The organism is Streptomyces sp. NPDC002209, from assembly GCF_042890265.1.
Lineage (GTDB): Bacteria > Actinomycetota > Actinomycetes > Streptomycetales > Streptomycetaceae > Streptomyces.
In genome coordinates this window covers 111040-338436 of sequence record NZ_JBIARX010000001.1, presented here as the reverse complement: position 1 = coordinate 338436, position 227397 = coordinate 111040, and the positions used below count along the sequence as shown (strand labels likewise).

The 227397-nt window shown below is 72.2% G+C and carries 207 protein-coding genes, 2 tRNA genes, 2 pseudogenes and 1 riboswitch (2 of these 212 cut by a window edge); of the genes and pseudogenes, 126 read left to right on the top strand and 85 right to left on the bottom strand.

The annotated features are described in order from the left end of the window. On the bottom strand, positions 1 to 1405 hold the 5' portion of the coding sequence (locus tag ACFYXK_RS01590; RefSeq protein WP_389409322.1) for an anthranilate synthase family protein. It extends 491 nt beyond the left edge of the window; only the first 1405 of its 1896 coding nucleotides appear in the window; the start codon lies at positions 1403 to 1405; the stop codon falls past the left edge of the window. A gap of 255 nt (positions 1406 to 1660) precedes the next feature. Here ACFYXK_RS01590 and ACFYXK_RS01585 point away from each other — a divergent pair, with 255 nt between their 5' ends. Both ACFYXK_RS01585 and ACFYXK_RS01580 read left to right on the top strand, forming a co-directional pair. Beyond that, complete coding sequence (locus ACFYXK_RS01585; RefSeq protein ID WP_389409321.1) at positions 1661 to 3025, top strand: class II 3-deoxy-7-phosphoheptulonate synthase; 1365 nt, start codon at positions 1661 to 1663, stop codon at positions 3023 to 3025. 169 nt (positions 3026 to 3194) lie between these two features. Next, on the top strand, positions 3195 to 3434 hold the full coding sequence (locus ACFYXK_RS01580; protein WP_389409320.1) for a bacterioferritin-associated ferredoxin: 240 nt from the start codon (positions 3195 to 3197) through the stop codon (positions 3432 to 3434). Between the two features lie 29 nt (positions 3435 to 3463). Here the strand turns inward: ACFYXK_RS01580 and bfr are convergent, their stop codons facing one another. Continuing rightward, a complete protein-coding gene (bfr, locus tag ACFYXK_RS01575) occupies positions 3464 to 3943 on the bottom strand; it encodes a bacterioferritin (RefSeq protein ID WP_383508081.1) in 480 nt (159 codons plus the stop codon). A 200-nt stretch (positions 3944 to 4143) separates the two neighbouring features. Here bfr and ACFYXK_RS01570 point away from each other — a divergent pair, with 200 nt between their 5' ends. Beyond that, positions 4144 to 4776 (top strand): sulfite oxidase-like oxidoreductase, encoded by a 633-nt coding sequence (locus ACFYXK_RS01570; RefSeq protein WP_389409319.1) that lies wholly within the window; start codon positions 4144 to 4146, stop codon positions 4774 to 4776. 31 nt (positions 4777 to 4807) lie between these two features. Here ACFYXK_RS01570 and ACFYXK_RS01565 read toward each other — a convergent pair whose 3' ends face one another. From ACFYXK_RS01565 to pknB, 3 genes are all read right to left on the bottom strand, one after another. After that, on the bottom strand, positions 4808 to 5362 hold the full coding sequence (locus tag ACFYXK_RS01565; RefSeq protein WP_389409318.1) for a DUF4396 domain-containing protein: 555 nt from the start codon (positions 5360 to 5362) through the stop codon (positions 4808 to 4810). Positions 5363 to 5440: 78 nt separating this feature from the next. Further along, a complete protein-coding gene (locus ACFYXK_RS01560) occupies positions 5441 to 6310 on the bottom strand; it encodes a deoxyribonuclease IV (RefSeq protein ID WP_389409317.1) in 870 nt (289 codons plus the stop codon). A 20-nt stretch (positions 6311 to 6330) separates the two neighbouring features. Continuing rightward, positions 6331 to 8250: a Stk1 family PASTA domain-containing Ser/Thr kinase gene (gene pknB, locus ACFYXK_RS01555; RefSeq protein WP_389409316.1), complete on the bottom strand. Its 1920-nt coding sequence runs from the start codon at positions 8248 to 8250 to the stop codon at positions 6331 to 6333. Between the two features lie 850 nt (positions 8251 to 9100). On the opposite strand from pknB, the gene ACFYXK_RS01550 reads away from it, so the two are divergent. Then, complete coding sequence (locus tag ACFYXK_RS01550) at positions 9101 to 9631, top strand: GNAT family N-acetyltransferase (RefSeq protein ID WP_389409315.1); 531 nt, start codon at positions 9101 to 9103, stop codon at positions 9629 to 9631. A 642-nt stretch (positions 9632 to 10273) separates the two neighbouring features. On the opposite strand, the gene ACFYXK_RS01545 is transcribed toward ACFYXK_RS01550, so the two are convergent. The 3 genes from ACFYXK_RS01545 to thiO all read right to left on the bottom strand — a co-directional run bounded on the left by ACFYXK_RS01545 (position 10274) and on the right by thiO (position 12452). Next, complete coding sequence (locus ACFYXK_RS01545) at positions 10274 to 11068, bottom strand: thiazole synthase (RefSeq protein ID WP_389409314.1); 795 nt, start codon at positions 11066 to 11068, stop codon at positions 10274 to 10276. Between the two features lie 5 nt (positions 11069 to 11073). Beyond that, entirely contained in the window at positions 11074 to 11274 is a 201-nt protein-coding gene (gene thiS, locus ACFYXK_RS01540) for a sulfur carrier protein ThiS (protein WP_053785183.1), read from the bottom strand. After that, on the bottom strand, positions 11271 to 12452 hold the full coding sequence (gene thiO, locus ACFYXK_RS01535; RefSeq protein WP_389409313.1) for a glycine oxidase ThiO: 1182 nt from the start codon (positions 12450 to 12452) through the stop codon (positions 11271 to 11273). Before thiO ends, thiS begins: the two co-directional genes overlap by 4 nt. Then, positions 12450 to 12562, bottom strand: a riboswitch (TPP riboswitch). (Overlaps the previous gene by 3 nt.) Before the next feature lie 102 nt (positions 12563 to 12664). Here thiO and ACFYXK_RS01530 point away from each other — a divergent pair. The 5 genes from ACFYXK_RS01530 (at position 12665) to ACFYXK_RS01510 (ending at position 17201) form a co-directional block, all read left to right on the top strand. Further along, on the top strand, positions 12665 to 13885 hold the full coding sequence (locus tag ACFYXK_RS01530) for an NAD(P)/FAD-dependent oxidoreductase (protein WP_389409312.1): 1221 nt from the start codon (positions 12665 to 12667) through the stop codon (positions 13883 to 13885). Between the two features lie 80 nt (positions 13886 to 13965). Next, positions 13966 to 14331, top strand: a complete 366-nt coding sequence (locus ACFYXK_RS01525) for an Rv2175c family DNA-binding protein (RefSeq protein ID WP_030291860.1) — start codon at positions 13966 to 13968, stop codon at positions 14329 to 14331. 173 nt (positions 14332 to 14504) lie between these two features. Next, positions 14505 to 15155: a thiamine phosphate synthase gene (gene thiE, locus ACFYXK_RS01520; RefSeq protein ID WP_389409311.1), complete on the top strand. Its 651-nt coding sequence runs from the start codon at positions 14505 to 14507 to the stop codon at positions 15153 to 15155. Between the two features lie 120 nt (positions 15156 to 15275). Next, positions 15276 to 16193 carry a methylenetetrahydrofolate reductase [NAD(P)H] gene (metF, locus tag ACFYXK_RS01515; protein ID WP_383508110.1) on the top strand — a complete coding sequence of 306 codons (918 nt, stop codon included), beginning with the start codon at positions 15276 to 15278 and terminating at the stop codon, positions 16191 to 16193. Between the two features lie 51 nt (positions 16194 to 16244). Further along, positions 16245 to 17201 (top strand): hypothetical protein, encoded by a 957-nt coding sequence (locus tag ACFYXK_RS01510; RefSeq protein ID WP_389409310.1) that lies wholly within the window; start codon positions 16245 to 16247, stop codon positions 17199 to 17201. Positions 17202 to 17253: 52 nt separating this feature from the next. Here the strand turns inward: ACFYXK_RS01510 and ACFYXK_RS01505 are convergent, their stop codons facing one another. The 5 genes from ACFYXK_RS01505 to ACFYXK_RS01485 form a co-directional block, all read right to left on the bottom strand. Continuing rightward, positions 17254 to 18666: a phytoene desaturase family protein gene (locus ACFYXK_RS01505; protein WP_389409309.1), complete on the bottom strand. Its 1413-nt coding sequence runs from the start codon at positions 18664 to 18666 to the stop codon at positions 17254 to 17256. Between the two features lie 33 nt (positions 18667 to 18699). After that, positions 18700 to 19335: a DUF4126 domain-containing protein gene (locus ACFYXK_RS01500; protein ID WP_389409308.1), complete on the bottom strand. Its 636-nt coding sequence runs from the start codon at positions 19333 to 19335 to the stop codon at positions 18700 to 18702. A gap of 138 nt (positions 19336 to 19473) precedes the next feature. Beyond that, the gene (locus tag ACFYXK_RS01495) at positions 19474 to 19875 is read right to left on the bottom strand and encodes a DUF3040 domain-containing protein (protein ID WP_030156028.1); all 402 of its coding nucleotides are present in this window, start codon (positions 19873 to 19875) and stop codon (positions 19474 to 19476) included. A gap of 308 nt (positions 19876 to 20183) precedes the next feature. Continuing rightward, entirely contained in the window at positions 20184 to 20942 is a 759-nt protein-coding gene (locus ACFYXK_RS01490) for a class I SAM-dependent methyltransferase (protein WP_389409307.1), read from the bottom strand. Between the two features lie 88 nt (positions 20943 to 21030). Next, positions 21031 to 21522, bottom strand: coding sequence for an SAV_6107 family HEPN domain-containing protein (locus ACFYXK_RS01485; protein WP_389409306.1), 492 nt, complete (start codon positions 21520 to 21522; stop codon positions 21031 to 21033). Positions 21523 to 21717: 195 nt separating this feature from the next. Here ACFYXK_RS01485 and ACFYXK_RS01480 point away from each other — a divergent pair, with 195 nt between their 5' ends. Genes ACFYXK_RS01480 through ACFYXK_RS01470 form a run of 3 tightly spaced genes read left to right on the top strand, consistent with a single transcriptional unit; the run spans position 21718 to position 25272 of the window. Beyond that, the gene (locus ACFYXK_RS01480; protein WP_389409305.1) at positions 21718 to 22554 is read left to right on the top strand and encodes an ATP-binding cassette domain-containing protein; all 837 of its coding nucleotides are present in this window, start codon (positions 21718 to 21720) and stop codon (positions 22552 to 22554) included. Continuing rightward, a complete protein-coding gene (locus ACFYXK_RS01475; protein ID WP_389409304.1) occupies positions 22526 to 24613 on the top strand; it encodes a YhgE/Pip family protein in 2088 nt (695 codons plus the stop codon). The genes ACFYXK_RS01480 and ACFYXK_RS01475 overlap by 29 nt, the downstream gene beginning before the upstream one ends. 29 nt (positions 24614 to 24642) lie before the next feature. Next, the gene (locus ACFYXK_RS01470; protein WP_053785194.1) at positions 24643 to 25272 is read left to right on the top strand and encodes a TetR/AcrR family transcriptional regulator; all 630 of its coding nucleotides are present in this window, start codon (positions 24643 to 24645) and stop codon (positions 25270 to 25272) included. A 299-nt stretch (positions 25273 to 25571) separates the two neighbouring features. Here ACFYXK_RS01470 and ACFYXK_RS01465 read toward each other — a convergent pair whose 3' ends face one another. From ACFYXK_RS01465 to ACFYXK_RS01450, 4 genes are all read right to left on the bottom strand, one after another. After that, entirely contained in the window at positions 25572 to 28001 is a 2430-nt protein-coding gene (locus ACFYXK_RS01465; RefSeq protein WP_389409303.1) for a transglutaminaseTgpA domain-containing protein, read from the bottom strand. Beyond that, on the bottom strand, positions 27998 to 29368 hold the full coding sequence (locus tag ACFYXK_RS01460) for a DUF58 domain-containing protein (RefSeq protein ID WP_389409302.1): 1371 nt from the start codon (positions 29366 to 29368) through the stop codon (positions 27998 to 28000). Before ACFYXK_RS01460 ends, ACFYXK_RS01465 begins: the two co-directional genes overlap by 4 nt. Then, on the bottom strand, positions 29368 to 30378 hold the full coding sequence (locus ACFYXK_RS01455) for an AAA family ATPase (RefSeq protein WP_389409301.1): 1011 nt from the start codon (positions 30376 to 30378) through the stop codon (positions 29368 to 29370). Before ACFYXK_RS01455 ends, ACFYXK_RS01460 begins: the two co-directional genes overlap by 1 nt. Before the next feature lie 135 nt (positions 30379 to 30513). Then, the gene (locus ACFYXK_RS01450; RefSeq protein ID WP_030291882.1) at positions 30514 to 31065 is read right to left on the bottom strand and encodes a carbonic anhydrase; all 552 of its coding nucleotides are present in this window, start codon (positions 31063 to 31065) and stop codon (positions 30514 to 30516) included. Between the two features lie 341 nt (positions 31066 to 31406). Between ACFYXK_RS01450 and rsmH the strand changes: the two genes are divergently transcribed. The 17 genes from rsmH (at position 31407) to ACFYXK_RS01365 (ending at position 49799) form a co-directional block, all read left to right on the top strand. After that, positions 31407 to 32336 (top strand): 16S rRNA (cytosine(1402)-N(4))-methyltransferase RsmH, encoded by a 930-nt coding sequence (gene rsmH / locus ACFYXK_RS01445; RefSeq protein ID WP_389409827.1) that lies wholly within the window; start codon positions 31407 to 31409, stop codon positions 32334 to 32336. Further along, a complete protein-coding gene (locus ACFYXK_RS01440) occupies positions 32333 to 33028 on the top strand; it encodes a hypothetical protein (protein WP_389409300.1) in 696 nt (231 codons plus the stop codon). Before rsmH ends, ACFYXK_RS01440 begins: the two co-directional genes overlap by 4 nt. Before the next feature lie 4 nt (positions 33029 to 33032). Next, the gene (locus ACFYXK_RS01435; protein WP_389409299.1) at positions 33033 to 33293 is read left to right on the top strand and encodes a hypothetical protein; all 261 of its coding nucleotides are present in this window, start codon (positions 33033 to 33035) and stop codon (positions 33291 to 33293) included. Next, a complete protein-coding gene (locus ACFYXK_RS01430; RefSeq protein WP_389409298.1) occupies positions 33290 to 35287 on the top strand; it encodes a peptidoglycan D,D-transpeptidase FtsI family protein in 1998 nt (665 codons plus the stop codon). Before ACFYXK_RS01435 ends, ACFYXK_RS01430 begins: the two co-directional genes overlap by 4 nt. 46 nt (positions 35288 to 35333) lie before the next feature. Next, the gene (locus tag ACFYXK_RS01425; protein WP_389409297.1) at positions 35334 to 37052 is read left to right on the top strand and encodes a UDP-N-acetylmuramoyl-L-alanyl-D-glutamate--2,6-diaminopimelate ligase; all 1719 of its coding nucleotides are present in this window, start codon (positions 35334 to 35336) and stop codon (positions 37050 to 37052) included. Beyond that, positions 37049 to 38473, top strand: coding sequence for a UDP-N-acetylmuramoyl-tripeptide--D-alanyl-D-alanine ligase (gene murF, locus ACFYXK_RS01420; RefSeq protein ID WP_383508167.1), 1425 nt, complete (start codon positions 37049 to 37051; stop codon positions 38471 to 38473). Before ACFYXK_RS01425 ends, murF begins: the two co-directional genes overlap by 4 nt. Next, entirely contained in the window at positions 38470 to 39540 is a 1071-nt protein-coding gene (gene mraY / locus ACFYXK_RS01415; RefSeq protein ID WP_030291896.1) for a phospho-N-acetylmuramoyl-pentapeptide-transferase, read from the top strand. Before murF ends, mraY begins: the two co-directional genes overlap by 4 nt. Beyond that, positions 39522 to 40949 (top strand): UDP-N-acetylmuramoyl-L-alanine--D-glutamate ligase, encoded by a 1428-nt coding sequence (gene murD / locus ACFYXK_RS01410; protein ID WP_389409296.1) that lies wholly within the window; start codon positions 39522 to 39524, stop codon positions 40947 to 40949. The genes mraY and murD overlap by 19 nt, the downstream gene beginning before the upstream one ends. Positions 40950 to 41029: 80 nt before the next feature. Continuing rightward, positions 41030 to 42445, top strand: a complete 1416-nt coding sequence (gene ftsW, locus ACFYXK_RS01405; RefSeq protein ID WP_389409295.1) for a putative lipid II flippase FtsW — start codon at positions 41030 to 41032, stop codon at positions 42443 to 42445. Between the two features lie 6 nt (positions 42446 to 42451). Continuing rightward, a complete protein-coding gene (murG, locus tag ACFYXK_RS01400; protein ID WP_363175106.1) occupies positions 42452 to 43546 on the top strand; it encodes an undecaprenyldiphospho-muramoylpentapeptide beta-N-acetylglucosaminyltransferase in 1095 nt (364 codons plus the stop codon). Positions 43547 to 43562: 16 nt separating this feature from the next. Continuing rightward, positions 43563 to 44423 (top strand): cell division protein FtsQ/DivIB, encoded by an 861-nt coding sequence (locus tag ACFYXK_RS01395; RefSeq protein WP_389409294.1) that lies wholly within the window; start codon positions 43563 to 43565, stop codon positions 44421 to 44423. Positions 44424 to 44703: 280 nt separating this feature from the next. Further along, positions 44704 to 45906 carry a cell division protein FtsZ gene (ftsZ, locus tag ACFYXK_RS01390; RefSeq protein WP_389409293.1) on the top strand — a complete coding sequence of 401 codons (1203 nt, stop codon included), beginning with the start codon at positions 44704 to 44706 and terminating at the stop codon, positions 45904 to 45906. Beyond that, complete coding sequence (pgeF, locus tag ACFYXK_RS01385) at positions 45903 to 46691, top strand: peptidoglycan editing factor PgeF (protein WP_389409292.1); 789 nt, start codon at positions 45903 to 45905, stop codon at positions 46689 to 46691. The genes ftsZ and pgeF overlap by 4 nt, the downstream gene beginning before the upstream one ends. Continuing rightward, positions 46678 to 47397, top strand: coding sequence for a YggS family pyridoxal phosphate-dependent enzyme (locus ACFYXK_RS01380; protein WP_383508189.1), 720 nt, complete (start codon positions 46678 to 46680; stop codon positions 47395 to 47397). Before pgeF ends, ACFYXK_RS01380 begins: the two co-directional genes overlap by 14 nt. A 151-nt stretch (positions 47398 to 47548) precedes the next feature. Continuing rightward, positions 47549 to 48157: a cell division protein SepF gene (locus tag ACFYXK_RS01375; RefSeq protein ID WP_266630095.1), complete on the top strand. Its 609-nt coding sequence runs from the start codon at positions 47549 to 47551 to the stop codon at positions 48155 to 48157. A gap of 60 nt (positions 48158 to 48217) precedes the next feature. Next, positions 48218 to 48514 carry a YggT family protein gene (locus ACFYXK_RS01370; protein WP_030155988.1) on the top strand — a complete coding sequence of 99 codons (297 nt, stop codon included), beginning with the start codon at positions 48218 to 48220 and terminating at the stop codon, positions 48512 to 48514. A gap of 82 nt (positions 48515 to 48596) precedes the next feature. Next, positions 48597 to 49799 (top strand): DivIVA domain-containing protein, encoded by a 1203-nt coding sequence (locus ACFYXK_RS01365; protein ID WP_383508194.1) that lies wholly within the window; start codon positions 48597 to 48599, stop codon positions 49797 to 49799. Positions 49800 to 50059: 260 nt separating this feature from the next. Here the strand turns inward: ACFYXK_RS01365 and ileS are convergent, their stop codons facing one another. Further along, positions 50060 to 53218 (bottom strand): isoleucine--tRNA ligase, encoded by a 3159-nt coding sequence (ileS, locus tag ACFYXK_RS01360; RefSeq protein WP_389409291.1) that lies wholly within the window; start codon positions 53216 to 53218, stop codon positions 50060 to 50062. A 594-nt stretch (positions 53219 to 53812) separates the two neighbouring features. Here ileS and ACFYXK_RS01355 point away from each other — a divergent pair. The 5 genes from ACFYXK_RS01355 to ACFYXK_RS01335 all read left to right on the top strand — a co-directional run bounded on the left by ACFYXK_RS01355 (position 53813) and on the right by ACFYXK_RS01335 (position 58660). Next, positions 53813 to 54769: a TraR/DksA family transcriptional regulator gene (locus tag ACFYXK_RS01355; protein WP_389409290.1), complete on the top strand. Its 957-nt coding sequence runs from the start codon at positions 53813 to 53815 to the stop codon at positions 54767 to 54769. 142 nt (positions 54770 to 54911) lie between these two features. Continuing rightward, entirely contained in the window at positions 54912 to 55472 is a 561-nt protein-coding gene (gene lspA, locus ACFYXK_RS01350) for a signal peptidase II (RefSeq protein ID WP_389409289.1), read from the top strand. A 41-nt stretch (positions 55473 to 55513) separates the two neighbouring features. Further along, a complete protein-coding gene (locus ACFYXK_RS01345; RefSeq protein WP_389409288.1) occupies positions 55514 to 56455 on the top strand; it encodes an RluA family pseudouridine synthase in 942 nt (313 codons plus the stop codon). Then, positions 56452 to 56928, top strand: a complete 477-nt coding sequence (locus tag ACFYXK_RS01340) for a GNAT family N-acetyltransferase (RefSeq protein ID WP_389409287.1) — start codon at positions 56452 to 56454, stop codon at positions 56926 to 56928. The genes ACFYXK_RS01345 and ACFYXK_RS01340 overlap by 4 nt, the downstream gene beginning before the upstream one ends. A gap of 139 nt (positions 56929 to 57067) precedes the next feature. After that, positions 57068 to 58660 carry a Na+/H+ antiporter gene (locus ACFYXK_RS01335; RefSeq protein ID WP_389409286.1) on the top strand — a complete coding sequence of 531 codons (1593 nt, stop codon included), beginning with the start codon at positions 57068 to 57070 and terminating at the stop codon, positions 58658 to 58660. Positions 58661 to 58762: 102 nt separating this feature from the next. Here the strand turns inward: ACFYXK_RS01335 and ACFYXK_RS01330 are convergent, their stop codons facing one another. Both ACFYXK_RS01330 and ACFYXK_RS01325 read right to left on the bottom strand, forming a co-directional pair. Further along, positions 58763 to 59785 (bottom strand): SDR family NAD(P)-dependent oxidoreductase, encoded by a 1023-nt coding sequence (locus ACFYXK_RS01330; RefSeq protein ID WP_389409285.1) that lies wholly within the window; start codon positions 59783 to 59785, stop codon positions 58763 to 58765. Further along, on the bottom strand, positions 59782 to 60945 hold the full coding sequence (locus ACFYXK_RS01325) for a glycosyltransferase (RefSeq protein WP_389409284.1): 1164 nt from the start codon (positions 60943 to 60945) through the stop codon (positions 59782 to 59784). The genes ACFYXK_RS01330 and ACFYXK_RS01325 overlap by 4 nt, the downstream gene beginning before the upstream one ends. 114 nt (positions 60946 to 61059) lie before the next feature. Between ACFYXK_RS01325 and ACFYXK_RS01320 the strand changes: the two genes are divergently transcribed. Then, complete coding sequence (locus ACFYXK_RS01320; protein ID WP_389409283.1) at positions 61060 to 61767, top strand: response regulator transcription factor; 708 nt, start codon at positions 61060 to 61062, stop codon at positions 61765 to 61767. Next, entirely contained in the window at positions 61764 to 63176 is a 1413-nt protein-coding gene (locus ACFYXK_RS01315; RefSeq protein WP_389409282.1) for a sensor histidine kinase, read from the top strand. Before ACFYXK_RS01320 ends, ACFYXK_RS01315 begins: the two co-directional genes overlap by 4 nt. 53 nt (positions 63177 to 63229) lie before the next feature. Here the strand turns inward: ACFYXK_RS01315 and ACFYXK_RS01310 are convergent, their stop codons facing one another. Continuing rightward, entirely contained in the window at positions 63230 to 64282 is a 1053-nt protein-coding gene (locus ACFYXK_RS01310; RefSeq protein ID WP_389409281.1) for a mechanosensitive ion channel family protein, read from the bottom strand. A 57-nt stretch (positions 64283 to 64339) separates the two neighbouring features. Between ACFYXK_RS01310 and ACFYXK_RS01305 the strand changes: the two genes are divergently transcribed. Continuing rightward, positions 64340 to 64918 (top strand): dienelactone hydrolase family protein, encoded by a 579-nt coding sequence (locus ACFYXK_RS01305; protein WP_389409280.1) that lies wholly within the window; start codon positions 64340 to 64342, stop codon positions 64916 to 64918. A gap of 69 nt (positions 64919 to 64987) precedes the next feature. Here the strand turns inward: ACFYXK_RS01305 and ACFYXK_RS01300 are convergent, their stop codons facing one another. The 5 genes from ACFYXK_RS01300 to ACFYXK_RS01280 form a co-directional block, all read right to left on the bottom strand. After that, positions 64988 to 65929, bottom strand: coding sequence for a zinc metalloprotease (locus ACFYXK_RS01300; protein WP_389409279.1), 942 nt, complete (start codon positions 65927 to 65929; stop codon positions 64988 to 64990). Between the two features lie 234 nt (positions 65930 to 66163). After that, positions 66164 to 67828, bottom strand: a complete 1665-nt coding sequence (locus ACFYXK_RS01295) for an alkaline phosphatase D family protein (protein ID WP_389409278.1) — start codon at positions 67826 to 67828, stop codon at positions 66164 to 66166. Between the two features lie 105 nt (positions 67829 to 67933). Continuing rightward, positions 67934 to 68731 carry a thioredoxin domain-containing protein gene (locus tag ACFYXK_RS01290; protein WP_389409277.1) on the bottom strand — a complete coding sequence of 266 codons (798 nt, stop codon included), beginning with the start codon at positions 68729 to 68731 and terminating at the stop codon, positions 67934 to 67936. Positions 68732 to 68788: 57 nt separating this feature from the next. Further along, positions 68789 to 69478 carry a hypothetical protein gene (locus ACFYXK_RS01285; protein WP_389409276.1) on the bottom strand — a complete coding sequence of 230 codons (690 nt, stop codon included), beginning with the start codon at positions 69476 to 69478 and terminating at the stop codon, positions 68789 to 68791. 88 nt (positions 69479 to 69566) lie between these two features. Continuing rightward, positions 69567 to 70892: a DUF2252 domain-containing protein gene (locus tag ACFYXK_RS01280; protein WP_389409275.1), complete on the bottom strand. Its 1326-nt coding sequence runs from the start codon at positions 70890 to 70892 to the stop codon at positions 69567 to 69569. Between the two features lie 170 nt (positions 70893 to 71062). On the opposite strand from ACFYXK_RS01280, the gene dnaE reads away from it, so the two are divergent. Beyond that, positions 71063 to 74605: a DNA polymerase III subunit alpha gene (gene dnaE / locus ACFYXK_RS01275; RefSeq protein ID WP_389409274.1), complete on the top strand. Its 3543-nt coding sequence runs from the start codon at positions 71063 to 71065 to the stop codon at positions 74603 to 74605. Positions 74606 to 74700: 95 nt separating this feature from the next. On the opposite strand, the gene ACFYXK_RS01270 is transcribed toward dnaE, so the two are convergent. Next, entirely contained in the window at positions 74701 to 74865 is a 165-nt protein-coding gene (locus ACFYXK_RS01270; RefSeq protein WP_389409273.1) for a hypothetical protein, read from the bottom strand. Between the two features lie 232 nt (positions 74866 to 75097). On the opposite strand from ACFYXK_RS01270, the gene ACFYXK_RS01265 reads away from it, so the two are divergent. From ACFYXK_RS01265 to ACFYXK_RS01250, 4 genes are all read left to right on the top strand, one after another. Further along, positions 75098 to 76396: an NYN domain-containing protein gene (locus tag ACFYXK_RS01265; protein ID WP_389409272.1), complete on the top strand. Its 1299-nt coding sequence runs from the start codon at positions 75098 to 75100 to the stop codon at positions 76394 to 76396. 28 nt (positions 76397 to 76424) lie between these two features. Then, positions 76425 to 77465: an ABC transporter ATP-binding protein gene (locus ACFYXK_RS01260; protein ID WP_389409271.1), complete on the top strand. Its 1041-nt coding sequence runs from the start codon at positions 76425 to 76427 to the stop codon at positions 77463 to 77465. Beyond that, on the top strand, positions 77462 to 78244 hold the full coding sequence (locus ACFYXK_RS01255; RefSeq protein WP_389409270.1) for an ABC transporter permease: 783 nt from the start codon (positions 77462 to 77464) through the stop codon (positions 78242 to 78244). Before ACFYXK_RS01260 ends, ACFYXK_RS01255 begins: the two co-directional genes overlap by 4 nt. Before the next feature lie 73 nt (positions 78245 to 78317). After that, positions 78318 to 78986, top strand: coding sequence for a hypothetical protein (locus tag ACFYXK_RS01250; protein ID WP_389409269.1), 669 nt, complete (start codon positions 78318 to 78320; stop codon positions 78984 to 78986). 23 nt (positions 78987 to 79009) lie between these two features. Here ACFYXK_RS01250 and ybaK read toward each other — a convergent pair whose 3' ends face one another. The 3 genes from ybaK to ACFYXK_RS01235 form a co-directional block, all read right to left on the bottom strand. Beyond that, entirely contained in the window at positions 79010 to 79501 is a 492-nt protein-coding gene (gene ybaK, locus ACFYXK_RS01245) for a Cys-tRNA(Pro) deacylase (protein WP_389409268.1), read from the bottom strand. Positions 79502 to 79528: 27 nt separating this feature from the next. Then, a complete protein-coding gene (locus ACFYXK_RS01240) occupies positions 79529 to 80269 on the bottom strand; it encodes an LON peptidase substrate-binding domain-containing protein (protein WP_389409267.1) in 741 nt (246 codons plus the stop codon). A gap of 61 nt (positions 80270 to 80330) precedes the next feature. Beyond that, positions 80331 to 81929 carry an oxidoreductase gene (locus ACFYXK_RS01235; RefSeq protein ID WP_389409266.1) on the bottom strand — a complete coding sequence of 533 codons (1599 nt, stop codon included), beginning with the start codon at positions 81927 to 81929 and terminating at the stop codon, positions 80331 to 80333. A gap of 125 nt (positions 81930 to 82054) precedes the next feature. Between ACFYXK_RS01235 and hisD the strand changes: the two genes are divergently transcribed. The 8 genes from hisD to hisF are packed head-to-tail and all read left to right on the top strand — an operon-like array spanning position 82055 to position 87774. Then, a complete protein-coding gene (gene hisD, locus ACFYXK_RS01230; protein WP_389409265.1) occupies positions 82055 to 83377 on the top strand; it encodes a histidinol dehydrogenase in 1323 nt (440 codons plus the stop codon). After that, the gene (locus ACFYXK_RS01225) at positions 83374 to 84480 is read left to right on the top strand and encodes a histidinol-phosphate transaminase (protein ID WP_389409264.1); all 1107 of its coding nucleotides are present in this window, start codon (positions 83374 to 83376) and stop codon (positions 84478 to 84480) included. Before hisD ends, ACFYXK_RS01225 begins: the two co-directional genes overlap by 4 nt. Next, on the top strand, positions 84477 to 85070 hold the full coding sequence (gene hisB, locus ACFYXK_RS01220; RefSeq protein ID WP_030155936.1) for an imidazoleglycerol-phosphate dehydratase HisB: 594 nt from the start codon (positions 84477 to 84479) through the stop codon (positions 85068 to 85070). Before ACFYXK_RS01225 ends, hisB begins: the two co-directional genes overlap by 4 nt. Positions 85071 to 85072: 2 nt before the next feature. Further along, positions 85073 to 85240, top strand: a complete 168-nt coding sequence (locus ACFYXK_RS01215; RefSeq protein WP_030871528.1) for a hypothetical protein — start codon at positions 85073 to 85075, stop codon at positions 85238 to 85240. Continuing rightward, positions 85237 to 85887, top strand: coding sequence for an imidazole glycerol phosphate synthase subunit HisH (hisH, locus tag ACFYXK_RS01210; RefSeq protein ID WP_030871530.1), 651 nt, complete (start codon positions 85237 to 85239; stop codon positions 85885 to 85887). Before ACFYXK_RS01215 ends, hisH begins: the two co-directional genes overlap by 4 nt. Next, positions 85887 to 86621: a bifunctional 1-(5-phosphoribosyl)-5-((5-phosphoribosylamino)methylideneamino)imidazole-4-carboxamide isomerase/phosphoribosylanthranilate isomerase PriA gene (gene priA / locus ACFYXK_RS01205; RefSeq protein WP_389409263.1), complete on the top strand. Its 735-nt coding sequence runs from the start codon at positions 85887 to 85889 to the stop codon at positions 86619 to 86621. The genes hisH and priA overlap by 1 nt, the downstream gene beginning before the upstream one ends. After that, positions 86618 to 87019 (top strand): RidA family protein, encoded by a 402-nt coding sequence (locus ACFYXK_RS01200; RefSeq protein WP_383508276.1) that lies wholly within the window; start codon positions 86618 to 86620, stop codon positions 87017 to 87019. The genes priA and ACFYXK_RS01200 overlap by 4 nt, the downstream gene beginning before the upstream one ends. Then, positions 87019 to 87774, top strand: a complete 756-nt coding sequence (gene hisF, locus ACFYXK_RS01195) for an imidazole glycerol phosphate synthase subunit HisF (RefSeq protein ID WP_389409262.1) — start codon at positions 87019 to 87021, stop codon at positions 87772 to 87774. The genes ACFYXK_RS01200 and hisF overlap by 1 nt, the downstream gene beginning before the upstream one ends. A gap of 131 nt (positions 87775 to 87905) precedes the next feature. Here the strand turns inward: hisF and ACFYXK_RS01190 are convergent, their stop codons facing one another. Together ACFYXK_RS01190 and ACFYXK_RS01185 are read right to left on the bottom strand one after the other, a co-directional pair. After that, positions 87906 to 88352: a hypothetical protein gene (locus ACFYXK_RS01190; protein WP_389409261.1), complete on the bottom strand. Its 447-nt coding sequence runs from the start codon at positions 88350 to 88352 to the stop codon at positions 87906 to 87908. Between the two features lie 170 nt (positions 88353 to 88522). After that, on the bottom strand, positions 88523 to 89155 hold the full coding sequence (locus ACFYXK_RS01185; protein ID WP_389409260.1) for a TIGR03085 family metal-binding protein: 633 nt from the start codon (positions 89153 to 89155) through the stop codon (positions 88523 to 88525). Between the two features lie 84 nt (positions 89156 to 89239). Here ACFYXK_RS01185 and hisI point away from each other — a divergent pair, with 84 nt between their 5' ends. The 11 genes and pseudogenes from hisI to lgt all read left to right on the top strand — a co-directional run bounded on the left by hisI (position 89240) and on the right by lgt (position 98440). Continuing rightward, complete coding sequence (hisI, locus tag ACFYXK_RS01180; protein WP_053786912.1) at positions 89240 to 89602, top strand: phosphoribosyl-AMP cyclohydrolase; 363 nt, start codon at positions 89240 to 89242, stop codon at positions 89600 to 89602. A gap of 19 nt (positions 89603 to 89621) precedes the next feature. Next, positions 89622 to 91112, top strand: coding sequence for an anthranilate synthase component I (locus ACFYXK_RS01175; RefSeq protein ID WP_389409259.1), 1491 nt, complete (start codon positions 89622 to 89624; stop codon positions 91110 to 91112). A 14-nt stretch (positions 91113 to 91126) separates the two neighbouring features. Then, entirely contained in the window at positions 91127 to 91786 is a 660-nt protein-coding gene (locus ACFYXK_RS01170; protein ID WP_389409258.1) for a TIGR02234 family membrane protein, read from the top strand. A 96-nt stretch (positions 91787 to 91882) separates the two neighbouring features. Beyond that, a complete protein-coding gene (locus ACFYXK_RS01165) occupies positions 91883 to 92134 on the top strand; it encodes an HGxxPAAW family protein (RefSeq protein WP_383508294.1) in 252 nt (83 codons plus the stop codon). Between the two features lie 69 nt (positions 92135 to 92203). Next, the gene (locus ACFYXK_RS01160) at positions 92204 to 92698 is read left to right on the top strand and encodes a DUF2752 domain-containing protein (protein ID WP_389409257.1); all 495 of its coding nucleotides are present in this window, start codon (positions 92204 to 92206) and stop codon (positions 92696 to 92698) included. 183 nt (positions 92699 to 92881) lie between these two features. Beyond that, on the top strand, positions 92882 to 93691 hold the full coding sequence (trpC, locus tag ACFYXK_RS01155) for an indole-3-glycerol phosphate synthase TrpC (RefSeq protein ID WP_383508299.1): 810 nt from the start codon (positions 92882 to 92884) through the stop codon (positions 93689 to 93691). 8 nt (positions 93692 to 93699) lie between these two features. Beyond that, positions 93700 to 93909 carry a tryptophan biosynthesis modulator TrpM gene (trpM, locus tag ACFYXK_RS01150; RefSeq protein WP_389409256.1) on the top strand — a complete coding sequence of 70 codons (210 nt, stop codon included), beginning with the start codon at positions 93700 to 93702 and terminating at the stop codon, positions 93907 to 93909. A gap of 222 nt (positions 93910 to 94131) precedes the next feature. Then, positions 94132 to 95397 (top strand): tryptophan synthase subunit beta, encoded by a 1266-nt coding sequence (trpB, locus tag ACFYXK_RS01145; RefSeq protein WP_389409255.1) that lies wholly within the window; start codon positions 94132 to 94134, stop codon positions 95395 to 95397. Next, entirely contained in the window at positions 95394 to 96224 is an 831-nt protein-coding gene (gene trpA, locus ACFYXK_RS01140) for a tryptophan synthase subunit alpha (RefSeq protein WP_389409254.1), read from the top strand. Before trpB ends, trpA begins: the two co-directional genes overlap by 4 nt. Before the next feature lie 141 nt (positions 96225 to 96365). After that, positions 96366 to 97154: pseudogene (locus tag ACFYXK_RS01135) on the top strand (DsbA family protein); the annotation flags it as partial. A gap of 293 nt (positions 97155 to 97447) precedes the next feature. Continuing rightward, positions 97448 to 98440 (top strand): prolipoprotein diacylglyceryl transferase, encoded by a 993-nt coding sequence (gene lgt, locus ACFYXK_RS01130; RefSeq protein WP_389409253.1) that lies wholly within the window; start codon positions 97448 to 97450, stop codon positions 98438 to 98440. Positions 98441 to 98550: 110 nt separating this feature from the next. Here lgt and ACFYXK_RS01125 read toward each other — a convergent pair whose 3' ends face one another. From ACFYXK_RS01125 to ACFYXK_RS01095, 7 genes are read right to left on the bottom strand one after another with little or no spacing between them, the layout of a single operon-like run. Beyond that, positions 98551 to 99357 carry an HpcH/HpaI aldolase/citrate lyase family protein gene (locus tag ACFYXK_RS01125; protein WP_389409252.1) on the bottom strand — a complete coding sequence of 269 codons (807 nt, stop codon included), beginning with the start codon at positions 99355 to 99357 and terminating at the stop codon, positions 98551 to 98553. Next, positions 99354 to 100580, bottom strand: coding sequence for a CaiB/BaiF CoA transferase family protein (locus ACFYXK_RS01120; RefSeq protein ID WP_389409251.1), 1227 nt, complete (start codon positions 100578 to 100580; stop codon positions 99354 to 99356). Before ACFYXK_RS01120 ends, ACFYXK_RS01125 begins: the two co-directional genes overlap by 4 nt. Further along, positions 100577 to 101518: a ribokinase gene (rbsK, locus tag ACFYXK_RS01115; RefSeq protein WP_389409250.1), complete on the bottom strand. Its 942-nt coding sequence runs from the start codon at positions 101516 to 101518 to the stop codon at positions 100577 to 100579. The genes ACFYXK_RS01120 and rbsK overlap by 4 nt, the downstream gene beginning before the upstream one ends. Next, positions 101515 to 102924 (bottom strand): ADP-ribosylglycohydrolase family protein, encoded by a 1410-nt coding sequence (locus ACFYXK_RS01110; RefSeq protein WP_389409249.1) that lies wholly within the window; start codon positions 102922 to 102924, stop codon positions 101515 to 101517. The genes rbsK and ACFYXK_RS01110 overlap by 4 nt, the downstream gene beginning before the upstream one ends. Continuing rightward, the gene (locus tag ACFYXK_RS01105; RefSeq protein WP_389409248.1) at positions 102921 to 104066 is read right to left on the bottom strand and encodes an ADP-ribosylglycohydrolase family protein; all 1146 of its coding nucleotides are present in this window, start codon (positions 104064 to 104066) and stop codon (positions 102921 to 102923) included. The genes ACFYXK_RS01110 and ACFYXK_RS01105 overlap by 4 nt, the downstream gene beginning before the upstream one ends. Positions 104067 to 104073: 7 nt before the next feature. Next, positions 104074 to 105210 (bottom strand): ADP-ribosylglycohydrolase family protein, encoded by a 1137-nt coding sequence (locus tag ACFYXK_RS01100; RefSeq protein WP_389409247.1) that lies wholly within the window; start codon positions 105208 to 105210, stop codon positions 104074 to 104076. Beyond that, positions 105207 to 106202, bottom strand: a complete 996-nt coding sequence (locus ACFYXK_RS01095) for an ADP-ribosylglycohydrolase family protein (RefSeq protein ID WP_389409246.1) — start codon at positions 106200 to 106202, stop codon at positions 105207 to 105209. Before ACFYXK_RS01095 ends, ACFYXK_RS01100 begins: the two co-directional genes overlap by 4 nt. Positions 106203 to 106473: 271 nt before the next feature. Between ACFYXK_RS01095 and ACFYXK_RS01090 the strand changes: the two genes are divergently transcribed. The 5 genes from ACFYXK_RS01090 (at position 106474) to ACFYXK_RS01070 (ending at position 114783) form a co-directional block, all read left to right on the top strand. Beyond that, entirely contained in the window at positions 106474 to 107205 is a 732-nt protein-coding gene (locus ACFYXK_RS01090) for a VIT1/CCC1 transporter family protein (RefSeq protein WP_389409245.1), read from the top strand. Positions 107206 to 107554: 349 nt separating this feature from the next. Next, entirely contained in the window at positions 107555 to 112096 is a 4542-nt protein-coding gene (gene gltB, locus ACFYXK_RS01085) for a glutamate synthase large subunit (RefSeq protein ID WP_389409826.1), read from the top strand. Beyond that, positions 112089 to 113549 carry a glutamate synthase subunit beta gene (locus ACFYXK_RS01080; RefSeq protein ID WP_389409244.1) on the top strand — a complete coding sequence of 487 codons (1461 nt, stop codon included), beginning with the start codon at positions 112089 to 112091 and terminating at the stop codon, positions 113547 to 113549. The genes gltB and ACFYXK_RS01080 overlap by 8 nt, the downstream gene beginning before the upstream one ends. A gap of 209 nt (positions 113550 to 113758) precedes the next feature. Then, on the top strand, positions 113759 to 114598 hold the full coding sequence (locus ACFYXK_RS01075; protein WP_389409243.1) for a helix-turn-helix domain-containing protein: 840 nt from the start codon (positions 113759 to 113761) through the stop codon (positions 114596 to 114598). After that, positions 114580 to 114783 (top strand): DUF397 domain-containing protein, encoded by a 204-nt coding sequence (locus ACFYXK_RS01070; RefSeq protein WP_389409242.1) that lies wholly within the window; start codon positions 114580 to 114582, stop codon positions 114781 to 114783. Before ACFYXK_RS01075 ends, ACFYXK_RS01070 begins: the two co-directional genes overlap by 19 nt. On the opposite strand, the gene ACFYXK_RS01065 is transcribed toward ACFYXK_RS01070, so the two are convergent. Then, a complete protein-coding gene (locus ACFYXK_RS01065; protein ID WP_389409241.1) occupies positions 114755 to 115312 on the bottom strand; it encodes a GntR family transcriptional regulator in 558 nt (185 codons plus the stop codon). The two genes, ACFYXK_RS01070 and ACFYXK_RS01065, sit on opposite strands and share 29 nt — an antisense overlap. Before the next feature lie 262 nt (positions 115313 to 115574). Here ACFYXK_RS01065 and ACFYXK_RS01060 point away from each other — a divergent pair, with 262 nt between their 5' ends. Further along, on the top strand, positions 115575 to 116858 hold the full coding sequence (locus ACFYXK_RS01060) for a glycoside hydrolase domain-containing protein (protein ID WP_389409240.1): 1284 nt from the start codon (positions 115575 to 115577) through the stop codon (positions 116856 to 116858). Here ACFYXK_RS01060 and ACFYXK_RS01055 read toward each other — a convergent pair. The 3 genes from ACFYXK_RS01055 to ACFYXK_RS01045 all read right to left on the bottom strand — a co-directional run bounded on the left by ACFYXK_RS01055 (position 116851) and on the right by ACFYXK_RS01045 (position 118802). Continuing rightward, a complete protein-coding gene (locus tag ACFYXK_RS01055) occupies positions 116851 to 117363 on the bottom strand; it encodes a pyridoxamine 5'-phosphate oxidase family protein (protein WP_389409239.1) in 513 nt (170 codons plus the stop codon). The two genes, ACFYXK_RS01060 and ACFYXK_RS01055, sit on opposite strands and share 8 nt — an antisense overlap. Positions 117364 to 117399: 36 nt before the next feature. Further along, complete coding sequence (locus ACFYXK_RS01050; protein WP_389409238.1) at positions 117400 to 118128, bottom strand: VWA domain-containing protein; 729 nt, start codon at positions 118126 to 118128, stop codon at positions 117400 to 117402. A 71-nt stretch (positions 118129 to 118199) separates the two neighbouring features. Further along, entirely contained in the window at positions 118200 to 118802 is a 603-nt protein-coding gene (locus ACFYXK_RS01045; protein WP_389409237.1) for a PadR family transcriptional regulator, read from the bottom strand. A 79-nt stretch (positions 118803 to 118881) separates the two neighbouring features. Here ACFYXK_RS01045 and ACFYXK_RS01040 point away from each other — a divergent pair, with 79 nt between their 5' ends. Further along, the gene (locus ACFYXK_RS01040; RefSeq protein WP_389409236.1) at positions 118882 to 119625 is read left to right on the top strand and encodes a glucose 1-dehydrogenase; all 744 of its coding nucleotides are present in this window, start codon (positions 118882 to 118884) and stop codon (positions 119623 to 119625) included. Then, positions 119622 to 120500, top strand: coding sequence for an alpha/beta hydrolase (locus ACFYXK_RS01035; RefSeq protein ID WP_389409235.1), 879 nt, complete (start codon positions 119622 to 119624; stop codon positions 120498 to 120500). The genes ACFYXK_RS01040 and ACFYXK_RS01035 overlap by 4 nt, the downstream gene beginning before the upstream one ends. A 16-nt stretch (positions 120501 to 120516) precedes the next feature. Here the strand turns inward: ACFYXK_RS01035 and ACFYXK_RS01030 are convergent. After that, positions 120517 to 120591: transfer RNA gene (locus ACFYXK_RS01030), tRNA-Ala, on the bottom strand. A 66-nt stretch (positions 120592 to 120657) separates the two neighbouring features. Here ACFYXK_RS01030 and ACFYXK_RS01025 point away from each other — a divergent pair. Both ACFYXK_RS01025 and ACFYXK_RS01020 read left to right on the top strand, forming a co-directional pair. Then, entirely contained in the window at positions 120658 to 120975 is a 318-nt protein-coding gene (locus ACFYXK_RS01025) for a hypothetical protein (RefSeq protein ID WP_389409234.1), read from the top strand. 99 nt (positions 120976 to 121074) lie between these two features. Then, positions 121075 to 121812 carry a class I SAM-dependent methyltransferase gene (locus tag ACFYXK_RS01020; RefSeq protein WP_389409233.1) on the top strand — a complete coding sequence of 246 codons (738 nt, stop codon included), beginning with the start codon at positions 121075 to 121077 and terminating at the stop codon, positions 121810 to 121812. A gap of 50 nt (positions 121813 to 121862) precedes the next feature. On the opposite strand, the gene ACFYXK_RS01015 is transcribed toward ACFYXK_RS01020, so the two are convergent. Both ACFYXK_RS01015 and ACFYXK_RS01010 read right to left on the bottom strand, forming a co-directional pair. Further along, positions 121863 to 122864: an acyl-CoA dehydrogenase family protein gene (locus ACFYXK_RS01015; RefSeq protein ID WP_389409232.1), complete on the bottom strand. Its 1002-nt coding sequence runs from the start codon at positions 122862 to 122864 to the stop codon at positions 121863 to 121865. Next, positions 122864 to 124009, bottom strand: a complete 1146-nt coding sequence (locus ACFYXK_RS01010; RefSeq protein ID WP_389409231.1) for an acyl-CoA dehydrogenase family protein — start codon at positions 124007 to 124009, stop codon at positions 122864 to 122866. The genes ACFYXK_RS01015 and ACFYXK_RS01010 overlap by 1 nt, the downstream gene beginning before the upstream one ends. Positions 124010 to 124096: 87 nt before the next feature. Between ACFYXK_RS01010 and ACFYXK_RS01005 the strand changes: the two genes are divergently transcribed. The 5 genes from ACFYXK_RS01005 to ACFYXK_RS00985 all read left to right on the top strand — a co-directional run bounded on the left by ACFYXK_RS01005 (position 124097) and on the right by ACFYXK_RS00985 (position 128906). Further along, positions 124097 to 124894 (top strand): SDR family oxidoreductase, encoded by a 798-nt coding sequence (locus ACFYXK_RS01005; protein WP_389409230.1) that lies wholly within the window; start codon positions 124097 to 124099, stop codon positions 124892 to 124894. 15 nt (positions 124895 to 124909) lie between these two features. Continuing rightward, positions 124910 to 125545 carry a TetR/AcrR family transcriptional regulator gene (locus ACFYXK_RS01000; RefSeq protein WP_389409229.1) on the top strand — a complete coding sequence of 212 codons (636 nt, stop codon included), beginning with the start codon at positions 124910 to 124912 and terminating at the stop codon, positions 125543 to 125545. A gap of 19 nt (positions 125546 to 125564) precedes the next feature. Next, the gene (locus ACFYXK_RS00995) at positions 125565 to 126722 is read left to right on the top strand and encodes an acetyl-CoA C-acetyltransferase (RefSeq protein WP_389409228.1); all 1158 of its coding nucleotides are present in this window, start codon (positions 125565 to 125567) and stop codon (positions 126720 to 126722) included. A gap of 226 nt (positions 126723 to 126948) precedes the next feature. After that, a complete protein-coding gene (locus ACFYXK_RS00990; protein ID WP_030292052.1) occupies positions 126949 to 127155 on the top strand; it encodes a cold-shock protein in 207 nt (68 codons plus the stop codon). A 101-nt stretch (positions 127156 to 127256) separates the two neighbouring features. Next, positions 127257 to 128906, top strand: coding sequence for a DEAD/DEAH box helicase (locus tag ACFYXK_RS00985; RefSeq protein WP_389409227.1), 1650 nt, complete (start codon positions 127257 to 127259; stop codon positions 128904 to 128906). Between the two features lie 99 nt (positions 128907 to 129005). On the opposite strand, the gene ACFYXK_RS00980 is transcribed toward ACFYXK_RS00985, so the two are convergent. From ACFYXK_RS00980 to ACFYXK_RS00960, 5 genes are read right to left on the bottom strand one after another with little or no spacing between them, the layout of a single operon-like run. After that, positions 129006 to 129938: a tyrosine-protein phosphatase gene (locus ACFYXK_RS00980; RefSeq protein ID WP_389409226.1), complete on the bottom strand. Its 933-nt coding sequence runs from the start codon at positions 129936 to 129938 to the stop codon at positions 129006 to 129008. Between the two features lie 31 nt (positions 129939 to 129969). After that, on the bottom strand, positions 129970 to 131079 hold the full coding sequence (locus ACFYXK_RS00975; RefSeq protein ID WP_389409825.1) for an NAD(P)H-dependent flavin oxidoreductase: 1110 nt from the start codon (positions 131077 to 131079) through the stop codon (positions 129970 to 129972). Between the two features lie 22 nt (positions 131080 to 131101). Then, entirely contained in the window at positions 131102 to 131851 is a 750-nt protein-coding gene (locus ACFYXK_RS00970; protein WP_389409225.1) for a CoA-transferase subunit beta, read from the bottom strand. Next, positions 131848 to 132699 (bottom strand): CoA transferase subunit A, encoded by an 852-nt coding sequence (locus ACFYXK_RS00965; RefSeq protein WP_389409224.1) that lies wholly within the window; start codon positions 132697 to 132699, stop codon positions 131848 to 131850. The genes ACFYXK_RS00970 and ACFYXK_RS00965 overlap by 4 nt, the downstream gene beginning before the upstream one ends. Continuing rightward, positions 132696 to 133469 (bottom strand): enoyl-CoA hydratase family protein, encoded by a 774-nt coding sequence (locus tag ACFYXK_RS00960; protein WP_389409223.1) that lies wholly within the window; start codon positions 133467 to 133469, stop codon positions 132696 to 132698. Before ACFYXK_RS00960 ends, ACFYXK_RS00965 begins: the two co-directional genes overlap by 4 nt. A 56-nt stretch (positions 133470 to 133525) precedes the next feature. Here ACFYXK_RS00960 and ACFYXK_RS00955 point away from each other — a divergent pair, with 56 nt between their 5' ends. Together ACFYXK_RS00955 and ACFYXK_RS00950 are read left to right on the top strand one after the other, a co-directional pair. Continuing rightward, complete coding sequence (locus ACFYXK_RS00955) at positions 133526 to 134290, top strand: SDR family oxidoreductase (RefSeq protein ID WP_389409222.1); 765 nt, start codon at positions 133526 to 133528, stop codon at positions 134288 to 134290. Position 134291: 1 nt separating this feature from the next. After that, complete coding sequence (locus tag ACFYXK_RS00950) at positions 134292 to 135200, top strand: SDR family oxidoreductase (RefSeq protein ID WP_389409221.1); 909 nt, start codon at positions 134292 to 134294, stop codon at positions 135198 to 135200. Between the two features lie 16 nt (positions 135201 to 135216). Here ACFYXK_RS00950 and ACFYXK_RS00945 read toward each other — a convergent pair whose 3' ends face one another. Further along, positions 135217 to 135699, bottom strand: coding sequence for a MarR family winged helix-turn-helix transcriptional regulator (locus ACFYXK_RS00945; protein WP_389409220.1), 483 nt, complete (start codon positions 135697 to 135699; stop codon positions 135217 to 135219). A gap of 108 nt (positions 135700 to 135807) precedes the next feature. Here ACFYXK_RS00945 and ACFYXK_RS00940 point away from each other — a divergent pair, with 108 nt between their 5' ends. Further along, entirely contained in the window at positions 135808 to 137283 is a 1476-nt protein-coding gene (locus ACFYXK_RS00940; RefSeq protein ID WP_389409219.1) for an MFS transporter, read from the top strand. 226 nt (positions 137284 to 137509) lie between these two features. On the opposite strand, the gene ACFYXK_RS00935 is transcribed toward ACFYXK_RS00940, so the two are convergent. Next, positions 137510 to 138403 carry a hypothetical protein gene (locus ACFYXK_RS00935; protein ID WP_389409218.1) on the bottom strand — a complete coding sequence of 298 codons (894 nt, stop codon included), beginning with the start codon at positions 138401 to 138403 and terminating at the stop codon, positions 137510 to 137512. A 134-nt stretch (positions 138404 to 138537) separates the two neighbouring features. Between ACFYXK_RS00935 and ACFYXK_RS00930 the strand changes: the two genes are divergently transcribed. The 6 genes and pseudogenes from ACFYXK_RS00930 to ACFYXK_RS00905 all read left to right on the top strand — a co-directional run bounded on the left by ACFYXK_RS00930 (position 138538) and on the right by ACFYXK_RS00905 (position 146140). Then, positions 138538 to 139320: a S1 family peptidase gene (locus ACFYXK_RS00930; protein WP_389409217.1), complete on the top strand. Its 783-nt coding sequence runs from the start codon at positions 138538 to 138540 to the stop codon at positions 139318 to 139320. 145 nt (positions 139321 to 139465) lie between these two features. Continuing rightward, a pseudogene (locus ACFYXK_RS00925) lies at positions 139466 to 139783 on the top strand (response regulator transcription factor); the annotation flags it as partial. Between the two features lie 363 nt (positions 139784 to 140146). Further along, positions 140147 to 140485, top strand: coding sequence for a chorismate mutase (locus tag ACFYXK_RS00920; protein WP_389409216.1), 339 nt, complete (start codon positions 140147 to 140149; stop codon positions 140483 to 140485). Between the two features lie 46 nt (positions 140486 to 140531). Continuing rightward, the gene (gene pepN / locus ACFYXK_RS00915) at positions 140532 to 143042 is read left to right on the top strand and encodes an aminopeptidase N (RefSeq protein WP_389409215.1); all 2511 of its coding nucleotides are present in this window, start codon (positions 140532 to 140534) and stop codon (positions 143040 to 143042) included. Positions 143043 to 143333: 291 nt separating this feature from the next. Continuing rightward, the gene (locus tag ACFYXK_RS00910) at positions 143334 to 144734 is read left to right on the top strand and encodes a pyridoxal phosphate-dependent decarboxylase family protein (RefSeq protein ID WP_389409214.1); all 1401 of its coding nucleotides are present in this window, start codon (positions 143334 to 143336) and stop codon (positions 144732 to 144734) included. After that, entirely contained in the window at positions 144731 to 146140 is a 1410-nt protein-coding gene (locus ACFYXK_RS00905; RefSeq protein WP_389409213.1) for a lysine N(6)-hydroxylase/L-ornithine N(5)-oxygenase family protein, read from the top strand. Before ACFYXK_RS00910 ends, ACFYXK_RS00905 begins: the two co-directional genes overlap by 4 nt. Positions 146141 to 146168: 28 nt before the next feature. Here ACFYXK_RS00905 and ACFYXK_RS00900 read toward each other — a convergent pair whose 3' ends face one another. After that, positions 146169 to 147992 (bottom strand): bifunctional metallophosphatase/5'-nucleotidase, encoded by a 1824-nt coding sequence (locus ACFYXK_RS00900; RefSeq protein WP_389409824.1) that lies wholly within the window; start codon positions 147990 to 147992, stop codon positions 146169 to 146171. A gap of 146 nt (positions 147993 to 148138) precedes the next feature. Between ACFYXK_RS00900 and ACFYXK_RS00895 the strand changes: the two genes are divergently transcribed. From ACFYXK_RS00895 to ACFYXK_RS00880, 4 genes are all read left to right on the top strand, one after another. Beyond that, entirely contained in the window at positions 148139 to 148840 is a 702-nt protein-coding gene (locus ACFYXK_RS00895) for an SIMPL domain-containing protein (protein ID WP_389409823.1), read from the top strand. Then, the gene (locus ACFYXK_RS00890) at positions 148837 to 149352 is read left to right on the top strand and encodes a GNAT family N-acetyltransferase (protein ID WP_389409212.1); all 516 of its coding nucleotides are present in this window, start codon (positions 148837 to 148839) and stop codon (positions 149350 to 149352) included. Before ACFYXK_RS00895 ends, ACFYXK_RS00890 begins: the two co-directional genes overlap by 4 nt. Before the next feature lie 150 nt (positions 149353 to 149502). Beyond that, entirely contained in the window at positions 149503 to 150930 is a 1428-nt protein-coding gene (gene pyk, locus ACFYXK_RS00885; protein WP_389409211.1) for a pyruvate kinase, read from the top strand. 103 nt (positions 150931 to 151033) lie between these two features. Next, positions 151034 to 151492: a MarR family winged helix-turn-helix transcriptional regulator gene (locus ACFYXK_RS00880; protein ID WP_389409210.1), complete on the top strand. Its 459-nt coding sequence runs from the start codon at positions 151034 to 151036 to the stop codon at positions 151490 to 151492. On the opposite strand, the gene ACFYXK_RS00875 is transcribed toward ACFYXK_RS00880, so the two are convergent. Further along, entirely contained in the window at positions 151493 to 152236 is a 744-nt protein-coding gene (locus tag ACFYXK_RS00875) for a transcriptional regulator (RefSeq protein ID WP_389409822.1), read from the bottom strand. Positions 152237 to 152345: 109 nt separating this feature from the next. Next, a tRNA-Leu gene (locus ACFYXK_RS00870) sits at positions 152346 to 152420 on the bottom strand. Between the two features lie 75 nt (positions 152421 to 152495). Here ACFYXK_RS00870 and ACFYXK_RS00865 point away from each other — a divergent pair. Further along, entirely contained in the window at positions 152496 to 153170 is a 675-nt protein-coding gene (locus ACFYXK_RS00865; RefSeq protein ID WP_051832085.1) for an ANTAR domain-containing response regulator, read from the top strand. 66 nt (positions 153171 to 153236) lie between these two features. On the opposite strand, the gene ACFYXK_RS00860 is transcribed toward ACFYXK_RS00865, so the two are convergent. The 8 genes from ACFYXK_RS00860 to ACFYXK_RS00825 all read right to left on the bottom strand — a co-directional run bounded on the left by ACFYXK_RS00860 (position 153237) and on the right by ACFYXK_RS00825 (position 163036). Continuing rightward, positions 153237 to 153953 carry an ABC transporter ATP-binding protein gene (locus tag ACFYXK_RS00860; RefSeq protein ID WP_389409209.1) on the bottom strand — a complete coding sequence of 239 codons (717 nt, stop codon included), beginning with the start codon at positions 153951 to 153953 and terminating at the stop codon, positions 153237 to 153239. Next, positions 153950 to 154993, bottom strand: a complete 1044-nt coding sequence (locus ACFYXK_RS00855; RefSeq protein WP_389409208.1) for an ABC transporter ATP-binding protein — start codon at positions 154991 to 154993, stop codon at positions 153950 to 153952. Before ACFYXK_RS00855 ends, ACFYXK_RS00860 begins: the two co-directional genes overlap by 4 nt. A 5-nt stretch (positions 154994 to 154998) precedes the next feature. Next, positions 154999 to 156738: a branched-chain amino acid ABC transporter permease gene (locus tag ACFYXK_RS00850; protein WP_389409207.1), complete on the bottom strand. Its 1740-nt coding sequence runs from the start codon at positions 156736 to 156738 to the stop codon at positions 154999 to 155001. Between the two features lie 5 nt (positions 156739 to 156743). After that, positions 156744 to 157676, bottom strand: a complete 933-nt coding sequence (locus tag ACFYXK_RS00845; protein WP_030155821.1) for a branched-chain amino acid ABC transporter permease — start codon at positions 157674 to 157676, stop codon at positions 156744 to 156746. Between the two features lie 110 nt (positions 157677 to 157786). Further along, positions 157787 to 159025, bottom strand: coding sequence for a branched-chain amino acid ABC transporter substrate-binding protein (locus ACFYXK_RS00840; protein WP_389409206.1), 1239 nt, complete (start codon positions 159023 to 159025; stop codon positions 157787 to 157789). Positions 159026 to 159557: 532 nt separating this feature from the next. Continuing rightward, a complete protein-coding gene (locus ACFYXK_RS00835; RefSeq protein WP_389409205.1) occupies positions 159558 to 159968 on the bottom strand; it encodes a hypothetical protein in 411 nt (136 codons plus the stop codon). A gap of 269 nt (positions 159969 to 160237) precedes the next feature. Next, positions 160238 to 160711, bottom strand: coding sequence for a PaaI family thioesterase (locus ACFYXK_RS00830; protein ID WP_383508455.1), 474 nt, complete (start codon positions 160709 to 160711; stop codon positions 160238 to 160240). A gap of 54 nt (positions 160712 to 160765) precedes the next feature. After that, complete coding sequence (locus ACFYXK_RS00825) at positions 160766 to 163036, bottom strand: FdhF/YdeP family oxidoreductase (RefSeq protein WP_389409204.1); 2271 nt, start codon at positions 163034 to 163036, stop codon at positions 160766 to 160768. A gap of 135 nt (positions 163037 to 163171) precedes the next feature. Between ACFYXK_RS00825 and polA the strand changes: the two genes are divergently transcribed. Then, positions 163172 to 165892 carry a DNA polymerase I gene (gene polA / locus ACFYXK_RS00820; RefSeq protein WP_389409203.1) on the top strand — a complete coding sequence of 907 codons (2721 nt, stop codon included), beginning with the start codon at positions 163172 to 163174 and terminating at the stop codon, positions 165890 to 165892. A 26-nt stretch (positions 165893 to 165918) separates the two neighbouring features. Here the strand turns inward: polA and ACFYXK_RS00815 are convergent, their stop codons facing one another. Next, entirely contained in the window at positions 165919 to 166770 is an 852-nt protein-coding gene (locus ACFYXK_RS00815; protein WP_389409202.1) for a DUF4184 family protein, read from the bottom strand. Positions 166771 to 166934: 164 nt separating this feature from the next. Here ACFYXK_RS00815 and ACFYXK_RS00810 point away from each other — a divergent pair, with 164 nt between their 5' ends. The 3 genes from ACFYXK_RS00810 to ACFYXK_RS00800 all read left to right on the top strand — a co-directional run bounded on the left by ACFYXK_RS00810 (position 166935) and on the right by ACFYXK_RS00800 (position 169384). Next, positions 166935 to 168134 (top strand): lytic transglycosylase domain-containing protein, encoded by a 1200-nt coding sequence (locus tag ACFYXK_RS00810; protein WP_389409201.1) that lies wholly within the window; start codon positions 166935 to 166937, stop codon positions 168132 to 168134. 117 nt (positions 168135 to 168251) lie between these two features. Then, positions 168252 to 168392, top strand: coding sequence for an SPW_0924 family protein (locus ACFYXK_RS00805; RefSeq protein ID WP_107093454.1), 141 nt, complete (start codon positions 168252 to 168254; stop codon positions 168390 to 168392). A gap of 14 nt (positions 168393 to 168406) precedes the next feature. Then, the gene (locus tag ACFYXK_RS00800; RefSeq protein ID WP_389409200.1) at positions 168407 to 169384 is read left to right on the top strand and encodes a DUF3068 domain-containing protein; all 978 of its coding nucleotides are present in this window, start codon (positions 168407 to 168409) and stop codon (positions 169382 to 169384) included. On the opposite strand, the gene hrpB is transcribed toward ACFYXK_RS00800, so the two are convergent. Continuing rightward, positions 169374 to 171953 (bottom strand): ATP-dependent helicase HrpB, encoded by a 2580-nt coding sequence (gene hrpB / locus ACFYXK_RS00795; RefSeq protein WP_389409199.1) that lies wholly within the window; start codon positions 171951 to 171953, stop codon positions 169374 to 169376. The two genes, ACFYXK_RS00800 and hrpB, sit on opposite strands and share 11 nt — an antisense overlap. A 1-nt stretch (position 171954) precedes the next feature. Beyond that, positions 171955 to 172803, bottom strand: coding sequence for a class I SAM-dependent methyltransferase (locus ACFYXK_RS00790; RefSeq protein WP_389409198.1), 849 nt, complete (start codon positions 172801 to 172803; stop codon positions 171955 to 171957). 358 nt (positions 172804 to 173161) lie between these two features. Here ACFYXK_RS00790 and rpsA point away from each other — a divergent pair, with 358 nt between their 5' ends. From rpsA to ACFYXK_RS00770, 4 genes are all read left to right on the top strand, one after another. After that, positions 173162 to 174670 (top strand): 30S ribosomal protein S1, encoded by a 1509-nt coding sequence (gene rpsA, locus ACFYXK_RS00785; protein WP_030292147.1) that lies wholly within the window; start codon positions 173162 to 173164, stop codon positions 174668 to 174670. Between the two features lie 167 nt (positions 174671 to 174837). Next, complete coding sequence (locus ACFYXK_RS00780; RefSeq protein WP_030292149.1) at positions 174838 to 175776, top strand: PAC2 family protein; 939 nt, start codon at positions 174838 to 174840, stop codon at positions 175774 to 175776. A 138-nt stretch (positions 175777 to 175914) separates the two neighbouring features. Then, the gene (gene coaE, locus ACFYXK_RS00775; RefSeq protein WP_389409197.1) at positions 175915 to 176532 is read left to right on the top strand and encodes a dephospho-CoA kinase; all 618 of its coding nucleotides are present in this window, start codon (positions 175915 to 175917) and stop codon (positions 176530 to 176532) included. Positions 176533 to 176598: 66 nt separating this feature from the next. Beyond that, positions 176599 to 177006, top strand: a complete 408-nt coding sequence (locus ACFYXK_RS00770; RefSeq protein WP_389409196.1) for a tetratricopeptide repeat protein — start codon at positions 176599 to 176601, stop codon at positions 177004 to 177006. Positions 177007 to 177082: 76 nt separating this feature from the next. Here ACFYXK_RS00770 and ACFYXK_RS00765 read toward each other — a convergent pair whose 3' ends face one another. Next, positions 177083 to 177343 (bottom strand): DUF6343 family protein, encoded by a 261-nt coding sequence (locus tag ACFYXK_RS00765; protein ID WP_389409195.1) that lies wholly within the window; start codon positions 177341 to 177343, stop codon positions 177083 to 177085. Between ACFYXK_RS00765 and ACFYXK_RS00760 the strand changes: the two genes are divergently transcribed. The 3 genes from ACFYXK_RS00760 to ACFYXK_RS00750 are packed head-to-tail and all read left to right on the top strand — an operon-like array spanning position 177342 to position 181708. Beyond that, positions 177342 to 177572, top strand: coding sequence for a hypothetical protein (locus ACFYXK_RS00760; RefSeq protein WP_389409194.1), 231 nt, complete (start codon positions 177342 to 177344; stop codon positions 177570 to 177572). The two genes, ACFYXK_RS00765 and ACFYXK_RS00760, sit on opposite strands and share 2 nt — an antisense overlap. 34 nt (positions 177573 to 177606) lie before the next feature. Next, positions 177607 to 180483 (top strand): DEAD/DEAH box helicase, encoded by a 2877-nt coding sequence (locus ACFYXK_RS00755; protein WP_389409193.1) that lies wholly within the window; start codon positions 177607 to 177609, stop codon positions 180481 to 180483. A 19-nt stretch (positions 180484 to 180502) separates the two neighbouring features. Beyond that, positions 180503 to 181708 (top strand): SWIM zinc finger family protein, encoded by a 1206-nt coding sequence (locus ACFYXK_RS00750; protein ID WP_389409192.1) that lies wholly within the window; start codon positions 180503 to 180505, stop codon positions 181706 to 181708. On the opposite strand, the gene ACFYXK_RS00745 is transcribed toward ACFYXK_RS00750, so the two are convergent. Further along, positions 181689 to 182237: a hypothetical protein gene (locus ACFYXK_RS00745; RefSeq protein ID WP_389409191.1), complete on the bottom strand. Its 549-nt coding sequence runs from the start codon at positions 182235 to 182237 to the stop codon at positions 181689 to 181691. The genes ACFYXK_RS00750 and ACFYXK_RS00745 overlap by 20 nt on opposite strands. Before the next feature lie 187 nt (positions 182238 to 182424). On the opposite strand from ACFYXK_RS00745, the gene ACFYXK_RS00740 reads away from it, so the two are divergent. Beyond that, positions 182425 to 183063, top strand: a complete 639-nt coding sequence (locus tag ACFYXK_RS00740; RefSeq protein WP_389409190.1) for a chaplin — start codon at positions 182425 to 182427, stop codon at positions 183061 to 183063. A gap of 10 nt (positions 183064 to 183073) precedes the next feature. Here the strand turns inward: ACFYXK_RS00740 and ACFYXK_RS00735 are convergent, their stop codons facing one another. Further along, positions 183074 to 183781 carry a DUF2293 domain-containing protein gene (locus ACFYXK_RS00735; protein ID WP_389409189.1) on the bottom strand — a complete coding sequence of 236 codons (708 nt, stop codon included), beginning with the start codon at positions 183779 to 183781 and terminating at the stop codon, positions 183074 to 183076. 152 nt (positions 183782 to 183933) lie between these two features. On the opposite strand from ACFYXK_RS00735, the gene ACFYXK_RS00730 reads away from it, so the two are divergent. The 3 genes from ACFYXK_RS00730 (at position 183934) to ACFYXK_RS00720 (ending at position 185824) form a co-directional block, all read left to right on the top strand. Next, complete coding sequence (locus ACFYXK_RS00730) at positions 183934 to 184305, top strand: cupin domain-containing protein (protein WP_389409188.1); 372 nt, start codon at positions 183934 to 183936, stop codon at positions 184303 to 184305. 45 nt (positions 184306 to 184350) lie between these two features. After that, positions 184351 to 185004 carry a uridine kinase gene (locus tag ACFYXK_RS00725; protein WP_389409187.1) on the top strand — a complete coding sequence of 218 codons (654 nt, stop codon included), beginning with the start codon at positions 184351 to 184353 and terminating at the stop codon, positions 185002 to 185004. Positions 185005 to 185170: 166 nt separating this feature from the next. Further along, positions 185171 to 185824 carry a hypothetical protein gene (locus ACFYXK_RS00720; protein WP_389409186.1) on the top strand — a complete coding sequence of 218 codons (654 nt, stop codon included), beginning with the start codon at positions 185171 to 185173 and terminating at the stop codon, positions 185822 to 185824. Positions 185825 to 185851: 27 nt separating this feature from the next. Here ACFYXK_RS00720 and ACFYXK_RS00715 read toward each other — a convergent pair whose 3' ends face one another. Together ACFYXK_RS00715 and ACFYXK_RS00710 are read right to left on the bottom strand one after the other, a co-directional pair. After that, positions 185852 to 186751, bottom strand: a complete 900-nt coding sequence (locus ACFYXK_RS00715) for a carbohydrate kinase family protein (RefSeq protein WP_389409185.1) — start codon at positions 186749 to 186751, stop codon at positions 185852 to 185854. After that, positions 186748 to 187674 carry a pseudouridine-5'-phosphate glycosidase gene (locus ACFYXK_RS00710; protein ID WP_389409184.1) on the bottom strand — a complete coding sequence of 309 codons (927 nt, stop codon included), beginning with the start codon at positions 187672 to 187674 and terminating at the stop codon, positions 186748 to 186750. The genes ACFYXK_RS00715 and ACFYXK_RS00710 overlap by 4 nt, the downstream gene beginning before the upstream one ends. A gap of 266 nt (positions 187675 to 187940) precedes the next feature. On the opposite strand from ACFYXK_RS00710, the gene ACFYXK_RS00705 reads away from it, so the two are divergent. Next, positions 187941 to 188303 (top strand): cupin domain-containing protein, encoded by a 363-nt coding sequence (locus ACFYXK_RS00705; RefSeq protein ID WP_389409183.1) that lies wholly within the window; start codon positions 187941 to 187943, stop codon positions 188301 to 188303. Here the strand turns inward: ACFYXK_RS00705 and ACFYXK_RS00700 are convergent. From ACFYXK_RS00700 to ACFYXK_RS00690, 3 genes are all read right to left on the bottom strand, one after another. Next, positions 188293 to 189597: an MFS transporter gene (locus ACFYXK_RS00700; protein ID WP_389409182.1), complete on the bottom strand. Its 1305-nt coding sequence runs from the start codon at positions 189595 to 189597 to the stop codon at positions 188293 to 188295. The genes ACFYXK_RS00705 and ACFYXK_RS00700 overlap by 11 nt on opposite strands. Positions 189598 to 189729: 132 nt before the next feature. Beyond that, the gene (locus tag ACFYXK_RS00695; protein WP_383508526.1) at positions 189730 to 190293 is read right to left on the bottom strand and encodes a methylated-DNA--[protein]-cysteine S-methyltransferase; all 564 of its coding nucleotides are present in this window, start codon (positions 190291 to 190293) and stop codon (positions 189730 to 189732) included. Positions 190294 to 190378: 85 nt separating this feature from the next. Next, positions 190379 to 191299 carry a glycerophosphodiester phosphodiesterase gene (locus ACFYXK_RS00690; RefSeq protein ID WP_389409181.1) on the bottom strand — a complete coding sequence of 307 codons (921 nt, stop codon included), beginning with the start codon at positions 191297 to 191299 and terminating at the stop codon, positions 190379 to 190381. 245 nt (positions 191300 to 191544) lie between these two features. On the opposite strand from ACFYXK_RS00690, the gene uvrB reads away from it, so the two are divergent. The 4 genes from uvrB (at position 191545) to ACFYXK_RS00670 (ending at position 197564) form a co-directional block, all read left to right on the top strand. Continuing rightward, positions 191545 to 193713 carry an excinuclease ABC subunit UvrB gene (uvrB, locus tag ACFYXK_RS00685; protein WP_389409180.1) on the top strand — a complete coding sequence of 723 codons (2169 nt, stop codon included), beginning with the start codon at positions 191545 to 191547 and terminating at the stop codon, positions 193711 to 193713. 85 nt (positions 193714 to 193798) lie between these two features. Beyond that, positions 193799 to 194377 carry a TerD family protein gene (locus tag ACFYXK_RS00680; protein WP_099893372.1) on the top strand — a complete coding sequence of 193 codons (579 nt, stop codon included), beginning with the start codon at positions 193799 to 193801 and terminating at the stop codon, positions 194375 to 194377. 85 nt (positions 194378 to 194462) lie between these two features. Beyond that, complete coding sequence (locus tag ACFYXK_RS00675; RefSeq protein WP_389409179.1) at positions 194463 to 196361, top strand: TerD family protein; 1899 nt, start codon at positions 194463 to 194465, stop codon at positions 196359 to 196361. Between the two features lie 219 nt (positions 196362 to 196580). Then, complete coding sequence (locus tag ACFYXK_RS00670; RefSeq protein WP_389409178.1) at positions 196581 to 197564, top strand: TerC family protein; 984 nt, start codon at positions 196581 to 196583, stop codon at positions 197562 to 197564. 19 nt (positions 197565 to 197583) lie between these two features. Here ACFYXK_RS00670 and ACFYXK_RS00665 read toward each other — a convergent pair whose 3' ends face one another. From ACFYXK_RS00665 to ACFYXK_RS00655, 3 genes are all read right to left on the bottom strand, one after another. Continuing rightward, entirely contained in the window at positions 197584 to 198978 is a 1395-nt protein-coding gene (locus ACFYXK_RS00665; RefSeq protein ID WP_389409177.1) for an MFS transporter, read from the bottom strand. 103 nt (positions 198979 to 199081) lie between these two features. After that, positions 199082 to 199738, bottom strand: a complete 657-nt coding sequence (locus ACFYXK_RS00660; RefSeq protein ID WP_389409176.1) for an MBL fold metallo-hydrolase — start codon at positions 199736 to 199738, stop codon at positions 199082 to 199084. A gap of 9 nt (positions 199739 to 199747) precedes the next feature. After that, positions 199748 to 200446, bottom strand: a complete 699-nt coding sequence (locus ACFYXK_RS00655; RefSeq protein ID WP_389409175.1) for a maleylpyruvate isomerase family mycothiol-dependent enzyme — start codon at positions 200444 to 200446, stop codon at positions 199748 to 199750. A 186-nt stretch (positions 200447 to 200632) separates the two neighbouring features. Between ACFYXK_RS00655 and uvrA the strand changes: the two genes are divergently transcribed. Beyond that, complete coding sequence (gene uvrA / locus ACFYXK_RS00650) at positions 200633 to 203608, top strand: excinuclease ABC subunit UvrA (RefSeq protein ID WP_389409174.1); 2976 nt, start codon at positions 200633 to 200635, stop codon at positions 203606 to 203608. A 124-nt stretch (positions 203609 to 203732) separates the two neighbouring features. Here the strand turns inward: uvrA and ACFYXK_RS00645 are convergent, their stop codons facing one another. Then, positions 203733 to 204383: an NAD(P)-dependent oxidoreductase gene (locus ACFYXK_RS00645; RefSeq protein WP_389409173.1), complete on the bottom strand. Its 651-nt coding sequence runs from the start codon at positions 204381 to 204383 to the stop codon at positions 203733 to 203735. Between the two features lie 63 nt (positions 204384 to 204446). Here ACFYXK_RS00645 and ACFYXK_RS00640 point away from each other — a divergent pair, with 63 nt between their 5' ends. Further along, positions 204447 to 205052, top strand: coding sequence for a TetR/AcrR family transcriptional regulator (locus ACFYXK_RS00640; RefSeq protein ID WP_389409172.1), 606 nt, complete (start codon positions 204447 to 204449; stop codon positions 205050 to 205052). Here ACFYXK_RS00640 and ACFYXK_RS00635 read toward each other — a convergent pair. Continuing rightward, entirely contained in the window at positions 205042 to 205929 is an 888-nt protein-coding gene (locus ACFYXK_RS00635) for a carbohydrate kinase (RefSeq protein ID WP_389409171.1), read from the bottom strand. The two genes, ACFYXK_RS00640 and ACFYXK_RS00635, sit on opposite strands and share 11 nt — an antisense overlap. Positions 205930 to 206075: 146 nt before the next feature. Here ACFYXK_RS00635 and ACFYXK_RS00630 point away from each other — a divergent pair, with 146 nt between their 5' ends. After that, positions 206076 to 206507: a Rieske 2Fe-2S domain-containing protein gene (locus tag ACFYXK_RS00630; protein ID WP_389409170.1), complete on the top strand. Its 432-nt coding sequence runs from the start codon at positions 206076 to 206078 to the stop codon at positions 206505 to 206507. A gap of 76 nt (positions 206508 to 206583) precedes the next feature. On the opposite strand, the gene ACFYXK_RS00625 is transcribed toward ACFYXK_RS00630, so the two are convergent. Next, positions 206584 to 207513: a hypothetical protein gene (locus ACFYXK_RS00625; RefSeq protein WP_389409821.1), complete on the bottom strand. Its 930-nt coding sequence runs from the start codon at positions 207511 to 207513 to the stop codon at positions 206584 to 206586. Between the two features lie 296 nt (positions 207514 to 207809). Here ACFYXK_RS00625 and ACFYXK_RS00620 point away from each other — a divergent pair, with 296 nt between their 5' ends. From ACFYXK_RS00620 to pgi, 13 genes are all read left to right on the top strand, one after another. Further along, positions 207810 to 208421: a papain-like cysteine protease family protein gene (locus ACFYXK_RS00620; protein WP_389409169.1), complete on the top strand. Its 612-nt coding sequence runs from the start codon at positions 207810 to 207812 to the stop codon at positions 208419 to 208421. Between the two features lie 5 nt (positions 208422 to 208426). Continuing rightward, positions 208427 to 209236 (top strand): hypothetical protein, encoded by an 810-nt coding sequence (locus ACFYXK_RS00615; RefSeq protein ID WP_389409820.1) that lies wholly within the window; start codon positions 208427 to 208429, stop codon positions 209234 to 209236. 294 nt (positions 209237 to 209530) lie between these two features. Beyond that, positions 209531 to 211567 carry an excinuclease ABC subunit UvrC gene (gene uvrC, locus ACFYXK_RS00610; protein WP_389409168.1) on the top strand — a complete coding sequence of 679 codons (2037 nt, stop codon included), beginning with the start codon at positions 209531 to 209533 and terminating at the stop codon, positions 211565 to 211567. 32 nt (positions 211568 to 211599) lie between these two features. After that, positions 211600 to 212547: an RNase adapter RapZ gene (rapZ, locus tag ACFYXK_RS00605; RefSeq protein WP_030292208.1), complete on the top strand. Its 948-nt coding sequence runs from the start codon at positions 211600 to 211602 to the stop codon at positions 212545 to 212547. Then, positions 212544 to 213614: a uridine diphosphate-N-acetylglucosamine-binding protein YvcK gene (gene yvcK, locus ACFYXK_RS00600; protein WP_383508568.1), complete on the top strand. Its 1071-nt coding sequence runs from the start codon at positions 212544 to 212546 to the stop codon at positions 213612 to 213614. Before rapZ ends, yvcK begins: the two co-directional genes overlap by 4 nt. After that, positions 213605 to 214594, top strand: a complete 990-nt coding sequence (gene whiA, locus ACFYXK_RS00595) for a DNA-binding protein WhiA (protein ID WP_030160342.1) — start codon at positions 213605 to 213607, stop codon at positions 214592 to 214594. Before yvcK ends, whiA begins: the two co-directional genes overlap by 10 nt. Positions 214595 to 214752: 158 nt before the next feature. After that, positions 214753 to 217707 carry a M14 family zinc carboxypeptidase gene (locus ACFYXK_RS00590; RefSeq protein ID WP_389409167.1) on the top strand — a complete coding sequence of 985 codons (2955 nt, stop codon included), beginning with the start codon at positions 214753 to 214755 and terminating at the stop codon, positions 217705 to 217707. 232 nt (positions 217708 to 217939) lie between these two features. After that, positions 217940 to 218947: a type I glyceraldehyde-3-phosphate dehydrogenase gene (gene gap, locus ACFYXK_RS00585; RefSeq protein ID WP_266668169.1), complete on the top strand. Its 1008-nt coding sequence runs from the start codon at positions 217940 to 217942 to the stop codon at positions 218945 to 218947. 144 nt (positions 218948 to 219091) lie between these two features. Next, on the top strand, positions 219092 to 220303 hold the full coding sequence (locus ACFYXK_RS00580) for a phosphoglycerate kinase (protein WP_389409166.1): 1212 nt from the start codon (positions 219092 to 219094) through the stop codon (positions 220301 to 220303). Between the two features lie 6 nt (positions 220304 to 220309). Then, positions 220310 to 221086, top strand: a complete 777-nt coding sequence (tpiA, locus tag ACFYXK_RS00575) for a triose-phosphate isomerase (RefSeq protein ID WP_389409165.1) — start codon at positions 220310 to 220312, stop codon at positions 221084 to 221086. Between the two features lie 145 nt (positions 221087 to 221231). Beyond that, a complete protein-coding gene (gene secG, locus ACFYXK_RS00570) occupies positions 221232 to 221459 on the top strand; it encodes a preprotein translocase subunit SecG (RefSeq protein ID WP_078622294.1) in 228 nt (75 codons plus the stop codon). Between the two features lie 187 nt (positions 221460 to 221646). Continuing rightward, a complete protein-coding gene (locus ACFYXK_RS00565; RefSeq protein ID WP_007263454.1) occupies positions 221647 to 221982 on the top strand; it encodes an RNA polymerase-binding protein RbpA in 336 nt (111 codons plus the stop codon). A 153-nt stretch (positions 221983 to 222135) separates the two neighbouring features. After that, the gene (pgi, locus tag ACFYXK_RS00560) at positions 222136 to 223842 is read left to right on the top strand and encodes a glucose-6-phosphate isomerase (protein WP_389409819.1); all 1707 of its coding nucleotides are present in this window, start codon (positions 222136 to 222138) and stop codon (positions 223840 to 223842) included. 76 nt (positions 223843 to 223918) lie between these two features. Here pgi and pgl read toward each other — a convergent pair whose 3' ends face one another. The 4 genes from pgl to tal form a co-directional block, all read right to left on the bottom strand. Then, entirely contained in the window at positions 223919 to 224701 is a 783-nt protein-coding gene (gene pgl / locus ACFYXK_RS00555; protein WP_389409164.1) for a 6-phosphogluconolactonase, read from the bottom strand. A gap of 88 nt (positions 224702 to 224789) precedes the next feature. Next, positions 224790 to 225848, bottom strand: a complete 1059-nt coding sequence (gene opcA, locus ACFYXK_RS00550; protein WP_389409163.1) for a glucose-6-phosphate dehydrogenase assembly protein OpcA — start codon at positions 225846 to 225848, stop codon at positions 224790 to 224792. After that, on the bottom strand, positions 225845 to 227371 hold the full coding sequence (gene zwf / locus ACFYXK_RS00545; protein WP_383508589.1) for a glucose-6-phosphate dehydrogenase: 1527 nt from the start codon (positions 227369 to 227371) through the stop codon (positions 225845 to 225847). Before zwf ends, opcA begins: the two co-directional genes overlap by 4 nt. Positions 227372 to 227376: 5 nt before the next feature. Next, on the bottom strand, positions 227377 to 227397 hold the end of the coding sequence (gene tal / locus ACFYXK_RS00540; RefSeq protein WP_389409162.1) for a transaldolase. It continues 1098 nt past the right edge of the window; 21 of the gene's 1119 nt are visible here — the last part of the coding sequence; its start codon lies off the right edge, out of view; the stop codon is at positions 227377 to 227379.

Here is a 227397-nt window from a genome sequence, read left to right as displayed (position 1 = left end):
GTTCGTCGTAGCGGCGTACCGTCACCTCCAGCCCCGTCACCCGCAGCACATGGGCCAGCATCGCCGTGAAGGTGTCCTCGCCGTCCACCACCAGGGCGTGGCCGACCCGGGCCGGGGGCTGGTCCTGCATCCGGAGCCAGAACGGCGCCAGGTCCTGGCGGCGTTCTGCCAGGGCCGCCTGGACCCGGGGGTCGGCCGCGAGGCCGCTCGCCCCGAACGCCGGCCGCGGGGCCGCCGGGCGGACCCCGAGCGCCGCCAGCACCCCGGCCGCCTTCGCGTGCGTCTCCGCCACCTCGCCCGCCGGGTCCGAGTGCCGCACCAGCGTGGCGCCCACCGGCACCCGCAGCGTGCCGTCCGCCGCGATGTCCGCGGTCCGGATCAGGATCGGGGAGTCCAGCGTCTGGGACCCGGACGCGTCCACGCCCAGCAGGGCCAGGGCGCCGGCGTAGTAGCCGCGCCCGCCGGCCTCGTACCGCTCGATCACCCGGCAGGCGTTCTGCACCGGAGACCCGGTCACCGTCGCCGCGAACATCGTCTCGCGCAGCACCTCCCGTACGTCCAGCGAGGACCGGCCGCGCAGCTCGTACTCGGTGTGCGCGAGGTGCGCCATCTCCTTCAGCCGCGGGCCGACGACGACCCCGCCCCGGTCGCCGACCGTGCACATCATCTTCAGCTCCTCGTCCACGACCATGGAGAGCTCCTCGGTCTCCTTGCGGTCGCCGAGGAAGGCGAGGAGGGACTCGGCCGTCGGGCCCCCGGCCGGATAGCGGTAGGTGCCGCTGATCGGATTCATCACGACCGTGCCGCCGGACATCCGCACGTGCACCTCGGGGCTGGCCCCGACCAGCGTCCGGTCCCCCGTGTGCACGACGTACGTCCAGTACGCACCCCGCTCGCCCAGCAGCAGCCGCCGGAACAGTGCGAGCGCGTCGGCCCGCCCGAAGCCGTCGATCCGGCCCTCGTACGTGCGCCGGATGACGAAGTTCGCGCCCTCACCCCGGCCGATCTCGTCCCGGATCACCCGTTCGACGGTCGCCGCGTACTCCTCGTCGGGCACGTCGAAGCCGCCGCCCCCGACCCGCACCGGGTGGTCCGGCAGCGCGGCCAGCGCCTCCGCGAGGGGGACCTCGTAGGCCTCCTCGGCGGCCAGCACGCTCAGCGGCGTGCCGTCGTCGCGCACGTCGAACCCGCGCTCGCGGATCTGCCGGAACGGGACGAGGGCGAGGGTGGGCAGCTCCCGTACGGGCAGCTCGGCGAGGCGCCCGGCCTCGTGGACCGGGCCGATCAGCACCTCGACGGTGTCGTGGTCGCGGCCGGGGGTCCGCCGGCGCAGCAGGGCGAACGGGGGGCAGGAGCCGTCGAGCAGCTCGAGCAGGCGGCTGGGTTCAAGGCGGCTGGTGTCCATGGGCGGGCGTCCTTCTCCATCGGCGGGGTGAAGAGGAGCGGCCGGGCCCGGAAAGCACCGAAGGCCGCCCCTCGGGCGGCCTTCGCGTCGTGCGTGTCAGTGGGTACGCGCGAGTGGTGGGCCGCCGGAAGCGGGCCACCACCAGTTCTGGTTCGAGAGCGCGTACATGCCGCCGACGATAGCCCACCCGCACCCGCAGAGACACCCGTCTCACCCAGTGGGCAGCGGGCTGGACGTGACGCAAGACGCCGTAATGTGTACGAGGTGACCGTGAACGCTGAAACCCAAGCCCCCGCCGCCAAGGCGACCTGGCGAGACCTTCCCGCGGCGCAGCAGCCTTCGTACCCCGATGCCGAGGCACTGCGCGCTGTCGTCGCGGACCTCGAGTCGTATCCTCCGCTCGTTTTCGCGGGCGAGTGCGACCAGCTGCGCGCCCGTCTGGGAGCCGTCGCCAAGGGCGAGGCGTTCCTGCTGCAGGGCGGCGACTGCGCCGAGGCCTTCGACGCCGTGTCCGCCGACCACATCCGCGCCAAGCTGAAGACGCTGCTGCAGATGAGCGCCGTCCTGACGTACGCGGCCTCCGTGCCCGTCGTCAAGGTCGGCCGCATCGCGGGCCAGTACTCCAAGCCGCGCTCCAAGGACACCGAGACCCGCGACGGCGTCACCCTGCCGACCTACCGCGGCGACTCCGTCAACGGCTTCGCCTTCACCGAAGAGGCCCGGATCCCGGACCCCGAGCGGCTGAAGCGCATGTACCACGCGTCCGCGTCGACGCTGAACCTGGTGCGCGCCTTCACCACCGGTGGTTACGCCGACCTGCGCCAGGTGCACGCCTGGAACCAGGACTTCGTGAAGTCCTCCCCGTCCGGGCAGCGCTACGAGCAGCTCGCGCGGGAGATCGACAACGCGCTGAACTTCATGAAGGCGTGCGGCACCGACCCGGCCGAGTTCAAGGCCGTCGAGTTCTACGCCTCCCACGAGGCGCTGCTGCTCGACTACGAGGGCGCACTGACCCGCACCGACTCGCGTACCGGCAAGCTGTACGACACCTCCGGCCACATGGTCTGGATCGGTGAGCGCACGCGCCAGCTGGACCACGCGCACATCGAGTTCTGCTCGCAGATCGCCAACCCGATCGGCATCAAGCTCGGCCCGACCACCACGGTGGACGAGGCGCTGACGTACATCGACCGCCTGGACCCCGACCGCGAGCCGGGCCGGCTGACCTTCGTCGTCCGCATGGGCGCCGACAAGGTCCGCGACAAGCTCCCCGAGCTGGTCGAGAAGGTCACGGCCTCGGGCGCGACGGTCGCCTGGGTCACCGACCCGATGCACGGCAACACCTTCGAGGCGGCCTCCGGCCACAAGACGCGCCGCTTCGACGACGTGCTCGACGAGGTCAAGGGCTTCTTCGAGGTCCACAAGGGCCTGGGCACGCACCCGGGCGGCATCCACGTCGAGCTCACCGGTGACGACGTCACCGAGTGCGTGGGCGGCGGCGACGAGATCTTCGTCGACGACCTGCACCAGCGCTACGAGACGGCCTGTGACCCGCGGCTCAACCGCAGCCAGTCCCTGGACCTGGCCTTCCTGGTCGCCGAGATGTACCGCGACCAGTGAGCGCGATCAGTAAGTAGAAACGCACGACTGTGGGGCACGGATCGATGTGATCCGTGCCCCACAGTCGTCGCCAGGGCTTTTGGGTGAGCCTCACTTTGGGTACGGTTAGGTAAGCCTCACCGAATAGGGGATGGCTGCAGAAACCATTCCTGTCAGGGAGGTGAACCGCGTGTACGTCTGCTCTTGCTTCGGGGTCACCGACAAGCAGGTCAAGGAGCACGCGGCCGCCGGGGCCTGCACCCCCCGCCAGATAGCCTCGGTCACCAAGGCCGGCACCGACTGCGGATCCTGCGTCCGCACCATCCAGGGCATCCTGGGCCGCGGGGCCTGCCCGCGCCGGGAGCTGCTGGAGAAGGGCAACGCGGCAGCCGTGCTCGCCGCCGACCCGGAGCTCGTCGAAGCCGCGTAAGGCGTGGGCCCGCAGGGTCTCGCTGCGGCTCAGCTCTCCGGCTGCTCGATCAGCTGCGCGATGTAGAGCGGCTCCCCGATGCTCTCGATGAGCTCCAGCTGGGTGTCGAGGTAGTCGATGTGGTGCTCCTCGTCTCCCAGGATCTCCTCGAAGAGGCGCGCCGAGGTCACGTCGCCCTTGCCGCGCATCACCTCGATCCCGCGCTTGAGGCGGTCGATGGCCTCGACCTCGACCTGCCGGTCCGCCTGGAACATCTCCGTCAGCGTCTGGCCGACCCGCACGTGGAAGAGCCGCTGGTAGTTCGGCAGTCCGTCCAGCATGAGGATGCGCTCGGTGAGCTTGTCCGCGTGCTTCATCTCGTCGATGGACTCGGCGCGGGTGTAGTTCGCGAGCTTGGTCCAACCCTTGTTGTCCTGGATCCGGTAGTGGAGCCAGTACTGGTTGATCGCCGTGAGCTCGCCGGTCAACTGCTCGTTCAGAAACTCGAGGACCTCGGGGTCGCCCTGCATCGCAGAGGCTCCTTCCAGGCAATGTCAGCTGCGTGACGGGTCTGGGGGTACCTCCCAGCCGTGACTGGGGGAGTGCGCGCATCCTTGCACCGCCGCAGGGGGCCGTCCAGTAAGTGCCTCCTTAGTGTGAGTTGCCATGACTTGCCCGCATAGGGCATACCTGGTCGTGACCACCCCACCACGTCTGTCACCATGGAGGCATGGGTCAGCCGGAAAGCCGGGAATCTCCGGGAGTAGAGCAGCTGGAGCTTCCACCGGGGCAGCGGTTGCAGCGCGGCTGGCCGGTCACCCACTACGGCCCGGTCCCCAAGTTCAAGCCGGACCGCTGGGAGTTCCGCGTCTTCGGAGCCACCGCCGACGGTGAGAAGCACTGCTGGAACCACGAGGAATTCACGGCCCTGCCGTTCCGGTCGGTCGTGGCGGACCTGCACTGCGTGACGAAGTTCAGCATGCAGGGTGCCGAATGGGGCGGGGTCCTCGCTCGCGACATCCTCGCCCTGGCGCCACCGTCGCCGCAGGTCACGCACGTGATGGTGTGGGCCGAGTACGGCTTCAGCTCCAATCTGCGACTGGCCGACTTCGCCTCCGACCGGACCGTCTTCGCCACCCACGAGGGCGGTGAACTGCTCACCGCCGAGCACGGTTTCCCGGTGCGGCTCGTGGTCCCGCACCTGTACGCCTGGAAGGGCCCGAAGTGGGTCCGAGGCGTCGAGTACATGACCGCCGACCGCCGCGGCTTCTGGGAGGAGCGCGGCTACCACAACATCGGCGACGCCTGGCGCGAGCAGCGCTACTCGTACCAGGAGGAGCCGGGGGACGGCCCCGAGCTGTAGGCCGTGGCATGCCCGGCCGGGGAGCCCGCCCTCAGTGGTGGTACCGGTGCACGACAGCGTGGCCCTTGCCGCGGCCGATCAGCCACTTGTTGACCGGGGTCGTGACGACGAACGCGAGCGCGAGCGAGATCGCCAGCACGATCCAGAACAGCGCGTCCGCGAGGTGCGCGTCCATCGCTCCCGGCCACAGCACGATCACGCCGTTGTCGATCAGCTCCATGACGGCGATCGAAAGAGTGTCCGCCGCCAACGCCACCCGGATGGCCGTACGCAGTTCGACGCCGGCGGCGAGGATCCCGCGCAGGGTGAGCGCGTAGCCGAAGAAGAACGCCAGGACGATCGCCACGATCATCGTCGGGACGTTTCCCCAGCCCAGTGCCGTGCCGATGACCATGCCGAGTACTTCGCCGATGGCGCAGCCGGTGAGGCAGTGGAGGGTGGCCCTGGCAGCCGCGGCCCAGCTCGCCCCGCCGTGGCCGGTGCCGTGGCCGCCGTGGCCGCCGTGGCCGCCGTGGCCGCTGTCGGGGTGCTGCTGGTGGTGCTGGTGGTGCGCGTCGTGCTCGTGGTGTGCGTGCGCGTGCTCCATCGGAACCCCCTGGGAACGCCGGATTACGGTCCTGCGGATAGCAGAACCGTATACCCCCCAGGGGTATTCCTCAACGGATCAGTGGAGCTCGCGGAGCTCCTTCAGCAGCGCCACGTCCGCCGCGTGCCCTTCCTTGCCGCCCGGGGTCTCGATGATCAGCGGGACACCCTCCGTCGCGGGGTGCGTGAACAGATCGGCGAAGGCGTCCCGGCCGATGTGGCCCTGCCCGATGTTGGCGTGGCGGTCCTTGTGGGCGCCGACGCCCTCCTTGGAGTCGTTGGCGTGGATCAGCTTCAGCCGCCCCTCGCCCACCGTGTCCACCAGCAGGTCCAGCGTCTGCTTGGCACCGCCCGGCTCCGCCAGATCGTGCCCCGCGGCGAAGACGTGGCAGGTGTCCAGGCAGATCCCGAGCTTCGGGTGGTGCTCCAGAGCCTCGAAGTACGGCCCGAAGTCCCAGGTCCGCGAGCACAGCGAGGAACCCTGCCCGGCCGTGGACTCCAGCAGCAGGAACGGGTCGTCGTCGTGCACCAGCTCGTCCAGCAGCGGCAGCATGTACTCCCTGACCTGCGCGTACGCCGCCTCGCGCGGGCGCCCTCCGGTCGCCGAGCCGGTGTGGACGACCACCCCGAGCGCACCGATCTCCCGGCCGCGGCGCAGCGAGTGCCGCAGCGACTCCACCGACCTCTCCACGGTCGCCGCGGTGTGCGAGCCGAAGTTGATCAGGTACGGCGCGTGCACGTACGCCGGGATCGAGCCGGCCGCGCACCCGGCCCGGAACAGCTCGTCCTGCGCCGGGTTCCCGACCGGGGTGGCCCAGCCGCGGGGATTGGCCACGAAGACCTGGACGGCCTCCGCACCCATCTCCCGCGCGTACGCCAGCCCCACCGAGGCGAGCCCGCCGGCGACGGGGACGTGCCCGCCCACGGGATTGCGCACGGCCCCGTCCATACCCCTTCGATCCACTGCTGCTACAGCCCCTTGGTCCGCAGGACGATCGTGCTGCCCTCGGGGGCGTTCTGGCCGCCCGGCACCGACTGGGCGTCCACCGTGTTGCTGAAGGAGATGAGCGGACGCTCCACCTTCACCTTGAAACCGGCCGCCTCCAGCGTCCTGCGGGCCACGTCCGCCTCCTGGCCGGTCACGTTCGGCACCGGGATCTGCCGGGGGCCCTTGGAGACGGTGAGCGTCACCGTGTCACCGCTCGAGGCCTGTGCTCCGGCGCCGACCGACTGGTTGGCGACCGTACCGGCCGGGAACGGCGAGTTGACCTGCTCGGCGGCCGTCTCGACCTTGAGGCCGGCGTCCTGGAGGGTGGCCCGCGCCTGGTCGAGGGGCCGCCCGGCCACGTTCGGCACCTGCACCGGCCGGCCCTTGCTGACCAGGATCGCGACCGCCGTGTCCGGAGAGCGCTTCTGCCCGCCCGTCGGGTCGGTGGAGATCACCGAACCCTGCGCGACGTCCTGGCTGAACGCCTGCGTGACCAGACCCGGCGCCAGACCGCTCTTGGTCAGCTCGGCCTTCGCGTCCTCCAGCGGCCTGCCCTTCACATCGGGTACGACGACGACCTCCGGGCCGCGCGAGATCGTGAGCACCACCACGCCGTTGCCGCGGATGCGCTTGCCGCTCGCCGGGTCGGAGTTCATCACCGTCCCGCGGTCGAAGGCGTCGCTGAACTTCCGGTCGATCCGCTTCACGCCGAGGCCGGCCGCGGACAGTTCGGACTTGGCCTGCGCCTCGGTCTTCCCGAGCAGGTTGGGGACCTTCGTGAACTGGCCGGCGTTGATGTACCAGACCCCGGTGCCCAGGCCGAGCGCGAGCAGCACTCCGGCGATCACGAGCAGCGTGCCGCGCCGTGGCCGCCGCCGCCGCGGCGGCGCCGCCGCCCGGACCGGTGCCGGCTCCGGACGGTCCGGGCTCTCCAGCCGGGACGTGAGGTTCACGGGCGGCTGCGCCGCGACGGGCCGGGGGATCACGCTGGTGCGGTCCTCGGTGGCGCTGCGCGCCTCGGCCCGCGCCTGCGGCGGCACGGCGTCCAGCTCGGCGTCGCTGAGCAGCGCGCGGGCGTCGAGGGCCAGCCCGAGCAGGGCGGCGGCGTCGGAGGGCCGCAGCTCCGGATCGCGGGCCGCGGCGTAAGAGACGAGCTGGTCCAGGATGGCGGGCAGCCCCGGGACGGCGGCCGACGGGGGCGGCACGTCCTCGTGGAGGTGCTGGTAGAGCACCTGGGCGGCGGTGGCGCCGGAGTGCGGCTTGGAACCGGTGAGCATCTCGTACAGGACGACACCGCAGGCGTAGACGTCCACGCGGGTGTCGCCGCTGCCGCTCTCTATCTGCTCGGGGGCGAGGTAGGAGACGGTGCCGAGGACGGAGCCGGTGGTGCTGGTGACCGAGTCGACGGACCGGACCAGCCCGAAGTCCGCCACCTTGACCCGGCCGTCGTCGCCGATCAGGACGTTCTCGGGCTTCATGTCGCGGTGCACGAAACCGGCCCGGTGGGCGGCGCCGAGCGCGGCCAGGACGGGCTCGAGGATGTCGAGGGCGGCGCGGGGCTGGAGCGCGCCGCGCTCGCGCAGCACGTCGCGCAGGGTGCAGCCCGAGACGTACTCCATGGCGAGGTACGTGTACGGCCCGTCGGTGCCCTGGTCGAAGACGGCGACGACGTTGGGGTGCGCGAGGCGGGCCACGGACTTGGCCTCACGGATGAACCGGTCGACGAAGCCGCCGTCGGCGGCGAGCGCCGGGTGCATCACCTTCAGCGCGAGCACGCGGTCGAGGCGGGTGTCGACGGCCCGGTAGACCGTGGCCATGCCGCCGGCCGCGATGCGGGAGTCGACGCGGTAGCGGCCGTCGAGTGTCTGCCCGACTAGGGGGTCGTCCAGGGTCGTATCCACCCGGCGATTCTACGAGCCGGTGCGTTTGGGCGGTCCGGGGTGTCCACGCTTGCAGCGTAGCCGTGACATGGAGGGGATGTACGGGGCTCATGGCGCGGGCCCGCCATCTCCCCCTCGCCCCCCCGGGGCGGGTCGGCGGCTGCCCACCCGCCCCCTTGTCTGCGGACCGGCGGGCCGGTGAGCCGCACCCTCCTGGACCGGATCAGAGAGGGTTCGGGGGCTTCCCGTCAGTCCCATCGTCCTTCCGTGTCGTGCCGGCCCGTCAAGGGCGCTCCTTCGTCGCGTCGCTGCGCGATGGCCTCCGGCCACCCTTGACAGACCGTCCCGCCCCGGAAAGACAAGGACTGCCGGGAAACCCCCAAAGGACGGTCAGGGGGGCAGGACCCACAGAAGCGGGCACCTCAGGGCTGTGCGCGCGGTCTCCGCTCAGCCCGGCCTGACATTCGGCCTATTCCGGTCGCATTCCGGGCCAAGGGGAGGCCACACCGCACGAAACCGTGACCAGGGCACCGGCCAGAGCCCCGGGCGCGGCAGATCGCTACGCGCTTCGCCCGGCCAAGCGGCCATGGGCCGTCGCGGGTCGGGCACAAGCCGCTCCTGGCGCCGTCAGCGGGGGAGAGTCGACCGATGGCTGAGCAGTACGCATACGTGCGGCATCGGCTCCTTGGCTCTGTCCACGAGAAGGAGCAGCAATTCGACGTCGGTTGGGGAGGCGCACTCGGCCAGGGAGTGCCTTGCAGTGTTCACGAGAACTGCCAGCACCGGACCTTCCTGCCCGCATGGCCGTCAGTGAAGCGTGACGGGCTCCCTGATCTTGATCTTCGCGCGGCGCCCCGTTCATGATCGCCCTATGAGTCAGCACTCGGTAACCTTGGACAAGATCGTTTTGGAGGACTGGCCGGCCGTTCACTCGTGGGCGTGCCTCCCGGAGGTGTGCCGCTATCAGTCCTGGGGGCCGAACACAGAGGTCCAGACGCAGGACTTCGTGGACTCTGCGGTCAAGGCCTGGTCGGGTACCCCTCAGCGCCGGTTCCCCTACGTCGCCCGCGTCGGGCGGGACGTGGTGGGCATGGGTGAGCTGCATGTCCGCAGCCATAAGCAGCGCCAGGGCGAGATCTCATACATCGTGCATCCCCGGGTATGGGGGCAGGGCATCGGCACGGAAATAGGCCGGCAGCTGCTCGCGCACGGGTTCGGCGAGCTGGGGCTCCATCGGATCCACGCCACCTGCGACCCGAGGAATCTCGGCTCCTCCCGCGTGCTGTCCAAGATCGGTATGACGCATGAGGGACGCCTGCGAGACACGGCGCTGCTCCGCGACGGTTGGCGAGACTCCATGATCTTCAGCAGCCTCGAAGGGGAATGGCGCTCCACTGCGTAGCCCCGCCTGCGGGGTGCTGTCGTTTCTCGGGCTCTGGCACAACTTCTGTGGACCCGTGGCAGCGGTTGCTGGTGTCCCGGATGTGCCGAGTCAGCTCACGCGTATCCGAGGAGGCACTGGCTATCGACCCCGGACGGCCTGCGGACGCTGAGAGATGAGGAGCGCGTAGCGATCTGTTGCGCTTCGGTGCTCCGCAGGACGATCTGGTCGCCGTTTCATGCGGGTGCCGTCGCCCTCGGCCTGTATTGCAGGCGCAGCGACCCAGATGCATGGTCAGCCGGCCCGCAGACAGGTCGTCGCTTCCCTGGGGTGCCCGCTTCTGTGGGTCCTGCCCCCCTGACCGTCCTTTGGGGGTTTCCCGGCAGTCCTTGTCTTTCCGGGGCGGGACGGTCTGTCAAGGGTGGCCGGAGGCCATCGCGCAGCGACGCGACGAAGGAGCGCCCTTGACGGGCCGGCACGACACGGAAGGACGATGGGACTGACGGGAAGCCCCCGAACCCTCTCTGATCCGGTCCAGGAGGGTGCGGCTCACCGGCCCGCCGGTCCGCAGACAAGGGGGCGGGTGGGCAGCCGCCGACCCGCCCCGGGGGGGCGAGGGGGAGATGGCGGGCCCGCGCCATGAGCCCCGTACCCCCGCCCCCCTCAGAACGCCGGGCGCTCCGGGTCGAGGGCGGCGCGGCCCTCGGCCGGGGAGGAGGCCTCCGCGAAGCGGCGCTGGGGGATGCGGCCCGCGCGATGGGCCAGCCGGCCCGCCGAAACCGCGTCGCGCATGGCCGCCGCCATCAGGACCGGAGCCTGCGCCCGGGTCACCGCCGAGGCCAGCATCACCGCCGAGCAGCCCAGCTCCATCGCCAGGGCCACGTCCGACGCCGTGCCGGCCCCCGCGTCCAGGATCACCGGAACCCCCGCCCGCTCCGCGATCAGCTCGAAGTTGTGCGGGTTCCGGATGCCCATCCCCGAGCCGATCGGCGACCCCAGCGGCATGATCGCCGCACAGCCCACGTCCTCCAGCTTGCGCGCCAGCACCGGGTCGTCGTTCGTGTACGGGAGGACCGTGAAGCCCTCGTCCACCAGGGTCTCCGCCGCGTCCAGCAGCTCCACGCCGTCCGGCAGCAGGGTCCGCTCGTCGGCCACGACCTCGAGCTTGATCCAGTCGGTGCCCAGCGCCTCCCGCGCGAGGCGGGCCGTCAGCACCGCCTCGCCCGCCGTGAAGCACCCCGCCGTGTTGGGGAGCACGGAGATGCCCAGCTTCGTCAGCACCGACAGGACCGAGCCCTGGACCGTCGGGTCCAGCCGGCGCATCGCCACCGTCGTGAGCTCCGTACCGGACGCGATCAGCGCCCGTTCCAGGACGTCCAGGCTCGGTGCCCCGCCCGTCCCCATGATCAGGCGGGACGAGAAGGTCCGGCCGCCCAGGACGAAAGCGTCGTCCGCCATCGCGCTCAGCCTCCCTGCACGGCGGTGAGGATCTCGACCCGGTCGCCCTCGCCCACCGGCGTGAGCGGCCACTGTCCGCGCGGGACCACCGTCTCGTTGAGTGCGGCCGCGACGCCGGACGGGGCCGCGGTCAGGATGGCGACCACCGCGTCGAGGGTGGTGCCGGCCGCGACCTCGCGCGGCTCGCCGTTGACGGAGATGGTCATGCGTACGACTCCTGACGTGCGGCGCTGAAGCGGCGCGGGGTGAACGGGCGGGCGATCTGCGGGAGCGCGCCGGTGGTGAGCAGCTCCGCCATCACGTCGCCGGTGAGCGGGGTCAGCAGCACCCCGTTGCGGTAGTGCCCGGTGGCCAGGTGCAGGCCGGGCAGTTCGGTCGGGCCGAGCAGCGGGGCGTTGTCCGGGGAGCCGGGCCGCAGTCCCGCCCGGGTCTCGGTCAACGGCAGTTCGGTGATGCCGGGCACCAACTCGTGCGCGTCCCGCAGGAGTTCGTACACACCGCCCGCGGTGACCGTGGTGTCCCAGCCGAGTTCCTCGCTGGTGGCTCCGATGACGAGCTCGCCGTTCTCGCGCGGCACCAGGTACACGTGGCTGCCGCGGACGACCGCCCGTACCGTCCGCGACAGGAACGGCGCGTACGCCTCGGGCACCGCGAGCCGCAGCACCTGCCCCTTGACCGGCCGTACGGGAGGCAGCACGTCCGCCGGTACGCCGGCCAGCCGGCCGCTGAGCGAGCCCGCGGCCAGCACCACCTGGTCGGCGCGCAGCTCCGTACCGTCGTCGAGCAGTGCGCCGACGGCCCGGTCGGCGGTGGTGAGCAGCCGCTCCGCGTTCGCCCGGCGGATCTCCACGCCGGCGCCCTCGCAGGCGGCCAGCAGGGCGGCCGCCAGCCGGCGCGGGTCGACCTGGTGGTCGCCGTCCACGCGCAGGCCGCCGCGTACGCCCGGGGCCAGCATCGGCTCCAGGCGGCGGCACTCGCGGCCGGTGAGCCACTCGGACTCCAGGCCGCAGCGCCGCTGCAGGGCGTGCAGCTCGCGCAGGTGGAGCCGGTCGTCGGCGTCGAGGGCCACGGAGAGCGTGCCGCAGGCGCGGTAGCCGATGTCCATCCCGCCGCTGGCCTCGGCCAGCTCCGCGGTGAACTCCGGGTAGCGGCCGGCGGAGGCGAGATTGAGACCCAGCAGGGTCTCCTCGCCGTAGTGCAGCTCGGTGACGGCGGCGAGCATGCCGGCCGCGACCTGCGCGGCGCCGCCGCCGGGCTGCGGATCGGCGAGCGCGGTCCGCAGCCCGCGCCGGGCCGCCCGCCAGGCGGTGACCAGGCCGATGATCCCGCCCCCGATGACGAGGACGTCGGATCCTCCGGCGGATCCCTTCCGAGATGAGTGCATGGGCGTCCAGCCCCTCCCTTCGCCGGCATGACCCGGATCAGGTTCGTACGGTCGGAGGCCGTCCAGCCTCCCTCTCAGCCCGGTGCGCCCGGACTCCCGCGATAGGTACGACGGCCAGACTAACCCCGGCGCCGGGGCCGGGTAAGGCTGCCTCCCCGGCCGCTTCCCGGGCGCCGCCCCTGACGAAGCGTCAGATCGCTAGGCTGGGCGGTGTGAGCGAGCAGACGGAACAGACACAGAGCGGCGTCGTCATCGTCGGCGCCGGAATGGCCGGGGTGCAGACCGCGGTCGCGCTGCGGGAGCAGGGCTGGAGCGGCCCCGTGACCCTGCTGGGCGCCGAGCCCCACCAGCCCTACGACCGGCCACCGCTGTCCAAGGCGGTGCTGCTCGGCAAGGCCGAGGACTCCGCCTTCGACGTGGACTTCGAGGGGCTGGGCATCGAGCTCCGGCTCGGGGTGGAGGTCACCGGGCTGCGGGCCGCCGAGCGCGAGCTGGACACCGAGGCGGGACCGGTCCCGTACGAGGTGCTCGTACTGGCGACCGGCGCCGAACCGCTGACCCTGCCCGGGTCCGAGGGCGTCCCGGGCGTGCACCTGCTGCGCACCCTGGACGACGCGGCGCGGCTGCGCCCGGTGCTGGCCCGGGCGCCGGCGACCGTGGTCGTCGGGGCGGGCTGGATCGGCGCCGAGTTCGCCACCGCGGCGCGCGAGGCGGGCTGCGCGGTGACCGTCGTCGAGGCGGCGGACCGGGTGCTGGCCGGGGCGCTGCCGCCGGATGTCGCGGCCCCCATGGCTCGCTGGTACGAGGAGGCCGGGGCCGCCCTGCTGACCGGCGCCAAGGTGGCCTCGGTGGAGTCCGGGCGGGTCCTGCTGGCGGACGGCCGGGAGCTGCCGGCCGGCGCGGTGGTCGTGGGCATCGGGGCCCGGCCGGCGACCCGGTGGCTGGCGGACTCGGGGGTCGGGCTCGGCCCGGACGGCTCGGTCACGGCCGACGCGTACCTGCGGACCTCCCTGCCCGGGGTGTACGCGGTCGGCGACTGCGCGTCGTTCCCGTCGGCGCGCTACGGGGCGCGGCTGCTGGTGCACCACTGGGACAACGCCCTGCAAGGGCCGCGCGTCGTCGCGGCGAACATCGTGGCGGGGGCCCCGGTGCAGGTCTACGACCCGGTGCCGTACTTCTGGTCGGAGCAGTTCGGGCGCTTCGTGCAGTACGCGGGGCACCACGCGGAGGCGGACGAGGTGATGTGGCGCGGGGATCCCGCCGAGGCGGCGTGGTCGGTGTGCTGGCTCCGGGCCGGAGCGCTGGTCGCGGTCCTGGCGGTGGGCCGGCCGAGGGATCTGGCCCAGGGCCGGAAACTGATCGAGACGGGCGCCCCCGTGGACCCCGCCAAGGTCCGCGACCCCGCGACCCCGCTGAAATCGGCCCTGGTCTAGGACACTCCTGGCAGGGCCCGCAGACCCGGACGGGTCGGCTCGGGTACCGGGTGTCGGTCCGAGGTGGCAGGCTTGTGCTCGTGACCGAGATTGACGCAAAGATCGATGCCCTTGTCCCCGCCTGGCTGTACCTCCCCGACATCGCGGAGATGCTCGACATCGAAGTGACCCGGGTCCGCCAGCTGGTCAAGGAAGGTCAGCTGATCGCCGTACGCCGCGGTGAGAACCGCGCGCTGCAGGTGCCCGCCGCCTTCATCGACGGCGACAAGACCGTCAAGGGCCTCGCGGGCCTGCTGACCGTGCTCCGCGACGACGGCTTCTCCGACGAGGAGATGCTGGAGTGGCTGTTCACCGCCGACCCGACCCTGCCCGGCACCCCCGTCCAGGCGCTGAGCGAGAATCGCGGCACGGAGGTGAAGCGCCGCGCTCAGGCGCTCGCCCTCTGAACCGAGCGACCCGAGCCGCCTGATCCATCCGCGGTGGGCGGGGCCCGGGCGGGCCCGGCCCCCCCCCCCCCCCCGGGGGCCCCCGCGCCCCCCGCCCCCCCCCCCCCCCCCCCCCCCGGGGCCCCCCCCCGCGGGGCCGCCCCCCCCCCCCGCTTCCACCCCGGGGGGTACCCATGTCCGCGAACGCCCAGCTGTCCGACGCCCGGCTCTACCTGTGCACGGACGCCCGCAAGCGGCAGGGGGACCTCCCCGAGTTCCTCGACGCGGTCCTGGCCGGGGGCGTGGACATCGTCCAGCTCCGCGACAAGGGCATGGAGGCCGGCGAGGAGCTCGAGCACCTCCAGGTGTTCGCCGAGGCCGCCCGCCGGCACGGCAGGCTCCTCGCGGTGAACGACCGCGCCGACGTCGCCCACGCCATCGGCTCCGACGTCCTGCACCTGGGCCAGGGCGACATCCCCGTGCCCGCCGCCCGTGCGATCCTCGGCGGCGGCGTGCTCATCGGCCGGTCCTGCCACGCCGAGTCCGAGGTCGACGCCGCCGTCGCCGAGCCGGGCGTGGACTACTTCTGCACCGGCCCCTGCTGGCCCACCCCCACCAAGCCCGGCCGGTACGCCCCCGGCCTCGGGCTGGTCCGCTACACGGCCTCGCTGGCGCAGACCCGGCCCTGGTTCGCCATCGGCGGCATCGACGCCGGCAACCTCGACGAGGTCCTCGACGCCGGAGCCACCCGCATCGTGGTCGTCCGCGCCCTGACCGAGGCCTCCGACCCGGGTGCGGCCGCCGCGGATCTGGCCAAGCGGGTCCGGGAGCGCGTCCCCGCGTAGCCGTCGGCGCGCAGGCGGATGCCGTACGTGTCGACGAACGCGTCCGTAGAGGTGTCCAAAAACGTGTCCAAAAGGCGGACACGGCTTCGGTGACCGCGAAGCCGCGTCTAACCTGCCCGTATGGCTCTTGGTACCGCTTCCACCCGTACGGACCGTGCACGCACGGTCCGTGACCTGCTGGCGTCCGGGAGCCCGTCGTACTCCTTCGAGTTCTGGGCCCCCAAGACGGAGAAGGGCGAGCGCAACCTCTGGAACGCGCTGCGCCGGATCGAGGCGGTGGGCCCGAGCTTCGTCTCGGTGACCTACGGGGCCGGCGGCTCCACCCGTGGCGGCACCGTCAAGGCCACCCAGCAGATCGCCGCCGACACCACCCTGACCCCCGTCGCGCACCTCACCGCGGTCGACCACTCCATCGCCGAGCTGCGCCACGTGATCGGCCAGTTCGCCGACGCCGGCATCCGCAACATGCTCGCCCTGCGCGGCGACCCGCCGGGCGACCCCATGGGTCCCTGGGTCGCGCACCCCGAGGGCGTCCACTACGCCGCCGACCTGGTCCGGCTGCTCAAGGAGTCCGGCGACTTCTGCGTGGGCGTCGCGGCCTTCCCCGACATGCACCCGCGCTCGGAGGACTGGGACACGGACATCCGTCACTTCGTGGACAAGTGCCGCGCGGGCGCCGACTATGCGATCACCCAGATGTTCTTCGATCCGGAGAATTATCTGCGGCTGCGCGACAGCGCCGAAAAGGCGGGCTGCGAGACCCCGATCATCCCCGAGGTCATGCCTGTTGTGGGCATCAAGCAGCTCGACCGGTTGCCACAACTCAGCAACGCAGTCTTCCCCGCAGCCGTGAAAGAGCGCATGCTCGCCGTCAAGGACGATCCGGCCGCTGTACGCTCCATGGGGATCGAGTTCGCCACGGAGTTCTGCGCGCGGCTGCTGTCCGAGGGTGTCCCGGGGCTGCACTTCATCACGCTGAACAATTCCACGGCGACTCTCGAGATCTACGAGAACCTGGGCCTGCACCAGCGGGCCTGATCGGCCGGCCCCCCTTTCCCGGGCGGTGGGCCGTACCGAGAGGTGCCACGCATGGGAATGACGGTCCTCTACATCGCGTTCGGTTTCGTCGCGCTGTGGCTGCTTGCCGAGGTCCTGATGCAGTACAAGGCCCGGCTGCGCTGGCGCCTGCTCGCGTTCGCCGGTTTCCTCGGAGTGGTCGCCGGAGTCGTGCTGCCGTCGGTGCTCGTCATCGGCATCGGCGCGGCCGCGTTCGCCGTGGGCCAGACCTTGGTGACGCTCTCCTTCCGCAAGGGCTTCGAGGCCGGCTGGGCGCTGCGCCGGGGCGGCGAGCCCGTACGGCAGAACCGGCGGCGCCGGGCGGGCGGTCCGCGTCCCGAGCCCGCGCTCCAGGTGACCGCGCTGGAGTACGGGTCCGACGCGGAGGCCGTGGACGCCGACGGCGCCGATGCGTCCGACGTGTCTCGCAAGGAGCGGCCGGAGCCGCAGTTCCAGGCCGCGACCGAGGAGTTCTACAGCCCGGAGCCGCTGCCCGAGGACACCGGGTCGTACGGGATACAGAGCTTCGCTCCCACCGCCGACGCGGGGCAGACGGCGGCGTTCGCCTCACCGTTCTCCACGGCCGAGCAGGACGCCCACCAGTACGCGCCCTACTACGACGCGCAGGCCTACGAGCCGCAGCCCCAGGGCGGCTACGACTACTCCGCGGGCTACCCGGCGGGCGGCGAACAGCAGGTGTACGCCGCCTACTCGGACCCGTACATCGGCACCGGCGGGGCCGTCATCCCGCAACAGCCGTACGACTACACCCCGTACGCCGGCTACTCCGCCGACCCGTACGCGAGCGCGGGCGGGCAGCAGCAGTACTCCATGGACACCCCGCCGGGCGGGGTGTGGGTGCCGCAGCAGCGGTCCACCGACGGGGCCGCCGCCGGCTACCCGGGGGACGAACAGCAGCCGTACCCGCAGCAACAGCCGCAGGAGTACCCGTACCAGGGCTCCGGCGAGTACGAGCAGTACCGCTACTGAGCCGTGAAGCAGGGCGAGCGCCCCCGGGGTCCGTTCCCCGGGGGCGTCCGTGTCACTGGGAGCCGCGGAACTCCGCGCCCTCCACGATGAGTCCGGCCACCAGGGCCCCGGTCATCCCCGCGTGCGCCAGCCCGCCGCCGGGATGCGCCCAGCCGCCCGCGAGGAACAGCCCCGGCAGGGCCGTGGTGTTGGCGGGGTAGAGCATCCGGCCGCCCGCTCCGGCGAGGGCGGGCGGCGGCACCGCGCCGCCCAGCGCGCCGGTGTCCGCCTCGATGTCCGCGGGCGTACGCGTCTGCGTCCACAGCAGCCGCTCGCGCAGCCGGGGCACGGCCCGGGCGGCCAGGTCCAGCAGCTCCTCCACGCGCGGCGCAGAGGCGCCCTCAGGGCCGCAGACGGCGCTCACGGTGACGGCCTCGTGGTCCGCGTCGGGCCGGACGGCCGGGTCGTCGGGGCGCAGCACCGTCAGCTGGGCGGCGGGGGAGTGGACCAGGGTGCGGTGGACGGCGTCCGCGGGGCGGGCCCCGCGCAGCGCGAGCAGCACGGTCAGCCGCCCGGCCACCCCCGGCCCGCGGGCCGGGGCGCCGCCGGCCGGCAGCGGGGCCCCCAGCTGCCGCGGGTCGACCCCGCAGACCACGAGGTCGGCGGCGGCCTCGGCGCCGTCGGCCAGCAGCAGTCCGGCCGCCCGGCCGTCCCGCTCCAGGACCTCCCGCACCGGCGCATCGAAGACGAAGGCGACCTTCCGCTCGCGGCAGCGCTCGTACACGGCGGCTGCCAGCTCCCGCATCCCGCCGCGCACGTACCAGCTGCCGAAGGTCTGCTCCATGTACGGGAGCACGGCCGCCGAGGCGGGCGCGGTGGCGGGGTCGATCCCGTACGCCCGCACCCGGGCGGCCAGCAGCTCGCCGAGTTCCCCGCCCAGCTCGCGCCCGGCCACCTCGGCGAGGGTCGGCGGGCGGCGCCGCAGCAGGCCGCTGCCCCGCAGCGCGGGGTACGGATCGCGGCCCAGCACCTGCCAGTCGGGGCGCAGGGGCTCTTCCAGCAGGGGGCGGCGGGTGGCGTTCCAGGCGTCCCGGGCCCGGCCCAGGACCCCGTTCCAGCGCTCGCCCGCGCCCGCGCCGAAGGCCTGGTCGAGGACGGCGGCGGCGCCGCCGCGCGAGCCGCCCGGGAGGGTGACGGCCGTCCCGTCGGCCAGGACATGGCGGACGGCCGGGTCGACCTGGACGAGCTCGACGCAGTCCTCCAGGGGCCGCTTGCCGGTCTTGACGAACAGGTCGCGGTAGACGGCGGGCAGGTGCAGCAGCCCGGGCCCGGTGTCGAAGACGAAACCGTCGCGCTCGCAGCGGCCGACGGAGCCGCCGTACGTGGACCCGCGCTCGTACACCGTCACCTGGTGCCCTGCCACGGCCAGCCGGGCCGCCGTAGCCATCGCGCCCATGCCGGCGCCGATCACCGCAATTCGTGCCATGCCGATGACCTTATCGAGCGGGATCGCGGGAGGTCAGCGGGGTGGCACCGCGGCCCGCACGGCCGCCTCGCGCTCCTCGGCGGCGAGCCGCTTCTCCTCGCGGCGCTGGGCCCGGCGGCGCAGGAAACGGCGGATGCGGGTCCACAGGAACACGAGTATGGCCAGACCGGCGGCCAGCAGGACGGCCGCGATGATCGCGGCGGCCTCGGGGTTGAATATGGCGAACGTGACGATGCCCGCCACGCCCAGGTCCTCGGCGGTGCTCAGCGCGATGTTGCTGAACGGCTCCGGCGAGGTGTTGACGGCCATGCGGGTGCCGGCCTTGACGAAATGGCTGGCCAGCGCGGTGGAACCGCCGATCGCGCCGGCGGCGATGTCGGAGAGCGAGCCGCTCTGGCCGGCCAGCAGAGCGCCGACCACCGCCCCGGCCACCGGGCGGATCACGGTGTGCACCGTGTCCCAGACCGAGTCCACGTACGGGATCTTGTCCGCGACGGCCTCGCAGAGGAACAGCACACCGGCGACGATGAGCACGTCGGTGCGCTGGAGGGACTCGGGGACCTCGTCGGTCAGTCCCGTCGCGCCGAAGATGCCGAGCAGGAGGACCACGGCGTAGGCGTTGATCCCGCTGGCCCAGCCGCTGGTGAAGACCAGGGGGAGCACACTCACCGGGTCATCATGCCGCAGGATCGCGCCGAGGCAAGGGGCGATCGGGAACTCAGGCCGATCGCGCGGACCTGCGGGACAGAGCGGTGAGGGGACGGCCGCCGTGCGGCGGCCGTCCCCTCACCCGTGTCTGCGGGGGGCCTACTGCCCCTGCTCGTCGCGGCGGCGCTGCCACCGCTCCTCGATGCGGGTCATCATCGACCGACGCTGTCGGTTGCGGCCGTGGGCCGAACCGCCTGCACTGCCGGAGACGGGCTGCTCGCCAGGCTTGGGTGCCTTGCGCCAACCGGTGACCACGAGGACCGTACAGCCGAGCATGACGAGGAATCCCACCACGCTGACCCAGAGTACGTTCGGAATGATCACACCGGTCATGAGGAGCGCGATACCCACCACAATGCCTGCGACTGCCTGGTAGACCCGTCGCCGGGTGTACGTACGCAGTCCGCTTCCCTCAAGCGCTGTCGCGAACTTGGGATCTTCGGCGTACAGCGCTCGCTCCATCTGCTCGAGCATTCGCTGCTCGTGCTCCGAGAGCGGCACGGGAGTCCTCCTCATCCGTCGGTCGCGGGGGGTAGCGACCAGGGGTCCCCTTCAGGATAGGCGGGGAATCGCCCCCGTGATACCCGCCCTTTGCGCAAGGTGCCAAAATCACGGCCCGGAGAAGGCGCCGCCCGAATGGGCGTTGCCCGAGCTGAACCTGCGCGAAACCGTACCGCCGGGTGGGCGGTCACTGAGGCGCTTATTCCCCATCGGCCCGTCCACCATGCCGGTCACTGCCCACGATCATACGGCGCCGATCGCCGGATCGGAGGGTGTCCGGCGTACTCCGTGAGCGGAAGCTCCGCAGATCAGGCGTGCTTCTCGCCAAGCACGTGCAGCTGCGTCGCGACCGCGTGGAAGGCCGGCAGCTCGGCGGCCGCCTCCTCCAGGCGCAGCAGCGCCTCGACCGCGCCCGGCTCGGTGTCCACCAGGACGCCGGGGACGAGGTCGGCGAAGACGCGGACCCCGTGGACCGAGCCGACCTCCAGGCCGGCCCCGCCGACCAGCTCGGTGAGCTGCTCGGCGGTGAAGCGGCGCGGTACCGGGTCGCCCGCGCCCCAGCGGCCGGCCGGGTCGGTGAGCGCCGTGCGGGCCTCGGTGAAGTGGCCGGCGAGGGCGCGGGCCAGCACGGCCCCGCCGAGGCCGGCGCCCAGCAGGCTGAGCGTGCCGCCGGAGCGCAGGGCGGCGACCGCGTTGGCCACGCCCTCGGCCGGGTCGTCCACGTACTCGAGCACGCCGTGGCAGAGCACCACGTCGTACGCGTCGCGCTCGACGACGTCCAGCAGGCCCTGGGCATCGCCCTGCACCCCGCGCACCAGGTCGGCGACACCGGCCTCGGCGACGCGGCGCTCCAGCCCGAACAGCGCGTTCGGGCTGGGGTCGACCACGGTCACCCGGTGGCCCAGCCGGGCCACCGGCACGGCGAACTTGCCGGTGCCGCCGCCGGTGTCCAGCACGTCCAGCACATCCCGCCCGGTCGCCTTCACCCGGCGGTCGAGCGCCTCCTTGAGGACCTCCCACACCACGGCGGTGCGGAGAGAGGCACGGGGGCGGGAAGTGTCCGACACGGCTGATGGCTCCTCGGCGCGACAAGGGTGAGAGATGCGAACCCCACCCTATTGCCTGGAGCATGCCCCGCCGGTCACCCCGGCCAGCTCAGCCCGCGTCCGCAGGCTCCGGACGCCCGGGGCGGGGCTGGGGCAGTGTCGGGGCCACCGGCTGGAGGGCGAGCATCCGCTCCACCAGCCGCAGGAACATCGCCACGGCACGCACCAGATCGTCCGCGTCGCGGACCGACGCCGCATCCCGTATCCCCGCCTCGGCCCGCGCCCGGCGCTCGGCGCCGGAGGCGAACAGCGCGCTCCACTCCGTCAGCTCCGGTGCTATCTCCGGCAGTACCTCCCACGCGCTGCGGATCCGGGGCCGGCGCCGCGCGCCGACCGGCTCGGGCCGCCCGCGCGCGGCGAGCACGGCCGCGGCGGTGCGCAGCGCTGCGAGGTGGGCGGTGGCGTACCGCTCGTTGGGCCGGGTCAGCCGGGCGGCCTCGGCCAGGCCGGCGCGGGCCTTGGCGAGCAGATCGAGCGCGGCCGGCGGCGCTGCCGACCTGCGCGGGACGGGGTGGACAGGGGACGGGGACGGTGTGGCCATGACGAACCTCCTGTCGTTGCGTACTGCTGTGTCTGTGTTTGTGCCTGCATCCATCGTGACGGCCGCCACTGACAATCGCGCTGACCTGCTGTTTTGCCCCCTCTGTCCGGTCAACTGCCCCCCTGTGCGCATGTGGTGCACCCAAAGGTGCTAGTTTTTGAACTGACCGGTCAGTTCAAAAGAAGGGGGGACGGCGTGGACAGCCCGCACGGTGCGGCCGTCAAAGCCGAGAACTTCGGACTCAAGGGCCCGCGCGGCTGGGTGTTCCGGGGGGTGGGCCTCGACGCGGAGCCCGGCTCGCTCATCGCGGTCGAAGGCCCCTCCGGCAGTGGCCGGACCTGCCTCCTCCTCGCCCTCACCGGACGCATGAAGGCCACCGAGGGCCACGCCGAGATCGCCGGCCACCGACTGCCGAAGCACCTGACCGCGGTCCGCCGGATCGCCGCCCTCGGCCCGGTCACCGGGGTCAACGAGCTCGACCAGTCCCTCACCGTCGCCGAGCAGCTGCGCGAGGGCGCACTGCTCCAGCGCCGCTACGAGGGTCCCGTGCGCGCCCTGCTCCGCCCGCGCGGCGAGCGCCGCGCCGGGACGCAGGCCCGCATCGACGCCGCCCTGGCCGCCGCCGGGCTGGACCTCGCCATGCTGCCCAAGGGCCCGCGCACCTGCGTACGGGACCTGGAGCGCCTGGAGGCGGTCCGGCTGTCCGTGGCCATCGCCCTGCTGGGCTCGCCGCGGCTGCTGGCCCTCGACGACCTGGACCTCAAGCTCTCGGACGCCGAACGCGCCGCGGCCTGGACCCTGCTCCGCTCGATCGCCGCCCGCGGGACCACCGTCCTCGCGGTGTGCAGCGACGCGCCGGACGGCGTGACGGTCCTGCGCACGGCAGCCGCGCAGGCCGGCCCCGCGGCTGGACCCGGGGCGAGGCCGACGGCCAAGGCCGAGGCCGAGACCGACAAGACCGAGACGACCGACGTCACCGACGACGACACGAAGGGGGCGGACGATGCGCTCGCCGAAGCTCGCCGCGCTTGAGCTGAAACGGTTCGGGCGGGGGAAGCTGCCCGTGGCCGCTCTCATCGCGCTGCTCCTGCTGCCGCTGCTGTACGGCGCGCTGTACCTGTGCTCCTTCTGGGACCCGTACAAGAACCTCGACAAGGTGCCCGTCGCCCTCGTCAACGCCGACAAGGGCGCCACCGTCGACGGCAAGCACCTCGACGCCGGCGGTGAGATCGCCAGGAAGCTCCACGACAGCAAGACCTTCGACTGGCGCGAGGTCAGCGCCGAAGAGGCGGCCGAGGGAGTGGAGAAGGGGACGTACTACCTCTCCCTCACCATGCCCGCCGACTTCAGCACGAAGATCACCTCCAGCGCGGGCGACGACCCCACCACCGGCGCCCTGCAGGTCCGTACGAACGACGCGAACAACTACATCGTCGGGTCGATCTCGCGCACCGTCTTCTCCGAGGTCCGCTCCGCCGCGTCCACCAACGCCTCCCGCGGCTTCCTCGACAAGATCTTCGTCTCCTTCTCCGACCTCCACGACAAGACCGCCGAGGCCGCCGACGGCGCCGACAAGCTCAAGGACGGCGCGAACAAGGCCCAGCAGGGCGCCAAGGAGATCGCCGACGGCCTCGACACGGTCGCGGAGAAGAACGGCGAGCTGACCGGCGGGCTGACGAAGCTCAACACGGCCGCCGGCAAGCTGGAGACCGGCACGAAGGACATCGCCGCCGGAACCCAGCAGGTCGCGGACAAGATCAACGGCACCGCCTCCCAGGTCCGCCCCTACCTGGACAACCCCAAGCAGCTCGCCGACACCGCGCTGCTCGTCGCGGACACCGCCCGGGTCGTCAACAACCACCTCGAAACCTTCAGCAAGAAGGCCCCCGCCGCGGCCAAGGTCAGCAAGCAGGCCGCCGCCCTGGCCGCCGACACCTACACCCGCACCTGCACGGGCGCTGCCGCCAAGCCCCTGCCGGTCACCTGCGCCGACATGAAGAAGCTGAAGGACGCCACCGCCGAGGCCGCCCAGCTCACCGGCGACGTCGACACCCTGGTCAAGGACTCGGGCGGCGATCTGGCCGACCTGCGCCAGCAGCTCACCGACCTGGAGAAGCAGGCCCGCAAGCTCGCCGCGGGCGCCCCCGGCCTGGCCGGCAAGCTCGACCAGGCCGTCGCCGACGTCGGGGCCCTCAACACCGGCGCCCACAAGGTCGCCACCGGCATGGCCCAGCTGCACACCGGCCTCGGCACCGCCGCCGACGGCTCCGGCGCCCTCGGCGAGGGCGTCGGCAAGCTCGGCGACGGAGCCCACCGCCTCGACGGCGGCATGTACAAGCTCGTCGACGGCACCGGCGAACTCGCCGGCGGCCTGCACGAAGGCGTCGGCAAGATCCCGGACTACGACCAGCAGCAGCGCGACGCCCGCACCCAGGTGATGGCCGACCCGGTGAAGCTCGCCAACCAGTCCCTGCACAAGGCGCCCAACTACGGCACCGGCTTCGCGCCGTACTTCATCCCGCTCTCCCTCTGGGTCGGCGCGATGGTCGCCTACATGCTCATCGCACCGCTGAACCGGCGCGCCCTGGCCGCCGGTGCCTCGCCCTGGCGGATCGCGTTCGCCGGCTGGCTGCCCGTGGTGGGCATCGGCGTCGTGCAGGTCCTCGCGCTGATGTCCGTACTGCACTGGGGGCTCGGCCTGGAGCTGGCACACCCCGCGCTCGCGATCGGCTTCCTGGCGCTGGCCACCGCCTGCTTCGCGGCGATGGTCCAGTGGCTCAACGCGAAGTTCGGGGCGGCCGGGCGGATCCTGGTCCTCGTCGTGCTGATGCTGCAGCTGACCTCGGCGGGCGGTACCTACCCCGTCGAGACCAGCCCCGCCTTCTTCAACTGGATCCACCCGTACCTGCCGATGACGTACATCGTCGAGGGGCTGCGCCGCCTCATCTCCGGGGGCGACCTCACCCGCGTCTGGGTGGGCTGCGCCGTCCTGGTGGCCTTCACGGCGGGCTCCCTGCTCCTCACCTCGCTCGCCGCCCGCGGCAAGCAGGTGTGGACGATGGACCGGCTGCACCCGGAACTGAGCCTGTAGAGATCGGTTGACCTGTGAGAATCAGCGCCATGGACACCAGCAGCACCGGTACCGGCGGCGGCGGCCGCCGACAGGCGACGCGCCAGAAGCTCTACGAGGCGGCCGTCACGCTCATCGCCGAGCAGGGATTCTCCGCGACCACGGTCGACGAGATCGCCGAGCGGGCGGGAGTCGCGAAGGGCACCGTCTACTACAACTTCGCGAGCAAGAACGAACTCTTCGAGGAGCTGCTGCGCCACGGCGTCGGCCTGCTGACGGCCTCGCTGCGCACCGCGGCGGAGGAGACGGAACAGCGGGGCGGCAGCCGGGTCGAGGCGCTCGACGCGATGATCCGGGCCGGCCTCGTCTTCATCGACCGCTACCCGGCCTTCACCCAGCTGTACGTCGCCGAACTGTGGCGGACGAACCGGGCGTGGCAGTCCACGCTGATGGTGGTCCGGCAGGAGGCGGTGGCCGTCGTGGAGACGGTGCTGCGGGAGGGCGTGGAGCGGGGGGAGCTCAGCGCGGAGATCGACGTGCCGCTGACGGCCGCCGCGATGGTGGGCATGGTGCTGGTGGCCGCGCTGGACTGGCAGTCGTTCCAGAGCGAGCGGTCCCTGGACGACGTGCACTCGGCGCTGTCGCTGCTGCTGCGGGGCCGGGTCAGCGGGAACCGCTGAGAGGCTGCGTCATGACCCCCGATCGGCGGTGCCGCGGGTCGGCGGGACGGCGTAGAACTGGTGGCGCCACCGCCGTCTGAGTACGTGTACCTAGGTGCGGAAATGAGTACGCGGGCGGATGGGCCCCCACCTGCGCGGACGCCAGACTGGGGACAACGGACGGGGACCCGGTCCGGACCGCCGACACGGGGCGGCCGGTGCGGGCCGGGTACCTTCGCCGTCAGCGGGGGCGCAACGCAGCGCGGCGGGGCTCGGGGGGATCGAGCCTCGCCGCGCTGTCGCCGTTGCGGGCCACCGCCTCAGCTTCGCCCGCGCAGGGGCAGGCGGGAGAGGAGGGCCGAGGCCCGGGTCAGCGGGGGAGCGACGCGCGCCTTCAACGACGACCAGCGGGCCGACGCCGACCAGCGCAGGCGCACCGCCGAGCGGGGCAGGAGCAGCGCGCGCAGGCGTGACCCGCGGCTCACCGAGCCGAGGAGGGCCGCCCGGGCGAGCAGGACGTCCGCCGCCAGGGTCTCGTACGAGACCTCCGCGCCGGGCGGGGCGTACAGCGCCCGCTCCACCGCTCCCGCAACCCGGTGCACCGCATCCGCGGCGTCCTGCTCCAGCCGCCCCAGCACCACCACACGGCCTGCCGCCCGCCGCGGCGACAGGGCCTCGTCCGGGGCGATGCCCACGTCCCACGCCGCGTCACCCAGCTCCTCCCAGGCCGCCAGGACCGCCCCGCCCGACAGGCGGCGTGCGCGGACCCGCCTGCGCCACAGCAGGGGGAGCAGGGGGAGGGCCAGTACGGCCAGCAGGGACAGGGTCCACGTCAGAACGGTGGCCGGCGACGGACCGCCGCCGCCCGAACCCGCGTCGTGCTGCGCCGCCGCAGCCCCGCACTCGCCCAGCTTCTTCAGCTCCGGCGGGCAGTCCTCGGCCTTCGACGGCGCCGCCGACGGCTGCGTCGCGCCCTGCGAGGGCAGCGGCGCCGGCGCGGACGGCCGGGCCGCCGGGACATCGGCCCGGGAGTAGTCCGGGATCGTGATGCCCTGGCGCGGCGTCGGCTCGAACCGGGTCCAGCCCACGCCCTCGAAGTACAGCTCGGGCCACGCGTGCGCGTCCCGCATCGACACGTTCACGCTGCCGTCCGACTGCTTCTCGCCGGGCGTGAAGCCCACCGCGACCCGCGCCGGGATCCCGAGCGAGCGCGACATCGCCGCCATCGAGAACGCGAAGTGGATGCAGAACCCCTCCTTGTCCGCGAGGAACCGGGCGATGGCCTGCGGCCCCGTACCCGAGGCCACCTTCGTGTCGTAGCGGAAGCCACCGTTCACGGCGAAGTAGTCCTGCAGCTTCACCGCCCGCGTGTAGTCGTCCTTCGAACCCTTCGTGACCTGGCGGGCCGTGTCGGCGACCACGGCGGGCAGATTGTCCGGAAGCTTCGTGTACTCGGCCTTGACCGCCGGATTCGCCTCCGGCGCCGCCTGGAGTTCCACCGCCGTCGGCCGCAGCAGCAGGCTGCGCACCGTGTACATGGCGCCCTGGACGTTCTGGAACTTGTCCTTGCCCAGCTGGTCACCGACCAGGGTCCGGCCGGCCGGCTCGAACCGCCACTTGCCGGGGATGTCCACGCCCGTCGCCGGGTACGGCATCGGCAGGTAGCGCTGCGCGTACGTGTCCGCCGCCGAGATGCTCGTCCGCACCTCGGTCCCGGTCGCCCGGACCTGCTCGCTCAGCCCCGGCGGGGCCGGCAGCCGCTCCGGTACGTCGGTCAGGGCGCGCGCGGAGGCCTCCCACTTGACGCCGTTGAACTCGTCCAGCGCCAGGATCCGCAGGTACTGCTCGCCGAGCTGCGGGCTGTCCGTGCGGTACTTCAGCACGACCCGGTTGTCCTGCGCGTTCAGGCTGCCCTGCAGGGAGACCAGCGGGTTGACCGCCGAGATCGTCCCGCCGACGCCGGTGCCGCCGCCCTCGGCCTCGCCCTGCGCGCCCAGCAGCCCGCCGCCGAGCGCCGGCAGCGCCGCCGGCACCGCCAGCGCGATCCCCAGCGCCACCGCGCCGATCCGCCGCCCCGTGCGCACGGGGGCCAGCGCCTGGCCGGCGCCCGCGCCGCCGTACCCGGAGGCCGCCGACACCCGCCCGCTCGGGGCCGCGCCGAAGACCCGGCCCCACTGGGCGAGCCGGTCGCGGCCCTCGGACAGCAGCAGCAACAGGTAGCCGCCGCCGGCCAGCAGGAACGAGACCGCGGAGGCCCCGCCGCCGCCGGAGAGACCCGCGGCGACCGAGTACAGCGCCAGCAGCGGCAGCCCGGCCGCGGCAGCGGTCCGCAGGGTCACCGCCAGCAGGTCCACCAGCAGCCCGATCAGCAGCACCCCGGCCAGCAGGAGCAGCCGGATGCCGTCCGTCAGCGGCGCCGGGATCGCGAACTCGCCGACGTCCTGCACGCCCCGGCGGAACAGGGCGCCGAAGTCGGTCACCAGGTAGGCCATCGGCCCGGTCCCGGTGGATTCGCCCTTGCCCGCGAACAGGAACATGAGCACCAGCAGCGACACCAGGGCCTGCGAGGCCACGGTCAGCGTGCGCCCCAGCGGCACCCGCCGGACCCCGGCCCCCACCCCGCTCTGCACGGCCAGCAGCACCGCTGCCTGCAGCAGCCAGCCCGCCGAGTCCACCAGCGAGGCCAGCGACCACGAGGTGAGCAGGGTCGCCAGCATCGCGAAGAGCGTCACGCGCGCCCGCCCGCTCATCCCCAACCTCCGGAAGTTCCCGTGCCGAGCGGAGCGTTCCCGGCCTGCCGCCACAGCTCCCCGAACGCCACCCCGGGCGGTGCGGCGAGCGCCGTCCAGCCCGCGTCGCGCAGCCTGCCCACCCGCGCCTCCACGCGCGAGGGCCGCCCCGACCAGAGCGCGGAGTCCAGTACGAAGGCCACCGCGCCGCCGCAGCGCACGCGCATCTTGGCCGCCAGTTCCGTCTGTACGTCGTCCAGGTCGCCGAAGAAGGCGATGAGCAGCCCGTCACCGCCGGCTCCGGCGAAGCCGCCGCCCCCACCGCCGTTGCCGCCGCTGCGCACCGCGTCGTACGCGCGCGAGAGGCCGGCGCCGTCGGAGTGCCCGACGACCGCGAGGGTGTCCATCATCAGCCCGGCGGCCTCCGCGGACTCCTGCCCGCCGGAGGAGAAGCCGCTGCCGTCGCCGGGCACCGAGGTCCCGGTGTCCGTCAGCAGCCGTACCGAGAACCCCTGCTCGAGCAGGTGCACCAGGGACGAGGCCGCCCCGGACACCGCCCACTCGAACGCGGAGTCCGGTCCGGCGCCCTCGAATGCGATGCCGCGGGTGTCCAGCAGGACCGTGGCCCTGCTGCGCTGCGGCTGCTCCTCGCGGCGCACCATCAGCTCGCCGTAGCGGGCGGTGGAGCGCCAGTGCACCCGGCGCAGGTCGTCGCCGCGCCGGTAGCCGCGCGGGATCACGTCGTCGTCGCCGGCCAGCGCCAGGGAGCGGCGGCTGCCGTCGCCGTAGCCGGACGTCTCGCCGGTCAGCCGGACCGGGGGCAGCACCTCGGTGCGGGGGATGACGGTGAGCGTGTCGTACGTGCTGAACGAGCGGGTCAGCTCGACCAGGCCGAAGGGGTCGGTCAGCCGCAGCTGGAGCGGGCCCAGCGGATAGCGGCCGCGCAGGTCGGAGCGGACCCGGTAGGACACCTCGCGGCGCCCGCCGGGCTCGACCCGGTCCAGGACGAAGCGGGGCCGGGGGCCGAGTACGTACGGCACCCGGTCCTGGAGCATGAGCAGCCCGGTGGGCAGCCGGGAGACGTTCTCCATGCGCAGCTGGACCCGCGCCTCGGAACCCGCGGGCACCCGCATCGGGGTCAGCCGGCGGCTGCCGGAGACCCGGTGGCGGGTGCGGTGCAGGGCGAGGACGCAGACCAGCGGCAGCACGGCGAGCAGCAGCCCGACCCGGAGCAGTTCGCCCTGGCCGAGTACGTACGCGCACAGGGCGGCGGCGACTCCGGCGGCCAGGAACGACCGGCCGCGGGTGGTCAGCCCCGCCAGCGAGGCGCGCAGCCCGCCGGCGCCCCGGCCTTCGCCGCCGGCGCCGCGCGGGGCACCGGCGCTCATCAGAAGCCCCGGATGCCCGCGCCGGGCGGCATCTCGCCGCGGGCGTGCGCGGCGGGGACGGGGGTGCGCTGGAGGATGTCGTGGACGACCTGCTCGGCGGTGCGCCGGTTGAGCTGGGCCTGCGCGGTGGGCAGCAGCCGGTGCGCGAGGACGGGGGCGGCCAGCGCCTGCACGTCGTCGGGCAGCACGTACTCCCGGCCGGACAGGGCGGCCGAGGCCTTGACGGCGCGCAGCAGGTGGAGCGTGGCACGGGGCGAGGCGCCCAGGCGCAGGTCCGGGTGGCTGCGCGTGGCGGAGACCAGGTCGACGACGTAGCGCCGGACGGGCTCGGCGACGTACACCTCGCGCACGGCCTCTATGAGCTTGACGATGTCGTGGGCGTGCGCGACGGACTGGAGGTCGTCGAGCGGGGAGATCCCGCCGTGCACGTCGAGCATCTGGAGCTCGGCCTCGGCGCTCGGGTAGCCGACGGAGACGCGGGCCATGAAGCGGTCGCGCTGTGCCTCGGGGAGGGGGTAGGTGCCCTCCATCTCCACCGGGTTCTGGGTGGCGACCACCATGAACGGGCTCGGCAGCGTGTACGTCGTGCCGTCGATGGTGACCTGGCGTTCTTCCATCGACTCCAGCAGCGCGGACTGCGTCTTCGGCGAGGCGCGGTTGATCTCGTCGCCGATGACGATCTGCGCGAAGATCGCGCCCGGCTTGAACTCGAACTCGCGGCGCTGCTGGTCGTAGATGCTGACACCGGTGATGTCGGAGGGCAGCAGGTCCGGAGTGAACTGGATGCGCTGCACCGAGCAGTCGATGGACTTCGCGAGCGTCTTGGCGAGCATGGTCTTGCCCACGCCCGGGACGTCCTCGATCAGCAGGTGCCCCTCGGCGAGCAGCACGGTCAGTGCGATGCGTACGACCTCGGGCTTGCCCTCGATCACGCTCTCGACCGAGCGGCGCACCCGCTCCGCGGTGCTCGTCAGATCCGCGAGGCTCGCTCGGTCGTCATACGTCGTCACCTGGTTCTCCTCGGCCCTTTCTGCAGGGCCGACGCCCTCGGCGCACTCCGGCCCACCCCGACACGGACGCCGACCCGGACGGTTTTCCGGGTGGCGTCTTCCCGCATTCTTGACGGCGTTGTGGCCTTGTGTCACTCACGAGGCGGGATCGATCTCCCTCAGGAGTCCGGTGTGCACGTCGAAGACGAAGCCTCGCACATCGTCGCGGTGGGGCAGGAACGGGTTCGTCCGGACCCGCTGCATGGACTGGCGGACGTCCTGGTCCACGTCGCGGAAGGCCTCGACGGCCCAGGCGGGGCGCTGGCCGACCTCGTCCTCGAGCTCGTGCCGGAAGTCCTCGGTCAGGCTTTCGAGACCGCAGCCGGTGTGGTGGATGAGTATCACCGTGCGGGTGCCGAGGGCGCGCTGGCTGATGGTGAGGGACCGGATGGTGTCGTCGGTGACCACGCCGCCCGCGTTGCGGATGGTGTGGCAGTCGCCGAGCTCGAGGCCGAGGGCCTTGTGCAGGTCGAGGCGGGCGTCCATGCAGGCCACGACGGCCACGTGCAGGACGGGGCGGGCGTCCATGCCGGGATCGGTGAATTCCGCGGCGTACTCCCGGTTCGCCGCGACCAGCCGGTCCGTGACGGAGCCGCCGCTGGATGCCTGGGGGGTGGTCTCTGCGGGCAGGGATGCGGAAGTCGTCATGCATACGACGTTAGTGGTCACGGCGGGTAAAGGCATGGAGTGAGGGTGGACAAAGAAGGTCAACCGACCTTGTTGTGAGCTAACCCACAGGAGTGAGGTGAGGGGGGCTATTCGGGTGGTTCGCGGCATTTGCGGGTTCCGTGCGAGAGGGGTGCACGGCGCGCGGGGCGGTTCGTTGACCGCGGCGACCGTTGCACTAAAGTGACGCGAACCGGCCGGAGCCCGGCCCTGACCGGCCGCCCGGCCCCCTGGTAACACTCCGCGTGCGCGGCGCGGCGTATGCCTGCCGCGCCGTTATCTGAGAGGGCGCTTTGACTAGCGAGTCCCGACATGTCCCGGTGATGCTCCAGCGGTGCCTGGACCTGTTGGCCCCGGCGCTGGAGAGGCCCGGGGCCGTCGTCGTCGACTGCACCCTCGGCCTCGGCGGCCACAGCGAGGCCCTGCTGACCCGGTTCCCCGAGGCGCACCTGATCGGCCTCGACCGCGACAAGGAGGCCCTGCGGCTCTCCGGCGAACGCCTCGCGCCCTTCGGCGACCGGGCCACCCTGGTCCACGCGATCTACGCCGACCTCGCGGAGGTGCTCGACGGCCTGGGCATCCCGGCCGTCCAGGGCATCCTCTTCGACCTGGGCGTCTCCTCCATGCAGCTGGACGAGGCCGACCGAGGGTTCGCGTACGCGCAGGACGCGCCGCTGGACATGCGGATGGACCAGACGACCGGCATCAGCGCGGCGGAGGTCCTCAACACCTACGCGCCCGGCGAGCTGGTGCGGATCCTGCGCCAGTACGGCGAGGAGAAGCAGGCCAAGCGGATCGTGTCGGCGATCGTGCGCGAGCGGGAGAAGGAGCCCTTCGCCAACAGCGCGCGGCTGGTCGAGCTGATCCGGGACGCGCTGCCGCAGGCGGCGAAGCGGACGGGCGGCAACCCGGCCAAGCGGACCTTCCAGGCGCTGCGGATCGAGGTCAACGGCGAGCTGTCGGGTCTGGAGCGGGCGATCCCGGCCGCGGTGGACCGGATCGCGGTGGGCGGCCGGATCGCGGTGCTGTCGTACCACTCGCTGGAGGACCGGCTCGTCAAGCAGGTCTTCGCGGCGGGCGCCGCCTCGACGGCCCCGCCCGGGCTGCCGGTGGTCCCGGAGAAGTACCAGCCCAAGCTGAAGCTGCTCACCCGTGGCGCGGAGCTGCCCACGGAGGAGGAGATCGCCGAGAACCGGCGGGCCGCTCCGGCCCGCTTCCGCGGAGTCGAGCGCATCCGGGAGGCGAGGCTGTGAGCAGAGCCGGGGGACTGGGGCGGCTGCGCGGCGGCTCCCCGGGGCAGGCGGCGCGGACGCCGTTCGTCCTGCTGGTGGTGGCGCTGCTCGCGGGCGGGCTGATCAGCCTGCTGCTCTTGAACTCGGCGCTCAACCAGGGCTCCTTCCAGCTGAGCAAGCTGAAGAAGGAGACCACCGCGCTCACGGACGAGGAACAGGCGCTGCAGCGGGACGTGGACGGGTACTCGGCGCCGGACGCGTTGCAGCGGCGGGCGCACGAGCTGGGCCTGGTCCCCGGCGGCAGCCCGGTCTTCATCGGCCCGGACGGCAAGGTCACGGGGACGGCGGCGGCCGCGGAGGCCCCGGCCCCGACCCAGTCCGCCGCCCCGGGTTCCACCCCCGCCGCGGCTCCGGGCGGCGCCCCCGGCTCCGCCCAGCCCACCGCCCCGGGCGCCGCCGCAGGCTCCGCTCCGGGTGGTGCCCCGGCCGGCGCTCCGCCCGGCGGCGCAGGCTCCGCCCAGGCCGGCGCGCAGGGCTCTGCCCCGGGCGGCGCGCAGGGCTCTGCCCCGGGCGGCGCCCCGGGTTCCGCCCAGCCGGGCGGCCCGGCGGGCGCACCGGGCTCCGCCCCGGGCGGCGGCCCGGCGGGCGCACCGCAGACCGGCCAGTCCGTGCCGGGCGGAGCCCCTCAGTCCAACCCGACCCCCGGAAGGTGACGTCGTGACGCGGACCCTCCCCCAGCTCCCGCCGGGGGTACCCCCGGCGGGACCGTCCCCCCGCGCCGGATCGCCGGCCCCCGCCGGGCCCGGCGGGCCGCCGGCGCTGCGCGGCGCCGCCGCGCACCCGCCCTTCCCCCGCTCCCGGACCCCGCACGGGTCCGCCGCCGTGCGCGGGGACCGGCCCCCGCACCCCCGCGCCACGATCGCCGGCGGGGCCGAAGCCGCCCCGGCAGCGGTACGGCCCCGCGGGGTGGTGGCGTGAGGGGGCAGGAGGGGCGGCGGCGGGTGCCCGGGCCGGGGCGGGCGCGGCCCGGCACCGGCGAGCGGGCGCGGGCCAGTTCGCGGCCCGCGACCCGGCGGCCCGCCCCCACGAGGCAGTCGCACACCATCCGCCTCGGCAGCCCCAAGCCCCGCCTGCGCCTCGTCAGCGTCGGGCTGACCCTCGTCATGCTCGCCTTCGTCGTGCGGCTGCTCCAGGTGCAGGCCGTCGACGCCTCTGCGTACTCCGCCAAGGCCTCCGAGAACCGCTTCGCCAGCTACACCCTGGCCGCGGAGCGCGGCGAGATCACCGACCGCAAGGGCGTCGCGCTCGCGACCAGCGTCGACGCGTACGACATCACCGCCGACCCGAAGATGTTCACCCCGCAGGAGAGCAAGGCCCCGGACGCCCCCGAGCAGGCCGCCGCCCTCCTCGCGCCCATCCTCGGCAAGGACGCCAAGGAGCTCGCCGCCCGCCTGAAGACGAAGAACACCCGCTACGTCGTCCTGGCCCGCCGCCAGACCCCCCAGGTCTGGAACCAGATCAAGGACCTCAAGCGGGTCTTCGCCGACAAGGCCGCCGCCGACAAGAAGAACAACGGCCCCGGCGCGAACGTCCTCGCCGGCGTGTTCAACGAGGACAGCAGCAAGCGCGTGTACCCGGGCGGGGACCTGGCCGCCGGGATACTGGGCTACGTCAACGCCGAGGGCAAGGGCGCCGGCGGGCTCGAGTCCTCCCTCGACAAGAAGCTGGCCGGCAAGGACGGCGCGATCACGTACGCCCAGTCCGGCGGCCGCCGCGTGCCCACCGCCGGGTCCAGCGAGAAGCCCGCCGTACCCGGCGAGGACATCGAGCTGACCATCGACCGCGACATCCAGTGGGCGGCGCAGAGCGCCATCACCGAGCAGGTCGCCAAGTCCGAGGCCGACCGCGGCTACGTCATCGTCCAGGACACCCGCACCGGAGAGGTGCTGGCCATGGCCAACGCCCCCGGCTTCGACCCCAACGACCTGTCGAAGGCCAGCTCCGCCGCCATGGGCAACGCGGCCCTCCAGGACGTCTACGAGCCCGGCTCCACCGCCAAGGTGATGTCGATGGCCGCCGTACTGGAGGAGAAGAAGGCCACCCCCGAGACCCACGTCGAGGTGCCCAACCGGCTGCACCGCGGCGACCGGCTGTTCAAGGACGACATCGACCACCCGACCTGGTACCTGACCCTCAACGGGGTCCTCGCCAAGTCCTCCAACATCGGCACCATCCTGGCCACCGGCCAGCTCGGCGCCACCCAGCCCGAGTCCAACCGGATCCTCTACTCGTACCTGAACAAGTTCGGCATCGGGCAGCCCACCGGCCTGAACTACCCGGGCGAGTCCCGCGGCATCCTCGCCCGGCCCGAGGCCTGGTCCACCTCCCAGCAGTACACGATCCCTTTCGGCCAGGGCCTCTCCCTCAACGCCATGCAGGCGGCCTCCGTGTACTCGACGATCGCCAATGGCGGAGTCCGGATCACGCCCACCCTGGTCCGCGGCACCAAGGGCCCCGACGGCCGCTTCACCCCGGCCCCGGCTCCCGAGCAGACCCGCGTGATCAGCCCGGAGACCGCCAAGACGCTCTCCGAGATGCTCGAGTCGGTCGTCGACGACCAGGAGGGAACCGGCACCAAGGCCCGCATCCCCGGCTACCGGGTCGGCGGCAAGACCGGCACCTCCAACCGGGTGGATCCGGCCACCGGCCGCTACAAGGGCTACACCGCCTCCTTCGCCGGCTTCGCGCCGGCCGACAGCCCGCGGATCACCGTCTACTGCGCCATCCAGAACCCCACCAAGGGCAGCTACTTCGGCGGTCAGATCTGCGGTCCGATCTACAAGAAGGTCATGGAGTTCGCCCTCAAGACCCTCCAGGTCGCCCCGACCGGAGGCGCCCCCGCCGGGCTCCCGGTCACCTTCGACGCCGGCCCCCAGCCCGCCCCCCAGCCCACCCCGCAGCCCGGCCAGTGACCCGGGCCGCCCCACCGGCCCGCCAGAAATCCGTGAGGCACCATCAGTGACAACGATCACCCCGAAACCCGGGAACCCGACGGCCGACGGTGGCGCGGCCGGGCCCTCACTTCGCGAGCGGCCCGCCGAGCCCGGTACGCTCACCGCCGTGCCCCACGCTGATCAGCCCAGAACCGCCCAGAAAGACGCCCCGGCAACGCCGCCGGGCGCGCCCCGGCCCCAGGCCGCCCGCCCGACACCCCTGGGCGAGCTGGCCACCCTGCTGGGCATCGAAGCCCCCGGCGCAGCCGCCGCGCAGCAGCCGCAGCCGCAGATCACCGGGATCACGCACGACTCCCGTGCCGTGCGTCCCGGCGACCTGTACGCGGCCCTGCCCGGCGCCAAGCTGCACGGCGCCGACTTCGCGGCCCAGGCGGCCGCACTGGGCGCCGCGGCCGTGCTGACCGACCCCGCGGGCGCCGAGCGCGCGGCCGCGACCGGCCTGCCGGTCCTCGCCGTCGACGGCCCCCGCGGCCGGATGGGCGAGCTCGCCGCCGCGATCTACGGCCGTCCCGGCGAGGACCTGCTCCAGATCGGCATCACCGGCACCTCCGGCAAGACCACCACGGCGTACCTCGTCGAGGGCGGTCTGCGCGGGGCCGGACGCAGCACCGGACTGGTCGGCACCGTCGAGATGCGCATCGGCGACGAGCGCATCAAGTCGGAGCGCACCACCCCCGAGGCCACCGACCTCCAGGCCCTGTTCGCGGTCATGCGCGAACGCGGGGTCGAGGCCGTCGCCATGGAGGTCTCCAGCCACGCCCTGGTGCTCGGCCGGGTCGACGGATGCGTCTTCGACGTCGCCGTCTTCAACAACCTGAGCCCGGAGCACATGGAGTTCCACGCGGACATGGAGGACTACTTCCAGGCCAAGGCGCAGCTCTTCACCGAGCGCCGCGCCCGGCTCGGGGTGGTCAACATCGACGACGAGTACGGCCGCCGCCTCGCCAAGGAGGCCTCGATCCCGGTGGTCACCTTCTCCGCCGAGGGCGACGCGGCCGCCGACTGGCGCGCCGAGGACGTGGTGTTCGGGCACATGGACTCCACGCTGACCGTGGTCGGACCGGAGGGACAGCGCGTACGGGCCACGGCCCCGCTGCCCGGCCCGTTCAACGTCGCCAACACCGTCGCCGCGATCGTCACGCTCGCCGCCGCCGGCCTCGACCCGCAGACCGCCGCCGACGGCGTCGCGGCGGTCCCCGGGGTCCCCGGCCGCCTCGAGCGCGTGGACGCGGGCCAGCCGTACCTCGCGGTCGTCGACTACGCGCACAAGACGGACGCCGTCGAATCGGTGCTGCGCGCCCTGCGCGAGGTCACCACCGGCAAGCTGCACATCGTGCTCGGCTGCGGCGGCGACCGCGACACCACCAAGCGCGCCCCGATGGGCGCCGCGGCCGCCCGGTTCGCCGACACCGCCGTGCTGACCTCCGACAACCCGCGCTCCGAGGACCCCCTCGCGATCCTCGCCGCTATGTTCGAGGGCGCCGTGTCCGTACCCGCCGAAGAGCGCGGCACGGTCCTCGTCGACGCCGACCGGGCCGCGGCCGTCGCGGCCGCCGTCGCCCGCGCCGAGCCCGGCGACACGGTGCTGGTGGCCGGCAAGGGCCACGAGCAGGGCCAGGAAACCGCTGGCGTCGTACGGCCCTTCGACGACCGTGCGGTGCTCCGCGCCGCGATCGAACGCCAGCAAGGCAGCAACGTCCGACAGGCCGAGGTGAACCAGTGATCGCCCTTTCCCTCGCCGAGATCGCCGACATCACCGGCGGGCGGCCCCACGACATACCGGATGCGTCCGTGCGGATCACCGGGCCCGTCGTCATCGACTCCCGCCAGGTGGAGGCCGGCAGCCTGTTCGCCGCGTTCGCCGGCGAGCACGTCGACGGCCACGACTACGCCGAGCGCGCGGTCGCCTCCGGAGCCGCGGCCGTCCTCGCCGCCCGGCCCGTCGGCGTCCCCGCGATCGTCGTCGCCGATGTCGAGAAGGCCCTCGGGGCCCTCGCCCGCGCGGTCGTCGAGCGGCTCGGCACCGACGTGGTGGCCCTGACCGGCTCCGCCGGCAAGACCTCCACCAAGGACCTCATCGCACAGGTGCTCCAGGCCCACGCACCGACCGTGTGGACCCCGGGCTCCCTCAACAACGAGATCGGCCTGCCGCTCACCGCGCTGCGCGCCACGGAGGAAACCCGGCACCTGGTGCTGGAGATGGGCGCCCGCGGCATCGGGCACATCGACTACCTCACCGGCCTGACCCCGCCGCGCATCGGACTCGTCCTCAACGTCGGGACCGCCCACATCGGCGAGTTCGGCGGCCGCGAGCAGATCGCCCAGGCCAAGGGCGAGCTGGTCGAGGCCCTGCCGTCCGAGGCCGAGGGCGGAGTCGCCGTCCTCAACGCCGACGACCCGCTGGTGCGCGCGATGTCCGCCCGGACGAAGGCCCGTACGGTGCTCTTCGGCGAGGCCGACGACGCCGACGTACGGGCCACGGAAGTCCGGATGACACCGGCAGGACAACCCTCCTTCACACTCCACACACCCACCGGGTGCGGCGAAGTGACCTTGCGCCTGTACGGTGAGCACCACGTGTCGAACGCGCTCGCCGCGGCCGCCGTCGCCCATGTACTGGGCATGTCCGTGGAGGAGATCGCCACCGCGCTCTCCGAGGCGGGCACCTTGTCCCGGTGGCGGATGGAGGTCACCGAGCGGGCGGACGGCGTGACGATCGTCAACGACGCCTACAACGCGAATCCCGAGTCCATGCGGGCCGCTCTGCGCGCGCTTGCCGCGATGGGCGGCGCCGCCAGGGCCGACGGGGGACGTACGTGGGCGGTGCTCGGTCCCATGGCCGAGCTCGGGGACGCATCGTTGGCCGAGCACGATGCGGTGGGACGGCTTGCCGTCCGGCTCAACGTGAGCAAGCTCGTCGCAGTCGGGGGCAGGGAAGCGTCCTGGCTGCAACTGGGCGCATATAACGAGGGTTCGTGGGGTGAGGAGTCGGTGGTCGTGTCCGACGCGCAGGCGGCGATCGACCTGTTGCGCAGTGAACTGCGCCCGGGTGACGTCGTGCTGGTGAAGGCTTCCAGGTCGGTCGGCCTGGAGCGGGTCGCTCTGGCGCTGCTGGCCGGCGGGGGCGAGGTCGCCGACCGATGAGGCAGATCCTCTTCGCCGGTGTCATCGGCATGTTCCTGACCGTGATCGGCACCCCGCTGCTGATCAAGCTGCTGGCCCGCAAGGGCTACGGCCAGTTCATCCGCGACGACGGCCCGCGCGGCCACGCCGGGAAGAAGGGCACGCCCACCATGGGCGGCATCTCCTTCATCCTGGCGACGATCATCGCGTACGCCCTGACGAAGGTGATCACGGGCAGTCAGCCCACGTTCTCCGGCGTGCTGGTGCTCTTCCTGATGGCCGGCATGGGCCTCGTCGGCTACCTCGACGACTACATCAAGATCGTCAAGCGCCGCTCGCTCGGTCTGCGGGCCAAGGCCAAGATGGCCGGCCAGCTGATCGTCGGCATCGCCTTCGCGGTGCTCGCGCTGCAGTTCAAGGACGCCCGGGGCAACGCCCCGGCCTCCACCAAGCTGTCGTTCGTCACGGACTTCGGCTGGTCGATCGGCCCGGTGCTGTTCGTGGTCTGGGCGCTGTTCATGATCCTGGCCATGTCCAACGGCGTGAACCTGACCGACGGTCTGGACGGCCTGGCCACCGGCGCCGCGGTGATGGTCTTCGGCGCCTACACCTTCATCGGCGTCTGGCAGTTCCAGGAGTCGTGCGCCAACGCGCAGACCCTGACGAACCCCAACGCGTGCTTCGAGGTACGAGATCCGCTGGACCTCGCGATCGTCGCCTCCGCGCTGATGGGCGCCTGCTTCGGCTTCCTGTGGTGGAACACCTCGCCCGCCAAGATCTTCATGGGTGACACCGGCTCGCTGGCCCTCGGCGGCGCCCTCGCCGGTCTCGCGATCTGCTCCCGCACGGAGTTCCTGATCGCCCTCCTCGGCGGCCTCTTCGTCCTCATCACCATGTCGGTCGTCATCCAGGTCGGCTCCTTCAAGCTCACCGGGAAGCGCGTCTTCCGGATGGCCCCGCTGCAGCACCACTTCGAACTGAAGGGGTGGTCCGAGGTCCTGGTGGTGGTCCGGTTCTGGATCATCCAGGGCATGTGCGTGATCGTGGGTCTCGGACTCTTCTACGCGGGATGGGCAGCGGACAAGTGACCTCCTGGCAGGGCAAGAACATCACCGTCGCCGGTCTCGGCGTGAGCGGCATCAGTGCCGCCCGCGCCCTGGCCGGCCTCGGCGCTTCGGTGACCGTGGTGGACGGCGGCGACAGCGAGGGCCACCGCGCCCGGGCCGCCGAACTCGGCGAGCTGGGCATCTCCGTACGGCTCGCCGATGCCGAGACGCTGCCGAAGGGCACCGACCTGGTCGTCACCTCGCCCGGCTGGAAGCCCGACAGCCCGCTGTTCGCCGCGGCCGCCGAGGCCGGCGTGGAGGTCGTGGGCGACGTCGAGATCGCCTGGCAGCTGCGCGGCCCGGACGCGGCGCCGTGGCTGGCGATCACCGGTACCAACGGCAAGACGACCACGACCCAGATGCTCGCGTCGATCCTGAAGGCCGCGGGGCTGAAGACCGCGGCCGTCGGCAACATCGGCACCCCGATCATCGACGTGGTGCTCGGCGAGGAGAAGTACGACGTGCTCGCCGTCGAACTCTCCAGCTACCAGCTGCACTGGGCGCCCTCGCTGCGCGCCCACTCGGCGGCCGTGCTCAACCTGGCCCCCGACCACCTCGACTGGCACGGCTCGATGGAGGCGTACGCCGCCGACAAGGGCCGCATCTACGAGGGCAACACGGTGGCCTGCGTCTACAACGTCGCCGACCCGGCCACCGAGGCCCTGGTCGCCCTGGCGGACGTGGAGGAGGGCTGCCGGGCGATCGGCTTCACCCTCGGCGCCCCCGGCCCCTCCATGCTCGGCGTCGTCGACGGCATCCTCGTCGACCGCGCGTTCGTCGAGAACCGGCAGAAGAACGCCCAGGAGCTCGCCGAGGTCAAGGACGTCAACCCGCCGGCCCCGCACAACATCGCCAACGCGCTCGCCGCGGCGGCCCTGGCCCGCGCCTTCGGCGTCGCGCCGCGCGCGGTCCGCGACGGGCTGCGCGACTTCCGCCCCGACGCGCACCGCGTCGCGTACGTGGACGAGGTCGCGGGGGTCACGTACATCGACGACTCCAAGGCCACCAACACGCACGCCGCCGAGGCCTCCCTGGCCGCCTTCGAGCCCGTCGTGTGGATCGCCGGCGGCCTCGCCAAGGGCGCGACCTTCGACGAGCTCGTCCAGAAGTCGGCGAAGCGGCTGCGGGGCGCGGTGCTGATCGGCGCCGACCGGGCGCTGATCGCCGAGGCGCTGGCGCGACACGCCCCCGAGGTCCCGGTCGTCGACCTCGAGCGGACCGACACTGGGGCGATGCTCGCAGCGGTCCGGGAAGCGGCCCGGCTCGCGGAGCCCGGCGACACGGTTCTGCTGGCACCGGCCTGTGCCTCGATGGACATGTTCGCGAACTACAACAAGCGCGGGGACGCATTCGCGGACGCGGTGCGCGAACTGGCCGCCGAGGGCGCGTAGGTCCGGCCGGTCGGTTCTCAGGCCGGCGAGTCCTCCCCGACCGGCTGCTCGCCTCGTACGAGTGGAGGGGAAGGTCACACATGCCGGCCAAGCAAGTGCTGCCCGGGCGGCGGCCGTCCGCCGTGAAGGCCGTCAAGTCCGTCAAGAACGCGAAACCCGCCAAGTCCGCCAGGACGGTCAAGGCGCAGGGCCGCAGGCGTCCGGCGATGGGTGTGCGGCGGCCCGCCGGGCGCGGGCCGCTGGAGCGCATCCGGCGTACGCAGCGGCAGTTGCGCAAGGCCTGGGACCGGCCCCTCACCGCGTATTACCTGATTTTCGGCAGCTCGCTGCTCATCACCGTGCTCGGCCTGGTGATGGTCTACTCGGCATCGATGATCAAAGCGCTCCAGCTGGGCCTGGGAGACGCGTACTTCTTCAAGAAGCAGTTCCTGGCAGCCCTGATCGGCACCGGGCTGCTGCTGGTCGCCTCGCGGATGCCGGTCAAACTGCACCGGGCGCTGTCCTATCCCGTGCTCGCGGGAACCTTGTTCCTCATGGTCCTGGTCCAGGTCCCCGGGATAGGGGTGGCGATCAACGGCAACCAGAATTGGATCTCCCTTGGTGGTCCGTTCATGCTCCAGCCCAGTGAGTTCGGCAAGCTGGCACTGATCCTCTGGGGCGCCGACCTGCTGGCCCGCAAGGGCGACAAGGAGCTGCTGAGCCAGTGGAAGCACCTGCTGGTGCCGCTGGTCCCGGTGGCCTTCCTGCTGCTCGGGCTGATCATGCTGGGCGGGGACATGGGCACCGCGATGATCCTCGGGGCCATCCTGTTCGGCCTGCTGTGGCTGGCGGGGGCCCCGACGCGGATGTTCGTCGCGGTGCTGGCGTTCGCGGGTGTGATCGTCGCACTGCTGATCAAGACCAGTCCGCACCGGATGGACCGGCTCGCCTGCATCGGCGCGACGGATCCCGGTCGGGGCGACCTGTGCTGGCAGGCCGTGCACGGGATCTACGCCCTCGCATCCGGCGGATGGTTCGGTTCCGGTTTGGGTGCCAGTGTGGAAAAATGGGGGCAACTGCCCGAAGCCCATACCGACTTCATCTTCGCCATCACCGGGGAGGAACTGGGTCTGGCAGGGACGCTGTCGGTACTCGCCCTGTTCGCGGCTCTAGGCTATGCGGGTATCCGCGTGGCCGGACGCACGGAGGACTCCTTCGTACGGTATGCCGCGGGAGGCGTGACCACCTGGATCACGGCCCAGGCCGTGATCAACATCGGTGCGGTGCTCGGTCTGCTGCCGATCGCCGGAGTCCCGCTCCCGCTGTTCTCGTACGGCGGGTCCGCGCTGCTGCCGACGATGTTCGCGGTCGGACTGCTCATCGCCTTCGCGCGGGAGGAGCCGGCGGCGCGCGCGGCGCTCGCGATGCGCCAGCCGAAGACCGGCTGGAAGCGGACCGGGCAGAGATGGAAGTCGATGAGACGGAGCGTCAAGAGGCGTCCGTCCGGAGAGCGGTGAATTTCGGTGCATGTCGTACTCGCCGGTGGGGGGACCGCCGGCCACATCGAGCCGGCGCTCGCCCTCGCGGACGCCCTGCGCAGGCAGGACCCTTCCGTGGGCATCACCGCCCTCGGCACGGAGCGCGGGCTCGAAACCCGCCTCGTGCCCGAGCGCGGCTATGAGCTGGGGCTGATCCCGGCCGTCCCGCTGCCCCGCAAGCCCACCCCCGAGCTGATCACCGTCCCCGGACGGCTGCGCGGCACGATCAAGGCCGCCGAGGAGATCCTGGAGCGCACCAAGGCCGACTGCGTCGTCGGCTTCGGGGGCTACGTGGCCCTGCCCGGCTACCTCGCCGCCAAGCGGCTCGGGGTGCCGATCATCGTCCACGAGGCCAACGCCCGGCCGGGACTGGCCAACAAGATCGGCTCCCGCTACGCGCACGCCGTCGCGGTCTCCACCCCCGACAGCAAGCTGCGCGGCGCCCGCTACGTGGGCATCCCGCTGCGCCGCAGCATCTCCACCCTGGACCGGGCCGCGGTCCGCCCGGAGGCGCGCGCCGCCTTCGGCCTGGACCCCAACCTGCCGACCCTGCTGGTCTCCGGCGGCTCGCAGGGCGCCCGCCGCCTCAACGAGACCATCCAGCAGGTCGCTCCGACCCTCCAGCGCTCCGGGATCCAGATCCTGCACGCGGTCGGCCCGAAGAACGAACTGCCGCGTGTCGACAACATGCCCGGGATGCCGCCGTATGTGCCGGTACCGTACGTGGACCGGATGGATCTCGCGTACGCCGCCGCCGACATGATGCTGTGCCGTGCGGGCGCGATGACCGTCGCCGAACTGTCCGCCGTCGGGCTGCCCGCCGCGTACGTCCCGCTGCCGATCGGCAACGGCGAACAGCGGCTCAACGCCCAGCCGGTGGTCAAGGCCGGCGGCGGCCTGCTCGTCGACGACGCGGAGCTGACGCCCGAGTGGGTGCTCAGCCAGGTCCTCCCGGTGCTCGCCGACCCGCACCGCCTGTACGAGATGTCCCGCGCCGCCGCCGAGTTCGGCCGCCGGGACGCCGACGAGCTGCTGGTCGCGATGGTGTACGAGGCGATCGCCGCCCACAGGAACCGCTAGCGCAGGAGGCACAGGAGTGGCCGGAGCGACCACCGCACAGCGCGGCAATTCCGGGTCCGCCCGGAAGGGCAAGGGCTCCGGCTCTCCCAAACCGCCCAAGCCGCCCAGGTCGTCGGGCCCGTTGAAGGGTTCCGGCCCGCGAGGCCCCGGTCTGCAGCGCCTCGTCCGGCGCATGCGGCACCGGGGCCCCGTGCTGCTCTGCCTCCTCGCCGCGGTCTTCCTCGTCGGCGGCGGCAGCTGGGTGCTCTACGGCTCCTCCTGGCTCCGGGTCGAGAAGGTGACCGCAAGCGGAACCGGGGTGCTGACCCCCGAGCAGGTGCTGGCCGCCGCTGCCGTACCGGTCGGGGCGCCGCTGGTGACCGTGGACACCGACGAGATCGCGGCCCGGGTCCGCAGCCGGCTGCCCCGCGTCGATTCGGTCGATGTGGTGCGCGCCTGGCCGCACGGGATCGGGCTGAAAGTGACGGAGCGCAAACCGGTCCTCCTCATCAAAAAGGACGCCAACTTCGTGGAAGTGGACGCTTCGGGTGTGCGATTCGACACGGTTCCGAAAGCACCCGCGGGCGTTCCGGTCCTCGAATTGTCCGCGGCGCAGTCGCCGAGCGGCCGCCGCTTCGACGAGGAGCGGCTGTTGCGCGAGGCGGTGGGCGTCGCCGGAGACCTCCCCGAGGCGGTCGCCAAGGAGACCGTGCAGGTCAAGGTGGGGTCCTACGACTCGGTCGTACTGGAGTTGGCCCGGGGGCGGACCGTCGTGTGGGGGAGCGGCGAACAGGGCGAGGCGAAGGGCCGTGCGCTGACGGCCCTGCTGAAAGCGGCGCCCAAGGCTGACCGCTTTGACGTGAGCGTCCCCACCGCCCCTGCGGTGTCCGGGAGTTGACGTCGGGTCCAACAGCGACGCACCCTGGTTGGCCACCGATACGGGTGATCACATAGGGTGAAAAGAAAAACGGGAGGTTCGGCGTGTTCGTTGAACACGCGCTACTTGTCGACTTAGTGTCCTGTTCGGAAGAGTCCAGGGAACAGACACACTCTTAACCCTAAACTTCAGGGTTAGGGTTCGGGTCGGCGCGTTCGGACCGTCCCACATTTCGGCATCAGTCGTCGCAACGCAGGCCCGCGAGGCGGCGACACGTAACTCGAGGCGAGAGGCCTTCGACGTGGCAGCACCGCAGAACTACCTCGCAGTCATCAAGGTCATCGGTGTCGGCGGCGGTGGTGTCAATGCCATCAACCGAATGATCGAGGTCGGTCTCAAGGGCGTCGAGTTCATCGCCATCAACACGGACGCCCAGGCGCTGTTGATGAGCGACGCCGACGTCAAGCTCGACGTCGGCCGTGAACTCACCCGGGGCCTCGGCGCCGGCGCCAACCCGGCAGTCGGTCGCAAGGCGGCAGAGGACCACCGCGAGGAGATCGAGGAGGTCCTCAAGGGGGCCGACATGGTCTTCGTCACCGCCGGCGAAGGCGGCGGCACCGGCACCGGCGGCGCACCCGTCGTCGCCAACATCGCGCGCTCGCTCGGCGCCCTGACCATCGGTGTGGTCACCCGGCCGTTCACCTTCGAGGGCCGGCGCCGCGCGAACCAGGCGGAGGACGGCATCGCCGAGCTCCGCGAAGAGGTCGACACCCTCATCGTCATCCCCAACGACCGGCTGCTGTCCATCTCGGACCGCCAGGTCTCGGTCCTGGACGCCTTCAAGTCGGCCGACCAGGTCCTGCTCTCGGGTGTCCAGGGCATCACCGACCTCATCACCACCCCGGGTCTGATCAACCTCGACTTCGCCGACGTCAAGTCCGTGATGTCCGAGGCCGGCTCGGCCCTCATGGGCATCGGCTCCGCCCGCGGCGACGACCGCGCCGTGGCCGCCGCCGAGATGGCCATCTCCTCGCCGCTGCTGGAGGCGTCCATCGACGGCGCCCGCGGCGTGCTGCTCTCCATCTCCGGCGGCTCGGACCTCGGCCTCTTCGAGATCAACGAGGCCGCGCAGCTGGTCAGCGAGGCCGCCCACCCCGAGGCGAACATCATCTTCGGCGCCGTCATCGACGACGCGCTCGGCGACGAGGTACGGGTCACCGTCATCGCCGCCGGCTTCGACGGCGGACAGCCCCCGGCCCGCAGGGACAACGTCATCGGTGCCGCGTCCACCAAGCGCGAGGAGCCGGCCCCGGCGCCGGTCCGCGCGGCCGAGCCGGTGCGCCCGGCGTTCGGCGGACTGGGCACGGTCACCCCGCGCGAAGAGCCGGCCCCGGTCGAGGCGGTTCCGGCCGAGGCCGCGGCCCCCGCGCCGCAGGTCCCGACGGCCCGGCCGTACCAGGACAGCCCGGCCGAGGAACTGGACGTTCCGGACTTCTTGAAGTGACGCTGGACCAGCACATCGAGAACGGCGCCCACTTCGCCTTCACCGACCGGTGGGGCGGGGTGAGCGCCGTTCCGTACGAGGAGCTCAATCTCGGCGGCGCGGTCGGAGACGACCCCACCGCCGTTCTCGCGAACCGGGCGGCCGCGGCCGGAGCCCTGGGCATCGAGCCGGACCACGTGGTCTGGATGAACCAGGTGCACGGCAAGGACGTGGCGGTGGTCCCCGGACCCTGGGGCCCCGCCGCCGACGTCCCGGCGGTGGACGCGGTGGTGACCGCGCGTCGGGGGGTCGCCCTCGCGGTGCTCACCGCGGACTGCACCCCGGTCCTGCTGGCCGACCCCGTCGCCGGGGTCGCGGGAGCGGCCCACGCGGGCCGGCCCGGACTGGTCGCCGGGGTCGTTCCGGCCGCGGTGGAGGCGATGGTCTCCCTGGGGGCCGAGCCGGGGCGGATCATCGCCCGTACCGGCCCCGCGATCTGCGGCCGCTGCTACGAGGTGCCGGCCGAGATGCGGGACGCGGTCGCCGAGGCGGTACCGGCCGCCTACGGCGAGACGAGTTGGGGGACGCCGTCCGTCGACGTGGTCGCCGGGGTGCACGCCCAGCTCGCGGAGGCGGGGGTGGTGAACCTGCACCGCTCGCCGGTCTGCACACTGGAGTCGCGGGACCACTTCTCGTACCGCCGCGACCGGGTGACCGGGCGGCTTGCCGGATATGTCTGGTTGACAGAGCTTTCCCGGGGGGAAACCCCCGGACCCCCGGGGGAAAAGAAGAATGACGGATCGTAAGTCGGAGCTCGCGGAGAACCTCGCGCGGGTGGAGGAACGCATCTCGTCCGCCTGCGCGGCCGCGGGACGCGGACGGGACGAGGTCACCCTCATCGTCGTCACCAAGACCTACCCCGCGAGCGACGTACGACTGCTGGCGGACCTGGGGGTCCGTCATGTGGCCGAGAATCGCGACCAGGATGCCGCCCCCAAGGCCGTGGCCTGCGCGGATCTGCCGCTCAGCTGGCATTTCGTGGGCCAGTTGCAGACGAACAAAGTCCGTTCCGTGGCGGGATACGCGCATGTGGTGCAGTCGGTCGACCGGCCGAAGCTCGTCACGGCGCTCTCGGCGGCCGCGGAGGCGGCCGGACGCGAACTCGGCTGCCTCGTACAGATCGCCCTCGACGCCGAGTCGGGGGAGCGCGGCACCCGGGGCGGCGCCGCTCCGGAGCAGCTCGCCGAACTCGCGGACCTCGTGGCCGGGGCGCCCGGACTGCGGATCGACGGTCTGATGACCGTGGCTCCGCTGGCCGGGCCCTACGCGGGACGCGAACAGGCCGCTTTCGAGCGGCTGGTGGAATTGTCATCCCGCCTGCGCGCGGACCATCCGACTGCCACGATGGTGTCGGCCGGGATGAGTGCAGACCTGGAACAGGCCGTTGCGGCCGGTGCGACACATGTACGCGTCGGCACTGCGGTACTCGGCGCGAGACCCCGGCTCGGGTAACGTCGCGAAGAAAGTCGGACCACAGCAGAAAATATGGTCATTACCGCTGATGGGCGGACGGACCACGTGGATCGCGGGCAGTTGGTGACTTTGGTGACACAGCGACACACCTGCGACAGGGCGATCCACCACAGAGCGGAGGACTCAGAGAATGGCCGGCGCGATGCGCAAGATGGCGGTCTACCTCGGCCTCGTGGAGGACGACCGGTACGACAACCCGGGGTACGACCCCGACGACGAGTTCGAGCCCGAGCCGGAACCGGAGCGGGATCGCCGGCGCCAGCAACCCGTGCACCAACCGCCCGTAACGGACGAACCGGTACGAGTTACCCAGCCTCCGGCGCAACGGGAACCCATCCCATTGCCGCTGGAAAACGGACGTCCTGCGCGAATTGCCCCCGTGGCATCCATCACACCTGAACGCTCGAACCTGGAGAAGAACGCCCCCGTGATCATGCCCAAGGTCGTCTCCGAGCGGGAGCCGTACCGCATCACGACGCTGCACCCCCGGACCTACAACGAGGCCCGTACCATCGGGGAACACTTCCGTGAGGGCACTCCGGTGATCATGAACCTCACGGAGATGGACGACACGGACGCGAAGCGACTTGTCGACTTCGCCGCCGGCCTCGTCTTCGGCCTGCACGGCAGCATTGAACGCGTGACACAGAAGGTGTTCCTGCTGTCGCCTGCTAACGTCGATGTCACGGCGGAGGACAAGGCCCGCATCGCGGAGGGCGGGTTCTTCAACCAAAGCTAGACCGATCCGTCAGACACGGGGCCGGGGACAGAGCGAGAGCAGGGGAGAGGGAAGCGCGGGATGGGCGTCGCACTGCAGGTGGTCTATATCGCGCTGATGTGCTTCCTTATCGTGCTGATCTTCCGACTGGTGATGGACTACGTCTTCCAGTTCGCACGTTCATGGACACCCGGCAAGGCGATGGTGGTCGTCCTTGAGGCCACCTACACTGTCACCGATCCACCGCTCAAGCTTCTCCGGCGATTCATTCCGCCGTTGCGTCTCGGGGGCGTGGCACTCGACCTGTCCTTCTTCGTTCTGATGATCATCGTTTACATCCTCATCAGTTTCGTGAGCACCGCTGCGAGAAGCGTGTGAACGATGAGCTTCCCCGCAGGCGCGGGGACAGTCCCGATACGGTCCTGCCGACTGCCGACGACTACGTAGAGGTGAAGAAGACATGCCGCTGACTCCCGAGGACGTGCGGAACAAGCAGTTCACGACCGTCCGCCTCCGAGAAGGCTATGACGAGGACGAGGTCGATGCCTTCCTCGACGAGGTCGAGTCCGAACTGACGCGCCTGCTGCGCGAGAACGAGGACCTGCGCGCCAAGCTGGCCGCCGCCACGCGTGCCGCCGCGCAGAACCAGCAGCAGCAGGGCATGCGCAAGCCGGAACCCCAGGACCAGCGCGGCCCCGGCGGCCCCGGTGCCCCCGTGCCCGCGGCCATATCCGGCCCGCCGGCGCAGCAGGGCCCGCCGCAGATGGGCCCGCCGCAGCTTCCGGGCGGCCAGCCGCAGCTTCCGGCCGGCCCCGGTGGACACGGACCGCAGGGTCCGGGCGGTCCGGGCCCGATGGGCGGCCCCATGCACACCATGGGTGGCCAGCAGCAGATGGGCCAGCAGTCCATGGGCGGCCAGAACCCGCTCGGCCAGCAGATGCAGCCCATGGGCCAGCAGATGCAGCCGATGGGCCAGCAGATGCAGCCCATGGGGCAGCAGATGCAGCAGATGCAGCAGCCGCAGCAGCTTCCGCAGCAGGGCCCCGGTGGCGACAGCGCCGCCCGCGTCCTGTCGCTGGCGCAGCAGACCGCCGACCAGGCGATCGCGGAGGCCCGCTCCGAGGCCAACAAGATCGTCGGCGAGGCTCGCAGCCGTGCCGAAGGCCTGGAGCGGGACGCCCGAGCCAAGGCCGACGCGCTGGAGCGGGACGCGCAGGAGAAGCACCGCGTCGCGATGGGCTCCCTGGAGTCCGCCCGCGCCACGCTGGAGCGCAAGGTCGAGGACCTGCGGGGCTTCGAGCGTGAGTACCGTACGCGTCTGAAGTCCTACCTGGAGTCGCAGCTGCGCCAGCTCGAGACCCAGGCCGACGACTCCCTGGCTCCGCCGCGCAACCCGGCCGGTCCGGCGCTGCCGCCGTCGCCCACGCCGTCGATGGCTCCGGCCGGAGCGATGGGCCACTCGATGGGTGCCCCGTCGCCCATGGGCGGTCCCTCGCCGATGGGTGGCCCGTCCCCGATGGGCGGCCCCTCGTACGGTGGTCAGCAGCAGATGTCTCCCGCGATGACGCAGCCGATGGCTCCGGTGCGGCCGACCGGTCCGCAGCCGATGCAGCAGGCGCCGTCGCCGATGCGGGGCTTCCTGATCGACGAGGACGACAACTAGGCGGTTCGCCCTGCGGGCGGCGTCAGCAGTCACGGGCCGGGCCCGGGTTCCCCACGGAACCCGGGCCCGGCCCGTTGGCGTACCCGTACGCGTACCCCTACGCGGAGCGGTGGCGGAGTGCCGGTGCGATGCCGTTCCGGGGGCGCTGCCCCCGGGGCCCCGCGCCTCGAACGCCGGCGGGGCTGAAATGGCGCTGCGCGGGGAAAACGAAGCGGCCCGCACCCCCCGGCAGGGGGGCGCGGGCCGCTCGGGCCGGGAGGCTACGCCTTGCGGAGGCGGAACGTCAGGCCGAGGGACTCGTCCGTGAACGGCTCCCCGTACGCGGCGTCCGCCTCGCCGGTCGCGTAGTCCGTCGACAGGACCTCGTCCGCGATCAGGGCCGCGTGGTCGGTCAGGGCCGTGACGACCTCCGGGTCCGACGAGGACCACCGCAGGGCGATCCGGTCCGCGACGTCCAGGCCGGAGTTCTTGCGGGCCTCCTGGATCAGGCGGATCGCGTCACGGGCCAGGCCCGCCAGCCGCAGCTCGGGGGTGATCTCCAGGTCCAGGGCCACCGTGGCACCGGAGTCGGACGCCACCGACCAGCCCTCGCGGGGGGTCTCGGTGATGATGACCTCCTCCGGGGTGAGGGCGACCTCCTCCCCGTTCACCGTCACGGCCGCGGAGCCCGCGCGCAGGGCCAGGGACAGCGCCGCCGCGTCGGCCGCGGCCACCGCCTTCGCGACGTCCTGGACGCCCTTGCCGAAGCGCTTGCCCAGCGCCCGGAAGTTCGCCTTGGCCGTCGTGTCGACGAGTGAGCCGCCGACCTCGGAGAGCGAGGCCAGGGAGGAGACGTTCAGCTCCTCCGTGATCTGCGACCGCAGCTCCGGCGACAGGCCGTCGAAGCCCACCGCGCCCACCAGGGCCCGCGACAGCGGCTGGCGCGTCTTGACGCCCGACTCGGCGCGCGTGGCGCGTCCCAGCTCCACCAGGCGCCGTACGAGCTGCATCTGCTGGGACAGGGCCGGGTCGATCGCCTGGGTGTCCGCGACCGGCCAGGTGGAGAGGTGCACCGACTCCGGGGCGTCGGGGGTGACCGGGACGATCATGTCCTGCCAGACCCGCTCCGTGATGAAGGGGGTCAGGGGGGCCATCAGGCGGGTGACCGTCTCCACGACGTCGTGGAGGGTGCGCAGTGCGGCCTTGTCGCCCTGCCAGAAGCGGCGGCGCGAGCGGCGCACGTACCAGTTCGAGAGGTCGTCCACGAAGGCGGACAGCAGCTTGCCGGCGCGCTGGGTGTCGTAGGACTCCATCGCCTCGGTGACCTCGGCCACCAGGCTGTTCAGCTCGGAGATCAGCCAGCGGTCCAGGACCGTGCGCTCCGCCGGGGCCGGGTCGGCCGCCGAGGGGGCCCAGCCGGAGGTGCGGGCGTACAGGGCCTGGAAGGCGACGGTGTTCCAGTACGTCAGGAGGGTCTTGCGGACGACCTCCTGGATCGTGCCGTGGCCGACCCGCCGGGCCGCCCACGGGGAGCCGCCGGCCGCCATGAACCAGCGCACCGCGTCCGCGCCGTGCTGGTCCATGAGCGGGATCGGCTGGAGGATGTTGCCCAGGTGCTTGGACATCTTGCGGCCGTCCTCGGCGAGGATGTGGCCCAGGCAGACCACGTTCTCGTACGAGGACTTGTCGAAGACGAGGGTGCCGACCGCCATCAGCGTGTAGAACCAGCCGCGCGTCTGGTCGATCGCCTCCGAGATGAACTGCGCCGGGTAGCGCTTCTCGAAGATCTCCTTGTTCTTGTACGGGTAGCCCCACTGCGCGAACGGCATCGAGCCCGAGTCGTACCAGGCGTCGATGACCTCCGGGACGCGGACCGCCTCGAGCGAGCAGCCCTCGGCCGTGCAGGTGAAGGTGACGTCGTCGATGTACGGGCGGTGCGGGTCCAGGTCCGAGTGGTCCTGGCCGGACAGCTCCGACAGCTCGGCGCGGGAGCCGATGCAGGTGAGGTGGTTCTCCTCGCAGCGCCAGATCGGCAGCGGGGTGCCCCAGTACCGGTTGCGCGACAGCGCCCAGTCGATGTTGTTGTTCAGCCAGTCGCCGAAGCGGCCCTGCTTGACCGAGTCCGGGAACCAGTTCGTCTTCTCGTTCTCCCGCAGCATCGCGTCCTTGACGGCGGTGGTGCGGATGTACCAGGACGGCTGCGCGTAGTAGAGCAGCGCCGTGTGGCAGCGCCAGCAGTGCGGGTAGCTGTGCTCGTAGGCGATGTGCTTGAAGAGCAGGCCGCGCGCGTCGAGGTCGGCGGTCAGCTTCTCGTCGGCCTTCTTGAAGAAGACGCCGCCGACGAGCGGGACCTCCTCCTCGAAGGTGCCGTCGGGGCGGACCGGGTTCACGACGGGCAGGCCGTACGCGCGGCAGACCGCGAGGTCGTCGGCGCCGAAGGCGGGGGACTGGTGGACCAGACCGGTGCCGTCCTCGGTCGTGACGTACTCGGCGTTCACGACGTAGTGGGCGGGCTCGGGGAACTCGACGAGGGAGAACGGACGCTCGTACGTCCAGCGCTCCATCTCCTTGCCCGTGAAGGTCTGGCCGGTGGCCTCCCAGCCCTCGCCGAGGGACTTCTCCAGCAGCGGCTGGGCGACGACGAGCTTCTCGGAGTCCTCGCCGCCGGCACGGCGGGCGACGACGTAGGTGACCTCGGGGTGGGCCGCCACCGCCGTGTTGGACACCAGGGTCCAGGGGGTCGTCGTCCAGACCAGGAGGGCCGCCTCGCCGGCCAGCGGGCCGGAGGTCAGCGGGAAGCGGACGTAGACGGAGGGGTCGACGACCGTCTCGTAGCCCTGGGCCAGCTCGTGGTCGGAGAGGCCGGTGCCGCAGCGGGGGCACCAGGGGGCGACGCGGTGGTCCTGGGTGAGCAGGCCCTTGTTGAAGATCTCCTTCAGCGACCACCACACGGACTCGACGTACTCGGGGTCCATGGTCCGGTAGGCCTCGTCCAGGTCGACCCAGTAGCCCATCCGGGTCGTGAGCTCGGTGAACGCGTCGGTGTGGCGGGTCACGGACTCGCGGCACTTCGCGTTGAACTCGGCGATGCCGTACGCCTCGATGTCCTGCTTGCCGTTGAAGCCGAGCTCCTTCTCGACGGCGAGCTCGACGGGCAGGCCGTGGCAGTCCCAGCCGGCCTTGCGGGCCACGTGGTAGCCGCGCATGGTGCGGAACCGGGGGAAGACGTCCTTGAAGACGCGGGCCTCGATGTGGTGCGCGCCGGGCATGCCGTTCGCGGTGGGCGGGCCCTCGTAGAAGACCCACTCGGGGCGTCCCTCGGACTGCTCCAGGGTCTTGGCGAAGGTCTTGCTCTCGCGCCAGAAGTCGAGAACGGCGTGCTCGAGGGCGGGCAGGTCGACCTGGGCGGGTACCGGGCGGTATTGCGGCGGTGTGGTCATGAGGCTGAACTCTTCCTCCGGCGGGATGTCACTTCCGTCCGGAGGGACGAGAGCCGCCCTCTTCCTCAAGGACGTGCTGCTCCCGCGGTACCACCCTCCTTGGCCGCCGGACGGATCCGGTGGCCCCCTCATTGGGGTGCGAAGCCGGTTCTACTGGCCCCACGGGCATCCGTGCGGGCTTTCTTCCGGCGGCTCAGGGGTGATCCTTCGCATCGCGCTCGCCCCCGGGCTCTCACCGTCCCCGGGTCGCTCATGGCTGCGTCCGACGCTACTCGTCCCCGTCCGTGCCTTTCGCTGGGCCCAGTGTACGGGGCGGGGGCGGGCACGGCAGACCGGTTTACGGGGGGTCGGGGCGGGGGTTGCGGCGGGGTGCGGGGCGGCGGCCGGACGGGGGCCCGGCATGACCCGAACGGTCCGACGGGCCGGTCCGGGCTCCGGTGTGACGGGTGGGGCGGATTACCGGGCTCCCTGCTGGGCACAACGGATGCAGGTTGGCATCGATGGACGCGTGCCCCGTTGCCGCGAGGCCGGAGTCGATTTATCGTTCCGGCACGATTCGCGCGCAAGATCACAGTATGTGAAGGGGCCGCGGCCATGGTGGCGAAGAAGACCGCCGACAGAACTGCCGAGAAGGCCGTCGGGAAGGCCGCCGGGAAGGCGACGGCGGCCGGGAATGCGGCTCCGGCCCGGAAGGCGACCGCTGTCGGGAAGAAGGCCGTGAAGCCTGCGGCCGGGACGGCGGTGAATTCGGTGAAGTCGGCGAAGCCGGTGAAGCCGGCGACCGGAGCGGCCACGGCGCCCGCCAGGAAGGCCGCGGCCAAGAAGGCCGCGGCCAAGAAGACGGCCGTGAAGACGGTGGCCGTGAAGGCGGCCGCCAAGAAGACCCCGGCCAAGAAGGCCCCGGCCGACAAGAACTTGGCCGTGAACACGGCGGCCGTCGACAAGGCGGCCGCGAAGAAGGCGACCGGCGTCGGGAAGACGACCGCGAGGAAGGTCACGGCCAAGGCGGCCGGGGCCGAGGGGGCGGCGCACGCCGCGCAACAGACGGGAGCCCGGAAAGTGGTTGCCAAGAAGAGCACCGGTACGGCCAGGAAGACGGCTGCGGCCGCCACCAGCGGCCTGCCGAAGGCAAGGGCCACGGCGGGCCTGGCGCCGGGCGAGCTGGCCGTACGGCCCGGCGAGGACCCCTGGACCCCGGCGGAGGTCGCCGAGGCGCGCAGCGAGCTGCAGAGCGAGGTCCTGCGGCTGCGGGACGAGCTGCAGGCCTCCGACGAGGCGATCTCGGGCCTGATGCGGGACTCCGGCGACGGCGCGGGCGACGACCAGGCCGACACGGGCACCAAGAACATCACCCGGGAGTCCGAGCTGGCCCTCGCCGCGAACGCCCGCGAGATGCTCGAACAGACCGAGCGGGCCCTGGAACGGCTGGACGCGGGCACGTACGGGCTCTGCGAGAACTGCGGCCAGCCCATCGGCAAGGCCAGGATGCAGGCCTTCCCGCGGGCGACGCTGTGCGTGGACTGCAAGCAGAAGCAGGAGCGGCGGCACTGAGCGGGCGCTGAGACCGCACGGGCCGGGCTGCCGCCGCGGGCGGACCCTGACGTACTCTCGTGTCTCGTCAGGGTCCAGGGACCTGGCAGGGCTGTAGGGCTGTGTCGTCGGCAACCTGGTTCGAGCTAGTCGAGGGACTCACGTGGCAGAGGCGGAGAGCATCATCGGTACGCCGGAGGTCGGGGACGACGCCCAGCCGGAGGCCGTCGAGCCCAGGAGGCGTCGGCGGATCGTCGCGCTGCTCGTCGTCGCGCTGCTCGCCTACCTGCTCGACTTCGGCAGCAAGATGCTGGTCGTCGCGAAGCTGGAGCACCAGCCGCCGATCCGGATCATCGGCGACCTGCTGAAGTTCGAGGCGATCCGCAACCCGGGTGCCGCCTTCGGCTTCGGCGAGGCCTTCACCATCATCTTCACCTGCATCGCGGCCACCGTGATCATCGTGATCGTGCGGCTGGCCCGGAAGCTCTACAGCCTGCCGTGGGCGATCGCGCTGGGCCTGCTGCTGGGCGGTGCGCTGGGCAATCTCACCGACCGCATCTTCCGTTCGCCGGGCGTGTTCCGGGGGGCCGTCGTCGACTTCATCGCGCCCGCCCACTTCGCGGTCTTCAACCTCGCGGACTCGGCGATCGTGTGCGGCGGCATCCTGATCGTGCTGCTGTCGTTCAAGGGCCTGGACCCGGACGGCACGGTCCACAAGGACTGATCGCGGGAAAGCTGCGCTGCCGAGTCCTGCATACTCGACAGGTGAGTACGATTCCCGAGATCCGCACCCTGCCCGTTCCCGATGGCCTCGAGGGCGAGCGCGTCGACGCCGCCATCGCCCGTATGTTCGGTTTTTCCCGGACGAAGGCGGCCGAGCTCGCCGCCGCGGGGAAGGTGTCGGTCGACGGCAGCGTCGTCGGGAAGTCCGAGCGCGTGCACGGCGGCGCCTGGCTCGAAGTCGAGATGCCCGCGCCCCCGCGGCCGGTCGAGCTCGTCGCCGAGCCCGTCCCGGGCATGGAGATCGTCCATGACGACGACGACATCGTCGTCATCATGAAGCCGGTGGGCGTCGCCGCCCACCCGAGCCCCGGCTGGACCGGCACCACCGTCATCGGCGGCCTCGCCGCCGCCGGCTACCGGATCTCCACCTCCGGCGCCTCCGAGCGCCAGGGCATCGTGCACCGCCTCGACGTCGGTACGTCCGGGCTGATGGCCGTCGCCAAGTCCGAGCGCGCGTACACCTCGCTGAAGAACCAGTTCCGTGAGCGTGTCGTGGACAAGCGCTACCACGCGCTCGTACAGGGCCACCCGGACCCGATGAGCGGCACCATCGACGCCCCGATCGGCCGCCACCCCAGCGCGGACTACAAGTGGGCCGTGACCCAGGAGGGCAAGCCCTCCGTCACCCACTACGACCTGATCGAGGCCTTCCGCGCGGCCTCGCTGCTCGACATCAAGCTCGAGACCGGGCGTACGCACCAGATCCGCGTGCACATGTCCGCGCACCGGCACCCGTGCGTCGGCGACCTCACCTACGGCGCCGACCCGACCGTCGCGAAGCGGCTGGGCCTGACCCGGCAGTGGCTGCACGCGGTGCGGCTCGGCTTCGAGCACCCGTCGGACGGCCAGTGGGTGGAGTTCGAGAGCACCTACCCGGCGGACCTCCAGCACGCGCTGGACGTGATCCGGGCCGAGAGCGAGTGACGTCCGGCGCGGACTTCGCCGTCCGGGTCGTCGCCTCCGAGGCGGACAGGGCGGCGTGCTTCGCGGTGCGGACCGAGGTGTTCGTGGTCGAGCAGTCCGTGCCCGAGTCGATCGAGTACGACGCGTACGACGCGGTCGCGGTGCACGTGCTGGCCGTGGGGCCGGACGGGGAGCCGCTGGGCACCGGGCGTCTGCTGTACGGGCCTGCGGCGCTGGGCAAGACGGGCGGTGACCCGGCGGTCGGTTCGCTCGGGCGGCTGGCCGTGCGCAAGGCCGCGCGCGGGCTGGGCGTCGGGGTGGCGCTGGTCCGGGCGATCGAGGCGGAGGCGGCGCGGCTGGGCCTGACGGCCGTGGACCTGGGCGCGCAGACGCACGCGCTGGGCTTCTACGAGAGCCTCGGGTACGAGGCCTACGGCCCGGAGTTCGAGGACGCGGGCATCCCGCACCGGGCGATGCGGCGCGCACTGCAGTAGCCCCGGCCGCATCGTGCCCCGACTGCGATCGGCGTGCGGGGCAGCGCCCCGGTACGGGCTCGCCCGGGTGGGATGCCGACACGCGGATGCGGCCTTCCGACCGCACGGCCCGGCGGCAGCGGCCTGGCAGGGTGGGGGAGTGGATCAGCTTGCTCTGCTGTTCGTACTGCTGCTCGGGGCCGTGGTCACCGTGCCGCTCGGGGACCGGCTCGGGCTGCCCGCGCCCGTCCTGATGACCATCGCCGGGGTCGCGCTCGCGCTGGTGCCGGCCGTGCCGAACGTCGACATCCCGCCCGAGTTCATCCTGCCGCTCGTCCTGCCCCCGCTGCTCTACGCCTCGGCGCAGCGCACCTCCTGGCGGCAGTTCGCCGCCAACGTCCGGCCCATCCTCCTGCTCGCCGTGGCCCTCGTCTTCGTCACGACCGCCGCGGTCGCCGCCGTCGCGAACGCCGTCGTCCCCGGGCTGCCGCTCGCCGCCGCGGTCGCGCTCGGCGCGCTCGTGGCCCCGCCCGACCCCGTCGCCGCGACCGCGGTCGCCGGATCGCTCGGGCTGCCGCGCCGCATGGTGTCGATCCTGGAGGGCGAAGGCCTGTTCAACGACGTCACCGCGATCGTGCTCTACCACGTGGCCGTCTCCGCCGCCGTCAGCGGCAGCTTCTCCTGGCCGGACGCGCTGGGGGAGTTCGTGCTCTCCGCCGTGGTCGCCGTCGCCGTCGGGCTCGGTCTGGGCTGGGCCGCCAACGCGCTCATGGGGCGGCTCGGCGATGCCACGCTCCAGATCGGGCTGACGCTGCTCGTGCCGTTCGTCTCCTACGTGGTGGCCGAGGAGCTCCAGGGTTCGGGGGTGCTGGCCGTGCTGACGACCGCCCTGTTCCTCGCGGAGTACGCCTCCGACGCGGACGACGTGCTGGGACGGCTCGCCGGGCACACGTTCTGGGAGGTCGTGGACATGCTGGTCACGGGCGTGGCGTTCGGCCTGATCGGGCTGGAGCTGCACAACGTGTTCGGCGTCGCGGCAGGCCGTGAGGGGGAGATGGCGGGGTGGGCGGCCGCCGTGACCGCGGTGGTGGTCGGCGTACGGCTGGTGTGGCTGCTGCCGGCCGGGTGGCTCGCCAAGCGGCTGCACACGCGGCGCGACTACGACGAGGAGATCCCGCTGAGCTGGCGGGAGAGCGTGGTGATGTGGTGGGCCGGGATGCGCGGGGTGGCCTCGGTGGCGCTGGCGCTGGCCATCCCGCTGAAGGTGGAGGGCGGGGCACCGTTCCCGGCGCGGGACCAGATCATCTTCATCGCCTTCGCCGTGATCATGGTGACGCTGGTGTGCCAGGGGCTGACGCTGCCGAGGCTGGTGCGGATGCTGGGCGTGGAGGCTGACGAGGACGCCGAACGGGAGACCGAGCGGAAGCTGGCGATCCGCGCGGCGAAGGCCGCGAAGCGGCGGCTGAAGGAGATCGAGGAGGTGGAGGACCTCCCGGAGGACCTGGTGGAGGTGCTGTACCGGCGGGCGTACGACGTGGGGGCCAGGATCAGCCCCGACATGGTCGACGAGGAGCGGCGCGAGGCGTACGCGAAGAGGGTGGAGCGGATCCGGGACGTCCAGCGGATCCAGCGGGAGATGATGTCGGCGGCGCGGCACGAGGTGCTCTCGGCGCGCAGCGAGCCCGGCGCGGATCCGGAGATCGTGGACCGGGTCCTGCGCCACCTGGACGTCCGCAGCCTCCGCAGCACGTAGCCGCCCGCTCCGCCCGGTCCCCGCACGGGCGGGGCCGGCCCCGGACCCCGCGCAGCGGCAACCGCGTGGTGGTGGGGGGCCGGCCGCCGCGCCGCGGGGCGGTCAGACCTGGTAGCGGGAGGGGGCGAAGAGGGGGAGGTTCGCGGCGATCCAGGCGGAGGTGTGGGCCAGTCCCTCCCGCAGGGAGGTCGCCGGGGTCCAGCCGGCCCAGTCACGGGCACGGGAGTTGTCCGACAGGAGGCGCTGGACCTCGCTGCCCGCGGGGCGGAGGCGGGTTTCGTCCACGACGACGCGAGCGTCGCGGCCTGATGCCTCGATCAGGGCCTGCGCCAAGGCCCCGATCGAGATCTCCTGGCCCGTACCCAGGTTGACCACCTCGCCCAGTGCCCGGTCGCATTCCGCCACCGCGAGAAAGCCCTCCGCCGTGTCCGTCACGTACGTGAAGTCCCGCGTGGGGGACAGGGAGCCCAGGCGGATCTCCCGCGTGCCCGCGTGCAGCTGCGCCAGGATCGTCGGGATCACGGCGCGTGCCGACTGGCGGGGGCCGTAGGTGTTGAACGGCCGTACCACCGTCACCGGCAGCTCGAAGGCGTGGTGGAACGACAGCGCCATCATGTCCGCGCCGATCTTCGACGCCGAGTACGGGGACTGCGGCTGGAGCGGGTGGGTCTCGGCGATCGGGGCCGTCAGGGCCGTCCCGTAGACCTCGCTCGTGGAGGTGTGCACGAGGCGCCGCACCCCGTGGCGGCGGCAGGCCTCCGCCATGTTCTGCGTACCGGTCACGTTGGTCTGGACGTACGCGCCCGGCGAGGCATAGCTGTACGGGATCCCGATCAGCGCTGCCAGGTGGAACACCGTGTCGCAGCCCTCCACCGCGTCGCTGACCCGGCCCGCGTCGCGGATGTCGCCCGCCCACATCTCCACCGGGCCGTCCGGGTCCGCGAGGTACCGCGCCAGGTTGCCCTTCTCCGCGTACGGCTTGTAGTGGACGAAGGCGCGGACCCGGGCGCCCCGCGCCACCAGCAGGTCGACGAGGGTGGACCCGATGAACCCCTCGGCTCCGGTGACCAGGACCTTTCGGTCCGTCCAGGGGTTCGTCGCGGTCGTGTGCGTGTGCGTGTTCATATGCGCTCCAGGGTGGGAAGGGGGACGCCGGCCACGCGGAGGACCTCCGCCGCCAGCAGTTCGGCGGCCCGGGCGTGCGGGCCGGGGTCGGCGGCGCCGGCCATCGCCGACAGCCGGGCCGGGTCGGCCAGCAGCGGGCCGAGCAGGACCGCCAGCCGGTCGGCCGTGGTCTCGGCGTCCGGCAGCAGCAGGCCCGCTCCCGCGTCGATGAGGACCCGGGCGTTGTGGGTCTGGTGGTCGCCGGGGGCGTGCGGATAGGGGACGAGCACGGCCGGGACGCCGGTCGCCGCCAGTTCGGCCACCGTCGCGGACCCGGCCCGGCACACCACCAGGTCGGCGGCCGCGTACACGAGGTCCATCCGGTCCAGGTACGGCACGGCCCGGGCGATCCGCTGCCCGCCGCAGGCGGCGAGATCGGCGGCGGTGTCCGGCAGCGCCTGCGGGCCCGTCTTGATCAGCAGCTGTACGTCGTCCCGTCCCTGCCAGAGCCCGGCCAGAGCGACGGCGGCCGCGGTGAGCCGGGCGGCGCCCAGGCTGCCGCCGTTGAAGACGACCAGGCGGCGGCCGCCCTCGACGTGCAGGGCCCGCCGGGCCTCAGCGCGCAGGGCCGCGCGCTCCGGGCGCGAGCGCTCCGCCAGCCGCGCGAGGGCCGCGGAGATCGGCATTCCGGTGGTCAGGGCGTGTGCCCCGCCCGCCAGATGGGCCCGGCTGCGGTCGAAGGCCACCGCGATGTGCGGGGTGAGCCGGGCCGCGAACTGGTTGGCCCGGCCCGGCACCGCGTTGGACTCGTGGATGACGGCCGGCAGCCCCGCCATCCTGGCCCCCAGCACGGCCGGCGCACTCGGGTAGCCGCCCATGCCGACGACGGCGTGCGCACCCTGGGCCCGGATCACCGACCGGGCCTGACCGGCCGAGCGCAGCAGCGCGGCGGGCAGCAGATAGCGCCTCGCGCCGAGCGACGGGTCGAACGGGATCATGTCGACGGTGTGCAGGCGGTGGCCGGCGGCCGGGATCAGCTCCGTCTCCAGGCCCCGCTCGGTCCCGATGAACGAGATCACGGCATCGGGGACGGCCGCGCGCAGCGCCTCGGCGAGGGCGAGCCCGGGGTAGATGTGGCCGCCGGTGCCGCCCGCGCCGATCACGACCGACAGGGGCGGCATTCCCTGCCCGTCTCGTGTACCTCGTGTGCCTTGAGTGGTCATGGGCGCAGGCTTCCGGTGCGCCCTAAGAAGGTTCTAAGAGGTTCTCTCAGAACCGTTTGGCAGGCTTTGCCCATGAGCAGCACGAGTGCGCACGCGCATGGGCAGCGGATCCTGGTCGTGGACGACGAGCCCGAGGTGAGGGCCGCCGTCCAGGACGGGCTGGCCGTCGAGGGGTACGAGGTGCGGGGAGCCGCCGACGGGCTGGCCGCGCTGTCGGAGGTGGCCGGCTGGCAGCCCGACGCGGTGGTGCTCGACGTGATGATGCCCGTGCTGGACGGGCTCGGGGTCTGCCGCCAGCTGCGCGCGCTGGGCGACCGTACGCCGGTACTCGTCCTGACCGCGCTGGACTCGGTGAGCGAGCGGGTCGACGGCCTGGAGGCGGGCGCCGACGACTACCTGGTCAAGCCGTTCGCGCTCGACGAGCTGGTGGCCCGGGTCCGGGCCCTGCTGCGGCGGGCCGCGCCCGATCCGGCCGGCTCGGCCGTGCTGGGGTTCGCGGACCTGGTGCTCGATCCCGAGACGCGCACCGGAAGGCGCGGCGGACGGCCGCTGGAGTTCAGCCGCACCGAGGCGGCCCTGCTCGAACTGCTGCTGCGCCACCCCGGTCAGGTGCTGCCGCGGGAGGTGATCCTGGAGCTGGTGTGGGGGCGGGACTTCGGGCCGGACTCCAACTCGCTGGCCGTGTACGTGGGCTACCTGCGGCGCAAGCTGGAGGCCGGCGGCGAGCCGCGGCTGGTGCACACCGTCCACGGGGTCGGGTACCGGCTGGACACGGCGTGAGCGGCGGCGGGCCCGGGAAGGGGCGGCGCAGGCTCGGGGCGCGCTGGCGCAGACGGCGGCCGCTGCGGACCCGGCTGGCGCTGTCGGTCACCGCTGCGGTGGCGCTGGTCGCGGTCGGGGTGTGCACGGCGGCGTTCTTCGTCGTGCGCAGCGCCCTGTACGAGCAGCTGAACCTGAGCCTCACCCAGTCCGCGAGGCTCGCGGCCCAGCGCAACCCGGACTCCGGGCCGGGGACCCTGGCCGGGGAGTGCCGGTTCCTGGCGGCGCCCGCCTGCGCGGAGGTGGTGCCGGCCGACCCGGCGGACGACCCGGCCGCACCGTACCTGCTGCCGGTGGACGCGGCGACGCGGGCGGTGGCCGCGGCGCGGCGTGCGCCGTACTACACGGACATCGTGCACGCGGGGCACCCGACGCGGATGCTCGTCACCGACTACGCGAAGGGCCGGGCGCTGCAGGTGGCGCTGCGGGCCGACACCGTCGAGGACGGGATCGAGGAGGCGGCGTGGTGGCTGGTGCTGATCGGCGGGGCCGGGGTGCTGGTGGCGGCCGGGCTCGGGTACTGGGTGTCGCGGACCGGGTTGGCCCCGGTGACCCGGCTCACGGCCACCGCCGAGCGGATCGCGGCGACGCGCGATCCGCGGCACCGGATCGAACTGCCGCCGCCGGGGCCGGCGGGGAGGGAGGACGAGATCACCCGGCTCGCCGGGAGTTTCAACACCATGCTGGGCGAGCTGGAGCAGTCGGTGACGGCGCAGCGGCGGCTGGTCGCGGACGCCTCGCACGAGCTGCGGACCCCGCTGACCGCGCTGCGGACGAACGCGGAGCTGCTCGCGCGCGGTGAGCGGCTGACGGCGGAGCAGCGCGAGCGGGCCTCGCTCGCGCTGGGGCGGCAGCTGCGGGAGGTGACGGGGCTGGTCAACGACCTGATCGAGCTGGCCCGGGACGAGGAGCCGCAGCCGCTGGTGGAACAGGTCCGGCTGGCTCCGCTGGTGGAGCACTGCGCGGAGGCCGCGCGGGCCCACTGGCCGTCGGTACCGGTGCACGTACGCGTCGGCGGGGAGGTGGTGGTGCCGGGGGTGCCGGCGCGGCTGACGCGACTGGTGTCGAACCTGCTGGACAACGCGGCGAAGTTCAGCCCCGCGGGGGCGCCGGTGGAGGTGGAGCTGGTGCCGCGGGGCGGCGGTGGCGGGGCCGGGCTGACGGTACGGGACCACGGGCCGGGCATTGCGGCCGAGGACCTGCCGTACGTCTTCGACCGGTTCTACCGGGCGGGGGCGGCGCGCGCCCTGCCGGGGTCGGGGCTGGGGCTCGCGATGGCCCGCCAGATCGCCCGTGCGCACGACGCGGAACTGGTCGCGGAACCGGCGCCGGGCGGCGGGGCCCTGTTCCGCCTGACCTTCGGCTCCTGATCGCCTGCGGCCGGTTTCCCGGGGTCTTCCCCGGTCGTGGCCGGCCGTGCCCGTCAGGATGCCGCCGGGCGGGGGTCCGCCGGGGACGTGGCGATGCGGGGGAGGGCGTAGGGGTGGTGGGTCACGAGCCAGGTGATCAGGCGTTCGCGGACCTGGCAGCGGACCGTCCAGATGTCGGTGGCGTCCTTCGCCGTGACCACCGCCCGGACCTGGATCGTGTGCGGGGTCGTGTCCGTGACCGCCAGGCTGCCGGTGCGGCCGTCCCATTCCGGGATCTCCTTCAGGATCCGCTGGAGCTGCCCCCGCATCAGCTCCAGCGGTGCGCTGTGGTCCAGGTGCCAGAACACCGTCCCGGTCATCTGCGCGCCGCCGCGCGACCAGTTTTCGTACGGCTTGCCTGTGAAATACGACACAGGCATGGTGATCCGGCGCTCGTCCCAGGTGCGCACCACGAGGAAGGTGAGGGTGATCTCCTCGACCGTGCCCCACTCCTCGTCCACGACCACCGTGTCGCCGATCCGCACCGTGTCGCCGAAGGCGATCTGCAGTCCGGCGAACAGGTTGCCCAGTGAGGACTGGGCGGCGATGCCCGCCACGATGCCGAGGACGCCCGCCGAGGCCAGCATCGAGGCGCCGAGCGCCCGCATCGGCGGGAACGTGAGCAGCATCGCCGCCACCGCGACGACCACGACCACCGCCGTGACCACCCGGTGGATCAGCGTCACCTGGGTGCGGACCCGGCGCACCCGTGCGTCGTCCGGGTTCCGGTCCGCGTACCGGGCGTACGAGGAGTCCACGACCGCCGTCGCGATGCGCACCAGCAGCCACGCCGCCGAGGCGATCAGCACGAGCGTCAGGACGCGGCCCACGGCGAACACGTAGTCAGCGGGGAGCCCGGCCCGGCGGTGGGAGATGTACAGCAGGGTCGTGCACAGGACGAACTGGAACGGCAGGCGGCAGTGGCGCAGCAGCCCCCACAGCGGGGTCTCGCTGTGCCGGGCGTCGGCGCGGCGCAGCAGCAGGTCCAGCAGCCACCCGGCGAGCAGGGTGACGACCAGTGAGCCGCCGAGGACCGCGATCGGGCGCAGAACGGTGTCCGTGTCCATGGACTTCAACGTAACCGGAACGCGGCCTCGGGCCCCTCCCATTCAATGAATGGCACGATGGGGTGCATGAACATCATGCTCTTCCACTCGACGTACGGGCTGCGGCCCGCGGTGCACGCGGCGGCCGACCGGCTGCGCGCGGCCGGTCACCAGGTCCAGGTGCCGGATCTCTTCGAGGGGCGCACCTTCGAGACCGTCGAAGAGGGCATGGCACACCGGGACGAGATCGGCCGCGACGAGCTGCTCAAGCGCGCGGTGCTGGCCTCCGCCCCCTTCTCCGACCAGGGCCTGGTCTACGCGGGCTTCTCCTTCGGCGGTTCCGTCGCCCAGCACTTGGCGCTGGCCGACGAGAAGGCGCGCGGGCTGCTGCTCCTGCACGGGACGGCGGACCTGGAGGAGGACACCGCGGTCGACGAGCTGCCGGTGCAGCTGCACATCGCGGATCCCGACCCGTTCGAGACGCACGACTGGCTGACCGCCTGGTACCTGCGGATGCAGCGCGCGGGTGCGGACGTGGAGGTGCACCGCTACCCGGGTGCCGGGCACCTGTTCACGGACCCGGAGCTCGACGACTACGACGCGGAGGCCGCGGAGCAGACCTGGCGGGTCGCGCTCGCCTTCCTCGACGGTCTGTAGGAACCAGGCGAACGAGTGAGGGGCAGGGCACGCGTCGGTGCCCTGCCCCTCGTTCGCCTCAGGTCGCCATCAGGCGCGGTACGCGCTCCACATGCTCTTCATGCGGGACACCTGGCCCGCAGTGAACTGGTACATGCAGGAGTCGTACGTGTAGTCCATGAAGTTGTGGATCGGGTCGACGCCCGTCTTGTTGGTGCAGCTGTCACGGCCGGTCGGGCACTCGAAGGCCGCGCTCTTCTCGGCCGGGGTGTCCGAGACGGAGTCGCCGCTGCCCGAGCAGCCGCCCTGGAAGGTGTGGTACAGGCCCATCCAGTGGCCGACCTCGTGGGTGCCGGTGTCGCCCTCGTTGTAGTTGGCGGCGGAGCCGCCCGGCAGCGAGGTGTTGAGGATGACCACGCCGTCCATCTTCGGCTGCGAGGCGTAGGAGCTCGGGAAGGTCGCCCAGCCGAGCAGGCCGCCGCCGAGGTTGGCGGTGTAGAGGTTCAGCGCGTTCGCGCCGCCCTTGCGCAGGGCGTTCTTCATGTCCTTCTCGGCCTGGGTGCCGTCCGAGACGTTGTACCAGGCGTCGTTGTCGGTGTAGTCGGTGGAGACCAGCGAGAACTGGTAGCCCGAGTCGACGTTGCCGGTGCCCTTGCCGCTGTAGGCGGAGTTGAGGACCGCGATCTGGTTGTTGATGTCCGTGGCGGTCAGCTTGCCGGCGGAGCCGGACGTGATGACGTGGACGTACACCGGGATGGTCGTCGCGGCCGTGACCTCGGCGGCGCGCATCTGGCGCTGCGGGCCGAGCTCCGCGGTCTTCTTGGCCAGGTCGGCGTCCATGGCCTTGACCTGGGAGTCCGTCACCTCGTTGGGGTCGGCCGCGTGGTTGTCCTTGGGGCGGGCGACCCGGGCGTTGGCGGAGGTGCCGGCGTCGGCACAGGCCTCGGCGCCGGACTGGGGGGCCGCGGCCACGGTCGTGGGGGCCGTGAGCGGGGCGAACGCCAGGGTTCCGGCCAGAACGGCCGTACCCATGAGGCGGCGTCGGAGCATGGGGGATATGCGGGCGGAGGCGCGCACGTTTGACTCCTCGCGAAGCGTGGTGGGGGGTGAGGGATTTCCTCACGCTGGCGCGAAGCTTATGTGTCCATGTCATGCACTAAGCAAGCCCTGGAAGTAAAAGATTTGTTGCTTCTGAGGCCGGAGGGGCTCCTGGTCTGCACCAGGAGCCCCTCCGAACAGCAGAATTGACAGACTGTCAGAAGATCGTCAGCTGACCGGCTGGTACGCCCGCTCCACCTTCTGCGTGCCGTTCGGCGTGCGGTACGAGCGGGCCCACGCGGCCGTCGCGGCCGGATTCCGCTTGTCGGACACGACGAAGTAGTCCATCTGCGAGCGCTCGGCCGTCACGTCCAGCACCCCGTAGCCGTGGGCGTCCATGTCCAGCCACTTCACGTGCCAGTTGGCCGCCTTGACCGCCGCTTCCGCTACGAGCGACGCGGTGTCCGCCGGCACGTGCAGGAGGTCGTCGATGTTGTCGGAGGTCACCGACGTCACGACGAACTCGGTGGCCGCCGTACCCGACCCCGGGTACGTCGCCATGTTCATCGGGACCTCGTTCGCCCACGCCATGTGGATGTCGCCCGTGAGGAAGACCGTGTTCTTGATCTTCTGGTCCTTGAGGTGGTTCAGCAGCTCCTTGCGGTCGTCCGTGTAGCCGTCCCACTGGTCCACGTTGACCGCGAGGCCGCCCTCGGGCAGGCCCAGCAGCTTCGTCAGCGGCGCCAGCAGGTGCGCGGGCAGCGAGCCGAAGGCGACCGGCGAGATCATCACCGAGGTCCCGACCAGCTTCCAGGTCGCGTTCGAGCTCGCGAGGCCGGACTTGAGCCAGTCCAGCTGGGCGCGCCCGGTGATGGTGCGCTCCGGGTCGTCGACCGAGCCGCTGCCTATCTTGACCTGCTGGGAGCGGAAGGTGCGCAGGTCCAGCAGGTGCAGGTCGGCGAGGTTGCCGAAGCGCAGCCGCCGGTAGACGGTGCCGGCCGTGGAGGTGCGCACCGGCATCCACTCGAAGTACGCCTGCTTGGCGGCGGCCGCGCGGGCCGCCCAGTCGCCCTCGGTGTCCGGGGTGTGGTTCTCCGCGCCGCCCGACCAGGCGTCGTTGGCGAACTCGTGGTCGTCCCAGATCGCGACGATCGCGTGCGCGGCGTGCAGCGCCTGCAGGTCGGCGTCGGTCTTGTACTTGCCGTGCCGGGTCCGGTAGTCGGCGAGCGTGAGGATCTCGTGCTTCGGCTCGTGCGCGCGTACGACGTACTTGGCCTCGGGGTAGGCCCCATTGGCGTACTCGTAGATGTAGTCGCCCAGGTGCAGGATCGCGTGCAGGTCGGCGCGGGCGGCCAGGTGGCGGTAGGCCGAGAAGTAGCCGGCCTCCCAGTTGGCGCAGGAGACCACGCCGAAGCGGACCCCGGGGGTCGTCGCGTCGTGGCCCGGGGCGGTCAGGGTGCGCCCGACCGGGGAGACGGCGCCGCCGGCGGTGAACCGGTAGAAGTACGGGGTCTGCGGCCGCAGTCCGCGTACGTCCGCCTTGACGGTGTGGTCGCTCGCGGCGCTCGCCGTGACCGAGCCGCTCACGACGATCCGGGAGAAGGCCTTGTCCTCGGCGACCTCCCAGGTCACCTGGGTGGCCGGGCCGGCGCCGGAGCCGGGCACGGCCTCGGGGGTGGGGGTCACGCGGGTCCACAGCAGGATCCCGTCGGGCAGCGGGTCACCGGAGGCGACGCCGTGCAGGAAGGCGGGCCCGTTCGAGGCCGCCGATGCGGGGGAGATGCCCAGTGCGGCCGTCGCGAAGGGCGCGAGGGCGGCGGTGGCCGCAGCGGCCTTGACGACCGTACGGCGGCGCGGAGTTGCCGCAGTGGGGGAGGGGAGATGACTGGTCACGGGCGGTCATATTACTGATGGGTATAACCGCCGGTACACCCCTTACAAAGCAACAGGCAGGCGAACTCTGGGAGTTCGCCTGCCTGTCCGGCCTGGTATGTCCGATCAGCCCGCGATGGCCTTGTCGATCGAAGCCGTGAAGTCCTCGGGCGTCATCTTCTGGATCTCGATCTTCTTGCCGTCCATCTTCAGCGAGGGCGTGCCCGTGACCCCGCTCTTGTCGAAGGTCTTCGACATCTCGAGCGCCCAGCGGTTGTACGTGCCGTCCTCGACGGCCTTCTTGAACTCGGCGTTGCCCTTGAGGGCCGGCACCTGGTCCGCGATCTTCAGCAGGTAGTCGTCCTTGCTGAACTTGTCGTCCTTCTCCTCGGGGTGGTTCTCCTTGGAGTACAGCGCCGACTTGTAGTCCAGGAACGCCTCGGGGCTGACGTTGAGGGCCGCGCCCAGCGCGCTCAGGGCGTTCTTCGAGCCACTGCCGCTGAAGGCCTTGTCCAGGAAGGTGGCGCCGACGTACTGGATCTTGTACTTGCCGGCGTCGAGGTCCTTCTTGATCTGCGGGCCGACTCCCTGCTCGAACGTCGAGCAGATCGGGCAGCGCGCGTCCTCGTAGAGCTCGAGGGTCTTCTTGGCGTCGGCCTTGCCTATGACGACGGTGGTGCCGTTGTCGCCCGTGGTGTTCTTCGGGGCGACCAGCGTGGCGTCGGCGGCCTTGTCCCACTCGCCGGGCTGGTTGGCCTGCACGACCGCGTAGCCGATGCCGCCGGCCAGCGCGAGGACGGCGACGACGGCGCCGGCCACCAGCACCTGGCGGCGCACCTTGTCCTTCTTGGCCTGCTTCTCGCGCTCGGCACGCAGCCGCTCGCGGGCCGCCGCCTTGTTCGCCTGGCTGTTGCGTGAACTCATGGTGATCTCCGTGGGATGTGACACAAGGAAAGGGGGGACTGCCGTACGCGGGTTGGGTCAGGCGCAGACGAGCGCGCCGCGTACGGGAGGTCCCCGGCGTCCCACGGAGTGGGCGGGGAAGCGGGTACGGGCCCCCGCGCCCGGAAGGGCCGGGCGCAGCGCCCGCCGCACCGGGTCGGCGACGGCTTGCGCCCCGGCCGCCGCCAGAAGCAGAGGCCGGAACGCGAAGGCCGCCACCGCGCGCAGCAGCTGGCCCAGGGCGCGCTCCCCGTACCGCAGCCAGGCCGCGGCCAACAGCCCGACCGACACGTGCGCGCCGAGCAGCAGCCACGGGGTCCAGGGTCCGGGCGAGGCCAGCAGGGCCACCGCCTCGGGGACGGCTCCGGGCATCTCGGCCAGCGGCCCGCCCAGCGGCGGGCCGCCGCACAGCTCGTCCAGGCCCAGCGCCCGCAGCGGCCCGGCGACGGGCCCGCCGGCCGGGCCGTAGCAGACGTGCTGCCCGGCGGTGAAGACCGTGTCGGCGGCCAGCTCCAGCGGAACCAGCAGCCCGGCGATGGGGCCGAAGCCCCGCTCGCGGCCCGCCAGCGCGTACGTGAGCAGGAACACGCCCGCGAAGGCCCCGGCCACCAGCGCGGGCGGCAGCGGGACCCGGGACATCAGGACGTGCGAGCCGGCCGAGAGCACCACGACGAGTGCGCTGAACAGCGCGGCCCGCAGCCCCCGGAGTCCTGCCCTCGATATGTCCATCGCCGCGAGTCTGCCACGAGTCCCTGTGAAATCGGGTCCCCGGTCCCGTGCGGCCCGGGGACCGCGGCCGAAAACGCTCCGGCAGCGCTCAGTGCATGATGCGGCCGTTGCGGAACAGGTCCACGAAGATCTGGTGGTCGGCGCGCGCCCGGGCGCCGTACGCGTGCGCGAAGTCGACCAGCAGCTCCGCGAAGCCCTCCTCGTCGGCGGCGATCGCCGCGTCGATGGCCCGCTCGGTGGAGAACGGGACCAGCGAGTGCCCGCTCTCGGCCTCGTCGGCCGCCGCGTGCATGGTCGCCGTCGCCCGGCCCAGGTCCGCGACCACGGCCGCGATCTCCTCCGGGTCGTCCAGGTCCGACCAGTCCAGGTCCACCGCGTACGGGGAGACCTCGGCCACCAGCTGCCCGGAGCCGTCCAGCTCGGTCCAGCCCAGCCACGGGTCCGCGTGCGCCTGGAGGGCGCGCTGGGAGATCACCGTGCGGTGCCCCTCGTGCTGGAAGTAGTCCCGTACCGCCCGGTCGGTGATGTGCCGGGACACCGCGGGGGTCTGCGCCTGCTTGAGGTAGATCACGACGTCGTTCTCCAGGGCGTCGCTGTGCCCCTCCAGCAGGATGTTGTACGAGGGCAGGCCGGCCGAGCCGATCCCGACGCCGCGGCGGCCCACCACGTCCTTGACCCGGTAGGAGTCCGGCCGGACCAGGGACTCGTCGGGCAGGGTCTCCAGGTACCCGTCGAAGGCGGCGAGCACCTTGTACCGGGTGGCCGCGTCCAGCTCGATCGAGCCCCCGCCGGAGGTGAAGCGGCGCTCGTAGTCGCGGATCTCGGTCATCGAGTCCAGCAGGGAGAAGCGGGTGCGGGAGCGGGCCGAGCGCAGGGCCGTCAGCAGCGGGCCCTCGGCGGTGTCCAGGGTGAAGGAGGGCACCTCCTCGTGCTTGGCGCCGGTGGCCAGGCGGTGGATCCGCTCCCGGTAGGCGGCGGCGTACGTCCGCACCAGGGTGCTGATCTGCTCGTCGCTGAGCGCCTTGGTGTAGCCGATCAGGGCGACGGAGGCGGCGAACCGCTTGAGGTCCCAGGTGAAGGGGCCGACGTACGCCTCGTCGAAGTCGTTGACGTTGAAGATCAGGCGGCCGTTGGAGTCCATGTAGGTGCCGAAGTTCTCGGCGTGCAGATCACCGTGGATCCAGACCCGGCCGGTCCGCTCGTCGAGGTAGGGCCCGCCGTGCCGGTCGCGCTCCAGGTCGGCGTAGAAGAGGCAGGCCGTTCCGCGGTAGAAGGCGAAGGCCGAGGCCGCCATCTTGCGGAATTTGACCTGGAAGGCCGCGGGGTCGGCGGCGAGCAGCTCACCGAATGCGGTGTCGAACACATCGAGTATCTGCTCGGCGCGCTGCTCGTTCGTCGTCTCGGGGACCGCCATGGCGGGTGCCTCCTGGTGCACGGGCTGGTACAGGTTCTGACCGACTGGACGTCGGGTGGGTCGTCCTGGTTCTGCAACGCCCGACCGTACCCGTCCGTGCCCGGGATCTGTCACTCCCGGGACGTAGGATTCATAGCTGCCGCCGCCCCCACCGTCAGGAGCCACCCGCCGTGACCAAGCCGCCGTTCACGCACCTGCACGTCCACACCCAGTACTCGCTGCTGGACGGTGCCGCGCGGCTGAAGGACATGTTCAACGCGTGCAACGAGATGGGCATGACGCACATCGCCATGTCCGACCACGGCAACCTGCACGGCGCGTACGACTTCTTCCACACCGCCCAGAAGGCCGGGGTCACGCCGATCATCGGCATCGAGGCGTACGTGGCCCCCGAGTCCCGGCGCAACAAGCGGCGCATCCAGTGGGGCCAGCCCCACCAGAAGCGCGACGACGTGTCCGGTTCCGGTGGCTACACCCACAAGACGATCTGGGCGGCGAACGCCACCGGGCTGAACAACCTCTTCCGGCTGTCCTCCGACGCGTACGCCGAGGGCTGGCTCACGAAGTGGCCGCGCATGGACAAGGAGACCATCTCCAAGTGGTCGGAGGGCCTGATCGCCTCCACCGGCTGCCCCTCCGGCGAGCTGCAGACCCGCCTTCGCCTCGGCCAGTTCGACGAGGCCCTGAAGTCGGCCGCCGAGTACCAGGACATCTTCGGCAAGGAGCGGTACTTCCTGGAGCTGATGGACCACGGCATCGAGATCGAGCGCCGGGTCCGCGACGGGCTGCTGGAGATCGGCAAGAAGCTCGGCATCCCGCCGCTGGTCACGAACGACTCGCACTACACGTACGCGAGCGAGGCCGGCGCCCACGACGCCCTGCTGTGCATCCAGACCGGCAAGAACCTCTCGGACCCGGACCGCTTCCGCTTCGACGGCTCCGGCTACTACCTGAAGTCGACCGACGAGATGTACGCCATCGACTCCTCGGACGCCTGGCAGGAGGGCTGCGCCAACACGAAGCTGGTCGCGGACCAGATCGACACCGAGGGCATGTTCAAGTTCCGCAACCTCATGCCGAAGTTCGACATCCCGGAGGGGCACACTGAGGTCAGCTGGTTCCGCGAGGAAACCATGCGCGGCATGCACCGCCGCTACCCCGGCGGCATCCCGGACGACCGGATGAAGCAGGCCGAGTACGAGATGGACACGATCATCTCGATGGGCTTCCCCGGCTACTTCCTCGTGGTCGCCGACTTCATCATGTGGGCCAAGAACCAGGGCATCGCGGTGGGCCCGGGCCGAGGCTCCGCGGCCGGCTCGATCGTCGCGTACGCCATGGGCATCACCGACCTCGACCCGCTCACGCACGGTCTGATCTTCGAGCGGTTCCTGAACCCCGAGCGCGTCTCCATGCCCGATGTCGACATCGACTTCGACGAGCGTCGGCGCGTCGAGGTGATCAGGTACGTGACCGAGAAGTACGGCGCCGACAAGGTCGCCATGATCGGCACGTACGGCACCATCAAGGCCAAGAACGCGATCAAGGACTCCGCGCGCGTCCTGGGCTACCCCTACGCCATGGGCGACCGGCTCACCAAGGCGATGCCCGCCGACGTCCTCGGCAAGGGCATCCCGCTCTCCGGCATCCTCGACCCGCAGCACCCCCGCTACGGCGAGGCCGGCGAGATCCGCGGGATGTACGAGAACGAGCCGGACGTGAAGAAGGTCATCGACACCGCCCGCGGTGTGGAGGGCCTGGTCCGCCAGATGGGCGTGCACGCCGCCGGCGTGATCATGTCCAGCGAGACGATCACCGACCACGTACCCGTCTGGGTGCGGCACACCGACGGCGTCACCATCACCCAGTGGGACTACCCGAGCTGCGAATCGCTCGGCCTGCTGAAGATGGACTTCCTCGGCCTGCGCAACCTCACGATCATGGACGACGCCGTCAAGATGGTGAAGGCCAACAAGGGGATCGACATCGATCTCCTGGCCCTGCCGCTCGACGACCCCAAGACCTTCGAACTGCTCGGCCGCGGCGACACCCTCGGCGTCTTCCAGTTCGACGGCGGGCCCATGCGCTCCCTGCTGCGCCTGATGAAGCCCGACAACTTCGAGGACATCTCCGCCGTCTCGGCCCTGTACCGGCCGGGCCCGATGGGCATGAACTCGCACACGAACTACGCCCTGCGCAAGAACAAGCAGCAGGAGATCACCCCGATCCACCCGGAGCTGGAGGGGCCGCTCGAAGAGGTGCTCGCGGTCACCTACGGCCTGATCGTCTACCAGGAGCAGGTCCAGAAGGCCGCCCAGATCATCGCCGGGTACTCGCTCGGCGAGGCCGACATCCTGCGCCGCGTGATGGGCAAGAAGAAGCCCGAGGAGCTGGCGAAGAACTTCGTCATCTTCGAGGAGGGCGCCAGGAGCAAGGGCTTCAGCGACCAGGCGATCAAGGCCCTGTGGGACGTCCTGGTCCCCTTCGCCGGCTACGCCTTCAACAAGGCGCACTCGGCCGCGTACGGCCTGGTCTCCTACTGGACCGCCTACCTCAAGGCGAACTTCCCGGCCGAGTACATGGCCGGCCTGCTCACCTCGGTCAAGGACGACAAGGACAAGTCCGCGATCTACCTGAACGAGTGCCGGCGCATGGGCATCAAGGTGCTCCCGCCGAACGTCAACGAGTCCGAGCCGAACTTCGCCGCCCAGGGCGACGACGTGATCCTCTTCGGCCTCACCGCCGTGCGCAACGTCGGCCAGAACGTCGTCGAGTCGATCATCAAGACCAGGAAGGCAAAGGGGAAGTACTCCACCTTCCCCGACTTCCTGGACAAGGTCGAGGCCGTCGTCTGCAACAAGCGCACCGTCGAGTCGCTGATCAAGGCCGGCGCGTTCGACGAGATGGGCCACACCCGCAAGGGCCTGGTCGCCCACCACGAATCGATGATCGACAACGTGGTCGCGGTCAAGCGCAAGGAGGCCGAGGGACAGTTCGACCTCTTCGGCGGAATGGGTGACGAGGGCGCGAGCGACGAGCCCGGCTTCGGGCTCGACGTCGAGTTCTCGGACGTGGAGTGGGAGAAGTCCTACCTGCTCGCCCAGGAGCGCGAGATGCTCGGCCTGTACGTCTCCGACCACCCGCTGTTCGGCCTGGAGCACGTCCTCTCCGACAAGACGGACGCCGGAATCTCCCAGCTGACCGGCGGCGAGCACTCCGACGGCGCCGTCGTCACCATCGGCGGCATCATCTCGGGCCTCCAGCGCAAGATGACCAAGCAGGGCAACGCCTGGGCCATCGCCACCGTCGAGGACCTCGCCGGATCCATCGAGTGCATGTTCTTCCCCGCGACCTACCAGCTCGTCTCCACGCAGCTGGTCGAGGACACCGTCGTCTTCGTCAAGGGCCGCCTCGACAAGCGCGAGGACGTCCCCCGGCTGGTCGCCATGGAGATGATGGTCCCCGACCTCTCCTCGGCCGGAACGAACGCACCCGTCGTCCTCACCATCCCGACGGTCAAGGTCACTCCTCCGATGGTCACCCGGTTGGGCGAGATCCTTCGCCACCACAAGGGCAACACCGAGGTCCGGATCAAGCTCCAGGGGCCGCGGACCACCACCGTGCTGCGCCTCGACAAGCACCGGGTCCAGCCCGACCCGGCGCTCTTCGGCGACCTCAAGGTGCTCCTCGGGCCGTCCTGCCTGGCCGGATGACGCCGCCCGCAGGGACCTGCGCAGGCAGTCGAACGTGAAGAAGGGCGCGCCCAGAGCTCCGGGCGCGCCCTCGTGCGTGCTGCTCGCAGGAGGCGTCAGTTGTGGCCGAACTTCTTCTGCTTGCCCTTGCGGGCCATGTCCATCGGACTCGGACTGCTGCCCGACGGCTCGGACACGGATTCCGTCGAGCTCTTCGACGGATCCTGCGACGACGAGCGGGGCTGCTTCTGCTCATGCTGGCGGTTCTTGTTCTTGGCCATGGTGGAGCCTCCGTGAGGGTCTAGGGGCCAGGACCGCCTTCACCCTCACACGCCACCACAAACCGCGCATTTTGGATCTTTACTGCGTGTAGCCGGGAACCCCGGTTTCGCAAACGCCCACACGATCCGCCACGCCGATGATCGAGTTCCGGCCGTCAACACCCTTGCGGTCGGGCAGACTCGGGGAACCCGCGACAAACACAGAGGATCCCCAGGGAAGAGGGTGGTACGCGTGGACCGCTGCGTCGTCCTGGTGGACGCCGGCTATCTGCTGGGCGCCGCCGCCAGTCTTCTCGCCGGAGAGCCCTCCCGCTCCCGCATCACCGTGGACCATGCCGCCCTCATCCAGGGCCTGCGCGAGCGGGCCGAGGCCGACACCGAGCAGCCCCTGCTGCGCATCTACTGGTTCGACGGGGCGCCCGACCGGGTGCCCCAGCCCGAGCACCGGCGGCTGCGCGTCATGCCGCGCGTCACCGTCCGCCTCGGCGCCCTGACCCGCAGCGACGGCCGCTGGGCGCAGAAGGGCGTGGACGCCGCGATGCACGCCGAGCTCACCGAGCTGGCCCGCAACCGGGCCTGCTCCGACGTCGTACTGGTCACCGGCGACGGGGACCTGCTGCCCGGCCTGATGTCCGCCAAGGAGCACGGGGTCGCCGTCCACCTGTGGGCCGTCCAGGCCGCCGACGGCGACTACAACCAGTCCGAGGACCTCGTCGCCGAGGCCGACGAACGCCGCGTCCTGGACCGGGCCTGGATCACCCGGGCCGTCCGCGCCAAGGACCTCGCCGGACTGTGCGCACCCCCGCCCGCACCACGCCCCGAGATCGCCGCGATCCTCTCCGCCCCGCTGCCCGAGGCGGCCCTCGCCGAGGCCGCCCGCAGCGCCGGCGGCAACGGCGCCGGAGCCCCCGCCCCCGCCGCGCCCGAGGGCAACGGCGCCCCCGTGCCCGCCCCCGCACCCGGCGGCAAGGCCGTCCCCACGCCCAAGGACCTCGCCGGCTCGCTGCGCGCCCCCGGCCAGCAGGCGGGCCCCTCCGCAGCCCACGCCGCCGCCCAGCAGCCCCCGGCCGGAAGCGCCCTGCGCTGGTCCTCCGACAAGGGCTGGATCGACCGGGCCGGGCCGCTGGGCGAACCCGCCGAGACCGCCTCGCTGCCCACCCTCGCCCAGCTCACCAGCGCCGAGCAGCGCTGGGCCGATCGCGAGGAGGACATCACCACCGTCGGCGGCGACCCCTTCGAGGTCGGCCAGGTCTTCGCGCGGCGCTGGATGGAACGCCTTCCGGAGACCGTCCACCTGCAGAAACTCGCCACGATGTACCCCCGGATCCCCCACCGCATCGACGGGGAGCTGCTGCGCTACGCCGCCCGGTTCGGACTGCTCGCCCACAAGGACGACCAGATCGACGAGCACGACCGCTACGCCATCCGCGCCGGGTTCTGGCGGGAGATCGACGTCCGCGCGGCCGCCGAGCACGTGGCCGCCACCCCCTCCGCCGTGCCCGCCGGGCCGCCGACCCCGGCAGCGGAGTAGGGGCCGAAGCCGCGTAGGCTGCTCCCTCGTGAGTACGGGCACAGCATCAGCACGACCGAGCACGGCAGCGGCCGCGGACGCGGCCTCCGACGTGGTCTGCGTGGTGCGTGACCTGGTCAAGACGTACCCCGCGGTGCGGGGCCGGCGCGGCGCCCCCGCCCTGCCCGAGACCCGGGCCACCGACGGGGTCTGCCTGGACGTCCGGCGCGGCGAGATCTTCGGCCTGCTCGGCCCCAACGGCGCCGGCAAGTCCACCCTGGTCCGCCAGCTCACCGGCCTGCTGCGGCCCGACTCCGGCACCGTGACCCTGCTCGGCCACGACCTCGTACGCCACCCCGAGCGGGCGGCCCGGCTGCTCGCCTACCTGGGGCAGGAGTCCACCGCCCTCGACGAGCTCACGGTGGCGCTGGCCGCCGAGACCACGGGACGGCTGCGCGGGCTCGACGTACGGACGGCGCGGGCCGAGCGGGACGCCGTGCTCGAGGAACTCGGGCTGACCCCGATCGCCGGGCGGCCCCTGAAGAAGCTTTCCGGCGGACAGCGGCGCCTCGCCTGCTTCGCCGCCGCACTGGTGGGGGAGCGGCCCGTGCTGGTCCTCGACGAGCCCACCACCGGCATGGACCCCGTGGCCCGGCGGGCCGTGTGGGCGGCCGTGGACCGGCGCCGCGCCCGGAACGGGGCCACCGTCCTGCTCGTCACGCACAACGTCATCGAGGCCGAGACCGTCCTGGACCGGGTCGCCGTCATCGACCAGGGCCGGGTCATCGCCTGCGACACCCCGGCCGGGCTGAAGGCCCGCGTCTCCGGCGAGGTCCGGCTGGAGCTGGTGTGGCGCACCGCGCCGCCGCTGGACGTACCGGAGGTCGCGGCGCTCGCGCCGGCGGCCGCCGAGGCCGGGCGCCGGTGGGTGCTGCGGCTGGAGCCCGACGAGGCGCGCGCCGCGGTGGCAGCGGTGACCGGCGGGCCGGCCTTCGCGGCCCTCGACGACTTCACGCTGGCGACCCCGAGCCTGGAGGACGTCTACCTCGCGCTGGGCGGGCGTACGACGAAGGGCCTGGTGAAGTCGTGAGCACCACTGCTGTCGGGGCTGCTGTCGGGGTGCTCGCACCGCGCGCGCGGCTCCTGCCGTCACTGGCCGCCGTGTACCGGGCGCAGCTGTCCCGGGCCCGCGTGTCGCGGATCCCGCTGCTGTTCGTCGCCACCTTCCAGTCCGTCGGGATCATGATCCTGATGCGGGGCGTGGTGGACGGCGGCTCGGAGGCCCGGGCCGTGGTCGCGGGCTCGTCCGTCCTGGTCGTCGCCTTCGTCGCGCTGAACCTGCTCGCGCAGTACTTCGGGCAGCTGCGGGCCAGCGGCGGGCTGGACCACTACGCCACGCTGCCCGTGCCGCCCGCCTCGGTGGTGCTGGGTGCGGCCGCCGCGTACGCCTCCTTCACGCTGCCGGGCACGCTGGTGACGGCGGTGTTCGGGTGCCTGCTGTTCGGGCTGCCGATGGGCGGGCTGTGGATCCTGGCCGCGGTGGTGCCGCTGGCCGGGGCCGCGCTGGCGGGGCTGGGCGCGGCGCTGGGGCTGCTGGCGCCGCGCCAGGAGCTGGCCACGCTGGCCGGGCAGCTCGGCATGTCGGCGGCCCTGCTGCTGGGGGTGCTGCCGCCGGAGCGGATGCCGGACGTGATCGTGTGGGCGCGGGACCTGCTGCCGTCGACGTACGGGGTCGAGGCCTTCGCGCGGACGTTCGCGCCGCATCCGGACTGGGCGGCGGTCGGGCTGGACCTCGGGGTGTGCGGAGCGGTGGGGGTCCTCTCGCTGGCCGTGGCGACGTGGGCGTACCGGCGGGCGTCGGTCCGCTGACGGCCTCGACGCCGCCGACGCCGACGCCGAAGCCGCTGACGCCGACGCGCCGGGCACCTGGCACGATGTGGGGGTGACCGAAGCCGTGACCACGCCGTCCCCGTTCGAACCGCCGCTGCCGCCCGGGAAGCCGGGCGGCCCCGCCGCGGGCATCACCCCGGGGGACATCCGCGACGGGGCCGCCGTGGCCCTGGTGACCGCAGTGGCCGGCGTGCTGCTCGGACTGCTGTGGGCGTGGCTGGCGCCGAGGGCGCAGTACGTGTCGAACGGCGAGGCCGTCTTCCTGCGGAGCAGCGAGAGCGAGGCCCGGATAGGGGCCGACGGGACGTTCTTCCTGCTGTCGCTGGGGTTCGGCGTGCTGAGCGCCGTGCTCGTGTTCCTGTGGCGGCGCCGGGGCGGTGTCCCGCTGGTGGTGGGCCTGGTGATCGGGTCCGGCTTCGCCGCGCTGGCGGGGTGGCGGCTCGGGCTGTGGCTCGGGCCGTCGGCGGACGTGGCCGCGGCCGCGCTGAAGGCCGGCAAGGGGGTGCCGTTCGATGCGCCGCTGCAGTTGCTGGCCCGGGGGGTGCTGCTGGTCTGGCCGATGGTCGCCGTGGCCGTCCACCTCGGCCTGACGGCCCTGTGGTCCCCCCAGGACCCGGACCCGGCCGACGCCGCCGACCCCGCCTGGGGGATCTACCCCCCGCCCCACGTCCACGCCTCGCCCCCGCAGGACCCGTCTGCCCCCGAGCCTCCGCGAGGCTGACCGGGCGGCCCGCGCAGCGGGAGCTAGGAGCGGGCGATGGGGGCCACGGTGGCTCCCGTCAGGGCCGTCAGGGTGGCGGGCGGCAGCTCGACCTCCAGGCCGCGGCGGCCCGCCGAGATGCAGATCGTGGCATGGGCCCGCGCCGACTCGTCCACCACCGTCCGGAGCCGCTTGCGCTGCCCCAGCGGGGAGATGCCGCCCCGCACGTACCCCGTCGTGCGTTCCGCCAGCGCCGGGTCGGCCATCGAGGCCCGCTTCCCGGCGACCGCGGTCGCCAGCGCCTTCAGGTCCAGGCTGCCCGACACAGGGACCACCGCCACCGTCAGGACGCCGTCCACGTCCGCGACCAGCGTCTTGAAGACCCGGTCCGGGGACACCCCCATCGCCTGCGCCGCCTCCTCCCCGTACGAGGGGTGCGCCGGGTCGTGCTCGTACGCGTGCACCGTGAACTCGGCCTGCGCCGAGGTGAGCGCCACGATCGCCGGTGTACCGGCCGGAGCCTTCTTCTTCGCCATCGGTCCTTCGCCGTCAGTCCGCTGCGGTCAGTTCGGGCTCGTCGGCGCGCGCGTCAGGTCCACCGCCGGGAGCGACGGCAGGTGGCGGATGACCGCCGTCTCCGCGCGCAGCAGCTTCAGTTCCTCCGCGAGCCGCGTCGCCGTGTCCGGCGCCTGCAGCAGCCGCTGCTTCGCCGGGATGTCCAGCACGGCCGCCGCCGCCACCAGGTACGAGACCACCGACGGCTCGTCCGGCAGGTCCGCAGGCGAGGAGAGCGACCGCTCCCGGGCTCCGGCCAGCCGCTTCTGGTAGTTCCGGAAGGCCCGCAGGACCCCCTCCGCCAACGCGCCCGCGCCCTCGCCCCCGTCCTCCGGGAGCTCCTCCAGCTCCGCGACCAGGTAGGGGCCCGAGGAGTCCACCGACAGCAGGCGCACCCGCGTCGTCCCGGTCGCGAGAACCTCGAAGCTGCCGTCCTCGCGCTCCCGGATCGTCGCCGCGTCCGCGACGCAGCCCACCCGGTGGAAGGCCTGGATCGGGTCCGGGCCGAAGCCCGCCGTCGGGCCGCGCTCGGGCAGGGCCGTCTGGTCCGGCAGGCCGGGCGCGGTCGGTGCGACCTCCCGGCCGTCGCGGATCGCGACGACCGCGAAGCGGCGCGCTTCCTCGTCGCCCGTCTTCAGCAGCTCCCGCATCATGGCGCGATAACGCTCCTCGAAGACGTTCAGCGGGAGGACGAGTCCCGGGAACAGCACCGAGTTCAAGGGGAAGAGGGGCAGGCGAACGGTGGTCACGAGGCACAGGGTAGTGGCCGCGGGCCAGGGCCTGTCACCTCAGTTGTCTCCTGCCCTCCCGTCATCCCCGTCTCAGCAGACGCGAGGCTCCCGCCGCCACCGTCGTCGCAAGGATCCAGCCCAGCAGGACCAGGGCCGCCGAGCCCCACTGCCAGCCGCCCTCCACCTTCCACTGGCCCTCCTGGCCGAGATCGATGACCGGGAGCAGCAGGTCCAGCGCGTACAGCGCCGCCTCCCAGTGCGGGTGTTCGTCCGCCTTGATCGGCGGCGGCTCGTGCCGGGAGAAGAGCAGCGCGCCCGCCGCCCACAGCACCGCCATCCACAGCGCGGCCCGGCCCGGGCGGTACCCGTACGCCACCGTCCAGTCCTGGAGGAACCCCCACGCCTTGAGCGCCGGCGGCAGGGTGGCCCGGCGCCGCCGCTGCTTGGCGAGCAGCACCTCGCGGGCGTCCGCGTCCTCGCCGCTGGTGCGCAGTACGGCGGCCAGCCGTTCGTACGGCTCCGGGGAGTACTCCGGTGTGGCCGCCTCCACCCACGCCAGCCGGCGCGCCAGCGGGAAGTGGCCGCGGGGCGCGAGGTTCTCGTACGCGAACCCCTCGATCGACACGCCGCCCGGGCCGGGCCAGCTGGTGGAGGTGTCGACCAGCTTGACCACCTTCGCCCCCGACAGCACCACCCGCCCCCGCTCCGGCCGCTCGCCGACGAACCGCAGCTCCGGCGTCTGGATCCGGCGCAGCGAGACCTCCTGCTCCTCGGTCAGCGTGAACCGGGCGCCGTAGAAGTCGACCGCGTCGCCGAAGCGGCCGTCGTCCAGCCGCAGCCCGCCCCGGCACTCGAACCGCTGGGCCCGCTGCCCGCGCGTCGGGGTCTGGCCGAGCCCGTACGGGGGAGTGGAGGAGCCGGAGTCGCCGAGGACGTAGTCCAGGGCGATCGACGTCAGGTACAGGGTCCGCTCGACGGTCAGCTGCGGGGCGTTCAGCGCGCGCCGCCCGTACGGGTTGCGCAGCCGCGCCCCGCGCAGGTTCATCGACACGCCGACCTTCGCGCCGCGCAGACTCACCTCCCCGTACGTCTCCAGCAGCTCGCCCTGGAAGTCCTGCGCGACCGACATCCCGTCCGCGGCGATGGCCCGGCCCTTGTTGTCCCGCTGCACCACGGCCTGGCTGATCAGCAGGTCGGTGCCGATCTGCGCGTCGGTCAGCCGGATCCCGCGGGCCACCCGGCAGCGCGGCAGGTGCAGATCGCCCTCCGTGTGCAGCCGGGAGGCGTCCAGCCGGGGTATCGCGCAGTTGACCATGCGCAGGGTGACGAAGCGGGTCTCGGACAGCTGGATCTCACTGTCGAAACGGCAGGACTGGAGTTCGACATAGGGCTGCACGGTGCCCCCGGACAGGTCGAGACGCCCGGTGATCCGTACGCCGCGCAGTTTCAGCGAGGCCACCCGGCCCGGCACCGGCGGCGGCCCGTGGAGCAGCAGCAGCGCCACCACCTGGGCGCGGACGCTGCGCCCGGCGCCCCAGACCCGGTCGCCGTGCGGATTGTCCTCGTCGGCGGCCCGGGCGCTGAGATCGCACACGCTGCCCGTCCGGTACGCCTGCCACATCCGGCGTTCGGGATCGGTGAGATCCGCGGGCTCCTCGCCCGGCCGTGCCTCCGCCATGGCGGCCCCCCTCCGCTGCGCATACGTGTACGGGGAACGCTAGTGGGCGGCGGTGACATCCGGGGCGTGTATCAGCCAGTGATACAGGCGGACGGTGGCGGGAGGCGGTCTGAGAGAATTGGGAGGTGATCTCTCGTATCGACCTGCGCGGTGACGCCCTCCCCGAGGGCGGCGCCCTGCGCGATCTGCTGCCCCGTGCCGAGTTCGACGTAGAAGCTGCCCTGGAGAAGGTGCGGCCCATCTGCGAGGACGTCCATCATCGTGGCACGGCGGCGCTGATCGAGTACGCGCAGAAGTTCGACGGCGTGGAGCTCTCGCAGGTCAGGGTTCCTGCCGAGGCGCTCAAGAGCGCGCTCGACGAGCTCGACCCGGCCGTCCGCGCGGCCCTCGAGGAGTCCATCCGGCGCGCCCGGATCGTGCACCGCGAGCAGCGCCGCACCGAGCACACCACCCAGGTGGTCCCCGGCGGCACCGTGACCGAGAAGTGGGTTCCGGTCGAGCGCGTGGGCCTGTACGCGCCCGGCGGCCGCTCCGTGTACCCGTCGTCCGTCGTCATGAACGTCGTCCCGGCGCAGGAGGCGGGCGTCGAGTCGATCGCGCTCGCGTCCCCGCCGCAGAAGGAGTTCGGCGGCCTGCCGCACCCGACGATCCTCGCCGCGTGCGCGCTGCTCGGCGTGGACGAGGTGTACGCGGCCGGCGGCGCCGTCGCCGTCGCGATGTTCGCGTACGGCACGGAGGACTGCCTCCCCGTCAACATGGTGACCGGCCCCGGCAACATCTGGGTCGCCGCCGCCAAGCGCTACTTCACCGGCCGGATCGGCATCGACACCGAGGCCGGCCCGACCGAGATCGCGGTCCTCGCGGACTCCACGGCCGACCCGGTGCACGTCGCCGCCGACCTGATCAGCCAGGCCGAGCACGACCCGCTGGCCGCCGCCGTGCTCGTCACGGACTCCGAGGAGCTCGCGGCCGCCGTCGAGCGCGAGCTCGAGCCGCAGGTCGCGGCCACCAAGCACGTCGAGGACCGGATCAAGCCCGCGCTCGCGGGCAAGCAGTCCGCGATCGTGCTGGTCGACAGCCTGGAGGACGGCCTCAAGGTCGTCGACGCGTACGGCGCCGAGCACCTGGAGATCCAGACCGCCGACGCCGCGGCCTGGGCGGCCCGGGTCCGCAACGCCGGTGCGATCTTCGTCGGCCCGTGGGCCCCGGTCTCGCTCGGCGACTACTGCGCCGGGTCGAACCACGTGCTGCCCACCGGCGGCTGCGCCTGCCACTCGTCGGGCCTGTCCGTGCAGTCCTTCCTGCGCGGCATCCACATCGTCGACTACACGCGGGACGCCCTCGCCGAGGTCACCCACCACGTGGTGACGCTGGCCGAGGCCGAGGACCTGCCGGCGCACGGCGCGGCCCTCAAGGCCCGCTTCGGGTGGAAGGTTCCCGGCCAGTGACCGGCATCGACGACCTCCCCATCCGCGACGAGCTGCGCGGCAAGACCCCGTACGGCGCCCCGCAGCTCGACGTGCCCGTCCAGCTGAACACCAACGAGAACCCGTACGAGCTCCCCGAGGAGCTGGTGCGGCGCATCGCCGAGCGCGTCTCCGAGGCCGCCCGCACCCTCAACCGCTACCCCGACCGGGACGCGGTGGAGCTGCGGACCGCCCTGGCCGCGTACCTCACCCGTACCGGCAAGCACCCGGTCGCGCGGGAGAACGTATGGGCCGCCAACGGCTCCAACGAGGTCATCCAGCAGCTGCTGCAGACCTTCGGCGGGCCCGGCCGCACCGCGATCGGCTTCGAGCCCTCGTACTCCATGCACGCGCTGATCGCCCGGGGCACCGGGACGGGCTGGATCTCCGGCCCGCGCCGGGACGACTTCACGATCGACGTGGAGGCGGCCGAGCAGGCCATCGCCGAGAACGCGCCCGACGTCGTCTTCATCACCTCGCCCAACAACCCCACGGGTACCGCGGTCGAGGCGGAGACGGTCCTCGCCCTCTACGAGGCCGCGCAGGCGGCCAAGCCTTCCCTGGTCATCGTGGACGAGGCGTACGTCGAGTTCAGCCACCGGGACTCCCTCCTGCCGCTGATCGAGGGCCGCCCGAACATGGTGGTCTCCCGGACCATGTCCAAGGCCTTCGGCGCCGCCGGTCTGCGCCTGGGCTACCTGGCCGCGCACCCGGCCGTGGTCGACGCCGTCCAGCTCGTACGCCTGCCGTACCACCTGTCGGCCGTCACCCAGGCGACCGCACTGGCCGCCCTGGAGCACACCGACACCCTGCTCGGCTACGTCGAGCAGCTCAAGGCCGAACGGGACCGCCTCGTCACCGAGCTGCGGGCGATCGGCTTCGAGGTCACCGAGTCCGACGCGAACTTCATCCAGTTCGGGAAGTTCGAGGACTCGCACACCGCCTGGCAGAAGATCCTCGACCAGGGTGTCCTGGTCAGGGACAACGGCGTACCGGGCTGGCTGCGGGTCACCGCCGGCACCCCGGCCGAGAACGACGCGTTCCTGGAAGCGGTTCGCGCACTGAAGAAGGAGCAGCACGCATGAGCCGCATCGGACGGGTCGAACGGACCACGAAGGAGACCTCGGTCCTCGTCGAGATAAACCTCGACGGCACCGGCAAGGTCGACGTCTCGACGGGCGTGGGCTTCTACGACCACATGCTCGACCAGCTCGGCCGCCACGGCCTCTTCGACCTCACGGTCAAGACGGACGGCGACCTGCACATCGACAGCCACCACACCATCGAGGACACCGCCCTCGCGCTCGGCGCCGCCTTCAAGCAGGCCCTCGGCGACAAGGTCGGCATCTACCGCTTCGGCAACTGCACCGTGCCGCTCGACGAGTCCCTCGCCCAGGTGACCGTCGACCTGTCGGGCCGCCCCTACCTCGTGCACACCGAGCCCGAGAACATGGCGCCGATGATCGGCGAGTACGACACGACGATGACCCGGCACATCTTCGAGTCGTTCGTCGCCCAGGCCCAGATCGCCCTGCACATCCACGTCCCGTACGGCCGCAACGCCCACCACATCGTGGAGTGCCAGTTCAAGGCCCTCGCGCGCGCCCTGCGCTACGCGGCGGAGTTCGACCCGCGCGCCGCCGGAATCCTGCCCTCCACGAAGGGCGCCCTCTAGCCGTGAACGGCCTGAACACCATCCTGATCGTCCTCGGCCTCTTCCTGGCCGGAGGCGTCTACTCCTTCCAGAAGCAGAAGATGCCCAAGTCGGTCATCATCCTGCTCGCCATCGGCTCCGCGATGTGCCTCGCCGCCGGAGTCCTGCGGATCCAGGGGATTTGGGAATGAGCGCAGCCCGACCGACCAAGACGGTCGTGGTCTTCGACTACGGCTTCGGAAACGTACGTTCCGCCGAGCGCGCGCTGGCGCGGGTCGGGGCGGACGTCGAGATCACCCGCGACTACGACAAGGCCATGGACGCCGACGGGCTGCTCGTGCCCGGTGTCGGGGCCTTCTCGGCCTGCATGCGGGGACTCAAGGACGCCCGCGGCGACTGGATCATCGGCCGCCGGCTCTCCGGCGGACGGCCCGTCATGGGCATCTGCGTCGGCATGCAGATCCTCTTCGAGCGCGGCATCGAGCACGGCGTGGAGACGGAGGGCCTCGACGAGTGGCCCGGCACCGTCGAGCCGCTGCGCGCCCCGATCGTGCCCCACATGGGCTGGAACACCGTGGACGCCCCGGCCGACAGCCAGGCCTTCAAGGGGCTGGACGCCGACTCCCGGTTCTACTTCGTGCACTCGTACGCGGTCCGCGACTGGAGCCTGGAGGTCACCAACCCCGCGATCCGCGCCCCCCGGGTCACCTGGGCCACGCACGGCGAGCCCTTCGTCGCGGCGGTGGAGAACCGGGCCCTGTGGGCCACCCAGTTCCACCCCGAGAAGTCCGGCGACGCCGGCGCCCAGCTCCTCACCAACTGGATCGAGACCCTCTGATGACCGCCAGCAAGCTCGAACTGCTGCCTGCCGTCGACGTCCGCGACGGCCAGGCCGTCCGCCTCGTACACGGAGTGTCCGGCAGCGAGACCTCCTACGGCTCCCCGCTCGACGCGGCCCTCGCCTGGCAGGCCTCCGGTGCCGAATGGCTGCACCTCGTCGACCTGGACGCCGCCTTCGGAACCGGCGACAACCGTGCCCTGGTCGCCGAGATCACCGGCGCCATGGACATCAAGGTCGAGCTGTCCGGCGGCATCCGCGACGACGCCTCGCTCGCCGCCGCGCTCGCCACCGGCTGCACCCGCGTCAACCTCGGCACCGCCGCCCTGGAGACCCCCGAGTGGGCCGCCAAGGCCATCGCCGAGCACGGCGACAAGATCGCCATCGGCCTCGACGTACGCGGCACCACCCTCAAGGGCCGCGGCTGGACCAGCGAGGGCGGGGACCTCTACGAGACCCTCGCGCGACTGGACTCCGAGGGCTGCGCCCGGTACGTCGTCACCGACATCGGCAAGGACGGCACGCTGACCGGCCCCAACCTGGAGCTGCTGAAGAACGTCTGCGCCGCCACCGACCGGCCGGTCGTGGCCTCCGGCGGCATCTCCTCGCTGGACGACCTGCGGGCGCTGTCCGAGCTGGTGCCGCTGGGCGTCGAGGGCGCGATCGTGGGCAAGGCCCTGTACGCCAAGGCCTTCACCCTGGAAGAGGCCCTGCGGGTGGTGTCCGGCTCATGAGCAGTGCTGGTGAGGTCCGCCGCATCTCGTCGGGCGGCCCGTGGGAGGAGGCCGTGGGGTACTCCCGCGCCGTGGAGCTGCCGAACGGGCTCGTGCTCGTCTCCGGCTGCACCTCCGTCGTCGACGGCAAGATCGTGGCCGGCGGCCCGTACGAGCAGACCGCCAACTCCTTCCGCGTCGCGATCGACGCGCTGAAGCAGGTCGGCCTGGGTGCGGAGCACGTGGTCCGGACCCGGATGTACATCACCCATGCGAGGGACGTGGACGAGGTGGGCCGCGCCCACAAGGAGCTCTTCGACTCCGTCCGCCCCGCCGCCTCCATGATCATCGTCTCCGGTTTCATCGACCCCAGCCTGGTCGTCGAGGTCGAGGTCGAAGCCTTCCGAGGGGAGTCCTGATGTCGCTCGCCGTACGAGTGATCCCCTGCCTGGACGTGGACAACGGCCGCGTCGTCAAGGGTGTCAACTTCCAGAACCTGCGCGACGCGGGTGACCCGGTGGAGATGGCCAAGCTGTACGACGCCGAGGGCGCCGACGAGCTGACCTTCCTCGACATCACCGCGTCGTCCGGGAACCGCGAGACCACCTACGACGTGGTGCGGCGGACCGCCGAGCAGGTCTTCATCCCGCTGACCGTGGGCGGCGGCGTCCGCACCGCGGAGGACGTGGACAAGCTGCTGCGGGCCGGCGCCGACAAGGTGGGCGTCAACACCGCCGCCATCGCGCGGCCGGAGCTGATCCAGGAGATCGCGGAGCGTTTCGGGCGGCAGGTCCTGGTCCTGTCCGTCGACGCCCGCCGCACGCCGACCGGCTCCTTCGAGGTGACCACGCACGGCGGCCGCCGGGGCACCGGCATCGACGCCGTCGAGTGGGCGCACCGGGCGGCCGAACTGGGCGCCGGGGAGATCCTGCTGAACTCGATGGACGCGGACGGCACGAAGGACGGGTACGACACCGAGATGATCGCTGCCGTGCGGAAGCACGTCACGGTGCCGGTGATCGCCTCGGGCGGTGCCGGCAGGCTGGAGCACTTCGCCCCGGCGATCGCGGCCGGCGCCGATGCGGTGCTCGCGGCCTCGGTGTTCCACTTCGGCGACCTGCGGATCGGCGAGGTCAAGGAGACCCTGCGCGAGGCGGGCCACCCCGTCCGCTGACCGTCGCCGGGCCGCACCGGCCGGGACGACGCCGGGGGGATCGCCCCCGGTCCCCGGCCGGGCGGCAGGCGCTCGGAGACGACGCAGGGGTGACGTGCCGATCAGGCCGGGCTCTGATCGGCAGGACACCTCTAGCGGAAGTCGTCGAACGAGTCGGAGTCGTCCTCCTGCTCCGGCGTCTGCGGAGTCTGCGGCTTCTCCTGCTTGTCCGCCTCCTGCCTGCCCGTCTGCCCCTGCTCGCGCACCTGACGGAAGACCACCGCGGCGGCGTGGAAGTCGCCGGCCTTGTCGCCCGGCTGGAGGGTGGCGACCGGCTCGCCCCCGCAGTCCGCGTCCTCGAACAGCAGGGCCTCCGAGTCGGTCCTGTTCACGGCTTCGACGACCATCGTCGAGGCGGACGGCAGCGCGTGACACGCGTCCGCGCCGGCGTCCTTGAGCTGGGCGTTCTTCTCGGTGTTGTTCTGGTCCATGTAGACGTAGTCGAGGGCCTTGCCGTCGTCGGCGAACGCCTGGGCTCCGGCGGGGAGGACCAGTGCGAGGGCTCCGGCGAGCGCGGCTGCAGTGGTGCGAAGACGCATGGGGGTTTCCGTTCCTTCCACGGTGACGACACCGAACCGGTCGGCATCCGTGACGGAGCGTAGGGAGGGGTTGGGCTGCAGAAACCTTTCCCTCCGGGGCGCCATGCCGTTTTCACCGGCCCGGCGGAACCGGCGCTCCGCGGCGCCCGCCCCGCCCCGCCTCCCGTGCCTCAGATGCCGAGCTTCGCCGTCGTCAGTTTGGCGACGGCTTCCTTCGGGCCGTCCAGTTCCACCGCGGCGGCCTCCTGGCGGCCGAAGCAGAAGAGGATCAGCTCGCCCGGTTCGCCGGTGACCGTCACCACCGGGGTGCCCTTGTGGGCGACCGCCGTCTGCCCGTTCGGGCGGCGCAGCACCATGCCCACCGGGGAGCGGCGGCCCGTCAGGCGGGCCAGCTTCTCCAGGCGGGACCACAGGGCGTCCGAGAACACCGGGTCCAGCTGGCGCGGCGACCAGTCCGGCTGGGCGCGGCGCACGTCCTCCGCGTGGACGTAGAACTCCACCGCGTTCGCCGCCTCGTCGATCTGCTTCAGCGCGTACAGGGACATCTTCGGCGGGCCGGTCCGGATCAGCTGGATCAGCTCCTCGTACGGCTTGGCCGTGTACTCGGCCATCGCCTTGTCCAGCCGGTCCTTCAGGACGTTCAGCAGCAGGCCGCCGGCCGCGTCCGGGCGACGTTCCCGGACCACCACGTGCGCCGCCAGCTCCCGGGCCCGCCAGCCGTCGCACAGCGTCGGCGCCTCCGGCCCGGCCGCCTCCAACAGGTCCGCCAGCAGCAGGCGTTCACGCTTCGCATGGGTAGACATGGGGGCCACCCTACGGCCGGAACCCGGCCCGTGCCCGCTCATCAGGCGGACGGTGATCCGTCACCGCCGCCCGGGCGCGGCACAATGGCCCCCATGAGTACGTCCTCCCTCGACCCCGCCATCGCCGCCCGGCTCAAGCGCTCCGCCGACGGCCTGGTTCCCGCCATCGCCCAGCAGTACGACACCGGTGAGGTGCTCATGCTCGGCTGGATGGACGACGAGGCCTTGCACCGCACCCTGACCACCGGCCGCTGCACCTACTGGTCCCGCAGCCGCCAGGAGTACTGGGTGAAGGGGGACACTTCCGGCCACTTCCAGCACGTGAAGTCCGTCGCCCTCGACTGCGACGCCGACACCCTCCTCGTCAAGGTCGACCAGGTCGGCGCCGCCTGCCACACGGGCGCCCGTACGTGCTTCGACGCCGATGTCCTTCCGCTGGCCGAATAGGCAGTTAGGGTCCCAAGCCATGGATCTTGAGACGTTCCGCAAGCTCGCGGCGGACCGCCGCGTCATCCCCGTGAGCCGCAAGCTGCTGGCCGACGGCGACACCCCCGTCGGGCTCTACCGCAAGCTGGCCGCCGAACGCCCGGGCACCTTCCTCCTGGAGTCCGCCGAGAACGGCCGCTCCTGGTCCCGCTACTCCTTCGTCGGCGTACGCAGCGACTCCACGCTGACCGTCCGCGACGGACAGGCGCACTGGATCGGGACCCCGCCCGTCGGCGTCCCCACCGGCGGCGACCCGCTCGAGGCCCTGCGCGCCACCGTCCAGACCCTGCACACGCCCCGGGACCTCGCGGGCGGCATGCCGCCCTTCACCGGCGGCATGGTCGGCTACCTCGGCTACGACATCGTGCGCCGCCTGGAGCGCATCGGCGAGCACACCGCCGACGACCTGGAGCTGCCCGAGCTGACCATGCTGCTCACCTCCGACCTGGCGGTCATGGACCACTGGGACGGCACCGTCCAGCTCATCGCCAACGCCATCAACCACAACGACCTCGACACCGGCGTGGACGAGGCGTACGCGGACGCGGTGGCCCGGCTCGACGCGATGGAGGCCGACCTGGCCCGGCCCGCGCCGTACACGCCCACGCCGCTGCCCGCCTCCGAGCTGCCGGAGTTCTCGGCCCTGTGGGGCGGCGAGAAGTACCAGGACGCCGTCGAGGACATCAAGGAGCGGATCCGGGCCGGCGAGGCCTTCCAGGTGGTGCCATCGCAGCGGTTCGAGACCCCCTGCAAGGCCTCCGCGCTGGACGTCTACCGGGTGCTGCGGGCCACCAACCCGTCCCCGTACATGTACCTCTTCCGCTTCGAGAACGGCTTCGACGTCGTCGGGTCCAGCCCCGAGGCCCTGGTCAAGGTCGAGGACGGGCGGGCGATGGTCCACCCGATCGCCGGCACCCGCCACCGCGGGGCCACCCCGCAGGAGGACCACGAGCTCGCCGAGGAGCTGCTGGCCGACCCCAAGGAGCGCGCCGAGCACCTGATGCTCGTCGACCTGGGCCGCAACGACCTGGGCCGGGTCTGCGAGCCGGGATCGGTCGAGGTCGTCGACTTCATGTCGATCGAGCGGTACTCGCACGTCATGCACATCGTCTCCACCGTCACCGGCCGCGTCGCCGAGGGCAGGACCGCCTTCGACGTGCTCACCGCCTGCTTCCCGGCCGGCACCCTCTCGGGCGCGCCCAAGCCCCGCGCCATGCAGATCATCGAGGAGCTCGAACCCTCCCGCCGCGGCCTGTACGGCGGCTGCGTCGGCTACCTCGACTTCGCCGGGGACTCCGACACGGCCATCGCCATCCGCACCGCGCTGCTGCGCGACGGCACGGCGTACGTCCAGGCCGGCGCGGGGGTCGTCGCGGACTCGGTGCCCGAGCTGGAGGACAACGAGTGCCGCAACAAGGCGGCCGCCGTCCTGCGCGCGGTGGGAGCGGCGAACCGGCTGAACGGCTCGTGACGGCGTAGGGGATAGTGGGGTACGTGAGTGCCGTACCCCCACCCCGAAACGACACCGACGCCCCCTCCGCCGCCGCGGACGGCAGCGACAGCCGCGGCGGCCGCCGCAGCGTGGCCGCCGCCCTGCTGCTCGGCGCGCTCGGTGCCACCGTCGTCCTGCTCGCCTCCGGCCGCGTCTGGGCCCGGGGCACCGCCGCCGTGGGGGGCGGCGCGCTGCCGCTGACCGCGGACGGGCGGGCCGTGACCGGGCTCCCGGCGGCCCTGGCCATCGTGGGCCTCGCGGCCCTGGTGGCCGTGTTCGCCGTACGCGGCAGGAGCCGGCTGCTGGTCTCCGGGCTGCTCGCGCTGAGCGGCCTGGGCGCGGCGCTCTCCGCGGTGCTGGCCGCCGACGACCGGCAGGCGCTGGACGCGCAGGCCGCCCGTACGACCGCGGACACCGCGGCGCAGGTGGGGGCGCTGACGCACACGGCCTGGCCGTACGTCACGGCCGCCGGCGCGGCCCTGATCCTGGCCGCCGGACTGCTGGCCCTGCGCTTCGGCCGCAGCTGGCCGGCGATGGGCGGCCGCTACGAGCGGGACGGCAGCCCCCGGACCCGCAAGGCGGCGTCGGTGGACCCCGACCGGCCGGAGGACCTGTGGAAGGCCCTGGACCGCGGCGAGGACCCGACCCGCTGACCGTGCACCGCGCCCGGTGCGGGACAATGGGCACCGAGTTCGACGCAGACCGCGATTTCCGAACAGCACAGCGACAGAGCAAACGAGGAGCAACTCATGGCGGGCACTAACCACGGACACACCCCGGCCGCCTGGACCGGTGTCATCATCGCCTTCATCGGTTTCTGCATCTCCGGCGCGTTCATGGTGCTCGCGAACCCGCTCGGGTTCTGGGCCGGTCTCGTCGTCGTCGCGCTCGGCGGTGTGGTGGGCCTGGCGATGAAGGCCGCGGGCATGGGTGCGCCGAAGGCCGCCCACGAGGACCTGGCCGTGGTCATCGCCGCCAACAAGGCCGCCGCCAAGGTCTGACCGCCGCCGAGGGGTGAGCACCCCGTACACCTTCGAAAGGCGCGGCCCCGTCGGGCTGCGCCTTTTGTCATGAGCGGAGAGAATCAGCGGGTGGACGACGCCTCACGCACCCCCTTCGCGGTACCCGGGCCCGCGCAGCGGCCCGGCGGACCCGCGCCGGCGCAGAGCCGTGCGCGGCGGCTGGCCGGGCCGGCGCTCACGCTGGCCTCGGCGGCGCTGGCCTTTGCGTACGTGGGGGCCGTGGATCCCAATGAACCCGGCCACTATCCGGTCTGCCCGCTCTTTCGCCTGACCGGAATTCTGTGCCCCGGATGTGGCGGGCTGCGCAGTGCGCATGCGTTCGCCCACGGCGATCTGATCACCGCTTTCGGGGCAAATGCCCTGGCCGTCGTCGGCTACTTCGTCTTCGCCGGCTTCATGGCCGTGTGGCTGGTTCGCGCCTACCGCGGCCGCCCGGCCCCGCGCTTCGCCCTGCGGGGGCCCCACTGGTGGGCCGTCGGGGTGCTGGCCTTGGTTTTCGTGGTGGTCCGAAACCTGCCGTTCGGATCCGCCCTGGCCCCCTGAGGCCCGTATCCGGCCTGCCCGGGGCCCATATGAATCCCGGATTCCGAATGTCCAGCGATTGGGACGTCGTCAACCGCGTGCGGAGCGCAAGGCCTCCTGCGGATACCATTTGATTGCTGACCTTGCAGTTGTACGTGTCTGCAAGGCGGCCGACCGTCATCGACCCGGAAGGGGGCCGCTCGCGTGAGTGTGCTCGACGAGATCATCGAAGGGGTCCGCGAAGACCTTGCCGAACGGCAGGCGCGCGTGAGCCTCGACGAGCTCAAGGAGCGTGCCGCCAAGGCGCCCCAGGCCAAGGACGGCGTCGCGGCCCTGCGTGGCGACGGCGTCAAGGTGATCTGCGAGGTCAAGCGCTCCAGCCCCTCCAAGGGCGCGCTGGCCGCGATCGCGGATCCCGCCGGACTCGCCGCCGACTACGAGGCGGGCGGTGCGGCGGTCATCTCCGTCCTCACCGAGCAGCGCCGTTTCGGCGGCTCGCTGGCCGACCTGGAGGCCGTCCGCGCCCGCGTGGACATCCCGATCCTGCGCAAGGACTTCATCGTCACGGCGTACCAGCTGTGGGAGGCCCGCGCCTACGGCGCCGACCTCGCGCTGCTGATCGTCGCGGCCCTGGAGCAGGAGGCCCTCGTCTCCCTCATCGAGCGGGCCGAGTCCATCGGGCTCACCCCGCTCGTCGAGGTCCACGACGAGGAAGAGGTCGAGCGCGCGGTTGCGGCCGGCGCCAAGATCATCGGCGTCAATGCCCGCAACCTCAAGGACCTCAAGGTCGACCGCTCCACGTTCGAGCGCGTCGTCGGCGAGATCCCGGCCCACATCGTCAAGGTTGCCGAGTCCGGCATCCGCGGGCCGCACGACCTGATCGCCTACGCCAACGAGGGCGCCGACGCCGTCCTCGTCGGGGAGTCCCTGGTCACCGGACGCGACCCGAAGTCGGCCGTGGCCGACCTCGTCGCCGCAGGCGCCCACCCCGCCCTGCGCCACGGTCGGAGCTGACCCGTCCCATGGCCCCCGACCGCCCCTCCGTCCGCACCCGACCGGGCCACGGCCCGTCCGGCGTGCCGACGGCGCACGCGCCCCTGGCGCGCGGCTGCCGCCCCCGCGGCTGCCGCGCCCCGGCCCGGCGGGTGCACGGGCGGCGGGTCAGGTACGTGATCGGCTCCGAGCCCGGTCAGGTCAACGGCATGCGATGGCGCACCACAGGCGCGCTGTAACGAGGGCCGTCCCGGTCCGGTACGCCTGACGCCGTCACCCGGCGCCGTCCCGCGTACCGCCCCGCGCGGTGCTCGCTTACGGCCCGTCGCCCCGAGCCGCCGGCTCCGGGTGCGGGCCGCTGCGTCCGTACGCATCCCCACCCCCGCAGCGGGGTGCGCGTGCGGCGGGCCGGCAGCGCAATACGGTGCATCCATCCCATCGCACCCGTAGGAGTACTGGACATGTCCAGCAGCTCGTTCTTCATTCCGGACCCGGAGGGTCACGTCCCCAACGCCGAGGGCTACTTCGGCGACTTCGGCGGCAAGTTCATCCCGGAGGCGCTCGTCGCCGCCGTGGACGAGGTCGCCGTCGAGTACGAGAAGGCCAAGGGGGACCCCTCCTTCGCGGCCGAGCTCAACGACCTGATGGTCAACTACACCGGCCGCCCCAGCGCCCTCACCGAGGTGCCGCGGTTCGCCGAGCACGCAGGCGGCGCCCGGATCTTCCTCAAGCGCGAGGACCTCAACCACACCGGCTCGCACAAGATCAACAACGTGCTGGGCCAGGCGCTGCTCACCAAGCGCATGGGCAAGACCCGCGTCATCGCCGAGACCGGAGCCGGCCAGCACGGCGTGGCCACCGCCACCGCCTGCGCGCTCTTCGGCCTCGAGTGCACCGTCTACATGGGCGAGATCGACACCCAGCGCCAGGCCCTGAACGTGGCCCGGATGCGGATGCTGGGCGCCGAGGTCATCGCGGTGAAGTCCGGCTCCCGGACCCTCAAGGACGCCATCAACGAGGCGTTCCGCGACTGGGTCGCCAATGTGGACCGCACCCACTACCTCTTCGGCACGGTCGCGGGCCCCCACCCCTTCCCGGCCATGGTCCGCGACTTCCACCGGGTCATCGGCGTCGAGGCGCGCCGCCAGATCCTGGAGCGCGCCGGCCGACTGCCCGACGCCGTCGCGGCCTGCGTCGGCGGCGGCTCCAACGCCATCGGCCTCTTCCACGCCTTCATCCCGGACGCCGGTGTCCGCCTGGTCGGCTTCGAGCCCGCCGGGCACGGCGTCGAGACCGGCGAGCACGCCGCCACGCTCACCGCCGGCGAGCCGGGCATCCTGCACGGCTCGCGCTCGTACGTCCTCCAGGACGAGGAGGGCCAGATCACCGAGCCGTACTCGATCTCGGCCGGTCTGGACTACCCGGGCATCGGCCCGGAGCACTCCTTCCTCAAGGACTCGGGCCGCGGCGAGTACCGCGCGGTCACCGACGACGCCGCGATGCAGGCCCTGCGCCTGCTGTCGCGCACCGAGGGCATCATCCCGGCGATCGAGTCGGCACACGCCCTCGCGGGCGCCCTCGACCTGGGCAAGGAGCTGGGCAAGGACGGCCTGATCGTGGTCAACCTGTCCGGCCGCGGCGACAAGGACATGGACACGGCGGCCCGCTACTTCGGGCTGTACGACGCCACGGAGAGCAACGGGAACACCGAGGGGGAGAAGAAGTGAGCAAGGCCAGCGAGAAGACCGGGCGCATCCAGCTGCTGAGCGACACCCTCGCCAAGGCGAAGTCCGAGGACCGCGCGGCCCTCGTCGCCTACCTCCCCGCCGGCTTCCCGACCGTCGACGGCGGCATCGAGGCCGTCAAGGCGGTCATCGCGGGCGGCGCCGACGTGGTCGAGGTCGGCCTCCCGCACAGCGACCCGGTCCTGGACGGCGCGATCATCCAGACCGCCGACGACATCGCCCTGCGCGGCGGCGTCAAGATCGCCGACGTGCTGCGCACCGTGCGCGAGGCCCACGCGGCGACCGGGGCCCCGGTGCTGGTGATGACGTACTGGAACCCGATCGACCGCTACGGCGTCGAGCGGTTCGCCACGGAGCTGGCCGCGGCGGGCGGCGCGGGCTGCATCCTGCCCGACCTGCCGGTCCAGGAGTCCGCGCTGTGGCGCGAGCACGCCGACAAGCACGGACTGGCGACCGTCTTCGTCGTGGCTCCGAGCAGCAAGGACGAGCGCCTGGCGACCATCACGGCCGCCGGTTCCGGCTTCGTCTACGCCGCCTCGCTGATGGGCGTCACCGGCACCCGGGAGTCGGTGGGCCACGAGGCCCAGGAGCTGGTCCGCCGTACCCGCGCGACCACCGAACTGCCCGTGTGCGTCGGCCTCGGCGTCTCCAACGCCGTACAGGCCAAGGAGGTCGCGGGCTTCGCCGACGGGGTGATCGTCGGCTCGGCGTTCGTGAAGCTGCTGCTGGAGGCTCCGGACCTGCCGGCCGGGCTGGCCGCCGTACGGGCGCTGGCGGGCGAGCTCGCGGAAGGCGTGCGCAGGAGCTGACGCACGCGAGAGCCGGCAGGGCACCGGCTGACCCACGCGTTCGATTCACGGCGCGAACCCTTGATCGGGTTCTGTAGTCCGATCGGGTGGAAGTGGGGGCGGGGGGGCACGCGAGTGCCTCCCCGCTTCGTTTGGCCGAACGTGAGCGAGAAGAACGACGGTGCGAACCGCGAAGCGAAACGATCGGCCCGCGAGCGGCTCCAGGTGGAGCGTGAGCGCGAGAAGAAGAGGGAAAAGCGGCGGCGGACCCTCATCGTGGCGTCGGCCGTGGTGGGCGTCCTCGGCCTGGCGGCCGTCGTCGGCCTGATCGCGGCCAACACCGGCGGCGACAAGTCCACCGGCGGAGGCCCGGTGACCGCCCCCTCCGGGGCCACCGGCAAGGACGCGCTCGCCATCCAGACGGGCAAGCCCGAGGCGAAGTCCACGCTGACGGTGTGGGAGGACTTCCGCTGCCCGGCGTGCAAGTCCTTCGAGACCAACTACCGGGACACGGTCCACGACCTGGAGGCCAAGGGGCTGCTCAAGGTCGATTACCACATCGTCACCCTGATCGACGGGAACATGGGCGGCAGCGGCTCGCTGAAGGCCGCGAACGCGGCCGCCTGCGCGCAGGACGCCGGGAAGTTCGCGGCGTACCACGACCTCCTGTTCGAGAACCAGCCGCAGGAGGTCGACGACGCCTACGCGAAGAACGCCAAGCTGCTGGAGCTGGCCGCCAAGGTGGACGGGCTGGACACCCCGGAGTTCCGCAAGTGCGTCGAGGACGGGACGCACAACAGCTGGGTGAACAAGTCCTTCGAGGCCTTCCGGAACGGGAAGTTCAAGGGCACCCCGACCGTGCTGCTGAACGGCAAGGACCTCTTCGCCGACCAGGCCAACCCCGTCACCCCGCAGAAGCTCAAGGAGCAGGTGGAGGGCACCGCGAAGGGCACCGGGGGCGCGAGCGCCTCGCCGTCCGCCTCGCCCAGCCCCTCCGGGAAGGGCGTGAAGGGTTCGGCGTCCGCGTCGCCGTCGGCCTCTTCGTCAGGCTCCTCGGCGGGCTCGGTGAAGTCCTCGTCCGCTTCCGCGGGCTCGTCCGGGTCGTCCTCGACCGGGTCGCGGGCCGGCTCGGCCGGGATCGCGAAGGGGGCCGCGGACACCCCCTGAGCCCCGTCTCGATTTGGCGCCAGGTTGCCGGGCGGGTTGCGGTCCGCACCGCCCGGCAGGGTAGCGTCGGCACTGCCATGAACCTTGCCTATATCCCCAGCCCGTCGACCGGCGTGATCCATCTCGGACCGATCCCGCTGCGCGGCTACGCGTTCTGCATCATCATCGGCGTCTTCGTCGCCGTCTGGCTCGGCAACAAGCGGTGGATCGCGCGCGGCGGAAAGCCGGGCACGGTCGCGGACATCGCGGTGTGGGCTGTGCCGTTCGGCCTGATCGGCGGTCGCCTGTACCACGTGATCACCGACTACCAGCTGTACTTCGGCGAGGGCCGCAACTGGGTCGACGCCTTCAAGATCTGGGAGGGCGGCCTCGGCATCTGGGGCGCCATCGCGCTGGGCGCGGTGGGTGCCTGGATCGGCTGCCGCCTGCGCGGCATCCCGCTGCCGGCCTGGGCCGACGCCCTGGCCCCCGGTATCGCGCTGGCCCAGGCCTGCGGCCGCTGGGGCAACTGGTTCAACCAGGAGCTGTACGGGCGGGCCACCGACCTGCCCTGGGCGGTCGAGATCAGCGACGGCCCCAACCGGGTCGCCGGGACCTACCACCCGACCTTCCTCTACGAGTCGCTGTGGTGCCTCGGCGTCGCCGGGCTCGTGATCTGGGCCGACCGCCGCTTCAAGCTGGGCCACGGCCGGGCGTTCGCCCTGTACGTCGCCGCGTACTGCGTGGGCCGCGGCTGGATCGAGTACATGCGGGTCGACGAGGCCCACCACATCCTGGGCGTCCGGCTGAACGTGTGGACCTCGATCTTCGTCTTCGTCCTGGCCGTGGTCTACCTCGTGCTGTCGGCGAAGCTGCGGCCGGGCCGCGAGGAGGTCGTGGAGCCGGACCGCGGACCCGCGGCATCGGACCCGGCGGCCAAGACCGACGAGGGCAAGGCCGACGAGGCCAAGACCGACGAGGCCGCGGACAAGGACACGGCCAGGGCGGCGGACGCCTCCGCGATCGCCGAGGCCGAGGACTCCGCGCCGAAGCCCGACGCCGAGGCTCCGAAGGCCGCCAAGAAGCTCTGACCGGGTCATCCGGATCACACGGGAGGGGCGCCGCGCCACCACGCGGCGCCCCTCCCGTTTTCGGTTCCGCCGCGAGGCTCCGGCCATCCGGCGGCCCGCGGGCGCGGCCGTCATTCCCGGCGGGCGAGCGCGACGACCCGTTCCGCGCCCGCCAGGACCGCCGGGTCGACGAAGCGGCCGTCGGGCAGAGCCACTGCGCCGGGGGTGCGGCGGGCCGCCGCGACGATCTCCTCGGCGGCGGTGACCTCCTCCGGCGCGGGCAGGTACGCCCGCTCGATCACCGGCAGCTGGCGGGGGTGGATCGCCGCCCGGCCCAGGAAGCCCAGCGCCCGCCCGCGGGCACAGGAGACGGCCAGCGCCTCCAGGTCCCGGATGTCGGGGAAGACCGACTGCGCGGGCGGGGCCAGCCCCGCCGCGCGGGCCGCGACCACCACCCGCGAGCGGGGCCAGTCCAGGCCCGCCTCCGCGCTGATGCCCAGATCGGCGCGCAGGTCGGCCTCGCCGAGGGAGAGCCCGCGCAGGGCAGGGTGCGCGCGGGCGATCTCGTAGGCGCGCTCCACGCCCAGCGCCGACTCGAGCATGGCGTGCAGGGCCACCCCGCCGGTGCGGTCGGCGACCGCCGCGATCTGCTCCGGGGCCGAGATCTTCGGCAGCCGCAGCCCCGAGAGGCCGTGCAGCCCGGTCAGGGCGGTGAGGTCGGCGCCGGCCCAGGGGGAGTCCAGGGCGTTGACGCGGACGAAGACCGGGACCGCGGGCCGCTCGGCCAGCCGTTCCGCGGTGGCGGCGCGGGCGTACTCCTTGCGGGAGGCCGACACCGCGTCCTCGAGGTCGACGATGACGGCGTCGGCCCCGGAGTGCAGGGCCTTGGCGACCACCTCCGGGCGGTCGCCGGGAACGTAGAGCCAGGTCAGGATCACAGGGCCCCCTCCATCCGGAGTGCGCTGATCTCGGCCTCGGACAGGCCGAGTTCGGTGAGTACGGCTTCGGTGTCCGCGCCGTGCGGGCGGCCCGCCCAGCGGATCGCGCCGGGGGTCCCGGACAGCCGGAACAGGACGTTCTGCATCCGGAGCGGGCCGAGTTCCGGGTCCTCGACCTCGGTGACGGTGTCCAGGGCCGCGAACTGCGGATCGGCCATGACGTCCCGTACGTCGTAGACCCGGGCGACGGCGGCCTCGGCCTCCTCGAAGGCGGTGACCACGTCGTCGGCCTTGTGGCGCCCGATCCAGCCGCCGACGGCCTCGTCGAGTTCGGGCGCGTGGGCGGCCCGGCCGGAGCCGCTCGCGAACCAGGGCTCGGCGATCAGCTCGGGCCGGCCGACGAGCCGCATGACGCGCTCCGCGACGGACTGGGCCGACGTGGAGACCGCCAGCCAGCGCCCGTCCGCACTGCGGTACGTGTTGCGGGGGGCGTTGTTGGTGGAACGGTTGCCGGTGCGCGGCTGGACGTAGCCGAGCTGGTCGTACCAGAGCGGGTGCGGGCCCAGCACGGTGAGGATGGGCTCGATGATGGCCAGGTCCACCACCTGCCCGTGGCCGCTGCGGTCGCGGCCGGCGAGCGCGGTCATCACCGCGTACGCGGTGGTCAGCGCGGCGATCGAATCGGCGAGGCCGAAGGGCGGCAGCGTCGGCGGGCCGTCCGGCTCCCCGGTGATCGCGGCGAAGCCGCTCATCGCCTCGGCGAGGGTGCCGAAGCCGGGGCGGTGGGCGTACGGGCCCTGCTGGCCGAAGGCCGTGACGCGGGTCAGGACCAGCCTCGGATTGGCGGCGGACAGCTCGGGCCAGCCCAGGCCCCACTTCTCCAGGGTGCCGGGGCGGAAGTTCTCGATGACCACGTCGGCGGTGGCGGCCAGCCGCAGCAGGGTGTCGCGCCCGCCCGGGGTGGACAGGTCGAGGGTCATCGTCCGCTTGTTCCGGCCGAGCAGCTTCCACCACAGGCCGACGCCGTCCTTGGCGGGGCCGTGGCCGCGCGAGGGGTCGGGGCGCTGCGGGTGCTCGACCTTGACGACGTCGGCGCCGAAGTCCCCGAGCAGGGTGGCGGCGAGCGGCCCGGCGAAGAGCGTGGCCAGGTCCAGCACCCGCATCCCGGCCAGCGGCCCGGCGGCGGGCCCGCCGCCGGCCCCGGGCTGCCCGGCGGCGGTCATGAGGCGGCTCCGCAGGAGCGGCCGGTCCCCGCCTCGGGTCCGGGCGCCGTCGCGGCGAAGGCGTCCGTCTCGGCGCGGGTCGGCATCGAGTCCTGGGCTCCCGGGCGCTGGACCGAGAGCGCGGCCGCCGCCGACGCCCAGCGCAGCGCCTGCGGCACGGGCCGGCGCTCCCCGAGGGCCACGGCGAGCGCGCCGACGAAGGTGTCGCCGGCGGCGGTGGTGTCCACCGCCCGGACCCGGGGCGCGGGCACGGTCAGCGGCTCGCGCCCGCGGGCGGCGTACAGGGAACCTGCTGCGCCGAGGGTGATGACGACCTCCGGGACCTCGTGGAGCAGGGCCTCGGCGGCCTGGTACGGGTCGGTGAGGCCGGTCAGGGCGGCGGCCTCGTGCTCGTTGGGGACCAGCAGGTCGGTGGCGGCGAGCAGTTCCGCGGGCAGCGGCTGGGCCGGGGCCGGGGTCAGGACCGTACGGACGCCGTGGGCGCGGGCGGCGAGCGCGCCGGCGAGGACGGCGGGCAGCGGGAGTTCGAGCTGGAGGAGGAGCGAGTCGGCGGCGCCGATACGGGAGTCGTCGCCCGCCTCCAGGCCGGTGACGTGGGCGTTGGCGCCGGGAATGACGATGATGCTGTTGCCGCCCTCGTCGTCCACGGTGATGTGGGCGGTGCCGCTGGCGCCCTCGACGGTGCGCAGGGCCGCCGTCTCGACCCCGGCCGCGGCGAGCGCGGAGCGCAGCCGTACGCCGAACTCGTCGGCCCCGACCGCGCCGATCATCACCACCTCCCCGCCGCAGCGGGCGGCGGCGACGGCCTGGTTGGCGCCCTTGCCGCCGGGAACGGTGCGGAACTCGCGGCCGGTGACGGTCTCCCCGAGGCGGGGGGCCTTGGGGACGTAGGCGACGAGGTCCATGTTGGTACTGCCGAGCACGGCGATGGCCGTCATGGGCGGGCTGCCTCCTGTGCGGTGAGGTGGGCGAGGGTGTCGAAGCCGATGCCGTCGAAGCCGGGGACGGTGGTGGCGAGGCGGTTCTTGAGGGGGGCGGACCAGCGGTGCGGGACGCCGTTCGGGTCGACGAGTGCGGCGAGGGAGCCGGCGGTGGCGCCGTTGGAGTCGGTGTCCCAGCCGCCGGACACGGCACGGCAGACGGAGCGGGTGAAGTCCCCGTCGGCATGGGTGAGGGCGGCGGCGATCAGGGCGGTGTTGGGGACGGCATGGACCCAGTGGTAGTGCCCGTACCGGGCGTGCAGGTGGTCCACGACGCGGTCGAAGCCGGCGTCGGCGTGCCGGGCGGCCGTGTCGACGGCGTGGCGGACGGCCTCGGCGAGGCGTGAGCGGGGCGGTACGACGGCCAGTCCGGCCCGGAGCGCGGTGTGGACGTCGGCCCGGCCGCCGGCCGCCTCGGCGATGGCGGCGGCGGTGAACAGGGCGGCGTAGATGCCGTTGCCGGTGTGGGTGAGGGCGGCGTCCCGGTACGCCTGGGCCGCGGCGGCGGCCGGGTCGCCGGGGTTGGTCCAGCCGTGGACGTCGGCCCGGATGAGGGCGCCGATCCATTCGCGGAACGGGTTGTGGCGGGTGGCGGTGGCCGGGGGCTCCAGGCCGAGCAGCAGGTTCCGGTACGCGAGGCGTTCGGCGGTGAAGGTCCGGCCGGCGGGGAGCTCGTCGAGCCAGAGCCGGGCGACGTCGGCGGTGGTGAAGCCCTTGCCGTACCGGCGCAGCAGGATCAGGTTCAGGAGCGGGTAGTTGAGGTCGTCGTCCTCGGGGGCGCCGTCGATGTTCTCGGCGAGGGAGGTGGCGGCGGAGCGCCGGTTCCAGGGGTGGGCGGCCAGCAGCTCCGCGGGGACGCCGTGTTCGGTGAACCAGTCGTCCAGGGGCCAGTTCCCGGCGGCCCGGGCCAGCGCCCGGATCCCCTCGAGCGGGAGCTTCTCCACGGGCTTGCCGAGCACGCACCCCACGGCCCGCCCCACCCAGGCCCGCTCGAGCCGCTCCCGCAGCCCGGGGCCGACCCGGTGGCCGGGGGCGAGCGGCGTCGCGGTCCACGTCGCGGCGATGTCCGGCCAGGCGGTCGGCTCGTCCCGCGCCGACGGGGAGGGGAGGCCTTCGAGTTCGGTCAGGAGCCGGGACGCCAGGGCGCGGAGCTCCGGCGCGGCCGGGGCGGCGGAGGCGCCGGCCCGGCCGGGCGCCGGGTGGCCGCCGGCCGCGAGCCAGGCGCGCAGCAGGGGCTCCGCGTCCCGCCCGTCCTCGGCGGCCTGCCGCAGCTCGTGCCCGACCAGGTCCTCCGGCTGCACCCAGCTGAGCCGCAGCGCCGCGGCCGCGAGGGCAGGGGAACCGCAGGGCGGGGTGGCGGTCACTGCGGGGCGGCGATCGAGGTGAAGGCCGACTCGTGGGCGCGGCGGCGGGCGTGGTCCAGGGCGAAGACCTCGCGGGTCACCGCGGCCAGTGCCGACGCCGGGGCGTGCAGGTCGAGGCGGCTGGCCTCGGCGACCTGTTTGGCCCAGGCCGGCGGGACCGCCGAGACGCCGGACAGGGCTCCGGCGATCGCCCCCGCCATCGTGGCGATGGAATCGCAGTCCCGGCCGTAGTTGACGGCTCCGAGCACCGAGCCCTCGTACGAACCGCCGGCGACGATCAGCATGCCGAGCGCGATCGGGAGCTCCTCGATCGAGTGGAGGCGGGACGGGCGGCGGGCGCCGAGCGAGGGGGAGCGGTAGTCCGGGCCGACCGAGTCGTACGGGGCGACGGCCGCCCGCAGGGGGGCCAGGGCCGACTCGAAGTCCCGGTGGCGGCCCGCCACTTCGCACACCGCCGCGATCGCCTCACGGGTGCCGTCCTTGGCCAGCGCCAGGGCCGTGTCCACCACCGAGGACGCCGTCGCGCCCGGCACGCACGCCGCCGCGACCGCCGCCGCGAAGACGCCCGCCGCCTCGCGCCCGTACGAGGACTGGTGTGCGCCGGCGACGTCCAGCGCCTCCGCGTACGCGCCCGCCGGATTGCCGGCGTTGACGATGCCGACCGGCGCCATGTACATCGCCGCACCGCAGTTGACGATGTTGCCGTTGCCCGCCTCGCGCGGGTCCGCGTGGGCGTAGTGCAGCCGGGTCACGATCCACTTCTCGGCCAGGAAGATCCGCTGGAGCGGCAGGGCCTCGGCCTCGAGTTCGGGGATCCAGCGCGGGTTGGTCATCAGGTCCGGGACCAGGTGGTCGGCGATCGCGTACGCGTCGAGGTGGTCCCGTACGGCCTCGTAGACCCGTACCAGCGCATGGGTCATGAGGGTGTCGTCGGTGACGTGGCCGTCTCCCTTGTGGTAGGGCGCGATGGGGCGGGCCGTGCGCCAGTCCTCGTGCCACGGGCCGACGATGCCGTGCACGCGGCCGCCGTGCCGTTCCACGATCCGGTCCGGGGACCAGCCCTCCACCGGACCGCCGAGCGCGTCGCCGACGGCGGCTCCGACGAGGCAGCCCGCCGCCCGGTCTTCGAGAGTGAGCGTCATGTCCGAATCATCCCTTGGGTGAGGTGAGTTCCGTACGAGCCAGGAGCGCGGCGAGTTCGACCAGATCGGTTCCGGCGAGGCGGGGGAGGGCGCAGCCGGACAGGGTGCGGCAGGCCTCGCGCCAGGCGCTGGGGATCGAGTCACCGCCGCCGAGGGCGCCGGTGAGCGCGCCGGCGAGGGCGGGGGCGGAGTCCGCGACGCGGGAGAGGCAGGCCGCGGCCGGGACGGCCTCGGCGGCCCGGCCGCGGGCGGCGGTGGCGAGGGCGAGGGCCACGGGGACGGTCTCGGCGGCGGCGATGCCGTAGCTGTAGACGTGGTCGACGATCTCGTGCTCGAGGGTGGGGACGATGGCGAAGGCGCCGCCCCCGTCGTTGTGGGTACGGGCGAGCTTGACGGCGTGCCGGGCGTTGCGGCCGATCTCGGTGGCCTCGGGGAGCTGGCCGAGGGCGGCGTCGACGGCGGTGTCGGTGTCGGCGCCGGCGAGGGCGGTCGCGATGGCGGCGGCCATGGCGCGGGCGCCGTGGACCCCGTCGCCGTCCTGGGTGTAGCGGGCGTCGAACTCGGCGAGGTCCGCGGCCGCCGCCGGGTCCCCGGGGTGGACGACGGCGAGGACGCAGGCGCGGATGCAGGCGGCGTCGTCGAAGTAGTGCGGGTTGTCGTGGCCGGTGGCGGGCGGGCGCAGGCCGGCGGCGAGGTTGCCGAGGCCGGCGCGGACGGAGATGCGGGCGCGCAGCGGGAGCACGGCCGACTCCACCTCGGGGGCGCGTTCGGCCGCCGCGGCGATCTCGCTGGCCAGGGCGTTCCAGGCGAGGTCGATGGCGGCCCGCATCCGGCGGGACCGGCTGAGGTCGCTGAGCAGCACGCCGGCCGCGGTGAGCACGGATTCGGCGGCGAACGCGGCCCATTCGGCGTCGTCGGAGGGGCCCAGGCGCAGCGGCTCCGGGGGCTGGTTGAGGGCGATGGGCACGGGGAGGGTCGTGGTCTGGTTCTGCTCGGCGAAGGTGTCCAGCTCGCGGGTGAGGCGGCGGGTCCACTCGGGCATGCGGCTGGCCCGGTGCCGGGCGGCGGGCCACCCGGCGGCATCGCCCGAGGCGAGGCCGAGCAGCAGCCCCTCGATCCGCCGGAGCCCTGAGGGGGGCGTCATCGGGGGGTCTCGGATTCCGGGGTGAGCAGGTCCGCGATGTCCAGGACGTGGTAGCCCCGCATCGAGGGGAGGCAGCTGCCCCGGACCGGGCCGATCGCCGCCGCCCAGTCGGCCGGGACGGCGGCGACGCCCGACAGGGCGCCGGCGAGGGCGCCCGCCACCGCGGCCGTGGTGTCCGCGTCGCGGCCCATGTTCACCGCCGTCAGGACCGACGACGGGAAGTCGCCGCCGCATGCCGCGAAGGCACCGAACGCGAGGCCCACCGCCTCCGGCGCCAGGTCCGTCCACGGGTAGCCGCCGATCACCACCGCGGAGCGCACCGCCCGTTCCCCGCGCGGGGCCGCCGTGACGGCCCGGCGCAGCGAACGGGCCGTCCAGGAGTCGGAGGGGATGACCGAGAGGGCCGCCGAGATGACGGAGGCGGGCGAACCGCCCGCCATCGCCGCGGCGACGCCGGCCGCCACTGCCTGGCCGCCGTAGATGCCCTCGCCGTCGTGGCTGACCGAGCCGTCGATCGCGACCAGCCGGGCGGCCTCCGCCGGGCGGCCCGCCGCGAACACCCCGAAGGGCGCCGCCCGCATCGCCAGGCCGTCCGACCAGGCGTGGCGGTGCTGCGCGGAGATGGGGGCCGCGAGTCCCCGGCGCAGGTTCTCCAGGGTGCCGCGCTCGCTGAAGCCCGCCCCGCGGAACGGCCCCTCGTCGAGGTCGGCGATCCAGTGGTGCCAGGCCCGCTCGACGTGGGAGACGGTCAGCGCCGACCCGTGGCGGGCCAGCAGCAGCCCCGAGAAGATCGCGTACTCGGTGTCGTCGGTGCCCGCCGGGTCCTCCGACACGAAGCCCTCGATGCGGCCCCATCTCGCCCGGATCTCCGAGGGCTTCATGTTCTCGGCGGGGGCCCCGAGCGCGTCACCCGCCGCGAGGCCCAGAAGAGCGCCCCTGGCCCGTTCGAGGAGGACCTGCGGATTGCATGCAATCTGCTTCATCAGCTCCATGGCGGCGCCTCTCCCACTTGGATGGGGCTCATCATGAGCCCTTGGGGGATTTGTGCCATGACATGTGGTTTGTCACTCGCCGCGAAACACCCCGCCCAGACCCCCGTCACCCGGTCGCCGACCCGCGAAACCCCAGGTAAGTACGGCCTTCCTTGCTGGCGGGCGGCATAAATCGTGCGTAGTTTCGAGGTGTTCAGGGGGAGTGGGCGCCTGCGCGTCGCGCAGGGCGTGGTTCCGCGTACCCGCTCATACAAAAGGGGAGACGTCGGGCATGTCCATCATCGACATCGAAGCACCGCTGCACACCGCACACCGTGACAACCACACCCACCGTGACGTCAACGGCGGATGGCTGCGGCCGGCCGTGTTCGGTGCCATGGACGGACTCGTCTCCAACCTCGCGCTGATGACCGGCGTGGCCGGCGGCGCCCTCGCCCCGCAGACCGTCGTGATCACAGGGCTGGCGGGCCTCGCGGCCGGAGCCTTCTCGATGGCGGCCGGCGAGTACACCTCCGTCGCCTCGCAGCGCGAGCTGGTCCTCGCCGAACTCGACATAGAGCGCCAGCAGCTGCGCAAGCACCCCGTCGACGAGATGGAGGAGCTGGCCGAGCTGTACGTATCGCGCGGCGTCGAGCCGGCGCTCGCCCGCGAGGTCGCGATGCAGCTGTCCCGCGACCCCGACCAGGCGCTGGAGATCCACGCCCGCGAGGAGCTCGGCATCGACCCCGACGACCTGCCGTCGCCGATGGTCGCCGCGGTCTCCTCCTTCGGCTCCTTCGCGCTGGGCGCGCTGCTGCCCGTACTGCCGTACCTGCTCGGTGCCACCTCGCTGTGGCCCGCGGTGCTGCTCGCGCTGGCCGGGCTCTTCGTCTGCGGCGCGGTGGTCTCCCGGGTCACCGCGCGGAGCTGGTGGTACAGCGGTCTGCGGCAGCTGCTGCTGGGCGGCGCGGCCGCGGGTGTGACGTACGTCCTGGGAACCTGGATCGGCGGAGCCGTAGGCTGACCGCGCAAGTAGTGAGACACTATGCAGCCCGTGACATAAGTAGTCCATTACCCGGCGGTTTCGGTTCCGTGTCCGCCGGGCATCAGACCAGGGCGCCGCGTGCAGGGCAATGATGCCCGCCTGCTGCGAACGTCTCCAGATCTGCACTTTCTGCTGCGTGCAGTGTCCGCATGGTGAAACGCCATATCCGCTTCTCGGGATTGCCGTCATCATGTAACCTGCACGAAATTTCGCAGAGGGCCAACGTCGTCCCTCGGCACGCACCTTTGCCACGACGACGACGGGAGAGCCGATGCGTTCCGCATCCACGCACTCCGCGACCGGCCTCAGCACCACCGCCTGGTCGCCCATGGACGGTCGCCCCGCCCAGCAGGGCATGTACGACCCGCGCAACGAGCACGACGCCTGCGGCGTCGGCTTTGTGGCCAACCTCAGCGGCGAGGCCAGCCACACGCTGGTCGAGCAGGCGCTGACCGTATTGCGGAACCTCGAGCACCGTGGTGCCACCGGATCCGAGCCGGACTCGGGCGACGGCGCCGGAATCCTGTCCCAGGTCCCGGACGCGTTCCTGCGCGAGGTGGCCGGATTCGAGCTCCCCGAGGCCGGCGCGTACGCCGTCGGCATCGCCTTCCTCCCCGCCGACGGCACCGCACGGGCCGTCGCCGTGGAGCAGATCGAGGCCATCGCCGCCGAGGAGAACCTGACGGTCCTCGGCTGGCGCGAGGTCCCGGTCACCCCGGACCTGCTCGGCAACGGCGCCCGCGCCACCATGCCGGCCTTCTCGCAGCTGTTCGTGTCCAACGGTTCCAGCGGCATCGAGCTGGACCGCAAGGCCTTCGTGCTGCGCAAGCGCGCCGAGCGTGAGGCCGGGGTCTACTTCCCGTCGCTCTCCGCCCGCACCATCGTCTACAAGGGCATGCTGACCACCGGCCAGCTCGAGCCCTTCTTCCCGGACCTCTCCGACCGCCGCTTCGCCTCCACGCTGGCGCTGGTCCACTCGCGGTTCTCGACCAACACCTTCCCGTCCTGGCCGCTGGCCCACCCGTACCGCTTCGTCGCGCACAACGGCGAGATCAACACGGTCAAGGGCAACCGGAACTGGATGAAGGCCCGCGAGTCCCAGCTGGCCTCGGACGTCTTCGGCGACGGCGCGCTGGAGCGGATCTTCCCGATCTGCACCCCGGACGCCTCCGACTCGGCCTCCTTCGACGAGGTCCTCGAGCTGCTCCACCTCGGCGGCCGCTCGCTGCCGCACAGCGTGCTGATGATGATCCCGGAGGCGTGGGAGAACCACACCTCCATGGACCCGGCCCGCCGCGCGTTCTACCAGTACCACTCCACGCTGATGGAGCCCTGGGACGGCCCGGCCTGCGTCACCTTCACCGACGGCACCCAGGTCGGCGCCGTCCTCGACCGCAACGGTCTGCGCCCGGGCCGCTACTGGGTCACCGACGACGGCCTCGTCGTCCTCGGCTCCGAGGTCGGCGTGCTCGACATCGACCCGGCCAAGGTGGTCCGCAAGGGCCGCCTGCAGCCCGGCAAGATGTTCCTCGTCGACACCGCCCAGAAGCGGATCATCGAGGACGACGAGATCAAGGCCGAGCTGGCCGGCGCCGCCCCGTACGCCGAATGGCTCGAGACCGGCGAGATCGAGCTGACGGACCTGCCCGAGCGCGAGCACATCGTGCACACCCACGCCTCGGTCACCCGCCGCCAGCAGACCTTCGGCTACACCGAGGAAGAGCTGCGCGTCATCCTCGCGCCGATGGCCCGCACCGGCGGCGAGCCGCTCGGCTCCATGGGCACGGACTCCCCGATCGCGGCCCTGTCCGAGCGCCCCCGACTGCTCTTCGACTACTTCACGCAGCTCTTCGCGCAGGTCACCAACCCGCCGCTGGACGCCATCCGCGAGGAGCTCGTCACCTCGCTGCTGTCCTCGCTGGGCCCGCAGGGCAACCTGCTGGAGCCGACCGCCGCGTCCTGCCGCAGCGTCACCCTGCCCTTCCCGGTGATCGACAACGACGAGCTGGCCAAGCTCATCCACGTCAACGCCGACGGCGACATGCCGGGCATGAAGGCCGCCACCCTCTCGGGCCTCTACCGGGTCTCCGGCGGCGGCGAGGCACTGGCCGCCCGCCTCGAGGAGATCCGCGGCGAGGTCGACGCGGCCATCGCGAACGGCGCCCACCTGATCGTCCTCTCGGACCGCCACTCGGACGCCGAGCACGCACCGATCCCGTCGCTGCTGCTCACCTCCGCCGTGCACCACCACCTCATCGCCACCAAGCAGCGCACCCAGGTGGGCCTGCTGGTCGAGGCCGGCGACGTCCGCGAGGTCCACCACGTCGCGCTGCTCATCGGCTACGGCGCCGCCGCCGTGAACCCGTACCTCGCCATGGAGTCCGTCGAGGACCTGCTGCGCGCCGGTACGTTCCTGTCCGGCCTGGAGCCGGAGCAGGCCATCAAGAACCTGATCTACGCGCTCGGCAAGGGCGTCCTGAAGGTCATGTCCAAGATGGGCATCTCCACCGTCGCCTCCTACCGCGGCGCCCAGGTCTTCGAGGCCGTCGGCCTGAACGAGGAGTTCGTCGGCGCGTACTTCCAGGGCACCGCCACCAAGATCGGCGGCGCCGGCCTGGACGTCATCGCCAAGGAGGTGGCCGCCCGCCATGCCAAGGCGTACCCGGTCTCCGGCATCGCGGCCACGCACCGCGCGCTGGAGATCGGCGGCGAGTACCAGTGGCGCCGCGAGGGCGAGCCGCACCTGTTCGACCCGGAGACGGTCTTCCGCCTCCAGCACGCCACCCGCAACCGCCGGTACGACATCTTCAAGAAGTACACGGACCGGGTGAACGAGCAGTCCGAGCGCCTCATGACGCTCCGCGGGCTCTTCGGCTTCAAGACGGAGGACCGGCCCTCGATCTCCATCGACGAGGTCGAGTCGGTCGCCGACATCGTCAAGCGCTTCTCCACCGGCGCCATGTCGTACGGCTCCATCTCGCGCGAGGCGCACGAGACCCTCGCCATCGCCATGAACCAGCTGGGCGGCAAGTCCAACACCGGTGAGGGCGGCGAGGACCCGGACCGCCTGTACGACCCGGCGCGCCGCTCCAGCATCAAGCAGGTCGCCTCCGGCCGCTTCGGTGTGACCTCCGAGTACCTGGTCAACGCGGACGACATCCAGATCAAGATGGCGCAGGGCGCCAAGCCCGGCGAGGGCGGCCAGCTGCCCGGCCACAAGGTCTACCCGTGGGTCGCCAAGACCCGGCACTCCACCCCGGGTGTCGGCCTCATCTCCCCGCCGCCGCACCACGACATCTACTCCATCGAGGACCTGGCTCAGCTGATCCACGACCTCAAGAACGCCAACCCGGCCGCCCGCATCCACGTGAAGCTGGTCTCCGAGGTCGGCGTGGGTACGGTCGCCGCGGGCGTCTCCAAGGCCCACGCGGACGTCGTCCTCATCTCCGGCCACGACGGCGGTACGGGCGCCTCCCCGCTCACCTCGCTCAAGCACGCGGGCGGCCCCTGGGAGCTCGGCCTCGCCGAGACCCAGCAGACGCTGCTGCTCAACGGGCTGCGCGACCGCATCGTGGTCCAGACGGACGGCCAGCTCAAGACCGGCCGCGACGTCGTCATCGCCGCGCTGCTCGGCGCCGAGGAGTTCGGTTTCGCGACCGCTCCGCTCGTCGTCTCCGGCTGCGTCATGATGCGGGTCTGCCACCTGGACACCTGCCCGGTCGGCATCGCCACGCAGAACCCGGTCCTGCGCGACCGGTTCTCCGGCAAGCCCGAGTTCGTCGTGAACTTCTTCGAGTTCATCGCGGAGGAGGTCCGCGAGATCCTCGCCGAGCTGGGCTTCCGTACGATCGAGGAGGCCGTCGGCCACGCCGAGCTCCTCGACACCAGCAAGGCCGTCACGCACTGGAAGGCGCAGGGCCTCGACCTCGAGCCCCTCTTCCACGTGCCGGCGCTGCCCGAGGGCGCGGTCCGCCACGCCCTGATCGAGCAGGACCACGGCCTGGAGAAGGCCCTCGACAACGAGCTGATCGAGCTCGCGGCCGACGCGCTGAACGCCGAGTCCGCCGAGGCGGCCCAGCCGGTCCGCGCCCAGATCGCGATCCGGAACATCAACCGGACCGTCGGCACCATGCTCGGCCACCAGGTCACCAAGAAGTTCGGCGGTGCGGGCCTGCCCGACAACACCATCGACCTGACCTTCACCGGCTCGGCCGGCCAGTCCTTCGGCGCCTTCCTGCCGAAGGGCATCACCCTCCGCCTGGAGGGCGACGCCAACGACTACGTCGGCAAGGGCCTGTCGGGCGGCCGGGTCGTGGTCCGCCCGGACCGCGGCGCCGACCACCTCGCCGAGTACTCGACCATCGCCGGCAACACCATCGGCTACGGCGCCACCGGCGGCGAGATGTTCCTTCGCGGCCGCACCGGCGAGCGCTTCTGCGTCCGCAACTCCGGCGCCCTGGTCGTCTCGGAGGGCGTGGGCGACCACGGCTGCGAGTACATGACCGGTGGCCAGGCGGTCGTCCTGGGCGAGACGGGCCGCAACTTCGCGGCCGGCATGTCGGGCGGCGTCGCGTACGTCGTCGACCTCGACATCAACAACGTCAACGTCGGCAACACGGGCGCCGTCGAAGCCCTCTCCGACGCCGACAAGCAGTGGCTGCACGATGTGGTGCGCCGCCACGAGGAGGAGACCGGCTCGACCGTGGCCGCGAAGCTCCTGGCTGACTGGTCCGTCTCGGCGGACCGCTTCAGCAAGATCATCCCGACCACGTACAAGGCAGTGCTCGCCGCCAAGGACGCCGCTGAGCGGGCCGGACTCTCGGAGTCCGAGACCACGGAGAAGATGATGGAGGCGGCGACCAATGGCTGACCCGAAGGGCTTCCTCACCACCCCGCGCGAGACCGCCTGTTCCCGTCCCGTCGCCGAACGGCTTCAGGACTGGAACGAGGTCTACGTCCCCGGCTCGCTGCTCCCGATCATCAGCAAGCAGGCCGGCCGCTGCATGGACTGCGGCATCCCGTTCTGCCACAACGGGTGCCCGCTCGGCAACCTCATCCCGGAGTGGAACGACTTCGCGTACCGCGAGGACTGGTCGGCGGCCTCCGAGCGCCTGCACGCCACGAACAACTTCCCGGAGTTCACGGGCCGCCTGTGCCCCGCTCCGTGCGAGTCGGCGTGCGTCCTCGGCATCAACCAGCCGGCCGTCACGATCAAGAACGTCGAAGTCTCGATCATCGACAAGGCGTGGGACAACGGCAACGTGACCCCGCAGCCGCCGGAGCGGCTGTCCGGCAAGACCGCCGCCGTCATCGGCTCGGGCCCGGCCGGTCTGGCCGCCGCCCAGCAGCTGACCCGGGCCGGCCACACCGTGGTGGTGTACGAGCGCGCGGACCGCATCGGCGGCCTGCTGCGGTACGGCATCCCCGAGTTCAAGATGGAGAAGGTGCACATCAACCGCCGCATCGAGCAGATGCGCGCGGAGGGCACCAAGTTCCGCACCGGCATCGAGATCGGCCGCGACCTGTCCGCGACCGACCTGCGCAAGCGGTTCGACGCGGTCGTCATCGCGGCCGGCGCCACGGTCTCCCGCGACCTGCCGGTCCTGGGCCGCGACCTCAAGGGCATCCACTTCGCGATGGAGTACCTGCCCCTGGCCAACAAGGTCCAGGAAGGCGACTTCATGACCCCGCCCATCACGGCGGAGGGCAAGCACGTGGTCGTCATCGGCGGCGGCGACACCGGCGCGGACTGCGTGGGCACCGCCCACCGCCAGGGCGCGGCCTCGGTCACCCAGCTGGAGATCATGCCCCGCCCGTCGGAGGACCGGCCCACGGGCCAGCCCTGGCCGACGTTCCCGATGCTGTACAAGGTCACCTCGGCGCACGAGGAGGGCGGCGAGCGGATCTACTCCGTCTCCACGACCCACTTCGAGGGCGACGAGGACGGCAACGTCCAGGCCCTGCACCTGGTCGAGGTGGAGTTCAAGGACGGCCGCCTGGAGCAGAAGCCGGGCACCGAGCGGGTCCTCCCGGCCCAACTGGTCACCCTGGCGATGGGCTTCACCGGCACGGACCAGGCCAACGGCCTGGTGTCCCAGTTCGACCTGGAGCTGGACGAGCGCGGCAACGTCGCGCGCGACGCGTCGTACGCGACCAACGTCGACGGCGTCTTCGTGGCCGGCGACGCCGGCCGCGGCCAGTCCCTGATCGTCTGGGCGATCGCGGAGGGCCGCTCGGCCGCCCGCGGCGTGGACCGCTACCTGACCGGCAGCAGCGCCCTCCCGTACCCGGTCAAGCCGACGGACCGCTCCCTGATGGTGTAACCCCGTCACCCCTCCCCTTGGGGAGACCCCTCATACGGTCCGTACAACGACGTGCGGAACTCTGACACCGCGCCCGCCATGTCCCCGACCAGGGATGGCGGGCGCTGTGGCGTTCTGTGGTCGTATCAATGCGTTCCGCTGAACCGTCGGTGTGGTGGGGACTACGCTTTTCACGGAGCAAGGGCACTGCGGAGGCGGGGAGTCGGCTCATGGCCAAGTCGAAGGATCTGAGCGGAGCGCAGACGCCGGAGGAGTTCGCCCGCGAGGAGCTGCGGCGGCACAGGGAAGCGGCCGGGCTGACCCAGGAGGGGCTGGGCGAGCGGATCTTCACGAGTGGGGCGTACGTCGGGCAGATAGAGTGCGGCACGCGGCGACTGCGTCCGGAGATCGCGGAGCTGATCGACAGGGAGCTCGGCACCGGGGACTACTTCACTCGCCTGGCCAGGGCGTTCAAGTCCAAGCACGTCGAGTACTTCGCCAACGCGGCTGAGTTGGAAGGTCTGGCAACGGCCCTTTATGAGTACGCCTCAACGCTGGTACCTGGGCTGCTTCAAACGGAGGACTACGCTCGGGCCGTGACCTGGGCCGCCAGCCCCACCGCGCTTGCCGAGTACGTGGATTCCCTGGTCATGTTCCGAATGAAGCGCGCACGACTTCTCGACAATCCGACCACCCCCGAGCTGTGGGTTGTTCTGCATGAGGCGGTGCTGCGGACGGCAGTCGGGGGGCCCGGCGTGATGGCTGCGCAGTTGCGGCACATCGCGTCGTATGTCCGGGCGCACCGGATCACTGTGCAAGTGGTGCCGTTCTCGGCCGGGGCTCATGGCGCCCTGGGTTCACTGGTGACCATCATGGAGTTTGCGGATGCACCGGACGTGGCCTACACGGAGGGGCCCCGCGTGGGTCAGCTGCTCGACTATCCGGCCCTGGTTCAGCGTCACTGGAAGTCATACGATCTGGCCAGGGCCGCTGCGCTGTCGCCGGAGGCGTCCCTAACCATGATCGAGTCAGTGGCGGAGGAATACGCGACATGCGCACAGACGACGTGAACAGCCTGTCCTGGCGGAAGTCGTCGTACAGCAACGGAGAGGGTGCCAGCTGCGTCGAGTTGTCCGACGACCTCTCCGGCATCGTCCCAGTCCGCGACAGCAAGCTGGCGGACCGCGGCCCGGTGCTCGTCTTCCCGGCTACCGCCTGGACCGCCTTCATTCAGGATGTGAAGAGCCAAGGCTGATCTCGTACCGCAACTGCTGGCGTCCCGCGGGCATGACCATCACGTCCGCCTGGATCGGACGGTCCTCGCCGTCCAAGGTGACGCGGGCGATCTGCAGGACCGGTTCACCTGGCTCCATGCGCAGCTGGTCGAGCTCGTTCGCCGTCGGCATGCGTGCCGTGATCATCTCGACCGCCCTGACGCCGACGAACCCGAGCTCGGCGAGGAACGTGACCGCGCCGCCGCGGATCTTGCCGGTCGCCGCGAGGCGGGTGCCGGAGGCGATCGAAGCGGGGTAGTAGGTGTCCGTCAGCTCGCACGGAACCCCGTCGAGTGCGATGAGGCGTCGGCGGACGACCACCGTCTCACCGGCCGTCGTCCCCAGCATCTCCGCGACCTCGGCCGACGCGGCCCGCTCACCCGCCTGCAGAATTCGCTGCCCGCCCTTGCGTCCGTGGGCCTGGGCTTCGCTCGTCCACGCGTCGGACTCCCCGGCCGTGCGGGGCGCCAGGTACGGCATCGAGGTACTGGTCCACTCGCCGCTGCCCATGCTGTCCTCCCGCGCGTCCAGTTCGCCGTGCGCGTCCCACGGTATGCGGCCGCCGGGGAGGGAGCCCTCGGTTCGGCTCGTCCGAGGCCGGGGAGGTGCGGGGCGGTGGTCGTCGTGACGGGGCCGGGGATGGGTCGCTCGTGTGGGTGATGTGTAGCCGGGGTTGGGGGAGTCGGGGTACGTGGGGCATCGGCCGTATGGGCCATCTGCTCCGTACTTGCGTGCAGTTGAGCGGGCGTGTCGTCTGGTAACTGTGGGGCGCATGCCGTCCAAGATGATGTTGTGCTCGCTGCTCGGTGCCGCTCTGGTGCTGTCCGCCTCGCCCGCCGCCGCCGACGGGCGGATCGTCGATTACCACGGGCTGCGGCTCACCCTCCCCGGGGAATGGCGGGTCGTCGACCTCGAGCGGAATCCCGACGCCTGTCTGCGGCTGGATCTGCCGACCCTGTACCTCGGGCGCGCGGGCAGCCAGGCGGAATGCAGCGGGCGGGCCGTGCGGAGCCGGGCCGACACCCTGCATCTGGAGCCGCTCGACGGGGCCCCGGCCCGGGCCGACATCCCGACCCTGCGGGTCGAGGGGGCCGGCGGGATCCCCGAGGCGGAGGGGGACAGCCACGAGGTGCGGTACGCCCTGCGCCGGCCGGGGGTGATGGCCACCCTGTCGTACGGGGAAGCGCCCGACGCCGTACGAGAGCTGCTCGCGCGGGCCCGTACCGAGGACGGCTCCGCCCCGGGGGCCCACGGCGCCCCGGCCGAACCGGCGTCGGCCGTCGCCGGCCCGAAGGCCGTCACCGCCCAGGCGCCCTTCACCGGAGCCGGCTTCGACGCCTGCACCGCCCCGACCCAGCGGGCCATGGACGGCTGGCGGGCCGCATCCCCCTTCGGGGCCGTCGGCATCTACATCGGCGGCCGGGCCCGGGCCTGCGCCCAGCCGCAGCTCACCGCCGGCTGGGTCCGCAAGCAGGCCGAGGCGGGCTGGCACCTGATGCCGCTGTGGGTCGGCCCGCAGCCCTGGCACAGCTCCGGCACCGGCCTGCCCACCGACCCCTCCGAGGCCGACCAGGAGGGCATCGAGGCCGCCGAGGGCGCCGTCCAGGCGGCCCGGGCGCTGGGTCTGGCCGACGGAACGGTGCTCTACAACGACCTCGAGAACTACACGGACCGCACCACCTGGGACCCGCCCGTCGTCGCCTACCTCACCGCCTGGACGGTCCGGCTGCACGAGCTCGGCTACCGGGCCGGCGCCTACGTCGCGGGGAGCTCCGGCGCCAAGGCGCTCAGCGCCCACCACGACCAGGCGCCCTGGGCCATGCCCGACGTGCTGTGGATCGCCTCCTGGAACGCCAAGGCCTCGGTCTCCGACGCCGACGTGGGCCTGCCCGCCGGTACGCACCAGTGGGCCGGCCGGCGCCGCGCCCACCAGTACCGCGGCGACCACGACGACACCTACGACGGGGTGACGATCAACATCGACCGCAGCTGGATCGACATCGACCCCGGTGTTCTCGCCGGTCCCGTGCAGGCCAAGCCGCTGCTCCTCAGCTAGCAGGCTCCTCGCGCGGCGGCTCGTCGTCGTTGCCCCGGCGGATGGTGCGCAGAGCGTGCCCCGGGGTCCACGAGCGCACCACCAGGTCGTCGCCCTCGACGCCGATGTGCACCACCTCCGTCAGGTCCGCGTGGAAGAGGTGGAACGGGTGCGGGGTGTCCGTCTCCTCCGCGTACCGGTGCAGCTCCGGCGGGTCCACGAGCTCGATCGCGCGCCCGGAGATCCGTACGTCCCCGTCCGGCATCGTCTCGCCCTCGCCGGGATTGGTGTGCAGCGCGAAGCGCGGGTCGCGCTGCAGGTCCTTGGCCTTCAGCGAACCCGGCATCATGCCGAGCCACAGCTCCCCGCCGCGGATGTCGACATTCAGCCCGGCCAGCCGCGGGGAGCCGTCCCTGCGGAGCGTGCCGAGGACGTGGTGCGGGTACTGCGCGAAGCGGGCCTGGACGGCCGCCGCGAATTCCGGTTCCTGTTTCTCGAACGCTGCCCAGTTGTTCGTCGTCGTCATACGTCCATCAAAGCGCCTGGCGCCGACAGCCGCCGCTCAGGCGCGCACGATGCCCGCCGCGCGGGCCGACGCCAGCCAGGACGGGAACTCCATGACCAGCCGGTCGAACAGCACCGAGTCCGGCACCTCGCGCGGGTTCGGCCCCGCGTGGAAATAGCCCGCGTTGTCCACCACCCGCCGGGCCGGCACGGGCAGTTCGTCCAGCCGGCGCAGGAAGTCGAACTGCGTGCTGCGCGTCTGGCCGAAGCCGACGAACTGCCAGAACAGCGGGAGCCGGGCCGCCTTGCACAGGTACCTCTCCGCCGCCGTCTTGTTGATCGGGCCGCCGTCCGTCTGGAAGACGACCAGAGCGGGTTTCGCCGACCCCGAATCCAGATAGTGGTCGATCACCGCGTCCATCGCCGCGTGGTACGCCGTCTTGCCCATGTGGCCCAGGCGGGAGGCGATCTCCGCGATCCGGCCCTGGTGCCCGGCGAGCGGGATCTCCTCCACCGCGTCGACGTCGGTGGAGAAGAACACCACCGGCACGCGGCCGTCGTCGTCGAGGTGCGCGGACAGGCCCAGCACCCGGTCGGCGAGCGCCTGCACGGTGCCGTCCTGGTAGTACGGGCGCATCGACCCCGAGTAGTCCAGGACCAGGTAGACCGAGGCGCGCCCGCCCTCCAGTCCGTGCTTGCGGAGCGAGACACCCGCGCTCTTGTAGAGGCTCACGAGCGCCGGAGCGGTCGCTTCCATCTTGCGGAGGTCGATCGCGCTGCCCGTCATGCGCCCGAGGGTACGTCAGCCCCCGGCGGTGCGACCCCGGCGTACGGCAGCGGGCCACGGCGCACCCGCGGCTACGCGCGCTCGTCCGCAGGCCCGGCGACGTGGCCGGGCTCCGGCCCCGCGAGGTCGTCGAGCATGGCGGCCGCGAGGTCCCGCTCGGAGGCGTGGTGGCGCTCGGCCCACTTGAGGGTGAGCGCCGGGTAGGCCCAGGCGGGCTCGTCCTTCGCGCTCTCCCCGTCGGCCACCGCCGCCAGCCGCATCCGCTCCGCGGACTCCTGGTGACGGAGCAGGACCTCGCGCATCTGCCCGGGCTCCAGCAGGTGGCCCAGCCACAGCCGCAGCATCGGCCCGTGCTTGAGGACGGGCGGGTCGACCGGGGTCTCGCGTGCCCACGCCCGCACGGCCGCCATGCCCTCGGCGGTGATCCGGTACACGCGTTTGTCGCGGGTGCCGGTCTCCTGGGCGACCAGTCGGGAGGAGGCGTAGCCGGTCTTCTCCAGGCGCTTGAGCTCGCTGTAGATCTGGCTGAAGGAGGGGCTCCAGTAGAAGAAGCGCAGCGAGCGGTCCGACCACTTCTTCAGGTCGTAGCCGGAGAGCTCCTCTCCGAAGGAGAGCAGTCCGAGCACCGCCCAACTGGTCGCCGGGAGCGGGTGCTTGTTCGTCTCGTCTGCCACGCACCGCAGTCTACGACCGGTCTCCGCGGCACCCTTCCTCCCTTCGGGTATGGCTGCTAGAAGTATTCCTATTAGGGATATGGGAGGGGTGTGGCGGGTGATCTCGCTGGACGGGAAGGTCGTCGTCGTCACGGGCGGCGGACGCGGGCAGGGCGCGGCGGAGGCCCGGCTGTGCGCGGAGGCCGGCGCGCGGGTGGTCGTCACGGACGTACGGGAGGAGGAGGGCCGGGCGGTCGCGTCCTCGCTGGGGGACCAGGGGCTGTACGTACGGCACGACGTGGCCGAGGCGGACGGCTGGGCGGAGGTCGTACGGGAGGCCGTGCGCGCCTTCGGCACGGTCTCGGCGCTGGTCAACAACGCCGCGGTGTGGCGCACGGCCCACGTGGAGCGGGAGCGGCCCGAGGAGTTCGAGGCGCTGCTGCGGGTGAACCTGCTGGGGCCGTTCCTGGGGATCCGGGCGGTGGCGCCGGTGCTGCGGGCGGCCGGGGGCGGCTCGATCGTGAACATCTCCTCGACGGCCGGGCTGGTCGGGATCCCGGGCCACGCGGCCTACGGGGCGAGCAAGTTCGGGCTGCGCGGGCTGACCCGGTCGGCGGCGCTGGACCTGGCGGGGGACCGGATCCGGGTCAACTCGGTGCATCCGGGGGCGATCGACACGCCGATGATCTCCGCGGTCTCCGGGCAGGACTGGTCGCACGTGCCGCTGGGGCGGATGGGGCGGCCGCAGGAGGTGGGGGAGCTGGTGCTGTTCCTCTGCTCGGACGCGTCCTCGTACGTGACGGGCGCGGAGTTCGCCGTGGACGGGGGGATGACGACGCGATGAGCGACTCCCTCTCGCCCGCGGCCCGGGCGCTGTGCGAGGCGATGGCGGCGGCGTTCCCGGGGCCGGGGGACGTGACGGCCCTGCGGGCGGCGGCCGGGGGCGGCCGCTCGACGGGCCCGGAGGTGGCCTCGGTCCGGGACGGCGACGCCTCGGGTGTCCCGGTCCGCATCTACGACCCGGCGCCGGGCTCGGCGGGCCGCCCCCTGGCGGTCTGGTTCCACGGCGGCGGCTGGGTGATGTGCGGGCTCGACACCCATGACGCGGTGTGCCGCTCGCTGGCCGCGGGCTCGGGCGCGGTGGTGGTCTCGGCCGGCTACCGCCTCGCCCCGGAACACCCCTGGCCGGCGGCGCCGGACGACGCGCTGACCGTACTGCTGTGGGCGAGGGAGCGGGCGCTCGCGCTGGGCTGCGATCCGGGCCGGGTGGTGGTGGCGGGGGACTCCAGCGGGGGCAACCTGGCGGCGGTGACGGCGCTGCGGGCGCCCGAGCTGGTGGCGGGCCAGCTGCTGGTCTATCCGCCGCTGGACGCCCAGATGGCATCCGCCTCGGTGTCGCCGTACGGGGAAGGGTACTTCCACACCGCGGCGCACATGGCCTTTTACTGGGAGCAGTACGGCGGCGACCCCGCGCATCCGCACGTCTCGCCGCTGCGGGCCCCCGACCTGTCGGGCCTGCCGCGCACGCTGCTGGTGCTGGCCGACTGCGACCTGCTGCGGGACGAGGGGCTGGCGTACGCGCGCCGGCTGGGCGCGGCGGGGGTGGACTGCGCGGTCCACCTGTACCCGGGGGTCTTCCACGGGTTCCTGGGCCTGCCGCTGCCGGCCGGGCGGGCGGCCCTGACGGCCGCGGCGTCCTGGCTGCGGGCCGTGGAGTAGTGGAGTGGAGGGGCGGGGCGGGGCGGCCGGATTCGAACCGGCGTCCTCCTCCATGCTGTGTAGGCGCACTACCTCTGTGCTACGACCCCGCCTTGCCGTGGATCTTAGACGCGGACCCGGCCGGGACGCACGCGGTTATTCCCGGCATGATGTGCTCATGTCGATGTTGCTCCGCAACGTGCTCGTCCTGGCAGTGGAGTTCGGCGCCGCGCTCCTGCTGCGCGAGCCGGACGCACCCTGGATCCCGGTGCTGCTGGCCGTGTTCGTCGTCGGCTCGGGCGTACTGCACGGCACCGAGGCCGAGTTCGTGCCGCGCTTCCTGGTCGCGCTGGTCGCGGTCGGCATCGCCGAGCTGGGCAGCCGCGCCTGGGCCTCGCCGGACGCCGTCCCCACGGCGGGAACGGGGGCCGCGATCCTCCTGGCCGTCCAGACGCTGGTCCTGATCCGCCACTCCGTCCGCCGCCGACGCGCCTGAACCGGAACCTGCCGGTCGGGCGGGCGCGGCCGAGTCCAGGGCCGACCGAACCGGCGGGAAGGCCTGGCCCGGCGGCCGGAGATCGAAAACAATGGCGGTATGACGTCCACGCCGCCCCGCAGCCGTTCCCGGTCCTTCGACACCGCCGCCCCGCTGTACTCGGCGAACCGGCCCGGGTATCCCGCGGAGCTGTTCGACGCCCTCGAGGTGCTGGCCGGGCGCGGGCTGCGGGGGGCCAGGGTGGCCGACGTCGGGGCCGGGACCGGGATCGCCACCGGGCTGCTGCACGCCCGCGGGGCGGACGTCGTCGCCGTCGAGCCGGGCGACGGCATGGCCGCCGAGTTCCGGCGCGCGAACCCCGGCATCCCGCTCGTGCGCGGGGACGGCGACCGGCTGCCGCTCGTCACCGCCGGGTTCGACCTCGTCACGTACGCCCAGGCCTGGCACTGGACCGACCCCGCCCGCTCCGTCCCCGAGGCCCGCCGCGTGCTGCGCCCCGGCGGCGCGCTCGCGCTCTGGTGGAACGACATGGACACCGCCGTGCCCTGGATCGCCGCGCAGGACGAGCGGATCCGGGCCCTGTTCGACGCCGACGGGGTCACCTTCCGCGGCCTGCCGGCCGAGCCGGCGTTCACCACCCGCGAGGTGCGCTGGTCGCGCCGGATCCCGCTCGACGTCCACCTCGCCAACCACGCCAGCCACTCCGCGTTCCTGATGCTCGGCCCCGACGGCACACGGGAGTTCCTCGACGCCGAGCGGGCACGGCTGACCCCGCTGTTCCCCGACGGGACGGTCGAGGAGCGCTACGTCGTCACGCTCAGCGTGGCCCTCGTCTGAGACGCGGTCGCCCGCGTGAGCACCGCTCTCGCAAGGTACTGCCGCTCTCGCTACCGTTCGCGGTCCTGGAGCACCGCCGCCCGGCACGCCGACGGTGAGCCCCATGCATCGCGCAGCGGCCGCGCCTTGCGCAGCCACAGGGAGAGGTCGAGCTCCTCCGTGTAGCCGACGGCCCCGTGCAGCTGCAGCGCCGTCATGGCCGCCGCGTACGCCGCCTCGCCCGCGGCCAGTTTCGCCGCCGCGACCTCCCACGGCGCCAGGCCCAGCGCCGCCGCCCACACCAGCGGCCGTGCGAACTCGAGGGCCAGCAGCGTGTCCGCCAGCCGGTGCTTGACCGCCTGGAAGCCGCCGATCGGCGCGCCGAACTGCGTGCGCTGCTTCACGTACTGCACCGTGCGCGCCAGCAGGGCCTCGCCCACCCCCAGGCACTGCGCCGCCGTCAGCAGCCGCGCCCAGCCCAGGGCCGTCCCCGCCGCCTCCAGCACGGGGGGCCCGGCGGCCAGCAGCTCGCCCTGCGCCGCGGGCCGGGACAGCCGGCGCGCCGGGTCCGTGGACCTCAGCGGTTCCCCCGCGCCACCCGCCAGCCTGAGCTCGCCCGCCCGCGACACCGTGAAGCAGTACGTCGCCGCGTCCGCGTCCAGTACGTACGGACCCCCGCCCGGCAGCGCCAGCGAGGCCAGGGCCTCGCCCGCCACCAGCCCCGGCAGGAAACGCTTCGCAGGCCCCTCCTCCCCGGCCTCCCCCAGCGCCGACAGGAGCACGGCCGCCGCAGCCGTCTCCACCACCGGGCCCGCCACCCCCGCCCGCCCCAGCTCCACGAAGCCGAGGGCCAGCTCCACCGGCAGCAGCCCCAGCCCACCCAGGTCGCCGTACGCCTCGTCCGCCGCCAGCGCGAACAGGCCCGTCCCCGCGAGCCGCGACCACAGCGCCCGCCCCGGCCCGTGGTCCCCGGCGCCCCAGGCCCGTACGGCCGCCGGCACGTCCGAGGCGCCGAGCAGGCCGTGCAGGGCACGGGCGAAGTCCGACTGTTCCGCGGTCGGCAGGAAGCGCATCAGCGGCGGCCCTTCGGGAGGCCGAGCAGGCGCTCGGCGATGATGTCGCGCTGGATCTCGTTCGTGCCCGCGTAGATCGGCCCGGCCAGCGAGAAGACCCAGGGCTCCGCCCACGCGCCCTCCGCCAGCTCCGCGTCCGCGCCCAACAGGTCCAGCGCCGTCTCGTGCAGGGCGATGTCGTACTGCGACCAGAACACCTTGTTCAGGCTGGACTCGGCGCCGATGCGCTCGCCCGCCGCGAACCGCGAGGCCCCGGCCCAGGTGAACAGCTCGTACGCGCGCGCCCCGACCACCGCGTCCGCGACCCGGTCCCGCAGCGCGGTGTCCGCCGGATCCCCGGCCGCCCGCCACAGCCCGACCAGCCGGTCCGCCGCCGCGAGGAAGCGCCCCGGTGAACGCAGCGTCAGCCCGCGCTCGTTGCCCGTCGTCGACATGGCGATCCGCCAGCCCTGCCCCGGCTCCCCGATCACGTCCGCGTCCGGTACGAAGACCTCGTCGAGGAAGAGCTCGGCGAACGCGGGCTTGCCGTCCAGCCGGCCGATGGGCCGCACCGTCACCCCCAGCGCCCGCAGGTCGAACATCAGGTACGTCAGCCCCTGGTGCGCTCGCGCGGCCCCCGGGTCGCTGCGGAAGATGCCGAACGCCCGGTCCGCGAACGCCGCCCGCGAGGACCAGGTCTTCTGCCCCGACAGCAGCCAGCCGCCCCCGGTGCGCACGGCCCGCGACGTCAGCGAGGCCAGGTCGGAGCCCGACTCCGGCTCCGACCAGGCCTGCGCCCAGATCACCTCGCCGCTCGCCATCGGCGGCAGCACCCGCGCCCGCTGCTCGGGCGTCCCGTGCTCGAAGAGGGTCGGCGCGAGGAGGCTGATGCCGTTCTGCGAGACCCGGCCGGGCGCGCCCGCCGCCCAGTACTCCTCCTCGAAGACCAGCCACCGCTCGATGTCCACGCCCCGGCCCCCGTACTCCTCGGGCCAGGACACCGCCGACCAGCGGTCCGCGTGCAGCCGCGCCTCCCACTCCCGGTGGGCCGCGAAGCCCTCCGCCGTCTCCAGGGAGGGGAGGGGGGAGCGCGGGACGTGGCCGGCGAGCCATGCGCGCGCCTCGGCCCGGAAGGCCTCCACCTCCGGTGCGTGGGTCAGGTCCATCAGCTCTTCGCCTCCGTCGCAGGGGCCTGTGCGCCGGTTCCCCCAACAGTGTTCCCTAACAAGTGTTTGGTAGGTTAACGTACGACCATGAGCCTGAACACCCCCAACACCCCCGGCTACGTGCCGGGTCACGGGCTGCTCCAGGGCCGCACCGCCGTCATCACCGCAGCCGCCGGGGCCGGGATCGGCGGGGCCACCGCCCGCCGCTTCCTGGAGGAGGGCGCCCGCATCGTCATCGGCGACGCGCACGCCCGCCGCCTGAAGGAGACCGAGGGCACCCTGGCCGCCGAGTTCGGCGCCGACCGCGTCGCCTCGCTCCCGTGCGACGTCACCGACGAGGACCAGGTCCGGGCCCTGTTCGCGCTCGCCGAGCAGACCCACGGCCGCCTGGACGTCGTCGTCAACAACGCCGGCCTCGGCGGCACCGCCGCCCTCGTCGACATGACCGACGAACAGTGGGGCAAGGTCCTCGACGTCACCCTGAACGGCACCTTCCGCTGCACCCGCGCCGCCCTGCGCTCGATGAAGGCCTCCCGGCGGGGCGGGGTCATCGTCAACAACGCCTCCGTCGTCGGCTGGCGCGCCCAGACCGGCCAGGCCCACTACGCCGCGGCCAAGGCCGGCGTGATGGCGCTGACCCGCTGCGCGGCGCTGGAGGCGGCCGAGTTCGGCGTACGCATCAACGCGGTCGCCCCGAGCCTGGCCATGCACCCGCACCTCGCGAAGGTCACCAGCGAGGAACTGCTGCGCGAGCTGACGGCCCGCGAGGCCTTCGGCCGCTACGCCGAGCCGTGGGAGGTCGCCAACGTCATCGTCTTCCTGGCCAGCGGCTACTCGTCGTACATGACCGGCGAGACCGTCTCGGTCAGCAGCCAGCATCCGTAGCCCCAGAATGGGCCCGTGCCAACGAACAAGCCGAAAGCCACACCGTCAGCCAAGAAGCCCCAGGTGAGCGCCTCGCCCGAGCGCCGACGCGAGCTCCTCGACACCGCCGCGGAGGTCTTCGCCGCGCAGGGCTACAACGCCACCACCGTCCGCAAGATCGCCGACGCCGCCGGCATGCTCGCCGGCAGCCTCTACTACCACTTCGATTCCAAGGAATCGATGCTCGACGAGATCCTCTCGGCCTTCCTGAACGAGCTCTGGCAGGGCTACGACACCGTCCTCGCCGCCGGCCTGGGCCCCCGGGAGACCATCGAGGCCCTCGTCACCGAGTCCTTCCGGGAGATCGACCGGCACCGCGCCGCCGTCGCGATCTACCAGAAGGAATCCCGCGCCCTGTCCGTGCAGCCCCGCTTCCACTACCTGTCCGACTCGCAGCAGAAGTTCGAGAAGGCCTGGCTGGGGACGCTGGAGCGCGGGGTCGCCGCCAAGGTCTTCCGGGCCGACCTCGACATCCGCCTCACCTACCGCTTCGTCCGCGACACGGTGTGGGTGGCGGCGTCCTGGTACCGGCCGGGCGGACAGCACAGCCCCGAGGAGATCGCCCGCCAGTACCTCTCGATGGTGCTGGACGGGATCGCCGTGCGCACGTAACCCGATCCGAGGAGTCCCGATGCCCGAGGCCTACATAGTCGAAGCGGTACGCACCCCCGTGGGGCGGCGAGGGGGCGGCCTGTCCGCGGTCCACCCGGCCGACCTCGGCGCGCACGTCCTGAAGGCACTGGTCGAGCGGTCCGGGGTGGACCCGGCCGCCGTCGAGGACGTGGTCTTCGGCTGCCTGGACACCGTGGGCCCGCAGGCCGGGGACATCGCGCGCACGGCGTGGCTGGCGGCGGGGCTGCCGCAGGAGGTGCCGGGCGTCACGGTGGACCGCCAGTGCGGCTCCTCGCAGCAGGCCGTCCACTTCGCGGCGCAGGGCGTGCTCTCCGGGACCCAGGACCTGGTCGTCGCCGGCGGGACCCAGAACATGTCGATGATCCCGATCGCCTTCGCGTCCCGGCAGGCGGCAGAGCCGCTCGGTCTCACGCAGGGCCCGTACGCGGGCAGCGAGGGCTGGCGGGCCCGGTACGGGGACGCACCGGTGAACCAGTTCCACGGCGCGGAGCTGATCGCGCAGAACTGGGGCATCACGCGCCGTGACATGGAGGAGTTCGCGCTGCGGTCCCACCGGCGGGCCCTGCGCGCGATCGACGAGGGCCGCTTCGCGCGCGAGACCGTCGGGTACGGGGACGTCCGGGTCGACGAGGGCCCCCGGCGGGACACCACCCCGGAGAAGATGGCGGGCCTGAGGCCGGTGGTCGAGGGCGGCACGATCACGGCGGCCGTCTCCTCGCAGGTCTCGGACGGCGCGGCGGCGATGCTGATCGCCTCCGAGCGGGCGGTCGCCGAACACGGCCTGCGTCCGCGGGCCCGCATCCACCACCTGTCCGTACGCGGAGAGGACCCGATCCGCATGCTGTCGGCGCCGATCCCGGCGACGGCGTACGCGCTGAAGAAGACCGGCATGTCGCTGGACGACATCGACCTGGTGGAGATCAACGAGGCGTTCGCCCCGGTCGTCCTGGCCTGGCTGAAGGAGACCGGAGCCGACCCCGAACGGGTGAACGTCAACGGCGGGGCCATCGCGCTGGGCCATCCGCTGGGCGCCACGGGAGTGAAACTGATGACCACGCTGCTCCACGAGCTGGAGCGGACGGGGGGCCGCTACGGGCTGCAGACCATGTGCGAGGGCGGCGGCCAGGCCAACGTCACCATCATCGAGCGGCTGTAGCCGCCCGGCCCCGGCGCCCTGACCGGGGGCTCCGCCCCCGGTCCCGCGCAGGTCGTGCGCCGAAGGGGCTGGGATGCCCGCGCCGAGGTGTGCTAGCTTTAGCAGCGTTGCAGTTGTGGTACCCATGAACTTTATGTGCGCCTGACGGGAATGTTCCTCAGGCGCTTTTATTGTTTTGCCGGACTCTCCGGATGGGGCCCTTTGCCGCCTATTCAGGAGATTTAAAATGGCACTTGGCACCGTGAAGTGGTTCAACTCGGAAAAGGGCTTCGGCTTCATCGAGCAGGACGGTGGCGGTCCGGACGTGTTCGCCCACTACTCGAACATCGCCACCCAGGGCTTCCGTGAGCTCACCGAGGGTCAGCGCGTCTCGTTCGACGTGACCCAGGGCCAGAAGGGCCCCCAGGCGGAGAACATCCTCCCCGCCAACTAAGTACTTCAGCATGCCGGGGTCCGCACCGCGAGGTGCGGGCCCCGGCTTGTCTGCTGTCTCGACCTTTGTTTTACCTGCCGGTTTCAGGAGGGCTTTCTCGCATGACCAGCTCCAGCTCCGCACGACCCAGCCGCCGCCCCACCCGGGGTCGAGGTGCGGCTCAGGGACGTCCGAAGGCTGGCGCGGGACGGCAGAAGTCCGCCCCCGTCGCCCGGCCCCAGGAATTCACCATGCCCGAACCGCTGACCCCGGCGCTGCCGCCGGTGGCCGCGTTCGAGGACATGGACATGCCCGAGGCGCTGCTGAAGACCCTCGCCGCCCAGGGCGTCACCGAGCCGTTCCCGATCCAGGCCGCGACGCTGCCGAACTCGCTCGCCGCCCGTGACCTGCTCGGCCGCGGGCGCACCGGCTCCGGCAAGACGCTGGCCTTCGGCCTGGCGCTGCTGGCCCGCACCGCCGGCCGCCGCGCGCAGCCGAAGCAGCCGCTCGCGCTGGTCCTCGTACCGACCCGTGAGCTCGCGCAGCAGGTGACCGACGCCCTGGCCCCGTACGCCACGGCCGTCAACCTGCGCACCACGACCGTCGTCGGCGGCATGTCGATCAACCGGCAGTCCGGGGCGCTGCGCCGCGGCGCCGAGGTGCTCGTCGCCACCCCCGGCCGTCTGAAGGACCTCATCGACCGCGGTGACGCCGACCTCTCCCAGGTCGCGATCACCGTCCTCGACGAGGCCGACCAGATGACCGACATGGGCTTCATGCCGCAGGTCACCGCGCTGCTCAAGCAGGTCCAGCCCGAGGGCCAGACCATGCTGTTCTCGGCGACCCTCGACAAGAACATCGACAAGCTCGTCAAGATGTTCCTGCACGACCCGGTCGCCTTCTCCGTCGACCCGTCCGCCGGCGCGGTCAGCACGATGGAGCACCACGTCCTGTACGTCATGGACGAGACCGACAAGAAGGCCGTGGCGACGCGCATAGCCGCACGCGACGGCCGGGTGATCATGTTCGTGGACACCAAGCGCGGTGTCGACCGCATGGTCAAGAAGCTCCTCGCGGACGGCGTCCGCGCCTCCGGCCTGCACGGCGGCCGCTCGCAGCCGCAGCGCAACCGGACCCTGGACTGGTTCAAGACGGGCGAGGTCACCGCGCTGATCGCCACCAACGTGGCCGCCCGCGGCATCCACATCGACGACCTCGACCTGGTCGTCAACATCGACCCGCCGACCGACCACAAGGACTACCTGCACCGCGGCGGCCGTACCGCCCGCGCCGGCGAGTCCGGCAGCGTGGTCACCCTGGTGCTGCCCGACCAGAAGCGGGACATGACCCGCCTGATGTCGGACGCCGGGATCTCTCCGCGCACCGCGCAGATCAAGTCCTCCGACGAGGAGCTCTCCCGGCTCACCGGCGCCAAGGAGCCCTCGGGCATCCCCGTGGTGCTCGAGGTGCCGCAGCAGCAGGCCCCGGCGGGCCGGCGCTCCGGCGGCCAGGGCGGCGGCAGCGGCCGTTCCGCGAACCCGCGCCGTCGCTCCGGCGGCGGCTCCTCGGCCGCACAGGGCGGCGCTGCGCCGGCCGGCGGCGGCGAGGGCCGTCCGCGCCGGGCCCGTTCCGGCGCAGGCCAGGGTGGCGGCCAGGGCGGCGCCCGCGGTCAGGGCGGCGGCGGCCAGGGCGGTGCCCGCTCCGCAGGTGCTCCGGCCGGTGCGCGTCGCCGCTCGGGCGGCGGGCGTCCCGCGGCGGGGCGTACGAGCTGACACCTCGGGGCTTCGACGCCCTGAGGTGGTGACAGGTGTTCCGGTACGCCGGGCAGCGCGAGGTGCGCTGCCCGGCGTTCTGCCGTCCGGGCCGCCGTTCTACCGCACCAGCCTGGTCTGGAGCCCGGCGAGCGTGCGCAGGTCCAGGCCGAGGCCGTCCGTGAGGTAGCCGTAGAAGCCGCCGTAGTCCGCGGCCAGTTGCGCGGTCGCCGCGTCCAGGTAGTCCTGGCGGACCTCCTGGAGCGGGATCAGCAGGTCCGGGTTCTGCATCCGCCCGGACTGCTTCAGGCCCGCCCGCACCTGCGCGTCGTACGCGGCGCGGAACGTGTTCGACGCGAGGTAGTCGCGCTCGGCGGTCTCCTCGGGGACGGCCAGGGCGCGGAGCAGGACGTAACTCATCCAGCCCGTCCGGTCCTTGCCCGAGGTGCAGTGGAACAGGAGCGGGCCCTGGCTGCCGTCCGCGATCTCCCGCAGCGTCGCCGCGAACTGCGCCCGGTTCTCGGGGCTCGTCACGAAGGTGCGGTAGATGTCGCGCATGTAGGCCTCGGCGCGGCCGCCTCCCAGCATCTGCTCCTGCGTGGCGGGGTCGCCGCTGGAGATCGCGCCGACGAGCGTCCCGTACAGGCCGAGGTCGCTGACGGGGCGGGAGGTGGCGGTGAGCCCCGCGGGCAGCCGGTCGGCGCCGTCGTACTGGAGCTCCATGGGGATGCGGAAGTCGACGACCCTGCCCAGGCCGAGACCGGAGACGGTGGTGACGTCTCCTTGCGTCAGCTTGCCGAGGGCGTCGGAGCGGTAGACCAGACCCTGGCGGACCTGGCCGCCGGTCCAGGTGCGGTAGCCGCCCAGGTCGCGGAGGTTGACCGCGCCCTGGAGGGGGATCTGGCGCGTCGTTTCCGCCTGCTGGTGGTACCGGCCGGCGGTGGTGGCGCCCGCCGCCGGCGCGGCGTACGCGGCGGAGGCGGCGGGCAGGGCGGCGACGGCGAGAGCGGAAGCGAGCACCGCGGTCACCAGACGGATTCGGGCACGGCTCATCGGTGGCGACTCCTGAGGGGGAGAAGGGGGATCACCCTGGTGGTGGCAGGGCGTCGAGCGGGTGCGGATGAGGGTGCGGATGCGGATGTTCCCCGTGCCGGCGTTCCAGCCGGGCCAGCACGGTGTGTGCCTCGGCCATGACGCGGGAGACGAGCTCCGCACACGACGGCAGATCCTCGATCACCCCCGCGACCTGGCCCGATGCCATGACACCGAGGTCCGTACGGCCCTCGACCATGGACGCCTTGAGGAGCATGGGGGTGTTCGCGGCGAGCAGGACCTGGCTCCAGGACAGGTCCTTGCCGTGTTTCATCGCGAGGCCGTCGCGCACCATCTGCGGCCAGGACAGCCCGGAGAGCTTGCGGAAGGCGGCCGCGTGCCGGACCGCCCGCGCCAGGGCGCGGGTGCGGCCCGCCCGCTCGAGGGAGGCGACCAGCTCGGTACGGAGCATCCGGTGCGGCAGCCCGTCCACGGCCGTCGTCACGGTGACGTCCTTGACGCCTGCCGCCAGGTACCGGGCCTTGACCGCGTCGGGGACGGTGGAGTCCGAGGTCAGCAGGAAGCGGGTGCCCATGGCGATGCCCGCGGCCCCGTACGACAGGGCGGCGACCAGCCCGCGGCCGTCGTGGAAGCCGCCGGCCGCGACCACCGGGATGTCCACCGCGTCGACCACCTGGGGCAGCAGCACCGTCGTGGCCACGTCACCGGTGTGCCCGCCGCCCTCGCCGCCCTGCACGATCACCGCGTCGGCCCCCCACGCCGCGACCTTCTCGGCGTGCCGCCGGGCCCCGATCGACGGGATCACCACCACGCCCGCGTCCTTGAGCCGGCCGATCAGCTCCTTCGACGGCGCGAGCGCGAACGAGGCGACCCGTACGCCCTCGTCGATGATCAGCCGGACGCGCTCGGCGGCGTCCCCGGCGTCCGCACGGAGATTGACCCCGAACGGGGCGTCCGTACGGGACCTGACCTCGCGGACCGCCGCACGCAGCTCGTCCACGGTCATCGTCGCCGAGGCGAGGATGCCCAGGGCGCCCGCGTTGGCGGCGCCGGAGACCAGCCGGGGGCCCGCCACCCAGCCCATGCCCGTCTGCACGATCGGGTGCTCGACACCGACCAGCCTGGTGAAAGCCGTCTCCATCGACTTCGACGTCGCCATCGCCTCAGACCCGCACTTCCCGGTCGCGCAGCCCCTTCGGGTCGATCACCTCGCGGATCAGCCGCAGTTCTTCGGCGGTCGGCTCCCGCGTGTACGCGACGGCCTCGCCGTCCGCGGAGTCGAGCGCCAGGTCGAACCCGGTGGCCGCACGGACCTGCTCGACGGTGACGCCCGGGTGGAGGGAGGCCAGGCGCATCGAGTGGTCCGGGCCGGTGAAATCGAAGACGCCGAGATCGCTGACCACCCGCGGGAGCCGGTGGAAGCGGGTCACCCCGGCCGCCTCGGCCCGGTCGTAGCCCACCCCGCTCACCATGTCGACGCGCTCGACGAACACCCGCGGGGAATGCTTCGGCACCCAGTAACTCACCGGGTTGTTCAGGGTGTTGACCGGCGCGCCGCGCACCCCGAGGAGCTGGCGGGCCGGCCGGGCCCAGTCGCCGATGCAGGAGATGTTCTGGTTGCCGAAGCGGTCGATCTGGCTGGCGCCCATCATCACGTGCCGCCGCCCGCCGGTGACCATCGTGAGGTGGCGGCGGTAGGGGAGCCAGCCCTCGGCCTCGCCGTCGAGGCCGACGAGCAGGGCCTCGCCGTCGGTCAGGAGGAGGTCGGGCGAGAAGGTCCGCTTCGCCAGCCGGGCCCCGAACGACGGGATCAGGCCCATCGGGCTGGCGAGCACCTCGCCGTTGCCGCGCCAGGCCTCGGCGCACGCGATCACGCAGTACTCCGCACGGGAGGCGGCCGTCGCTGTGCTCATTTCTGCTCCTCGTGCCAGGCCTGGACGGCCGACTGGTAGGCGTGCTCGCTGCCGCCGGAGAGGAAGCGCGCGCAGAACTCCGGCCAGGGGGTGGTCGCGTACAGCTTCTGGAAGGCCTCGTCGCGCCCGTGGTCGGGGACGCAGGAGGTGAAGTGCGCCCCGTTCGGGGTCTCGACGACACCGGTCACGGAGTGCCGGCTGACCAGCAGGGACTGCGGGGGCCCGGCCTTGGAGAGCTCGGCGGTCTCCACGAGCTGCTCGCAGGAGAGGTACGCGGCGTCGGCGGCTTCGCAGAACAGGTCGTCGAAGTACGGGTCCGGGCCCAGGTACTGGCCGTTGCCGAGGCGGTCGGCGCGGCCCAGGTGCACCAGCGCGGCGTCCATGCGCAGGGCGGGGACGGCGACGAGCTCCTCGCCGTCGGCGTAGGGGGAGGTGACGGTCCGCAGCTCGGGGTTGACCCGCATGACGTCGGAGCCGAGGCCGGCGCGGACGGGGAGGAAGGGGAGCCGGTTCGCGGCGGCGTGCAGGCCCCACATGAACATGGCCTCGTCGAGCTCGGTGAGGGTGAAGGCGCCGCTCTCGCGGGCCGCCCGGAAATGCGGCTCCAGCGGGATGGAGTCGAGCGTGGCGAAGGGGGCGACGAGCCTGCGGATCCGGCCGGCGGCAGCGAGGAGGCCGACGTCGGGGCCGCCGTACGAGATCACGGTGAGATCGGTGATCTCGGAACGGAGCAGTGCCCGCACCAGGGCCATGGGCTTGCGCCGGGACCCCCAGCCGCCGATGCCCAGGGTCATCCCGCTGCGCAGCCGGCCGACCACCTCTTCGGGGGTCATCGTCTTGTCGGTCATGAGCGCTCCTTCCCTGCGGGCTCTGCCTCGGCGGGTTGTCCGAAGGTGTCGCGGACCCGGTCGGCCACCCCGCTGAGGTTGGCCTCGAAGGTGAACCCCTGCTCGAAGCGGTAGCTGCGCCGCACGTCGACGGGGTCGATGCCGTTGATGGCCGCCTTGGCCAGCCGGATCAGGTAGCCGTCCTTCTGCGCGATCTCGGCGGCCAGTGCGAGGGCCGCCGCCCGCAGCTCCGTCCGCGGGACCACCCGCCACACCGAGCCGTGCGCGTGCAGTTCGGCGGCGGTGGCGGTGCGCGAGGTGTAGTAGAGGGCGCGCATCAGGTGCTGCGGGACCAGGCGGGCCAGGTGGGTGGCGGCGCCGAGGGCGCCGCGGTCGAGCTCCGGCAGGCCGAAGGTCGCGTCCTCGCTCGCCACGATCGCGTCGGCGTTGCCGGCGAGGCCGATGCCGCCGCCCAGGCAGAACCCGTGCACGGCCGCGACGACGGGCACCTCGCACTCGTACACGGCGGCGAAGGCCTCGGCGCAGCCGCGGTTCGCGCCGATCAGGGCGGCGTGGCCGGTGTCGCGCTGCATCTCCTTGATGTCGACGCCGGCGTTGAAGCCGCGCCCCTCGGCGGCCAGCACGACGCACCGGGTCTCGGGATCGCGGCCGGCCGCGCGCAGGGCGTCGGCGAGGTCGTACCAGCCCTGCACGGGAAGGGCGTTGACGGGCGGGAAGTCGACGGTGACGAGTGCGATGCCCTTGCCGGGGCTTGAGGTGGAGACACCCATGACAGGATCAGCTACCTTTCCACCAAACATTTGTTAGGTGAGGAAGGTAGCAGCCTATGGAGCTCGACGGGAGGGTCGTCGTCGTCACCGGCGGAACCCGCGGCGTCGGCGCCGGCATCGCCCGGTCGTTCCTCGACGCGGGCGCGCAGGTCGTCGTCTGCGCCCGCCGCCCGCCGCGCGAACCGGTGTGCGCGGACGGGCGCACGGCCGCGTTCTGCGCCCTGGACCTGCGCGATCCGGCCGCCGTGCAGGAGTTCTTCGACGGGGTCGGGCGCCGGTACGGGCGGCTCGACTGCCTGGTGAACAACGCGGGCGGGACCCCGTACCGGCTGCTGGGGGAGGGCGGGGCGGAGCGGCACGCGCGCGTCGTCGCGCTGAACCTGGTGGCGCCGCTGACGGCCTCGCTCGCGGCGTACCCGCGGCTGCGCGAGGCGCACGGCTCGGTGGTGATGATCGGCAGCGTCAGCGGGACCCGGCCCTCGCCCGGGACGGCCGCGTACGGGGCGGCGAAGGCGGGGCTGGAGAACCTGGCCCGGTCCATGGCCGTGGAATGGGCGCCCGAAGTACGGGTGAACTCGCTCGTGCTGGGCATGGTGCGGACCGAGCTCGCGCACCTGCACTACGGGGACGAGGCGGGGATCGCGGCCGTGGGCGCGACGGTCCCGCTGGGGAGGCTGGCGCAGCCCGCGGACGTCGGGGCGGCGGCGGTGTTTCTGGCCTCCGACCGGGCGGGGTATGTCAGCGGGGCGAGCCTGCTCGTGCACGGGGGTGGGGAGCGTCCGGCGTTCCTGGATGCGGCAACGGTCAACAAGGAGGACTGAGATGGGACTTGCCGAGGGTCGTGTGGTCATCGTGACGGGCGCGGGGCGGGGGCTGGGCCGGGCCCACGCCCTGGCCTTCGCGGCGGAGGGGGCCAAGGTCGTGGTCAACGACCTGGGCGTGGGCCTGGACGGGCAGCCGGGGGAGGACAGCCCGGCCGGGCAGGTGGTCGCGGAGATCCGGGCGCTGGGCGGCGAGGCGGTGGCGCACGGCAAGGACATCGCGTCCCCCGAGGGGGCGTCCTCGCTGGTCGGGGCGGCCCTGTCGGCGTTCGGCCGGCTGGACACGCTGGTCAACAACGCCGGGTTCCTGCGGGACCGGATGCTGGTCAACCTGGAGGAGGCCGACTGGGACGCGGTGATGCGGGTGCACCTGAAGGGGCACTTCCTGCCGCTGAAGTACGCGGCGGCGCACTGGCGGGCCGAGGCGAAGGCGGGCCGGCCGGTGGCGGCCCGGGTGGTCAACACCTCCTCGGGGGCGGGCCTGCTGGGCTCGGTCGGGCAGGGCAACTACAGCGCGGCCAAGGCGGGCATCCTCGGCATGACGCTGGTGGCGGCGGCGGAGATGGGCCGGTACGGGGTCCAGGTCAACGCGATCGCCCCGGCGGCGCGGACGCGGATGACGGAGCAGGCGTTCGCCGAGACCATGGCGGAGCCGGGGGAGGGCGCGTTCGACGCGATGGCCCCGGAGAACGTCTCGCCGCTGGTGGTGTGGCTGGGCTCGGACGCCTCGGCGGGGGTCACGGGCCGGGTCTTCGAGGCGGAGGGCGGCCGGATCACGGTGATGGAGGGCTGGCGCCCCGGCCCGACGGCGGACCGCGGAGCCCGCTGGACCCCGGCCGAGGCGGGCGAGACCGCGACGAAACTCCTCGCGGAATCCCAGCCCCCGCACCCGGTCTACGGGGCCGAGTAGTCCGGGCGGCGCAGGGTCAGGACTCCGACAGGCGGGCCGCCGCGCGCAGTTGGCGGGCGTTGGAGCCCTGGAGGAAGCGGATCACCGTTTCCAGTTCCGCCGTCGTGAACTCCTCGCACAGCTCCGCGACCTCACGGGCCCAGTCCTCGAACACCGGCCGGATCTGCGCCAGCCGCTCCGGCAGCGCCTCCACCAGGACCCGCCGCTTGTCCGTCGGGTGTTTGACCCGGCGGACACAGCCCTTGCGCTCCAGCCGGTCGACCAGGCCCGTCACCGAGGCCGGGGCCAGCCCCGAGTGCTGGGACAGCTCCTTCGCCGTCAGCGGGCCGCGCCGCATGAGCAGGTCCAGGGTCTTCGTCTCGGTGGCGCTGAGCCCCTGCTTGGCGGCGGCCGCCTCGTGGAACACCACGGTCGCCGCGCTCGTCTCGCGGCCCGTGCGGTTCAGCTCGGCCAGTACCGCTGCGCGGCGGGGGTCCGTCCGGTCCGTCTCGTCGCTCATGGCGTCCACGGTACCAAGTATTTAGTTCGGGCGAACGAAAGAGTTGTGATCATGCGTGTCTCCGTGTCAGTCTTTCGTTCGTCCGAACGAAATACTTTGGAGCCCGCCATGCCCGCGCCCTCGCCCGTGTCCCTGCCCGCGCCCGTGCCTGCGACCCCCCATCCACGCCGCTGGGCCGCCGCCGCCGTCATGATGGCCGCCGCACTCATGGACCTGCTCGACGTGACCGTCGTCAACGTCGCCATCCCCTCGATCGGCCGCGACCTGCACGCCTCGCAGAGCACCCTGCAGTGGCTCGTCTCGGCCTACCTCCTCGGCTTCGCCGCCACCCTGATCGTCTCCGGGCACCTCGGCGACCGGTACGGGCGCAAGGCCCTCTTCCTCGCCGGGACCGCCGGCTTCGGCCTCGCCAGCCTCGGCTGCGGCATCGCCCAGAGCCCCGGCCAGCTGATCGCCGCCCGCGCCGTGCAGGGCGTCATGGCCGCCCTGCTGATGCCCCAGGTGCTCGGCTCCTTCCGCACCCTGTTCCAGGGCAAGGAGCGCGGCGCCGTCTTCGGGATGTACGGGGCCGTCGGCGGCTTCGCCGCCGCCGTCGGACTGCTGCTCGGCGGCCTGCTCACCGACGCCGACCTGTTCGGCTGGGGCTGGCGGTCCGTCTTCCTCGTCAACGTGCCGGTCGCGCTGGCCGCGTGCCTCGCCGGAGCCGTCCTGGTCCCCGCCACCCGCGAGCGCGGCGCCGGCCGCCCCGATCTGGCCGGCAGCCTCGTCCTCGCCGGTGCCCTGATCGCCGTCGTGCTGCCGCTCGTCCGGGGCGAGGCGGCCGGCTGGCCGCTGTGGGGCTGGCTGTGCCTGGCCGCCGGGGTCCTCGCCCTCATCGGCCTCGGCGTACTCGAAGCCCGCCGCCGCGGCACGGCGACCGTGCCGCTGCTGCCCGCCCGCGCCTTCCGGCTCCCCGCCTTCTCCGTCGGCCTCGCCGTCCAACTGCTCTTCGCCGTCGGCATGCAGGGCTTCTTCCTGGTCTTCGCGCTATGGCTGCAGGGCGGCGAGGGCTACACCCCGATGCAGGCCGGCGTGCTCACCGTCGCCTTCTCCGCAGGCGGCTTCCTGACCGCCCCCGTCGCCGACACCCTCGCCGTCCGCTTCGGCCGCCTCGTGCTCGCCGGCGGCGCGCTGCTGATGGCGGGCGGCTTCGCCGGCGTCTGGTACGCCGTCTGCGCCTCCGCCGCCGCGCACACCGGTGCCTGGCCGCTCGTCCCCGGCCTGCTCGTCGCGGGCGCCGGACTCGGCTTCCTGGTCGTGCCGCTGGTCAACGTCGTCCTGTCCGCCGTCCCCGCCGACATCGCGGGCGGGGCCTCCGGAATCTTCTCCACCGCCCAGCAGTTCGGCGGCGCCCTGGGCGCGGCCGTCATCGGCAGCGTCTTCTTCGGCGCCCTCGCCGACGGCGGGCCCACGCACGCACTGACCACCGCCATGCCCTGGGTGAGCGCCGGATTCCTGCTCAGCGCGGTGCTCTGCCTGGCCCTGCCGCGCACGGCGGTGTCCCCCGAACCGGCGCCCTCGGACGCCGCGCCGCTGCCGGCGTAGCACCTGCCGGGGGAGCGGCCGGGGGAGCGGCCGGGTCCAGGGCCGGGCCGAGCTCCCGGGCGCGGGCCGGCACAGGGAACGGCCCCGGCCCCCTGGCGGGGGGGTCGGGGCCGGATCCTTCATTCGTGCGATGGGATATCACTACCCACGCCGGCCACGGCTTGAACCGCTCTCAGCCGACATCTTGTCCCTCGCCCGCGCCGCGTTCGCCGGGCCCCGGCTCCGGTCAGGTGTCGCAGTCCAGCACCGTGCGGCACAGCCCGCAGCGGGCGCGCACCGGCCCGCGGACCGGCAGCCGCAGCCGCTGCCCGCACACCGGGCACGGGAAGCTCACCCGAGTCCCCGCCGGGTGCTCCTCGAAACCGTACGAGGCCCCCGGCGCGGCGGCGCCCGCCCGCCGGTCCCGGGCATAGCGGCGCCGCTGCGCCCGGTCCGCCGCGGCCAGGGGGGCCCGGCGCAGCTCCCGCCCGGCGAGCGCGCGGCCGCGTACGTACGCCTCGTACGCCTGGGGGCTGGTGAACCAGGTGGAGGGGTCCTCGCCCCCGCCGGGCAGGAGGGCCCGCCGGGCGAGGACGTAGCCGAACTCCTCGGGGGTGAGGTAGCCGAGCTTCTGGTGGGTGAGCTCGTCCTCGCGGTAGGCGTCCAGGAGCAGCCAGCCGGCCCCGAGGTAGGCGGCGGCGGTGTCGGTGAGGATCTCGTTGTCGGCGGTGGCGGGGAAGCGCAGGTCCAGCCGGTGCAGCAGGACGTGCGTGACCTCGTGGGCCAGGGCGGCGGCCAGATCGCGGCGGTGGGTGCGGAAGCGGTCGTTCACCTCGATGAAGTACTCGGGACCCGCGGTCAGTTCCACCGTCGCGGCCTGCTCCATCGCCCGGAAGCAGACCACCATCCGGGCGTCGGGCAGCCGCAGCGCGCGCACGACCGCGGAGGCCACGCGGTGCGCGCCGAGGTGGAGGTCGTCGTCGGCGGTGAAGGCGGCGTCGGCGGGCGCGAGGCTCGTGTCGTAGGCCCGGATCCCCTCGTACGAGAGCCTGCGGAACAGCGCGGTGATCGCGGCGCGGACGGTGTCGAGATGGGGAAATCCGTGCTCGACCGGGCTGCTGAGCCTGCCGTTGTCCCTCATGCCGCCCCCCGCGCCGCGGATCGTCCCGCAGGTTGTCCGAAAACGCGTTCTTGTTGTCCGGTGAGAGGTGGGTGTGACATGTACGTGTCATTCACCCGATGACGCGCACAGCCCAACCCCCCACGAAAGGCAGTGTGTTGACCGTGTCCACCCTTGCCGCACTCATCAAGCGAACCCTCGCCGTCGGCGCAGTGGCCCTCGCCGCCGTCAGCCTCCAGCCCGGCGCCGCCAACGCCTCCCAGGCCCCCGTCGTCGGCGGCACCCGCGCCGCCCAGGGCGAGTTCCCCTTCATGGTCCGCCTCTCCATGGGCTGCGGCGGAGCCCTCTACACCCAGCAGATCGTCCTCACCGCAGCCCACTGCGTCAGCGGCTCCGGCAACAACACCTCCATCACCGCCACCGCCGGAGTCGTCGACCTCAACAGCTCCAGCGCCATCAAGGTCAAATCCACCAAGGTCCTCCAGGCCCCCGGCTACAACGGCAAGGGCAAGGACTGGGCCCTCATCAAACTCGCCAAGCCCGTCAACCTGCCCACCCTCAAGATCGCCGACACCAAGGCCTTCGACAACGGCACCTTCACCGTCGCCGGCTGGGGCGCCACCCGCGAGGGCGGCGGCCAGCAGCGGTACCTGATGAAGGCCACCGTGCCGTTCGTCTCCGACGCCAGCTGCCAAAGCTCCTACGGCAGCGACCTCGTCCCCGGCGAGGAGATCTGCGCCGGGCTGCCCCAGGGCGGCGTCGACACCTGCCAGGGCGACTCCGGCGGCCCCATGTTCCGCCGCGACAACAACAACGCCTGGATCCAGGTCGGCATCGTCAGCTGGGGCGAGGGCTGCGCACGGCCCGACTTCCCCGGCGTCTACACCGAGGTCTCCACCTTCGCCACCGCCATCAAGAACGCGGCCGCGACCCTCTGAGCCCCACCCTTCGTCCTTCCGGCCGAGCACACCCGGGCCGGAAGGACGAAGCACGGCGCACCGTACGCACACGACGTCGCCCGGAACGGCACACGGCCGGAACACCGCCGCCCCGGCCCCGCCCGGTTGCGCGGGCGCACACCCGCCGGACGTCCTCCTCCTCGACATCCGCATGCCGAAGCCCGACGGCCTCGAGGCCACCCGGCGACTCGCCGGCCGGGACGGTCCGCGCATCGTGATCGTCACCACCTTCGACCTCGACGAGTACGTCCACGCCGCGCTCCACGGAGGAGCATCCGGCTTCCTCCTGAAAGACGCCAGCCCCGCGATGCCGGTTGAGGCGGTCCGCGCGGCAGCCGTAGGAGACTCCCTCGTCTCACCCGCCATCACCGTACGACTGCTGCGCGAAACGGCCCCCCGGGCCGGCGCCGCCCAGGCGGCCCGCCGGCCCGCCGAACCCCTCCTCTCCCAGGTCCTGCTCCGCGCCCCCGCCCGCACCGCCGCGGCAAGCACGCCGCCACCGCCACCGCCGTCCGCATCGGCCTGCGCACCGTCCCCGCCGGACTGGAGATCCGTATCGCCGACGACGGAGGCCGCCCCGCCCGCCTCTCCGACAACGCCCGCGGCGGCGGCTACCGCCTCGCCGGCATGATCGAACGCGCCGAAGCCCTCGGCGGCTCCCTCACCGCCGGCCCCGCCCCCCCCGAAGGAGGCTGGCCGGTCACAGCCGTCCTATCCCTGTGACCGGCCGGCTTCGGACACCCATCCGTCTCACGGACCGGCTCACCCGGGAACCACACCCGAACGCCACGTATTCTCGGGAACCATGAACAACAGCGCCCCCGACGAAGCCGCCGCGACCGGCGCCATCGACGAGAACGTCGCCGCCGAGCTGGCCCGCCTGCGCGACAGCATCGACAACATCGACGCGGCCGTCGTCCACATGCTCGCCGAGCGTTTCAAGTGCACCCAGCAGGTCGGCCACCTCAAGGCCAAGCACCAGCTGCCCCCGGCCGACCCGACCCGCGAGGCACGCCAGATCGCCCGGCTCCGCGAACTCGCCGAGAACGCCAAACTCGACCCGGCATTCGCCGAGAAGCTCCTCAACTTCATCATCGCCGAGGTCATCCGCCACCACGAGACGATCGCTGCGGGCGAAGAGTAGGCGAGCACGGACGACCGGGGCCCACCCTTCGGGCAGCATGGGCCCCATGTCCGCACTGACGCGCAACGAAGCGCAGCTCCGAGCACAGCTCCTCGACGTCCACCACTACGCCGTCGCCCTCGACCTCACCGGCGGCGACGACACCTTCGAATCCACGACCGTCATCCGGTTCACCGCCCGCACCGCCGCGGACACCTTCGTGGAGCTGAAACCGGACGAACTGCACTCCGCCGAACTCGACGGCAGCCCCCTCGACCCGGACTCCCTCGCCGGCAACCGCCTCCCCCTCACCGGCCTCGGCGAAGGCCCCCACGAACTGCGCATCGCCACCCGCATGCGCTACTCCCGCACCGGCGAAGGCCTCCACCGCTTCACCGACCCCGCGGACGGCGAAACGTACGTCTACACCCAGATGTTCATGGACGACATCCAGCGCGTCTTCCCGGCCTTCGACCAGCCCGACCTCAAGGCCGTCTTCGAGTTCACCGTCACCGCCCCCGCCCACTGGACCGTCCTCGCCAACGGCATCACCGAACGCATCGACGACCGCACGGGACACCCGTCCGGCGACGCCGGCATCTGGAAGTCCGCCCCCACCCCCGTCATCTCCACCTACCTCGCCGCCGTCGCCGCCGGCCCCTGGCACAGCATCCGCACCGAACACGCCGGACTCCCCTTCGGCATCCACTGCCGCCAGTCCCTCGCCCCCCACCTCGACGCCGACGCCGAGGAAATCCTCTCCGTCACCACCGACTGCTACGACCGCTACCACGAGAAGTTCTCCGAGCCCTACCCCTTCGACTCCTACGACCAGGCCTTCGTCCCCGAATTCAACGCCGGCGCCATGGAGAACCCCGGCCTCGTCACCTTCCGCGACGAATTCGTCTTCCGCTCCGCCGTCACCGACACCGAACGCCAGACCCGCGCCATGGTCATCGCCCACGAGATGGCCCACATGTGGTTCGGCGACCTCGTCACCCTGCGCTGGTGGGACGACATCTGGCTCAACGAGTCCTTCGCCGAGTACATGGGCTACCAGACCCTCACCGAAGCCACCCGCTTCACCGGCACCTGGACCGAATTCGGCGTCAACCGCAAATCCTGGGGCTACGACGCCGACCAGCGGCCCACCACCCACCCCGTCGCCCCCGACCCCGACGCCGTACCCGACACCGCCAGCGCCCTCCTCAACTTCGACGGCATCTCCTACGCCAAGGGCGCCTCCGCGCTGCGCCAACTCGTCGCCTGGCTCGGCGAGAAGGACTTCCTCGCCGGCATCAACACCCACTTCACCCGCCACAAGTTCGCCAACGCCTCACTCGCCGACTTCGTCGAATCCCTCGCCGCCCACACCGACCGCGACGTCCACGCCTGGGCCGACATCTGGCTGCGCACCACCGGCATCGACACCCTCACCCCCCGCATCGAGGAAAGCCACGGCGGCTGGACCCTCACCGTCGACCACCACGGCACCCGCCCCCACCACATCGCCGTCGGCCTCTACGACCGCGACCCCGACAACACCCTCGAACCGCGCGAACTCCTCACCGTCGACGTCCCCTCCGAAGAGATCGTCTCCGTCAGCGGACCCCGCCCCGCCCTCCTCGTCCTCAACGACGGCGACCTCAGCTACGCCAAGGTCCGCCTCGACGACACCTCCCTCGAGACCGCCCTGCGCAAGCTGTCCGACGTCCCCGGCCCCCTCACCCGGGCCGTCGTCTGGAACTGCCTGCGCGACATGGTCCGCGACGGCGAACTCGAACCCGCCGCCTACCTGGCCACCGCCGGCGCACACCTGCCCCAGGAAGCCGACCTGGCCATCGTCCAAGGCGTCCTCGCCTTCGCCCGCCACCACATCATCGACCGCTACCTCGCCCCCGAAGACCGCACCGAAGCCCTCGCCACCCTCACCCTCATCGCCCGCAGCCTGCTGCGCCGCACCGAGGACGGCTCCGACCCCGGACTGCGGCTCGCCGCCGTCCGCGCCCACATCGACGCCGCCACCCAGCCCGACACCCTCGCCGCCTGGCTCGAGGACGACACCGTGCCCGGCGGCCCCGAACTCGACCCCGAACTGCGCTGGCGCATCCTCGCCCGGCTGTCCGTCCTCGGCGCCGTCGGCGAGCGCGAGATCGACGCGGCCCTCGCCGCCGACCCCAGCGCCACCGGCGAGGAAGGCGCCGCCCGCTGCCGCGCCGCACTCCCGACCACCGAGGCCAAAGCCGCCGCCTGGGAGCGCCTCTTCCACGACGACTCCCTCTCCAACTACCTCTTCAGCGCCACCGCCCAAGGCTTCTGGCAGCCCGAACAGGCCGACCTCGTACGGGACTACGTCCCCCGCTTCTACACCGACGCCATCGCCCTGGGCGCCCGCCGCGGCCCCGCCATCGCCGAAGCCGCCGGCCGCTACGCCTTCCCCGGCCACGCCGTGGACGAGGACAACCTCGAGGCCGGCCACACCGCCCTCGCCGACCCCTCCATCGTCCCCGCCCTGCGCCGCAAGCTCGTCGACCAGCTCGACGACCTGGCCCGAGCCCTCCGCGTCCGCGCCTCCTGACACACCACGCCGCGCCGCCACCCCCGGCCGCCGCCCCCGCCGACACCGGCCGGGGCGGCGGCCGGCCCCGTTCCGGCCCGGGCCGCCCGGCGAGCCGCTCCTCCAGCGCCGAGCGGAAAACAACATCCGGACAAACCCCGGCGGTTACCCCGTTCGGGCCTGATCGTTGTACACGTCGGGCCCCCAGGCTGTCACCGCAGCAGCGCCCGCCACGCAACGGCCCCGGACCGCTCAGGCACCCCACGACAGGGCCGGCCCCCTGCCGCAGACCCGTTCCCGTGAGGACACCGCATGACCGCGCCGCCCGGCACCCCGCCGACCCCACCGCACCCGCTCGCCGGCGGCCGCCTCGGCGCCGAAGCCCTGCGCCCCCTCCTCGACACCGTCCTCGAAGCCCTCCGCACCGGAGCCCAGGAGCGCGGCGGGCCGATTCCGGCAGGCGGCCCCGACGCCCTCGCCGCCCGCGTCCAAGCCGCACTGGGCGACGTACTCCCCGAAAAGGGCCACGGCGACCACGAGGCGCTCCGGACCCTCGTCCACACCCTCGCCGCCGGCGCCGCCGACCCCGCCGACCCCCTCTGCGCGGCCCACCTCCACGGCCCGCCCCTCGCCGTCGCAGCCGCCGCAGACCTCGCCGCCTCCGCCCTCAACCCCTCCCTCGACTCCTGGGACCAGGCCCCCGCCGCCTCCGCGATCGAAGCCCTCCTCACCCGCACCCTCGCCGCCGAGTTCTACGACACCCCCCACCCCGACGCCCTCGTCACCACCGGCGGCACCGAAGCCAACCAACTCGCCCTGCTCCTCGCCCGCGAACGCCACGGACCGCGCCTGACCGTCCTCCACGGAGCCAACGCCCACCACTCCGTCCCCCGCGCCGCCTGGCTCCTCGGCCTGCCCGCCGCCACCAGCCTCCCCACCCCCGCCGGCACCCTCGACCCCGCCCGCCTCGCCGAAGCCCTCGCCACCACCCCCGGCCCCGTCCTCGTCACCGCCACCGCAGGCACCACCGACGCCGGCCTCATCGACCCGCTCCACCCCATCGCCGACCTGTGCGAGCACCACGGCGCCGACCTCCACATCGACGCCGCGTACGGAGGCCTCCTCGCCCTCAGCCCCCGCCACCGCCCCCGCGTCACAGGCCTCGGCCGCGCCCACTCCCTCACCATCGACCTGCACAAACTCGGCTGGCAACCCGTCGCCGCAGGCCTCCTCGCCGTCCCCGACACCACCCTGCTGGCCCCCCTCGCCCACCAGGCCGACTACCTCAACGCCACCGACGACACCGAAGCCGGCCTCCCCGACCTCCTCGGCCGCTCCCTGCGCACCACCCGCCGCCCCGACGCCCTCAAAATCGCCGCCACCCTGCGCTCACTCGGCCGCGACGGCCTCGCCCACCTCATCGACCGCACCTGCGAACTCGCCCACCACCTCGCCCGCCTCCTCGACGCACACCCCCGCTTCGAACTCCACGCACCCCCCACCATCAGCACCGTCCTCTTCCGCCCCACCCACACCGACGACACCCACCTCGCCGCCCTGCGCCGCACCCTCCTCCACACCGGTCACGCCGTACTCGGCCGCGCCACCGCCGACAACCGCCTCTGGCTCAAAGCCACCCTGCTCAACCCCCACACCACCACGCGGGACCTGGACACCCTCGTCACCCTCCTGGAAGGCAGCACCCACCGATGACCGCCCAGCTCGATGCACCCCACGACCTCGTCGGAATCGGCATCGGCCCCTTCAACCTGTCCCTCGCCGCCCTCGCCCACGGCCTCCCCCAGCAAGGCGCAGCCGAACTCGCCACCGCCTTCTACGACCAGCGCCACGACTTCCGCTGGCACCCCGGACTCCTCATCGACGGCACCACCCTCCAGGTCCCCTTCCTCGCCGACCTCGTCACCTTCGCCGACCCCACCAGCCCCTGGACCTTCCTCAACTACCTCAAGCACAAGGAGCGGCTCTTCCCCTTCTACTTCGCCGAGCAGCTCCACATCCAGCGCGCCGAATACGACGCCTACTGCCGCTGGGTCGCCGGACGCCTGCCCGGACTCCACTTCGGCCACCAGGTCGACGCCGTCCGCTGGAACCCCGAACGCGACCTCTTCGAAGTCGACTACACCCAACTCGACACCGACGGCGAAGCCGAAGCCCTCGGCCGCACCCACACCCGCAACCTCGCCCTCGGCATCGGCACCGCCCCCTACGTCCCCGAACCCCTGCGCCCCCTCGCCGAAGCCCCCACCGTCCCCGTCATCCACTCCGCCGACTACCTCGACAACCGGCAGCGCATCCTCGGCGCCGAGCACGTCACCGTCATCGGATCAGGCCAGTCCGGAGCCGAAGTCTTCCTCGACCTGCTCCGCTCCCGCCCCGCCGGCCGCGAACGCCTCACCTGGCTCGCCCGTACCCCATCCTTCGCCCCCATGGAGTACTCCAAGCTCGGCCTCGAACACTTCACCCCCGACTACACCCGCTACTTCCACGCCCTGCCCGAACCCGTCCGCGATCAGCTCGTCCCCGCGCAGTGGCAGCTCCACAAGGGCATCGACGCCGGCACCATCGCCGCCATCCACGAGGAGCTCTACCGGCGCACCCTGGGCGGGGGCTGGCCCGACGCCGTCCTGACCCCCGGAGTCAGCGTCCGCACCGCCGGCCGCGTCGCCACCACCAAGGTCGAACTCCACCTCGACCACGCCCAGCAGGGCACCCGCTCCCGCCTCACCACCGACGCCGTCGTCCTCGCCACCGGCTACCGCGAGCGCCCGCTCACCGGCCTCCTCGCCGGCCTCGACCCCTACCTGCGCAAGGACTCCTCGGGCCGGCCGCGGATCGACGAACACCACCGCATGATCCTCGACCCCAGCGTCAGCGGCACCATCTTCGTCCAGAACGGCGAACGCCACAGCCACGGCGTCGGAGCCCCCGACCTCGGCCTCGCCGCCTGGCGCAGCGCCGCCATCCTCAACACCCTCACCGGCAAAGAGCCCTACCCCCAGCCCACCCGCACCGCCTTCACCACCTTCGGCCTCGAACAGCGGGAGCACACCCGACCCACCCCGACGGTCGAACTGCTCCCGCTGGTCGAACACCCCTGACCGCAGGCGTACGCGTACGGCGACCCGGCTAGAACACCGCAACCCCGGCACGGGTCAGCCGCCAGTCCACCGACGCGAACTGCGCCGGATCGATCGTCCCCTTCGCCTTCACCCACTGGATGATCGTGTTGCGGATCTCCTCCGAATTCGCCCACAACTGCTTCGCCCGCGGCACGTGCGGGAAGTTCCCGCCACCCGACGCCCGGTAGTTGTTCACCGCCAGCACGAACTCCGCAGCCGGATCCACCGCCTTCCCCTGGAACGACAGCCCCGAGATCCGCGAACCCACCGGCTGCGCGATGTCGATGTCGTACGCCAGCCCGTACACCGCGTCGTAGTTGTAGTCCGGAACGCCCTCCGAGTTCGTCAGCTTCGCCGGATCCACCGGAGCACCCGGCGCCGTCTGCACGTAGTACCGCGCCGAGTACTCCAGATAGTCCTTCAACTGCGCCCCCGTCAGCAGCCGCGCCTCCATCGTGTTCTCGAACGGGTACAGACCCGCCGCATCCTTGATCGTCACCTGCCCGGCCGGAATCGCGGCCGTACGCGAGAAACACGACGCCTGCGACAGCACCGGCAGCGCCGCCCACTGCGTACCCGCCAGCGCCCCCTTCACCGTGTCCGCCTGCACATGGTTGATCAGATCGATGATCGCGACGTCCTTGACCGGCCCCTCCGCCGAAGACATCGCCTGCACCGACGTACCGATCACCTGGTTCACGTACGCCACGACCTTGCGGTGCTCGTCCGACAGCAGCCGCGTGATCTTCGGATCCTCGGCGACCGTGTTCGAGTTCAGCACCTTCGCCGACACCTTCGCCACCGACCAGCAGCCCTTCGACCACGTCAGTTCGAAGTCGAACAGCGTCAGACGCTGCCCCCACTTCAGCGGCTCCGACAGCACCACGTCCTTGCCGGTCGCCTTGTTCTTCACCCGGTACTCCGGGATCTCCGTGTGCGCGTGCCCCACCAGGATCGCGTCGATCCCCGGCACCTGCTCCGCCACCAGACCCGCCGCGTTCTCGATGTACGGCAACTGGTCACCGTACGAGGACGTACCGCTCGAACCCGAATGCGCAGACACGATCACCACGTCCGCACCCATCGACCGAAGCTTCGGCACGTACTTCGCCGCCTGCTCCTCCAGCCCCGGGAACGTCATCTTCCCCTGCACGTTCGCCTTGTCCCAGATCGCGATCCCCGGGTTCGTCAGCCCCAGCACCGCCACCTTCACATCCCGCCCGAACGGAGTCCGCAACCGGTGCATGCTGTACGGCGCGAACGCCGGCCGCAGCGTCTTCGCATCCAGCGCATTCGCCCCCAGCAGCGGGAAATCGCACTGCTCCTCGAACTTGCGCAGCACCGGAATGCCGTAGTTGAACTCGTGGTTCCCCAGCGCCGCCGCGTCGTACCCGATCGCATTCATCGCCTGCGCCATCGGATGCACCGGACCACGCCGCGCCGTGATCGGATCCACCTTCGCGTAGTAGTACGACAGCTGCGTGCCCTGGATCGTGTCACCCGCATCGATCAGCAGCGTATTGCAACGCCCCTTCTCCGCCCGCACCTGGTTCACCAGCGTCGAGATCTTCGCCAGGCCGACATCGTTGTGCGCCTTGTCGTCGAACTCCTTGTCCGTGAAGTAGTCCCAGTTGAAGACGTTCCCGTGCAGGTCCGTCGTCCCCATCACCGTGAACGAGTACGTACGCGACGCCCCGGCCGCGCCGGCGGCACCGGCCGCCCCGGGGGCCGCCTCGGCCGCGGAGGCCGCAGTGCCCGCGGCCCCCACCAGCGCAACAGCCGCACCCGTCGCAGCCGAAGTACCCAGAAACGTCCTACGGTCGAACGCCATGCCATCTCCCCTTGTGAGGCGAACAGATCTCGAAGCGTGAACAACGCGCGTAGATTCTGACCGATCAGTAACAACCGGCAACACCCCCACCAGGTTTCGATCCGATGACCACCAGGCCCACCACCCCGCAGTGCGACAGTGAAACCATGACCCAGGACGCACCGCACCAGCCCTACGGAACCCCCGACACCCCCCGCGTCGCCGTCCGCGGCGAAGCCCGCCTCGAAGTCGACCCCGAAATCGCCCGCATCGGCATCACCGTCAGCGCCCGCGGCACCGACCGACGCACCGCCCTCCAAGACCTCACACGCCGCAACAACACCGCCCTCGACCTCGTCAAAAGCTACGGCGACGCCGTCGAAAAACTCGAAACCGGCACCTTCTCCATCAACCCCGAACTCACCCGCCACGGCCGCGCCGAACGCATCCGCGCCTACCACGGCCGCGTCCACATCACCGCCGAACTCGCCGACTTCACCGCCCTCGGCGAACTCACCACCCGCCTCGCCGACCTCGAACTCACCAGCGTCGACGGCCCCTGGTGGGCCCTGCGCCCCACCTCACCCGCCCACGGCGAAGCCCGCCGCCAAGCCGTACTCGAAGCCGTCCAACGCGCCCGCGAATACGCCTCCGCCCTCGGCGCCGACCTCTCCGCCCTCGTCGAACTCGCCGACCTCGGCGCCGAAAACGCCCTCCCCTTCCAAGCCGCGACCTCCGGCACCGGCATGCGCACCATGGCCTACAGCACCACCGAGGAAACCGCCCCGCCCCTCGACCTCGAACCCCAGCGCCAAACCGTCTACGCCCAGGTCAACGCCCGCTTCACCATGACCCCACCCCAACTGTGAACGCCACCGCCCCGAACGGCGCATGGACCCTGGAGCGACTCCGCGCCGACCACGCCCCCGCCCTCCTGGACTTCGAACGGGAGAACCGCGCGTACTTCGCACGGACCATCCCCGACCGCGGCGACGCCTACTTCACCGAATTCGCGCGCCGCCACCGCGCCCTGCTCGCCGAACAGGACACCGGCCTGTCCCACTTCCACGTCCTCATCACCCGCCACGGCACCCTGACCGGCCGCGTCAACCTCATCGACATCGAGGACGGCAGCGCCGAACTCGGCTACCGCATCGGCGAACACGCCGCCGGCCGCGGCGCGGCCACCGCCGCCGTCGCCGAAATCTGCCGCCTCGCGGGCAGCACGTACGGGCTCACCCGCCTCGCCGCCGTCACCACCCTCGACAACCCGGCATCCCTGACCGTCCTACGGCGCAACGGATTCACCCAGGTCGAGACCACCACCGTCGACGGCCGCCCCGGCATCCGCCACGAACGCCTGCTCGCCCCCCAGAACTGATCAAGAAGCGCACCGACGACACCCACGGGGGTGCTCATCAGAGCACCCCCACGCACATTCAACAATTGTCAACAACCTTTTGCCCAACGGTTGTTGAGTGGACACCCGGAACCAATTTCCTACTGCCTGGTAGGGGCATACGCTCGCCCCATGCGCCGAGCAAAAATCGTATGTACCCTGGGCCCCGCCACCGACTCATACGACCAGATCAAAGCCCTGGTCGAAGCCGGAATGGACATCGCCCGCCTCAACCTCAGCCACGGCACCTACGCCGAACACGAGGAGCGCTACCAGCGCGTACGCAAAGCCTCCGACGAAACCGGCCGCAGCATCGGCATCCTCGCCGACCTTCAAGGCCCGAAGATCCGCCTCGGCCGATTCACCGAAGGCCCCGTACTCCTTGAACGCGGCGACGAATTCACCATCACCGTCGAAGACATCGAAGGCGACCGCCACACCTGCGGCACCACCTACAAAGGCCTCGCCACCGACGTCACCACCGGCGAACGCATCCTCGTCGACGACGGCCGCGTCACCCTCGAAGTCACCGGCATCGACGGCCCCCGCGTCCACACCCTCGTCATCGAAGGCGGCATGGTCTCCGACCACAAAGGACTCAACCTCCCCGGAGTCGCCGTCTCCGTCCCCGCCCTCTCCGACAAGGACATCGACGACCTCCGCTGGGCCCTGCGCACCGGCGCCGACGTCATCGCCCTCTCCTTCGTCCGCAGCGGCCGCGACATCGAAGACGTCCACCGCATCATGGACGAAGAAGGCCGCCGCCTCCCCGTCATCGCCAAAATCGAAAAACCCCAAGCCGTGGAAAACATCGACGACATCGTCGCCGCATTCGACGGCATCATGGTCGCCCGCGGCGACCTCGGCGTCGAAATGCCCCTCGAACAAGTCCCCATCGTCCAAAAGCGCGCCGTCAAACTCGCCAAGCGCAACGCCAAGCCGGTCATCGTCGCCACCCAGATGCTCGACTCGATGATCGACAACTCCCGACCCACCCGCGCCGAAGCCTCCGACGTCGCCAACGCCGTCATCGACGGCACCGACGCCGTCATGCTCAGCGGCGAAACCAGCGTCGGCAAATACCCCGTCGAGACCGTCAAGACGATGTCCCGCATCGTCGAAGCCGCCGAAGAAGACATCCTCGCCAAGGGCCTCCCCCCACTCACCGAACGCAGCAAGCCCCGCACCCAAGGCGGAGCCGTCGCCCGCGCAGCCGCCGAAATGGGCGACTTCCTCGGCGCCAAATTCCTCGTCGCCTTCACCCAGAGCGGAGACACCGTCCGCCGCCTCTCCCGCTACCGCTCACCCATCCCCCTCCTCGCCTTCACCCCCGACCCCGCCACCCGCTCCCAGCTCAACCTCACCTGGGGCGTCGAAACCTTCCTCGGCCCCCACGTCGACTCCACCGACGCCATGGTCGCCCAAGTCGAAGAAGAACTCCTGCGCATCGGCCGCTGCGTACCCGGCGACATCGTCGTCATCACCGCCGGCTCACCCCCCGGAGTCACCGGATCCACCAACCTCGTCCGCGTCCACCACATCGGCGACCCCGTACGCTGACCCCCCACCGCACCCCCCCCGCGTCGGGCCCCGTCCCGCCCGACGCGGCCACGCGGCCACCGGCCTTGACCTCAACCCCACTCGAGGTCCTACCGTCACCGCCATGACGATCAAGAAACACCCCCAGGCCCGCCTCGCAGCCCAGCCCATCGGCCACTGGAGCCGCGAAACCGCCAACCTGGTCATCGCCGCCCTCCGCACCGCCCTCGCCGAGGAAAACCTCACCCAGCCCCACTGGTGGACCCTCGGCCACGTCGCCGGAGCCCCCGGAACCTGGACCCGAACAGCCCTCACCCGGAAACTCACCCCCTACGACGACCAGAACACCGACTTCACCACCGTCTACGACGACCTCAGCGCCCGCGGCTGGCTGAACGAAGCAGAAGACGGCACCCTCACCCTGACCCCCGCAGGCGAAGAAGGCCGCCTCCGCGCCCACGACCGCAACGCCGAGGTCCACACCCGCTACCGCCAGGGCATAGACGACGCCACGTACGCGGCCACCATCGACACCCTGCGCCGCATGGTCGCCAACCTCGGCGGCGACGGCGAGCTGCCGTAACTAGTACTTCGGCCCGATGTGGGCGTCCATCAGCGCGACGGACGCCTTGCGGGCGACGGAGACGTTGAAGGGGTCGCTGCCACGGGCCAGGACGGTCCACTGGACGCCGACCCTGGTGAGCGTGTCCGTGCACAACTTCCGGATGTCGTCGGACTTGTTGGTGAAGAAGTACCGCGGGTACTCGTACCGCTTGCCGTTCCGCACGGTCCAGTTGGTGATCCGACACCCGTCGGAGTGGATCAGCCCCCGCAGGAACTCCCAGGGATGGGCGTCGACGATCTCCTGCTGCCACCTTTCGAGGGCGATCCGCCGCTCATGCTTCTTGCCCGGCCCGTGCTGCGGAAACAGGCACGTCCAGTGCCGCCCGTAACTGGTGACGGCAACGCAGCCCTGGCGTTGCAGCACGTAGACCTTGTGGTCGGGCCGCACGGCGGTGATCGCTGCGCGGCACAGCTCGATCAGCCCTGGCCACGCGTCGGCGCAGGCGATTCGCAAGTGGTGCCCGCCGCGGGGGTGCGGACTGATGCAGCCATCGCCGAGATAGAGGCCGAGAAGATAGGCGTAGGACGCCGCGTGGCCTGGGCCGGAGCAAGGCACCGCGTTGTTGCGGGGTAGCGGCTCGATGCGTACCTGCCACGCACGGATGGCGGACCGGGATATCCCGGTTTCCTTGCTGACGGAGTTCATGCTGCGCCCGTCGGCCAGCAAGTCCAGTGCGTGCATGCGGGTGGCGATGTCGTACATGCGGTCGACGCTGCCGCGCGCAATTCGCTCACGTGGCGCATTTCGGCAGGCTTCGCTGAAACGAGTGATGGTCACGCGGTAATCGCGTGACCATGGAATCTAAGCAAAGTGCCCCAGGTGGGATTCGAACCCACACTGTCCGCTGTTTGAGAGCGGCCTCTCTGACCAGTTGGAGTACTGGGGCCTAAGAAACGAAGGCTCGGGGGAGCCCTACGCGAGACCACCTTACCGTAGCTAGGTAGGCTCAGGGGAGTTTGTTATGCCCCGCAAAGAGGAGCCTCCAGTGACCGCCGAGCACGAGTCGACGCCCACGCCCGACGCCGACCAGTCGCACGTTCCGCCGCTGACGACCCGCGTCGTCATCGCCGAGGACGAGGCGCTCATCCGTCTCGACCTGAAAGAGATGCTCGAGGAGGAGGGCTACGCCGTGGTCGGCGAGGCCGGGGACGGGCAGACCGCCGTCGAGCTGGCCCGGGAGCACCGCCCCGACCTGGTGATCCTCGACGTGAAGATGCCGGTCCTGGACGGGATCTCCGCGGCCGAGAAGATCGCGGAGGAGTCCATCGCGCCGGTCCTCATGCTGACCGCGTTCTCGCAGCGTGACCTGGTCGAACGGGCGCGGGACGCCGGGGCCATGGCGTACCTGGTGAAGCCGTTCAGCAAGAGCGACGTGGTGCCGGCCATCGAGATGGCGGTGTCGCGTTTCGCGGAGCTGCGGGCGCTGGAGAAGGAGGTCGCGGACCTCTCGCAGCGGCTGGAGACCCGCAAGCTGGTGGACCGGGCGAAGAGCATTCTGCAGACGCAGTACGGGCTGTCGGAGCCGGCCGCGTTCCGGTGGATCCAGAAGACTTCCATGGATCGTCGGATGTCCATGCAGCAGGTTGCCGAGGCGGTCATCGAGGACGCCGAGGAGAAGAAGAACGCCGCGAAGTAGCTGTACGCGGGTACGCGTGAGGCCCGCCACCGGGGACGGTGGCGGGCCTCACGTTCGAGCGGATCTCTAGTCCTCGCCGAGGTACGCCTTGCGGACGTCCTCGTTGTGGAGGAGCTCCTGGCCGGAGCCGGAGAGCACGATCTTGCCGATCTCCATCACGTGGGCCTGGTCGGCCAGCGAGAGGGCTGCCTGGGCGTTCTGCTCGACGAGCAGGATGGTGGTGCCCGTGGACTTGAGCTCGGCGATGGTCGCCATGATCTTCTGCATCATGAGGGGGGAGAGGCCCATGGAGGGCTCGTCCAGCATGAGCAGCTTGGGGCGGGACATGAGCGCCCGGCCCATGGCGAGCATCTGCTGCTCACCGCCCGAGAGGGTGCCGGCGGCCTGCTTGCGGCGTTCGCCCAGGATGGGGAACATCTCGTAGGCGCGCTGGACGTCCTTCTCGATGCCGTCCTTGTCGGTGCGCAGGAAGGCGCCGAGCTGGAGGTTTTCGGCGATCGTCAGCCGGGGGAAGATGTGGCGTCCCTCGGGGGAGTGCGCCAGGCCCAGGGAGACGATCTTGTGGGCGGGGACCTGCGCCAGCGGCTTGCCGTCGAAGACGACGGTGCCGCTGACCGGCTTGAGCAGGCCGGAGAGGGTGCGCAGGGTGGTGGTCTTGCCGGCGCCGTTGGTGCCGACGAGGCAGACGATCTCGCCCTCGTTGACTTCGAACGAGATGCCCTTGACGGCTTCGATCTTGCCGTAGGCGACCTTGAGGTCTTTGACCTCGAGCAGTGCGGTCACTTGGCGTCTCCGTCCGTGCTGGTGGTGCTGGTGGTGCTGTCCGCGTCGGCGGGGGCGTCGGCCTCGGCGTCGGCGGCCGGTTCTGCGTCGGCGTGTGCCTCGGCTTCCGGCTCTGCGTCGGCTTCGGCTTCGGCGTCCGCGTCGGCTTCTGCCGGAGCCTCGGCCTCTGTCTCAGCCTCGACCTCAGCCTCAGCCTCAGCCTCGACCTCAGCCTCGGCCACCTCGGCGGCGGGGGCCGCGGTCGGGTCGCCCTCGAAGGGCTCTCCGAGGTAGGCGGCGACGACGCGCTCGTCGCCCTGGACTTCGGCCGCGGTGCCCTCGATGAGCTTCTCGCCCTGGACCAGACAGGCCACGCGGTCGCAGAGGTTGAAGATGAAGCGCATGTCGTGCTCGATGACGAGTACGGCGATGCCCATGTCCCGGATGGCGAAGATGAGTTCTTCGGCCGCGCGGGTCTCCTGCGGGTTCATGCCGGCGGTCGGCTCGTCCAGGAGGATGAGGCCGGGGTCGCTGGCGAGGGCGCGGGCGATCTCGAGCTTGCGCTGCTCGCCGTAGGGGAGGTTCTTGGCGAGGTGCTGGGCCTTCTTCTCCAGGCCGATGAACTCCAGGAGCTCCATCGCCCGTGCCTCGCTGGCGGCTTCGGCCTTCTTGAAGCCGGGGCCGCGCAGGAGGGCGGACCAGAGGCCTTCCTTGGTGCGGGTGTGGCGTCCGACGAGGACGTTCTCCAGCACCGTCATGTTGTGGAAGAGCCGGATGTTCTGGAAGGTGCGGGCGATGCCGGCGCTGGTGACCAGGTGCGGCTTGGGCGGCAGGACCGTGCCCTTGTAGCTGACGGTGCCCTCGGTGGGGACGTACAGCCCGGTCAGGCAGTTGAAGAAGGTCGTCTTGCCGGCGCCGTTGGGGCCGATGAGACCGACGATCTCGCCAGCGTTGACCTTGAGGTCCACGCCCTTGACGGCGGTGAGGCCGCCGAAGCGCATGGTGACGCCGCTGGCTTCGAGGACCGTGGTCGCCGTGGTGGTGTCTGTGGTGGTGGTCATGGTGTTCACGCACCCGCCTTGGCGGTGGCCAGGTCCGCGGGGGCCTGGTCGATCGTCTCTTCGTCGTGGAACTCGAGCTGCGCGCGCTTGTTGGCGATGAGGCCTTCGGGGCGGAAGCGCATGAGCAGGATGAGGGCGATGCCGAAGGCGAGGAGCTGGTAGTCCTGGAGGAAGGCCAGCTTCGCCGGGATCAGGAAGAGCAGTGCGGCGCCGAGGATGGGGCCGCGGATGGTGCCCATGCCGCCGAGGATGACGGCGGCGAGGAGGAACGCGGAGTTCGGCGGGACGGGCCCGGCGAAGACGTAGTTCTCGGGGACGACCGTGCTGTTGACGTGTGCCTGGACGGTGCCGGCGAGGCCGGCGAGGGTGGCGCCGAGGGCGAAGGCGATGAGCTTGACCTTGAAGCCGTTGATGCCCATGGCTTCGGCGGCGGTCTCGTCTTCGCGGATGGCGACCCAGGCTCGGCCGATGCGGCTGTTGCCGGCTCGGGCGAAGACCAGGATGACGAGTGCCATCACGAGCAGCATGAGGAAGTAGTAGTTGGCGTAGGCGCCGAGGACGATGCCGCCGACGGTGTGCGATTCCCCGAAGTTCCACCCGAAGAGTTCGAGGTGGGGGATGTTGGGGATGCCGTTGGGGCCGTTGGTGATGTCGGGGCCGGAGGTGCCGTCGAGGTTGCCCATGGCGATGCGGAAGATTTCTCCGAAGCCGAGGGTGACGATGGCGAGGTAGTCGCCGCGCAGGCGCAGGGTCGGGGCTCCGATGACCACGCCGAAGATGAGCGAGGCGAGGGCGCCGACGATGACGGCTGCCCAGAAGGGGAGCTGGAAGCCGAAGGCGGAGGCGGTGCTTCCGGAGACCAGGGCCGCGGCGTAGGCGCCGACGCCGAGGAAGGCGACGTAACCGAGGTCGAGGAGGCCGGCGAGGCCGACGACGACGTTGAGGCCGAGGGCGACGGTCGCGAAGATCAGGATGTTCACCGCGATGAGCGTGTAGGTGTCGCCGCTCTGCTGGATGAACGGGAAGGTGATCGCGGCGGCCGCGGTACCGATGAGGGTGACCTGGCGGTTCTTCGCGGTGAGGAGGCCGAGCCGGTCGAAGAGGCCGGACTTGAGCAGGGCGAAGGCCGCGAAGCCGACGATGATCAGGTAGGTGACGAAGAGCTGCGGCTCCTTGTCGTCGGTGTCGATGCCGAAGGTGACCACGTAGAGGCCGACGGCGAAGGCACCGATGATGATGAGGATCTCGCCCCAGGAGGGCAGCTTCTTGGCGGCGGCGGCCTTGTGGCTGTCGTCGGCGAGCTTGTACGCGGCGAGGGCCGGGACGAGCGAGCCGATGAGGGCGACGTAGGCGCCGGGCTCCAGGTGGACGAATCCGCCGAGGACCACTGCGATGGCGATGACGGTGAACCAGGTGCCGGCGAGGGTGCCGAGCGAGAGGATCCACACGGGCTTGCGGGCGCCGGTGGGGGTGAGCCAGCGCAGGCCCTTGACGCCGAGCGCGGAGAGCGCGTGGGCGGCGGTGAGGAGGGCGCCGACGAGGCTCAGGGCCTGGATGGGGGCCGGGCTGCCGTAGTAGGTGAGGTCACCGGGGAACTCGGCGGTCCAGGTCCAGGCGAGGAAGGCGCTGACGATCGTCAGCAGGCTTCCGCCGATGACCGTGTAGAGGAGTGCGGTGCGGGAGAGCGCGTCGGCGCCGGCGCCGGTGGCTTCGCCCTCGAGGGGGAGAGTGGCTTCGTTGGTCATGGTTCTCACGCCCGATCCGCGACGCGCTCACCGAGCAGGCCTTGTGGCCGCACGAGGAGGACGACGATGAGGAGTACGAACGCCCAGACGTTGGACCAGGCTCCACCGCCGAGCTGCGACATGCCGGGGATGTCTTCGATGTAGGCGATCGACAGGGCCTCGGCGAGGCCGAGGACGACGCCGCCGACCATGGCTCCGTAGATGTTGCCGATGCCGCCGAGGACGGCTGCGGTGAACGCCTTGAGGCCGAGGATGAAGCCCATCTCGAAGTTGATCTGGCCCTTGTCGAGGCCGTAGGCGACGGCGGCGACGGCGGCGAACGCGGCACCGATGGCGAAGGCCATGACGATGATGCGGTCGGTGTTGATGCCCATCAGCTTCGCGGTGTCGGGGTCCTGCGCGGTGGCCTGCATGGCGCGGCCGCTGCGGCTCTTCTGGACGAAGATGCCGAGGGCGAGCATGCAGAGCGGGGCGAGGATGAGGACGAAGAGGTCCGCGCGCTGGATGGCCAGGCTGTCGGTGATCTTGAAGGCTTCACCCTTGAACTCGGGGAAGCTGACGGCCTTCTTGGCGTCCGGGTAGAACTGCCAGACGAGCTGCTGGAGCGCGATCGAGAGGCCGATTGCGGTGATGAGGGGGGCGAGCCGGGGAGCGCTGCGCAGGGGACGGTACGCGAAGCGTTCGGCTGCGGTGGCTACGGCGACGGAGGCGAGTGCGCCTCCGACGATCATGACGGGGATCGCGATCAGCAGGGAGGTGCCGGTCGGGAGGGCGGCGTAGGCGGTGAGCGCGCCGAAGCCGCCGATCATGAAGATCTCGCCGTGGGCGAAGTTGATGAGCTGGACGATGCCGTAGACCATGGTGTACCCGATGGCTATGAGGCCATAAAGGGCACCGAGGGCAAGGCCGTTGGCCAGCTGTTGCGGCAGTTCGTGCACCGCAGGGCCTCCGATGAGCGTGTCGGATAAGACTCCGCGCGAGGGCGCTGTTGCGCCCTCGCGCGGTGGGTTTGGTTCAGGTGCGGCTGGTGATGCGGGGTCCTACGGGATTACTGGTTGAACGTGTCGCTCTTGACGTCGACCCACTTGCCGCCCTCGACCTTGTAGACCGTGAGCTGCTTGTTGGTGGTGTCGCCGTACTCGTCGAAGGCGACCTTGCCGGTCACGCCCTCGAAGGACACCTTGCCGAGGGCCTCGACGACCTTGGCGCGGGCGTCGGTGGGGAGCTTGCCGCCGTTGGCGGCGACGACGGCCTTGACGGCCTGGACGACGGACCAGCCGGCGTCGTAGGAGTAGCCGCCGTAAGCCGCGTAGGGGTCCTTGTAGCCGCCGGCCTGGTAGTCGGCGATGAAGGTCTTGGCGGTGGGCAGCTTCTCGACCGGGTAGCCGATGGAGGTGGAGAGGTCGCCCTCGTTGGCCTCGCCGGAGGCGGTGATGAAGGCGGGGTCCTGGATGCCGTCGCCGCCCATGAGCGGGATGTTGGCTCCGGCCTTCTTGACCTGGTCGGCGAGGAGGCCGCCCTCGGGGTACTGGCCGCCGAAGTAGACGGAGTCGGCGCCGGAGGACTTGACCTTGTCGGCGGTGGAGGAGAAGTCGGTCTCCTTCACGGTGACGTGGTCGGTGCCGACGACCTCGCCGCCGAGCTTCTTGAACTCGTCGGAGAAGATCGCGGCGAGGCCGGCGCCGTAGGTCTGCTTGTCGTCGACGACGAAGACCTTCTTCTTGCCGGCGTCCTTGAAGAGGTACTGGGCGGCGAACTTGCCCTGGACCACGTCGGTGGCGGCGGTGCGGAAGTAGGTCTTGAAGGGGCGCTTGAACTCGCCCTTGCCCCAGTTGTCGCCCTGGCTGAGCGCGGGGTTGGTGTTGGCGGGGGAGACCTGCGCCAGGTTGGCGGAGGCGAAGACGCCCTGCATCTGCTGGGCGACGCCGGAGTTCAGCGGGCCGACGACGCCGACGACGTCCTTGTTGCCGACGAGCTTGGTGGCGTTGGCCTGGCCGGAGGCCGGGACGGCCTGGTCGTCGAGGGCCTCGACCTTGAACTCGATGCCCGGGACCTCGTTGTTCTTGTTGGCCGTCTTGGCCGCGAGGTCGACGGAGTTCTTGATGCCCTGGCCGAGGGCGGAGAGCGAGCCGGTGAGGGGGGCGTCCACGCCGATGACGACGACGGTCTTGGCGCCGTTGGACTTGTCCCCGCCGGTCTTGGCCTCATCGCGCGATCCGCAGGCGGTGAGGGTCAGTGCTCCCGTGGTGATCACGGTGGTGAGGACGAGCAAAGAACGGTGTCGCACGATTCTTCCTTTCCCTGGCGCGGCCCCCTCATTTGAGGTGCCGTTTGGTCGCCGGGCCGCACTGGGAGGTCCACGGCCGTGCTGGGTTGCGCTCTGTGGCGCGGTGACTGGCCGTGACTCTAGGCCGAGGTGGCGAGCGCGGGGAGCGGGGAAAGGAGGATGTGACTGTCTTGTTATGCCGAGGCCAAGAATGTGTGGCGGGAGTACGGACAGATCGGGCGTTTAGTGACTTCGAGGATTGTCCGCATCGTGAGAATTCCCCGTTCCCCTAAGGGGCTTGAGGGGTTCATGCTCCTGTCATTGATCAAAAGGGACCGAATGTCGCTGGCTGTGTCCGAAGGAATCCAGCGGGTGGCATTCCGCCGGGGAAAAAGGGGATTCTGTGGGGCGTCGGCATTACTGAGGGTAATTTTTCCCCTTGATCCACTTCGGGCGGATCGATCTTGGTCCGGCGTCCTGCGGGCTCGCGACCTGCGGATCGGGCCTGCGCCACGGGGTGCCCGGAAGCCGGACAGCGCATGCAGGATTCCGGTCACCCGGCCGGGCTCGGGGGCCGCCAGTTCTCGGAGCTCCACGTGGCGCCGTTCTGCTCGGCGCAGCGCTGCGCCACGAACCGGTCGACGAGCTCAAGTGCCTTGTCCAGAGCGGAAGTTCGCTCCTCGGCGCGGCCTGCGGCGACGGCTTCCTCGTGGATCGTGTACTGATCGTTGGACAGGCCCTTCTGCTCCCAGTCCAGCCCGGACCATTTGCCGCCCTTGAGGGTCTCCTTCACCCAGTAGGACACCAGACTTGTACAGATCTGGGCGGGCGAGGAGGGGCTGGATACGGGCGTTGACGGGGTCTGTGGGGCGGTCGGTGCGGAAGTGGAGCATCCGGACAAGGTGAGCGCCGTGAGCAGTGCGGTGACGCCGTACCGGGCCGCGATGCGTGGCTGGGTCCCCATGGAGGGAAGGTAGGCCGTCACCTTCGGTGACACAACAGTCGGTGCGGCGGAGCCGGCGGACTGGCGGATTCCGGGCGGTTGCGGGGCCGTGGAGGGCGCCCTGGGGGCCCGGCCGGGGTCGTCCGTACGCGCCGCGGGCATTGCTTGTACTTACCCCGGTACCGGCCCGTCCACGCCCCGCGGCGGGCCCGTACGCGCCGCAGGCCCGGATCAGGGCCCCTCGGCGGGGCCGGATCCGGGCCTGCGGTGCGTACGGGGCGGGTGGCGGTTCAGGCCCCGGCGGCGGCCGGGTCCGCGTCGCGCAGCAGGCAGGTCAGGCGGGCGGTGCACACGCGCCGGTCCTGCTCGTCGCTGATCACGACCTCGTACGTGGCGGTGGTGCGGCCGCGGTGCACGGGGGTGGCGACGCCGGTGACCAGGCCCGACCGTACGCCGCGGTGGTGGGTGCAGTTCAGGTCGACGCCGACGGCGATCTTGGTGATGCCGCCGTGCATCATGGCGCCGACCGAGCCGAGGGTCTCGGCGAGCACGGCCGAGGCGCCGCCGTGCAGCAGTCCGTAGGGCTGGGTGTTGCCCTCGACGGGCATGGTGGCGACGACCCGCTCGGCCGAGGCCTCGAGGATGCGGATGTCCATCCGCTCGCCGAGGTGGCCCGCCGAGAACAGCGCGGGCAGGTCGATGCCCAGGGCCGAGTACTCGTCGAGGACCTCCTGCGGGAACTTCACAGCGTGCTGCTCACCCATGGGCGGGCTCCGTTCGTCAACGATCGTTAACCATCTTGTCCTGAGGTCGTTCTATCAGGCCGGTTCGAAGCGCACGACGACGGACTTGCTCGCGGGGGTGTTGCTGGTGTCGGCGGTGGAGTCGAGCGGGACCAGCACGTTGGTCTCGGGGTAGTACGCGGCCGCGCAGCCCCGGGCCGTCGGGTAGTGCACGACGCGGAAGCCGGGCGCGCGCCGCTCGACGCCGTCCTTCCATTCGCCGACCAGGTCGGTGTAGGAGCCGTCCGCGAGCCCGAGCAGGGCGGCGTCCTCGGGGTTGACCATGACGACGCGGCGCCCGCCGGTGATCCCGCGGTAGCGGTCGTCGAGGCCGTAGATGGTGGTGTTGTACTGGTCGTGGCTGCGCAGGGTCTGCAGGAGCAGGCGGCCCTCGGGGATGGTCGGGTACTCGACGGGAGCGGCGGTGAAGTTGGCCTTGCCGGTCTTGGTGGGGAAGCGGCGCTCGTCGCGGGGGGCGTGCGGGAGGCGGAAGCCCTCGGGGCGGGCCGCGCGGGCGTTGAAGTCCTCGAAGCCGGGGATCACGCGGGAGATCCGGTCGCGGATGGCGGCGTAGTCACGTTCGAAGTCCTCCCACGGGGTGGCGGAGGCGGCGCCGAGGACGGCGCGGGCCATGCGGGCGACGATCGCGGGCTCGGAGAGCAGGTGCGGGGAGGCGGGGGCGAGGTTGCCGCGGGAGGCGTGGACCATGCCCATGGAGTCCTCGACGGTGACGAACTGCTTGCCGGAGGCCTGTACGTCCTTGTCGGTGCGGCCGAGGGTGGGCAGGATCAGGGCGCGCCGGCCGGTGACCGCGTGGGAGCGGTTGAGCTTGGTGGAGACGTGGACGGTCAGGGAGGCGCGGCGGATCGCGGCCTCGGTGACGTCGGTGTCGGGGGTGGCGCCGACGAAGTTGCCGCCCATCGCGAAGAGGACCTTGGCCTTGCCGTCGCGCAGGGCCTCGATGGAGCGGACCACGTCGTAGCCGTGGCCGCGCGGCGAGGTGATCCCGAATTCGAGGTCGAGGGCGTCGAGGAAGGCGGGCGCGGGGCGCTCGAAGATGCCCATGGTGCGGTCGCCCTGGACGTTGGAGTGGCCGCGGACGGGGCAGACGCCGGCTCCGGGGCGGCCGATGTTGCCGCGCAGCAGGAGCAGGTTGACGACCTCGCGGATGGTGGCGACGGCGTGCTTGTGCTGGGTCAGGCCCATGGCCCAGCAGACGATGGTGCGCTCCGAGGCCAGGATCATGGCCAGCGCCTGCTCGATCTCGGGGCGGGTCAGTCCGGTGGCGGTGAGGGTCTCGGCCCAGTCGGCCTGCTCGGCGGCGGCCGCGAGGTCCTGGTAGCCGTGGGTGTGCTCGCGGATGAACGCCTCGTCGGTGGCGCCTTCCGTCTCGATGACGAGCTTGTTGAGGAGGCGGAAGAGGGCCTGGTCGCCGCCGATGCGGATCTGCAGGAAGAGGTCGGTCAGGGCGGTGCCCTTGAGCATGCCGAGGGGGGTCTGCGGGTTCTTGAACCGCTCGGTGCCGGCCTCGGGCAGCGGGTTCACCGAGATGATCTTCGCGCCTGAGTTCTTGGCCTTCTCCAGGGCGGAGAGCATGCGCGGGTGGTTGGTGCCCGGGTTCTGCCCGGCGACGATGATCAGGTCGGCCTGGTGGAGGTCCTCGAGGTTGACGCTGCCCTTGCCGATGCCGATGGTCTCGGTCAGTGCCGAGCCCGAGGACTCGTGGCACATGTTGGAGCAGTCGGGCAGGTTGTTGGTGCCGAACTCGCGGGCGAACAGCTGGAAGAGGAACGCGGCCTCGTTGCTGGTGCGGCCCGAGGTGTAGAAGAGGGCCTCGTCGGGGGAGCCGAGGGCCGTCAGCTCCTCGGCGATGATCTCGAAGGCCCGCTCCCAGGAGACCGCCTGGTACCGGTCGGCGCCCTCGGGCAGGTACATCGGCTCGGTGATGCGGCCCTGCTGGCCCAGCCAGTACCCGGAGCGGCCGGCGAGGTCGGCCAGGGAGTGCTCCGCGAAGAAGTCCGGGGTGACCCGGCGCAGCGTGGCCTCCTCGGCGACGGCCTTGGCGCCGTTCTCGCAGAACTCGGCGGTGTGCCGCTTGTCTCCCTCGGGCCAGGCGCAGCCCGGGCAGTCGAAGCCGTCCTTCTGGTTGACCTTGAGGAGGGTGCGCGCGGTGCGGGCGACGCCCATCTGCTGCTGCGCGATCCGCAGGGTGTGCCCGATCGCGGGGAGGCCGGCGGCTGCGTGCTGGGGGGGCGCGACCTGCGGCGCGTCCTGTACGGGATCACCTGCGGGCGGCTTCGTGGCCATGTCGCTCCCCTTTGAGCAGTCGGGCATCGCGGCGCGTCGGCCGCTGTACGTATTCGGGTGGGCGTCCGATCCTGTCACGCCCTGCGGACATCGCCGACGCCGGAATTGTCAGCGGGGCCGCCTAGGATCGGGGGCGTGGCAGAGAACGCATCGAAGAAGACCGACCAGACGACCGCAGCGGACCGCCCCCGCCTGATGCTCATGGACGGGCACTCCCTGGCGTACCGGGCGTTCTTCGCGCTGCCCGCGGAGAACTTCACGACCGCGACCGGCCAGCCGACCAACGCCATCTACGGCTTCGCGTCGATGCTGGCGAACACGCTGCGCGACGAGGCGCCCACGCACTTCGCGGTGGCGTTCGACGTCTCGCGCAAGACGTGGCGCTCGACGGAGTTCCCCGAGTACAAGGCGAACCGCTCCAAGACCCCCGACGAGTTCAAGGGGCAGGTCGAGCTGATCGGCGAGCTCCTGGACGCGATGAACGTGCCGCGGTTCGCGGTCGACGGCTTCGAGGCCGACGACGTGATCGCCACGCTGGCGACGCAGGCGGAGGCCCTCGGCTTCGAGGTGCTGATCGTCACCGGCGACCGGGACTCCTTCCAGCTCGTCTCCGAGCACACCACCGTGCTGTACCCGACCAAGGGCGTCTCCGAGCTGACCCGGTTCACCCCGCAGAAGGTGGAGGAGAAGTACGGGCTCACCCCGCAGCAGTACCCGGACTTCGCGGCGCTGCGCGGCGACCCGTCGGACAACCTGCCCGGCATCCCGGGCGTCGGCGAGAAGACGGCCGCGAAGTGGATCACCCAGTTCGGGTCGTTCGCGGAGCTCGTGGAGCGCGCCGAGGAGGTCAAGGGCAAGGCCGGGCAGAACTTCCGGGACCACCTGGAGGCCGTGAAGCTCAACCGGGTCCTGACCGAGATGGTCAAGGACGTCGAGCTGCCCAAGGCCGCGGGCGACCTGGCCCGCCTCCCCTACGACCGCTCCGCCGTCACGGGTGTGCTGGACGTGCTGGAGATCCGCAACGCCTCGCTGCGCGAGCGGCTGCTGGCGGTGGATCCGGGCGCGGCCGAGGAGGAGGCCCCGGCTCCGGCCGCCGGCGTGGAGCTGGATGCGAGCGTGCTGGGCGCGGGCGAGCTGGCGCCGTGGCTGGCGGCCCACGCGGGCGGGCCGCTGGGCATCTCCACCGTGGACAGCTGGGCGCTGGGCCAGGGCAACGTCAGCGAGATCGCGCTGGCCGCGGCCGGCGGGGCCGCCGCCTGGTTCGAGCCGTCCTCGCTGGACGAGGCCGACGACCGGGCCTTCGCGGCCTGGGCCGCCGACCCGGCGCGCCCCAAGGTGGTGCACAACGCCAAGGGCCTGATGCGGGTCTTCCCCGAGCACGGCTGGAGCCTGGCCGGCGTCACCATGGACACCGCGCTCGCCGCGTACCTGGTCAAGCCGGGCCGCCGCTCCTTCGCGCTCGACGTGCTGTCCAACGAATACCTGCACCGCGAGCTCCAGCCCGCCGCCGCCGACGGGCAGCTGGCCTTCGGCGCCGACGAGACCGCCGAGGCGGAGGCCCTGATGGCGCAGGCCCGCGCCGTCCTCGACCTCGGCGACGCGTTCACCGGCAAGCTCGCCGAGGTCGGCGCCGCCGAGCTGCTCCACGACATGGAGCTGCCCACCTCCGAGCTGCTGGCCCGGATGGAGCGGGCCGGCATCGCCGCCGACCGCGACCACCTGGAGGCCATGGAGCAGCAGTTCGCCGGAGCCGTGCAGCAGGCGGTGAAGGAGGCGCACGCGGCGGTCGGGCACGAGTTCAACCTCGGCTCGCCCAAGCAGCTCCAGGAGGTCTTCTTCGGCGAGCTGGACCTGCCGAAGACGAAGAAGACCAAGACCGGCTACACGACGGACGCGGACGCGCTGGCCTGGCTGGCCACGCAGACCGACCACGAACTGCCGGTGATCATGCTCCGCCACCGGGAGCAGGCCAAGCTGCGCGTCACCGTCGAGGGACTGGTCAAGACGATCGCCGCCGACGGCCGGGTGCACACCAGCTTCAGCCAGACCGTCGCCGCGACCGGACGTCTGTCCTCCACCGACCCCAACCTGCAGAACGTGCCGGTGCGCACCGACGAGGGCCGCGCCATCCGCCGCGGGTTCGTCGTCGGCGAGGGCTTCGAATCCCTCATGACCGCCGACTACAGCCAGATCGAGCTGCGCGTGATGGCGCACCTGTCCGAGGACGAGGGCCTGATCGAGGCGTTCCTGTCCGGCGAGGACCTGCACACCACCGTCGCCTCCCAGGTGTTCGGCGTGGAGCGCTCCGAGGTCGACGCGGAGATGCGCCGCAAGATCAAGGCCATGTCGTACGGGCTCGCGTACGGGCTGTCGGCCTTCGGCCTCTCGCAGCAGCTGAACATCGAGCCCGCCGAGGCGCGCGGCCTGATGGAGACGTTCTTCGAGCGGTTCGGCGGGGTCCGGGACTACCTGGGCCGCGTGGTCGAGGAGGCCCGGGCCACCGGGTACACGGCGACGGTCTTCGGACGCCGCCGGTACCTGCCCGACCTCAACAGCGACAACCGCATGCGCCGCGAGGCCGCCGAGCGGATGGCGCTGAACGCCCCGATCCAGGGCACCGCCGCCGACATCGTCAAGGTGGCCATGCTGCGCGTGGACCGGGCGATCACCGAGGCCGGCCTGAAGTCGCGGATGCTGCTCCAGGTCCACGACGAAATCGTGCTGGAGATCGCCCCGGGCGAGCGGAAGAAGGTCGAGGAGCTGGTGCGCCGCGAGATGGCCGCCGCCGTCGAGCTGCGCGCCCCGCTGGACGTGTCCGTGGGCGTCGGCTCCGACTGGGAGTCCGCCGCGCACTGAACGGGTACGCCGAACGCCCGTCCCCGCTATGCGGTGGGGACGGGCGTTCGCGCGTCCTCGTCCGCACGGGCCGGCTCGCGCCGCCGCAGGAGCCGTACGAGGACCCCGTACAGCAGCAGGCCCACGGCCAGGCCGCCGCCCGCGCCGAAGCAGACGGTCGGGATGATGTCGAGCGGGGTGCGGATCCGGTCGAAGAACGTGAAGAAGCGCAGCACGCGCATCGTCACCCCGACGGCCACGCACACCGCGACCAGGGCGACCGCGCCCAGCAGCTCCGCCCGCCCCAGCACCGGCACGGACGCGGGGGCGGCGCAGCCGGGCAGCCGGCGCAGGGCGCTCACCGCGAACCACAGCAGGGCGCAGGCCGCGACCGCCGAAGTCCCGTACTGCACGAACGTATAGAGGGGGAGCCCGAGGGCGAACCGCTCGCCGAGCACGGGCAGCGCGTCCGTCCCCCACCGGTGCGGGTGCGTGAAGCTGTCCCACACCACGTGCGTGAGCGAGCCGGCGACCGCCGACAGGTAGAACCACAGTGCGAGCGAGGGCAGTCGGCGGCCCCGCCAGTCCTCGCCCCGCAGGAAGACGTGTATCCGGCCCTGCCGGCGGCGCGGCAGGAGCGCGATCAGCGGTTCGCGCAGCAGCAGCCAGCACGCCGCGAGCGCGGCCGTCAGCACGGCGTCCGCGGTGAACACCCCGGGCAGCGAATGCGCGAACTCCCCGTACGGCCAGACCCCCGCGACGACGGCGTCCGCGAAGTAGAACGTATCGGGCGCGAACGACCCGAGGACGAGGGCCGATGCGACCAGCGGGCCGCGCGCGCGGCCCGTCCGGCGGACGGCCGGCAGGACGGCGGCGGCATGGCTGAGGGTGAACGGCATGGCATCTCTTCCTTACTTCGGGCCAATGCGTCCCGAATTGGTCGGGACAGTATGCGTGAGCTGCCCGGCACGTGGGGAACTCGTGAAATCCGGACCGCGATCCGTGCAGCGTGAAGGGAGCTGACGTAGGGTCACGCCGACGTCGAGGGGGAGGGGACCGGCTCATGTCGGCTCGTAGGACGACCCGGTTCGCAGGCAGGATGCGCGAGCTGCGCAAGACGGGGGCCGCGGCCCTGGTCTGCGCACTGGTGGCCGCGGCGGTGACCGCATCCCAAGGTCCTGCGAAGGAGCGGATATCCGCGGCTGCCGACGAGGTGGCGCAGCCGCCCGAGCCGGCCGGATCCGGCGGGGACGGCGCCTACTTCACGCAGCTCCCGCCCCTGCCCAGTCCCGAGCCCCCGGTGGCCTTGTCGCAGGAGCCCGCGGCGGCGCAGCCGGGTACGGCGGCCGCCGAAACCGCGGCGCACAACGAGCCCGTGGCCATGGGGGCCGGCGAGGGCGCGCAGGGGATACCGGCGACCGTCCTGGCGGCGTACCGGCTGGCGGAGAAGAAGGTGGGCGAGAGCGACCCGGGGTGCGGGCTGCGCTGGCAGCTGCTCGCGGCCATCGGCAAGGTCGAGTCCGGGCAGGCGGGCGGCGGCCGCGTGGACGCCGCGGGCACCACGCTGCGGCCGATCCTGGGCCCCGTTCTCGACGGCAACGGCTTCGCGAACATCCGGGACACGGACGGCGGGGCCTACGACGGGGACGCCGCGTACGACCGGGCGGTCGGCCCGATGCAGTTCATCCCGTCCACGTGGGCGGCGTGGGGCCAGGACGCGGACGGCGACGGCCGCCGCAACCCGAACAACGTCTACGACGCGTCCCTCGCGGCCGCCCGCTACCTCTGCGCGGGCACCCGGGACCTCCGGGTCCCCGCCGACCTGGACCGTGCGGTGCTCTCGTACAACCAGTCCGCGGAGTACCTCCGGACGGTGAAGTCCTGGTTCGCGTACTACCTGAAGGGCGCGCACGAGATCCCGAACGCGACGGGCACCCCGTCCCCGTCCCCGGACCCGAAGCCCACCCCGAAGCCGACCCCCACGCCGACCCCCACGCCGACTCCGACTCCGACGCCGACCCCGAGTCCCACGCCGACTCCGAGCCCGACGCCGAAGCCGTCGCCGACTCCCACGCCGAGCCCGACGCCCACGCCCACCCCGACGCCCAAGCCGTCCCCGACTCCCACCCCGACTCCGACCCCCACCCCGACTCCGACGCCCGAGCCGACCGCGACGCCGTCGCCGAAGCCGAGCCCGACGGCGGGCGCCACGTCCACCGCGTCCCCGAAGCCGAGCGCGAGCCCGTCCCCCCGCACGCCGTAGCGAAAGGAGTCGGCCCGGGCGGCGGCCCGGCGCTCACGGCCCGACGGTTCTCATCTCGGCTCCGCGTTGCTACGGTGCCTCCTCCCTGACACCCCATCAGATTCCGGAGGCCCCGGCATGCGCGCATTCGTCGCCGCCGCCATCGGTCTGGCCGCCGCGCTGGCCCTCGTGTTCGCCATCACGGCGTTCGGGGTGCCCGAAGGCAAGACCTCGCCCAAGCCGCTGCTCACCACCGCGCCCGCCGCGCCCGGAAAGTAAGAGGAGGCCCGGCCATGCGACGCAGAGCGAGCCTCGTCCTGCTTGCCCTGGCGGTGTTCTGCGCAGCCCTCGCACCGCTGCTGCGCTGGTACGCGTACCCCCGGCTCGCCAAGATCCCGCCGAACCAGTACCAGGAGATGGTCCTGGAGGCGAAGGACGCGACCCTCCTCGACTACACCGCCGGCATGCAGCCGAAGAAGGTCGACAAGGTCACCATCGTCCAGACCCTCAAGGGCAACGTCGAGGCCTCGAAGGAGATCGAGGCGAGCGCCGGCAAGGACGTCGTCGTCTGGGACACGCTGTCGTACATCATGGGGCCGGACGGGAAGATGGTCTCCCAGATCCCCGAGCGCTACATCTTCGACGCCCACACCCAGGACCCGGTGCACGCCACCGGCGAGGCGGTGGACGGGGACCCGGTCAAGCGCGAGGGCATCGAGTTCAAGTGGCCGTTCTTCACCGAGCCGCGCGACTACCTCTACTTCGACGCGCAGACCCGTACCGCCTCGCCCATCCACTACGTCGGCCCGCGCACGTACCGCGGGATGGACGTCTACTACTACGAGCAGACCGTCCCGTGGACGAAGGTCTCCCTCCCGAAGAAGATGCCGATCGAGGGCATCGACCCGGCGACGTTCGAGCAGAGCACCGGCACCAGCCTCTGGTACAAGGTCAAGGCCATGTTCTGGGTCGACCCGGTCACCGGGGCGCCCGTCAACGCCGAGCAGATCATCGAGCAGGAGATGCGCGGCGGCATCGCGGCCGGCGCCCCCGACGGCAGGCTCACCGTCTTCGCCGGAGACGTAAAGATGCGCGAGGACTACGCCGACCACACCGTCGACCTGGTCAAGTCCAACCGTACGAAGGTCCTCGCACTGCACACCTACGCCCCGGCCGGCCTCGCGGCCGGCGCCCTCGTACTGCTCGGGCTGGCGCTGTGGCTGGAGGCCCGCGGCCGCCGCGGCCGGCCGGGGGAGGGGCTCAGCGCCTGAGGCGGGCGTTGGTGTGCCGGGTGGGTTCGGCCGTCGCAGGATCCTCCGGCCAGGGGTGCTTGGGGTAGCGGCCGCGCAGCTCGGCGCGTACGGCGCGGTAGCCGCCCTGCCAGAAGGAGGCCAGGTCCGCGGTCACCGCGGCGGGCCGCCCGGCCGGCGACAGCAGATGGACGAGGACGGGCACCCCGGCCACGCGCGGGGTCTCGGCCAGCCCGAACAGCTCCTGGAGCTTCACGGCGAGGACCGGCTGCCCGTGTTCGGCGGAGTAGTCCACCCGGATCCGGGAGCCGCTGGGCACCTCGATCCGCTCCGGGGCCAGCTCGTCGAGGCGGGCGGCCTCGCCGGTGGCCCAGGGCAGCAGCCGGTTCAGCGCCTGCCCGGCGTCGATCCGCCCGAGGTCGGCGCGGCGCCGGGCCCGCGACAGCTCGGGCTCCAGCCAGTCGTCGGCCCGCTCCAGCAGGGCGCCGTCATGCGCGACGTCCGGCCACGCGCCGCCGAGGGTGCGGTGCAGGAAGGCGAGCCGGGCCCGCAGCGCCTGCGCGTCCGCGGACCAGCGCAGCAGCCCGAGCCCTTCGCTGCGCAGGCCGTCGAGGAGCGCGGCCCTGACCAGGTCCGGGTCGGGGTTCTTGAGCGGGCGCACGGCCAGCTCGACGGCCCCGAGCCGTTGCGCGGACCGGGCCACCACGTCCCCGTCCTCCCAGTGCACCTCCTCCCCGGAAACCAGCAGGTGCGCGGCGGCGGCCCGGGCGCTGTCCTCGTCGAGGACGGCGGCCAGCCGGACCCGGGCCGACGCGGAATGCGGGCCCCGGTCGGCGACGGCCACCGCCAGCCACGGCGCGCTGCGCAGCGGCGAGCCCTCCCCCAGCTCGGCCGCCGTCCCGGAGGCCATCAGGAACACCCCGCCGCCCTTGGCCTTCGCCACCCGCTCGGGGAAGGCCAGGGCCGCGATCCGCCCGGCGGCGACGTCGTCGGGTGCGGCGCCGCTGCCGGGGCTCGGCCCCGGGCCCCGCGCCTCGAACGCCGGCGGGGCCGGATTGCGGCTGCCGCCGTTCGGAGCGTGGGTCTCGGCGGCAGCCGCGGCGCGCTCCAGGCGCCGGGCCTCCGCCCGCCAGCGCGCGGCGTACGCGTCGCCGCCCGCGCGGGCCCGTCGCCAGGCGGCGGCCAGGTCGTCCCCGTACTCCCGCGGCGGCTCCTCGCTCAGCAGCGCGACCAGCTCCGCCGCCCGGCGGGACCCCAGGGCGGCGGAGCCGTCCAGCAGGGCCCGTGCCAGGCGCGGGTGCAGGCCCAGCCGGGCCATCCGCTGCCCGCGCGGCGTCACCCGTCCCGCCGGGGACACCGCGCCCACCGCCACCAGCACCTCCCGCGCCGCGGCCATCGCCCCGGCCGGCGGCGGGTCCAGCAGCGCCAGCCCGGCCGCGTCCGGATCGCCCCAGCACGCGGCCTGCAGCGCGAACTGCGCCAGGTCCGCGATCCGGATCTCCGGGGACGGGAACGCCGGCAGGCGGCCGTCCTCCGCCTCCGCCCAGCAGCGGTACACCGCCCCCGGCGCCTCGCGCCCGGCCCGCCCCGCCCGCTGGCGTCCGGCCGCGCGGGACGCCCGTACGGTCGCGAGCGCGCCCAGCCCCCGCGCGTGGTCGACCCGGGGTTCCCGGGCCAGTCCCGAGTCCACGACCACCCGTACGCCGGGCACGGTCAGGCTCGACTCGGCCACGGCGGTGGAAAGGATGACCCTGCGGTGCTGCGCGACGGAAAGCGCCGCGTCCTGGACCGCCGCCGGGGCCCGGCCGTGCATCTGGAGCACCTCCGCGTCCACGCCGCCCAGCTGCCCCGCCACCCGGGCGATCTCGCCGACGCCGGGCAGGAAGCACAGGACGTCGCCGCCGCGTTCCGCCAGCGCCCGCCGCACCACCGAGGCCACGTGCGCCAGCTGCGCCGGGTCCACCCGCATCCCGTGCGGGGGCCGCACCGGCCGCGGTGGCGGGGCCCAGACCGTCTCCACCGGGTACGAGACCCCCGCGGCCTCCACCACCGGCGCGCCGCCGAGCACCCGGGCCCAGCCGGCCGCGTCGGTCGTCGCGGATGCCGCGACCAGGCGCAGCTCCGGGCGCAGGGTCTCGCGCACGTCCAGGAGGAACGCGGCGACCGTGTCGGCGTCGAGGTGCCGCTCGTGGCACTCGTCCAGGATCACCAGGTCGATGCCGGAGAGCTCCTGGTCGCGCTGGAGCCGCTGGAGCAGGACACCGGTGGTGACCACCTCCACGACGGTGCCCGGCCCCGCGACCCGCTCGCCGCGCACCGTGAAGCCCACCGAGCCGCCGACCGCCTCGCCCAGCAGCCAGGCCATCCGCCGCGCCGCCGCCCGGGCGGCGATCCGCCGGGGCTCGGCGACGACGACCCGGCGCCGGGGCCCGCCGCCCACCAGCCCGGCCAGGACCAGCGGCACCAGCGTCGTCTTGCCGGTGCCGGGCGGGGCGCAGAGCACGGCCGTGCCGTGGGTGTCCAGCGCGGAGACGAGCGCGGGCACGGCCTCCCGTACGGGAAGGGCGTCGAGGTCGGCGGTGCGGATCACGTCAGTCGCGCTCGCAGACGAAGATCGCGGTGCCGGGGATCAGGTTGCCGCGCAGCGGGGACCAGCCGCCCCACTCCTGGGTGTTCCAGGCGGGCCACTCCGGCTCCACCAGGTCCACCAGGCGGAACCCGCCCGCCACCACGTCGCGGACCCGGTCGCCGAGGGTGCGGTGGTGCTCCACATATACGGCGCGGCCCTGCTCGTCCTGCTCGACGTACGGGGTCCGGTCGAAGTAGGAGGCGGCGACGGACAGCCCCTCGGGCCCCGGCTCGTCGGGGAAGGCCCAGCGGATCGGGTGGGTGACGGAGAAGACCCAGCGGCCGCCGGGGCGCAGGACGCGGTGGACCTCGCGCATGACGTTGACGGGGTCGGCGACGAAGGGGACGGCCCCGTACGCGGAGCAGGCCAGGTCGAAGGAGCCGTCGCGGAACGGCAGCCGCCCGGCGTCGGCCTCCACCAGGGGGACGTCGTCGCCGATGCGCAGGGCGTGCTGGAGCTGGCGGTGGGAGAGGTCCAGGGCCACCGGGCGGGCACCCCGGGCGGCGAGCCAGCGCGAGCACTGGGCGGCGCCGGCGCCGATCTCCAGGACGTCCTTGCCCTTGAGGGACTCCGCCGGGCCGAGCAGTGCGGCCTCCGCCTCGTCCAGGCCCTCCGGACCCCAGACGAAGCGGTCGTCGCCGAGGAACGCTCCGTGCTCGTTCTGGTACTCGTCGGCGTTGCGGTCCCACCAGCCGCGGCTCGCCCGGCTGCTCTCCGCATCGTCGGCGTCACGCCGGGTGGCCTCGGCGTCGTCGCCGGCGCCGCCATCGGCTTCGTACGCTTCTTCGGGGGCGTAGTCCTCTTGGTTCATGGGGCCTGTCGTCGTAGTCTGCGGAAAGAGTTCGAAACGAGGTGGGGAAGCGCCATCGGCGCCCGCCCGCCCACGAATTGTGCCGGTTATGCGGTGATCCGCCCGGGGTGTGCGCCTTCGCGCATTGACCCTGTCCGGCTGCCCCCGTATGCTACAAGTTGCGCTGCGAGCCTGTGCTCCTCAGACCTAGCAGGCTGCGCTTGCATCTGTTGATGACCCCTCGGTTCTCGAGGCCCGGTCCGCTTCACGGCGGAGCATGGGCTTCCTTGGCTGTCCGGCTTCTTCGGCAGATGCCGATAAGGGCTCCCGGCGTAGCAGTACCTACGACTTTCTGTCCGTAACCGGAGCCCTTTCCCACATGACGAGCAGCACCGAGACCACCTCTACCACCCCGCAGGTAGCGGTCAACGACATCGGTAACGAGGAAGCCTTCCTCGCCGCGATCGACGAGACGATCAAGTACTTCAACGACGGCGACATCGTCGACGGCGTCATCGTGAAGGTCGACCGGGACGAGGTCCTGCTCGACATCGGTTACAAGACCGAAGGCGTGATCCCGAGCCGTGAGCTCTCGATCAAGCACGACGTCGACCCGAACGAGGTCGTCAAGGTCGGCGACGAGATCGAGGCCCTTGTTCTCCAGAAGGAGGACAAGGAAGGCCGTCTGATCCTGTCCAAGAAGCGCGCCCAGTACGAGCGCGCCTGGGGCACGATCGAGAAGATCAAGGAAGAAGACGGCATCGTCACCGGTACCGTCATCGAGGTCGTCAAGGGTGGTCTCATCCTCGACATCGGCCTCCGTGGCTTCCTGCCGGCCTCCCTCGTCGAGATGCGCCGCGTCCGCGACCTCCAGCCCTACGTGGGCAAGGAGCTCGAGGCCAAGATCATCGAGCTGGACAAGAACCGCAACAACGTGGTCCTGTCCCGCCGCGCCTGGCTGGAGCAGACCCAGTCCGAGGTCCGCCAGACGTTCCTCACCACCCTGCAGAAGGGTCAGGTCCGCTCCGGCGTCGTTTCCTCGATCGTCAACTTCGGTGCCTTCGTGGACCTGGGTGGCGTCGACGGTCTCGTCCACGTCTCCGAGCTGTCCTGGAAGCACATCGACCACCCGTCCGAGGTTGTCGAGGTCGGCCAGGAAGTCACCGTCGAGGTCCTCGACGTCGACATGGACCGCGAGCGTGTCTCCCTGTCGCTGAAGGCGACGCAGGAGGACCCGTGGCAGCAGTTCGCCCGTACGCACCAGATCGGTCAGGTCGTCCCGGGTAAGGTCACCAAGCTGGTTCCGTTCGGTGCGTTCGTCCGCGTGGACGAGGGCATCGAGGGTCTGGTCCACATCTCCGAGCTGGCCGAGCGCCACGTGGAGATCCCGGAGCAGGTCGTCCAGGTCAACGACGAGATCTTCGTCAAGGTCATCGACATCGACCTCGAGCGTCGCCGGATCTCGCTGTCGCTGAAGCAGGCCAACGAGTCCTTCGGTGCCGACCCGGCGTCGGTCGAGTTCGACCCGACCCTGTACGGCATGGCCGCGTCCTACGACGACCAGGGCAACTACATCTACCCCGAGGGCTTCGACCCCGAGACCAACGACTGGCTCGAGGGCTACGAGACCCAGCGCGAGACGTGGGAGCGCCAGTACGCCGAGGCGCAGGTCCGCTTCGAGCAGCACCAGGCCCAGGTCATCAAGAGCCGCGAGGCCGACGAGGCCGCCGCTGCCGAGGGCGCTGCCGCCCCGGCCGCCGGTGGCAACGCCGGTGCGGGCATCTCGGGTGGTTCGTACTCCTCGGAGTCGGACGAGACCTCGGGCGCCCTGGCCTCCGACGAGGCCCTGGCCGCGCTCCGCGAGAAGCTGGCCGGCGGCCAGAGCTGATCGCAGCGCATCACACCCCGGTGTGAGCTGAGCTGAAGGCAAGGCCCGTCCCCTCAGGGGGGCGGGCCTTGCTGCGTTCCCGGTTCCTGCGAAAGGGGCCAACTGGGGAATGGAGCAGCCGCCTTGGACGTTCTTCGCTGAGAAGACGGCGAGGAGGAGTGGTGGCGGTGCTTGATCCACAGGGTTTGTACGAATGGGATGCCAAGGGCCTGGCAGTGGCGGACCTGGCACTTGCCCAGGACTCGGCCGGGCTGGTCATGCTGTACCACTTCGAGGGGTACATCGACGCGGGCGAGGCCGGGGAGCAGATCGTCGAGCGGCTGCTCGACACCCTGCCCCACCAGGTGGTGGCCCGGTTCGACGCGGACCGCCTGGTCGACTACCGCGCCCGGCGCCCGCTGCTGACGTTCCAGCGCGACCACTGGACCGAGTTCGAGGAGCCCCGGCTCGAGGTGCGCCTCGTCCAGGACGCCACCGGCGCGCCGTTCCTGCTGCTCTCCGGCCCCGAGCCGGACGTGGAGTGGGAGCGCTTCGCCGTCGCCGTCCGGCAGATCGTCGAACGCCTCGGCGTCCGGCTCTCGGTCAACTTCCACGGCATCCCGATGGGCGTCCCGCACACCCGGCCCGTCGGGATCACCCCGCACGGCAACCGGACCGACCTCATGCCGGGGCACCGCAGCCCGTTCGACGAGGCTCAGGTGCCGGGCAGCGCGGAGTCCCTGGTGGAGTTCCGGCTCGGCCAGGCCGGGCACGACGTGCTGGGCGTCGCCGCGCACGTACCGCACTACATCGCGCGCTCCCCGTACCCGGACGCCGCGCTGACGGTGCTGGAGGCGATCACGGCGGCGACCGGGCTGGTCCTGCCCGCAGTGGCGCACGCGCTGCGCACCGAGGCGCACCGCACGCAGACGGAGATCGACCGGCAGATCCGCGAGGGCGACGAGGAGCTGGTCGCCCTGGTCCAGGGGCTGGAGCACCAGTACGACGCGGCGGCCGGCGCCGAGACGCGGGGCAACATGATCGCCGAGCCGCAGGAGATCCCGTCGGCGGACGAGATCGGCCGCGAGTTCGAGCGGTTCCTGGCGGAGCGCGAGGGCGAGGGCTGAGGAGCCGCTTCGCCAGGGCGCATCGGCGGGGTGCGCTCCGGCCGGAGCCGGGCCGTCGGGCCAGGGCATCGGGCCGGGCCATGGGGCCGGGCCGGGGGGCTGTACGGGGGCCGGGGTGCGGGGTCTAGTCTGCTGGGCATGTTGAAGGTTGGCCTGACAGGCGGAATCGGTGCCGGCAAGAGCGAGGTCTCGCGGCTGCTGGCGGGGTACGGGGCGGTCGTCGTGGACGCCGACCGCATCGCGCGGGAGGTCGTGGAGCCCGGTACGCCCGGGCTGGCGGCCGTCGTGGCGGCCTTCGGCGAGTCCGTGCTGACCGCCGAGGGGGCGCTGGACCGGCCGAAGCTGGGGTCGATCGTGTTCGCCGACCCGGAGAAGCTGCAGACCCTCAACGCGATCGTGCACCCGCTGGTCGGGGCCCGGTCGGCCGAGCTGGAGGCCGCCGCGGGGCCCGGCGCGATCGTGGTGCACGACGTACCGCTGCTCACGGAGAACGGCCTGGCGCCGCTGTACGACCTGGTGGTCGTGGTGGACGCCGCTCCCGAGACCCGGCTGGCCCGGCTGACCGCGCTGCGCGGGATGGCCGAGGAGGAGGCGCGGGCCCGGATGGCGGCGCAGGCCACGCGGGAGCAGCGGCTCGCGGTGGCCACGCTCGTGATCGACAACGACGGGCCGCTGGACGCGCTGGAGCCGCAGGTGCTCAAGGTGTGGGCGGAGCTGAAGGAACGGGCGGCGGCGGCAGGTACGGCCGGTGCCTGACGTGCACATGGAATAGCAGGCGGGGCGCGGGGCGTTGAACGCGCCTGCAGAGGGAAGGAACAGACCGTGTCCGACACCACGCCGCCGCCCATACCGTCGCAGCCGCCTCCGCCGTCCGGCGCGTCCCCCGAGACGCACGTCATCGACTATCGGGCCGCCGAGCACCTGCTGGCCGCGCGGGACCCGCGCGGCGCCGTGAAACTGCTCGACTCGGTCATCGCCGCCCACCCGGAGAACACGGCGGCCCGGCTGCTGCGCGCCCGAGCCTTCTTCGCCGCCGCCCAACTGCGCCCGGCGGCCCTGGAGTTCGAGCTGGTGCTGGAACGGGAGCCGGACAACGCCTTCGCGCACTTCGCGCTGGCCCGCACCCACGAACGCGCCGGCCGGCCCGAACGGGCCCGCAAGCACTTCCGCCTGGCGGCCGCCCTGGACCCCCGGCCGGACTACCTGGCGGCAGCCCGCTTCGAGGACTAGGTCGAGGATCAGGTCGGGGACAGGGGCGAGGGCCAGGTCGGGGACCGCGTCGGGGACCGGGTCGTGCGGCCCGGTGTCACCGGCTGCGGGGCGGCTCGTACGGGGGGATGTCCGGGCCGGGCTGGTAGTGCGGGCCCTGATGGATGTGGTGGAGGACCACGGCCAGGTCCACGGTGGCGAGCACCGCGAGCACACCGCAGGCCGCCGCCCACCCGGGACGGCCGACCAGCGAGAACGCGGCCGTCCCGGCGACGGCCCAGACCAGCCCCCACAGGCTCAGCCAGAACCGCAGCCGCAGCGGACTGCGGGCGGTCACCGGCTCGTTTCCGGAACGCATGACCATCGCCTCAGGTCCATGGTCCCACCTGTCGGGCGGTCAGGGGTCGAGGCGGTTCACGGCCGCCGTGGTCGTCTTCCTGAAGGCGGCGACGGGGCGCCGTGAGCACGAGCGCGAGGGCAGCGGCGAGGCCCCGGCCCGCGCAGCGGCCCCGGATCCGGCATCCACCCAGCTCAGCGGCCATTGTCAGTGCCCGCACCTAGACTCGGGGCAGACGGGATCCGTCTGACCTGATGGCGCCGAGGGGGAGGGGAGGCAACCCAGTGACACCGCAGCCGCAGCCGCAACGGCAGCACCCGCACCCCCACGCCCCCCTCCTCCGCCACCCCGCCGTCTTCCTCCCCGCACCCGTCCCCCGCGAGGCCCGCATCGCCTTCTGGTCCCCCGACGGGGACCCCCTCCCCGAGCTCCCGGCGGGGACCCCGGCACCGCTCACCGTCGTACGCCCCCACGGCCAGGGCGTCCGTACCCGTACCGTCCCCTCCCTCAGCCTCTCCGTCACCGACGCCCTGCCCCTGCTCGCCCGCGCCCCGCGCAGCGCCGTCACGCACCCCGCCACCCGCGCCTGGGGCACCGCCGCCCTCCACGCCCTCGCGCTCGTCGCCCGCGGCCGGCTGCTGCCCGGGGTCACCCCCGACGGGGTCGACGCCTGGCGGGCCGGCCCGCTCGACGCCGAGGACCTCGGACACCTGCGCGCGGTGGCCGCCGCCCTTCCGTACGAGGGGTACGCCACCCCGCTGCCCGGCCGCCGCCCGCTCCGCCTCCCCGAACCGGAAGCCCTGGTCCGGGCGTTCATCGATGCCGTCGCCGACAGCCTGCCCCGCACCCCGGCGGCGCCGGTGGCCGCCGGCCGGCCGTTCGCCGCGCAGGAGCCGCAGCGGGTGCCCGGGATACAGGAGTGGGCCGCGCAGGTCGCGGCCGGCGCCGATGCCGGGGTGGGCATCTCGCTGCGCCTCGACCTGTCCTCCTTCCGCCTCTTCGACGGGGCGGACGGGGCGGAGGGGGCTGACGGGGCGGACGCGCAGGACATCCGCCGCGCGGGCGCCGCCGTCGTCCAGGTCCACAGCCTCGCCGACCCCACCCTCGTCACCGATGCCGGGCTGCTGTGGGCCGGTGCGACCGCCGCCGGTTTCGGGCCGCGTGCCCGGATCGACGCCGTACTGGCGCTGCGCCGGGCCGCCCGGGTCTGGCCGCCGCTGCTGCGGCTGCTGGACCAGCCGGTGCCCGACGTCCTCGCCCTGTCCGATCCGGAGCTCGAAGACCTGCTGGGCCGGGCCGCGAACCGGCTCGCGGCCGCCGGGGTCCTGGTCCACTGGCCGCGCGAGCTGGCTCGTACGCTGTCCGCGACCGCCGTCGTACGCTCGACCGCGCCCGGCTCCGCCACCGACGGCACCGCGTTCTTCGACGCCGGGCACCTGTTCGCCTTCTCCTGGGAGCTCGCGCTGGGCGGCGACCGGCTCACCCCGGGGGAGATGGACGCGCTGGCGCAGGCCCACCGGCCCGTGGTCCGGCTGCGCGACCAGTGGGTACGGGTCGATCCCGAGCTGGTGCGCAAGGCGCGCAAGCGGGAGCTGGGGCTGCTGGACCCGGTGGATGCGCTGGCCACCGTACTGACCGGGACGGCCGAGGTGGACGGGGAGGCGGTGGCGGCGGTTCCGGTGGGCGCGCTGGCCGCCCTGCGGGAGCGGCTGACCGGCGAGCTGGCCCCGCTGCCGCAGCCCGTCGGGCTGAAGGCCACCCTGCGCGACTACCAGGCCCGCGGGCTGGCCTGGCTGGACCTGATGACCTCGCTCGGTCTCGGCGGCTGCCTCGCCGACGACATGGGCCTGGGCAAGACCGTCACCCTGATCGCACTGCACCTGCACCGGGACCGCCCCGAGCCGACGCTCGTCGTCTGCCCCGCGTCGCTGCTGGGCAACTGGCAGCGGGAGATCGAGAAGTTCGCGCCCGGGGTGGCGGTGCGCCGCTTCCACGGCGGCAGCCGCAGCCTCGACGGGCTGGCCGGGGGATTCGTGCTGACCACGTACGGCACGATGCGCGCGAGCGCGGCCCGGCTGGCCGAGCAGCCCTGGGGCATGGTCGTCGCCGACGAGGCGCAGCACGTGAAGAACCCGCATTCGGCGACGGCGAAGGCGCTGCGCACGATCCCGGCGCCGGCCCGGGTGGCGCTGACCGGCACCCCGGTGGAGAACAACCTCTCCGAGCTGTGGGCGCTGCTCGACTGGACCACGCCCGGGCTGCTGGGCCCGCTGACGGCGTTCCGGGCCCGGCACGCCCGCCCGGTGGAGCACCAGCAGGAGGAGGACGGGGGCAACGAGGCGGCGGTGGCCCGGCTGGCCGCGCTCGTACGGCCGTTCCTGCTGCGGCGCAAGAAGTCCGATCCGGGGATCGCCCCCGAACTGCCGCCGAAGACGGAAACAGACCATCCGGTCTCTCTCACCCGTGAGCAGGCTTCGCTCTACCAGGCTGCGGTGGACGAGGCGATGGCCGTGATCGAGGCGAGCGAGGGCATGGAACGGCGCGGCATGATCATGAAGCTGCTGGCCTCGCTCAAGCAGATCTGCAACCACCCCGCGCAGTACCTGAAGGAGGAGCAGCCCCGGATCCCGCACCGCTCGGGCAAGCTCGCCCTGCTGGACGAGCTGCTGGACACGATCCTCGCGGAGGAAGGCTCGGTGCTGGTCTTCACCCAGTACGTGACGATGGCCCGGATCATCGAGCGGCACCTGGCCGCCCGGGGGATCTCCCACCAGCTCCTGCACGGCGGGACGCCGGTGGCGCGCCGCGAGGAGCTCGTGGACCGCTTCCAGGCCGGTGAAGTCCCGGTCTTCCTGCTCTCCTTGAAGGCGGCGGGCACGGGGCTGAACCTCACGCGGGCCGGCCATGTCATCCACTTCGACCGCTGGTGGAACCCGGCGGTGGAGGAGCAGGCCACCGACCGCGCCTACCGGATCGGCCAGACGCAGCCCGTCCAGGTCCACCGCATCATCGCCGAGGGCACCGTGGAGGACCGGATCGCCGAGATGCTGGAGGCGAAGCGTGCCCTGGCCGATGCCGTGCTCGGCTCGGGGGAGTCGGCGCTGACCGAGCTGACCGACCGAGAGCTGGCCGACCTCGTCTCCCTGCGGAGGCCCGCATGACCACGGTGGGGAGGCCCGCATGATCACCGCGAGGGACGACCGCCGCCGCACCTTCGAGACCGTGCCCGCCGGGGTGGAGGCCGCCAGCTGGTGGGGCCGGGCCTGGGTGTCGGCGCTCGAGGAGGTGTCCCGCGACCCGGCCCGCCTGGCCCGGGGCCGCGCGTACGCCGCCGAGGGCCATGTCGACGCGGTCACGGTCACCCCGGGCCGGATCGTCGCGTACGTACGGGGCAGCCGGGCCCGCCCGTACCGCACGGAACTGGCCCTGAGCCCGTTCCCGGACGCCGAGTGGAGCGAGCTCCTGGAGGCCGTGGCCGCGGATCCCGCGGCCCTCGCGAGCCTGCTGGAGCGGGAGGTTCCGCAGTCCCTGGCGGGCGCGGTGCTGCCCGGCGCGGGAGAGCTCGTCCCGCGCTGCTCCTGCCCGGACACCGCCCGTCCGCCGTGCAAGCACGCCGCGGCCCTCTGCTACCGGGCGGCCCGCCTCCTCGACGAGGACCCGTTCGTCCTGCTGCTCCTGCGCGGCCGGGGCGAGCGGGAGCTCCTCGACGAGCTGACCCGCCGCAATGCCGCCCACGCCGCCCGCGAACAGCCCGACGCCGCACCGGACTTCCCCGGTGTCCCGGCCCGCGCCGCACTGGCCCGCACCGGCCTGCCGCCGCTGCCGGCCCCGATGGCCGCACCCGCCGCCGCGGGCCTCCCGCCCGCCTACCCGGCCGACCCGGCGGCCCCCGACCCGCTGGCCCTGGACCAGCTCGCCACGGACGCCGCCGCCCGCGCCCTCGCGCTGCTCACCACCGCCGAGGACCCGATCGCCGGGCTCACGCTGTGGCAGGACGCCGTCCGCCTGGCCTCCGCCCACCACACGGCCGGCCTCACGGGCGCCGCCCGCACCCTCTACCGGGACCTGGCCCGCGCCACCGGCCGCACCACCACCGACCTGGCCCGGGCCGCCGCGGCCTGGCGCCAGGGCGGCCTGCCCGCACTCGCCGCCCTCGAGGAGCCCTGGGACCCCCCGGCGGGCCCCTTCGACCGTGCCCGCCCGGCCCTCCTGGCCGCCTCCCGGGGCGCCTTCCGCCCCGACCGCAACCGCCTCACCGCGCACACCCGCCAGCTCCGCCTGGGCCGCGACGGCCTCTGGTACGCCTACGAGTCCCGCCCGGACACCGAGGACTGGTGGCCCACCGGCACCCCTTCCCCGGACCCCCTCACCGCCCTCCGCCACTGACCTGGGCCGCCCAGCGCGTCAACGTGGTGAAGTCGCGGGGGCGCAGGCCGTGGCGGGGGTGGATGTGCAGGAGGAGGGCCGGGGAGGGGTGGTGGGCGGCGATCCAGGCCCGGTCCCGGGGGGTGATCATGTCGTCGACCCAGGCGAAGGGGCGGCCCGCGGCCCAGTCGAGCAGCGGGCGGGTCTTCCAGAAGAGACCGTCGGGGTCTTCGGCGAAGAGTTCCGGCCACTCGATGACAGGAAGATCACCGGGTAGTCCGATGTGCGGGGCGATCATCGTGTTGGCCTCGTGCATCCAGGCGGTGGCCCAGGTGAGTTCGTAGGGCAGGGCCAGCAGGCGGCTGCCGTGCGACGGGTGCAGGCGGACCCGCAGCCCGCGCCGGGCGCTGCGCGATTCCGGGTCCCGGTGGGACATCCAGCCGGTCGGACGCATCCGGTGACTGGTGTATCCGCGCAGTCCGGCGAGGCGGGAGCGGAACGGGTTGAGGGGGCCGTCCACGTCGAGGAGCAGGAGCGGGCGATCGGTCATGAAGTAGGCATTACCCAGTACACGATGGGGTGAAATGCCTACCGGCTCTATAACCCGAATGGGTTTACGGCGTTGTTTCCGGTGCGGGTGCAGCGCCCGTGTACTCCTCCGGAAGGCAGGGAAACTGATGCGTCACAGTCGTCGGAGTGGCTTGATCGCGGCGGTGGTTGCGGGAGGTGGACTGGCGGTGGCGGGTGTCGGCGGGTTCGCCCACGCCGATGCCGATGCGGGCGGGAAGGCCGAGCGGTCGCCGGGGCTGCTGTCCGGGAACCTGGTGCAGCTGCCGGTGCACACCCCGGTGAACGTGTGCGGCAACACCGTGAGCGTGGTCGGCGTGCTCAACTCGGCCGCGGGCAACCGCTGTGCGAACGAGGCCGGGGGCGGTGGCGACGGGCATCCAGGGTCCGTGTCCTCGCATCCCTCGAAACCCGGGAACGGGACCGGGAGCGGGAGCGTGACCGGCGCGGGTGGGGGAGCCCGTGCCGAAGGACGCGGAAAGGATTCGCCGGGGCTGCTGTCCGGCAACGGGATCCAGCTTCCGGTCGATGTCCCGCTCAACATCAGCGGGAACGCGGTCAGCGTCGTCGGGGTCGGCAACAGCTCCACCGGCAACACCTCCGTCAACGGCGAGGAGCCCAGCGGCGGGAAGCCGCCGCAGCAGCCGCCCGTGGTCGAGCGGCCCGTCACCCCGCCCGCGCCACCGCAGCACGGCCCGGCGCCGTCGCTCGCCCACACCGGGGCGGACGGCGCCGGCTACCTGCTGCCCGGCGGCGGGGCGCTGCTGCTGGGCGGGGTCCTGCTCTACCGCCGCTTCCGCCTCCAGTAGGCCGCAGGACTCACGGCACGCGGCCCGAAGCACGAGGTGGGGGCGGCGGCGGAGACGGCGATGGCGGCGCGGGTGTGCGCCAGCCGTCCAGGATCGCGTCGATCCGCGCCGCCAGCCGGGCCCGGGCCGCGAACCGCGGGACGCCCGCCATCAGCAGGGCGTCGTACTCGGTGTCGGTGTGCCGCACCGCCGCCCGGACCGCCACCGACACCGCCTGTTCGTCCAGGGCCCGGCCGGCCGCCGTCCGGCCCACCCGGCCGCTCCCGCGCAGCGAGGCGTGGGCGGCGATCGCCGTCGCCCGCTCGGCGGGACAGCCCGGGAACAGCCGCCGGATCTCCGCGGCGAAAGCAGCCGTGAACCGGGTGTCCTCGACCGCGCGGCGCAGCCGGTCGCGCTCCCGGCGGCGGGCCCGCGCCTCGGCGTCCGCGAGGCAGGCGCGCTCCGCGCGGGCCAGGGCGGGGTCCTCGACCAGGAGCCCTTGGCGCTCGTAGCGGCGGCGCCGCTTGTTGAAGCGGACGACGACGGCGGAGAGCGAACTGGCCTCTCGGGCCCGCCGGGTGAGCGCGGCGTCCCCGCGCGGCAGGTAGACGAGGTGTCCGAGGTCGGCGCAGTCCAGGCAGCGGGGCACACCGGCCTCGCGGACGATGTGCCGCAGCGGCCCCCGGCGGCACTCCGCACAGTTGATCTGCTTCAGCGACTCGAACACCACGAGGCTCATGACGATGTGATACCGCTGTCCGGTCTGCTTATCACCTTGCCGAAAATGGCGGTTGGGGTTTCGACAACTCTCCCGGATGTCCGGATGTCCCTCTACCGTGGGGCGTTGGGGCTGCGGTAGGGCCGTGATGCCCATGGGGGAGGGGCGCATACATGGGTGGCCGGCAGGCAACGGCGCGGCGTGCGCGGGACACGGCCGGTACGCAGGGCCTCGCGGGCCGGGAGGTCGTCATAGAGCCCGGCGGCTGCACCGGCTGGCACTTCCACCGGGTTCCGCTGATCGCACTCGTCAAGTCCGGGACGCTGACCCGGATCCTGCACGACAACTCGGTGGTCGTACACAGGCCGGGGGCCAGCTTCGTCGAGCCGCCCGGCGTCGAGCACCTCCACCTCGGCCGCAACCTCGGCACCGTACCCGTCGTGCTGTACGTGACCTCCACGCTGGCCGAGGGCGAGGCGTTCTCCATACCCGCCGCCGCCCCGCGCGGCGCAGTACCGTGCTCCTGCTCGGGGGACTTCGGGTGAACCTCCCTCGTGAAGGCGCCGCGGTCCACCACTGACAATGGGTCCGTGCAGCTGGAAGCGATCACATGGCAGCGGATGGCCGAGCGGCTCGCCGGCCGCCTCGACGAACACGAGGCGCCCCCCGGGCAGGCGGCTTGGCAACGGGTGGGCATCGACGGCGCACCCGCCGCCGGCACCGGCGTGCTCGCCGGCCACCTCGCCGACGAGCTGCGGCTGCGCAGCCGCCCGGCCCTGGTGGTCCCGGCCGGGGGGTTCCTGCGGCCGGCCTCGCTCCGCTTCGAGTTCGGCCGCGAGGACGTGGACTCCTACCTCGGCGGCTGGTACGACACCGCCGCCCTGTGGCGTGAGGTGTTCGGCCCGACCGACCCCGGCGGCACCGGCCGGGTGCTGCCCGACCTCTGGGACCCGGTGACCGACCGGGCGACCCGCAGTCCGTACTGCGAACTCCCGCCGGGCGGCGTCGTGATCGTGCACGGCCCCCTGCTGCTGGGCCACTGGTTCCCCTTCGACCTCAGCGTGCACATCCGGCTCTCGCCCGGGGCGCTGGCCCGCCGCACCGAGGAGTCCGAGCTCTGGACCCTGCCCGCCTTCGCCCGCTACGAGGCGCAGACCGACCCCGCGGCGCAGGCCGACGCCGTGGTCCGGGCCGACGACCCCCGCCACCCCGCCTGGACCGGTCTCACGGGCCCCGCCGGCTGACTTCCGCGCGCCCGTCCCGTCACGGACGTCCGCGATCCGCAACAGCGGCATCGCGGCTCTGCGACGAACGGGTTCCGGCCATCGCCGAGGCCGGAACCGCGGCGCTACGTTGACGCCACGCTTCGACGGCGCCCGCCCGGTGGCGCCTTGGCAGAGGGAGACGGCTGTGGACGGACGCGGTACGGCGGTTCAGGGTCCGAGACGGCTGCGGTGGAACGCCGCCTGCGCCGCGCTGGTGCTGTGCGGAGCCCTGGCCCTCACCGCCTGCAACGGCGACGACGGCAGTGACGCGGGAGCGGGAGCCGGCGCTGCGACCCCGGGCGCGAGCCCGGTGAGTCCGTCGGCCGCACCTGCCACCTCGGCCGGCCCGGCGGGCGGAGCGACTCCGTCCGCCTCCGCGGCGTCCTCGAAGAAGCCGGCCCCGACCGCCTCCGCTCCGGCCAAGCCGAAGCCGCCCGCCCCCGGACCCGCCTGCGCCTCCAAGGACGCGGTCTCGCCGGACGAGATCGCCGTGTACCGCTACACCCCCGAGGGCGGCCAGTACAGCCTGATCGTCAAGCGCGGCCACTGGGGCTGCCCCGTCGCGGGCGGTGTCACCCCCTTCGTGACCGTCGGCGAGGAGACCTACATCCCGATCGCCGAGGACGCCAAGATCGGCGCCCACGCCCCGATCCTCTCCGGCTCCGCGAACAAGCCGATCACCACGCACGAGCTGACCTCGTGGCTGGAGACCCACCCGAACAAGGGCCTGGTGTTCCACTACAACGTGAACAAGGCGGGCATGATCGACACCCTCGGCCAGGAGGAGTACCTCTCGTAGCTCCCCGTACGCGGCGCCCGGCACCCCCTACGGGCGCCCGCCCAGCCGGGTCACCGCCTGCGCGGCCGCACGGCACCCGGCCCGGGCCGCGTCCGCCGGCCCCGCGCCCGCGAGCCGTGCCGCCAGGAACCCGCCGGTGAACGCGTCCCCCGCCCCCGTCGAGTCCACCGCCTCGGCCGACTCCGCCGACACCTCGGCGGTCACCCGGCCCCCCTCCGCCACCAGTGCCCCGGCCGCACCCCGGGTGACCACCACCAGAGGCACCCGGCGGCTCAGCTCCGCCGCCGCCCGGGCAGCCCCGGCCCGCTCCGGCACCCCGGCCAGCAGCCGCGCCTCGTCCTCGTTGGGCAGCAGTACGCCGACCCCCGCCACGGCATCGAGGAAGCGCTGCGGACCCAGCGCGACCAGGAACCCCGCCGAGGCCGGGTCCACGCTCACCGGCACCCCGCGGGACCGGGCCGCCCGCAGCGCGACGAGGGCCAGTTCGCGGCTGCTGTCGGCGAAGAAGAGGTAGCCGGACAGGTGCAGATGGGCCGCCCCGTCCAGCAGGGCCGGCTCCCAGTCCCCGGGGGACAGCCGCAGCGCGGCGCCGCTGTCGGTGAGGAAGGTCCGCTCCGCGTCCTTGCCGACCAGCGCCACCACCGTCCCGGTCGGCTCGGCCGGATCGATCACCAGCCACGGCCGCACCCCGCAGTCCCGCAGCGACTGCTCGTGCCACCGGGCGGATTCGGTGCCGACCCGCGCGAGCAGGCGTACCTCCGCCACCCCCGCGCGGGCCGCCCAGCAGGCCGCATTGGCCCCGGCGCCGCCCGGCAGGGTCCGGATCCGCGCGGCCGTGTCCGTGGCCGGAGTCAGCGGCTCCGGATGCACGGCCACCACGTCCGTCACCACGTCCCCGACGACCAGCAGCGCCCCGGGCGCGGTCACGCGCGCGCCGCCCAGGCCCCCGCGATCCCGGCCCCGAGCGCCACGTTGCCCCGTACCGCCGCCAGGTTGGCCTCCAGCGAGGCCCCGCCCGTCGCCCGTACCAGGAACCCCAGCAGGAACGGGGTCACCGCCTGCCCCGTGATCCCCCGCTCGTGGCACTCCTCGAGGGCCTCGGCCAGCACCCGGTCGTGCAGATCCGGATCCAACTGGTCCGCCTCCGCCACCGGATTGGCCACCAGCAGCGCCGAATCCGGTCCGCCGAGGGCGTCCTGAGCGGCCATCACCGCCGCCACCTCCTCCGGCCGGTGGACGGTCCAGTCCACCGGCTCGCCGGAACTGGCCAGGTAGAACCCGGGGAAACGTTCCGTCCCGTAGCCCAGTACCCCCACCCCGAGCGTCTCCAGCCGCTGCAGCGTGGCCGGCACGTCCAGGATCGACTTCACCCCTGCGCACACCACCGTGATCCGCGTCCGTGCCAGCAACCGAAGATCCGCCGACTCGTCCTGGGTCTGCGCGTACTCCCGGTGTACGCCGCCCAGCCCGCCCGTGGCGAAGACCCGCAGCCCGGCCCGCGCGGCCAGGAACGCCGTCGCGGACACCGTCGTCGCGCCGGTCGCGCCGGCCGCGAGCGCGGGAGCCAGATCCCGGTGGCCGAGCTTGCGCACGCCCTCGCCGCCGGCGATCCGCTCCAGCTGCGCCTTGTCGAGGCCCGCGTACGCCACGCCGTCGACGACCGCGATCGTGGCCGGGACCGCCCCCTCGGCGCGCACCAGCGCCTCCAGTTCGGCTCCCACGGCGAGATTGCGGGGGCGGGGCAGGCCGTGCGCGATGATCGTCGACTCCAGGGCCACGACGGGACGGCCCCGGTCGAGCGCCTCGCGGACCTCTTCGGACAGGACGGGGACCTCGGGTGATGTGTGCATGTCCCATCCATGGCACGGGATGTGCGCCCCCAAACGCGCTCCCGGCCGGCCTTGCGAACCTGTCCGAGTAGCGCTCCCCCGTGAACCCCCGGGACACCCGCGCCCGTACGCGGACCGGAACGCGGGCCGTGGCCCCGGACGGCCTGCTGCTGCGCCCGCCCGCCCGCGCGACGTGGACGGCTGGACAGGTTGACCTGTCCGGCGGGCGGAACCTGGACGTTCTGGTCACCGCGGCGCGCCGGACGGCCGGATTAGGGTGACCCGTCATGAGCACCAGTGAGCACGGCCCCGCCTCGTTCGCCGTATCCGTACCGGATGCCGAGCTGGAGGCCGAGGACCTCGATCCCGGCCAGATCCTCTCCGGCGAGCCCGTCGTGACGGGCAAGGTGCTGTGGGAGTCACCCGACGGCAAGCAGCTGCGCGGCATCTGGCAGATCACCCCGGGCGTGGTGACCGACACCGAGGCGAACGAGCTGTTCGTCGTGGTCAGCGGCCGGGCCACCATCGAGGTCGAGGGCGGCGCGACCCTGGAGGTGGGCCCCGGCTCCGCCTGTGTGCTCCGGGAGGGCGACAAGACCACCTGGACCGTCCACGAGACGCTGCGCAAGGCCTACCACATCAGCTACTAGCCGCAGGGGCGCCGGCAGCGGCAGCGGGGTGGCGGCGCCCGGTGAACAGGGCGAGCGCCGCCATCGGCAGCAGCAGGCCCGCGCCGATCACGTTCAGCCAGCCGTAGCCCGCGTGGGACATGACCAGGCCGGCGGCCGCGCCGCCCACGCCCGCGCAGGTGTTCATCGTGAGGTCGCTCAGACCCTGCACGGCGGCCCGCGCGGCCTGCGGCACCGAGTCGGTGAGCAGCGCCGAGCCGGACACCATGCCGGCGGACCAGCCGAGGCCGAGCAGGAACAGGCCGACGGCGCTCTGCGCGTGGTCGGGCCCGGCGGTGCCGGCGAGCAGGGCCGCCAGCGACAGCAGCCCGGCCGCCAGGCCGATCACCGACAGCCGGCCGACCCGGTCCGCGAGCCAGCCCATGACGGGCGAGAAGGCGAACATGCCGGCGATGTGACCGCTGATCACCAGGCCGACGAGCTCCAGCCCGGCACCGTGGTGGCCCAGGTCGACCGGGGTCATCACCATGATCGAGACCATGGTGGTGTGGGACACCGCCACGGTGACCAGGGCCAGCCGCGCCCGCGGGGAGGCCTTGACGGCCGCGAGCCCGGCGCGCAGCGAGCGGCCCTCGCGGGTCTGCTCCTCGGGCGCGGCCAGCGCCCGGGCCGTCAGCAGCGGGTCCGGCCGAAGGAACAGGCCGATCATCGTGCCGGTGAGGACGAAGACGGCGCCGGCCCAGACGAAGGGGCCCGCCGTCTCGGGTATGGAGGTCCCGGCGAAGCTGCGGCTGGCCGGGGCGGAGAGGTTGGGGCCGAGCACCGCGCCGAGGGTCGACGCCCAGACGACGACGGCGACCGCCCGGGCCCGGCGGTCCGGGGCGGCGAGGTCGGCGGCCGCGAACCGGGCCTGGAGGTTGGCGGAGGAGGCCGCTCCGAAGGCGGCCATGCCGAGCATGAGCAGCGGGAAGCTCTTGATCGCGGTGGCGAGGACCACCAGGGCCGCACCGGCGGCGCCGATCCCGTACCCGAGGACCAGCCCCGGGCGGCGGCCGCGGGCGGTCATCAGGGCGGCGAGCGGCAGGGAGACGGCCGCGGTGCCGATCACCGCGGCGGTGGAGGCGAAGCCGGACAGCGACTCGGTGCCGCTGACCTGCGTCGCGAGGACCGGGGCCAGGGCGATGCTGATGGGCACGCCGAGGCCGCCCAGCATCTGGCTCGCGATCAGCACCCCGGAGGTGCGCCGCTGCAGCCTGGGCAGGTCCGCCGGGCCGGTCGGCGGAGCGGGCCGGTCGGTGCCCGGGGCGGCGGTCATGCCGCACACCGCGGTCGCGGCGGCGCAGGGCGGAGTACGGGCGCGGGCGCAGTGCGGCCCGAGGCGGCAGGAGTAGTCACCGCGGCAGTCTCCCACCCCTTACCGCCGGACGGAACGGGGGATGCGCCCCCGTCAGAACAGCGGCTGCGGCAGGACGCCCTCCAGCGCCAGCAGGGACCGCTTGGTCTCCACCCCGCCGCCGAAACCGCCGATGCCCCCGTCGTTCTCCACGACCCGGTGGCAGGCCACCACCAGCGGCAGCGGGTTCGACCCCATGGCGTTGCCCACGGCCTGGGCCGCGCCCGGCTGTCCGACGCGGGCCGCGAGCTCCCCGTACCCCACGACCGCCCCGTACGGCACCGAGCGGTCCAGCTCCTGGAGCACCTGCCGGTTGAAGCCGGAGCTGAGCCGCCAGTCCAGCGGCAGGTCGAAGCGCTTGAGCGAGCCCGCGAAGTAGGCGGTCAGCTGGCGTATCGGCTCGGCCAGCAGCACCTCCTCGCCCGGTGCGGGGCGCCGGGCGTCGGCGCCGAGCCGGGAGACGAGGGAGCCGATCATCTTCTCGACCCGGTCCGGTCCGGCATGGAACTCGACCCGGACCAGACCCTCCGGGGTCGCGGCCAGGAGCAGGGGGCCGATGTCGCTGGGGACGACGGTCCATTCGAGGTGCGGCCCGCGGGGCCGCTCGGTGCTGTCCACCCCTCCACCGTACGGGGAGGGTCCGACAGTCCGGGGACAGCCCGGGAACAGCCCGGGAACAGCCCGGGGACGCCCGCCGGTGCCCCTAGTGGTCGAAGGCCCCGAGCACCGCCTCCTGCACGACGTCCGGGGCGTTGGTGATGATCCCGTCCACGCCCATCCCCTGCACCTTCCGGGCCGTCGCCGCGTCGTCCACGATCCAGGTGTCCACCTCCATCGTCTTGCCGTGGGCGCCGAGCAGGCCGTGCACCGCCGCCACCCAGTCGGCCGAGATGGTGGTGTGCCACGGGTTGATCCGGTCCGTGAACTCGGCGTACTTCGGCAGGTCGGCGACGGTCGGGGTGCCCAGGAAGGCCGTCACGAGGTCCGGGCGCAGGCCGTGCACGATGCGTACGCAGTCAGCGCTGAAGCTCTGCACGACCAGGCGGCCCTGCACGTGGCCCGCGTCGAGCCAGCCCGCCTCGTCCAGCACCTGCAGCGTCTCCTTCTCGATCCCGGGGTACAGCTCGGGCTTCTTGATCTCCAGCAGCAGCCGCTGCCGGTTGCTCTGCACCCGGTCGAGGTACTCCCGCAGGGTCGGCACCCGGGCGCCCGCGAACTCCGCGCCGAACCAGCTGCCCGCGTCGAGCGTGGCGATCTCCGCCGCCGTGAAGTCCTTGACCCGCCAGGGCGCCCGGTCCGGGAACGCCTGCTCGACGTCGGTGGTGCGGGCCAGGGTGTCGTCGTGGACCACGACCAGCTCCCCGTCCTTGGTGCGCTGGACGTCGTTCTCGACCCAGTCGAAGCCCAGCCGCATCGCGAGGTCGATCGCGTCGAGGGTGTTCTCCGGCGCGTACGCCGAAGCCCCCCGGTGGGCGTACACGACGGGGCCGAGCAGCCCCGCCGCACCGGCGGGGGAGGTGGGGGAGGAGGGGCCGGTGGCGGCGGACGCGCTCGTCCCGCCCAGCACGGTCAGGGTGAAGCCCAGGAATGCGGCGGCGGCCGCGGCGGCGGGTCGGACGTACATGTGCGTTCTCCTCGGTTCTGAGCCCTGTTCCTGCGTCAGACGCGTGCGGAATGGCAGACGTTGCGGCGATGCACCACACGGGGGACCTCTACGGCGATCATGCGGTTGATGATCACGGGGCCGCCACCGAACTACGACAAACGGACCAGAAAGGAGGACTTCCGTCCCGGCCGCCGGACCCGGTGCGCCGCCGCGGACCCGCGCGCGGCTGCGTGAGTGTCAGTGGGGGGTCGTACGGTGGACTCATGCGGCCCGTATCGAAGATCGAACGCACGGTGGCGCCTTTCGAGGTCGTCAGCCCCTACCAGCCCAGCGGCGACCAGCCGGCGGCCATCGCCGAGCTGGAAAAGCGCATCCGTGCAGGTGAGAAGGATGTCGTCCTGCTGGGTGCGACCGGCACCGGCAAGTCGGCGACCACCGCCTGGATGATCGAGAAGCTCCAGCGTCCGACCCTCGTGATGGCGCCGAACAAGACCCTCGCCGCCCAGCTGGCGAACGAGTTCCGCGAGCTCCTGCCGAACAACGCCGTCGAGTACTTCGTCTCGTACTACGACTACTACCAGCCCGAGGCCTACGTACCGCAGTCGGACACCTACATCGAGAAGGACTCCTCGATCAACGAGGAGGTGGAGCGGCTGCGCCACTCCGCGACCAACTCGCTGCTCACCCGGCGCGACGTGATCGTCGTGGCGTCCGTGTCCTGCATCTACGGCCTCGGCACCCCGCAGGAGTACGTCGACCGGATGGTCCCCCTCAAGGTCGGCGAGGAGATGGACCGGGACCAGCTGCTGCGCCGCTTCGTCGACATCCAGTACACGCGCAACGACGTGGCCTTCACCCGCGGCACCTTCCGCGTGCGCGGCGACACCATCGAGATCTTCCCGGTCTACGAGGAACTGGCCGTCCGCATCGAGATGTTCGGCGACGAGATCGAGGCCCTCTCCACCCTGCACCCGCTGACCGGCGAGGTCATCAGCGAGGACCGCGAGCTGTACGTCTTCCCCGCCAGCCACTACGTCGCCGGACCCGAGCGCATGGAGAAGGCGATCGCCGGCATCGAGACGGAGCTGGCCGAGCGCCTCGCCGAGCTGGAGAAGCAGGGCAAGATGCTGGAGGCGCAGCGACTGCGCATGCGCACCACCTACGACCTGGAGATGATGCGCCAGATCGGGTCCTGCTCCGGCATCGAGAACTACTCGCTGCACATGGACGACCGCGAGCGCGGCTCCGCGCCCAACACCCTCATCGACTACTTCCCCGAGGACTTCCTCCTCGTCATCGACGAGTCGCACGTCACCGTGCCGCAGATCGGTGCGATGTACGAGGGCGACGCCTCGCGCAAGCGGACCCTGGTCGACCACGGCTTCCGGCTGCCCTCCGCCCTCGACAACCGGCCGCTGAAGTGGGAGGAGTTCCAGGAGCGGATCGGCCAGACGGTCTACCTGTCGGCGACCCCGGGCAAGTACGAGCTCTCCCGCGGCGACGGCTTCGTCGAGCAGATCATCCGCCCGACCGGCCTCGTCGACCCCGAGGTCGTGGTCAAGCCCACCGAGGGGCAGATCGACGACCTCGTCCACGAGATCCGCCAGCGGGTGGAGAAGGACGAGCGCGTCCTGGTCACCACCCTCACCAAGAAGATGGCCGAGGACCTCACGGACTACTTCCTGGAGCTCGGCATCCAGGTCCGCTACCTGCACAGCGACGTCGACACCCTGCGCCGCATCGAGCTGCTGCGCGAGCTGCGGGCCGGCGAGTACGACGTCCTGGTCGGCATCAACCTGCTGCGCGAGGGCCTCGACCTGCCCGAGGTCTCGCTGGTGGCGATCCTCGACGCCGACAAGCAGGGCTTCCTGCGCTCGGGGACCTCCCTGATCCAGACCATCGGCCGCGCGGCGCGCAACGTGTCGGGCCAGGTCCACATGTACGCGGACAGCATCACCCCGGCGATGGCGCAGGCGATCGACGAGACCAACCGCCGCCGGGAGAAGCAGGTCGCCTACAACACGGCGAACGGCATCGACCCGCAGCCGCTGCGCAAGAAGATCAACGACATCGTCGCCACCATCGCCCGGGAGGAGCTGGACACCGAACAGCTGCTCGGCACCGGGTACCGCCAGGGGAAGGAGGGCAAGGGCGCCAAGGCCCCCGTGCCTTCGCTCGGCGTGGTCAAGGCGGGCCAGGTCACCGTGGGCGGCAAGCAGGTCAAGGGCGCCAAGGCGGCCAGGGCGGCCAAGGAGGCCGCGGTGCTGACGGACCGTCCGGCCGAGGAACTGGCCGCGCTCATCGAGCAGATGACGGAGCGGATGCGCGGCGCGGCGGCCGAGCTCCAGTTCGAGGTCGCTGCCCGGATCCGCGACGAGGTGGGAGAGCTGAAGAAGGAGCTGCGGCAGATGAAGGAAGCGGGCCTCGCCTGACCCGGGGCCGGTCAGTAGGGTTGGCGGCAGCCGCAGGTACATGTGCGCACCCACATCGGGGGCGGGCTAGGAGAGGGGACAGCGCGTGACGGTCAACATGACCAAGGGTCAGGCCATCAGTCTGCAGAAGCAGGACGGGGGCACGCTGACCGCGGTCCGGATGGGCCTCGGCTGGCAGGCAGCCAAGCGCCGCGGGCTGTTCGGCTCGCGGACCCGGGAGATCGACCTGGACGCGTCGGCGGTGCTCTTCGCCGACAAGCAGCCGGTGGACGTGGTGTTCTTCCGGCACCTGCAGAGCGACGACGGCTCGGTCCGGCACACCGGTGACAACCTCGTCGGCGGCGCCGGCCAGGGCGGGGACGACGAGTCGATCCTCGTCGACCTCCAGCGCGTGCCGGTGCACATCGACCAGATCGTCTTCACGGTGAACTCGTTCACCGGCCAGACGTTCCAGGAGGTGCAGAACGCGTTCTGCCGCATCGTCGACGAGACCAACGGCCAGGAGCTGGCCCGCTACACCCTGGACGGCGGCGGGCAGTACACCGCGCAGATCATGGCGAAGGTCTCGCGCGTCGGCAGCGGCTGGCAGATGACGGCCCTCGGCAACCCCGCCAACGGCCGCACCTTCCAGGACCTGATGCCGGCGATCCTGCCGCACCTGTAAGCAGGACGGCACCACCGCAGTTCGGCACCACCAGTACGGCAGAGCACCGGAACAGAAGAGCAAGGGCACGGGGGAGGGCTGCACGATGACGGCCGAACTGGTCCGGGGGCAGAACCATCCCCTGTCCCGGACGCAGGTGGAGATCAGGGTCTCGGCGGGCACCCCCGTCCTGGCCCTGGCCTCGGCCTGCGACGACGCGGGCCGGCTGGCCGGCCCCGAGTCGGTGGCCCACCCCGGCGCCCGGAGCCTGCCCGGGCTGGAGGTGCCGGGCGCCGTGGCGGGCGAGCACCGCTTCGCCGTCGACCTCGACGCCGTCGCACCGTCCGTGCACCGGCTCGGGGTGGTGCTCGTCCTGCCGCCCGGCGGCCCGACGCGCTTCGGCGCGGCCCCCGCCTCGTACGTGGCCGTGGCCGACCCGGAGGGCGCCGAGCTCGCCGGGTACACCGTGACCGGGCTGGAGTCCGAGACCGCCGTCGTGGCCCTCGAGCTCTACCGGCGCCAGGGCGCCTGGAAGGTCCGCGCCGTGGGCCAGGGGTACGCCGACGGGCTCGGCGCGCTGCTCGCCGACGCCGGACTGGGCGCACCGGCCGCCATCGCGCTCGCCGCCGCGGTCGTGGGAGCGGCCGCGCGGGACGAGGCCGCGCGCCCGGCCGCGCCCACGGTGTCCCTGCCCACCGCGCCCCTGCGCCCCGGGGCACCGCTCGGCCGCCCGGAACCGCAGGACGCGGCTCCGGCCGCGCCCGCCCCGGCGGACACGCTCGACTACGTGCACCCGCGCCGGCGCCGCAGCACCACCGAGCCGCCCGAACCGGCGCCGCAGGCCGCCGAGCCCGCGCAGCCCGGCCGGCCGCCCGTGCCCGTCGCCGGCGACGCCAGCGGCTGGTCCATGGACGAGCGGCTCTACAACCAGGTCTGGGGCATGTTCGAGGACCTGGCCCGTTCGGTGGCCGCCTACCGCAGTGCCTGCGACTTCGCCGAGTCCCGGATGGACCGCGAGCTCGACGATGCGCTGTCCGACCCCCGCCACCGGCTCGCAGGCTCCGGCAACGCCGCCCGGGACGAGGCCCGGGCCCGCCACGACGAGCTCGTCGGCCAGGCCAAGGCCGTGCTCGACCGGGACCTCGCCCAGCTGATCGCCGAGTCCGAGGTGGTCGAGCCCGCGCTGCCCGCCCCGTACGCCCGCTGGGCCAACCCCGTCTGGCACGGGCACGGGGTCCCCGAGGAGGCCCCGATGGCCCTGCGCCTCGGCGACCTGCACCTGCCCGAGCGGCCCGACCTGCGGATCCCCATGCTCGTGCGGCTCCCGCTCGAGCGCGGGCTGTGGATCGACAACGGCCGCACCGGCTCCGAGGCGGCCATGACGATGGACACCGACCGACTGCGCCGGGCCGCCATGGACATGGCCGTCGCCCACGCGGTCCGGCTGCTCGCGGTCCATCCCGGGGACCGGTTCCGCGTGCACGTCATCGACGCGGCCGGGGCGGGCGCCGCCTCCCTGGCACCGCTCGTCGCGGCCGGGGCGCTGGCCGGCCCGCCCGCCGCCGGGGCCACCGGGGTCAGCCAGACCCTGGAGGAGCTGACCCGGCGGGTGGACCTCGTACAGATGGCCGTGCGGGCCGGGGCGCCCGAGGAGCTGCCTCCCGATGTGGACACCGCCGACCAGCTGCTGATCGTGCACGACTTCCCGCACGGCTTCGACGACCGGGCCGTGACCCGGCTGCGCTACCTGGCCGACGAGGGGCCGGCGGTCGGCGTGCACCTGCTGATGGTGGCGGACCGCGACGAGGCCTCGGCGTACGGGCCGCTGCTGGACCCGCTGTGGCGCTCGCTGATGCGGCTGTCGCCGGTGCCGGACAACCATCTCGCCGACCCCTGGGTCGGCCATGCCTGGACCTTCGAGCCGGACCTGCCGCCGCAGGGCAGCCGAGTCCTGGAGCAGACCCTGGACCGGATCGCCGCGGCCCGGCGCAATTCCCGTCCATGACCGATCCTTGGGGTTCTCTTTACCTTTCCGGGGTCTGACGGGTAACCTGGGTGCGCGGAGGGGAGTATTCCTGCTTTCCTGCTACGGCGTACCCGTCAATACGGACCAGTCGGTCCCGGGGCGCCGGCCCACGGCCTCCAGGCCGCCCGGGTGGAAGAGACCTCCGGCAGCGATGACGCTGACATGTGTGCTGAGCCATCTGCCGGAGGCGAATAAGCAGTGGATGTTTCGTTGACCCTCTGGGTGCTGACCATTCTCGGTCTGAGCATCCTCATAGGCGCCGATTTCTTCATCGGCCGCAAGCCCCATGACGTGTCGGTGAAGGAAGCCGGCATCTGGACGGTCGTCTGGATCGTGCTCGCCGTACTCTTCGGCCTCGGCCTGATGTTCTTCGGCAACAGCCAGGCCTCCCAGGAGTTCTTCGCCGGCTTCATCACCGAGAAGTCCCTGAGCGTGGACAACCTGTTCGTGTTCGTCCTGATCATGGCGAAGTTCGCGGTGCCCTCCCAGCTCCAGCAGCGCGTGCTGCTGGTGGGCGTGCTGATCGCCCTGGTGCTCCGCGCGATCTTCATCGCGGCCGGCGCCGCGATCATCACCAACTTCTCGTGGGTCTTCTACATCTTCGGCGCGTTCCTCGTCTACACCGCCTGGAAGCTCATCCAGGAGGCGCGCCAGGACGAGGACGAGGAGGAGTTCGAGGAGAACCGCCTCCTCAAGTCGATCGAGCAGAAGTTCGGCGTCGCCGACCAGTACCACGGCACCAAGCTCTTCATCCGGAACAACGGCAAGCGGATCCTGACCCCGCTGATGATCGTGATGCTGGCCATCGGCACCACCGACGTGCTGTTCGCCCTGGACTCGATCCCCGCGATCTTCGGCCTCACCCAGGACCCGTACATCGTCTTCACCGCCAACGCCTTCGCCCTGATGGGTCTGCGCCAGCTGTACTTCCTCATCGGCGGCCTGCTCAAGAAGCTGGTCCACCTCAGCTACGGCCTGTCCGTCATCCTCGGCTTCATCGGCATCAAGCTGGTGCTGCACGCCCTCCACGAGTCCGGCGTGCACGTCCCGCAGATCTCCATCCCGGTCTCCCTGGGCGTCATCTGCGGTGTCCTGGTGATCACCACCATCACCAGCCTGATGGCCTCGAAGAAGCAGGCGGCCGCCGAGGCCGCCGCCCGCCCGGAGAGCGTCGACGCGTAGGACCCACGGCCCCGAGGGGCTACGCGGGGGCGGCCGCTCCGGCCGCCCCCGTTCCCGTACCCGCGCTCGTGCCCGACTCCGTACCGGGGCCGGTCGTCCGTTCCCGCACGACCGTCGGGTTCGTCTCCGGGAGCAGCGCGAAGCAGACCAGGCTGAGCAGCGCGACAGCGCTCAGGTACACGGCCACGCCCCACGGCGGACCGGAACCGTCCGCCAGCGCCGTCGCCACGATCGGGGTCAGCGCGCCGCCCAGCACCCCGCCCAGGTTGTAGCCCACGGCCGCGCCCGTGCAGCGGATCCGCGGGGCGTACAGCTCCGGCAGGTACGCGCCCACCACGGCGAACATCGTCACCATGCCCAGCAGCCCGCCGAGGCAGCCCAGCGTCATCAGCAGCGGGTCCGCGGTGCGCAGCAGCGCGACGAACGGGAACATCCAGACCAGGCACAGCGTGCAGCCGACCAGGCAGAGCGGCCGCCGGCCGTGGCGGTCGCCGAGCACCGCCATCACCGGGGTCATCAGGCCCTTGAGCGCGACGGCCGCCATGATGCAGGCCAGCATCACCGTACGGTCCACGCGCAGGTGCTCGGTCGCGTACGCGAGGGACCAGGTGGTGACCGCGTAGAAGACCGCGTACCCGACGGACAGGGCCCCGCCGGTCAGCAGGAGCAGCCGCCAGTGCCCGCGCACCACCTCGGACAGCGGGGCGTCGGAGCGCCGGCCGGTCTCCGCGAGGGCTCGGAACTGCGGGGTCTCCTCCACCGAGCGGCGCAGCCACAGCCCGGCGAGGGCCAGGACGCCCGCCGCCCAGAACGGCACGCGCCAGCCCCAGGAGGCGAACTGCCCGTCGGTCAGCGTCGCGGACAGGGTGAGGGTCATGCCGTTGGCCAGGAGGAAGCCCACCGCCGGGCCGGCCTGCGGGAAGCTCGCCCACAGCCCGCGCCGCTGCTCGGGGGCGTGCTCGGCGGTCAGCAGGACCGCGCCGCCCCACTCGCCGCCGAGGCCGAGCCCCTGCAGGAAGCGCAGCACCAGCAGCAGGAGGGGCGCTGCCATCCCGATCGTCGCGTACGTCGGCACGCAGCCGACCGCCACCGTGGCGAGGCCCGTGAGCAGCAGGGAGGCGAGCAGGACCGGGCGCCGCCCGTAGCGGTCGCCGATGTGGCCGAAGAGCACCGAGCCCAGCGGGCGGGCGAGGAAGCCGACGCCGAAGGTGCCGAAGGCGGCGAGGGTCCCGGCGAGCGGGGAGAAGGACGGGAAGAAGAGCGGGCCGAGCACGAGGGCGGCGGCCGTGCCGTAGACGAAGAAGTCGTAGAACTCGATGGCCGTTCCGGCGAGCGAGGCCGAGGCCAGCCGCAGCATCGAGGGAGAGCGGGGAACGACGGCGAGGGGGCGGGCGGGGGAGGGGTCTTGTTGCATGGTGCAGCAATTACCCCGCCCCACACCCCCAGGACGTGCGTTCGGTCATCTTCGACCGGAAGGAGTGCTTCCTGTCGCGGTGTTGACCGGGACCGGGCGGGTGTTACCAGCCGCGCTCGCGCCATTCGGCCAGGTGCGGCCGCTCCGCGCCGAGCGTGGTGTCGCCGCCGTGCCCCGGGTAGACCCAGGTCTCGTCCGACAGCTGCTCGAAGAGCTTGTGCTGCACGTCGTCGATGAGGCGGGCGAAGGCCTTCGGGTCGTTGTTGGTGTTGCCGACGCCGCCCGGGAACAGGCAGTCCCCGGTGAACACGTGCGCATGCCCGTGCGGGTCGTCGTAGATCAGGGCGATCGAGCCGGGGGTGTGCCCGACCAGGTGGCGGGCGGTCAGCGTGACCCGCCCCACCCGGATCGTGTCCCCGTCCGCCACGGGCACGTCGGTGGCCACCGGGATGCCCTCGACGTCGTCGGCGCCCGCGTAGGTGCGCGCGCCGGTCGCGTCGACCACGGCCTGGAGCGCACCCCAGTGGTCGCCGTGCCGGTGCGTCGTGACGACGGACGCGATGCCGTCGTCGCCGATCAGCTGCAGCAGGGTCGCCGGCTCCGCTGCCGCGTCGATCAGCAGCTGCTCGTCGGTGGCCCGGCAGCGCAGCAGGTACGCGTTGTTGTCCATGGGGCCCACCGCGACCTTGGAAATCATCAGGTCCGGGAGTTCGTGCACGTCGGCCGGACCGCCGACCTTGACCGCTCCGCTGTACGTCATGTCCTGATCCTAGAGTGGGGGGAGGGCCGGCAGGAGGCCGCCCACGACAGTGAGGTGCGCGCCCCGGTCCCCGCGCCCGGCCAGCCAGCCGAGGAGCTCGGGCCCGGTGCCGACCAGGGTGACCGGGCCGCCCTCGGCGCCGCCGGTGTGCCACGTGGAACCGCTGCCGTCGCCCTCGATCTGGAGGGTCACCGGGGGCACCTCGGGGCGCCCGGCCCAGCGGTCGGCGAGGAAGGCGATCTCGCGCCCGGTGAACTCCTCCGGGAGGTCGGAGAGCTCGTAGCCGATGTTCAGGTCGACGTGGTGCAGCTCGACCTCGACGAGGCGGCGGAAGGGCACGTTCGCGGCCAGGTCGGTGACCCCGTTGCGCAGCTCGACGGTGCGCGACCAGTCCTGGTCCTGCCCGGTCTGCGCCAGGAAGCCGGCGTGGGTCTCGCGCAGGTCGGCGAGCTGGACGTCCAGCGGGCGCAGGGCGTCGCGCTCGATGTCGCCGTCGCGGGCCTCGGCGCTCGCGTACATCGGGCGGCCCGCGAAGACGTTGACGAGGGCGTCCGCGTTGCGCGCGAGGTGGGCCAGCACGTGGCCGCGGGTCCAGCCCGGGAGGTGTGACTCCTCGGCCAGGGCGGCGTTGTCCAGTTTCGCGACCGCGGTCAGCAGTCGGTCCGTGGCTTCACGTACAGATTGCAGGTCGTGCACATGATCAGTCATGGATCCGAGCCTAGTGCCGCGGTGCCCCGACCACACGAACGGGTGAAGCCGTCCGGGGAGTGCCGTAAATCGAATGCGCGTGCTATACGCTCGAAGTCCAAGCTCTCTTCCCCGTTGCAGAGGCGCCCCCCATACCCTGGGACGGGGGCCCGTGCCCCCGCTCTCTCAAGAAAGGTGCGGACCGGCGTGACCGACCGTCTCATCGTTCGTGGCGCTCGCGAGCACAACCTCAAGAACGTCTCGCTCGACCTGCCCCGCGACTCACTCATCGTCTTCACCGGACTCTCCGGTTCGGGCAAGTCCTCCCTGGCCTTCGACACGATCTTCGCCGAGGGCCAGCGCCGCTACGTCGAGTCGCTCTCGTCGTACGCCCGCCAGTTCCTGGGGCAGATGGACAAGCCCGACGTGGACTTCATCGAGGGGCTCTCGCCGGCCGTCTCGATCGACCAGAAGTCGACCTCGCGCAACCCGCGCTCGACGGTCGGCACCATCACCGAGGTCTACGACTACCTCCGCCTGCTCTTCGCGCGCATCGGCAAGCCCCACTGCCCCGAGTGCCGCCGCCCCATCTCCCGCCAGTCGCCGCAGGCGATCGTCGACAAGGTGCTCGCGCTCCCCGAGGGCAGCCGCTTCCAGGTGCTCTCGCCGCTGGTGCGCGAGCGCAAGGGCGAGTTCGTCGACCTCTTCTCCGACCTCCAGACCAAGGGCTACAGCCGGGCGCGGGTGGACGGGGAGACCATCCAGCTCTCCGAGCCGCCCGTGCTGAAGAAGCAGGAGAAGCACACGATCGAGGTGGTCATCGACCGCCTCACCGTCAAGGACAGCGCCAAGCGCCGGCTCACCGACTCCGTGGAGACCGCCCTCGGGCTCTCCGGCGGCATGGTGATCCTGGACTTCGTCGACCTCGCCGAGGACGACCCCGAGCGCGAGCGGATGTACTCCGAGCACCTCTACTGCCCGTACGACGACCTGTCCTTCGAGGAGCTGGAGCCGCGCTCCTTCTCCTTCAACTCGCCCTTCGGCGCCTGCCCCGAGTGCACCGGCATCGGTACGCGCATGGAGGTCGACCCGGAGCTGATCGTCCCCGACGAGGACAAGTCCCTGGACGAGGGAGCGGTCTCCCCGTGGTCCCTCGGTCACACCAAGGACTACTTCCAGCGGCTGATCGGCGCGCTCGCCGGCGAGCTGGGCTTCCGTACGGACATCCCGTGGGCCGGGCTGCCGCAGCGGGCGAAGAAGGCCCTGCTGTACGGGCACAAGACGCAGATCGAGGTCCGCTACCGCAACCGGTACGGGCGCGAGCGGGCGTACACGACGGCCTTCGAGGGCGCCGTGCCGTTCGTCAAGCGCCGGCACTCCGAGTCCGAGAGCGACGCCAGCCGCGAGCGCTTCGAGGGCTACATGCGCGAGGTGCCCTGCCCGACCTGTGAGGGCACCCGGCTCAAGCCGATCGTGCTCGCGGTGACGGTGATGGAGAAGTCCATCGCCGAGGTCGCCGCGATGTCGATCAGCGAGTGTGCGGACTTCCTCGGGCGGATGCGGCTCGACGCCCGCGACAAGAAGATCGCCGAGCGGGTCCTGAAGGAGGTCAACGAGCGGCTCCGCTTCCTCGTCGACGTCGGCCTGGACTACCTCTCGCTGAACCGCGCCGCCGGCACCCTGTCGGGCGGCGAGGCCCAGCGCATCCGCCTCGCCACCCAGATCGGCTCCGGCCTGGTCGGCGTGCTGTACGTACTGGACGAGCCCTCCATCGGCCTGCACCAGCGGGACAACCACCGGCTGATCGAGACGCTGGTGCGGCTGCGGGACATGGGCAACACCCTGATCGTGGTCGAGCACGACGAGGACACCATCAAGGTGGCCGACTGGGTCGTGGACATCGGCCCGGGCGCCGGCGAGCACGGCGGCAAGGTCGTGCACAGCGGCTCCCTGAAGGAGCTGCTGAAGAACGGCGACTCGATGACCGGGCAGTACCTGTCCGGGAAGCGGTCCATCGCGGTGCCGGACGTCCGGCGGCCGGTGAACGGGGATCGGAAGCTCACGGTCCACGGCGCCAAGGAGAACAACCTGCGGGACATCGACGTGTCCTTCCCGCTGGGCGTGCTCACGGCGGTCACGGGCGTGTCGGGGTCGGGCAAGTCGACGCTGGTCAACGACATCCTGTACACGCACCTGGCACGCGAGCTGAACGGCGCCCGGTCGGTGCCGGGACGGCACACGCGGGTGGACGGGGACGACCTCGTCGACAAGGTCGTGCACGTCGACCAGTCGCCGATCGGCCGGACCCCGCGCTCCAACCCGGCGACGTACACGGGCGTCTTCGACCACGTGCGCAAGCTCTTCGCGGAGACGATGGAGGCGAAGGTGCGCGGCTACCTGCCGGGCCGCTTCTCCTTCAACGTGAAGGGCGGCCGCTGCGAGAACTGCTCCGGCGACGGCACCATCAAGATCGAGATGAACTTCCTGCCGGACGTCTACGTCCCGTGCGAGGTCTGCCACGGCGACCGGTACAACCGGGAGACGCTGGAGGTCCACTACAAGGGCAAGTCCATCGCCGAGGTCCTGAACATGCCGATCGAGGAGGCGCTGGACTTCTTCGAGGCGGTGCCGACGATCTCGCGGCACCTGAAGACGCTGAACGAGGTGGGCCTCGGGTACGTCCGGCTCGGCCAGTCGGCGCCGACGCTCTCGGGCGGTGAGGCGCAGCGCGTGAAGCTGGCGTCGGAGCTGCAGAAGCGGTCGACGGGCCGGACGGTGTACGTGCTGGACGAGCCGACGACGGGTCTGCACTTCGAGGACATCTCGAAGCTGATCAAGGTGCTGTCGGGGCTGGTGGACAAGGGCAACTCGGTGATCGTCATCGAGCACAACCTGGACGTCGTCAAGACGGCCGACTGGGTCATCGACATGGGCCCGGAGGGCGGTTACGGAGGCGGCCTGGTGGTCGCCGAGGGCACGCCGGAGCAGATCGCCTCGGTGGGCGCGAGCCACACGGGCAAGTTCCTGCGGGACATCCTGGGGGCGGAGCGGGTCTCGGACGCCGCGTCGCTCGCGGCCCCGCCGAAGAAGGCCGCCGCGAAGCGGACCCCGGCCAAGAAGGCGGCGGCTCCGGCGAAGACGGCTGCCGCCAAGAAGACGACGGCCCGGGCCCGCAAGGCCTGACCGCGCGGAGCCGGGCGCAGGAGGCCCCCGCAGCCGGACGGCTGCGGGGGCCCTCCTGCGCTCCCGTGCGCCCACGGGCGGCTCCACCCCCGTGGGGGCCGCCCTCGGCAAGGCCCCGCCGGGGTCAGGCCGCCACGCCCACCGCCCGGCGGGCCGTTGCCGGGTCCGTCAGCGAGGCCAGCAGGGCGTCCGCGACATCCGCGCGGGAGATCGTGCGGGCGTTGGGGACGTTGGCGCCGATGGCCCGGCGGTAGCTGCCGGTGTGCGGCCTGTTCAGGAGGCGCGGCGGGCGGATCACCGTCCACTCGGTGCCGCTGGCGCGGATCGTCGCCTCCATGACCGCCAGGTCCGCGTACAGGTCGCGCAGGGCCCGGCGCAGCAGCGGGAGGAAGACCTTCCGGGCCACGAACCCGTCGGTCTCGACGTCCGGGCCGACCGGGGCCGCGCTCACCGCCGCCAGGCGGCTCACGCCCGCCCGGTCCATCGCCGACACGACGGCCCGCAGCGCCGGCCCGGTGACCGGGGTGAGCCGGGCCTGCTTGTTGCTCGCCGATCCCAGGGCCGAGATCACCGCCGACCGGCCCGCGAGGACCGGCAGCAGCGCGTCCTCGTCCGTCAGATCGCGTACCACGGCCACCCGGAGGCGGTCGTGCGCGGGCACGCCCAGCCGGGCGGGGTCGCGGACCACCGCCGTCACCTCGTGACCCGCGTCGAGGGCCTGTCGGACGACCTCGCGGCCGACACCGCCCGTGGCTCCGAACACCGTCAGTTTCATCGCCGGCTCCCGTCCAAAGGTGGGTGAGTATTTACTCACCCCTTCTTCCGCTAGGGTGAGTGAATGCTCACCCCGAAGTCAAGCCGGCCCACGCCCGAGCGGCTCCTCGACGCCGCCGAGACGCTCATGCGCACCATCGGCCTCGCCAACACCACCACCAAGGCCATCGCCCGCGAGGCCGGCTGCTCGGAGGCCGCGCTCTACAAGCACTACGCGAACAAGGAGGAGCTCTTCGTGCGCGTCCTCATGGAGCGCACCCCCAACGCCGGGCCGCTCATGGCCGAGCTCGCCGGAGACCAGGACGAGCGCTCCGTCGAGGAGGCGCTCACCGCGATCGCCCGCCACGCCTCGCTCTTCTACGCCGACGCCATGCCCATGGCCGCCTCGCTGTTCGCCGAGCCCGCCCTGCTGACCCGCCACCGCGAGGGAGTCCAGGAGATCGGCACCGGCCCCCATGTCGTCCGCGACGCCCTGACCGGCCGGCTGCGCCGCGAGCTCGAGCGGGGGCGGCTGCGCCCCGACGCCGATCCGGAGGCGGCCGCCGAGCTGCTGCTCGGCGCCTGCTTCCAGCGGGCCTTCTTCCTGCACTTCTCGGGCCCGGAGGTGGTCCGGCCCGTCGAGGAGTTCGCCCCCGCCGTGGCCCGGACCCTGTGGGCCGCTATCCGCTGAGCTCCTGCGCGTACGGCGGCTCCGCGCCCGAGCGGGTGCAGGTCAGCGCCGCCGCGTGGGCCGCGTAGGCCAGCACGCCCGGCCAGTCCACCGGGCCGCCGGCCGGACCCGCCGGACCTGACAGGCGGTGCAGCAGGGCCGCGTTGACGGTGTCGCCCGCGCCGATCGTGTCCGCCACGGCGACCCGGCGGGCCGGCGCCGTGTACTGCGCACCCTCCCGGGTCCGGACCGTCAGCCCCTGCCCGCCCCGGGTCAGCACCACCGCCGAGGGCCCCGCCGCCAGCCAGTCCGAGACCCGGCCGCCCAGCCACCGGGCGTCCTCCTCCGACAGCTTGAGGACGGACACGTACGGCAGCCAGCCCAGGAACCGGGCCCGGTACGCCGCCGGATCCGAGATCAGCGCCGGGCGGATGTTGGGGTCCAGCAGGGTCAGCACCCCGCGCCCGGACTCCCGGCGCAGCAGGGCCTCGTACGCGCTCGCACCCGGCTCCAGGGCGAGGGAGCAGGTCCCGAGCGCCAGGGCCCGGGTACCTGCGGGGAGCGCCTCGGGCAGGGTGAAGAGCCGGTCGGCCGTGCCCTCCACGTAGAAGCCGTACGCCGCCGAGCCGTCCGGGGCCAGCGAGGGCACGGCGAGGGTGGTGGGCTCCGGCCCGCGCTGGACCAGCGAGAGGTCCACCCCGGCCGCATGCAGCCCGGAGAGGAGGCTCTCGCCGAAGCCGTCCGTCGAGACCCGGGAGCAGAAGGCGACCTCCGCACCGAGACGGCCCAGCGCGAGGGCGGTGTTGTACGGCCCCCCGCCCGGCCGCGGCACGAGCGCGCCCGGCGGCTGCGCCACGGGCACGAGGTCGATCAGGGCTTCTCCACCGACGACGATCACGCGGGGGAAGGTATCCCATCGGGCGGCGGAACCGGGCGGCGGTATCGTCGGGGGGCCCGCCGGCAGCAACACCGGCAGCACGGGCAGCACCGCCGGAACCGGCAGCACCGCCGGAACCACCAGAACCTTCAGGCCAGGAGAACCGCATGTCCGCGTCGCAGTCCGCCGCCCGCCGTACCGTGCTCAAGGGCGCCGCCGCGATCGTCGGAGCCGTCGGCGGCGGGACGGCGCTCGCGGCCTGCTCCACCGAGAGCAACAGCGGCTCCGGCTCCCCGGCGGTCCCCGCCGCCCCGGTGGAGCTCGGCGCCGCGTCCGAGGTCCCGGTCGGCGGGTCGAAGCTGTTCCGGAACCAGAAGCTGGTCGTCAGCTGCCCGGCGGAGGGCCAGTACAAGGCGTTCAGCGCCCAGTGCACGCACGCCGGCTGCGTCCTGGACAAGATCGTCGAGGGCGAGGGCAACTGCCCCTGCCACGGCAGCCGCTTCGACGTGACCACCGGCAAGGTGCTGCGCGGCCCGGCCGCCGACCCGCTGCCCGCCGTCCCCGTCAGGGCCGAGGGCGGCAAGCTCGTCGCGGGCTGAGCCAGGGGGTGTCTTGTGGATCAGGCCGGATCAGGCACCGGACACCGCGAGCCCGGCATGATCCACAAGACACCCCCTACGCCCAGTCCCAGGCGATCCCCAGCAGGCCGCGCCGCACCCCCGGCTCCACGAGGTGCACGGCCCGGTGGCGCCCGCTCGGCGTCAGGTCCGCCAGCCCGCTGCGCGGCGCGCCCGGCCCGGACCGGCTGAACCGCCGGCAGCGCACCGGCAGCGCCGCCTCGTCGAAGCGGACCTGGAGCACGTACTGCCCGCCGCTGTAGCTGAACCCGCGGACGTACTCGGTGCAGCGGGCGCCGGTCCCGTCCTCGAAGCCGTACCCGAAGACGTAGGTGTCCCCGGCGCGCAGCCGGGCGTCGAAGAGCAGCTCGGCGACCAGCACCTCGGCCTCGCGGTGCCAGCGGACGCGTCCGGTCCGGCAGTTCTCGTCCGCCCGGACGCGGACCCTGGCCGGGTCGCAGCCGGGGTCGCCGTGGTGGACGGCAAGGTACCGGTCGACCCCGTCGCGGTGGGCCCGTACGACGTGCTGCGACTCGCGGCCCAGCAGTTCGCCGCCCGCCCCGATCCGTACCCGCTCGTGGTGGCCGACGGTGTGCAGGCCGCCGTCGGCGGGCAGTTCCATGCCGGCCAGCAGCCCCTCCACGGCTGCGCCGACGCTGACCAGGGCCCGGTACGAGCGGGCCGGGGGGCGGACCGCCTCGGGCCCGGCGCCCTCAGGGGCGGCCAGCAGCCGCAGCAGGGTGCCCTCGGGCAGTTCCAGGATCTGTTCCAGGGCCCGTACGGCCTTCAGCGACTCGGGGCGGCGCGGCCGGCGGGCGCCCTGCTGCCAGTAACTGAGGCTGGTCACGCCGAGCTTGATGCCACGGGCCGCGAGGCGGTGCTGGATGCGGTGCAGGGGCAGGCCGCGGGCGGTGAGGGCGGCGCGCAGCGCGAGATGGAAGGGTCCGGCGCTCAGGAGTTGCCCCAGCTCCTGAGCGCTGCCGTGCATGCTGCCCCGAGCGCTTGCGCGCGTGCTCTCCCCGGTCGACCGCATGACGGCTCCTCCTGTGAACATTCACGCACGGTGGGGCGGAAGAGCCCGCCGGTGGCACCCGGGGTCCAGGTGAAAGGACGGCAGTCATTCACACTGCGGCCCCGCCGTTCACACTGCAATGTCACGGCGTATTGAAGCCTGTTGACCTGATCGCGACAACACCCTGATGCTCGGCAGCAGCGTCCGGACGCGCTCCTCCATCCCCACCCTCCCCGGCCCCACCGGGGAGATCCCCACACGGGAGGAACGCGATGCGCAACCGAAACCGGCGGCGGCTTTCCCTGGCCGCCGTCCTCACCGCCGTGCTCTTCGCCCTGCCCACCGCCACTGCCACCGCCACCGCGGCCGGTGTCGGTGCCGCCACCGGCACCGACTCCGCCCTGGCGTACAAGCGCCTGAACATCACCATGCAGGCCCAGCAGAAGACCAACTGGTGCTGGGCCGCGAGCGGCAACACCATCGCCACCTGGTTCGGCCGCAACTACACCCAGAACCAGTTCTGCAACGCCGCCTTCAACCGCCAGCAGGGCTACGACTGCCCCAACAACCAGGCCACCCTCGGCAACGTCCAGACCGCCCTGAACTGGGCCGGCATCAACTCCGGCTCGTACGTGAACGGCTGGCTGCGCTACACCACCGTGCAGAGCGAGATCGACGCGAACCGGCCGGTCGAGACCCGGATCCAGTGGTCCGACGGCGGCGGCCACATGCACGTCATCTACGGCTACGACACCGCCAACAGCTGGGTCTACTGGGGCGATCCGTGGCCGTCGAGCGACCGCTACAACTGGGCTTCGCACGCCTGGTACGTGGACAACAGCACCTTCTCCTGGACCCACTCGCTCTACCGGATCGGGGCGTGAGCGCCATGACCGCCGTCACCGTCATGACCAGGCGTGCCTCCGCCGCGCTCCTCGCCGCGAGCGCCGCCGCCCTCATCGGCGCAGCGGCCCCGCAGGCCTCGGCGGCGCCCGTGCCGCAGCCGCAGTCCGCCACCGCCGAGACGAAGGCCGCGGCGGCGCAGGCGGCCGCCGCCCCCGAGACCCTGGCCACGCTCTCCCGCTTCTTCGCCCGGGAGGGCAAGGTCGCGCCCGACGCGGCCCGGCCGCGGGTCGAGGGCGAGGCGATACCGGTCAGCTACCTCTCCCCGGACTTCGTGGCGGGCAAGGCCGGGGCGTCCGTGGCCCGGCTGGAGTTCCTCGCCAGCAAGGCGGTCTCCTCGGACGGGCAGCGGGCCGCGCTGTGGACCGCCCGGACCGAGGCGGGGTGGCAGGTCGTGAACATCGCCACCGGCGACGACGAATTCCGCTACGCGCAGCTCGGTGCCGCGAAGCTGCCGGGCGGGACGGTGTTCCGGGAACCGCAGATCGACGCGTGGTACGTCGCCGGGGGGAGCCGGGTGCTGCCGCTGGACGAGGACGCCGAGCGCGCCGTCGGGGCGGGGGGCACCAGCCTTGCCGCGTACCGGTCGCGGGTGACGCGGGCGTACGGCGACAAGCTGCCGGGGTCGGCGTACGCGGAGCGGGGCAAGGCCGGGGGCTACTCGGCGGCCGCCGCCGAGGCCACCGCCGATGCGGGTACGCCGGTGGCGGCCGGAGCCGCAGGAGCGCTCGCGCTGGGCGCGGCCGGATGCGTGGCCGTGCTGCGGCTGCGCCGGCGCACCGCTGCGCAGGGCTGACCCCCGTGACCCCCGCAGGGTCCGGCCGTCCCCCCGGACGCCGGGCCCTGCGGGCTGCAATGCCCGTCCCCGCCCTTCTCCCGTTCACCGGGCCCCGCCCGGCCCCGGCCCTCGAGCGCGGGGCGGGCCGGAGGCGGGGACTCCGCCCGCCCCGCCCCTGAAACCGGGAGCTCCGGAAGGCCCCGGGGCCCCGCCCCGTACCCCGCGCCCCGAACGCCGGCGGGGCCGGAGTGACACCCCGGAGAGAGGGATGGCGGGGGTTCGTTGTCAGCCCCCGCAAGTAGGGTGGTTGGCATGGCCGACCCTTCCAGCTACCGTCCCGCGCCGGGGCAGATTCCCGACTCCCCGGGGGTCTACCGATTCCGCGACGAGCACCGCCGGGTGATCTACGTCGGGAAGGCCAAGAGCCTGCGGCAGCGGCTGGCCAACTACTTCCAGGACCTCGCCGGGCTGCACCCCCGTACCGCCACCATGGTGACCACGGCCGCCTCCGTCGAGTGGACCGTCGTCTCCACCGAGGTCGAGGCGCTGCAGCTCGAGTACTCCTGGATCAAGGAGTACGACCCCCGGTTCAACGTCAAGTACCGGGACGACAAGAGCTACCCCTCCCTCGCCGTGACGATGAACGAGGAGTACCCGAGGGTTCAGGTCATGCGGGGGCCCAAGAAGAAGGGCGTGCGGTACTTCGGGCCCTATGGGCACGCCTGGGCGATTCGCGAGACCGTCGACCTCATGCTGCGGGTGTTCCCGGTACGGACCTGCTCCGCCGGGGTGTTCAAGCGGTCCGCGCAGATCGGCCGGCCCTGCCTGCTCGGCTACATCGGCAAGTGCTCCGCGCCCTGCGTCGGCCGGGTCACCCCCGAGGAGCACCGCGAACTCGCCGAGGACTTCTGCGACTTCATGGCGGGACGGACCGGGGCGTACCTCTCCCGGCTCGAGCGGCAGATGCACGAGGCCGCCGAGGAGATGGAGTACGAGAAGGCCGCCCGTCTGCGCGACGACATAGGAGCGCTGCGCCGGGCCATGGAGAAGAACGCCGTCGTCCTCGCCGACGCCACGGATGCCGATCTCATCGCCGTCGCCGAGGACGAGCTCGAAGCGGCCGTGCAGATCTTCCACGTACGCGGCGGCCGGGTCCGCGGCCAGCGCGGCTGGGTCACCGACAAGGTCGAGGCCGTCGACACCGCCGGGCTCGTCGAGCACGCCCTCCAGCAGCTCTACGGGGAGGAGACCGGGGAGAGCGTGCCCAAGGAGGTGCTGGTTCCGGCGCTGCCCGAGGACACCCCGGCGCTGGGCCAGTGGCTCGCCGAGCGGCGCGGGTCGCAGGTCAGCCTGCGCATCCCGCAGCGCGGGGACAAGAAGGCGCTGATGGAGACCGTCCACCGCAACGCGCAGCAGTCCCTGGCCCTGCACAAGACCAAGCGCGCCAGCGACCTCACCACCCGCTCCCGGGCCCTGGAGGAGATCGCCGAGGCCCTCGAGCTGGACAGCGCGCCGCTGCGCATCGAGTGCTTCGACATCTCGCACCTCCAGGGCGACGACGTGGTGGCCTCGATGGTCGTCTTCGAGGACGGGCTGGCGCGCAAGAGCGAGTACCGGCGCTTCCAGATCAAGACGTTCGAGGGGCAGGACGACGTCCGGTCCATGCACGAGGTGGTGTCCCGGCGCTTCCGCCGCTACCTCCAGGAGAAGCTGAAGACGGGGGAGTGGTCCCCGGAGGACGGGGAGGACCCCCTCGCCGAGGACGACGGGCGGCCCAGGCGCTTCGCGTACCCGCCCCAGCTCGTCGTGGTCGACGGCGGGCAGCCGCAGGTGGCGGCCGCGAAGCGGGCCCTGGAGGAGCTCGGCGTCGACGACGTGGCCGTGTGCGGGCTGGCCAAGCGGCTGGAGGAGGTCTGGCTGCCCGGCGAGGACGACCCGGTCGTGCTGCCCCGCACCAGCGAGGGCCTCTACCTGCTCCAGCGGGTACGTGACGAAGCCCACCGGTTCGCCATCCAGTACCAGCGGAACAAGCGCGGAAAACGCCTCAAGGCGGGCCCGCTCGACGAGGTGCCCGGTCTCGGGGAAAGCCGCAGGCAGGCCCTGGTCAAGCACTTCGGTTCGGTGAAGAAGCTGAGACAGGCGACAATCGACCAGATCTGCGAGGTCCCGGGCATAGGCCGCAAGACGGCCGAGACCGTGGCCGCGGCGCTCGCCCGGTCGGTTCCCGCCGGTCCTGCCGTCAACACGGCGACAGGAGAGATCATTGAGGATGAGACCCCGCCCACGCGGGTGGGGGCACCTCCCGGCGGCAGCCGGGAGACATCGTCCGAACGGGGGACCGAGCAATGACCGAGCGCGAGACCGAGCAGACGACCGACGAGATGACCGACCACACGACCGAGCACGACCGAGACGGAGCACAGGTGAGCACGGGCACGACAGCGGAGCCCGGAGATACCGCCGAGGCGGCCATCCCCGAGCTGGTGATCATCTCCGGGATGTCCGGGGCCGGCCGCAGTACGGCGGCCAAGTGTCTGGAGGACCTCGGCTGGTTCGTCGTCGACAACCTCCCGCCGGCGCTGATCCCCACCATGGTGGAGCTCGGTGCCCGCTCGCAGGGCAACGTGGCGCGCATCGCGGTCGTCGTCGACGTCCGCGGCCGCCAGTTCTTCGACGCCCTGCGCGAGTCCCTCGCCGACCTCGACAGCAAGGGCGTCACCCGGCGCATCGTCTTCCTGGAGTCCTCCGACGACGCGCTGGTCCGCCGCTTCGAGTCGGTCCGCCGCCCGCACCCCCTCCAGGGCGACGGCCGCATCACCGACGGCATCGCCGCCGAGCGCGACCTGCTGCGCGAGCTGCGCGGCGACGCCGACCTGGTCATCGACACCTCCAGCCTGAACGTGCACGAGCTGCGCGCGAAGATGGACGCCCAGTTCGCGGGCGACGAGGAGCCCGAGCTGCGGGCGACCGTCATGTCCTTCGGCTACAAGTACGGCCTGCCCGTCGACGCCGACCTCGTCGTCGACTGCCGCTTCATCCCGAACCCGCACTGGGTCCCCGAGCTGCGCCCCTTCACGGGCCTCAACCCGGAGGTGTCGGGCTACGTCTTCAGCCAGCCCGGCGCCAAGGAGTTCCTCGACCGCTACACCGAGCTGCTCCAGCTCATCGCCACCGGCTACCGCCGCGAGGGCAAGCGGTACGTGACCATCGCGGTCGGCTGCACCGGCGGCAAGCACCGCAGCGTGGCCATGTCCGAGAAGCTCGCTGCCCGCCTCGCCTCCGAGGGAGTCGAGACCGTCGTAGTCCACCGGGACATGGGGCGCGAGTGACCGGACGCACCCTGCGGCTGCGCCGCCTGCGCCGCCTCACCTCGGGGCGGGGCGAGGACGGCGCGGGCCGCACCGGGCTGCGCCGCGGCGCAGCCCCCAAGGTGGTCGCACCCAAGGTCGTCGCGCTCGGCGGCGGCATGGGCCTGTCGGCCTCCCTGGCAGCCCTGCGCCGGATCACCGGCGAGCTCACGGCCGTGGTCACGGTCGCCGACGACGGCGGCTCCAGCGGGCGCCTGCGCGAGGAGCTCGGCGTGCTGCCGCCCGGCGACCTGCGCAAGGCGCTGGCCGCGCTGTGCGGGGACGACGACTGGGGCCAGACCTGGGCCCGGGTGATCCAGCACCGCTTCCAGTCCGAGGGCGACCTGCACGGGCACGCCGTCGGCAACCTGCTGATCGTGGCCCTGTGGGAGCAGCTCGGCGACCCCGTCCAGGCACTCGACCTGGTGGGGAAGCTGCTGGGCGCGCAGGGCCGGGTCCTGCCGATGTCGGCGGTGCCGCTGGAGCTCCAGGCGCTGGTCCGCGGCCACGACCCGGCCCGCCCGGGCGAGGTCGACACCGTCCGGGGGCAGGCCACGGTGGCCACCACCCCCGGCGAGGTGCTCTCCGTGCAGGTCGTGCCCGGCGATCCGCCCGCCGTGCCGGAGGCCGTCGCCGCGGTCCTGGACGCGGACTGGGTGGTGCTCGGTCCCGGATCCTGGTTCTCCTCCGTGATCCCGCACCTGCTGGTGCCGGAACTGCTCGACGCGCTGATCGAGACGAAGGCCCGCAGGGTCCTGTCGCTGAACCTCGCGCCGCAGCCCGGTGAAACAGAGGGCTTCTCTCCGCAGCGTCATTTGGAGGTTTTGGCCCGACACGCCCCTAAACTCGCCCTGGACGTGGTGCTGGCCGACGAGGCCGCCGTGCCCGACCGCGAGTCCCTCGCCGATGCCGCAAAACGGTTCGGTGCCGCGGTCGAGCTGGCGCCGGTGGCCAGGGAAGACGGCTCTCCGAAGCATGACCCGGAGCTGCTCGCCGCCGCGTACGACCGTATTTTTCGGATGCATGGAAGGATCGGCCCATGGCGATGACGCCCGCGGTGAAGGATGAGATCTCCCGCCTCCCCGTCACCCGGACCTGCTGCAGGAAGGCGGAGGTCTCGGCGATCCTTCGGTTCGCGGGCGGGCTGCACCTGGTGAGCGGCCGCATCGTCATCGAGGCGGAGCTGGACACGGGGATCGCCGCCAGACGCCTGCGCAAGGACATCCTGGAGATCTTCGGCCATTCCTCGGACCTGGTGGTCATGGCTCCCGGCGGCCTGCGCCGCGGCAGCCGGTACGTCGTCCGGGTCGTGGCCGGCGGCGACCAGCTGGCGCGCCAGACGGGCCTCGTGGACGGCCGCGGCCGCCCCATCCGCGGTCTGCCCCCGCAGGTGGTCTCCGGGGCCACCTGCGACGCCGAGGCGGCCTGGCGCGGCGCCTTCCTGGCCCACGGCTCGCTCACCGAGCCGGGCCGGTCCTCCTCCCTGGAGGTGACCTGCCCCGGTCCGGAGGCCGCCCTGGCCCTGGTGGGCGCCGCCCGCCGGCTCTCCATCGCCGCGAAGGCTCGCGAGGTGCGCGGCGTGGACCGGGTCGTGGTCCGCGACGGCGACGCCATCGGCGCACTGCTGACCCGGCTCGGCGCCCACGAGTCGGTGCTGGCCTGGGAGGAGCGGCGGATGCGGCGCGAGGTGCGCGCCACCGCCAACCGCCTCGCCAACTTCGACGACGCCAACCTGCGCCGCTCGGCGCGGGCCGCGGTGGCCGCCGGAGCCCGCGTCCAGCGTGCCCTGGAGATCCTCGGGGAAGAGGTGCCCGAGCACCTCGCCGCGGCCGGCCGGCTGCGCATGGAGCACAAGCAGGCCTCCCTGGAGGAGCTGGGCGCGCTCGCCGACCCGCCGCTGACCAAGGACGCGGTCGCGGGCCGGATCCGCCGCCTGCTGGCGATGGCGGACAAGCGGGCCCAGGACCTCGGCATCCCGGGCACCGAGTCGAACCTCAGCGAGGACCTGGCCGACAACATGGCCGGCTAGCCGCGCCTCGTCCCGTACGCCTCGTCCCGTACGCCGCAAGGGGGCCCGCACGTCACACGTGCGGGCCCCTTTGAGACACGCCCCATTGACATGAGCATCGCCTGATCGTGAGCCTGTCGTCCGAACGCTTTCGTGGCAGACGACGCCCAGGGGGGCACATGAGGCACCGCGCGAGATCGATCCTCGCCGCAAGCGCACTCGTCTTCGGAACCACACTGGCCGTCCTCCCGGCGGCCCACGCCCGGCCCGCAGCGGACGCCGCACCCGGCGCCGACGAGGTACGGGTCTACGACGCGGACGTCACCAAGGAGCAGATCCCGCTCCTCCTGGCCGCGGGCCAGGACGCCCAGGAGTTCACCGAACGCGTCCCGCAGACCGGGACCGCCAAGGTCGAGCTGTTCCTCACCGGGGGCCAGGCCAAGGAGCTCGCCGGCCGGGGCGTCAAGCTCGCCGAGCACGAGGTCCCCGCGGGCGCGGCCCGCTCCGAGGCCGTCGGCGACGGGGTCTTCCGCCCGTACAGCGGCAAGGGCGGCCTCCAGGAGGAGATCCTCAAGACCGCCCAGGCCAACCCGGGCCTCGCCAAGGTGGTCTCCATCGGCAAGACCGTCCAGGGCAAGGACATCCTCGCGCTGAAGGTCACCAAGAACGCCCGCACGACCAAGGACGGCGACAAGCCGTCCGTGCTCTACATGTCCAACCAGCACGCCCGGGAGTGGATCACTCCGGAGATGACCCGGCGGCTGATGCACCACACCCTCGACAACTACGGCAAGGACCAGCGGATCACCAAGCTGGTGGACTCCACCGAGCTGTGGTTCCTGCTGTCCGCCAACCCGGACGGGTACGACTACACGCACTCCCCCGACGGCGACCGGCTGTGGCGCAAGAACCTGCACGACAACAACGGGGACGGCAAGATCACCACCGGTGACGGCGTCGACCTCAACCGGAACTTCGCCTACAAGTGGGGCTACGACAACGAGGGTTCCTCGCCGAACCAGTCGAGCGAGACCTACCGCGGCACCAAGGCGTCCTCCGAGCCGGAGACCGTCGCCCTCGACGCGTTCGAGAAGCGCATCGGCTTCACGTACGCCATCAACTACCACTCCGCCGCCGAGCTGCTGCTCTACGGCGTGGGCTGGCAGGTGGCCACCCCGACCCCGGACGACGTCGCCTACAAGGCGCTCGCCGGCACCCCGGAGAACTCCGCGATCCCGGGCTACTACCCGCAGGTCTCCTCGGAGCTCTACACCACCAACGGCGAGGCCGACGGACACGCCGCCAACGTCAACGGCGTCATGATGTTCACGCCGGAGATGACCACCTGCCAGACGGCGTCCGCGAGCGACCCGAACGACCGGTGGAAGCCCGAGGACTGCCGGTCCGGCTTCAACTTCCCGGACGACGAGAAGCTCATCCAGGCGGAGTTCGCGAAGAACATCCCCTTCGCGCTCGCCGTCGGCGAGAGCGCCGCCCACCCGGACCAGCCGAAGTCCTCCGTGGGCCTGAGCGCCGCGGACTTCACGCTCGACCCCTTCGCCACCTCCTACGTGGCCAAGGGCGAGGACCAGACGGTGTCCGTCACCGCCCGCAAGGCGCTGAAGGACAAGCAGCTCAAGTTCCGCATCAACGGCGGCCGCACGCACGACGACGGGCTCAAGGCCTGGAAGGGCGGCGACGTCTACGGCGGCGACGACAACAACTGGTTCGACGAGTACCGGGCCAAGGTCGACGGTGCCAGGCCCGGCGACAAGGTCGAGGTCTGGTTCACGGGCCGCGACCGCTCGGGCCGGCAGGTCTCCAGCGAGCACTTCACGTACACGGTGGCCGAGCGGCCGCGCGCCGACGTGCTGGTGGTCGCGGAGGAGGGCGCCAAGGCCCAGCACGCCCAGGAGTACGTCGACGCCCTGCGCGCCAACGGGAAGTCGGCGGCGGTCTGGGACGTCGCCACGCAGGGCGCCCCGCACCACCTCGGCGTGCTCTCCCACTTCCGTACGGCCGTGCACTACACGGGCGCCAAGACGCCCGGCGGTGACACCCAGCTCGCCGTGCGCGACTTCCTCAACGAGGGCGGCAAGCTGATCGAGGCCGGCGAGCTCGCGGGCGGCAACGCCCAGGTCGGCCGCGCCGTGACCGACGACTTCAGCCAGTACTACCTCGGCGCCTACAGCCGTACGAGTGCCGGCGGAGCCAACGGCTTCACCGGTGCGGGTGGCCTCGCCGGCGCCAAGGGCGGCCTGGGCGACGCGGCGGGCAACCCGTTCAACGCCCCCGGGTCCTACGCGGTCACCTCCGACTCCCTGCCCGCCGCGCAGTTCCCGCAGTTCAAGAGCGCGCAGTCGGGCCAGTACGCCGGGGTCGTGAACCCGTACGCCCCCTACAGCGGCGCCGGGATGGCCGCGGCCACCCACGAGGACGACGAGTGGAAGCGGCTGACCCGCACGGTCGACCTGACCAAGGTCACCGCCGCCGACAAGCCGCAGCTGAAGATGGCCCTCAACTGGAACACCGAAAAGGGCTACGACCACGCGGTGCTCGAGGCCCACACCACCGGCGCCGAGGACTGGACCACGCTGCCCGAGGCGGGCGGCCTGAGCAGCACCGCCGTCCCGACGGAGTGCGAGGCCGGCTTCTTCGTCAACGGCCACCCGTTCCTGAAGCACTACCTCACCCTCGACAGCGCCGGCTGCACCGCCCAGGGCACCAGCGGTCAGTGGAACAGCTTCACCGGATCCTCCGACGGCTGGAAGCAGGTCTCCTTCGACCTGAGCGCGTACGCGGGCAAGACCGTCGAGGTCTCCCTCTCCTACGTCTCGGACGGCGGCGCCGGCGGCCGGGGCGTGTTCGCGGACGAGGCGCGCGTCTCGGTCGGCGGGGCAGACCAGGCCGTGGAGGGATTCGAGACCTCGCTGGGGGCCTGGACCGCCCAGGGCGCACCTGCCGGAAGCCCCGTGGTCGCGGGCGATTGGTCCCGGTCCGGGGAGCTGTTCAAGTCGTACGCGTCGGTCACTACGCGTAACACGGTGCTCCTCGGGTTCGGCCTCGAACACCTGCCGGCGGCGGCGGACCGAGCCGTACTCGTCGGTAAGGCGCTCAGGTCGCTGCACCGCTGATCATAAGAGCCCCCGTCGCTCACTCTGAGTGACGGGGGCCGGAGGTCCGGGGCCCCGCGCCGAGCGCACGGTACGGGGCCCCGGCTGCGGTCCCCCCATGTGGCAGGGGGAGTGTCAGGTCCCGGCCGATGTCACTCAAAAGCTCACGGAGAGGTAGGGTCGTAAGCGGTCGGGGACATCCCATACAGCTCGCCGGCGGGACAGGCCGGCGCACCAACGAGGAGATCGGTTCGTGACGATCCGCGTAGGCATCAACGGTTTTGGCCGAATTGGCCGCAACTACTTCCGGGCGCTCCTCGAGCAGGGAGCGGACATCGAGATCGTCGGTGTCAACGACCTGACTGACAACGCGACCCTGGTGCACCTGCTCAAGTACGACACCATCCTGGGGCGCCTCAAGGCCGAGGTCTCCCACACCGACGACACGATCACCGTCGGCGGCAACACCTTCAAGACGTTCGCCGAGCGCGACCCCGCGAACCTGCCCTGGGGCGAGCTCCGCGCCGACATCGTCATCGAGTCGACCGGCATCTTCACGAAGAAGGCCGACGCCGCCAAGCACATCGCCGCGGGCGCGAAGAAGGTCCTCATCTCGGCTCCGGCCAAGGACGAGGACATCACCATCGTGATGGGCGTCAACCAGGACAAGTACGACGCGGCCAACCACCACGTCATCTCCAACGCCTCCTGCACCACCAACTGCGTGGCGCCGATGGCCAAGGTTCTCGACGAGAACTTCGGCATCGTCAAGGGCATGATGACCACGGTCCACGCGTACACGAACGACCAGCGGATCCTGGACTTCCCGCACTCGGACCTGCGCCGCGCCCGTGCCGCCGCCGAGAACATCATCCCGACCTCGACGGGCGCCGCCAAGGCCACCGCGCTGGTCCTCCCGCAGCTCAAGGGCAAGCTGGACGGCATCGCGATGCGCGTCCCGGTCCCGACCGGCTCGGTCACCGACCTCGTCCTGGAGCTCTCCCGCGAGACCACCAAGGAAGAGATCAACGCCGCCTTCCAGAAGGCCGCCGAGGGTCAGCTCAAGGGCATCCTCGACTACACCGAGGACGCGATCGTCTCCTCCGACATCGTGAACTGGCCGGCTTCCTGCACCTTCGACTCCTCCCTGACCATGGTTCAGGACGGGACGCAGGTCAAGGTCGTCGGCTGGTACGACAACGAGTGGGGCTACTCCAACCGCCTCGTCGACCTGACCGTCTTCGTCGGCGGTCAGCTCTAAGTCTCAGGTAGCAGGGCTAGGCACCAAGATGTGGGCACAGGGTCCGGTCAGCGCGATGGAGCGCTGCACGGGCCCTGTCGTCTGCCTCGACCGATCGGCCCCGCACCGGCAGAACCCGTGTATGGGGATAAGGAGTAGAAACACATGAAGACGATCGACGAACTGCTCGCCGAAGGCGTCGCCGGCAAGCGGGTCTTCGTCCGCGCCGATCTCAACGTGCCGCTCGACGGCGACAGGATCACCGACGACGGCCGCATCCGTGCCGTGCAGCCGACCATCGCGAAGCTCGCCGAAGCCGGCGCCCGCGTGGTCGTCGCCTCGCACCTGGGCCGCCCCAAGGGCGCCCCGGACCCGGCCTTCTCGCTCGCCCCGGCCGCCAAGCGACTCGGTGAACTGCTCGGTGCGGACGTCGCGTTCGCCACCGACACCGTCGGAGCCTCCGCCGAGGAGACCGTCGCCGCCCTCGCCGACGGCCAGGTCGCCGTCATCGAGAACCTGCGGTTCAACGCCGGTGAGACCTCGAAGGACGACGCCGAGCGCGGCGCCTTCGCGGACCGGCTCGCCGAGCTCGCGGACGTCTACGTCGGCGACGGCTTCGGCGCCGTCCACCGCAAGCACGCCTCGGTCTTCGACCTGCCCGCGCGCCTCCCGCACGCGGCCGGCGGCCTCATCGCCACCGAGGTCGGCGTCCTGAAGAAGCTGACCGCCGACGTCAAGCGCCCGTACGTGGTCGTCCTCGGCGGCGCCAAGGTCTCCGACAAGCTGGCCGTCATCGACCAGCTGCTCGGCAAGGCCGACCGCATCCTCATCGGCGGCGGCATGGCGTACACCTTCCTCTACGCCAAGGGCTACGAGGTCGGCATCTCCCTGCTCCAGAAGGACCAGGTGGAGGTCGTCAAGGAGTACATGGCGCGCGCCGAGAAGAACGGCGTCGAGCTGGTCCTCCCGGTCGACATCCTGGCCTCGGCGGACTTCCCCGACCTGAAGACCAAGGCCCCGGCCGTCTTCGAGACCGTCGACGCGGACAAGATCCCCGCCGACAAGGAGGGTCTGGACATCGGTCCCAAGACCCGTGAGCTGTACGCCTCGAAGATCGCCGACGCCGAGACCGTCTTCTGGAACGGCCCGGTCGGCGTCTTCGAGCACCCCGACTACGCCGGAGGCACCCGCGCCATCGCGCAGGCCCTCGTCGACAGCAGCGCGTTCACCGTGGTCGGGGGCGGGGACTCCGCCGCCGCCGTGCGTACGCTCGGCTTCGACGAGAACGCTTTCGGCCACATCTCTACCGGTGGCGGCGCCTCCCTCGAATACCTCGAGGGCAAGACGCTCCCCGGCCTCGCCGCACTGGAGGTCTGACCCTCAATGACCACGCGTACCCCGCTCATGGCGGGCAACTGGAAGATGAACCTCAACCACCTCGAGGCCATCGCGCACGTCCAGAAGCTCGCCTTCGCGCTCGCCGACAAGGACTACGACGCCGTCGAGGTCGCGGTCCTGCCGCCCTTCGTCGACCTGCGCTCGGTCCAGACCCTGGTCGACGGCGACAAGCTGAAGATCAAGTACGGCGCTCAGGACATCTCGGCGCACGACTCCGGCGCCTACACCGGCGAGATCTCCGGCTCGATGCTCGCGAAGCTGAAGTGCACGTACGTGGCCGTCGGCCACAGCGAGCGCCGCCAGTACCACGGCGAGGGCGACGAGCTCTGCAACGCCAAGGTCAAGGCCGCCTACCAGCACGGGCTCACCCCGATCCTGTGCGTCGGCGAGGGCCTGGACATCCGCAAGGCCGGTCAGCAGGTCCCGTACACGCTGGCCCAGGTCGACGGCGGCCTCAAGGACGTCCCGGCCGAGCAGGTCGAGTCCATCGTGATCGCGTACGAGCCCGTCTGGGCGATCGGGACCGGCGAGGTCGCCACCCCCGACGACGCGCAGGAGGTCTGCGGGGCGATCCGCGGCCGCCTCGCCGAGCTGTACTCCCAGGAGCTGGCCGACAAGGTCCGCATCCAGTACGGCGGCTCGGTGAAGTCCGGCAACATCGCGGCGATCATGGCCCAGCCCGACGTCGACGGCGCCCTGATCGGCGGCGCCGCACTGGACGCGGACGAGTTCGTGAAGATCGTCCGGTTCCGCGACCAGTGAGCTGCGTGATCGTCGCAGCGAGTAGGCGGTAGGGCGGATCCGTCGTACCCTTGCGGGGGCCAGGAGGCTGAACCACCAGCCACTGGCCCCCGCGCACATCCAGCAGAGCCGGAAAGCCAGAAAAGCCAGAAAGTAGGAATCAGCCGTGATTATGGGGTTCTCGATCGCCCTGATCGTCTTCAGCGCCCTGCTGATGCTCCTCGTGCTGATGCACAAGGGCAAGGGCGGCGGCCTTTCCGACATGTTCGGCGGCGGCATGCAGTCGTCGGTCGGCGGCTCCTCGGTCGCGGAGCGCAACCTGGACCGCATCACCGTCGTGGTGGGTCTGCTCTGGTTCGCCTGCATCATGGCGCTCGGCATTCTGCTGAAGTAGGGAAGCCGACGGTTCTGGCCATTCAGCCGGTCCGGTCGGCTCCGCCCCGCCTATCATGAGGACGGCGTCCACGGCCTGGAGTGAGTAACTCCATGTGATGGACGTGCGTTGGGCCTTACGTAGACTGGGGCGCCCGCGGCGGAATCCACTCACGCTTCGCGGCACCATCACGCAGGGAGTTACGACCGTGGCAAGTGGCAACGCGATCCGTGGTAGTCGGGTCGGAGCGGGGCCGATGGGTGAGGCCGAGCGCGGCGAGTCCGCGCCCCGCCTGCGCATCTCCTTCTGGTGCTCGAACGGGCACGAGACGCAGCCGAGCTTCGCCAGCGACGCGCAGGTGCCGGACACCTGGGACTGCCCGCGCTGCGGGTTCCCGGCCGGCCAGGACCGGGACAACCCGCCGGCGCCGCCGCGCACCGAGCCCTACAAGACGCACCTGGCGTACGTACGGGAGCGCCGCACGGACGCCGACGGCGAGGCGATCCTCGCCGAGGCGCTCGCCAAGCTCCGCGGCGAGATCTGAAAACGCAAGAGTGACGGTGTGACATCGGGCCCGGCCCGCAGGAGTTGTTCTCCAGCGGGCCGGGCCCCTTTGCGTACGTTGCGTCCCGCCCCATCCCTTAGGTTGGTGATCGGCGGGGCACGACAGGACGGAAGAAACGGGTTGATGTCCGAGATGAACGCAAACCAGGCCGCCGCGCGAAGCGCGTCAAACGAGGGTGGTGGCGGGCGACGGGAGGGACGTACGAGGCTCAATCGGACTGCGGAGTGGCTGGCACTCGGCAAGCACCGCGAAGAGCTGGGGCAGACGCATCTGCGAGAGCTGTTCGCGGCGGATCCGAACCGGGGCACGGGCTACACGCTGCGGGTCGGTGACCTGCACATCGACTACTCGAAGCACCTGGTGACCGACGAGACGCTGGAGTTGCTGCGGGACCTCGCGGCGGCCACGGGCGTGGCCGAGCTGCGCGAGGCGATGTTCCGCGGCGAGAAGATCAACACGACCGAGGACCGGGCGGTCCTGCACACCGCCCTGCGCGCGCCGAAGGACGCGGTGGTCGAGGTGGACGGAGAGAACGTCGTCCCCGCGGTGCACGCCGTCCTCGACAAGATGGCGGCCTTCGCCGACCAGGTCCGGTCGGGGCAGTGGACCGGCTTCACCGGCAAGCGCATCAAGAACGTGGTCAACATCGGCATCGGCGGCTCCGACCTGGGCCCGGCGATGGCGTACGAGGCGCTGCGCGCGTTCACCGACCGCGCCCTGACCGTACGGTTCGTGTCCAACGTGGACGGCGCCGACCTGCACGAGGCCGTACGGGACCTGGACCCGGCCGAGACGCTGTTCGTCATCGCCTCCAAGACCTTCACGACCATCGAGACCATCACCAACGCCGAATCGGCGCGGGAGTGGCTGCTGGCGGGCCTCGGCGGTGACACCGCGGCCGTGGCACGGCACTTCGTGGCGCTGTCTACCAACGCGGAGAAGGTCACCGCGTTCGGCATCGATCCGGCCAACATGTTCGGGTTCTGGGACTGGGTCGGCGGGCGCTACTCCTTCGATTCCGCGATCGGGCTCTCGCTGATGATCGCGATCGGGCCGGACTCCTTCCGGGAGCTGCTGGGCGGCTTCCGGACGGTGGACGAGCACTTCCGCACGGCGCCCCCCGAGCAGAACGCACCGCTCCTGATGGGCCTGTTGGGGATCTGGTACGGCGCGTTCTTCGACGCCCAGTCGCACGCGGTCCTGCCGTACAGCCACTACCTCTCCCGCTTCACGGCGTACCTGCAGCAGCTGGACATGGAGTCCAACGGCAAGTCCGTGGACCGGGACGGCAAGCCGGTCGACTGGCAGACCGGTCCGGTCGTCTGGGGCACGCCCGGCACCAACGGGCAGCACGCGTACTACCAGTTGATCCACCAGGGCACGAAGGTGATCCCGGCGGACTTCATCGGCTTCGCCCGGCCGATCGGCGAACTGCCGCCGAAGCTCGCGGCCCAGCACGACCTGCTGATGGCGAACTTCTTCGCGCAGACGCAGGCGCTGGCCTTCGGCAAGACCGCGGACGAGGTCCGCGCGGAGGGCGCGGCGGAGTCCCTGGTCCCGCACAAGACCTTCAAGGGGAACCACCCGACCACGACGATCCTGGCGCAGGACCTCACCCCGGCGGTGCTGGGCCAGCTGATCGCCCTCTACGAGCACAAGGTGTTCGTCCAGGGCGCGGTGTGGAACATCGACTCCTTCGACCAGTGGGGCGTGGAGCTCGGCAAGGTCCTGGCGAAGCGGGTCGAGCCGGCGCTGACCGAGGGCGCGGACGTGCCGGGGCTGGACGCCTCGACGAAGGCCCTCGTGGCCACGTACCGAGGCCTGCGCGACCGCGCCTGATCCGGTAGGCGTCACACGACGTACGAAGGGCCCGCTCCCCGTCAGGGGGGCGGGCCCTTCGTACGTACGGTACGGGTCAGGCCGAGGCCGGGGGGTACATCGACGACGGGAGCTTCGCCGCCGCCGCGCGGTCCAGGAGCCACAGCGTGCGCGAGCGACCGTACGCGGCCGCCGCCGGGGCCTGGATGCCCCCGGCGCCGCCGAGCGCGATCGCCACCGCGCCCGCCTTGTCCTCGCCGGCCGCGAGCAGCCAGACCTCCCGGGCCGCCCGGATCGCCGGGAGGGTCAGCGAGACCCGCGTCGGCGGAGGCTTCGGCGCGCCGTGGACGCCGACCACCGTGCGCTCGGTCTCGCGCGCCGCCGGGTGCTCCGGGAACAGCGAGGCCACGTGCGTGTCCGGGCCCACGCCCAGCATCAGCACGTCGAAACGCGGCACCGGACCGTGGTCCTCCGGGCCCGCGGCCCGCCGCAGCTCCTCCGCGTACGCGTCCGCCGCCGCATCGACGTCGTCCCCGTACGGGCCGTCCGAGGCCGGCATGACGTGCACGCGTGCCGGGTCCACCGGGACGGCGTCCAGGAGGGCCGCACGGGCCTGTACGTGGTTGCGCTCGGGGTCGTCGGCGGGGACGTACCGCTCGTCGCCCCACCAGAGGTCGAGGCGGGCCCAGTCGACGGCGTCGCGGGCCGGGGCGGCCGCCAGTGCGGCGAGCAGGCCGTTGCCGTTGCGGCCGCCCGTCAGGACGACGGAGGCGCTGCCGCGGGCCGCCTGGGCGTCGACGATCTTCGTGATGAGCCGGGCCGCTGCGGCCTGGGCCATCAGCTCTTTGTCCCGGTGGACGACGACTTGGGGAGTCGTCATACCCATGTGCTGCCGCCTTGTCGGTTGTGCGGTGGGTCGGAGCGCGCGTTCCGCTGCGCGGGGAGGAGCCCCCGCGCAGCGGGTACGGCTACTTGGCCTGGGCCTTCTTCGTGGGCTTGGCCGCCGGCTTCGCGGCGTCGGCCTTCGGTCCGGTCGCGGTCTCGGGGGAGTCCGGGGCCGCGGCCTTGGCCTTGGCCGGATCCGGGGCCGATGCCGGGGCCTCGGCGGCCAGTTTGGCCACGCCGAACTTCAGCGAGGCCTCGTAGGTGTTGTCCGGGTCGAGCCGGCGCAGCTCCTCCGCCAGCAGCTCGGCCGTGTCACGGCGCTTGAGCGCCACCGCACGGTCGGGCTGCCCCGGCATGCACAGCGTGGCCAGCGAGCCGTCGGCCCGGTCCAGGACGATGTCGCCGTCCTTGGTCTCCAGCCGGACCGAGGTCAGGCCGGGGCCCTGCGAGTGGGTCCGCTTGACGGGCACCTGGAGGCGGTCCGCCAGCCACATGGCCAGCAGCTCGCAGCTCGGGTTCTCGTCCTCGCCCTCGACGGCCGCCGAGGTGACCTTCAGGGCCTGCTGGTCCAGTGCGGCGGCCAGCATCGACCGCCACGGCGTGATCCGGGTCCAGGACAGGTCCGTGTCACCCGGGGCGTAGGCCGCAGCCCGTTCCCCGAGCGCCTGCTGCGGGTTCTCGCAGGCGTACGTGTCCGTGATCCGGCGCTGCCCGAGCGCACCCAGCGGGTCGCCCGCCAGGTCCGACGGGGCACCGTCCGGCCACCAGACGACGACGGGCGCGTCCGGCAGGAGGAGCGGGAGAACCACCGACTGGGCGTGGTTGACCAGTTCACCGTGAAGGCGGAGCACGACCGTCTCGCCGGTGCCGGCGTCCGCCCCGACGCGCACTTCCGCGTCGAGACGGGCGTCGCGGCGGCTGCGAGCCGAGCGGCTGACCCGCTTGATGACGACGACGATCCGCGAAGGGTGTTCGTGGGACGCGTCGTTCGCCGACTTGAGCGCGTCGTACGCGTTCTCCTCGTCGGTCACGATCACCAGCGTGAGGACCATGCCGATGGCCGGCGTGCCGATGTCCCGGCGCGCCTGCACCAACGCGGCGTTGATCTTGCTGGAGGTGGTCTCCGTGAGGTCGATCTTCATGGCCGGCGCCAGCTCCGTCCGTCTCGTGCGAGCATCTCGTCCGCCTCGACCGGCCCCCAGGTACCCGCCGGGTACTGCGCGGGCTTGCCGTGCTTGTCCCAGTACTCCTCGATCGGGTCGAGGATGTTCCAGGACAGCTCGACCTCCTGGTGGCGCGGGAAGAGGTTCGCGTCACCCAGCAGGACATCGAGGATCAGCCGCTCGTACGCCTCGGGGCTCGACTCCGTGAAGGACTCGCCGTACGCGAAGTCCATCGTGACGTCCCGGACCTCCATGGAGGTGCCCGGGACCTTGGAACCGAAGCGCACCGTGATGCCCTCGTCCGGCTGGACCCGGATGACCAGGGCGTTCTGCCCCAGCTCCTCGGTCGCGCCCGACTCGAACGGCAGGTACGGAGCCCGCTTGAAGACCACCGCGATCTCGGTCACCCGGCGGCCCAGGCGCTTGCCGGTCCGCAGGTAGAACGGGACGCCCGCCCAGCGGCGGTTGTTGATCTCCAGGCGGATGGCCGCGTAGGTGTCGGTCTTCGACTTGGGGTCGATGCCGTCCTCTTCGAGGTACCCGACGACCTTCTCGCCACCCTGCCACGCCGCCGAGTACTGGCCGCGCACGGTGTGCTTGCCCAGGTCCTCGGGGAGCTCGACGGCCGTGAGGACCTTGAGCTTCTCCGCCACCAGCGCCTTCGGGTGGAAGGAGCCGGGCTCCTCCATCGCGGTCAGCGCGAGCAGCTGGAGCAGGTGGTTCTGGATGACGTCGCGGGCCGCGCCGATGCCGTCGTAGTACCCGGCCCGGCCGCCGATGCCGATGTCCTCGGCCATGGTGATCTGCACGTGGTCGACGTACGACCGGTTCCAGATCGGCTCGAACATCGTGTTGGCGAAGCGGAGCGCCAGGATGTTCTGGACGGTCTCCTTGCCGAGGTAGTGGTCGATCCGGAAGACCTCGTCCCGCGGGAAGACCTCGTGGACGACCTTGTTGAGCTCCTCTGCGCTCTTGAGGTCGTGCCCGAAGGGCTTCTCGATGACGGCACGCCGCCAGGAGCCCTCCTTCTGCGCCAGCCCGTGGTTCTTGAGCTGCTGGACGACCTTCGGGAAGAACTTCGGCGGCACGGACAGGTAGAAGGCGAAGTTGCCGCCCGTTCCCTGCGCCTTGTCGAGCTCGTCGATCGTCGACTTCAGCGTCTCGAACGCCGCGTCGTCGTCGAAGTCGCCCTGCACGAACCGGCAGCCCTGCACCAGCTGCTGCCAGACCTCCTCCCGGAAGGGGGTGCGCGAGTGCTCCTTGACGGCCTCGTACACCTCCTGGGCGAAGTCCTCGTGCTCCCATTCACGCCGGGCGAAACCGATCAGCGAGAAGCCCGGCGGCAGCAGCCCCCGGTTCGCCAGGTCGTAGATGGCCGGCATCAGCTTCTTGCGCGACAGGTCACCCGTAACGCCGAAAATGACCAGGCCGGACGGCCCCGCGATGCGCGGGAGCCGCCGGTCCTGTGCGTCACGAAGCGGGTTCGCTCCGTTCACAGTCAAAGTGTTCAGGCCTCCGTGGGGGCGAG

Coding starts and splice junctions, on each gene's coding strand:
- ACFYXK_RS01475 (WP_389409304.1), top strand. CDS start 22,526: ATGCGCTCGCCGAAGCTCGCCGCGCTTGAGCTGAAACGGTTCGGGCGG.
- ACFYXK_RS00995 (WP_389409228.1), top strand. CDS start 125,565: ATGCCCGAGGCCTACATAGTCGAAGCGGTACGCACCCCCGTGGGGCGG.
- murD (WP_389409296.1), top strand. CDS start 39,522: ATGGGCAGCGGACAAGTGACCTCCTGGCAGGGCAAGAACATCACCGTC.
- ACFYXK_RS01200 (WP_383508276.1), top strand. CDS start 86,618: ATGAGCAGTGCTGGTGAGGTCCGCCGCATCTCGTCGGGCGGCCCGTGG.
- ACFYXK_RS00750 (WP_389409192.1), top strand. CDS start 180,503: ATGATCACCGCGAGGGACGACCGCCGCCGCACCTTCGAGACCGTGCCC.
- ACFYXK_RS01470 (WP_053785194.1), top strand. CDS start 24,643: ATGGACACCAGCAGCACCGGTACCGGCGGCGGCGGCCGCCGACAGGCG.
- ACFYXK_RS00700 (WP_389409182.1), bottom strand. CDS start 189,597: ATGACCGCCGCCCCGGGCACCGACCGGCCCGCTCCGCCGACCGGCCCG.
- ACFYXK_RS00835 (WP_389409205.1), bottom strand. CDS start 159,968: ATGGGGACCCAGCCACGCATCGCGGCCCGGTACGGCGTCACCGCACTG.
- ACFYXK_RS01270 (WP_389409273.1), bottom strand. CDS start 74,865: ATGGCCAAGAACAAGAACCGCCAGCATGAGCAGAAGCAGCCCCGCTCG.
- ACFYXK_RS00850 (WP_389409207.1), bottom strand. CDS start 156,738: ATGACCAACGAAGCCACTCTCCCCCTCGAGGGCGAAGCCACCGGCGCC.
- ACFYXK_RS01370 (WP_030155988.1), top strand. CDS start 48,218: ATGGGCGTCGCACTGCAGGTGGTCTATATCGCGCTGATGTGCTTCCTT.
- ACFYXK_RS01280 (WP_389409275.1), bottom strand. CDS start 70,892: ATGGCGGTCCCCGAGACGACGAACGAGCAGCGCGCCGAGCAGATACTC.
- thiE (WP_389409311.1), top strand. CDS start 14,505: ATGTCCGCGAACGCCCAGCTGTCCGACGCCCGGCTCTACCTGTGCACG.
- ACFYXK_RS01305 (WP_389409280.1), top strand. CDS start 64,340: ATGGGGTGCATGAACATCATGCTCTTCCACTCGACGTACGGGCTGCGG.
- ACFYXK_RS00805 (WP_107093454.1), top strand. CDS start 168,252: ATGCGCGCATTCGTCGCCGCCGCCATCGGTCTGGCCGCCGCGCTGGCC.
- thiO (WP_389409313.1), bottom strand. CDS start 12,452: ATGCACTCATCTCGGAAGGGATCCGCCGGAGGATCCGACGTCCTCGTC.
- ACFYXK_RS00910 (WP_389409214.1), top strand. CDS start 143,334: ATGACCGCGCCGCCCGGCACCCCGCCGACCCCACCGCACCCGCTCGCC.
- opcA (WP_389409163.1), bottom strand. CDS start 225,848: ATGAAGATCGACCTCACGGAGACCACCTCCAGCAAGATCAACGCCGCG.
- ACFYXK_RS00810 (WP_389409201.1), top strand. CDS start 166,935: ATGTCGGCTCGTAGGACGACCCGGTTCGCAGGCAGGATGCGCGAGCTG.
- ACFYXK_RS01235 (WP_389409266.1), bottom strand. CDS start 81,929: ATGGCGGAGGCACGGCCGGGCGAGGAGCCCGCGGATCTCACCGATCCC.
- ACFYXK_RS01065 (WP_389409241.1), bottom strand. CDS start 115,312: ATGGGCAGCGGCGAGTGGACCAGTACCTCGATGCCGTACCTGGCGCCC.
- rbsK (WP_389409250.1), bottom strand. CDS start 101,518: ATGACGGCCATCGCCGTGCTCGGCAGTACCAACATGGACCTCGTCGCC.
- ACFYXK_RS00950 (WP_389409221.1), top strand. CDS start 134,292: ATGGGACTTGCCGAGGGTCGTGTGGTCATCGTGACGGGCGCGGGGCGG.
- ACFYXK_RS00690 (WP_389409181.1), bottom strand. CDS start 191,299: ATGTACGTCCGACCCGCCGCCGCGGCCGCCGCCGCATTCCTGGGCTTC.
- ACFYXK_RS00800 (WP_389409200.1), top strand. CDS start 168,407: ATGCGACGCAGAGCGAGCCTCGTCCTGCTTGCCCTGGCGGTGTTCTGC.
- ybaK (WP_389409268.1), bottom strand. CDS start 79,501: ATGGCGAAGAAGAAGGCTCCGGCCGGTACACCGGCGATCGTGGCGCTC.
- ACFYXK_RS01100 (WP_389409247.1), bottom strand. CDS start 105,210: ATGACGCCCCCCTCAGGGCTCCGGCGGATCGAGGGGCTGCTGCTCGGC.
- ACFYXK_RS01570 (WP_389409319.1), top strand. CDS start 4,144: ATGGGTCAGCCGGAAAGCCGGGAATCTCCGGGAGTAGAGCAGCTGGAG.
- ACFYXK_RS01365 (WP_383508194.1), top strand. CDS start 48,597: ATGCCGCTGACTCCCGAGGACGTGCGGAACAAGCAGTTCACGACCGTC.
- ACFYXK_RS00940 (WP_389409219.1), top strand. CDS start 135,808: ATGCCCGCGCCCTCGCCCGTGTCCCTGCCCGCGCCCGTGCCTGCGACC.
- ACFYXK_RS00900 (WP_389409824.1), bottom strand. CDS start 147,992: ATGGCGTTCGACCGTAGGACGTTTCTGGGTACTTCGGCTGCGACGGGT.
- ACFYXK_RS01035 (WP_389409235.1), top strand. CDS start 119,622: ATGAGCGACTCCCTCTCGCCCGCGGCCCGGGCGCTGTGCGAGGCGATG.
- ACFYXK_RS01050 (WP_389409238.1), bottom strand. CDS start 118,128: ATGACGGGCAGCGCGATCGACCTCCGCAAGATGGAAGCGACCGCTCCG.
- pepN (WP_389409215.1), top strand. CDS start 140,532: ATGTCCGCACTGACGCGCAACGAAGCGCAGCTCCGAGCACAGCTCCTC.
- ACFYXK_RS00645 (WP_389409173.1), bottom strand. CDS start 204,383: ATGAAACTGACGGTGTTCGGAGCCACGGGCGGTGTCGGCCGCGAGGTC.
- ACFYXK_RS01185 (WP_389409260.1), bottom strand. CDS start 89,155: ATGTCTACCCATGCGAAGCGTGAACGCCTGCTGCTGGCGGACCTGTTG.
- ACFYXK_RS00580 (WP_389409166.1), top strand. CDS start 219,092: ATGAAGACGATCGACGAACTGCTCGCCGAAGGCGTCGCCGGCAAGCGG.
- trpB (WP_389409255.1), top strand. CDS start 94,132: ATGTCCAGCAGCTCGTTCTTCATTCCGGACCCGGAGGGTCACGTCCCC.
- ACFYXK_RS00640 (WP_389409172.1), top strand. CDS start 204,447: ATGCTCACCCCGAAGTCAAGCCGGCCCACGCCCGAGCGGCTCCTCGAC.
- pgl (WP_389409164.1), bottom strand. CDS start 224,701: ATGACGACTCCCCAAGTCGTCGTCCACCGGGACAAAGAGCTGATGGCC.
- pgi (WP_389409819.1), top strand. CDS start 222,136: ATGAACGCAAACCAGGCCGCCGCGCGAAGCGCGTCAAACGAGGGTGGT.
- pyk (WP_389409211.1), top strand. CDS start 149,503: ATGCGCCGAGCAAAAATCGTATGTACCCTGGGCCCCGCCACCGACTCA.
- hisI (WP_053786912.1), top strand. CDS start 89,240: ATGGCCCCCATGAGTACGTCCTCCCTCGACCCCGCCATCGCCGCCCGG.
- ACFYXK_RS01380 (WP_383508189.1), top strand. CDS start 46,678: ATGACGGATCGTAAGTCGGAGCTCGCGGAGAACCTCGCGCGGGTGGAG.
- ACFYXK_RS00875 (WP_389409822.1), bottom strand. CDS start 152,236: ATGTACGACATCGCCACCCGCATGCACGCACTGGACTTGCTGGCCGAC.
- ACFYXK_RS00745 (WP_389409191.1), bottom strand. CDS start 182,237: ATGACCGATCGCCCGCTCCTGCTCCTCGACGTGGACGGCCCCCTCAAC.
- trpM (WP_389409256.1), top strand. CDS start 93,700: ATGGCCCCCGACCGCCCCTCCGTCCGCACCCGACCGGGCCACGGCCCG.
- ACFYXK_RS01565 (WP_389409318.1), bottom strand. CDS start 5,362: ATGGAGCACGCGCACGCACACCACGAGCACGACGCGCACCACCAGCAC.
- ACFYXK_RS01460 (WP_389409302.1), bottom strand. CDS start 29,368: ATGAGCGCCGGTGCCCCGCGCGGCGCCGGCGGCGAAGGCCGGGGCGCC.
- ACFYXK_RS01020 (WP_389409233.1), top strand. CDS start 121,075: ATGACGTCCACGCCGCCCCGCAGCCGTTCCCGGTCCTTCGACACCGCC.
- ACFYXK_RS00760 (WP_389409194.1), top strand. CDS start 177,342: ATGACCATCGCCTCAGGTCCATGGTCCCACCTGTCGGGCGGTCAGGGG.
- ACFYXK_RS01105 (WP_389409248.1), bottom strand. CDS start 104,066: ATGACGCTCACTCTCGAAGACCGGGCGGCGGGCTGCCTCGTCGGAGCC.
- ACFYXK_RS01325 (WP_389409284.1), bottom strand. CDS start 60,945: ATGCCGCCCCTGTCGGTCGTGATCGGCGCGGGCGGCACCGGCGGCCAC.
- ACFYXK_RS01015 (WP_389409232.1), bottom strand. CDS start 122,864: ATGCGCTTCCTGCCGACCGCGGAACAGTCGGACTTCGCCCGTGCCCTG.
- ACFYXK_RS01545 (WP_389409314.1), bottom strand. CDS start 11,068: ATGGCGGACGACGCTTTCGTCCTGGGCGGCCGGACCTTCTCGTCCCGC.
- ACFYXK_RS01070 (WP_389409242.1), top strand. CDS start 114,580: ATGCGCACAGACGACGTGAACAGCCTGTCCTGGCGGAAGTCGTCGTAC.
- ACFYXK_RS01320 (WP_389409283.1), top strand. CDS start 61,060: ATGAGCAGCACGAGTGCGCACGCGCATGGGCAGCGGATCCTGGTCGTG.
- ACFYXK_RS01120 (WP_389409251.1), bottom strand. CDS start 100,580: ATGACCGCCGCCGGGCAGCCCGGGGCCGGCGGCGGGCCCGCCGCCGGG.
- ACFYXK_RS00630 (WP_389409170.1), top strand. CDS start 206,076: ATGTCCGCGTCGCAGTCCGCCGCCCGCCGTACCGTGCTCAAGGGCGCC.
- ACFYXK_RS00710 (WP_389409184.1), bottom strand. CDS start 187,674: ATGCACACATCACCCGAGGTCCCCGTCCTGTCCGAAGAGGTCCGCGAG.
- hisB (WP_030155936.1), top strand. CDS start 84,477: ATGAGCCGCATCGGACGGGTCGAACGGACCACGAAGGAGACCTCGGTC.
- ACFYXK_RS00980 (WP_389409226.1), bottom strand. CDS start 129,938: ATGAGCCGTGCCCGAATCCGTCTGGTGACCGCGGTGCTCGCTTCCGCT.
- uvrB (WP_389409180.1), top strand. CDS start 191,545: ATGCGGCCCGTATCGAAGATCGAACGCACGGTGGCGCCTTTCGAGGTC.
- ACFYXK_RS00655 (WP_389409175.1), bottom strand. CDS start 200,446: ATGACTGATCATGTGCACGACCTGCAATCTGTACGTGAAGCCACGGAC.
- ACFYXK_RS00675 (WP_389409179.1), top strand. CDS start 194,463: ATGACGGCCGAACTGGTCCGGGGGCAGAACCATCCCCTGTCCCGGACG.
- ACFYXK_RS01290 (WP_389409277.1), bottom strand. CDS start 68,731: ATGAGTTCACGCAACAGCCAGGCGAACAAGGCGGCGGCCCGCGAGCGG.
- ftsW (WP_389409295.1), top strand. CDS start 41,030: ATGCCGGCCAAGCAAGTGCTGCCCGGGCGGCGGCCGTCCGCCGTGAAG.
- ACFYXK_RS00985 (WP_389409227.1), top strand. CDS start 127,257: ATGACCAGCTCCAGCTCCGCACGACCCAGCCGCCGCCCCACCCGGGGT.
- mraY (WP_030291896.1), top strand. CDS start 38,470: ATGAGGCAGATCCTCTTCGCCGGTGTCATCGGCATGTTCCTGACCGTG.
- priA (WP_389409263.1), top strand. CDS start 85,887: ATGACCGCCAGCAAGCTCGAACTGCTGCCTGCCGTCGACGTCCGCGAC.
- ACFYXK_RS00955 (WP_389409222.1), top strand. CDS start 133,526: ATGGAGCTCGACGGGAGGGTCGTCGTCGTCACCGGCGGAACCCGCGGC.
- ACFYXK_RS00965 (WP_389409224.1), bottom strand. CDS start 132,699: ATGACCGACAAGACGATGACCCCCGAAGAGGTGGTCGGCCGGCTGCGC.
- hisF (WP_389409262.1), top strand. CDS start 87,019: ATGTCGCTCGCCGTACGAGTGATCCCCTGCCTGGACGTGGACAACGGC.
- ACFYXK_RS00625 (WP_389409821.1), bottom strand. CDS start 207,513: ATGCACGGCAGCGCTCAGGAGCTGGGGCAACTCCTGAGCGCCGGACCC.
- ACFYXK_RS01040 (WP_389409236.1), top strand. CDS start 118,882: ATGGGAGGGGTGTGGCGGGTGATCTCGCTGGACGGGAAGGTCGTCGTC.
- ACFYXK_RS01010 (WP_389409231.1), bottom strand. CDS start 124,009: ATGGACCTGACCCACGCACCGGAGGTGGAGGCCTTCCGGGCCGAGGCG.
- coaE (WP_389409197.1), top strand. CDS start 175,915: ATGTTGAAGGTTGGCCTGACAGGCGGAATCGGTGCCGGCAAGAGCGAG.
- ACFYXK_RS00615 (WP_389409820.1), top strand. CDS start 208,427: ATGACCGCCGTCACCGTCATGACCAGGCGTGCCTCCGCCGCGCTCCTC.
- ACFYXK_RS01310 (WP_389409281.1), bottom strand. CDS start 64,282: ATGGACACGGACACCGTTCTGCGCCCGATCGCGGTCCTCGGCGGCTCA.
- ACFYXK_RS01090 (WP_389409245.1), top strand. CDS start 106,474: ATGTCCATCATCGACATCGAAGCACCGCTGCACACCGCACACCGTGAC.
- ACFYXK_RS01175 (WP_389409259.1), top strand. CDS start 89,622: ATGGATCTTGAGACGTTCCGCAAGCTCGCGGCGGACCGCCGCGTCATC.
- ACFYXK_RS00815 (WP_389409202.1), bottom strand. CDS start 166,770: ATGCCGTTCACCCTCAGCCATGCCGCCGCCGTCCTGCCGGCCGTCCGC.
- ACFYXK_RS01465 (WP_389409303.1), bottom strand. CDS start 28,001: ATGAGCGGGCGGGCGCGCGTGACGCTCTTCGCGATGCTGGCGACCCTG.
- lgt (WP_389409253.1), top strand. CDS start 97,448: ATGAACCTTGCCTATATCCCCAGCCCGTCGACCGGCGTGATCCATCTC.
- ACFYXK_RS00865 (WP_051832085.1), top strand. CDS start 152,496: ATGCCCCGCAAAGAGGAGCCTCCAGTGACCGCCGAGCACGAGTCGACG.
- tpiA (WP_389409165.1), top strand. CDS start 220,310: ATGACCACGCGTACCCCGCTCATGGCGGGCAACTGGAAGATGAACCTC.
- ACFYXK_RS00665 (WP_389409177.1), bottom strand. CDS start 198,978: ATGCAACAAGACCCCTCCCCCGCCCGCCCCCTCGCCGTCGTTCCCCGC.
- ACFYXK_RS00920 (WP_389409216.1), top strand. CDS start 140,147: ATGAACAACAGCGCCCCCGACGAAGCCGCCGCGACCGGCGCCATCGAC.
- ACFYXK_RS00620 (WP_389409169.1), top strand. CDS start 207,810: ATGCGCAACCGAAACCGGCGGCGGCTTTCCCTGGCCGCCGTCCTCACC.
- ileS (WP_389409291.1), bottom strand. CDS start 53,218: ATGACCACACCGCCGCAATACCGCCCGGTACCCGCCCAGGTCGACCTG.
- ACFYXK_RS00975 (WP_389409825.1), bottom strand. CDS start 131,079: ATGGAGACGGCTTTCACCAGGCTGGTCGGTGTCGAGCACCCGATCGTG.
- ACFYXK_RS01560 (WP_389409317.1), bottom strand. CDS start 6,310: ATGGACGGGGCCGTGCGCAATCCCGTGGGCGGGCACGTCCCCGTCGCC.
- ACFYXK_RS00970 (WP_389409225.1), bottom strand. CDS start 131,851: ATGAGCACAGCGACGGCCGCCTCCCGTGCGGAGTACTGCGTGATCGCG.
- ACFYXK_RS01505 (WP_389409309.1), bottom strand. CDS start 18,666: ATGGCACGAATTGCGGTGATCGGCGCCGGCATGGGCGCGATGGCTACG.
- metF (WP_383508110.1), top strand. CDS start 15,276: ATGGCTCTTGGTACCGCTTCCACCCGTACGGACCGTGCACGCACGGTC.
- ACFYXK_RS01060 (WP_389409240.1), top strand. CDS start 115,575: ATGCCGTCCAAGATGATGTTGTGCTCGCTGCTCGGTGCCGCTCTGGTG.
- ACFYXK_RS01190 (WP_389409261.1), bottom strand. CDS start 88,352: ATGCGTCTTCGCACCACTGCAGCCGCGCTCGCCGGAGCCCTCGCACTG.
- ACFYXK_RS01075 (WP_389409243.1), top strand. CDS start 113,759: ATGGCCAAGTCGAAGGATCTGAGCGGAGCGCAGACGCCGGAGGAGTTC.
- ACFYXK_RS01300 (WP_389409279.1), bottom strand. CDS start 65,929: ATGGGTACGGCCGTTCTGGCCGGAACCCTGGCGTTCGCCCCGCTCACG.
- hisH (WP_030871530.1), top strand. CDS start 85,237: ATGAGCGCAGCCCGACCGACCAAGACGGTCGTGGTCTTCGACTACGGC.
- ACFYXK_RS00935 (WP_389409218.1), bottom strand. CDS start 138,403: ATGAGGGACAACGGCAGGCTCAGCAGCCCGGTCGAGCACGGATTTCCC.
- ACFYXK_RS01080 (WP_389409244.1), top strand. CDS start 112,089: ATGGCTGACCCGAAGGGCTTCCTCACCACCCCGCGCGAGACCGCCTGT.
- ACFYXK_RS00765 (WP_389409195.1), bottom strand. CDS start 177,343: ATGCGTTCCGGAAACGAGCCGGTGACCGCCCGCAGTCCGCTGCGGCTG.
- ACFYXK_RS00705 (WP_389409183.1), top strand. CDS start 187,941: ATGAGCACCAGTGAGCACGGCCCCGCCTCGTTCGCCGTATCCGTACCG.
- rsmH (WP_389409827.1), top strand. CDS start 31,407: ATGCTCCAGCGGTGCCTGGACCTGTTGGCCCCGGCGCTGGAGAGGCCC.
- ACFYXK_RS00905 (WP_389409213.1), top strand. CDS start 144,731: ATGACCGCCCAGCTCGATGCACCCCACGACCTCGTCGGAATCGGCATC.
- ACFYXK_RS01485 (WP_389409306.1), bottom strand. CDS start 21,522: ATGGCCACACCGTCCCCGTCCCCTGTCCACCCCGTCCCGCGCAGGTCG.
- ACFYXK_RS00960 (WP_389409223.1), bottom strand. CDS start 133,469: ATGGGTGTCTCCACCTCAAGCCCCGGCAAGGGCATCGCACTCGTCACC.
- ACFYXK_RS00880 (WP_389409210.1), top strand. CDS start 151,034: ATGACGATCAAGAAACACCCCCAGGCCCGCCTCGCAGCCCAGCCCATC.
- ACFYXK_RS00830 (WP_383508455.1), bottom strand. CDS start 160,711: ATGGGTGAGCAGCACGCTGTGAAGTTCCCGCAGGAGGTCCTCGACGAG.
- ACFYXK_RS00735 (WP_389409189.1), bottom strand. CDS start 183,781: ATGAGCCTCGTGGTGTTCGAGTCGCTGAAGCAGATCAACTGTGCGGAG.
- ACFYXK_RS00660 (WP_389409176.1), bottom strand. CDS start 199,738: ATGACGTACAGCGGAGCGGTCAAGGTCGGCGGTCCGGCCGACGTGCAC.
- ACFYXK_RS00895 (WP_389409823.1), top strand. CDS start 148,139: ATGACCCAGGACGCACCGCACCAGCCCTACGGAACCCCCGACACCCCC.
- rapZ (WP_030292208.1), top strand. CDS start 211,600: ATGACCGACCACACGACCGAGCACGACCGAGACGGAGCACAGGTGAGC.
- ACFYXK_RS00590 (WP_389409167.1), top strand. CDS start 214,753: ATGAGGCACCGCGCGAGATCGATCCTCGCCGCAAGCGCACTCGTCTTC.
- ACFYXK_RS00790 (WP_389409198.1), bottom strand. CDS start 172,803: ATGAACCAAGAGGACTACGCCCCCGAAGAAGCGTACGAAGCCGATGGC.
- gltB (WP_389409826.1), top strand. CDS start 107,555: ATGGACGGTCGCCCCGCCCAGCAGGGCATGTACGACCCGCGCAACGAG.
- uvrC (WP_389409168.1), top strand. CDS start 209,531: ATGGCCGACCCTTCCAGCTACCGTCCCGCGCCGGGGCAGATTCCCGAC.
- bfr (WP_383508081.1), bottom strand. CDS start 3,943: ATGCAGGGCGACCCCGAGGTCCTCGAGTTTCTGAACGAGCAGTTGACC.
- ACFYXK_RS00945 (WP_389409220.1), bottom strand. CDS start 135,699: ATGAGCGACGAGACGGACCGGACGGACCCCCGCCGCGCAGCGGTACTG.
- whiA (WP_030160342.1), top strand. CDS start 213,605: ATGGCGATGACGCCCGCGGTGAAGGATGAGATCTCCCGCCTCCCCGTC.
- ACFYXK_RS01550 (WP_389409315.1), top strand. CDS start 9,101: ATGAGTCAGCACTCGGTAACCTTGGACAAGATCGTTTTGGAGGACTGG.
- ACFYXK_RS00855 (WP_389409208.1), bottom strand. CDS start 154,993: ATGACCACCACCACAGACACCACCACGGCGACCACGGTCCTCGAAGCC.
- ACFYXK_RS01375 (WP_266630095.1), top strand. CDS start 47,549: ATGGCCGGCGCGATGCGCAAGATGGCGGTCTACCTCGGCCTCGTGGAG.
- ACFYXK_RS01025 (WP_389409234.1), top strand. CDS start 120,658: ATGTCGATGTTGCTCCGCAACGTGCTCGTCCTGGCAGTGGAGTTCGGC.
- thiS (WP_053785183.1), bottom strand. CDS start 11,274: ATGACCATCTCCGTCAACGGCGAGCCGCGCGAGGTCGCGGCCGGCACC.
- ACFYXK_RS01005 (WP_389409230.1), top strand. CDS start 124,097: ATGAGCCTGAACACCCCCAACACCCCCGGCTACGTGCCGGGTCACGGG.
- ACFYXK_RS00730 (WP_389409188.1), top strand. CDS start 183,934: ATGGGTGGCCGGCAGGCAACGGCGCGGCGTGCGCGGGACACGGCCGGT.
- ACFYXK_RS01330 (WP_389409285.1), bottom strand. CDS start 59,785: ATGAACACGCACACGCACACGACCGCGACGAACCCCTGGACGGACCGA.
- ACFYXK_RS01285 (WP_389409276.1), bottom strand. CDS start 69,478: ATGGACATATCGAGGGCAGGACTCCGGGGGCTGCGGGCCGCGCTGTTC.
- ACFYXK_RS01055 (WP_389409239.1), bottom strand. CDS start 117,363: ATGACGACGACGAACAACTGGGCAGCGTTCGAGAAACAGGAACCGGAA.
- ACFYXK_RS00990 (WP_030292052.1), top strand. CDS start 126,949: ATGGCACTTGGCACCGTGAAGTGGTTCAACTCGGAAAAGGGCTTCGGC.
- ACFYXK_RS01355 (WP_389409290.1), top strand. CDS start 53,813: ATGGTGGCGAAGAAGACCGCCGACAGAACTGCCGAGAAGGCCGTCGGG.
- ACFYXK_RS01165 (WP_383508294.1), top strand. CDS start 91,883: ATGGCGGGCACTAACCACGGACACACCCCGGCCGCCTGGACCGGTGTC.
- ACFYXK_RS01450 (WP_030291882.1), bottom strand. CDS start 31,065: ATGACGACTTCCGCATCCCTGCCCGCAGAGACCACCCCCCAGGCATCC.
- ACFYXK_RS00825 (WP_389409204.1), bottom strand. CDS start 163,036: ATGGCCACGAAGCCGCCCGCAGGTGATCCCGTACAGGACGCGCCGCAG.
- ACFYXK_RS01095 (WP_389409246.1), bottom strand. CDS start 106,202: ATGGAGCTGATGAAGCAGATTGCATGCAATCCGCAGGTCCTCCTCGAA.
- ACFYXK_RS01510 (WP_389409310.1), top strand. CDS start 16,245: ATGGGAATGACGGTCCTCTACATCGCGTTCGGTTTCGTCGCGCTGTGG.
- rpsA (WP_030292147.1), top strand. CDS start 173,162: ATGACGAGCAGCACCGAGACCACCTCTACCACCCCGCAGGTAGCGGTC.
- ACFYXK_RS01160 (WP_389409257.1), top strand. CDS start 92,204: ATGAGCGGAGAGAATCAGCGGGTGGACGACGCCTCACGCACCCCCTTC.